At 67.6% G+C, this 230,686-nt stretch carries 192 protein-coding genes, 2 tRNA genes and 2 pseudogenes (2 of these 196 running past the window's edge); 81 read left to right on the top strand and 115 right to left on the bottom strand.

What is annotated here, in order from left to right; genetic code table 11:
• The 3 genes and pseudogenes from pks2 to G6N31_RS02880 form a co-directional block, all read left to right on the top strand.
• Window positions 1–822 carry the end of a sulfolipid-1 biosynthesis phthioceranic/hydroxyphthioceranic acid synthase gene (gene pks2, locus G6N31_RS02895; protein WP_234815398.1) on the top strand. It extends 5,397 nt beyond the left edge of the window, so only the last 822 of its 6,219 coding nucleotides appear in the window; its start codon lies off the left edge, out of view; the stop codon is at window positions 820–822.
• A 15-nt stretch (window positions 823–837) separates the two neighbouring features.
• Window positions 838–9,835 (top strand): annotated as a pseudogene (locus G6N31_RS27705) (amino acid adenylation domain-containing protein).
• Window positions 9,835–32,133, top strand: coding sequence for a non-ribosomal peptide synthase/polyketide synthase (locus G6N31_RS02880; protein WP_170310805.1), 22,299 nt, complete (start codon window positions 9,835–9,837; stop codon window positions 32,131–32,133). Before G6N31_RS27705 ends, G6N31_RS02880 begins: the two are co-directional and overlap by 1 nt.
• Here the strand turns inward: G6N31_RS02880 and G6N31_RS02875 are convergent.
• Window positions 32,130–33,848 carry an AMP-binding protein gene (locus tag G6N31_RS02875; RefSeq protein WP_098003392.1) on the bottom strand — a complete coding sequence of 573 codons (1,719 nt, stop codon included), beginning with the start codon at window positions 33,846–33,848 and terminating at the stop codon, window positions 32,130–32,132. The genes G6N31_RS02880 and G6N31_RS02875 overlap by 4 nt on opposite strands.
• Window positions 33,849–33,989: 141 nt before the next feature.
• Between G6N31_RS02875 and G6N31_RS02870 the strand changes: the two genes are divergently transcribed.
• Both G6N31_RS02870 and G6N31_RS02865 read left to right on the top strand, forming a co-directional pair.
• Window positions 33,990–34,754 (top strand): acyl-[acyl-carrier-protein] thioesterase, encoded by a 765-nt coding sequence (locus G6N31_RS02870; RefSeq protein WP_098003391.1) that lies wholly within the window; start codon window positions 33,990–33,992, stop codon window positions 34,752–34,754.
• A 13-nt stretch (window positions 34,755–34,767) separates the two neighbouring features.
• Entirely contained in the window at window positions 34,768–35,520 is a 753-nt protein-coding gene (locus G6N31_RS02865) for an enoyl-CoA hydratase (protein WP_098003390.1), read from the top strand.
• A 7-nt stretch (window positions 35,521–35,527) separates the two neighbouring features.
• Here the strand turns inward: G6N31_RS02865 and G6N31_RS02860 are convergent, their stop codons facing one another.
• The 8 genes from G6N31_RS02860 to G6N31_RS02825 all read right to left on the bottom strand — a co-directional run bounded on the left by G6N31_RS02860 (window position 35,528) and on the right by G6N31_RS02825 (window position 45,099).
• Window positions 35,528–36,682, bottom strand: coding sequence for a dihydrolipoamide acetyltransferase family protein (locus G6N31_RS02860; protein ID WP_098003389.1), 1,155 nt, complete (start codon window positions 36,680–36,682; stop codon window positions 35,528–35,530).
• Window positions 36,679–37,740 (bottom strand): alpha-ketoacid dehydrogenase subunit beta, encoded by a 1,062-nt coding sequence (locus G6N31_RS02855; protein WP_098003388.1) that lies wholly within the window; start codon window positions 37,738–37,740, stop codon window positions 36,679–36,681. The genes G6N31_RS02860 and G6N31_RS02855 overlap by 4 nt, the downstream gene beginning before the upstream one ends.
• A gap of 1 nt (window position 37,741) precedes the next feature.
• The gene (gene pdhA, locus G6N31_RS02850) at window positions 37,742–38,827 is read right to left on the bottom strand and encodes a pyruvate dehydrogenase (acetyl-transferring) E1 component subunit alpha (RefSeq protein WP_098003387.1); all 1,086 of its coding nucleotides are present in this window, start codon (window positions 38,825–38,827) and stop codon (window positions 37,742–37,744) included.
• A gap of 264 nt (window positions 38,828–39,091) precedes the next feature.
• Entirely contained in the window at window positions 39,092–39,895 is an 804-nt protein-coding gene (locus tag G6N31_RS02845; RefSeq protein ID WP_098003386.1) for an HpcH/HpaI aldolase/citrate lyase family protein, read from the bottom strand.
• A complete protein-coding gene (locus G6N31_RS02840; RefSeq protein WP_098003385.1) occupies window positions 39,892–40,392 on the bottom strand; it encodes a MaoC family dehydratase in 501 nt (166 codons plus the stop codon). Before G6N31_RS02840 ends, G6N31_RS02845 begins: the two co-directional genes overlap by 4 nt.
• Window positions 40,392–41,552, bottom strand: a complete 1,161-nt coding sequence (locus tag G6N31_RS02835; RefSeq protein ID WP_098003384.1) for an acyl-CoA dehydrogenase family protein — start codon at window positions 41,550–41,552, stop codon at window positions 40,392–40,394. The genes G6N31_RS02840 and G6N31_RS02835 overlap by 1 nt, the downstream gene beginning before the upstream one ends.
• Complete coding sequence (locus G6N31_RS02830) at window positions 41,549–43,543, bottom strand: ATP-binding protein (protein WP_098003406.1); 1,995 nt, start codon at window positions 43,541–43,543, stop codon at window positions 41,549–41,551. The genes G6N31_RS02835 and G6N31_RS02830 overlap by 4 nt, the downstream gene beginning before the upstream one ends.
• Window positions 43,544–43,548: 5 nt before the next feature.
• Entirely contained in the window at window positions 43,549–45,099 is a 1,551-nt protein-coding gene (locus G6N31_RS02825) for a carboxyl transferase domain-containing protein (RefSeq protein WP_098003405.1), read from the bottom strand.
• Between the two features lie 96 nt (window positions 45,100–45,195).
• On the opposite strand from G6N31_RS02825, the gene G6N31_RS02820 reads away from it, so the two are divergent.
• Window positions 45,196–45,822 carry an SACE_7040 family transcriptional regulator gene (locus tag G6N31_RS02820; RefSeq protein WP_098003383.1) on the top strand — a complete coding sequence of 209 codons (627 nt, stop codon included), beginning with the start codon at window positions 45,196–45,198 and terminating at the stop codon, window positions 45,820–45,822.
• On the opposite strand, the gene G6N31_RS26965 is transcribed toward G6N31_RS02820, so the two are convergent.
• From G6N31_RS26965 to G6N31_RS02810, 3 genes are all read right to left on the bottom strand, one after another.
• The gene (locus tag G6N31_RS26965; RefSeq protein WP_098003404.1) at window positions 45,819–45,974 is read right to left on the bottom strand and encodes a hypothetical protein; all 156 of its coding nucleotides are present in this window, start codon (window positions 45,972–45,974) and stop codon (window positions 45,819–45,821) included. The two genes, G6N31_RS02820 and G6N31_RS26965, sit on opposite strands and share 4 nt — an antisense overlap.
• 36 nt (window positions 45,975–46,010) lie before the next feature.
• Complete coding sequence (locus G6N31_RS02815; protein ID WP_098003382.1) at window positions 46,011–46,214, bottom strand: hypothetical protein; 204 nt, start codon at window positions 46,212–46,214, stop codon at window positions 46,011–46,013.
• A gap of 83 nt (window positions 46,215–46,297) precedes the next feature.
• Window positions 46,298–48,127 carry an alpha/beta hydrolase family protein gene (locus G6N31_RS02810; RefSeq protein WP_098003403.1) on the bottom strand — a complete coding sequence of 610 codons (1,830 nt, stop codon included), beginning with the start codon at window positions 48,125–48,127 and terminating at the stop codon, window positions 46,298–46,300.
• Window positions 48,128–48,263: 136 nt separating this feature from the next.
• Here G6N31_RS02810 and G6N31_RS02805 point away from each other — a divergent pair, with 136 nt between their 5' ends.
• Complete coding sequence (locus tag G6N31_RS02805) at window positions 48,264–49,040, top strand: MmpS family transport accessory protein (protein ID WP_098003381.1); 777 nt, start codon at window positions 48,264–48,266, stop codon at window positions 49,038–49,040.
• Here the strand turns inward: G6N31_RS02805 and G6N31_RS02800 are convergent.
• The gene (locus G6N31_RS02800) at window positions 49,037–50,356 is read right to left on the bottom strand and encodes an MFS transporter (RefSeq protein WP_098003380.1); all 1,320 of its coding nucleotides are present in this window, start codon (window positions 50,354–50,356) and stop codon (window positions 49,037–49,039) included. The two genes, G6N31_RS02805 and G6N31_RS02800, sit on opposite strands and share 4 nt — an antisense overlap.
• 25 nt (window positions 50,357–50,381) lie before the next feature.
• On the opposite strand from G6N31_RS02800, the gene cmrA reads away from it, so the two are divergent.
• On the top strand, window positions 50,382–51,188 hold the full coding sequence (cmrA, locus tag G6N31_RS02795) for a mycolate reductase (RefSeq protein ID WP_098003402.1): 807 nt from the start codon (window positions 50,382–50,384) through the stop codon (window positions 51,186–51,188).
• Between the two features lie 13 nt (window positions 51,189–51,201).
• Here cmrA and G6N31_RS02790 read toward each other — a convergent pair whose 3' ends face one another.
• A complete protein-coding gene (locus tag G6N31_RS02790; RefSeq protein WP_098003379.1) occupies window positions 51,202–52,764 on the bottom strand; it encodes a helicase HerA-like domain-containing protein in 1,563 nt (520 codons plus the stop codon).
• Window positions 52,765–52,846: 82 nt separating this feature from the next.
• On the opposite strand from G6N31_RS02790, the gene orn reads away from it, so the two are divergent.
• Both orn and G6N31_RS02780 read left to right on the top strand, forming a co-directional pair.
• A complete protein-coding gene (orn, locus tag G6N31_RS02785; RefSeq protein WP_163722006.1) occupies window positions 52,847–53,494 on the top strand; it encodes an oligoribonuclease in 648 nt (215 codons plus the stop codon).
• Between the two features lie 27 nt (window positions 53,495–53,521).
• Window positions 53,522–53,594, top strand: a tRNA-His gene (locus G6N31_RS02780).
• A gap of 58 nt (window positions 53,595–53,652) precedes the next feature.
• Here G6N31_RS02780 and G6N31_RS02775 read toward each other — a convergent pair.
• Window positions 53,653–54,870 carry a L,D-transpeptidase gene (locus G6N31_RS02775; RefSeq protein WP_098003377.1) on the bottom strand — a complete coding sequence of 406 codons (1,218 nt, stop codon included), beginning with the start codon at window positions 54,868–54,870 and terminating at the stop codon, window positions 53,653–53,655.
• Between the two features lie 158 nt (window positions 54,871–55,028).
• Here G6N31_RS02775 and G6N31_RS02770 point away from each other — a divergent pair.
• Window positions 55,029–55,104 (top strand) — tRNA-Lys (locus G6N31_RS02770).
• Between the two features lie 46 nt (window positions 55,105–55,150).
• Here G6N31_RS02770 and G6N31_RS02765 read toward each other — a convergent pair.
• Window positions 55,151–55,531, bottom strand: a complete 381-nt coding sequence (locus tag G6N31_RS02765; RefSeq protein WP_098003376.1) for a hypothetical protein — start codon at window positions 55,529–55,531, stop codon at window positions 55,151–55,153.
• A 507-nt stretch (window positions 55,532–56,038) separates the two neighbouring features.
• Window positions 56,039–56,266, bottom strand: a complete 228-nt coding sequence (locus tag G6N31_RS02760) for a DUF3618 domain-containing protein (RefSeq protein ID WP_098003401.1) — start codon at window positions 56,264–56,266, stop codon at window positions 56,039–56,041.
• Between the two features lie 98 nt (window positions 56,267–56,364).
• Here G6N31_RS02760 and bcp point away from each other — a divergent pair, with 98 nt between their 5' ends.
• On the top strand, window positions 56,365–56,838 hold the full coding sequence (gene bcp / locus G6N31_RS02755) for a thioredoxin-dependent thiol peroxidase (protein WP_098003375.1): 474 nt from the start codon (window positions 56,365–56,367) through the stop codon (window positions 56,836–56,838).
• Between the two features lie 4 nt (window positions 56,839–56,842).
• Here the strand turns inward: bcp and G6N31_RS02750 are convergent, their stop codons facing one another.
• The 5 genes from G6N31_RS02750 to G6N31_RS02730 all read right to left on the bottom strand — a co-directional run bounded on the left by G6N31_RS02750 (window position 56,843) and on the right by G6N31_RS02730 (window position 70,606).
• A complete protein-coding gene (locus tag G6N31_RS02750; RefSeq protein WP_098003374.1) occupies window positions 56,843–58,234 on the bottom strand; it encodes an MBL fold metallo-hydrolase RNA specificity domain-containing protein in 1,392 nt (463 codons plus the stop codon).
• A 34-nt stretch (window positions 58,235–58,268) separates the two neighbouring features.
• Complete coding sequence (locus G6N31_RS02745; protein WP_098003373.1) at window positions 58,269–59,618, bottom strand: dipeptidase; 1,350 nt, start codon at window positions 59,616–59,618, stop codon at window positions 58,269–58,271.
• A 45-nt stretch (window positions 59,619–59,663) separates the two neighbouring features.
• A complete protein-coding gene (acpS, locus tag G6N31_RS02740) occupies window positions 59,664–60,056 on the bottom strand; it encodes a holo-ACP synthase AcpS (protein WP_179964258.1) in 393 nt (130 codons plus the stop codon).
• 22 nt (window positions 60,057–60,078) lie between these two features.
• Window positions 60,079–69,351, bottom strand: coding sequence for a type I polyketide synthase (locus tag G6N31_RS02735; RefSeq protein ID WP_098003371.1), 9,273 nt, complete (start codon window positions 69,349–69,351; stop codon window positions 60,079–60,081).
• 514 nt (window positions 69,352–69,865) lie between these two features.
• Window positions 69,866–70,606 (bottom strand): MerR family transcriptional regulator, encoded by a 741-nt coding sequence (locus G6N31_RS02730; RefSeq protein WP_098003370.1) that lies wholly within the window; start codon window positions 70,604–70,606, stop codon window positions 69,866–69,868.
• A gap of 381 nt (window positions 70,607–70,987) precedes the next feature.
• On the opposite strand from G6N31_RS02730, the gene G6N31_RS02725 reads away from it, so the two are divergent.
• The gene (locus G6N31_RS02725) at window positions 70,988–72,244 is read left to right on the top strand and encodes an MFS transporter (RefSeq protein WP_098003369.1); all 1,257 of its coding nucleotides are present in this window, start codon (window positions 70,988–70,990) and stop codon (window positions 72,242–72,244) included.
• Window positions 72,245–72,285: 41 nt separating this feature from the next.
• Window positions 72,286–72,999, top strand: a complete 714-nt coding sequence (locus tag G6N31_RS02720) for an IspD/TarI family cytidylyltransferase (protein ID WP_098003368.1) — start codon at window positions 72,286–72,288, stop codon at window positions 72,997–72,999.
• Here G6N31_RS02720 and G6N31_RS02715 read toward each other — a convergent pair.
• From G6N31_RS02715 to G6N31_RS02690, 6 genes are all read right to left on the bottom strand, one after another.
• A complete protein-coding gene (locus G6N31_RS02715) occupies window positions 72,965–73,627 on the bottom strand; it encodes an IspD/TarI family cytidylyltransferase (protein WP_163722005.1) in 663 nt (220 codons plus the stop codon). The genes G6N31_RS02720 and G6N31_RS02715 overlap by 35 nt on opposite strands.
• 11 nt (window positions 73,628–73,638) lie before the next feature.
• On the bottom strand, window positions 73,639–74,241 hold the full coding sequence (locus tag G6N31_RS02710) for a hypothetical protein (protein WP_098003400.1): 603 nt from the start codon (window positions 74,239–74,241) through the stop codon (window positions 73,639–73,641).
• Window positions 74,242–74,276: 35 nt separating this feature from the next.
• Window positions 74,277–75,146: an Rv1363c family protein gene (locus G6N31_RS02705; protein WP_098003366.1), complete on the bottom strand. Its 870-nt coding sequence runs from the start codon at window positions 75,144–75,146 to the stop codon at window positions 74,277–74,279.
• A 141-nt stretch (window positions 75,147–75,287) separates the two neighbouring features.
• Window positions 75,288–76,730 (bottom strand): FadD3 family acyl-CoA ligase, encoded by a 1,443-nt coding sequence (locus G6N31_RS02700; protein WP_207763449.1) that lies wholly within the window; start codon window positions 76,728–76,730, stop codon window positions 75,288–75,290.
• A 32-nt stretch (window positions 76,731–76,762) separates the two neighbouring features.
• Window positions 76,763–77,953, bottom strand: a complete 1,191-nt coding sequence (locus tag G6N31_RS02695) for an amidohydrolase family protein (RefSeq protein WP_098003364.1) — start codon at window positions 77,951–77,953, stop codon at window positions 76,763–76,765.
• A 71-nt stretch (window positions 77,954–78,024) separates the two neighbouring features.
• The gene (locus tag G6N31_RS02690) at window positions 78,025–79,599 is read right to left on the bottom strand and encodes an AMP-binding protein (RefSeq protein ID WP_098003363.1); all 1,575 of its coding nucleotides are present in this window, start codon (window positions 79,597–79,599) and stop codon (window positions 78,025–78,027) included.
• A gap of 94 nt (window positions 79,600–79,693) precedes the next feature.
• On the opposite strand from G6N31_RS02690, the gene G6N31_RS02685 reads away from it, so the two are divergent.
• The 3 genes from G6N31_RS02685 (at window position 79,694) to G6N31_RS02675 (ending at window position 82,091) form a co-directional block, all read left to right on the top strand.
• On the top strand, window positions 79,694–80,407 hold the full coding sequence (locus G6N31_RS02685; RefSeq protein WP_098003362.1) for an enoyl-CoA hydratase/isomerase family protein: 714 nt from the start codon (window positions 79,694–79,696) through the stop codon (window positions 80,405–80,407).
• A gap of 64 nt (window positions 80,408–80,471) precedes the next feature.
• The gene (locus tag G6N31_RS02680) at window positions 80,472–80,924 is read left to right on the top strand and encodes a Zn-ribbon domain-containing OB-fold protein (RefSeq protein WP_098003361.1); all 453 of its coding nucleotides are present in this window, start codon (window positions 80,472–80,474) and stop codon (window positions 80,922–80,924) included.
• A gap of 12 nt (window positions 80,925–80,936) precedes the next feature.
• Complete coding sequence (locus tag G6N31_RS02675; protein ID WP_098003360.1) at window positions 80,937–82,091, top strand: thiolase family protein; 1,155 nt, start codon at window positions 80,937–80,939, stop codon at window positions 82,089–82,091.
• 29 nt (window positions 82,092–82,120) lie between these two features.
• Here the strand turns inward: G6N31_RS02675 and G6N31_RS02670 are convergent, their stop codons facing one another.
• Entirely contained in the window at window positions 82,121–82,759 is a 639-nt protein-coding gene (locus G6N31_RS02670) for a TetR/AcrR family transcriptional regulator (protein ID WP_098003359.1), read from the bottom strand.
• A gap of 212 nt (window positions 82,760–82,971) precedes the next feature.
• Here G6N31_RS02670 and G6N31_RS02665 point away from each other — a divergent pair, with 212 nt between their 5' ends.
• Together G6N31_RS02665 and G6N31_RS02660 are read left to right on the top strand one after the other, a co-directional pair.
• Window positions 82,972–84,261 carry a cytochrome P450 gene (locus tag G6N31_RS02665; protein WP_098003358.1) on the top strand — a complete coding sequence of 430 codons (1,290 nt, stop codon included), beginning with the start codon at window positions 82,972–82,974 and terminating at the stop codon, window positions 84,259–84,261.
• A 53-nt stretch (window positions 84,262–84,314) separates the two neighbouring features.
• A complete protein-coding gene (locus G6N31_RS02660; protein WP_098003357.1) occupies window positions 84,315–84,755 on the top strand; it encodes an Rv2576c family protein in 441 nt (146 codons plus the stop codon).
• Between the two features lie 19 nt (window positions 84,756–84,774).
• Here the strand turns inward: G6N31_RS02660 and G6N31_RS02655 are convergent, their stop codons facing one another.
• Window positions 84,775–85,149: a hypothetical protein gene (locus G6N31_RS02655; RefSeq protein WP_276058045.1), complete on the bottom strand. Its 375-nt coding sequence runs from the start codon at window positions 85,147–85,149 to the stop codon at window positions 84,775–84,777.
• 130 nt (window positions 85,150–85,279) lie between these two features.
• On the opposite strand from G6N31_RS02655, the gene G6N31_RS02650 reads away from it, so the two are divergent.
• Entirely contained in the window at window positions 85,280–85,798 is a 519-nt protein-coding gene (locus tag G6N31_RS02650; RefSeq protein ID WP_179964257.1) for an Rv2253/PknI dimerization domain-containing protein, read from the top strand.
• A 20-nt stretch (window positions 85,799–85,818) separates the two neighbouring features.
• Here the strand turns inward: G6N31_RS02650 and G6N31_RS02645 are convergent, their stop codons facing one another.
• Genes G6N31_RS02645 through G6N31_RS02590 form a run of 12 tightly spaced genes read right to left on the bottom strand, consistent with a single transcriptional unit; the run spans window position 85,819 to window position 100,341 of the window.
• The gene (locus G6N31_RS02645) at window positions 85,819–87,426 is read right to left on the bottom strand and encodes an MCE family protein (protein ID WP_098003354.1); all 1,608 of its coding nucleotides are present in this window, start codon (window positions 87,424–87,426) and stop codon (window positions 85,819–85,821) included.
• Window positions 87,426–88,778, bottom strand: coding sequence for an MCE family protein (locus tag G6N31_RS02640; protein ID WP_098003353.1), 1,353 nt, complete (start codon window positions 88,776–88,778; stop codon window positions 87,426–87,428). Before G6N31_RS02640 ends, G6N31_RS02645 begins: the two co-directional genes overlap by 1 nt.
• Window positions 88,775–90,277, bottom strand: a complete 1,503-nt coding sequence (locus G6N31_RS02635) for an MCE family protein (RefSeq protein ID WP_098003352.1) — start codon at window positions 90,275–90,277, stop codon at window positions 88,775–88,777. Before G6N31_RS02635 ends, G6N31_RS02640 begins: the two co-directional genes overlap by 4 nt.
• Window positions 90,261–91,364, bottom strand: coding sequence for an MCE family protein (locus tag G6N31_RS02630; protein WP_098003351.1), 1,104 nt, complete (start codon window positions 91,362–91,364; stop codon window positions 90,261–90,263). The genes G6N31_RS02635 and G6N31_RS02630 overlap by 17 nt, the downstream gene beginning before the upstream one ends.
• The gene (locus tag G6N31_RS02625; protein WP_098003350.1) at window positions 91,365–92,390 is read right to left on the bottom strand and encodes an MCE family protein; all 1,026 of its coding nucleotides are present in this window, start codon (window positions 92,388–92,390) and stop codon (window positions 91,365–91,367) included.
• The gene (locus tag G6N31_RS02620; RefSeq protein ID WP_098003349.1) at window positions 92,387–93,583 is read right to left on the bottom strand and encodes an MCE family protein; all 1,197 of its coding nucleotides are present in this window, start codon (window positions 93,581–93,583) and stop codon (window positions 92,387–92,389) included. The genes G6N31_RS02625 and G6N31_RS02620 overlap by 4 nt, the downstream gene beginning before the upstream one ends.
• A gap of 10 nt (window positions 93,584–93,593) precedes the next feature.
• A complete protein-coding gene (locus G6N31_RS02615) occupies window positions 93,594–94,451 on the bottom strand; it encodes an MlaE family ABC transporter permease (RefSeq protein ID WP_098003348.1) in 858 nt (285 codons plus the stop codon).
• An 11-nt stretch (window positions 94,452–94,462) separates the two neighbouring features.
• Window positions 94,463–95,272: an MlaE family ABC transporter permease gene (locus G6N31_RS02610; protein WP_098003347.1), complete on the bottom strand. Its 810-nt coding sequence runs from the start codon at window positions 95,270–95,272 to the stop codon at window positions 94,463–94,465.
• Complete coding sequence (locus tag G6N31_RS02605; RefSeq protein ID WP_098003346.1) at window positions 95,272–96,438, bottom strand: thiolase C-terminal domain-containing protein; 1,167 nt, start codon at window positions 96,436–96,438, stop codon at window positions 95,272–95,274. The genes G6N31_RS02610 and G6N31_RS02605 overlap by 1 nt, the downstream gene beginning before the upstream one ends.
• Entirely contained in the window at window positions 96,435–97,610 is a 1,176-nt protein-coding gene (locus G6N31_RS02600) for an OB-fold domain-containing protein (RefSeq protein WP_098003345.1), read from the bottom strand. Before G6N31_RS02600 ends, G6N31_RS02605 begins: the two co-directional genes overlap by 4 nt.
• A gap of 35 nt (window positions 97,611–97,645) precedes the next feature.
• Window positions 97,646–98,854 carry a CaiB/BaiF CoA transferase family protein gene (locus tag G6N31_RS02595; protein ID WP_098003344.1) on the bottom strand — a complete coding sequence of 403 codons (1,209 nt, stop codon included), beginning with the start codon at window positions 98,852–98,854 and terminating at the stop codon, window positions 97,646–97,648.
• Window positions 98,854–100,341 carry an aldehyde dehydrogenase family protein gene (locus G6N31_RS02590; RefSeq protein ID WP_098003343.1) on the bottom strand — a complete coding sequence of 496 codons (1,488 nt, stop codon included), beginning with the start codon at window positions 100,339–100,341 and terminating at the stop codon, window positions 98,854–98,856. The genes G6N31_RS02595 and G6N31_RS02590 overlap by 1 nt, the downstream gene beginning before the upstream one ends.
• A gap of 317 nt (window positions 100,342–100,658) precedes the next feature.
• Here G6N31_RS02590 and G6N31_RS02585 point away from each other — a divergent pair, with 317 nt between their 5' ends.
• The 5 genes from G6N31_RS02585 to G6N31_RS02565 all read left to right on the top strand — a co-directional run bounded on the left by G6N31_RS02585 (window position 100,659) and on the right by G6N31_RS02565 (window position 104,471).
• Window positions 100,659–101,360: an SDR family NAD(P)-dependent oxidoreductase gene (locus G6N31_RS02585; RefSeq protein WP_098003342.1), complete on the top strand. Its 702-nt coding sequence runs from the start codon at window positions 100,659–100,661 to the stop codon at window positions 101,358–101,360.
• Window positions 101,361–101,414: 54 nt separating this feature from the next.
• Window positions 101,415–102,275, top strand: coding sequence for a mycofactocin-coupled SDR family oxidoreductase (locus tag G6N31_RS02580; RefSeq protein WP_098003341.1), 861 nt, complete (start codon window positions 101,415–101,417; stop codon window positions 102,273–102,275).
• A gap of 48 nt (window positions 102,276–102,323) precedes the next feature.
• Complete coding sequence (locus G6N31_RS02575) at window positions 102,324–102,518, top strand: ferredoxin (protein ID WP_098003340.1); 195 nt, start codon at window positions 102,324–102,326, stop codon at window positions 102,516–102,518.
• 62 nt (window positions 102,519–102,580) lie between these two features.
• A complete protein-coding gene (locus tag G6N31_RS02570; RefSeq protein ID WP_098003339.1) occupies window positions 102,581–103,951 on the top strand; it encodes a cytochrome P450 in 1,371 nt (456 codons plus the stop codon).
• An 82-nt stretch (window positions 103,952–104,033) separates the two neighbouring features.
• Window positions 104,034–104,471 (top strand): hypothetical protein, encoded by a 438-nt coding sequence (locus tag G6N31_RS02565; protein WP_098003338.1) that lies wholly within the window; start codon window positions 104,034–104,036, stop codon window positions 104,469–104,471.
• A gap of 19 nt (window positions 104,472–104,490) precedes the next feature.
• On the opposite strand, the gene G6N31_RS02560 is transcribed toward G6N31_RS02565, so the two are convergent.
• Genes G6N31_RS02560 through G6N31_RS02535 form a run of 6 tightly spaced genes read right to left on the bottom strand, consistent with a single transcriptional unit; the run spans window position 104,491 to window position 110,975 of the window.
• Window positions 104,491–105,702 carry a DUF1214 domain-containing protein gene (locus tag G6N31_RS02560; protein WP_098003337.1) on the bottom strand — a complete coding sequence of 404 codons (1,212 nt, stop codon included), beginning with the start codon at window positions 105,700–105,702 and terminating at the stop codon, window positions 104,491–104,493.
• Window positions 105,689–106,495 (bottom strand): sugar phosphate isomerase/epimerase family protein, encoded by an 807-nt coding sequence (locus G6N31_RS02555; protein WP_098003336.1) that lies wholly within the window; start codon window positions 106,493–106,495, stop codon window positions 105,689–105,691. The genes G6N31_RS02560 and G6N31_RS02555 overlap by 14 nt, the downstream gene beginning before the upstream one ends.
• Complete coding sequence (locus tag G6N31_RS02550) at window positions 106,492–107,658, bottom strand: sulfotransferase family protein (RefSeq protein ID WP_098003335.1); 1,167 nt, start codon at window positions 107,656–107,658, stop codon at window positions 106,492–106,494. The genes G6N31_RS02555 and G6N31_RS02550 overlap by 4 nt, the downstream gene beginning before the upstream one ends.
• Window positions 107,655–108,782 carry an LLM class flavin-dependent oxidoreductase gene (locus tag G6N31_RS02545; RefSeq protein WP_098003334.1) on the bottom strand — a complete coding sequence of 376 codons (1,128 nt, stop codon included), beginning with the start codon at window positions 108,780–108,782 and terminating at the stop codon, window positions 107,655–107,657. The genes G6N31_RS02550 and G6N31_RS02545 overlap by 4 nt, the downstream gene beginning before the upstream one ends.
• 22 nt (window positions 108,783–108,804) lie before the next feature.
• A complete protein-coding gene (locus tag G6N31_RS02540) occupies window positions 108,805–109,980 on the bottom strand; it encodes an acyl-CoA dehydrogenase family protein (RefSeq protein ID WP_098003333.1) in 1,176 nt (391 codons plus the stop codon).
• Window positions 109,980–110,975: an acyl-CoA dehydrogenase family protein gene (locus tag G6N31_RS02535; RefSeq protein ID WP_098003332.1), complete on the bottom strand. Its 996-nt coding sequence runs from the start codon at window positions 110,973–110,975 to the stop codon at window positions 109,980–109,982. The genes G6N31_RS02540 and G6N31_RS02535 overlap by 1 nt, the downstream gene beginning before the upstream one ends.
• Before the next feature lie 247 nt (window positions 110,976–111,222).
• Between G6N31_RS02535 and G6N31_RS02530 the strand changes: the two genes are divergently transcribed.
• The 4 genes from G6N31_RS02530 to G6N31_RS02515 are packed head-to-tail and all read left to right on the top strand — an operon-like array spanning window position 111,223 to window position 114,827.
• Window positions 111,223–112,368, top strand: coding sequence for an amidohydrolase family protein (locus G6N31_RS02530; RefSeq protein WP_420090583.1), 1,146 nt, complete (start codon window positions 111,223–111,225; stop codon window positions 112,366–112,368).
• 19 nt (window positions 112,369–112,387) lie between these two features.
• A complete protein-coding gene (locus tag G6N31_RS02525) occupies window positions 112,388–113,530 on the top strand; it encodes an amidohydrolase family protein (protein ID WP_098003331.1) in 1,143 nt (380 codons plus the stop codon).
• A 3-nt stretch (window positions 113,531–113,533) separates the two neighbouring features.
• The gene (locus G6N31_RS02520) at window positions 113,534–113,923 is read left to right on the top strand and encodes a Rieske (2Fe-2S) protein (protein ID WP_098003330.1); all 390 of its coding nucleotides are present in this window, start codon (window positions 113,534–113,536) and stop codon (window positions 113,921–113,923) included.
• A gap of 31 nt (window positions 113,924–113,954) precedes the next feature.
• Window positions 113,955–114,827 carry an alpha/beta fold hydrolase gene (locus tag G6N31_RS02515; protein WP_179964256.1) on the top strand — a complete coding sequence of 291 codons (873 nt, stop codon included), beginning with the start codon at window positions 113,955–113,957 and terminating at the stop codon, window positions 114,825–114,827.
• A gap of 31 nt (window positions 114,828–114,858) precedes the next feature.
• On the opposite strand, the gene G6N31_RS02510 is transcribed toward G6N31_RS02515, so the two are convergent.
• Window positions 114,859–115,335 carry a hypothetical protein gene (locus G6N31_RS02510; protein WP_098003328.1) on the bottom strand — a complete coding sequence of 159 codons (477 nt, stop codon included), beginning with the start codon at window positions 115,333–115,335 and terminating at the stop codon, window positions 114,859–114,861.
• Between the two features lie 20 nt (window positions 115,336–115,355).
• Between G6N31_RS02510 and G6N31_RS02505 the strand changes: the two genes are divergently transcribed.
• From G6N31_RS02505 to G6N31_RS02460, 10 genes are all read left to right on the top strand, one after another.
• Complete coding sequence (locus G6N31_RS02505) at window positions 115,356–116,648, top strand: NADH-ubiquinone oxidoreductase-F iron-sulfur binding region domain-containing protein (RefSeq protein ID WP_098003327.1); 1,293 nt, start codon at window positions 115,356–115,358, stop codon at window positions 116,646–116,648.
• Window positions 116,649–116,656: 8 nt separating this feature from the next.
• Window positions 116,657–116,950 (top strand): ferredoxin, encoded by a 294-nt coding sequence (locus tag G6N31_RS02500; protein ID WP_165776240.1) that lies wholly within the window; start codon window positions 116,657–116,659, stop codon window positions 116,948–116,950.
• 60 nt (window positions 116,951–117,010) lie between these two features.
• The gene (locus tag G6N31_RS02495) at window positions 117,011–118,657 is read left to right on the top strand and encodes a thiolase C-terminal domain-containing protein (RefSeq protein WP_098003325.1); all 1,647 of its coding nucleotides are present in this window, start codon (window positions 117,011–117,013) and stop codon (window positions 118,655–118,657) included.
• Between the two features lie 44 nt (window positions 118,658–118,701).
• Complete coding sequence (locus G6N31_RS02490; protein ID WP_098003324.1) at window positions 118,702–119,532, top strand: alpha/beta hydrolase; 831 nt, start codon at window positions 118,702–118,704, stop codon at window positions 119,530–119,532.
• Entirely contained in the window at window positions 119,532–120,350 is an 819-nt protein-coding gene (locus tag G6N31_RS02485) for an NAD(P)-dependent oxidoreductase (RefSeq protein ID WP_098003323.1), read from the top strand. Before G6N31_RS02490 ends, G6N31_RS02485 begins: the two co-directional genes overlap by 1 nt.
• Window positions 120,347–121,165, top strand: a complete 819-nt coding sequence (locus tag G6N31_RS02480; protein WP_098003322.1) for an NAD(P)-dependent oxidoreductase — start codon at window positions 120,347–120,349, stop codon at window positions 121,163–121,165. The genes G6N31_RS02485 and G6N31_RS02480 overlap by 4 nt, the downstream gene beginning before the upstream one ends.
• Window positions 121,166–121,278: 113 nt before the next feature.
• A complete protein-coding gene (locus G6N31_RS02475) occupies window positions 121,279–122,481 on the top strand; it encodes a cytochrome P450 (RefSeq protein WP_098003321.1) in 1,203 nt (400 codons plus the stop codon).
• A 28-nt stretch (window positions 122,482–122,509) separates the two neighbouring features.
• Entirely contained in the window at window positions 122,510–122,710 is a 201-nt protein-coding gene (locus G6N31_RS02470; RefSeq protein ID WP_098003320.1) for a ferredoxin, read from the top strand.
• Window positions 122,707–123,912 carry a cytochrome P450 gene (locus tag G6N31_RS02465; RefSeq protein ID WP_098003319.1) on the top strand — a complete coding sequence of 402 codons (1,206 nt, stop codon included), beginning with the start codon at window positions 122,707–122,709 and terminating at the stop codon, window positions 123,910–123,912. Before G6N31_RS02470 ends, G6N31_RS02465 begins: the two co-directional genes overlap by 4 nt.
• Before the next feature lie 7 nt (window positions 123,913–123,919).
• Window positions 123,920–124,708, top strand: coding sequence for an alpha/beta fold hydrolase (locus tag G6N31_RS02460; protein WP_098003318.1), 789 nt, complete (start codon window positions 123,920–123,922; stop codon window positions 124,706–124,708).
• Window positions 124,709–124,728: 20 nt separating this feature from the next.
• On the opposite strand, the gene G6N31_RS02455 is transcribed toward G6N31_RS02460, so the two are convergent.
• From G6N31_RS02455 to G6N31_RS02395, 13 genes are all read right to left on the bottom strand, one after another.
• Window positions 124,729–125,013 (bottom strand): DUF1330 domain-containing protein, encoded by a 285-nt coding sequence (locus G6N31_RS02455; RefSeq protein ID WP_098003317.1) that lies wholly within the window; start codon window positions 125,011–125,013, stop codon window positions 124,729–124,731.
• A gap of 17 nt (window positions 125,014–125,030) precedes the next feature.
• A complete protein-coding gene (locus G6N31_RS02450) occupies window positions 125,031–125,222 on the bottom strand; it encodes a ferredoxin (protein WP_098003316.1) in 192 nt (63 codons plus the stop codon).
• Window positions 125,219–126,493, bottom strand: coding sequence for a cytochrome P450 (locus G6N31_RS02445; RefSeq protein ID WP_098003315.1), 1,275 nt, complete (start codon window positions 126,491–126,493; stop codon window positions 125,219–125,221). The genes G6N31_RS02450 and G6N31_RS02445 overlap by 4 nt, the downstream gene beginning before the upstream one ends.
• 99 nt (window positions 126,494–126,592) lie before the next feature.
• The gene (locus G6N31_RS02440; RefSeq protein WP_098003314.1) at window positions 126,593–127,114 is read right to left on the bottom strand and encodes a carboxymuconolactone decarboxylase family protein; all 522 of its coding nucleotides are present in this window, start codon (window positions 127,112–127,114) and stop codon (window positions 126,593–126,595) included.
• Between the two features lie 20 nt (window positions 127,115–127,134).
• Window positions 127,135–127,983: a TauD/TfdA dioxygenase family protein gene (locus G6N31_RS02435; protein WP_098003313.1), complete on the bottom strand. Its 849-nt coding sequence runs from the start codon at window positions 127,981–127,983 to the stop codon at window positions 127,135–127,137.
• Window positions 127,984–127,997: 14 nt separating this feature from the next.
• A complete protein-coding gene (locus G6N31_RS02430) occupies window positions 127,998–128,330 on the bottom strand; it encodes a hypothetical protein (protein ID WP_098003312.1) in 333 nt (110 codons plus the stop codon).
• Window positions 128,331–128,332: 2 nt separating this feature from the next.
• Window positions 128,333–129,604, bottom strand: a complete 1,272-nt coding sequence (locus G6N31_RS02425) for an aromatic ring-hydroxylating oxygenase subunit alpha (protein ID WP_098003311.1) — start codon at window positions 129,602–129,604, stop codon at window positions 128,333–128,335.
• A 36-nt stretch (window positions 129,605–129,640) separates the two neighbouring features.
• Window positions 129,641–130,405 (bottom strand): SDR family NAD(P)-dependent oxidoreductase, encoded by a 765-nt coding sequence (locus G6N31_RS02420; protein WP_098003310.1) that lies wholly within the window; start codon window positions 130,403–130,405, stop codon window positions 129,641–129,643.
• Window positions 130,406–130,412: 7 nt separating this feature from the next.
• Entirely contained in the window at window positions 130,413–131,441 is a 1,029-nt protein-coding gene (locus G6N31_RS02415) for a ferredoxin--NADP reductase (protein ID WP_098003309.1), read from the bottom strand.
• A gap of 87 nt (window positions 131,442–131,528) precedes the next feature.
• Window positions 131,529–131,981 carry a MarR family winged helix-turn-helix transcriptional regulator gene (locus tag G6N31_RS02410; RefSeq protein WP_098003308.1) on the bottom strand — a complete coding sequence of 151 codons (453 nt, stop codon included), beginning with the start codon at window positions 131,979–131,981 and terminating at the stop codon, window positions 131,529–131,531.
• 33 nt (window positions 131,982–132,014) lie between these two features.
• On the bottom strand, window positions 132,015–133,271 hold the full coding sequence (locus tag G6N31_RS02405) for a metal-dependent hydrolase family protein (RefSeq protein ID WP_098003307.1): 1,257 nt from the start codon (window positions 133,269–133,271) through the stop codon (window positions 132,015–132,017).
• Window positions 133,268–133,612, bottom strand: coding sequence for a hypothetical protein (locus G6N31_RS02400; protein WP_098003306.1), 345 nt, complete (start codon window positions 133,610–133,612; stop codon window positions 133,268–133,270). Before G6N31_RS02400 ends, G6N31_RS02405 begins: the two co-directional genes overlap by 4 nt.
• Before the next feature lie 2 nt (window positions 133,613–133,614).
• Entirely contained in the window at window positions 133,615–134,880 is a 1,266-nt protein-coding gene (locus G6N31_RS02395) for an aromatic ring-hydroxylating oxygenase subunit alpha (RefSeq protein ID WP_098003305.1), read from the bottom strand.
• Window positions 134,881–135,083: 203 nt separating this feature from the next.
• Here G6N31_RS02395 and G6N31_RS02390 point away from each other — a divergent pair, with 203 nt between their 5' ends.
• On the top strand, window positions 135,084–136,541 hold the full coding sequence (locus G6N31_RS02390; RefSeq protein WP_098003398.1) for an aldehyde dehydrogenase: 1,458 nt from the start codon (window positions 135,084–135,086) through the stop codon (window positions 136,539–136,541).
• A 13-nt stretch (window positions 136,542–136,554) separates the two neighbouring features.
• Window positions 136,555–137,325, top strand: coding sequence for an emopamil-binding protein (locus G6N31_RS02385; protein WP_420090577.1), 771 nt, complete (start codon window positions 136,555–136,557; stop codon window positions 137,323–137,325).
• Here the strand turns inward: G6N31_RS02385 and G6N31_RS02380 are convergent.
• Genes G6N31_RS02380 through G6N31_RS02365 form a run of 4 tightly spaced genes read right to left on the bottom strand, consistent with a single transcriptional unit; the run spans window position 137,320 to window position 140,477 of the window.
• Complete coding sequence (locus tag G6N31_RS02380) at window positions 137,320–137,853, bottom strand: carboxymuconolactone decarboxylase family protein (RefSeq protein ID WP_098003303.1); 534 nt, start codon at window positions 137,851–137,853, stop codon at window positions 137,320–137,322. The two genes, G6N31_RS02385 and G6N31_RS02380, sit on opposite strands and share 6 nt — an antisense overlap.
• Window positions 137,850–138,686, bottom strand: coding sequence for a mycofactocin-coupled SDR family oxidoreductase (locus tag G6N31_RS02375; protein ID WP_098003302.1), 837 nt, complete (start codon window positions 138,684–138,686; stop codon window positions 137,850–137,852). The genes G6N31_RS02380 and G6N31_RS02375 overlap by 4 nt, the downstream gene beginning before the upstream one ends.
• 32 nt (window positions 138,687–138,718) lie before the next feature.
• A complete protein-coding gene (locus G6N31_RS02370) occupies window positions 138,719–139,921 on the bottom strand; it encodes a cytochrome P450 (protein WP_098003301.1) in 1,203 nt (400 codons plus the stop codon).
• 31 nt (window positions 139,922–139,952) lie between these two features.
• Entirely contained in the window at window positions 139,953–140,477 is a 525-nt protein-coding gene (locus G6N31_RS02365; protein WP_098003300.1) for a nuclear transport factor 2-like protein, read from the bottom strand.
• A gap of 150 nt (window positions 140,478–140,627) precedes the next feature.
• Between G6N31_RS02365 and G6N31_RS02360 the strand changes: the two genes are divergently transcribed.
• A complete protein-coding gene (locus G6N31_RS02360; RefSeq protein ID WP_098003397.1) occupies window positions 140,628–141,245 on the top strand; it encodes a TetR/AcrR family transcriptional regulator in 618 nt (205 codons plus the stop codon).
• On the opposite strand, the gene G6N31_RS02355 is transcribed toward G6N31_RS02360, so the two are convergent.
• The gene (locus G6N31_RS02355; protein ID WP_098003299.1) at window positions 141,229–141,834 is read right to left on the bottom strand and encodes a TetR/AcrR family transcriptional regulator; all 606 of its coding nucleotides are present in this window, start codon (window positions 141,832–141,834) and stop codon (window positions 141,229–141,231) included. The two genes, G6N31_RS02360 and G6N31_RS02355, sit on opposite strands and share 17 nt — an antisense overlap.
• Window positions 141,835–141,959: 125 nt before the next feature.
• On the opposite strand from G6N31_RS02355, the gene G6N31_RS02350 reads away from it, so the two are divergent.
• The 10 genes from G6N31_RS02350 to G6N31_RS02305 all read left to right on the top strand — a co-directional run bounded on the left by G6N31_RS02350 (window position 141,960) and on the right by G6N31_RS02305 (window position 152,389).
• Window positions 141,960–143,138 (top strand): spirocyclase AveC family protein, encoded by a 1,179-nt coding sequence (locus G6N31_RS02350; RefSeq protein WP_098003298.1) that lies wholly within the window; start codon window positions 141,960–141,962, stop codon window positions 143,136–143,138.
• Window positions 143,125–143,946, top strand: coding sequence for a CbbQ/NirQ/NorQ/GpvN family protein (locus G6N31_RS02345; protein WP_098003297.1), 822 nt, complete (start codon window positions 143,125–143,127; stop codon window positions 143,944–143,946). Before G6N31_RS02350 ends, G6N31_RS02345 begins: the two co-directional genes overlap by 14 nt.
• Window positions 143,943–145,649 (top strand): nitric oxide reductase activation protein NorD, encoded by a 1,707-nt coding sequence (locus G6N31_RS02340; RefSeq protein WP_098003296.1) that lies wholly within the window; start codon window positions 143,943–143,945, stop codon window positions 145,647–145,649. The genes G6N31_RS02345 and G6N31_RS02340 overlap by 4 nt, the downstream gene beginning before the upstream one ends.
• A gap of 32 nt (window positions 145,650–145,681) precedes the next feature.
• Window positions 145,682–146,596, top strand: a complete 915-nt coding sequence (locus G6N31_RS02335) for an NAD-dependent epimerase/dehydratase family protein (RefSeq protein ID WP_098003295.1) — start codon at window positions 145,682–145,684, stop codon at window positions 146,594–146,596.
• A 9-nt stretch (window positions 146,597–146,605) separates the two neighbouring features.
• Window positions 146,606–147,349 (top strand): hypothetical protein, encoded by a 744-nt coding sequence (locus G6N31_RS02330; protein WP_098003294.1) that lies wholly within the window; start codon window positions 146,606–146,608, stop codon window positions 147,347–147,349.
• 12 nt (window positions 147,350–147,361) lie between these two features.
• A complete protein-coding gene (locus G6N31_RS02325) occupies window positions 147,362–148,321 on the top strand; it encodes a TIGR03564 family F420-dependent LLM class oxidoreductase (RefSeq protein ID WP_098003293.1) in 960 nt (319 codons plus the stop codon).
• 71 nt (window positions 148,322–148,392) lie between these two features.
• The gene (locus tag G6N31_RS02320; protein WP_179964255.1) at window positions 148,393–149,049 is read left to right on the top strand and encodes a TetR/AcrR family transcriptional regulator; all 657 of its coding nucleotides are present in this window, start codon (window positions 148,393–148,395) and stop codon (window positions 149,047–149,049) included.
• Window positions 149,050–149,088: 39 nt separating this feature from the next.
• Complete coding sequence (locus G6N31_RS02315) at window positions 149,089–150,399, top strand: acyl-CoA dehydrogenase family protein (protein ID WP_098003292.1); 1,311 nt, start codon at window positions 149,089–149,091, stop codon at window positions 150,397–150,399.
• 32 nt (window positions 150,400–150,431) lie between these two features.
• Complete coding sequence (locus tag G6N31_RS02310; protein ID WP_098003395.1) at window positions 150,432–151,421, top strand: phosphotransferase family protein; 990 nt, start codon at window positions 150,432–150,434, stop codon at window positions 151,419–151,421.
• Window positions 151,421–152,389, top strand: a complete 969-nt coding sequence (locus tag G6N31_RS02305; protein ID WP_098003291.1) for an NADPH:quinone oxidoreductase family protein — start codon at window positions 151,421–151,423, stop codon at window positions 152,387–152,389. The genes G6N31_RS02310 and G6N31_RS02305 overlap by 1 nt, the downstream gene beginning before the upstream one ends.
• A gap of 16 nt (window positions 152,390–152,405) precedes the next feature.
• On the opposite strand, the gene G6N31_RS02300 is transcribed toward G6N31_RS02305, so the two are convergent.
• From G6N31_RS02300 to G6N31_RS02265, 8 genes are all read right to left on the bottom strand, one after another.
• Complete coding sequence (locus G6N31_RS02300; RefSeq protein ID WP_098003290.1) at window positions 152,406–152,909, bottom strand: hypothetical protein; 504 nt, start codon at window positions 152,907–152,909, stop codon at window positions 152,406–152,408.
• A complete protein-coding gene (locus G6N31_RS02295) occupies window positions 152,906–153,529 on the bottom strand; it encodes a TetR/AcrR family transcriptional regulator (protein WP_098003289.1) in 624 nt (207 codons plus the stop codon). Before G6N31_RS02295 ends, G6N31_RS02300 begins: the two co-directional genes overlap by 4 nt.
• Before the next feature lie 156 nt (window positions 153,530–153,685).
• Complete coding sequence (locus G6N31_RS02290; RefSeq protein ID WP_098003288.1) at window positions 153,686–154,834, bottom strand: acyl-CoA dehydrogenase family protein; 1,149 nt, start codon at window positions 154,832–154,834, stop codon at window positions 153,686–153,688.
• Window positions 154,835–154,848: 14 nt separating this feature from the next.
• Window positions 154,849–155,994 (bottom strand): thiolase family protein, encoded by a 1,146-nt coding sequence (locus G6N31_RS02285; protein ID WP_098003394.1) that lies wholly within the window; start codon window positions 155,992–155,994, stop codon window positions 154,849–154,851.
• Window positions 155,995–155,999: 5 nt separating this feature from the next.
• Window positions 156,000–156,797 (bottom strand): enoyl-CoA hydratase/isomerase family protein, encoded by a 798-nt coding sequence (locus tag G6N31_RS02280; RefSeq protein ID WP_098003287.1) that lies wholly within the window; start codon window positions 156,795–156,797, stop codon window positions 156,000–156,002.
• Window positions 156,790–157,971: a CaiB/BaiF CoA transferase family protein gene (locus G6N31_RS02275; protein WP_435404847.1), complete on the bottom strand. Its 1,182-nt coding sequence runs from the start codon at window positions 157,969–157,971 to the stop codon at window positions 156,790–156,792. The genes G6N31_RS02280 and G6N31_RS02275 overlap by 8 nt, the downstream gene beginning before the upstream one ends.
• 113 nt (window positions 157,972–158,084) lie before the next feature.
• Window positions 158,085–159,251 carry an acyl-CoA dehydrogenase family protein gene (locus tag G6N31_RS02270; protein WP_098003285.1) on the bottom strand — a complete coding sequence of 389 codons (1,167 nt, stop codon included), beginning with the start codon at window positions 159,249–159,251 and terminating at the stop codon, window positions 158,085–158,087.
• A gap of 105 nt (window positions 159,252–159,356) precedes the next feature.
• Window positions 159,357–160,652: an amidohydrolase family protein gene (locus G6N31_RS02265; RefSeq protein ID WP_163722003.1), complete on the bottom strand. Its 1,296-nt coding sequence runs from the start codon at window positions 160,650–160,652 to the stop codon at window positions 159,357–159,359.
• Window positions 160,653–160,913: 261 nt separating this feature from the next.
• Here G6N31_RS02265 and G6N31_RS02260 point away from each other — a divergent pair, with 261 nt between their 5' ends.
• Genes G6N31_RS02260 through G6N31_RS02230 form a run of 7 tightly spaced genes read left to right on the top strand, consistent with a single transcriptional unit; the run spans window position 160,914 to window position 166,759 of the window.
• Complete coding sequence (locus tag G6N31_RS02260) at window positions 160,914–161,456, top strand: carboxymuconolactone decarboxylase family protein (protein ID WP_098004870.1); 543 nt, start codon at window positions 160,914–160,916, stop codon at window positions 161,454–161,456.
• Window positions 161,457–161,465: 9 nt separating this feature from the next.
• The gene (locus G6N31_RS02255; RefSeq protein ID WP_098004869.1) at window positions 161,466–162,797 is read left to right on the top strand and encodes an aromatic ring-hydroxylating oxygenase subunit alpha; all 1,332 of its coding nucleotides are present in this window, start codon (window positions 161,466–161,468) and stop codon (window positions 162,795–162,797) included.
• On the top strand, window positions 162,790–163,119 hold the full coding sequence (locus G6N31_RS02250; RefSeq protein WP_098004868.1) for a hypothetical protein: 330 nt from the start codon (window positions 162,790–162,792) through the stop codon (window positions 163,117–163,119). The genes G6N31_RS02255 and G6N31_RS02250 overlap by 8 nt, the downstream gene beginning before the upstream one ends.
• Before the next feature lie 2 nt (window positions 163,120–163,121).
• Window positions 163,122–164,408 (top strand): metal-dependent hydrolase family protein, encoded by a 1,287-nt coding sequence (locus G6N31_RS02245; protein ID WP_098004867.1) that lies wholly within the window; start codon window positions 163,122–163,124, stop codon window positions 164,406–164,408.
• Entirely contained in the window at window positions 164,392–164,823 is a 432-nt protein-coding gene (locus tag G6N31_RS02240; RefSeq protein ID WP_098004866.1) for a nuclear transport factor 2 family protein, read from the top strand. The genes G6N31_RS02245 and G6N31_RS02240 overlap by 17 nt, the downstream gene beginning before the upstream one ends.
• A complete protein-coding gene (locus tag G6N31_RS02235; protein ID WP_098004865.1) occupies window positions 164,820–165,953 on the top strand; it encodes an acyl-CoA dehydrogenase family protein in 1,134 nt (377 codons plus the stop codon). Before G6N31_RS02240 ends, G6N31_RS02235 begins: the two co-directional genes overlap by 4 nt.
• 14 nt (window positions 165,954–165,967) lie before the next feature.
• Window positions 165,968–166,759 (top strand): acyl-CoA dehydrogenase family protein, encoded by a 792-nt coding sequence (locus G6N31_RS02230; RefSeq protein ID WP_098004881.1) that lies wholly within the window; start codon window positions 165,968–165,970, stop codon window positions 166,757–166,759.
• A 42-nt stretch (window positions 166,760–166,801) separates the two neighbouring features.
• On the opposite strand, the gene G6N31_RS02225 is transcribed toward G6N31_RS02230, so the two are convergent.
• Window positions 166,802–167,584, bottom strand: coding sequence for an enoyl-CoA hydratase (locus tag G6N31_RS02225; protein WP_098004864.1), 783 nt, complete (start codon window positions 167,582–167,584; stop codon window positions 166,802–166,804).
• 200 nt (window positions 167,585–167,784) lie between these two features.
• On the opposite strand from G6N31_RS02225, the gene G6N31_RS02220 reads away from it, so the two are divergent.
• From G6N31_RS02220 to G6N31_RS02200, 5 genes are all read left to right on the top strand, one after another.
• Window positions 167,785–168,510, top strand: coding sequence for a TetR/AcrR family transcriptional regulator (locus tag G6N31_RS02220; RefSeq protein WP_098004863.1), 726 nt, complete (start codon window positions 167,785–167,787; stop codon window positions 168,508–168,510).
• A gap of 324 nt (window positions 168,511–168,834) precedes the next feature.
• Window positions 168,835–169,959: a cytochrome P450 gene (locus tag G6N31_RS02215; RefSeq protein WP_098004880.1), complete on the top strand. Its 1,125-nt coding sequence runs from the start codon at window positions 168,835–168,837 to the stop codon at window positions 169,957–169,959.
• Window positions 169,960–170,035: 76 nt separating this feature from the next.
• Window positions 170,036–170,872 (top strand): mycofactocin-coupled SDR family oxidoreductase, encoded by an 837-nt coding sequence (locus tag G6N31_RS02210; RefSeq protein WP_098004862.1) that lies wholly within the window; start codon window positions 170,036–170,038, stop codon window positions 170,870–170,872.
• Between the two features lie 4 nt (window positions 170,873–170,876).
• On the top strand, window positions 170,877–171,950 hold the full coding sequence (locus G6N31_RS02205) for a phosphotransferase (RefSeq protein ID WP_098004861.1): 1,074 nt from the start codon (window positions 170,877–170,879) through the stop codon (window positions 171,948–171,950).
• A 54-nt stretch (window positions 171,951–172,004) separates the two neighbouring features.
• Window positions 172,005–173,438, top strand: coding sequence for a WS/DGAT/MGAT family O-acyltransferase (locus G6N31_RS02200; protein ID WP_098004879.1), 1,434 nt, complete (start codon window positions 172,005–172,007; stop codon window positions 173,436–173,438).
• Here the strand turns inward: G6N31_RS02200 and fadD12 are convergent.
• Both fadD12 and G6N31_RS02190 read right to left on the bottom strand, forming a co-directional pair.
• Window positions 173,435–175,036, bottom strand: a complete 1,602-nt coding sequence (fadD12, locus tag G6N31_RS02195; protein WP_098004878.1) for an acyl-CoA ligase FadD12 — start codon at window positions 175,034–175,036, stop codon at window positions 173,435–173,437. The genes G6N31_RS02200 and fadD12 overlap by 4 nt on opposite strands.
• A gap of 2 nt (window positions 175,037–175,038) precedes the next feature.
• A complete protein-coding gene (locus tag G6N31_RS02190) occupies window positions 175,039–175,836 on the bottom strand; it encodes a lysophospholipid acyltransferase family protein (protein WP_098004860.1) in 798 nt (265 codons plus the stop codon).
• 60 nt (window positions 175,837–175,896) lie between these two features.
• On the opposite strand from G6N31_RS02190, the gene G6N31_RS02185 reads away from it, so the two are divergent.
• Window positions 175,897–176,958, top strand: a complete 1,062-nt coding sequence (locus tag G6N31_RS02185) for an NAD-dependent epimerase/dehydratase family protein (RefSeq protein WP_098004859.1) — start codon at window positions 175,897–175,899, stop codon at window positions 176,956–176,958.
• Here G6N31_RS02185 and G6N31_RS02180 read toward each other — a convergent pair.
• The 19 genes from G6N31_RS02180 to G6N31_RS02090 are packed head-to-tail and all read right to left on the bottom strand — an operon-like array spanning window position 176,955 to window position 197,556.
• Window positions 176,955–177,755, bottom strand: coding sequence for an SDR family NAD(P)-dependent oxidoreductase (locus tag G6N31_RS02180; protein WP_098004858.1), 801 nt, complete (start codon window positions 177,753–177,755; stop codon window positions 176,955–176,957). The two genes, G6N31_RS02185 and G6N31_RS02180, sit on opposite strands and share 4 nt — an antisense overlap.
• A gap of 9 nt (window positions 177,756–177,764) precedes the next feature.
• Window positions 177,765–180,218 carry a CaiB/BaiF CoA-transferase family protein gene (locus tag G6N31_RS02175; RefSeq protein WP_098004877.1) on the bottom strand — a complete coding sequence of 818 codons (2,454 nt, stop codon included), beginning with the start codon at window positions 180,216–180,218 and terminating at the stop codon, window positions 177,765–177,767.
• 22 nt (window positions 180,219–180,240) lie between these two features.
• Window positions 180,241–181,200, bottom strand: a complete 960-nt coding sequence (locus G6N31_RS02170) for an enoyl-CoA hydratase/isomerase family protein (RefSeq protein WP_098004857.1) — start codon at window positions 181,198–181,200, stop codon at window positions 180,241–180,243.
• Complete coding sequence (locus G6N31_RS02165) at window positions 181,193–182,326, bottom strand: M24 family metallopeptidase (protein ID WP_098004856.1); 1,134 nt, start codon at window positions 182,324–182,326, stop codon at window positions 181,193–181,195. The genes G6N31_RS02170 and G6N31_RS02165 overlap by 8 nt, the downstream gene beginning before the upstream one ends.
• Window positions 182,316–183,584, bottom strand: coding sequence for a M24 family metallopeptidase (locus tag G6N31_RS02160; protein ID WP_098004855.1), 1,269 nt, complete (start codon window positions 183,582–183,584; stop codon window positions 182,316–182,318). The genes G6N31_RS02165 and G6N31_RS02160 overlap by 11 nt, the downstream gene beginning before the upstream one ends.
• Window positions 183,581–184,750 carry an amidohydrolase family protein gene (locus G6N31_RS02155; RefSeq protein WP_098004854.1) on the bottom strand — a complete coding sequence of 390 codons (1,170 nt, stop codon included), beginning with the start codon at window positions 184,748–184,750 and terminating at the stop codon, window positions 183,581–183,583. Before G6N31_RS02155 ends, G6N31_RS02160 begins: the two co-directional genes overlap by 4 nt.
• Before the next feature lie 33 nt (window positions 184,751–184,783).
• Window positions 184,784–186,013 (bottom strand): cytochrome P450, encoded by a 1,230-nt coding sequence (locus G6N31_RS02150; protein ID WP_098004853.1) that lies wholly within the window; start codon window positions 186,011–186,013, stop codon window positions 184,784–184,786.
• Window positions 186,010–186,210, bottom strand: a complete 201-nt coding sequence (locus G6N31_RS02145; protein ID WP_098004852.1) for a ferredoxin — start codon at window positions 186,208–186,210, stop codon at window positions 186,010–186,012. Before G6N31_RS02145 ends, G6N31_RS02150 begins: the two co-directional genes overlap by 4 nt.
• Window position 186,211: 1 nt before the next feature.
• Entirely contained in the window at window positions 186,212–186,865 is a 654-nt protein-coding gene (locus G6N31_RS02140) for a TetR/AcrR family transcriptional regulator (RefSeq protein ID WP_234815417.1), read from the bottom strand.
• Between the two features lie 52 nt (window positions 186,866–186,917).
• Window positions 186,918–187,748 (bottom strand): SDR family NAD(P)-dependent oxidoreductase, encoded by an 831-nt coding sequence (locus G6N31_RS02135; RefSeq protein ID WP_165776263.1) that lies wholly within the window; start codon window positions 187,746–187,748, stop codon window positions 186,918–186,920.
• Window positions 187,745–188,566 (bottom strand): alpha/beta fold hydrolase, encoded by an 822-nt coding sequence (locus G6N31_RS02130; RefSeq protein ID WP_098004849.1) that lies wholly within the window; start codon window positions 188,564–188,566, stop codon window positions 187,745–187,747. Before G6N31_RS02130 ends, G6N31_RS02135 begins: the two co-directional genes overlap by 4 nt.
• Window positions 188,563–189,153 (bottom strand): NADPH-dependent FMN reductase, encoded by a 591-nt coding sequence (locus G6N31_RS02125; protein ID WP_098004876.1) that lies wholly within the window; start codon window positions 189,151–189,153, stop codon window positions 188,563–188,565. The genes G6N31_RS02130 and G6N31_RS02125 overlap by 4 nt, the downstream gene beginning before the upstream one ends.
• A gap of 8 nt (window positions 189,154–189,161) precedes the next feature.
• Window positions 189,162–190,160, bottom strand: coding sequence for a cyclase family protein (locus tag G6N31_RS02120; protein ID WP_163722000.1), 999 nt, complete (start codon window positions 190,158–190,160; stop codon window positions 189,162–189,164).
• A 1-nt stretch (window position 190,161) separates the two neighbouring features.
• Window positions 190,162–190,998 (bottom strand): coniferyl-alcohol dehydrogenase, encoded by an 837-nt coding sequence (locus tag G6N31_RS02115; protein ID WP_098004848.1) that lies wholly within the window; start codon window positions 190,996–190,998, stop codon window positions 190,162–190,164.
• Window position 190,999: 1 nt separating this feature from the next.
• Complete coding sequence (locus G6N31_RS02110; protein ID WP_098004847.1) at window positions 191,000–192,319, bottom strand: LLM class flavin-dependent oxidoreductase; 1,320 nt, start codon at window positions 192,317–192,319, stop codon at window positions 191,000–191,002.
• Window positions 192,320–192,325: 6 nt separating this feature from the next.
• The gene (locus G6N31_RS02105; protein WP_098004846.1) at window positions 192,326–194,122 is read right to left on the bottom strand and encodes an FAD-binding protein; all 1,797 of its coding nucleotides are present in this window, start codon (window positions 194,120–194,122) and stop codon (window positions 192,326–192,328) included.
• Window positions 194,119–195,036 (bottom strand): 3-carboxyethylcatechol 2,3-dioxygenase, encoded by a 918-nt coding sequence (locus G6N31_RS02100; protein WP_234815420.1) that lies wholly within the window; start codon window positions 195,034–195,036, stop codon window positions 194,119–194,121. The genes G6N31_RS02105 and G6N31_RS02100 overlap by 4 nt, the downstream gene beginning before the upstream one ends.
• Window positions 194,984–196,693 carry a bifunctional 3-(3-hydroxy-phenyl)propionate/3-hydroxycinnamic acid hydroxylase gene (locus G6N31_RS02095; protein ID WP_098004844.1) on the bottom strand — a complete coding sequence of 570 codons (1,710 nt, stop codon included), beginning with the start codon at window positions 196,691–196,693 and terminating at the stop codon, window positions 194,984–194,986. Before G6N31_RS02095 ends, G6N31_RS02100 begins: the two co-directional genes overlap by 53 nt.
• Entirely contained in the window at window positions 196,690–197,556 is an 867-nt protein-coding gene (locus G6N31_RS02090) for an alpha/beta fold hydrolase (RefSeq protein ID WP_098004843.1), read from the bottom strand. The genes G6N31_RS02095 and G6N31_RS02090 overlap by 4 nt, the downstream gene beginning before the upstream one ends.
• Window positions 197,557–197,696: 140 nt before the next feature.
• Here G6N31_RS02090 and G6N31_RS02085 point away from each other — a divergent pair, with 140 nt between their 5' ends.
• Both G6N31_RS02085 and G6N31_RS02080 read left to right on the top strand, forming a co-directional pair.
• A complete protein-coding gene (locus G6N31_RS02085) occupies window positions 197,697–198,404 on the top strand; it encodes an IclR family transcriptional regulator (protein WP_098004842.1) in 708 nt (235 codons plus the stop codon).
• Window positions 198,405–198,433: 29 nt separating this feature from the next.
• The gene (locus G6N31_RS02080) at window positions 198,434–200,050 is read left to right on the top strand and encodes an FAD-dependent oxidoreductase (RefSeq protein ID WP_098004841.1); all 1,617 of its coding nucleotides are present in this window, start codon (window positions 198,434–198,436) and stop codon (window positions 200,048–200,050) included.
• Window positions 200,051–200,056: 6 nt separating this feature from the next.
• Here the strand turns inward: G6N31_RS02080 and G6N31_RS02075 are convergent, their stop codons facing one another.
• Complete coding sequence (locus G6N31_RS02075; RefSeq protein WP_098004840.1) at window positions 200,057–200,926, bottom strand: ArgK/MeaB family GTPase; 870 nt, start codon at window positions 200,924–200,926, stop codon at window positions 200,057–200,059.
• Between the two features lie 108 nt (window positions 200,927–201,034).
• On the opposite strand from G6N31_RS02075, the gene G6N31_RS02070 reads away from it, so the two are divergent.
• On the top strand, window positions 201,035–201,799 hold the full coding sequence (locus G6N31_RS02070) for an SDR family NAD(P)-dependent oxidoreductase (protein WP_098004839.1): 765 nt from the start codon (window positions 201,035–201,037) through the stop codon (window positions 201,797–201,799).
• A 20-nt stretch (window positions 201,800–201,819) separates the two neighbouring features.
• The gene (locus tag G6N31_RS02065) at window positions 201,820–202,545 is read left to right on the top strand and encodes an SDR family NAD(P)-dependent oxidoreductase (RefSeq protein ID WP_420091041.1); all 726 of its coding nucleotides are present in this window, start codon (window positions 201,820–201,822) and stop codon (window positions 202,543–202,545) included.
• A gap of 62 nt (window positions 202,546–202,607) precedes the next feature.
• On the opposite strand, the gene G6N31_RS02060 is transcribed toward G6N31_RS02065, so the two are convergent.
• The 4 genes from G6N31_RS02060 to G6N31_RS02045 are packed head-to-tail and all read right to left on the bottom strand — an operon-like array spanning window position 202,608 to window position 206,709.
• Window positions 202,608–203,372, bottom strand: coding sequence for an enoyl-CoA hydratase/isomerase family protein (locus tag G6N31_RS02060; protein ID WP_098004837.1), 765 nt, complete (start codon window positions 203,370–203,372; stop codon window positions 202,608–202,610).
• A 41-nt stretch (window positions 203,373–203,413) separates the two neighbouring features.
• Window positions 203,414–204,496, bottom strand: a complete 1,083-nt coding sequence (locus G6N31_RS02055; RefSeq protein ID WP_098004836.1) for an acyl-CoA dehydrogenase family protein — start codon at window positions 204,494–204,496, stop codon at window positions 203,414–203,416.
• On the bottom strand, window positions 204,483–205,298 hold the full coding sequence (locus G6N31_RS02050; protein WP_098004835.1) for an acyl-CoA dehydrogenase family protein: 816 nt from the start codon (window positions 205,296–205,298) through the stop codon (window positions 204,483–204,485). The genes G6N31_RS02055 and G6N31_RS02050 overlap by 14 nt, the downstream gene beginning before the upstream one ends.
• Complete coding sequence (locus G6N31_RS02045; RefSeq protein WP_098004834.1) at window positions 205,276–206,709, bottom strand: class I adenylate-forming enzyme family protein; 1,434 nt, start codon at window positions 206,707–206,709, stop codon at window positions 205,276–205,278. Before G6N31_RS02045 ends, G6N31_RS02050 begins: the two co-directional genes overlap by 23 nt.
• Before the next feature lie 117 nt (window positions 206,710–206,826).
• Here G6N31_RS02045 and G6N31_RS02040 point away from each other — a divergent pair, with 117 nt between their 5' ends.
• Entirely contained in the window at window positions 206,827–207,159 is a 333-nt protein-coding gene (locus G6N31_RS02040; RefSeq protein WP_098004833.1) for a 2Fe-2S iron-sulfur cluster-binding protein, read from the top strand.
• On the opposite strand, the gene G6N31_RS02035 is transcribed toward G6N31_RS02040, so the two are convergent.
• The 4 genes from G6N31_RS02035 to G6N31_RS02020 all read right to left on the bottom strand — a co-directional run bounded on the left by G6N31_RS02035 (window position 207,147) and on the right by G6N31_RS02020 (window position 211,326).
• Entirely contained in the window at window positions 207,147–208,154 is a 1,008-nt protein-coding gene (locus G6N31_RS02035) for a CaiB/BaiF CoA transferase family protein (RefSeq protein WP_234815419.1), read from the bottom strand. The genes G6N31_RS02040 and G6N31_RS02035 overlap by 13 nt on opposite strands.
• A 112-nt stretch (window positions 208,155–208,266) precedes the next feature.
• The gene (locus tag G6N31_RS02030; protein ID WP_098004874.1) at window positions 208,267–209,223 is read right to left on the bottom strand and encodes an LLM class F420-dependent oxidoreductase; all 957 of its coding nucleotides are present in this window, start codon (window positions 209,221–209,223) and stop codon (window positions 208,267–208,269) included.
• Between the two features lie 88 nt (window positions 209,224–209,311).
• Window positions 209,312–209,734, bottom strand: coding sequence for a cobalamin B12-binding domain-containing protein (locus tag G6N31_RS02025; RefSeq protein ID WP_098004831.1), 423 nt, complete (start codon window positions 209,732–209,734; stop codon window positions 209,312–209,314).
• A 2-nt stretch (window positions 209,735–209,736) separates the two neighbouring features.
• Window positions 209,737–211,326 (bottom strand): methylmalonyl-CoA mutase family protein, encoded by a 1,590-nt coding sequence (locus tag G6N31_RS02020; RefSeq protein WP_098004830.1) that lies wholly within the window; start codon window positions 211,324–211,326, stop codon window positions 209,737–209,739.
• Window positions 211,327–211,497: 171 nt separating this feature from the next.
• Between G6N31_RS02020 and G6N31_RS02015 the strand changes: the two genes are divergently transcribed.
• The 6 genes from G6N31_RS02015 (at window position 211,498) to G6N31_RS01990 (ending at window position 218,412) form a co-directional block, all read left to right on the top strand.
• A complete protein-coding gene (locus G6N31_RS02015) occupies window positions 211,498–212,361 on the top strand; it encodes an SDR family oxidoreductase (protein WP_098004829.1) in 864 nt (287 codons plus the stop codon).
• Window positions 212,358–213,866, top strand: coding sequence for a class I adenylate-forming enzyme family protein (locus G6N31_RS02010; RefSeq protein WP_098004828.1), 1,509 nt, complete (start codon window positions 212,358–212,360; stop codon window positions 213,864–213,866). Before G6N31_RS02015 ends, G6N31_RS02010 begins: the two co-directional genes overlap by 4 nt.
• Before the next feature lie 25 nt (window positions 213,867–213,891).
• Window positions 213,892–214,203: a hypothetical protein gene (locus G6N31_RS02005; RefSeq protein ID WP_098004827.1), complete on the top strand. Its 312-nt coding sequence runs from the start codon at window positions 213,892–213,894 to the stop codon at window positions 214,201–214,203.
• A gap of 13 nt (window positions 214,204–214,216) precedes the next feature.
• Window positions 214,217–215,542: an MFS transporter gene (locus G6N31_RS02000; RefSeq protein ID WP_420091035.1), complete on the top strand. Its 1,326-nt coding sequence runs from the start codon at window positions 214,217–214,219 to the stop codon at window positions 215,540–215,542.
• A 13-nt stretch (window positions 215,543–215,555) separates the two neighbouring features.
• Window positions 215,556–217,028: an adenylate/guanylate cyclase domain-containing protein gene (locus G6N31_RS01995; protein WP_098004825.1), complete on the top strand. Its 1,473-nt coding sequence runs from the start codon at window positions 215,556–215,558 to the stop codon at window positions 217,026–217,028.
• A 67-nt stretch (window positions 217,029–217,095) separates the two neighbouring features.
• Window positions 217,096–218,412, top strand: coding sequence for an MFS transporter (locus tag G6N31_RS01990; RefSeq protein ID WP_098004824.1), 1,317 nt, complete (start codon window positions 217,096–217,098; stop codon window positions 218,410–218,412).
• Window positions 218,413–218,420: 8 nt separating this feature from the next.
• On the opposite strand, the gene G6N31_RS01985 is transcribed toward G6N31_RS01990, so the two are convergent.
• Genes G6N31_RS01985 through G6N31_RS01960 form a run of 6 tightly spaced genes read right to left on the bottom strand, consistent with a single transcriptional unit; the run spans window position 218,421 to window position 224,570 of the window.
• A complete protein-coding gene (locus tag G6N31_RS01985; RefSeq protein WP_098004823.1) occupies window positions 218,421–219,233 on the bottom strand; it encodes an SDR family NAD(P)-dependent oxidoreductase in 813 nt (270 codons plus the stop codon).
• Window positions 219,230–219,643, bottom strand: coding sequence for a nuclear transport factor 2 family protein (locus G6N31_RS01980; protein ID WP_098004822.1), 414 nt, complete (start codon window positions 219,641–219,643; stop codon window positions 219,230–219,232). The genes G6N31_RS01985 and G6N31_RS01980 overlap by 4 nt, the downstream gene beginning before the upstream one ends.
• Before the next feature lie 35 nt (window positions 219,644–219,678).
• Complete coding sequence (locus tag G6N31_RS01975; protein ID WP_098004873.1) at window positions 219,679–220,068, bottom strand: Zn-ribbon domain-containing OB-fold protein; 390 nt, start codon at window positions 220,066–220,068, stop codon at window positions 219,679–219,681.
• A 29-nt stretch (window positions 220,069–220,097) separates the two neighbouring features.
• On the bottom strand, window positions 220,098–221,306 hold the full coding sequence (locus tag G6N31_RS01970) for a thiolase family protein (RefSeq protein ID WP_098004821.1): 1,209 nt from the start codon (window positions 221,304–221,306) through the stop codon (window positions 220,098–220,100).
• A 28-nt stretch (window positions 221,307–221,334) separates the two neighbouring features.
• Window positions 221,335–223,557 carry an acyl-CoA dehydrogenase family protein gene (locus G6N31_RS01965; protein ID WP_098004820.1) on the bottom strand — a complete coding sequence of 741 codons (2,223 nt, stop codon included), beginning with the start codon at window positions 223,555–223,557 and terminating at the stop codon, window positions 221,335–221,337.
• Window positions 223,554–224,570 (bottom strand): NAD-dependent epimerase/dehydratase family protein, encoded by a 1,017-nt coding sequence (locus G6N31_RS01960; protein ID WP_179964253.1) that lies wholly within the window; start codon window positions 224,568–224,570, stop codon window positions 223,554–223,556. The genes G6N31_RS01965 and G6N31_RS01960 overlap by 4 nt, the downstream gene beginning before the upstream one ends.
• 104 nt (window positions 224,571–224,674) lie before the next feature.
• Here G6N31_RS01960 and G6N31_RS01955 point away from each other — a divergent pair, with 104 nt between their 5' ends.
• On the top strand, window positions 224,675–225,256 hold the full coding sequence (locus G6N31_RS01955) for a TetR/AcrR family transcriptional regulator (protein WP_098004818.1): 582 nt from the start codon (window positions 224,675–224,677) through the stop codon (window positions 225,254–225,256).
• Window positions 225,253–227,088 (top strand): sulfatase-like hydrolase/transferase, encoded by a 1,836-nt coding sequence (locus G6N31_RS01950; protein ID WP_098004817.1) that lies wholly within the window; start codon window positions 225,253–225,255, stop codon window positions 227,086–227,088. The genes G6N31_RS01955 and G6N31_RS01950 overlap by 4 nt, the downstream gene beginning before the upstream one ends.
• A 96-nt stretch (window positions 227,089–227,184) precedes the next feature.
• On the opposite strand, the gene G6N31_RS01945 is transcribed toward G6N31_RS01950, so the two are convergent.
• Window positions 227,185–228,447 carry an amidohydrolase family protein gene (locus G6N31_RS01945; RefSeq protein WP_098004872.1) on the bottom strand — a complete coding sequence of 421 codons (1,263 nt, stop codon included), beginning with the start codon at window positions 228,445–228,447 and terminating at the stop codon, window positions 227,185–227,187.
• A gap of 36 nt (window positions 228,448–228,483) precedes the next feature.
• Between G6N31_RS01945 and G6N31_RS01940 the strand changes: the two genes are divergently transcribed.
• Both G6N31_RS01940 and G6N31_RS01935 read left to right on the top strand, forming a co-directional pair.
• Window positions 228,484–229,335: an AraC family transcriptional regulator gene (locus G6N31_RS01940; protein WP_163721998.1), complete on the top strand. Its 852-nt coding sequence runs from the start codon at window positions 228,484–228,486 to the stop codon at window positions 229,333–229,335.
• Window positions 229,336–229,383: 48 nt separating this feature from the next.
• A complete protein-coding gene (locus tag G6N31_RS01935) occupies window positions 229,384–229,614 on the top strand; it encodes a hypothetical protein (protein WP_098004816.1) in 231 nt (76 codons plus the stop codon).
• 2 nt (window positions 229,615–229,616) lie between these two features.
• Here G6N31_RS01935 and G6N31_RS01930 read toward each other — a convergent pair whose 3' ends face one another.
• Window positions 229,617–229,769: a hypothetical protein gene (locus G6N31_RS01930; RefSeq protein ID WP_163721996.1), complete on the bottom strand. Its 153-nt coding sequence runs from the start codon at window positions 229,767–229,769 to the stop codon at window positions 229,617–229,619.
• A gap of 231 nt (window positions 229,770–230,000) precedes the next feature.
• Between G6N31_RS01930 and G6N31_RS27800 the strand changes: the two are divergent.
• A pseudogene (locus G6N31_RS27800) lies at window positions 230,001–230,419 on the top strand (hypothetical protein); the annotation flags it as partial.
• Between the two features lie 89 nt (window positions 230,420–230,508).
• On the opposite strand, the gene G6N31_RS01915 reads toward G6N31_RS27800, so the two are convergent.
• Window positions 230,509–230,686, bottom strand: the final stretch of a protein-coding gene (locus G6N31_RS01915) for a hypothetical protein (protein ID WP_098004815.1). 806 nt of this gene lie beyond the right edge of the window; only the last 178 of its 984 coding nucleotides appear in the window; its start codon lies beyond the right edge, outside the window — the gene reads right to left on this strand; its stop codon occupies window positions 230,509–230,511.

Here is a 230,686-nt window from a genome sequence, read left to right as displayed (position 1 = left end):
CGCCTGGTGGCCGCGGCGACCGCCACCGGACTTCCCGTGCGGGGGGTGCTGCACGCGGCCGCGGTCGTCGAGGATGCCACGTTGACCAGCATCACCGACGAGATCATCCGGCATGACTGGGCGCCGAAGGTGCACGGCGCCTGGAACCTGCACGCCGCTACCGTCGATCAGCCGCTGGACTGGTTCTGCTCGTTCTCCTCGGCGGCGGCGATGGTCGGTTCACCGGGCCAGGGGGCCTATGCGGCGGCCAACAGTTGGCTGGACGGCTTCACCCACTGGCAGCGATCCCAGGGACGTCCGGCCACGGCCATCGCCTGGGGCCCGTGGTCCCAGATCGGTCGCGCCGCCCAGTACGCCGAGCAGTCCGGGGCCGCCATCACTCCCGACGAGGGCGCCCACGCCCTCGATGCCCTGTTGCGTCACGACCGCGCCCACACCGGCTACGCCCCCGTGTCGGACGCCCCCTGGCTGTCGGTCTTCGCCGAACGCAGTCCTTTCGCCGAAGCGTTCCGCGTCCGAGGCGAAGCCACGACGGGTGCCGGCGAACTGCTCGCCGAGCTCGACCAACTGCCCTCCGACGAGTGGCCGACGCGCCTGCGTCGCCTGATCTCAGACCAGATCACCCTGATCCTGCGCCGCAGCGTCGATCCCGACCGACCGTTGTCCGGCTACGGCCTGGACTCGTTGGGGGCGCTCGAACTGCGTACCCGCGTCGAAACCGAGACCGGAATTCGCCTCTCCTCCACCGATATCACCACGATCACCATTCGCGGTCTGGCGGACCTGCTATGCGACAAGCTGGCATCCGCGCGGGCTGCCTGACCGCGAGGACACCAGATGGCCAACGACGACCGGACCTTTCCGCTCACCCCCGGACAACTCGACATCTGGCTCGCGCAGGCGACGGGCCGTTTCGGCACGAGGTGGCAACTGGGGTTGTTCGTCAAGATCGACGGACCGGTTCAACGGGGTCCCCTCGAATGGGCGATTCGCCGGGTCATCAAGGAAGCCGAGCCGCTCCGAGCCTCGTTCTTCGCGGACAACGGCCACCTCGCGCAGAAGGCCGTCGCTGACCCCCCGGTGAACCTCGCCTACCACGACCTCAGTTCCGCGCCGGACCCTGCAGGGGAAGCGTTCGCCATCGCGTCGTCGATCCAGAGCACGCCGATGCCGCTCACCGGTCCGCTGTTCGCCTTTGCGTTGTTCAAGACCGGACCCGCGGAGTTCTATTGGTTCTCCTGCTGCCACCACATCATCGCCGACGGATTCGGCCTCGCGTTGGCCGGCCATCGAATCGCTGCCGTGTATTCGGCCGTGGTCGCCGGATCTCCGATTCCCCCCGCCTTCTTCGGATCGCTGCAGGATCTCATCGACTCCGAGGCCGACTATGAGTCGTCACCGGACTACGTGGAGGACCGCGCCTACTGGACCGGTCACCTGCCATGCGATCACGGTGCCGAACACAGGCCGTCGTCCGCAGGCGACCCGCAGGATCCCCGTCCGTCCGCGCCTACTCGACTCGACCCCCGGGTACTCCGCGGAGTCCACCAGCTGGCGCAGGTCTGGGACATGCCGCGGTCCTCGATCATCACCGCCGCCTGCGCCCTGCTGATACGCGGTTGGTCGGGCGCGGGCTCTGAGGTAGTGCTTGACTTCCCCGTCAGTAGACGAGTGTCCCCGCAGTCGAAGACCCTGCCCGCCATGATGTCCGGGGTGGTGCCGCTGGTGCTCCCGGTATCACCGAGCACCTCGGTGACCGACTTCTGCGCGCTGGTCCACACCCGGATCCGAGAGGCATTGCACCATCAGCGCTTTCCCGTCAAGGAGCTGGAGCGCAAGGCCAACCCCCATAGCCCCGGCCTCCTCACCGACAGGGTCGACGTGAATTTCATCCCGTCGGTCTTCACGCTCGATTTCGGTGGCCTGTCGGGGTCCGCGTCCTACACCACCTCGGGCCAGGTAGCCGGGTTCGGAATGTTCTTTTCCGCAACCGGCGACGACCTGTTCCTCAGCACGGCCGGCACCGGACATGCCCTGGCGACCCTGGATGTCCCGGACCTGGCGCTGCGGCTACAGCGGTTGATGGTCGCGATGACGGCCGATCCCGGCAGGCGCCTTTCCGCGATCGACCCGCCCGGCGGGGTCCGGGACCCCGCTTTGGACCTCTGGAGTAACCGCGCGATCCTCACCGCACCCGCGTCGACGCACCTTTCGATCCCGGACGCGTTCACGGCTCAGGTCGAGCGGACGCCCACGGCCACCGCGGTGACCGGCGACGGCCGGTCGTGGACCTACCGTGAACTCGACGCGGCCTCGAATCGGTTCGCAAACATGCTGATCGGCTACGGCGCCGGTCCCGGTGCGTGTGTGGCGCTGCTGCTGGAACGCTCGCCCCAGGCCGTGCCGGCAATCCTCGGGATCCTCAAAACGGGGGCCGCCTACCTACCCATCGACCCGGCGCACCCGCAATCGCGGATCGAGTTCATGGTCGGCGACTCCACCCCGATCGCCGCCGTCACCACCGCGGCGCTGGCCCATCGGTTCTCCGGCTCGCGCCTGCCCGTCATCGATGTCGACGACCCGGCAATCGAGTGCCGGCCCAGCACCGCGGTGCCACCCCCCGCTCCCGATGACGTGGCCCACATCATCTACACCTCGGGGACCACAGGAGCACCGAAAGGTGTTGCTGTCACGCATCATAACGTCACCCGACTCTATGCCTCGATCGACGTCGGCATCGACCTGTCAGCGCCACAGGTATGGACGCAGATCTTCTCGTACGCCTTCGACTTCTCCGTGTGGGAGATCTGGGGTGCCCTGCTGCACGGCGGACGGCTGGTGGTGGTTCCCGAAGCAGTTGCGCGTTCGCCACAGGATCTGCATACGCTGCTGCTCGAGCAACGGGTCACGATGCTCGCCCAGACGCCGTCGTCGTTGGGAGCGCTGCGTCCGGAGGGGCTGCACTCGGTTTCGGTGTTGGTCGGCGGCGAGGCGTGTCCGACCGAGGTCGTCGACCGGTGGGCAGCCGGAAACGTCTTGATCAACGTCTACGGTCCCACGGAGACCACGATCTTCGCCACGGCGAGCAAACCGTTGACGCCGGGTTCGGGGAATCCGCCGATCGGTGCGCCGGTGCCGGGCGCGGCGCTGTTCGTCCTCGACGGGTGGCTGCGTCCGGTGCCGGTGGGCGTGGTCGGTGAGTTGTACGTCGCGGGCCGGGGTGTCGGGGTCGGGTATGTACGCCGCCCGGGTCTGACCGCCTCGCGGTTCCTACCGTGTCCGTTCGGGCCGCCCGGTCAGCGGATGTATCGGACCGGAGATCTGGTCCGCTGGCGCGCCGACGGGCAGTTGGAGTACCTGGGCCGCGGCGATCACCAGGTCAAGATCCGTGGTTTCCGAATCGAGCTCGGGGAGATCCAGTCCGTACTCGCCGAACAGGACGGCGTCGAGCAGGCGATCGTCATTGCTCGGGAGGACCGCGCCGGCGACAAGCGACTGGTCGGATACCTCACCGGGACTGTCGATCCCGCCCAGGTACGAGCCCGGCTGGCGGATCGGTTGCCGTCGTACATGGTGCCGGCCGCGATCGTCGTGCTCGAGAGCCTGCCGCTGACGGTCAACGGCAAGCTCGACAGCCGAGCGCTGCCCGCTCCGGAATATTCGGACGGCGGCTCCTACCGTGCCCCTGCCACTGCCGTAGAAGAGATCCTGACAGGCATTTTCGCCGAGGTGCTGGGAGTGGCGCGGGTCGGAGTCGACGACTCGTTCTTCGATCTGGGCGGCGACAGCATCTTGGCGATGCGGTTGATCACCGCGATCAACGACTCGCTGGATTCCGCGCTGGCGGTCCACGACCTGTTCGACGCATCGACGGTTGCCACGCTCGCCCCGCGCATCGGCGGCGGCGGCAACGGTCGCGCACCGTTGGCCCGAGTCGCACGCCCGCCCGTGGTGCCTTTGTCGTACGCGCAGTCCCGATTGTGGTTCGTCGATCAGTTGCAGGGCCCGTCACCGGTGTACAACATCCCCTTCGCGGTGCGGGTGCAGGGGCCTCTGGACGTGGCGGCACTGCGTGCAGCAATGGCTGACGTGGTGGTTCGTCACGAGTCGCTGCGCACACTACTGCCTGAGATCGACGGGATGGCACGACAGGTGGTGGTGCCCGCAGAGTGCGCACAACCCGACCTCGATGTCGTCGACGCTTCCGCATGGTCGGAAGAGCGCGTGACTGCGGCGATCGAAGCGGCGGCCCGCCACACCTTCCGTCTGGATCGTGAGTTACCGGTCCGCGCGTCGGTGCTCGGGCTCAGCGCTACCGAGCATGTGTTGGTGGGGGTAGTCCATCATGTCGCTGCGGATGGATGGTCGATTGCGCCGCTGCTCGCTGACATGAGTGTGGCTTATGCCGCGCGGTGCGCCGGTGCGCCGCCCGGGTGGGCGGAGCTGCCGGTGCAGTACGTCGATTACACGCTCTGGCAGCGAGAGAACTTCGGAGACCTCACTGACGAGTCCAGTCCGATTGCCGCCCAGTTGGCGCACTGGCGAGAGGCACTGGCCGGAATGTCCGCGCGGGTGGCGTTGCCCACCGATCGGCCCTATCCGGCTGTGGCTGACGGTCGTGGGGCCAGTGTGGAGGTGACGTGGCCGCCGGGGCTGCAGCAGCAGATCCGGCAGATGGCTCGCGGTCACGGCGCGACGGCGTTCATGGTGGTGCAGGCCGCGCTGGCGGTGCTGCTGTCGAAGTTGAGTGCCAGTTCGGATGTGGCGGTGGGCTTCCCGATCGCCGGGCGCAGCGATCCCGCCCTGGAGAAGCTGGTCGGCTTCTTCGTCAACACGTTGGTCCTGCGGGTCGATCTGGCCGGTGATCCGACGATGGCCGAGGTGCTCGAACAGGTCCGGCGACGCAGCCTGGCCGCCTACGAGAACCAGGACGTGCCCTTCGAACTCCTCGTCGAACACCTCAATCCGACCCGCTCGCTGAGTCATCATCCGCTGGTACAGGTGGCGATGTCCTGGCAGAACGTCCCGGGGCTTTCCGGTGACCCCATTGCGGGGCTGCGTCTGGGTGCACTCCCGGTGACCCCGCTGCCGGTGCAGACCCGCGCCGCGCGGATGGATCTCTCGTTCTCGATGTCGGAGCGGTGCACCGAATCCGGTGCACCGGCGGGGATTGTGGGCACGGTGGAATACCGCACCGACGTCTTCGAGGCGTCCTCGGTCCAGATCCTGGTGGACCGCTTCGAACGAGTGCTGACCGCGATGGTCACCGACGCCGACCAACGGTTGTCGTCGCTGGATGTTCTCGGCGCCGACGAACACCGGCGACTGGCAACACTGGGCAACCAGGAGATGCTGCGCAGCCACACACCCTCCACAGCTTCGGTTCCCGAGCTGTTCATCGCCCAGGCCGCCTGCACCCCCGAGGCGATCGCGGTCAGCTTCGGCGCCCAGGCACTGACCTACCGCGACCTCGACAACATCGCGAACCGACTGGCGCACAGGCTGATCGGGCACGGCGCGCGACCCGGTCGCTGTGTGGCGTTGCTGTTCGACCGGTGTGCTGAGGCGATCGTGGCGATGCTCGCGGTACTCAAGACCGGCGCCGCCTATCTGCCGATCGACCCAGCCCACCCCGATGAACGCGTCCGGTTCATGCTCGACGATCTCGCGCCCGTCGTCGCTGTCACCACGTCGAATCTGCGTTGCCGGCTGACCGCCCCGGGCCTGACGGTCGTCGACGTCGACGGGGTACTGCGCGAAGACCATCCTGCCTGTGCGGTCTCGGTGGCCGGCCCCGACGATATCGCCTACGTGATCTACACCTCGGGCACGACCGGCACGCCCAAGGCGGTGGCGGTCACCCATGCCAACCTGGCCCACATCGCGGACTCCACCCCACCCACACTCGGTGCCCACCAGGTATGGACCCAATGCCATTCCTACGCCTTCGATTTCTCGGTCTGGGAAATCTGGGCCGCCCTCCTGGGCGGCGCCCAACTGGTCATCATCAGCGAAGACACCACCGCCAACCCGCCGGCACTACACCAACTCCTCACCGACGAACACGTCACCGTCCTGACCCAAACCCCCCTCGGCCATCACCGCTTTGGACCCAAACCGACTCGACTCCGTCACCGTACTTCTCGGCGGGGAAGCCTGCCCCGCCGAAATCGTCGACCGCTGGGCCCCCGGCCGGAAACTGATCAACGCCTACGGCCCCACCGAGGCCACCGTCTACGCCACCATGACCCCGCCCCTGACCGCCGGATCCGGACCCGCGCCCATCGGCACACCCGTGCCCACCTCGGCCCTGTTCGTCCTCGACCAACACCTCCACCCCGTCCCCGCCGGAGTGCTCGGCGAACTCTACGTCGCCGGCCCCGGCGTAGCCACCGGCTACCTCCGACGACCCGACCTGACCGCCACCCGATTCCTGGCATCCCCCTACGGCCCACCAGGCACCCGCATGTACCGCACCGGCGACCTCGTAGCATGGCGCCCCGACGGCCAACTGCACTACCACGGCCGCGCCGACGACCAAGTCAAGATCCGCGGCCACCGCATCGAACTCGCCGAAATCCACACCGCACTGGCCACACTGCCCGGCATCACCCAAGCCGCGGTCATCGTCGATGAGAACGGTTCCGGACCCCGGCTGATCGCCTACCTCACCGGCCAGGCCGACCCTGCCACCATCCGACAAACCTTGGCCGGAAAGCTGCCCCCCTACATGATCCCCGCCGCGATCATCAAACTCGACCAGCTACCGCTGACCGTCAACGGCAAACTCGACATCCACGCGCTACCCACGGCCGACAATCGCCTCGATCAGCACTACCGCGCGCCCGGCGACGCGATCGAAGAGATCCTGGCCGGCATCTACGCCCAGGTCCTCGGCCGCGACCGCGTCAGCGTCGACGACTCCTTCTTCGACCTCGGCGGCGACAGCATCCTGTCCATGCAGGTCGTCGCCCAGGCCCGCGCCGCCGGACTGACCTGCCGACCACGCGACATCTTCGTCGAGCAGACCGTCGCCCGACTGGCCCGCACCGTCACCGTCGCCCAGCCACCCACCGGCCCCGCCGACGAAGGCCTCGGAGATTTCACCCCGACCCCGATCATGGCGTGGCTGAACGCGCTCGACGGGCCCACCAATCAGTTCAGTCAAACCGTGATCGTCCAAGCCCCGGCCGAGGCCACCGCGGAAGACGCCATCACCGTGCTGCAGGCACTACTCGACCACCACCCGATGTTGCGCCTGTCGCTGGCGCCCGACGCCACCCGCATCACCATCCCCGAGCCCGGCACCGTCCGCGCCCGCACCTGCCTGTACACCGTCGACGAGTTATCCGCAGCCGCAATCACATCCGCACGCGCCGAACTCGACCCCACCACCGGAACCGTCGTGCGAGCGGTGTGGGCCGCCGTGACCGGCGAAATGGCGATGATCGTCCATCATCTCGCCATCGACGCCGTGTCCTGGCACATCCTGCTCGAAGACCTCAACACCGCCTGGACCCAGCACCGCCGCCGATCACCGATCGCGCTGCCCCACCCCCCGACCTCCTTTGCCACGTGGGCGGCGCACCTCGCTCAGCACGCCATCTCACCGACAACCACCCAGCACGCCCAGGCCTGGCGCGACGTCCTGGTCACTCCCCCGGCGCTGGCCGCGCCCCACCCCCACACCGACACCTACGCCACCGCCGCCACCCTCACCGCGACCCTCGACACCGACACGACCCAGCACCTGCTCAACAACGTCCCAGCCGCGTTCCACACCGGCATCACCGACATCCTGCTCATCGCCTACGCCCTGGCCTGCACCGAACTGTTCAACACCACCACCGTCGGCATCGACGTCGAAACCCATGGCCGCCACGACGACCTCTTCCCCGACACCGACCTGACCCGGACCGTCGGCTGGTTCACCAGCAAACATCCCGTCACGATCACCCTCGACCGGCTGCCCTGGGACGACGTCATCACCGGCGCGACGCGACTGGGCGGAATCGTCAAACAGGCCAAGGAACAGCTCCGCGCTCTGCCCCCCGCCCTGACCTACGGCCTATTGCGCTACCTCAACCCCCAGACCACCATCAGCGAAGCCGAACCCACCCTGGCCTTCAACTACCTCGGCCACATCCCCGCCCCCATCACCGGCCTGCCCGACGACCTCTGGGGGCTCAGCCCGACACACACCACCCTCACCGAAGCCGCGGCCGCGTCCCCCACGCCGCTGGCCCACAGCCTCCTGCTCAACGCAGCCACCGTCACCACCACCACCGGGCCCCAACTTCACACCACCTGGACGTGGGCACCCAGCGCCCTGGACCGGTGCCGAATCCGCCGCCTCGCGCACCTCTTCACCCAAGCGCTGCAAGGCCTCACCGCGCACGTCCTCCACGGCGGCGGCGGCCTCACCCCCTCCGACATCACCCCCGCCCTCCTCACCCAACATCAGATCGACGCTCTGACCCACGACCACGACGCCTCCGACATCCTGCCCCTCACACCACTGCAACAAGGACTGCTCTTCCACACCCGGACTGCAACCACCACTGACGACGTGTACGTCATGCAGGTCGAGCTCACGGTGAAAGGTGCACTCGAACCGGACCGGCTGCGCGACGCCGTCGACGCGGTGGCCCGCCGCCACCCCAACCTCGCAGCACGGTTCCGCTCGGAGTTCGACCAGCCCGTGCAGCTCATCCCCGCCGATCCGACGGTGCCCTACCAATACGTCGACCTCGCCGACATCAGCACCAATTCGGTTGAGCCCACGAAGATCCGATTCTCCGCCCGCATCGCCGGCCCCGCCCGCCCGAACGCGCCCACCCAGACCATGACCGCCGAGCCATGCGCCGCGGAGGACCGGATCCGGCAGCTGTGCGCAGCCGAACGTGGTGCGGTGGGCGACCCTGCGCACGGGCCGTCGTTCCGGGTCGCGGCGATCCGCACCGCGCCGGACGAGCACCGGGTGGTGCTGACCAACCACCACATCGTGCTCGACGGCTGGTCGATGCCCATCCTGGCACGCGATCTCTTCGCCCACTACTACGGACACAACCTTCCCCCAGCCGCCTCCTACCGCCGCTTCATCGAATGGCTCGTCGACCGCGACGACGCGGCTGCCCTCGTCGCCTGGCGTGAGGTGCTCGCCGACCTCGACACCCCAACGCTCGTCGGCCCACCCGAGCGGGTCGGCCTCGGCCCCCGCGGCACCAGCTCCATCACCGTCGCCACCGAGACCACCGAGGCACTCGCCGAGTTGGCCCGCGCCTGCCACACCACCATCAGCACGGTTCTGCATGCCGCCTGGGCACAGACGCTGATGTGGCTGACCGGACAGCACGACGTGGTGTTCGGCACCGCAGTCTCGGGGCGGCCCACCGACATACCCGAGGCAGAGTCGATGGTGGGTCTGCTGATCAACACCGTTCCGGTGCGTGCCCGCGTGACGGCCGACACCACGATAGCGAGCCTTCTCGAGCAACTGCACGACGCCCACCAACGCACCCTCGACCATCAACACCTGGCTCTGGCCAAGATCCAGCATGTGAGCGGCCACCGGCAGCTGTTCGACACGATTTTCGTCTACGAGAACTACCCGCTCGACGCCGCAGCATTGTTCGCAGGACAGCTCGCGGTCACCGAGGTGAAGACTCGCGAGTTCAACCACTATCCGCTGGCGATGATCGCCCAGCCCGGCGACGAACTCGGCCTTCGCATCGAATTCGACACCGGTGTCTACGATTCCGAGCGGATCGAGGCGCTGGAAAAGCGGTTCAAGCGGATTCTCGTCGCCATGACCGCGGCGCCGGGACAGTCGTGATGGCCGACCCCACGCGCCGATTACTGTCGATCGACGTCCTCGACGACGACGACCGCGCCGACCTGGACGAGTGGGGCAACCGGGAGATCCTGACCCGGCCAGCGGTCGGAGTCTCCATACCGGAACTGTTCGCCGATCAGGTCACCTCCAGGCCCGACGCCTGCGCATTGACCTACGGGCAACTGACCTGGACCTACCGCGAGCTTGACGAGGCGTCCAATAGGCTGGCGCACCGCATCGCCGCCCACGGTGCGCGGCCAGGTGAGTGTGTGGCGCTGTTGGCCGACCGCACCGCGGGCGCCGTCGTCGCCATCCTGGCGGTGCTCAAGACCGGCGCGGCGTACCTGCCCATCGATCCCGCGCACCCACGGTCGCGGATCGAGTTCATGGTGGCCGACGCCGCGCCCGTTGCCGCGATCGCCTCCGCCGACCTCATCGCGCGTTTCGCCGGCTGCGATCTTCCGGTCGTCGACGCCGACGATCCGACGGTCGCCGCTTGGCCCTCCTCCGCGCTGCCCGGGCCCGCGCCCGACGACATCGCTCATATCATCTACACGTCCGGAACCACCGGTAGGCCCAAGGGCGTTGCCGTCACCCATCACAACGTCACGCGGCTCTTCGCCTCGATGGATGTCGGCGTGGACATGAACGCCGATCAGGTGTGGACGCAATGCCACTCCTACGCCTTCGACTACTCCGTGTGGGAGATCTGGGGTGCGCTGTTGCACGGCGGGCGCCTGGTCGTCGTCCCGGCCGCCGTGGCCGCCTCACCGGACCGGCTCCACGCGCTGGTGGTCAGCGAGCACGTCACCGTGCTGAGCCAGACCCCGACCGCGCTGACCGCGCTCTCGCCGGACGGGCTCGACGCGGTTTCGCTGATGGTCGCCGGGGAGGCCTGCCCGGCGGAGGTGGTGCGACGGTGGGCACCGGGGCGCGTGATGATCAACGGCTACGGGCCCACGGAAACCACCGTCTACGCCACGATCAGCGCACCACTGCACCCCGGCGTGGACGTCGCCATCGGCGCACCCGTTCCGGGCGCCGCGCTCTTCGTGCTGGACCGGTGGATGCGCCCGGTTCCTGCGGGGGTGGTCGGCGAGCTCTACGTGGCCGGTCGCGGTGTCGCTGTCGGATACGTGGGGCGACCCGACCTGACGGCGTCACGGTTCGTGGCGTGCCCCTTCGGCGGAACCGGCGGCCGGATGTACCGCACCGGCGACCTCGTGCGCTGGCACAGCGACGGGCAACTGCACTACCTCGGCCGCACCGACGAGCAGGTCAAGATCCGCGGGTACCGCATCGAACTCGGGGAGGTACGTGCGGCGCTCACCGACGTCGACGGTGTCGAGCATGCCGTCGTCGTCGCCCGCGAGGACAATCCCGGAGTCAAACGACTCGTCGGTTATGTCACCGAATCCAGCTGCGGAGCAGTAGATCCCATCTCCGTCCGGGAGGGTCTCGGGGACCGATTGCCTCCGTACATGGTGCCGGCCGCGATCGTCGTGCTCGAGAGCCTGCCGCTGACGGTCAACGGCAAGCTCGACACCAGGGCTCTTCCCGCACCCGAGTTCGTCGACGGCGAGGCATACCGGGCCCCCGCGACGGCCGCCGAAGAGACGCTGGCCGGCTTGTTCGCTCAGTTCCTCGACGTCGACAGGGTCGGGGTGGATGATTCGTTCTTCGATCTCGGCGGAGACAGCATCCTGGCCATGCGCCTCGTCGCGGCGGTGAACAGAGCATTCGACGCCGATCTGTCGGTGCGCGCACTTTTCGATTCGCCCACCGTTTCCCGGCTGGCACCCCTGCTCGTCGATGCGGCCGACAGCCGACAACCCCTGGTGCCGCTCGACCGCCCCGCCGTGATCCCGCTGTCGTTCGCGCAGAAGCGGATGTGGGTCATCGACCAGTTGCAGGGACCCTCTCCGGTCTACAACATGGCCGTGGCCTTTCAGCTGCGTGGACAGCTCGACCCGGACGCTTTCGGCGCCGCGCTCGATGACGTCGTGGCCCGCCACGAAACGCTGCGCACCCTGTTCCCGGTCACCGCCGGTGTGCCGCGTCAGGAAGTCATCGACGTTGCCGCGCGACCGCATCGGGGCTGGGAGGTCATCGACGCCGCCGGGTGGTCGGATGCCGACATCCGCCGCGCCGCCGACCAGGTGGCGTGTCACAATTTCGATCTCGCCACCGAGACGCCGCTGCGGGCCACGTTGCTCCGACTCACCGAGGAGCAACACGTTCTGGTCGGTGTGGTGCACCATATCGCCGCGGACGGTTCCTCGGTCGCTCCGCTGGTGCATGATCTCGGCGTCGCCTACTCCAGCCGGTGTGCCGGGCAGGCCCCCGGTTGGGCTGCGTTGCCCGTTCAGTATGTCGACTACACGTTGTGGCAACGGGAACGGCTCGGCGATCTCCAGGACAGCGACAGTGCGATCTCGGGGCAGCTGGCGTACTGGGTGGAGCAGCTGGCCGGGCTGCCCGAACAGCTGACGTTGCCGACCGATCGGCCCTATCCGGCTGTGGCTGACGGTCGTGGGGCCAGTGTGGAGGTGACGTGGCCGCCGGGGCTGCAGCAGCAGATCCGGCAGATGGCTCGCGGTCACGGCGCGACGGCGTTCATGGTGGTGCAGGCCGCGCTGGCGGTGCTGCTGTCGAAGTTGAGCGCCAGTTCGGATGTGGCGGTGGGCTTCCCGATCGCCGGGCGCAGCGATCCCGCCCTGGAGAAGCTGGTCGGCTTCTTCGTCAACACGTTGGTCCTGCGGGTGGATCTGGCCGGTGATCCGACGATGGCCGAGGTGCTCGAACAGGTCCGGCGACGCAGCCTGGCCGCCTACGAAAACCAGGACGTACCCTTCGAACTCCTCGTCGAACACCTCAATCCGACCCGCTCGCTGTCACGGCATCCCCTCGTCCAGATCCTGCTGTCCTGGCAGAGCAACGATCCCGCCTCGACCTTCACCCTGGGTGATCTGCATGTCACGCCACTACCGGTGCAGACCCATTCCGCGCGAACCGATCTGTCGTTCTCGATGTCGGAGCGGTGCACCGAATCCGGTGCACCGGCAGGGATTGTGGGCACGGTGGAATACCGCACCGACGTCTTCGAGGCGTCCTCGGTCCAGATCCTGGTGGACCGCTTCGAACGAGTGCTGACCGCGATGGTCACCGACGCCGGACAACGGTTGTCGTCGCTGGATGTTCTCGGCGCCGACGAACACCGGCGACTGGCAACACTGGGCAACCAGGAGATGCTGCGCAGCCACACACCCTCCACTGCCTCGGTTCCCGACCTGTTCACCGCCCAGGCCGCCCGCACCCCCGAGGCGATCGCGGTCAGCTTCGGCGCCCAGGCACTGACCTACCGCGACCTCGACAACATCGCGAACCGACTGGCGCACAGGCTGATCGGGCACGGCGCCGGACCGGGCACGAATGTGGCGCTGGTGAGCGGGCGCAGCGCATCGGCGGTGACCGCCATGCTCGCCATCCTCAAGTCCGGCGCAGCCTATCTGGCCGTCGACCCCGCCCTCCCCGATGAACGCATCCGATTCATGCTCGCCGACACGCCTCCGGTGGTGGTACTGACCGCTGCAGCACAACGGCACCGCCTCACCGGGATGAGCGCGACCGTCCTCGACATCGACGACCCCGCCCCCGACCAGCCCGCCACCGCACCGCCGCCACCACGGTCCGACGATATCGCCTACGTGATCTACACCTCGGGCACGACCGGCACGCCCAAGGCGGTGGCGGTCACCCATGCCAACCTGGCCCACATCGCGGACTCCACCCCACCCACACTCGGTGCCCACCAGGTATGGACCCAATGCCATTCCTACGCCTTCGATTTCTCGGTCTGGGAAATCTGGGCCGCCCTCCTGGGCGGCGCCCAACTGGTCATCATCAGCGAAGACACCACCGCCAACCCGCCGGCACTACACCAACTCCTCACCGACGAACACGTCACCGTCCTGACCCAAACCCCCTCGGCCATCACCGCTTTGGACCCAAACCGACTCGACTCCGTCACCGTACTTCTCGGCGGGGAAGCCTGCCCCGCCGAAATCGTCGACCGCTGGGCCCCCGGCCGGAAACTGATCAACGCCTACGGCCCCACCGAGGCCACCGTCTACGCCACCATGACCCCGCCCCTGACCGCCGGATCCGGACCCGCGCCCATCGGCACACCCGTGCCCACCTCGGCCCTGTTCGTCCTCGACCAACACCTCCACCCCGTGCCCCCCGGAGTGCTCGGCGAACTCTACGTCGCCGGCCCCGGCGTAGCCACCGGCTACCTCCGACGACCCGACCTGACCGCCACCCGATTCCTGGCATCCCCCTACGGCCCACCAGGCACCCGCATGTACCGCACCGGCGACCTCGTAGCATGGCGCCCCGACGGCCAACTGCACTACCACGGCCGCGCCGACGACCAAGTCAAGATCCGCGGCCACCGCATCGAACTCGCCGAAATCCACACCGCACTGGCCACACTGCCCGGTGTCGACCATGCTGCCGTCGTCGCCCGCGAGGACACCCCCGGCCACAAGCAACTCACCGCCTACCTCACCGGCACAGCGGCCCCCGGCGCCGCACGAGAAGCACTGGCCGACAGGCTGCCCGCCTACATGATCCCCGCCGCGATCATCAAACTCGACCAGCTACCGCTGACCGTCAACGGCAAACTCGACATCCACGCGCTACCCACGGCCGAACCCGGCGCCGTCACCCCGTACCGTGCCCCCACCAACCCCACGGAGGAAACCCTCGCCGGCATCTACGCGCACGTCCTCGGCCGCGACCGCGTCAGCGTCGACGACTCCTTCTTCGACCTCGGCGGCGACAGCATCCTGTCCATGCAGGTCGTCGCCCAGGCCCGCGCCGCCGGACTGACCTGCCGACCACGCGACATCTTCGTCGAGCAGACCGTCGCCCGACTGGCGCGCGTCGTCGAATTCTGCTGCCCGGCAATCGACTCTGCCGACGACGGTGTCGGTGAGGTGCTGCCGACCCCGATCATGGAGTGGTTGCGGCACGTCGACGGCCCGACCGACGAGTTCAATCAGACGGTGATCGTGCAGGCACCCGCCGGCACCACCCGCGCGGATGTCGTGGTTCTGCTGCAGGCACTGCTGGACGGGCACGCGATGCTGAGGCTGCGCGTCGATGACGACGGGACCCGGTCGCTGCGAGTACCCGAACGCGGTTCGGTGGCAGCCGATGACTGCCTCGATGTCGTCGGTGCGCTCTCCGAGCGGGCAGTGGCCGGGGCGAGGTCGAGGTTGAATCCGACGGCGGGCGTCGTTCTCGCGGCGGTGTGGGCACAGACCACCGGGCAGTTGGCATTGATCGTGCACCACATGGCCGTCGACGCGGTGTCCTGGCGGATTCTTCTGGAGGACCTGAATCTTGCGTGGGGTCAGCACCGCAGCGGACAGGAGACCCGGCTGAGCGGCGCGGCGACGTCGTTCAAGCGGTGGGCATCGCTGCTGACCGACCATGCGCGGTCAGCACCGGTCATCGACTGTGCCGAAGGCTGGCGAGACGTCGAGGCGGCCGGTTCCGCGGTCGCCCCGCCCGACCCTGGACGCGACACCTATCGCAGTGCGGGCCGGTACACCGCGACGCTGAACGCGGACACCACGGGACCATTGCTCGGCCGGGTGCCCGCCGCGTTTCACGCCGGAATCAACGACATCATGCTGATCGCCTTCGGCCTGGCCTGCGCCGAGTGTTTCGACCTGACGGCCGGGACATTGCTGCGCGTCGACGTCGAGGGTCACGGTCGCGACGAGGAATTGTTCCCCGGCGTGGACCTGTCCCGGACCGTGGGCTGGTTCACCGCCAAATATCCGGTCGCACTGGGCGTGGACCGACCGAGCTGGGCCCAGGTCACCGCCGGTGACGTCACACTGGGTCCGATCCTCAAGCACGCCAAGGAACGACTGCGCGCCCTGCCCGACGGTGTCAGCTACGGACTGCTGCGCTACCTGCACCCCACCGGCGCTGTGTCCGGACCGGACCCCGCGATCGGCTTCAACTATCTGGGCCGGCTCACCGGTACCGGCCTGTCGGACGAACTGTGGCGGCCCGTGGTGGACAGCGGCACCCTCACCGAAGCCGCGACCGCCGTGCCGATGCCACTGGGCCACACCATCGAACTCAGCGCGGCGACCGTCGACATCGGCGCCGGACCGGAGTTGCACACCACCTTGATCTGGGCGCCCTCGATTCTCGACGAGCATCGGGTTCGTCGACTCGGCCAACTGTTCTTCGAGGCTCTGGCCGGCATCAGCACCCACGTCGCGCGCGGCGGGGGTGGTCTGACACCGTCGGATATCGCCCCGGCGCTGCTGACGCAGAACCAGATCGACGAGATATCCGAGCGCCAACGCATCGCCGACATCCTGCCGTTGACACCGTTGCAGCACGGTCTGCTCTTCCACAGCGTCACGATGCACGGTGACGGCGAGGTGGCTGACCTGTACGCGATGCAGCTCGATGTCACCATCGAGGGACCGTTGGAGCCTGACAGGTTGCGCGACGCGGTGTGCACGGCGATCGCTCGGCATCCCAACCTCGCCGCCCGCTTCAGCACCAAACATGAACCACCCGTGCAGATCATCCCCGAAGATCCCGAGGTACCTTGGCATTTCGTGCAACTGGAGTCTGAGGAGCAGATCCAGGAACTGTGCGCACGTGAGCGCGAGGCGGTCTGCAACCTCTCCGTCGGACCGGCGTTCCGGGTGGCGCTGATCCGCCGCGCACCTCAGCATTTCCGGGTCGTGATCACCAATCACCACATCGTGCTCGACGGCTGGTCTCTGCCGATTCTCCTGCGGGAGTTCTTCGCCGGCTATCTCGCGCATCCGTTGCCTCCGGCGGGATCCTTCCGCCGGTTCGTGGAGTGGCTGGCCGGACGCGATCTCGACAGCGCACTGGACGCGTGGCGGGAAGCGCTCGACGGTGTGGACGCCCCGACGCTGGTCGCTCCCCCGAACCGGGTCCGTGTCGGGCCGCGCGCCTCGACATCGGCGCAGCTCGACAACCAGACCACTTACGCCGTCGGCGTGCTGGCGCGTTCACATCACACCACCGTGAACACGGTGCTGCAGGCGGCGTGGGCGCAGGCCCTGACATGGCTCACGGGCCGTGCAGACGTCGTCTTCGGCACGGCAGTCTCGGGACGACCCACCGAGATTCCCGGCGCCGAAGCCACCGTAGGTCTGATGATCAACACCGTTCCGGTGCGCGCGCAGCTCGGCGCGGCCACCACCACATCGGAGCTGCTCGACCAGTTGCGCGACCGCCACCACCGCACCCTGGACCACCAGCACGTCGCGCTCACCGAAATCCATCGTGTCAGTGGGCACGAGCAGCTGTTCGACACCTTGTTCGTTTTCGAGAACCACCCCGTCGATTCATCCGCGATGTCGCTGAGCGGAGACCTGGCGATCTCGGGGATCGCAGCGCGGGAGACCAACCACTATCCCCTCACCCTGCAGGCGATGCCGGGCGACGAGATCGGTCTGCGAGTCGAGTACGACGCCGACGTGTTCGACACCGCGGACATCGACGCCCTGATCGGTCGGTTGCAGCGGTTGCCGGCGCTGATGGCTGCTGATCCTGGCCGGCGCATCTGGTCGCTCGACACCGTCGGTGCCGCAGAAACCGCAAGACTCGACGTGTGGGGTAACCGCCCGATCCTCGGAGAGCCTGTATCACCGGTGTCGATTCCGGATGCATTCGCTGCCCAGGTTCAGCGCACACCCACCGCCGTGGCGCTGACCGACCGAAACCGGTCGTGGACCTACCGTGAAGTCGACGAGGCCTCGAATCGGTTGGCACACCTGTTGACCGGTCACGGTGCGCGGCCCGGGGCCTGCGTGGCGTTGCTGTTGCACCGGAGCGCCGAGGCGGTGATCGCGATTCTCGGAGTCCTGAAGAGCGGGGCCGCCTATGTGCCCATCGACCCGGCACACCCGCGCTCCCGGATCGATTTCATGGTCGAGGATTCCCACCCGGTCGCCGCGATCAGCACCTCAGTGACGGCTGACCTGTTCACCGGCACCGGGCTGACGGTCCTCGACGTCGACGACGCGGCGATCGCCGACCAGCCCGCGACCCCGCTGACGGGTCCGGCCCCCGACGATGTCGCCCACATCATCTACACCTCGGGCACCACCGGCGTCCCGAAAGGTGTTGCGGTCGATCACCACAACGTGACCCGGCTCTACGACGGGATCGACGTCGGTGTCGACCTGACGGCTCACCAGGTGTGGACACAGTTCTTCTCGTATGCTTTCGACTTCTCGGTCTGGGAGATCTGGGGCGCTCTGCTGCACGGCGGACGTCTGGTCGTGGTGCCCGAATCGGTGGCACAGTCACCCGACGATCTGCGCGCGTTGATGATCGCCGAACGCGTCACCGTGCTCGCCCAGACACCGTCAGCGCTGGGCGCGTTGCGCCCCGAAGGGTTGGACGGTGTCTCGGTACTGGTGGGCGGGGAAGCCTGCCCGGCCGAGGTGGTCGACAGATGGGCACCGAACCGGCTCCTGACCAATGTCTACGGCCCGACCGAGACGACGATGTTCGCCTCCGCCAGCATCCCGCTGACGCCCGCATCGGGCGTGCCGCCGATCGGCAGACCGGTGTCGACGACGGCGCTTTTCGTTCTCGACAGGTGGCTGCGCCGCGTACCGGCCGGGACGGTCGGTGAGTTGTACGTCGGCGGCCGCGGCGTGGGCATCGGTTATGTCCGCCGGCCCGCACTCACCTCCGCGCGGTTCGTGCCGTGCCCGTTCGGGTCACCCGGGGCCCGGATGTACCGGACCGGCGATCTGGTGCGTTGGCGCGGCGACGGGCAACTGGACTACCTCGGCCGCGCCGACGAACAGGTCAAGATCCGGGGCTACCGCATGGAACTCGGCGACATCCAGGCGGCACTGCTGTCGCTGGACGCCGTCCAACAGGCCGCCGTGGTCGTGCGGGAAGACCGCCCCGGCGACAAACGAATAATCGCCTACGTCACCGAAACCACCCGCGGTGCGGTGCATCCCCCGCAGGTGCGGACCGCGCTGAACGACCGACTCCCCCCGTACATGATCCCCGCCGCGGTCATGGTGCTCGACGCTCTTCCCCTGACCATCAACGGCAAGCTCGACTCGCAGGCGCTGCCCGCCCCCGACTACACCGAAACCACCGAGCGCAACGCCCCCGCCACGGCGGTCGAGGAGATCCTCGCCGCCATCTTCGCTCAGGTACTGGGTGTGGCACGGGTCGGAGCCACCGACTCCTTCTTCGACCTCGGCGGCGACAGCATCCTCGCGATGCGCCTCGCCGCCACGATCAGCGACGCCTTCGCCATCAACGTCTCCGTGCGCACACTTTTCGACTCTCCGACTGTCGCCGAACTGGCCTCGCGTATCACCGATGATTCCGACCAACGCGAACCGCTGCGCGTCGTCGAACGTCCCGCGGTGATCCCACTGTCGTTCGCGCAGAAGCGGTTGTGGTTCATCGATCAGCTGCAGGGCCCGTCGCCGGTCTACAACATGGCGGTGGCGCTGCGGTTGCGCGGCGAATTGGACGCGGGCGCCTTGGCAGCCGCACTGAGCGACGTGATCGCGCGGCACGAATCTCTGCGCACGCTGGTCGTCGCGCCCGACGGCGTCCCACAACAACTGGTCGTGCCGCCGGAGCACGCCGAGTTCGGGTGGGACATCGTCGACGCGACCGAATGGACACCCCGCGAGCTGGATGACGCAATCCAGGCAGCGGGCGGCCATACGTTCCAGCTCGACCACGACATTCCGTTGCGGGCCAAGTTGTTCCGCCTGTCCGAGACAGCGCATGTGCTCGTCGGGGTGGTGCACCACATCGCAGCGGACGGTTGGTCGATCGCGCCGCTGATGCGTGATCTCGGCGTCGCGTACGCGGCCCGATGTGCGGGCCGGGCACCCGACTGGGTCGAGCTGCCGGTGCAGTATGTCGATTACACGCTGTGGCAGCGTGCCCGGTTCGGCGATCTCGACGACGAGGCCAGCTCGATCGCGGCCCAGCTGGCGTACTGGCGAGATGCATTGGCCGGAATGCCGGAGAGGCTGCAATTGCCCACCGACAGGCCCTATCCGGCGGTCGCAGATGGCCGTGGCGCCCGCGAGACCTTCGAGTGGCCCGCGCAGCTGCAGCACCGGATCCGTGAGGTCGCCGCCGCACACAACGCCACTGCGTTCATGGTGGTGCAGGCCGCGCTGTCGGTGCTGCTGTCGCGGCTGAGCGCCAGCCCGGATGTGGCGGTGGGCTTCCCGATCGCCGGGCGCGGCGACCCCGCTCTCGACGAACTCGTCGGTTTCTTCGTCAACACGCTCGTGCTGCGGGTCGACCTCACCGGCGATCCGACTGTCGCGGAACTGCTCGATCAGGTGCGCCGGCGCAGCCTGGCCGCTTACGACCACCAGGACGTGCCCTTCGAAGTGCTGGTCGAACGCCTCAACCCGGCGCGGTCGCTGAGCCATCACCCACTCGTGCAGGTGATGTTGGCCTGGCAGAACCTCCCAGCACAGAACGGGGACACTCTGACGCTCGGCGATCTCGAGGTCACCCAGCTGCCTGTGGACACCCGCACCGCGCGGATGGACCTGTCCTTCTCCCTGGCCGAACAGTTCTCCGACTCCGGCGCACCCGCGGGGATCTGCGGTTCGGTGGAGTTCCGCACCGACGTGTTCGACCGCCCGACGGTGGCCTCGATGATCGACCGGCTGCAGCGCACACTCACAGCGATCGGTACCGACCAGCAGCAGCACCTGTCGACGATCGACATGCTCGACGCGGCGGACCACACCCAGTTGGCGCAGTTCGGGAACCGCGCGGCGCTCACCACGACCGCACCCGCCGCGGTCTCGGTACCCGACCTCTTCGCCGCACGCGCCGCACGAACCCCCGAGGCGCGGGCGCTCACCCACGGCCGACGGTCGTTGACCTACCGGGAACTCGACGACTCCTCGAACCGGCTGGCGCACGCGCTGATCTCCCAGGGTGCGGCACCCGGTCAGTGCGTGGCCCTGCTGTTCCATCGGTGTGCGGACGCGGTCACGGCCATGCTGGCCGTGCTCAAGACCGGAGCAGCCTACCTGCCCATCGACCCGGCCCACCCCGACGAGCGCATCCAGTTCATGATCGACGACAGCGCACCGGTCGTTGCCGTCACCACCACCGCGCTGGCCGACCGGCTGAGCAGCTACAAGCTGACGGTCATCGAGGTCGACGAGGGCTTCGACGACCAGTCCCCCGCCGCGGTGTCGATCGCCACCCCCGACGACATCGCCTACCTGATCTACACCTCCGGCACCACCGGAACCCCCAAGGCTGTGGCCATCAGCCAGCGCAACCTCGCCCACCTCGCCGACACCACACCGGCCGAACTCCCCGCCCCGCAGGTCTGGACCCAATGTCACTCCTACGGATTCGACTTCTCGGTATGGGAGATCTGGGCCGCCCTGCTCGGCGGCGGACGGCTGGTCATCGTCCCCGAAGACGTGGCCGGCTCTCCCCCCGAGTTCACTGATCTCCTGGTCTCCGAACAGGTCACCGTGCTGACCCAAACCCCGTCCGCGGCGACCGCGTTGTCCCCCGGCGACCTCGACGGAGTCGCAGTGCTGCTCGGTGGAGAAGCCTGTCCCGCCGAGGTAGTCGATCAATGGGCGCCCGGACGCACGCTGATCAATGCCTACGGCCCCACCGAGATCACCGTCTACGCGACCATGAGCGCGCCCCTGAGGCCGCACTCCGGCACGGCACCCATCGGCGCGCCGGTGTCCACCGCGGCGCTGTTCGTCCTCGACGATCACCTACGCCCGGTGGCGCCCGGGGTGATCGGCGAACTCTACGTCGCCGGGCGCGGGGTGGCCACGGGCTATCTCGGTCGTACCGCACTGACCGCGACGCGCTTCGTGGCCTGCGCCCAGGGCGCACCGGGCACGCGAATGTATCGCACCGGCGACCTCGTCAGCTGGCGACGCGACGGCCAACTGCACTACCACGGCCGGGCCGACAACCAAGTCAAGATCCGCGGCTACCGCGTCGAACTCGGCGAAATCCAGACCGCGCTGACCGCGCTCGACGGCATCGACCAAGCGGTGGTCCTCGCCCGCGAAGAGGGTTCCGGCAGCGCACAACTCGTCGCCTATGTGACCGAGAAGTGCTCCGGCACGGCTCAGCCCGCCACGGTGCGGCAGGCTCTCGCCCTCAGGTTGCCGTCCTACATGCTGCCGGCGGCAGTCGTCGTGCTCGACGCGCTTCCGCTGACCGTCAACGGAAAACTCGACACCAGGGCGCTTCCCGCTCCGGAGGCCGGGAACACCACGCGGTACCGCGCACCGGCAGACGCGGTCGAAGAAGTCCTGGCCGGCATCTACGCCCAGGTCCTCGGACTCGACCGCGTCGGGATCGACGACTCCTTCTTCGACCTGGGCGGCGACAGCATCCTGTCGATGCAGGTGGTCGCCCGAGCCCGGGCCGCGGGCCTGTCCTGCTGGCCACGCGACATCTTCGTCGAACAGACCGTGGCACAGCTGGCCCGCGTCGTGAACACCACCGTGCACACGAACGCACCGCCCGACGACGGCATCGGACCCGTGCCACCCACCCCGATCATGCACTGGCTGCGCACCGTGGGCGGCCCCACCCACCAGTTCAACCAGACCGTGGTGATCCAAGCGCCCACCGCGGCGAGCAACGACGACGTCGCGGTCGTGCTGCAAGCGCTGCTCGACCGCCACGCGATGCTGCGCGCACGCCTGGACGACAACGGGACCGACCCGTGGTCGCTGACCATTTGCGAACCGCAGCGCGTCGATGCCCATGCCTGTCTGCACGTCGTCGAAGACTTGTGCTCGGCGGCAATAGTTTCCGCTCGATCAGAGCTCAACCCCTCGAGCGGGACGATGATCCGCGCGGTGTTCGCGACCTCGACTCGCCACCTGGCGTTGATCGTCCATCATCTGGCCATCGACGCGGTGTCATGGCGGATTCTGCTCGAGGACCTCAACACCGCCTGGGCGCAACACCACACCGGCGCCCCGGTCGCCCTGCCGGTCACCGGAACCACGTTCGCCACCTGGGCGAAGCTACTGGTCGAGCACGCCCAGGGCCCCGGAACGATCGCGGATGCCCCGGTATGGCGCGAGATCCTGGCCACGCCAACGGCACTGCCGGCACCCGATCCCCGGCGCGACACGTACGCCGACGCCGGAAGCCTGGCCACCACACTCGACACGGATACCACAGCCACACTCCTGCACGGCGTCCCCGCGGCCTTCCACGCCGGCATCGGCGATATCCTTCTCATCGCGTTGGCGCTGGCCTGCAACAGGTTCCGCGGATCCGGTGAGGGCGCCGTCGGTATCGATGTCGAAGGCCACGGCCGCGCTGAAGAGCTCTTCCCCCAGGTCGACCTGTCGCGCACCGTCGGCTGGTTCACCACCAAGTACCCCATCGCCCTCACCGTCGATGACCTGCCCTGGGCACAGGTCGCCGCCGGTCATCCCGCACTCGGCCCGGTCATCAAACAGGCCAAGGAACAGCTGCGCGCCCTGCCCGACGGCCTGACCTACGGGCTGCTGCGCTACCTGCGCCCCGACGCCGGCCTGGACGGTGCCGAACCCACGATCGGCTTCAACTACCTCGGCCGCGTCGCCGCCCACACCGCCGAACTTCCGGACACCGTGTGGCAGCCCAGCACCGATGCCATGACCGCAGCCCGGGCCGCCACCGCCGTTCCCATGCCGCTGACCCACACCGTCGATGTCACCGCCGTGGCGGCGGAAACCGATGCTGGGCTTCAACTCAACACCACCTGGACCTGGGCCCGGTCGGTCCTCGACGAATCACAGGCCCGCCGACTGGCCGGACTCTGGCACGACGCACTGACCGGGATCTGCGCTCACGTGCGCGACGGCGGCGGCGGTCTCACACCGTCCGACATCCTGCCGGCCACCCTCACCCAGAACGATCTCGACGAGCTGCAACAACACCACCGCATCGCCGACGTCCTCCCTCTCACACCACTTCAGCAGGGGCTGCTCTTCCACGCCCACAGCGTCGGCGACCTCGGTGCCGTCGAAGATCTCTACGCGATGCAGCTCGAACTCACGGTGACCGGCCCGCTCGACCCGCATGCGCTGCACGATTCCGTCCGCGCGATGGCGGCTCGGCATCCGAATCTGGCTGCGCGCTTCTGCAACGAGTACGAACCACCCGTCCAAATCATTCCGGCAGTTCCCGAGATCCCCTGGCAGTACCTGTGTCTGGAGGACGAAGACCAGATCAGGGCGCTGTGCACCGCCGAGCGCGCAGCGGTGTGCGACCTGACGGCCGCCACGCCGTTCCGTGCGGCGGCGATCCGAACGGGCGCCGACCAACACCGGGTGATCCTGACCAACCACCACATCGTGCTCGATGGCTGGTCGCTGCCGATTCTGCTGCACGAGGTGTTCGCAGGCTATTTCGGGCACCGGTTACCGCCCTCCGGTTCGTTCCGCCGATTCGTCGAGTGGCTGGCCGATCGCGACACCGAATCCGCGCGCACCGCCTGGGGTGAGGTGCTCGACGGCTTCGACGCCCCGACGCTCGTCGCCCCCTCCGGCCGCCTCCAACTCGGGCCGCGGGGCAGCGTGACATGCCGGCTCCCCGAACAGACCACACGCGCGGTGAACGAACTCGCGCGGGCCTGTCACACCACCGTCAACATCGCCCTGCAGGCTGCGTGGGCGCAGACATTGGCTTGGCTGACCGGCCGGCCCGACGTGGTGTTCGGCACCGCTGTCTCGGGACGACCGAGCGACGTGCCGGGCGCGGAGTCGACGGTGGGCCTTCTGATCAACACGGTTCCGGTGCGCGCGCGTCTCACCGCGGCAGCCACCACCGCCGGCCTGCTCGCTCAACTCCGGGACGCCCACAACCGCACGCTCGACCACCAGCACCTCGCGCTCACCGAGATCCATCGCATCACGGGCCACGACCGCCTGTTCGACACCTTGTTCGTGTTCGAGAACTACCCGATCGACGACGCGGCGGCGGCCGACGCGGGCGAGTTGTCGATCACCGGGGTCTCCGCACGCGAAACCAACCACTACCCGCTCACACTGCAGGCCATGCCCGGCAACGAGATCGGCCTGCGCATCGAGTACGACACCGACGTGTTCGACGTACCCGGTGTCGAGGCGCTGGTGGCCCGGTTCGAGCGGGTAGTGGAGGCGATGGTGTCCGCGCCGCGACAACGCTTGTCGGCGATCGACGTCCTCGACGCCGCCGAGCACGACCGGTTGCACCGGTTGGGACACCAAGCGCTGCTGCGGACGCCCGCAGACCCGGCACATTCGGTGCCGCAGCTGTTCGGCGACCGGGCCGCGCGCCACGCTGACACCGTGGCTGTCAGGTCCGCGGACCGGTCGCTGACCTATCGCGAACTCGACGAGGCCTCCGATCGCCTGGCCCTCGCGCTGGCCGGACACGGCGCACGGCCGGGGACCTGCGTAGCACTGCTGCTCGCCCGCTCGGCACACGCCGTGGTCGCGATGCTGGCCACCCTCAAGACCGGGGCGGCCTATCTGGCCATCGACCCCGCACTACCCGACGAGCGCATCGCGTTCATGCTCACCGACGCCGACCCGGTGACCGCGCTGAGCACCGCCGAGCACCACGCCCGACTGGTGGGTTATGACTTCGACGTCGTCGACATCGGTGCACTCGACGACGAACCATCCACCACCGCGCAGCCGGTCCCGCACCCCGACGACATCGCCTACCTGATCTACACCTCCGGCACCACCGGTACCCCCAAAGCGGTTGCCGTCAGCCACGCCAACCTGGCTCACATAGCCGCGTCGACCCCCGATACGCTGCCGCCGCAACAGGTGTGGACCCAGTGCCACTCCTACGCCTTCGACTTCTCCGTGTGGGAGATCTGGGCGGCTCTGCTCGGCGGCGCCGAACTGGTCATCGTGCCCGAGAACGTCACCGGCTCGCCGGAGGACTTCCACCGACTGCTCGTCGACGAACACGTCAACGTGCTCACTCAAACTCCGTCGGCGATCGCCGCGCTGTCGCCGCAACGCCTACCCGGGGTGGCGGTGCTGCTCGGCGGGGAGGCGTGCCCGGCCGACGTCGTCGACCGCTGGGCACCCGGACGCGCCCTGATCAACGCCTACGGCCCCACTGAGATCACCGTCTACGCCACCATGAGCATGCCGCTGAGCGCGGGCTCGGGCCCCGCGCCCATCGGAGGTCCGGTACCGACCTCGGCGCTGTTCGTCCTGGACTCCTGGCTGCGTCCCGTTCCCGAAGGCGGGGTCGGCGAACTCTACGTCGCCGGTCGCGGAGTGAGCACCGGCTACCTCGGCCGGCCCGCCCTCACCGCCACCCGCTTCGTGCCCTGTCCCTTTGCTCCGGCAGGCGCACGCATGTACCGCACCGGGGACCTGGTCTCCTGGCGACCCGACGGCCAACTGTGCTTCCACGGCCGCTCCGACGACCAGGTCAAGATCCGCGGCTACCGCATCGAACTCGGCGAGATCCGCACCGCACTGGCCGCAATAGACGGCGTCGACCAGGCCGCCGTCATCGCCCAACGCGACCACCGCGGCACCCGCCTCGTCGGGTACCTCACCGGCAGCGCCGACCCCGCCGGCACCCTCGAGCACCTCGCCCGACGGCTGCCCACCTACATGGTTCCCTCGGCGATACTGAAACTCGACGCCCTGCCGTTGACGGTCGGCGGCAAGCTCGACATCCGCGCACTGCCCACCCCCGAGCACACCGGCCACCGCCCCTACCGCGCCCCCACCAACCCCACCGAAGAGATCCTCGCCGGCATCTACGGCCGAACCCTCGGCGTCGACCCCGTCAGCATCGACGATTCCTTCTTCGACCTGGGCGGTGACAGCATCTCGGCCATGCGGCTGATCGCGGCGATCAACGCCGCCCTGGACACCAACCTGTCGCTGCGGAACGTGTTCGACGCCCCCACCGTCGCCGCGCTGGCCCCGCGCATCCGTACCCAGGCGGGCCGGCGTGCCCCCCTGGTCCCTGTCGAGCGCCCGGAGGTCATCCCCCTGTCCTTCGCGCAGAGCCGGCTGTGGTTCCTCGACCGCTTCGCCGGCGGAATCGTCACCTACAACATGCCGACGGCGTTCCGGGTCGACGGACCGTTGGACGTCTCGGCGCTCGATGCTGCGTTCGACGACGTCATCGCCCGTCACGAGGCGCTGCGCACCGTGTTCCCGGACATCGACGGTGTGCCCCGACAACTGGTGCGGCCCGCACAGGCCGGCATGTGGCGCCGCGGCGGACCGGCCGTGGTGGCCCGGTCGCAGGACGAGGCAGCAGCCGAGTTGATGACGTTGGCGCAGTACCGATTCGATCTTGCGGCGGAGATCCCGTTCCGCGCGCAGATCTACTCGCTGGGTCCCGATCGATACGCCGTCGGGATCGTGATGCACCACATCGCGGCCGACGGGTGGTCGATCGCGCCGCTCATCCGGGATCTGGGCACCGCCTACGCCGCCCGGTGCGCCGGCCGGGCGCCGGGCTGGGCCGGTCTGCCGGTGCAGTACGTGGACTATTCGTTATGGCAGCGTGCCCAGTTCGGAGACCTCGAGGACGGCGACAGCCCCATCGCCGCGCAACTGGCCTACTGGCAGGACGCGCTGGCCGACATGCCCGAGCAACTGCAGCTGCCCACCGACCGGCCCTATCCGGCCGTCGCCGACTACCGCGGCGCGACGGTCGACATCGAGTGGCCGGCGAGTCTGCAGCAGCGGGTCGCAGAGGTGGCACGCCACCACAATGCCACCAACTTCATGGTGCTCCAGGCCGCCCTCTCGGTACTGCTGTCCAGGATCGGCTCCGTTTCCGATCTGGCGGTGGGGTTTCCGATCGCGGGCCGCAGCGACCCGGCCCTCGAGGAGCTCGTCGGCTTCTTCGTCAACACGCTCGTCCTGCGGGTCGATCTCGGCGGCGACCCGACGATCGGCGAACTGCTCGCGCGGGTCAGGGAACGCAGCCTGGCCGCCTACGAGAACCAAGACGTACCGTTCGAGGTGCTCGTCGAACGCCTCAACCCCACCCGATCGTTGGCCCGCCAACCGCTGATCCAGGTCATGCTCGCCTGGCAGAACTTCGCGGGACCGGGCGACGGTTCCGGCCCCGGACTCGCGCTGGGCGACCTGCAGGTCGCTCAGCTGGGTGCCGACACCCGCACCGCACGCATGGACCTCCTGTTCAACCTGGCCGATCGTGTCACCGGATCCGGGGCGCCCGACGGGATCTGCGGTGTCGTCGAATACCGCACCGACGTCTTCGACGCGGACACCATCCGCACCCTGATCCGACGATTCGAGCGGGTGCTGACCGCCGTCACCGCCGACACCAGCCGTCGGCTGTCCGCCATCGACCTCCTGGCAACAGAGGAACGCGCAGGCCTCGACCGATGGGGCAACCGGGCAGTCCTGGCACGGCCGGCGACGGCGGCGGGATCGATACCCGCCGCGTGGGCCGCCCAGGTGTCCCGCACCCCGCACGCCACGGCGGTGACGTTCGAGGACTCGTCGGTGAGCTACCGCGAACTGGACGAGGCCTCGAATCGGCTGGCACACCTGCTGTCCGAATGCGGCGCCGCACCGGGCCGAGCCGTCGCCCTGCTGTTCACCCGGTCAGCCGATGCCGTGGTCGCCATCCTGGCCGTCCTCAAGACCGGCGCGGCGTACCTGCCGATCGACCCGTCGGTGCCCACCGCCCGCATCGGGTTCATGATGGCCGACGCCGCGCCCGTCGTCGCGGTCAGCACCGCAGCGCTTCGGTCACGGCTTGACGGGTTCGATTTTCCGGTCATCGACATGGCCGACCCCCGCATCGCCGACCTCCCGTCTGCGCCTGTCCCGTACCCCGCCGCCGACGACATCGCCTACTTCATCTACACCTCGGGCACCACGGGCGTCCCCAAAGGTGTTGCGATCACTCACCGCAACGTCACACAGCTGCTCCAATCGCTGGACGTCGACTTCCTCCGCGGCGGTGTGTGGTCACAATGTCACTCCCTGGCGTTCGACGTCTCGGTATGCGAGATATGGGGTGCGCTGCTGACGGGCGGCCGCCTGGTGGTGGTCTCGGAGTCCGTGGCCCGCTCCCCGGAGGACTTCCACACTCTGCTGGCCCGCGAGCGCGTCACCGTTCTGAGCCGGACACCGTCGGCGTTCTATGCGTTGCAGACGGCCGACGCGCTGCAACCCGGACTCGCAGAACGGCTCACACTCGAAGCGGTGCTGTTCGCCGGCGAGCCCCTCGAGCCCCGGCGGCTGCGCACCTGGTTCCGGAATCACCCCGGAATGCCGCGAATGATGAATCTGTACGGCACCACAGAGACGACGGTGCACGCCTCGTTCGGGCAGATCCTCAGCCGCGACGTCGACGGCAACGCCAGCCCGGTCGGCGTCCCGCTGACAAATCTCGCGTTCTTCGTCCTGGACGCCACCCTGCATCCGGTGCCGGCGGGCGTGGTGGGTGACCTCTACATCGCCGGTCACGGTGTGGGTGTCGGATATTGGCGCCGCTCGGGACTGACGGCGAGCCGGTTCATCGCCTGCCCGTTCGGGCGTCCCGGCGAGCGGATGTACCGCACCGGCGACCTGGTCAGCTGGAGTCCGGATGGCACGCTGCACTACGTCGGGCGCGCCGACGAACAGGTGAAGGTCCGCGGCTACCGGATCGAGTTGGGCGAGGTCGAGAACGCCCTGCTGGCCTGCCCCGAGGTCACCCAGGCGGTCGTCACCGTGCAGAACGGAGAAACGGACGGCCACCTGGTCGCCTATGTCACGCTCGGCGACAGCACCACCCCCGACCACGGGCACGGGATCGTCGAGGAGTGGCAGCAGATGTACGACGATCTCTACGACGCCGCAGAGGTGCCGCCACTGGGGACGGACTTCCGCGGATGGAACAGCAGTTACACCGGTGATCCGATTCCGCTCACCGAGATGAGCGAATGGCGCTCGGCCACAACCGATCAGATCCTGGCTCTGGGGCCGCAGCGGGTGCTGGAGATCGGGGCAGGATCCGGCCTGGTGCTCTCACAGGTGGCAGCGCGCTGCGAAGAGTACGTCGCCACCGACGTGTCCGCGGCGGCGATGCACGGCGTCGCCCGCTCGCTGGAGCGCGAGCTGCCCCCATGGCGGCACCGGGTGCGCCTGCTGACCCAGCCCGCCCATGTCACCGATGGGCTGCCACCGGGCTACTACGACGTCGTCGTCCTCAACTCGATCGTCCAGTACTTCCCCGACCGTGGGTACCTGACCGACGTCCTGGACAGGGCAATGGATCTGGTGGCGCCGGGCGGCACCCTGTTCATCGGCGACGTCCGAAACCACCGCCTTCAGCGCGCGTTCCAGACCGCGGTCGCGCGGGCCCGCACACCGGAGGCCGATACCGCAGAGATTCGCGAGCGCGTTCACCGCGCGATGGTGAGTGAAGCCGAACTCCTCCTCACGCCCGAGTTCTTCACCATGTGGGCGGACGACCACCCGCTACCTCTCGCGGTCGACATCCGCGCCAAACGGGGCTGGGCCGACAACGAACTCACCCGCTACCGCTACGACGTCGTGCTGCACAAGCAGCCGACGGCGGTGCTGTCGGTGGCCGATGCCCCCACGTGGTCGTGGTCTGCCTGCCGAGGTGTGCGAGGACTCGAGACGAGGTTGGCCTCGGAGCGCCCGCCCGAAGTGCGAGTCTGCGCGATCCCGCGCACCGGCCTGGTGGACGACGTCGGCCTGGAACAGGCGCTGTTCTCCGGGATGCCGGTGCAGAACACCGGCGGTGGCGCTTGGCCGGACGACACCGCGACCCCTGAACAACTGCACCGCACCGGCGCGGCGGCGGGCTACCACGTCGCGGTCACGTGGGGTGCTGAGCCCGGAACGCTCGATGCGGTGTTCCTCGCGGAGCCCGCCCCGGCACTGACCGACGTCTACCGGCCGGCCGCAGGCGCGCGTCCGCGCTGTAGCCACGCCAACAGACCGCACACCAACACGACGATCAGCACGCTGCGCCAGCGCCTGGGCGAGCGGTTGCCCGACTACATGGTCCCCGCGCACATCGTCGCGCTCGACGAGTTCCCGTTGACCTCCTCGGGCAAGCTGGACCGAAAGGCGTTGCCGACTCCGGTTTTCGCCGCGACAGCCTTCGAGGCGCCCGCCAATCCGACCGAGGAGATCATCGCCGGCATCTACGCCCGGGTGCTGGGCGTGGACCGGGTCGGCGTCGACGACTCGTTCTTCGATTTGGGCGGTGACTCGCTGTCCGCCATGCGCGCGGTCGCAGCGATCAACACCGCACTGAACGCACGGCTGGCGGTGCGCACCGTGTTCTATGCGCCCTCGGTTCGAGGCCTGTGCCAGCAGCTGGACCGCGACGACCACAGCACCGAGGTGGTTCCCGTCGACGTCTACCGACAGGGGGCCGGCGTGCCGGTGTACTGCATTCATGACGGGCTCGGCCTCAGCTGGTCCTACCGCACGCTCGGCCAGTACCTGGACTGCCCGATCATCGGCATCAACCAGGTGCCGGAAAACGGCGAAGCCGAACCGTTCTCGATCCGGCGCATGGCGCTCAACTATGCGGACCGGCTGCAGGCGACCCACCCCGGCGGGCCCTACAAGCTGCTCGGCTGGTCGTTCGGCGGGGTGGTGGCCCACGAACTGGCCGCGGTGCTGCGAGGTCGCGGCTGCCACGTGCAACGCCTGGTGCTGCTGGATCCCGCGTTCAGCGTCGGCCTGATCGCCGCGGGAAGAGAGCTCACCGAAGACCAGGTCCTCGAACACATCCTGCGCTCCAATCGTGTCGAGGTTCCGCCGACGCGGGGTCCACTGAATTACGGCCGCGCCGAGCAGCTCCTCCGGCACCACAACGGCGTGGACTTCCCCCTCCCGCCGCGAGAACTGCTGGAGCTGATGGTGCGCAGCGTCAACGTCAACCAACGTCACCTCCGCTACCACGTCCCCGGCGAGTTCGACGGAGACATGGTTGTCTTCACGGCCACCCGGCCCAGGTCGGGAGCGCGACGCCCGATGATGATGCGGCTGCTGGGAACTCACGCACGGCTCGCCGCGCACACCAAAGCGCGCAGATGGCGCCGGCATGTCACCGGTGCGGTCACCGCGCATCCGGTCGACTGCACCCACCACGACATGCTCAGCACCGCGTCGCTGCGCCTGTACGCCGACGATCTGAAGCGGGCACTGGGCGTTTAGTCCACCCGCGCGAACCCGCCGGTCCGGTAGAGCTCGACACACGCCGCCCGACGCACCTTGCCGCTGGTGGTGATCGGTATCGACCCCGGTGCGACCAGCACGACATCCTCGATGCGCACCCCATGGGCATTCGAGACCGCCGAGACGACCCCCTCCCGGAGGTCACGAAGACGTTCGGCGATCTCCCCGTCGGACTGCCCGCGCCTCTTGGTTTCCACGATCACAGCCAGTGTCTCGGTGATGTCGTCGATCACGGCGATGGCGGCGGCCCGGCCGCGCGAGATCTCCTGGATCGTCGACTCGATATCGTCGGGATAGTGGTTGCGCCCGCGGACGATCAGGATGTCCTTGATCCGACCGACGATGAAAAGCTCACCCTCGGAGAGGAATCCGAGATCACCCGTGCGCAGCCAGCCCTGTCCGGGCGTCCCCGGCGTCGGATCGGCGATGGTCGCACCGAACGTCTGCTCGGTGTCGGCGGGTCGGCACCAGTAGCCGGGGCTGACGTTGTCGCCCCGCACCCAGATCTCACCCACCACGCCCCCGGGGCGCTCGGTTGCGGTGTCGGGGTCGACGATCCGCACCGTCGGCGACTGTGGCACACCGTAGCTCACCAGCGGGGTACCGTCGGCGCACCGCTCGGCATGCCCGGCCGCCAGCTTCCTCGGATCGAAGTGGACGAACTCGGGCGGCCCGCCCGGTGGGTGGGTCGCGACGAACAGCGTCGCCTCCGCCAGACCATACGAGGGACGCAGCACCGACGCGGGAAGGTTGGCGCGCGCGAACCTTCGCAAAAATCGCTCGAGAGTCGTCTCGTTGACCCGTTCCGCGCCGCTGAGGATGTACAGCACGTCGCTGAGATCGAGACCGGCCAGGTCGTCGTCGGTCGTCCGTGCGGCCGCGAGCTCGAACGCGAAGTTCGGCGCAGCGGAAAGTACCTGGGGATAGCGCGCCAGGAGTTGAATCCAGCGGGCCGGTCGCACCAGAAACGAGGTCGGGCTCAGGATCGCGGTGGGCCAACCGCCCAGGACGCCTGCACACACGCCCAACATCAATCCCATGTCGTGATAGAAGGGCAGCCAGGACACGGCCGAGCGGGGCATCCGGTAATCGGGCAGATATCCCGCGATGATCTGTTTCCAGTTGGCCGCCAGATTCTTGTGCGTGACCGCCACACCGGCAGGGGTGCGCGTCGATCCGGATGTGTACTGCAGGTAGGCGATCTCCGTGCCTCTGCGGCGCCGACGACGACCCGATCTGTGCGCGTCGACATCGAGCGAGTCCACTTCGATGACCGATGGGACGGCGCCGCCGCCATCCGGTACCAGGTAGGGCGTGACCGTGTCGGAGACCGCGGCCGTGGTCAGGATCACCGTGGGTGAGGCGTCCCGCAGCACGGCGCTGATCCGTTCGTCGTGCACACCCGCCAACGGAACCGACAGCGGCACCGCGATGACGCCCGCCTCCAGCGCCGCGAGGAAGGCGACGACGTACTCGAGGCTCTGCGGGGCGAGGATCACCACGCGGTCCCCCGCCGAGGCGCACGCCTCGATCTCGCAGGCCAGCTGTTGCGATCGCCGGTGCAGCTGTGCCCAGGTCGCGGTCTCGGCGACCCCGTCCCAGTCCCGCTCGTAATCGTAGAACGTGAAGGCGGGGTGGTTGGGCTGCAGGCTGGCCCGCTCCCGCAGCACGATGAGCAGGGACGACTCGGTCACCGTTGAGCACCTCCCCTGCGCCGGAGATGTCACCGAGCTTAAGCCGAAGCGCCGGTGCGAAGTCGGCATTCGGGAACCGGGCGGACGCACTTCACCCGGCGGTCCGCCGGTACCCGCCGAGGGATCGTAGGCTGATCGGCGATGCCCTCCCATGACGCCGACCACAGGCTCGGCCCCCGGCCCGACACCGGCTACGTCTACCGGACCGCGTGGCGGGTGGCCACCGGCGACATCGGCGGCGACCTGCACCTGCGGCTCGACAGCGTCGCACGCTACATCCAGGAGGTCGGTGCCGAGAACCTCGTCGATGCCGGCGAAGCCGAAGACCATCCGCACTGGCTGGTCCAGCGCACGGTCATCGACGTGATCGAGCCCATCGAGTTCCCGAACGAAGTCTCGTTCAGCAGGTGGTGCTCGGCGCTGTCGTCTCGGTGGTGCACGATGCGGGTCGACCTGGCGGGCAGCGACGGCGGCCGGATCGAAACCGAGGGCTTCTGGATCGCGATCAACGCCAAAACTCTCACGCCGCAACGTGTCTCGGACACACTCGTGGAACGGTTCGCAACCACGACCACCGAGCACCGGCTCAAGTGGCGCCCCTGGCTGACCGACCCGCACGACCTCGAGCACGTCGGCCCGTTCCCGCTGCGGCGCACCGATATCGACCTCTTCGAGCACGTCACCAACACCGCCTACTGGCACGCCCTTCACGAGGTGACCGCGCTGGTCCCCGACATCTGCACCCCGCCCTATCGTGCGGTGGTCGAGTACCGTCGCCCGATCAAGTACGGCGAGGACGTCACCCTCGGCTGGGTCCGCCGCGACACCGCTGCCACCCCGGAGGTTCACATCGCGCTGAGCGTCGGTGACGAGGTCCGGGCCGCCGCGCTGCTGCGCAAGCTGTAGCTACGCTGAGCCCATGTCCGATCTCGTCCTGACGCACATCGCCGACCGCGTCGCACTCATCACCGTCAACGACCCCGACCGGCGCAACGCCGTCACCGCCGAGAGCTCCACGGCTCTGCGCGCGGCCATCGAAGCCGTCGAGGCGGACCCGAACGTCCATGCCGTGATCGTCACGGGCGCCGGTAAGGCGTTCTGCGCAGGTGCTGACCTCAGCGCGCTCGGCGAGGCGACCGAGGACGGGTTGCGCGCCATCTACGACGGTTTCCTGGCCGTCGCGGAGTGCAACCTGCCGACCATCGCTGCGGTCAACGGTCCGGCGGTCGGCGCCGGCCTCAATCTCGCCCTGGCCGCCGACGTACGCATCGCCGGCCCGACGGCACTGTTCGACCCCCGGTTCCAAAAGCTGGGCATCCACCCCGGGGGCGGCGCCACATGGATGCTGCAGCGCGCCGTCGGACCGCAGGCCGCCCGCGCGGCCCTCTTGTTCGGGATGCGATTCGACGCCGAGGCCGCAGTCCGCCACGGGCTGGCTCTCGACGTCGCCGAGGACCCCGTCGCCGCGGCGCGCGAGCTGGCGGCCGGGCCGGCGGCCGCGCCGCGGGACATCGTCGTCGCGACCAAGGCGTCCATGCGGGCGACGTACCACCCGGGCCACTCGGACCTGCACCTGCACCACCTCGCCCTCGACGTCGAGATCGGCCCGCAGGCGCGTTCCATCGAGTCTCCGGAGTTCGCCGCGCGCCTGGCGGCCGCCAAACGCAGGTGAGGCCGGCCTACAGGTCCAGCAGCGCGGTGCCGGGTTCCTCGACCAGCGACCGCAGCGTGGCGAGGAACGCGCCCACCTGGGCGCCGTCGGTGACCCGGTGGTCGAACGCACAGGTGAGCCGCATCGTCGGCCGGGCCACCACCGCGCCGTCCACGACGACCGCGCGGGGCTTCAGCGCGCCGACGCCCAGGATCGCCGCCTCAGGATGGTTGATCACCGGCACGCCGTCGTCGAGGCCCAGCGCACCGAAGTTGGAGACGGTGAACGTCGACCCCTGCAACTCGGCGGGGGCGAGCGTACCGGCGCGGGCCCTGGCGGCGAGCCCGGCGACCTCGTCGGCGAGCTGACGCGTCGTCCGGTGCTGCGCATCGGTGACCACGGGGACGAGCAGACCACGAGGCGCGGCGACCGCGACGCCGAGGTGAACCGCGGAATGGGTGTGGACGCGCGGCCCGTCGGCGGTGTCCATCCAGGTGGCGTTGAGCAGCGGATGTCGCCCCAGCGCGACCACCACCAGGCGCAGCACCAGGACGAACGGCGTGACCGACTCGGCACCGGCCTGCCGGACGTGGTCCCGCAGCTGCACCAACGCCGTGCCGTCGACATCGACCGAGCCGTGCGCGTCTGGAATCTCGCGGCGTGACAACGCCATTCGGCGCGCCATCGCCAACCGGACGCCGGTGACCTCGATGGTGTCCTGATCCGGCGCCTCGACGGCGGCCAGCACGTCGTCGCGTGTCACGATGCCGTCCGGTCCCGAGCCGTCGACGTCGGCCAGGTCGACGTCGAGATCGGCGGCCAATTTGCGTGCCGCTGGTTTGGCGCGCACCCTGCGTCGGCTGCCGTCCATGGTGTGGTCGGCGCCGTATCCCACCAGGACCGGCCTACGCTCGGCCGGGTCCGCGCCCTCGACCGCGCGGCTGGTCTGGATGCGTACCAGCACAGCGCCCACAGGCAGGGTCTGGCCTTCGGCGCCACCGAGTTCGGCGATGCGGCCCGCGTACGGGCTCGGAATCTCCACCTGCGCCTTGTGCGTCTCGACCGTGCACAGCGTCTGATTGAGTTGCACCACGTCGCCCACCGCGACGAACCACTGTGTGATCGTCGCGTCCTCGAGGCCTTCACCGAGGTCGGGGACCAGAAACTCGCGCACGTCGCTCATGGACGGCTCATCGCCTTCTCGACGCAGTCGAGGAGCCGGTCCACTCCCGGCAACCACAACTTCTCCAGCCGCGCCGGCGGATACGGGGTGTCGAACCCGGTGGCACGCAGGACCGGGGCCTCCAGCTCGTAGAAGCACTCCTCCTGGATCCGCGCGGCCAGCTCGGCGCCGAAGCCCAACGTCCGCGGCCCTTCGTGCAGCACGACCGCGCGGCCGGTCCTGCGCACGGACGCCGCGACGGCGTCGAAGTCCAGCGGATTCAGCGAGCGCAGGTCGATCACTTCGAGACTGTCGGTGCACATCTCGGCGGCGTTGAGCGCCGTGGCCACCAGGGACCCGTAGGTCAGCACCGTGACGTCGTCGCCGTGGCGCCTGATCTCGGCCCGCCCCAGCGGTGGTGCGGGGCTGCCGGTGTCGACGACCTCTTTGGCCCAGTAGCGGCGCTTGGGTTCCAGGAAGATCACCGGGTCGCGCTCGGTGATCGCGTACCGCAACAGCCAGTACGCATCGGTCGGTGTGGACGGAACGACCACCTTCAGTCCGGCGGTGTGCAACCAGTACGTCTCGGTGGATTCCGAATGGTGTTCCACCGCACCGATGCCACCGAAGGACGGGATCCGCACCGTCACCGGCATGTCGACGTCACCGCGGGTCCGCATGCGGTACTTCGCGAGATGACTGACCATCTGGTCGAACGCCGGTGCGGCGAAGCCGTCGAACTGGATCTCGGGTACCGGAACCAGGCCCCGGAGCGCCATCCCGATCGCGATGCCGACGATCGCCGACTCGGCCAACGGGGTGTCGAAACACCGCTGCGCCCCGAAAGTCCGGGCCAGGCCCTCGGTGACCCGGAAGACGCCGCCGAGCGTCGCGACGTCCTCACCGAAGACCAGCACGCGCTCGTCGGCAAGCATCGCGTCGTGCAGGGCACGGTTGATCGCCTGGGCCATGGACAGGGGGGCGTCCGGAGCCGCCGACGCGGCCGCGGACACCCGGTCGCGGGCCGGCCCGGGCACGTCGTCGTCGAAACCGAACGGCCGCTCGATCAGCTGGGTCATCTCATGCCTCCTGCGCCAGCTCGGTCCGCAACTCGTCGCGTTGTCGGGCCAGTTCCGGGGTGATGCGGGCGTAGACGGTGTCGAACACCTCGGCGATGTCGACGTCGGGGTCGCCGATCACCGCCTCGCGTGCTTCCGACCGCAGCCGCTGCGCACGGTGGGCGACACGCTCCTCGAGTCGCGGTGTCCACACCCCGCGGCCGGCCAGATAGGTGCGGTAGCGGGTGATGGGATCCTTTGCGGCCCAACGCTGGACCTCCTCGGCGGATCGGTAGCGGGTGGGGTCGTCGGAGGTGGTGTGCGGGCCCATCCGGTAGGTGATCGCCTCGATGAAGGTCGGCCCGCCCCCGTCGCGCGCCCGGGCTGCCGCCCGTTCCATCACCGCGTAGCACGCCAGCACGTCGTTGCCGTCGACCCGCAGTCCGGGCATGCCGTAGCCGATGGCCCGGTGCGCCAGGCTGGGACCGGCGTGCTGCCGTTCGACCGGCACCGATATAGCCCACTGATTGTTCTGGACGAAGAACACGCACGGCGCCGTGAACACCGCGGCCAGATTGAGGGCCTCGTGCACGTCGCCCTCGGAGGTGGCGCCGTCACCCAGGAAAGCGACCGTCACCGACGCTTCGCCCAGCCGCTGGGCGGCCATGGCGGCCCCGACCGCATGTAGGCCGTGGGTGCCGATCGGGATCGACACCGGGGCCACGCATTTGTCGGTGAAACCCAACCCGCCGTGCCAACGGCCCCGCCACAGCGCCCCGAGCCGGCCCGGCGGGATCGACCGCACCAGGAAGGCGCCGAGTTCGCGATACTGGGGAAACAGCCAGTCGGTCTTGCGCAGGCAGGCTGCGGCGCCGACCTGGGCGGCCTCCTGACCGCGGCACGAGGCGAACAGCGCCAACTCGCCCTGCCGTTGCAGATTGACGAACTCGGTGTCGAGTTCGCGGGTCACGACCATCGACTCGTAGAGCCAGGCCAGGGTCTCGGGCGGGAGGTCTCTGCGGTAGCTGGTGTCTGTGGTGGGCACACCGTCGGGGGCCACCAGTTGAATCGGCTCGTCGAGTTCCGCATACGCCGACGATCCAGCCATACCGCCTCCTTGGGTCACTGGCGGCGGATCGCGCCGTCAGACGACTGAGGTGCTCAGCACGGCGGCGAGGTGAGCTGACTCCCTGGTGAGGGGCTGTCGGGCCGGGTGCCGGGGTGTGGCACCGACCCGACGATGCGCTGCGCCCGTCGTCGCGCTGGGGCAATTCCCATTATGCGCGCGAACCGCGGCGTCCAGCGGCCATCGCCGCCCTGGGGGCCTTCGTGTCGGCGGTGGTGCGGGGCCCGGCGAAACCGGCGGCCGAGGTCAGGGCGCGAGAGCCACGATGCGTTCGGCCCGCCGCAGCACCGGCATGTCGACCATCTGGCCGTCGAACTGGAACACGCCCCGCTGCGTGCGCGCCGCGTCGAGAACCCGCCGCGCCCAGTCGATCTGCTGCTCGGTCGGTGCGTACGCGGCCCGGATGACCGCGACCTGCGACGGGTGGATCGCGACCTTGGCGTCGAAGCCGACGGCGACGGCGTCGTCACTCTCGGCACGTAACCCGTCGAGATCCTTGATGTCCAGATACACCGAGTCCAGCGCGAGCCGTCCGTAGGCTTTGGCGGCCAGCAGGCTCTGGGAGCGGACGTGTCGGGCGACGTCGCGGTAGCTGCCGTCGGGCCACCGGTTGGCGGTGCCGCCGGTGGCGGCGAACAGGTCCTCGGCGCCCCACATCACGGCGAACGCGTTGTCCACCGCGGCGGACTCGGTGACGGTCAAGGCGCCCAGCGGCGTCTCCACCAGGACCACGACGTTCCGCGGCGCCAGCGACGCCACCTGGTCAGCGCCCTCGGTCTTGGCGAGCATCACCGTCGTGTAGGCGGTGCCGTCGAGGGCGGCCAGGTCGGGCCCATGGTCGGCTGTGCCGACCGGGTTGACCCGCACCACCGTGCGCTGCGGATCCAGCGGGGTCTCGACGAGGGCTTTGCGGGCGGCCTCACGGTCCTTGGCCGCGACACCGTCCTCGAGATCGAGGATCACCACGTCGGCGGCAGCCGCGGCCTTCTCGAAACGTTCCGGGCGGTCGGCGGGGCAGAACAGCCAGCCGGGGCCGCGTGCCGGCGTCACGAGGTCTGCTCCTGCGGGCGCTTGCGGACCATGGTCTTGCGCGACGCGGTGGCCACGACGTCGCCATGCTGGTTGCGTCCGGTGTGGGCGAACGTGACGATCCCCTCGCCGGGACGGCTCTTCGACTCGCGCTTGTCGGTCACCTCCGTCTCGGCGTACAGGGTGTCGCCGTGGAAGAGCGGTTTGGGGAAGGCGACCTCACCGAACCCGAGGTTTCCGACGATCGTGCCCTGGGTGAGCTGGGCGACCGACAGACCGACCAGCGTCGACAGCGTGAACATCGAGTTCACCAGCCGCTGGTGAAACGGCGGCAACGCATCCGAGAACGCCGCGTCCAGATGCAGCGCCTGGGTGTTCATCGTCAGCGTGGTGAACAGCACGTTGTCGGCCTCGGTGATGGTACGGCCCGGACGGTGCTGGTAGAGCACACCGGTCTCGAACTCCTCGAACCACAGGCCGCGCTGGACGACGATCTTTTCCGGCGTGTTCTCGCTCATCACAGACCGAGCTCCCGCCCGATCAGCATCAGCTGCACTTCGGTTGTGCCCTCCCCGATTTCGAGGATCTTGCTGTCGCGGTAGTGGCGCGCGACCGGGTACTCGTTCATGAAGCCGTAGCCGCCGAAGATCTGGGTGGCGTCGCGCGCGTTGTCCATCGCGGCCTCGCTGGCCACCAGCTTTGCCACCGCGGCGGCCTTCTTGAAGGGCTTGCCGGCCAACATCATCGCCGCTGCGTCGTAGTACGCCGCGCGCGCGGTGTGGGCGCGGGCCTCCATCCGGGCGATCTTGAACGCGATCGCCTGGTTGGTGCCGATCGTCCGGCCGAATGCCTCGCGCTCCTTGGCGTACTTGACGCTCTCGTCGACGCAGCCCTGCGCCGCCCCCACCGACAGTGCCGCGATCGCGATCCGGCCCTCGTCGAGGATGCGCAGGAAGTTCGCGTAGCCGCGGCCGCGCTCCCCGAGCAGGTTCTCCTCGGGCACCCGGACGTCGTCGAAGCTCAGCGGGTGGGTGTCGGAGGCGTTCCAGCCGACCTTGTTGTACGCCGGTTCGGCGGTGAACCCGTCGGTGGGCACCGGCACCAGAATCGACGAGATCTCCTTCTTGCCGTCGCGTTCCCCCGTCACGGCGGTGACCGTGACCAGTTTGGTGATGTCGGTGCCGGAGTTGGTGATGAACTGCTTGGAGCCGTTGATCACCCAGTGGCCGTCGTCGAGACGCGCGGTGGTCTTCGTCGCGCCGGCGTCGCTGCCGCCGCCCGGTTCGGTCAGCCCGAACGCACCGAGCGCCTTGCCGCCGGCCAGCAGCGGCAGCCACTCCTGCTTCTGTTCCTCGCTGCCGAACCGGTACACCGGCATGGCGCCCAGCGACACCCCCGCCTCCAGGGTGATCGCCACGCTCTGATCGACCTTGCCGAGTTCCTCCAGCGCGAGACACAGGGCGAAGTAGTCCCCGCCCATGCCGCCGTACTCCTCCGGGAACGGCAGACCGAACAGGCCCATGTCGGCCATCCCGGCCACCACCTCGTACGGGAACGAGTGCTCTTCGTCGTGTTTGGCCGAGACCGGGGCCACCACGCTCTGGGCGAAGTCGCGCACGGTCTTGGCCAGCTGCGCGTAGTGGTCCGGAAGGGTCCCGGTGGCCAGAAAATCTGTCATGACTGCGGCTCCTCGCTTGCCGTGATTCGGGCCAGTACCTGGCCCACCTTCACCTGCTCGCCGGCGGCGACGAGCAGGTCGACCACGCCGTCGACCGGCGCGGACAGGGCATGCTCCATTTTCATCGCTTCGACGGTGACCACGACAGTCCCCGCCGTGACCGCCGCCCCGTCCTCGACGCCGATCGCCACCACCGCGCCCGGCATCGGACTGGTCAGTTCGGCGTCCCCGGCGTGTGCGTCGTCGGGACGCACGGGCGCTTCGCGGACCTCCTCGACCATCGTGACCCGGCCCGCGGCGGCCAGCCACACCTGCTCGCCGTGGGTGGCAACCAGGTACTCGCTGCGCAGACCGTCGACGGTGATCGCCAGCCGGTCACCGTCGCACCGGGTCACCACAGCCCGGCGGGGACCGTCTTCGACGGCCGCGGTAGCCGCGGACGGCGTACCGGTCAGGCTGACGTGATCGGTTCGGTCGCCGGCACGCAAGCGCAGCGTGAGCGGGGCGGCGCCGGCGATACGCCAGCCCGACGGCACCTCCCACGGACTGTCCGGGGCCGCCGGCCAGCTGCACGACCAGCGATAGCAGGCGGCCGCGATCAAATCCTCGTCGCGCGCGGCGGCGGGGACGAAGTCGGGCATCCGCCGGTCGAGCAGTCCGGTGTCCAGGCGTCCGGCCGCAACGTCGGGGTCGGCGAGCAGGAAGCGCAGGAACTCGACGTTGGTGGTCAGGCCCAGCACCGCGGTGTCGGCCAGCGCGGCATCCAGCGCCCGCAATGCCGCGGCCCGATCCTCGGCGTGGGTGATCACCTTGGCCAGCATTGGGTCGTAGTCGCTGCCGACCACGGTGCCCACCCGCAGGCCCGAGTCCACGCGAACCCCCGCGCCGGCAGGTTCGCGCAGCCCGATCACGTCGCCGCCGGTGGGCAGGAACTGGCGACCGGGGTCCTCGGCGTACACCCGGGCCTCGATGGCGTGCCCGTCCAGGCGGATGTCGTCCTGGGCGATCGGCAGCCTCTGTCCCGCTGCGATGCGCACCTGGTGCTCGACGAGGTCGTGTCCGGTCACCATCTCGGTGACCGGATGCTCGACCTGCAGCCGGGTGTTCATCTCCATGAAGAAGAACTCGTCGGGGCGGTCGGCCGAGACGATGAACTCCACCGTTCCGGCGCCGGTGTAGTCGACGCTGCGCGCCGTGTCACAGGCGGCCGCGCCGATCCGGGCCCGGGTCTCGGCGTCCAGCAGCGGTGACGGCGCTTCCTCGATCACCTTCTGGTGGCGGCGCTGAAGGCTGCACTCCCGCTCGCCCAGGTGCACCACGTTGCCGTGGCGGTCGGCCAGCACCTGCACCTCGATGTGGCGCGGGTTGAGCACGAAACGTTCGAGGAACAGCGTGTCGTCACCGAACGCCGACGCGGCCTCCCGGCGGGCCGATATCAGAGCGGCGGGCAACTCGTCCGGCTCCTGCACGACCCGCATGCCCTTGCCGCCGCCCCCGGCCGACGGTTTGACCAGCACCGGGAAGCCCACTTCCGCGGCGCCCGCCACCAACTCGTCGTCGGTCAGTCCCGGACGCGAGATGCCCGGCACCACAGGCACACCGAACTGTGACACTGCTGCTTTGGCCGAGATCTTGTCACCCATCGTGCGGATCGCACCGACCGGCGGGCCGATGAAGACCACCCCGGCCTCATCCAGCGCTGCGGCGAAATCGGCGTTCTCCGAAAGGAACCCGTACCCAGGGTGCACCGCCTGCGCGCCGGTCCGCCGGATCGCGTCGAGCAGCGCCTCGATGCACAGGTAACTCTGGCGCACCGGCGCCGGGCCGAGGCGCACCGCGACATCGGCTTCGGCGACATGGCGGGCACCGGCGTCGGCGTCACTGAACACCGCGACCGACCGGATCCCGATCGCCCGCAACGTCCGGATCACGCGGACGGCGATCTCGCCGCGGTTGGCCACCAGCACGGTGTCGAAAAGTTTGTCGGTCATCGAGTTCACATCCTGAAGACGCCGTAGGACACCGGCTGCAGCGGCGCCTGGGCCGCCACGGAAAGAGCCAGCCCGACAACGGTTCTGGTGTCGGCGGGATCGATGACACCGTCATCCCACAGGCGGGCCGTCGAGTAGTACGGGTTGCCCTGTTCCTCGTATTGCGCACGGATCGGGGCTTTGAAGGCTTCTTCCTCCTCCGCGCTCATGTCACCGCGGACCGTCGCCAGCACCGACGCGGCCTGTTCCCCGCCCATCACCGAGATGCGCGCGTTGGGCCACATCCACAGGAACCGCGGCGAGTAGGCCCGCCCGCACATCGAGTAGTTGCCGGCACCGTACGAGCCGCCGATGACCACGGTGAGCTTGGGCACCCGGGCGCATGCCACCGCGGTGACCATCTTGGCCCCGTGTTTGGCGATGCCGCCGGCCTCGTAGTCGCGGCCGACCATGAAGCCGCTGATGTTCTGCAGGAAAAGTAACGGCACCATTCGCTTGTCACACAACTCGATGAAATGCGCTCCCTTGACCGCGGATTCACCGAACAGCACACCGTTGTTGGCCACGATGCCGACGGGATGGCCGTGGATGCGCGCGAAGCCGGTGACCAGCGTGGTGCCGTAGGCCGCTTTGAACTCCGAGAACTCGCCGCCGTCGACGATCCGGGTGATCACCTCGTGGACGTCGTAGGGCACTCGCGAGTCGACCGGCACCACGTCGTAGAGTTCGGTCTGCTCGGCGACGGGGTCGACGGTGGGCGCCACCTGCCACGGCGCATCGGCCGGCGGCGCCAGCGTGCCGACGATGCTGCGGACGATGCGCAATGCGTCCCGGTCGTCGTGGGCGAGATGGTCAGTGACCCCGGAGACCTTCGAGTGCAGGTCCCCGCCGCCGAGTTCCTCGGCGGTGACCACCTCGCCGGTAGCCGCTTTCACCAGCGGCGGACCGCCGAGAAAGATGGTGCCCTGGTCGCGCACGATGACGGCTTCGTCGCTCATGGCGGGCACGTAGGCGCCCCCCGCGGTACACGAGCCGAGCACCGCGGCGATCTGTGCGATGCCGTCGGCGCTCATGGTCGCCTGGTTGTAGAAGATCCGCCCGAAATGCTCGCGGTCGGGGAACACCTCGTCCTGGCGGGGCAGGAACGCCCCGCCGGAGTCGACCAGATACACGCACGGCAGCCGGTTCTGCGCGGCGATCTCCTGCGCACGCAAATGCTTCTTCACCGTGATCGGGTAATACGTTCCCCCTTTGACGGTGGCGTCGTTGGCCACGATCATCACCTCGCGGCCACTCACCCGCCCGATGCCGGCGATCATCCCGGCGCCCGGACACTCGTCGCCGTACATGCCGTCGGCCGCCAGCGCCGCCAGCTCCAGGAACGGGCTGCCCGGGTCCAACAGACCGTTCACCCGCTCTCGAGGCAGCAGCTTGCCTCGGCTGACGTGTCGCTCCCGGGCGCGCTCGGGCCCGCCGAGGGCCGCAGCGGCCAGCTTGGTTCGCAACTGTTCGACCAGCGCGACGTGATCGTCGCGGTGTGCGGCCCGCGCGGACATCCGGTCACCCATTCCGATTGAGTTAATGACGACTAACCGGCTGGTATGTTAAGCATCATTAACTGCGAATGTCCACCATCTCTCCCGGAGGCGCAGATGACCACCGCGGATGCCGCGTCAGCGCGCAGTCGGGCCAAATCGGACCGGCGGGGCCAGTTGATCGCCGCGGCCGAGCGCCTGATCGCCGAACACGGCTACCTGGCGGTCCGGCTGGAGGACATCGGCGCAGCAGCCGGAGTCAGCGGACCCGCCATCTACCGGCACTTCCCGAACAAGGAGGCCTTGCTGGTCGAGCTGCTGGTGGGCATCAGTACCCGACTGCTCGCTGGGGCCCGGGACGTCACCGCGCGGGCCGGCGACGCCGAATCCGCGCTGGCCTCGCTGATCGACTTCCATCTGGAGTTCGCCCTCGGCGAGTCGGACCTGATCCGGATCCAGGACCGCGATCTGAACAGTCTGCCGTCGAACGCCAAGCGGCAGGTGCGCCGCGCGCAGCGACAGTACGTGGAGATCTGGGTCGACGTACTGCGCCGCCGTGCCGGGTCACTGTCCGAGGCCGACGCCCGCCTGATGGCTCATGCAGCGTTCGGACTGCTCAACTCCACGGCGCACAGCGTCAAGCCCGGCAGCACGAAAGCGGCCGAGGCCAGCTTCAGAACCGTCCTCAGAGCGATGACGGTCGCCGCGCTGACCTCGGCCGAACTTCCGAGGAAGAGACGCTAATACCAGACTTTTCGGCCTCCGACGGGACGGCCGACCGAGCCGAGGATCCAGAACACCGCGCCGATCACGAGCAACACGACGCCGATGTAGGTGAGGATCGAGATTCCGAACAAGAGACCCAGGATCAACAGGATCGCACCCAAGACGATCATGGCCACTCCATTCCTTGATTGAATCCAGTCAGCGAACTACTGACTGGGCTGCGGGACGTTGCACTCCGCAACCTCCGGGTTGACGCCCGCGTAGTTCAGCGGTCCTGCAAGGACGGTCAGCGCAATACTGCCGGCGGTCGCGCAATTGGCTTCGCCACCGCTGAAGTAGTCACGCTGATAGGCCGCAAAGACGCCGATCAACAACCAGACGAGAACAATGACGCCGAGAATTCCTCGCATGCCGTGCCTCCTCCGTACGCACGCCGTGGTCGGCGCGTGACAAGGCTTTACCCGGCAGACAATTACGGTAAACCAAGATCAGATCAGTCCGCGAACGCTTCGGTCAGCCAGGCCGTCATCTCCTTCAGCAACACAGCTCTGTTCTCCCGCTTGTCGATCTCGTGACCGTCGTCGTCGAACAGCAGCAACGAGGTCTGCCGTCCGAGCTCGACCAGAGCGTCGTGCATCTGCAGGGATTCGGTGGGGGGCACGTTGGTGTCGTTGAGGCCGTGCACCAGCAGCAGCGGTGCGGTGATCTCGCCCGCGCGCGGCAACGGGGACAGCTTCTCGAGCAGATCGCGGTCGCTGACCGGGTGGCCGTATTTCGGGTACGCCGCCGCCGCGATCCACTGCTCGGTACTGCGGTACCAGGTGTTCAGATCGCTCATGCCGCAGATGCTGATGCCGGCGGCGAACGCGTCGGGGTGGAACGCCAGCGCGGCCTGCGTGAGGTAGCCCCCGTAGGACCATCCGCAGCAGGCCACCCGGCCATGGGGCGCATAGCCGTTGTCGACGAGAAACGCGACCGCGTCGGCCACGTCGTCGATCGCCGCGAACCGCTTCTCCCGGTCGTCGGCGTGCATGAACGACCGGCCGAAGCCGCCCGAGCCGCGCACGTTGGGCAGGAAGACCGCGATACCGGCATCGAGCAGAGCGGGAAAGAACTCGTTGTAGCCCGGGCGGCCCTGGCCTTCCGGACCGCCGTGCAGGAACAGCATCGCACCGATCGTCGCGACGCCCGGCGGGGGCCGGAACAACCAGCCGGTGAACGTCAGCCCGTCGCGCGCGGTGACCGTTTCCAGGGTGGGGTCCTCGGACACCGGGCCGCTGCTGGGTTCCCGATCCACCGGCTCCCACTCACCGGTGCGCGGATCGACCAACTCCACCGTGGGCGGCTTGGACGGCCCTTCCACCGTCAGCGCCAGCATGGAACCACCCGCGCTGATGCTCAACTCGCTGGCGACCATGCCACCGGGCAGCGGGATCGGTTCGTGGCTGGTGTTGTCGATGAGATCGAGGATCTGTAACTGGCTGGCGCCGTGGATGTTCCACAGGATCGCGGCAGTCGACATGTCGTCGGAGACGGTGAACTCGTCGAGTTCATAGCCGGGGCATTCAGCCGCGACGCGGTAGGCCACGCCGTCGGCGGTGACCGTCACCTCGAGCAGGCGCGCGTGCTCGGTGCCGTTCTCACTGCGGATCAGGGCCCGGACGTAACCTTCGGTGCTGTTGATGTCGTAGTCGCGAGCCGGGTGGTACAGCTCGGTGATCTCGCCCTCGGGACCCGAGCGCAGCCGGCGGGGACTGTGGTCGTCGAGGATGAGGCCGGTGTCGGTGGTCGAACCAGGGTCATAGGGCAGCAGCGCGGTCTCGGTGAGCCCGCGCAACAGGTTCAGCTCGCGGTAACCGCGGGGTCCGACACGCACCAACGCGGCGCCTCCCCACGCATCGACCAGCCGCCCGCCGGAGCGCCGGTCCAGCACGGTGGTAGTGCCGTCGACCGGGTCGATCAGCACCGAACTGCCGACACCGTCGGCGCCGGTGAGAATGGCCGCGACCAGGGTGCCATCCCAGTTGATCAGTTCGGCGGTGCCATCCTCGCCGGACGGCCAGTAGTCGATGCGTCGCGCATCGCGGTCGTCGGGATCGGTTGTCACCACCCAGATCTGGGTGCGGGTGCCACCGTCGGGTGCCACCTGACAGGCCAGCCAGTGCCCGTCGGCGGAGTGCATCACGCGGGTCACGGGCCCCTCGACGGGCAGCTCGACATCGCGCGACGAGCTGGCCCGCCATCCCCGCAGGAACCGCTGCACGGCACGCGGGAAGCCGCCGTCGTCGACGAGGTGGGCGAACGCGGTGGCGTCTGGCGACATCGACGCCCCGTAGACCCGGCGAACCTGCAGTGCCACGGTGCTCGATTGTGCCCGCTCTCCGATGACGGCGCCGAGGGGCCCGGCATGCGGGCCGCCTCCCCCGGTCAGCCGGGTACCCTTCAGCCATGAGGTGGATATGACCGATTCACCCTCGCGCGGGGACCAGTGGCGGCCTCCCGGTCGCCAGGAACCGGCGCAGGAGGCGTACGGGACCCCCCAGGGCTACCCGGACCCCGCGTACGCCAGTCAGACGCCGTACGGCCCGGCCTACCAGCCGCAGCCGACCGAGCAGCTGCCCTACGCGTCCTACGGCTACGACCCCTACGCGACGAATCAGTACCCGCCTCCGCCGGGGTACGGCACCGAACCTCCCGAGCCGGATGGGCCGAAGTCGCCACGCTGGTTGTGGATCGTCGCCGGTGTGGCCGTGGTGACGGTCGTCGGTCTGGTCATCGCACTGGTGATCGTCAACAGCTCCCGGCAGGACTCCGTGATGGCGCCGGCGCCGTCGCGTCCGGAACCGACGTTCACCACCCCCAGCCAGCCGGCGCCGACCACGACGATCTCGCCGCGCCGGCCCACCACGCCGGTGGCGCCCATCCCGACCGTCCCGACCACGCCGCCCACCACGCGCGCCCCCGCCGGACCCACCGACACCGTGGTCTACACCGTCACCGGCACCGGCCGGGCCATCAACATCAGCTACGTCGACTCCAACGGACTGCTGGGCACCGAGTTCAACGTGATGCTGCCGTGGAGCAAGGAGGTGGCGCTGCCGCAGCCGGGCGCGGACTCGGCCAGCGTCAGCATCATTAACGTCGGCCGCGAGGTGACCTGCTCGATCACCGTCGACGGCGTGCTCGTCCTCGAGCGCACCGGGGCGGGGCTGACGATCTGCAGCGGTAGCCGCTAACTGCGCCGGGTGTGCGGTGCACGCACGCCCAGCAGCGCGACCAGCCCGAGCACCAGGACCAGCACCAGTCCGCCGAGGCCGGCGCGCTCGCTGTCGAAGATGTCGATGAACAGCGAAAACAACCAGGGTGCAAGGAAGGTCGCGGCGCGGCCGGCGGTGGTGTAGAGGCCGAACGCCATCCCTTCCTTGCCGTGGGCGGCCATCCGGAGCATCAACGTGCGAGCCGAGGACAGCGTGGGGCCGATGAACAGGCACAGCAGCAGACCGCACACCCAGAAGGCCAGGGTTCCCGACAGCGTCCACAGCACCAGGCCGATGACGATCATCGACGTCAGCGACGCCACGATGACCCGTTTGGAACCGACGCGGTCGTCGGCCTGCCCGCCCACCACCGCGCCGAGGGCCGCCACGACGGACGCCGCGACCCCGAACAGCAGCACATCGGCCTGGGACACGCCGTAGACGGTGACGCCCAGCACCGCGCCGAAGGTGAAGATGCCGGCCAACCCGTCCCGGAAGATCGCGCTGGCGCCCAGGTAGTAGACGATGTGGCGGTCGCGGCGCCACTCCGTGCGCACATCGGCCCCCAGCCGCCGGTAGGCGTTGAGGACGCCGCGCGGCCGGTCGCTCTCGGCGGTCGCCGCCGCGGGCACCGTGAGCAGCAGCGGCAGCGCGAACAGCGCAAACCATGCCGCCACCAACAGCATGGCCGCGCGGATGTTCTGCCCGTCGGCGGCGGGCAGCTGCAGCAGGCCACGGGTCTCCCCCTCTCCGGAGACGAAGCCGAGATAGACCACCAACAGCGCCAGCACGCTCCCGAAATAGCCCAACCCCAAACCGAATCCGGAAATCCGCCCCGAGTTCTGCGGGTCGGAGAGCTGACGCAGCATCGCGTTGTAGGGCACGGTGGCCAGTTCGCTGCACGCGGCGGTGCAGGCCAGCAGCACCAGCCCGGGCCACAGGTAGCGGTGGTCGTCGCGGATCAGGCTCATCGACGCGGTGAAGACCACGACCAACCCGGTCAGCACCGCCAGCGCACGGCGCCGGCGCTCCGGGACGTCGACCCAGACGCCGGTCACCGGGGCCAGCAGCGCGACCACCAGCCCGGCCATCGCCAGTGCCCGGCCGAGCCAGCTCGCCGGGCTGGTGTCTCCCGGCAGGTCGTCGCCGACGGCCTGGGTCAGATACACCGAGAACACGAAGGTCACGACGATCGCGTTGATCGCAGTGGCACCGAAATCCCACAGCGCCCAGGCCAGGATGCGGGACCGCATCGCGCCCCCGGCGGACGGCTGGACCAGCCGCGGCTCGCTCATGGATGCCCACGATATAGTCCGGCCCATGCCAGTACCCGCTCCCAGCGAGGACGCTCGCGCGGTCGTCACCGGCGCGTCGCAGAACATCGGCGAAGCGCTCGCGGTCGAGCTCGCCGCCCGCGGTCACCACCTGATCATCACCGCACGCCGGCAAGAGGTGCTCGACGGCCTGGCCGCCCGGTTACGCGAGCAGTACGGCGTCACCGTCGAGGTGCGGGCGGTCGACCTGGCCGACCCGGCGGAGCGCCGGGGTCTGTGCGACGAGCTGGCCGGTCGCAACATCTCCATCCTGTGTGCCAACGCCGGCACCGCGACGTTCGGGCCGGTGGCATCGCTGGACCCCGACGAGGAGCGAAAGCAGGTGCAGCTCAACGTTCTCGGCGTGCATGATCTGGTGTTGGCGGTGCTGCCCGGCATGGTCGCGCGGCGCGCCGGCGGGATCCTGATCTCGGGCTCCGCGGCGGGCAACTCGCCGATCCCCAACAACGCGACCTACGCGGCGACCAAGGCGTTCGTGAACACCTTCAGCGAGTCGTTGCGCGGCGAACTGAAGTCAGCCGGGGTGCACGTCACGGTGCTGGCGCCGGGACCGGTGCGCACCGAACTGCCCGACCCTGCAGAGCAGTCGCTGGTCGAGCGGCTCATCCCGGACTTCCTGTGGATCGACACGCACTACACCGCGAAGGTGTCGCTCGACGGCCTCGACCGCAACAAGATGCGCGTGGTGCCGGGTTTGACGTCGAAGGCGATGAGCGCGGCCAGCGGGTACGCGCCGCGCGCGGTCGTCGCCCCGATCGTGGGGGCGGTGTACAAGAAGCTCGGCGGCGACTGACCGGTTTCGATGGTCAGCGGCGGCGGCGCCGGCCAGTGCCGAAGATGCTGCGGGTGATCTCACGACCGATGGCCGTGCCGGCCGACCGCATCGCGCTCTTGAACGCGGGGCTGTCGAGCACCGTGTCCAGCAACCCCGGCCCGTCGGGTGCGGGAGCAGGCATCGGCGGCACCTCGTACGGTGGCGGCACGGCCACCGGCGGCGACGGATCGCCGACCGGCGCGGGCGGGGCCAGTCGGGCCGCGAGCTGTTCGTAGGCCGACTCGCGATCGACGGTTGTGCCATAGTGCGCCTGCAGCGGGCTGGCCTGCGCGGCCGCCGCGATCGCGGCGTCGCCGATGGTGTCCATCGACGACCGCGGCGCCCGCATCCGGGTCCACGCCACCGGCGTCGGGATTCCCTTCTCCGACAACACGGTCACGATGGCCTCGCCGATCCCCAACGACGTCAGCGCCGACTCCAGGTCGTAGACGTCGGTTCGCGGGTAGGTCCGCACGGTCTTCGACAACGCCTTCTGGTCGTCGGGGGTGAAGGCGCGCAGCGCGTGCTGGACCCTGGCGCCGAGCTGACTGAGCACCGCCTGGGGGATGTCGGTGGGCAACTGGGTGCAGAACAGCACGCCGACACCTTTGGAGCGGATCAGCTTGACGGTCTGCTCGACCTGCCCGAGGAACGCCTTCGACGCGTCGTCGAAGAGCAGATGCGCCTCATCGAAGACGAACACCAGCTTCGGTTTGTCGAGATCGCCCACCTCGGGCAGCGTCGTGAACAGATCGGCGAGCACCCACATCAGAAACGTCGAGAACATCACCGGCCGCGTCGCCTGGCTCCCCAGTTCCAGCAGCGTGACGATGCCGCGGCCGTCGTCGTCGACCCGCATCAGGTCGTCGGGTTCGAGTTCGGGCTCACCGAAGAACGTGTCGGCTCCTTCAGCTTCGAGGTTGACCAGCGCGCGCAGGATCACCCCGGCCGTCGTCGTCGACACTGCGCCCAGCGCCGTCCGCTGGTTCTTGCCCTCGTCGCTGGTCAGGAACGCAATCACCGACCTCAGGTCCTTCAGATCCAGCAGAGGCAGTCCCTGTCGGTCTGCCCAGTGAAAGATCAACCCGAGGGTGGACTCCTGGGTTTTGTTCAGCCCCAGCACTTTCGACAACAGGATGGGACCGAAGCTGCTGATCGTGGCGCGCACGGGCACCGCCAGCCCATCGGTGCCCAGGGACAGGAACTCGACCGGGTACGCCGTCGGTGTCCAATCGTCGCCGGTGTCGGCGGCCCGCCCGGCGATCGCGTCGTCGGGCTGCGCGGCCCGCGACAACCCGGACAGGTCGCCTTTGACATCGGCCATCACCACCGGCACCCCCGCCGCCGACAGCTGTTCGGCGATCACCTGCAGCGACTTCGTCTTGCCGGTTCCGGTCGCACCGGCGACCAGGCCGTGCCGGTTGAGGGTGGACAGCGGGATGCGGACGCGCGCCGTGGGTTCGCAGACGCCGTCGACCACCACCGAGCCGAGCTCCAGCACCGCGCCGTCGGTGGTGTAACCAGCGGCGATCCCCGCAGCGGCATCCGAAATCATGGAACGCACCCTACTCAGACACTGGGGCGTTTCGGCAGGTGCGGACTGCCCGCCGGGAGGCGGGGGCTTAATGTTGAGCGCTGTGCGCGATGAACTTGTGTGGATCGATTGCGAGATGACCGGCTTGGACCTCAAGTCCGACCACCTCATCGAGATCGCGGTACTGGTGACCGACTCCGAGCTCAACATTCTCGGCGACGGCCTCGACGTGGTCATCCGCGCTCCCGAAGAGTCGCTGTCGTCGATGATCGACGTCGTCGCCCAGATGCACGCCAAGTCCGGCCTGATCGACGAGGTGCGCGCCTCGACCGTGGACATGGCGACCGCCGAGGAGATGGTGCTCGACTACGTCCGCGAACACGTCAAGCAGGCCAAGACGGCGCCGCTGGCGGGCAACTCGATCGCCACCGACCGCGGCTTCATCGCCCGTGACATGCCCAAGCTCGACGACTACCTGCACTACCGCATGATCGACGTCAGCTCCATCAAGGAGCTGTGCCGGCGCTGGTATCCCCGGATCTACTTCGGCCAGCCGGAGAAGGGTCTGTCCCATCGCGCACTGGCCGACATCCACGAGTCGATCCGTGAGTTGCGTTACTACCGCCAGACCGCGTTCGTCGAGCCGCCCGGGCCCTCCACCAGCGAGATCGCGGCGGTCTCGACGGCGCTCGGGGCCTCGGCGGCAGCGGATTCCGAGGCGGATTCGGAATCACAGCGCTCCAGCGGCTAGTATGGCGAGGCCGCACGCGCGGCGATGGTGGCTGTAGTTCAGTTGGTAGAGCACCAGGTTGTGATCCTGGCTGTCGCGGGTTCGAGTCCCGTCAGCCACCCCGGAAATGGGGAACGCCGTCTACTCAGGTAGACGGCGTTCTCCTTTTCCCGATCTGACTAGACGGCGGCGTTACCGGCCTTCCAGGTCTCCCACGGAATGTTCCAGTCGCCCAGGCCGTCGGTGCCCGGCAACGTCGAACCCACGGTGTTGACGACTTCGACGATGTCCCCGCGCTTGGAGTTGTCGTAGAACCACTTGCCGTTACTCGTGCTGACGTTGATGCAGCCGTGGCTGACGTTGCTGTACCCCTGGCTGCCCACCGACCACGGCGCTGCGTGGACGTAGATGCCGCTGTAGGAGATCTGGGTGGCCCAGTCCACCTCGGTGCGATAGCCGTTGGGCGAATTCACCGGGACACCGTAGGTCGACGAGTCCATCACCATGTGTGAGCGACGGTCGCCGACGAGGTACACCCCCTGGTTGGTCGGCGTGCTGTCCTTGCCCATCGACACCGGCATGGTCTTGACCACCTCACCGTTGCGACGCATGGTCAGCGTCTTGGTGCTGTCATCGATGGTGGTGATCACCTGATCGCCGATGGTGAAGCTGGTCGACACGTTGTCCTGCCCGAACAGACCGTCGCCGAGATCCACGCCGTAGGCGTTGACCTGGACGTCGACCTTGGTGCCGGGCTTCCAGTACTCGGCCGGACGCCAACGCACCTCGCGATTGTTGAGCCAGTAGAACGCACCCTCGACCGCGGGCTCGGTCTTGACCGAGATCGCGCGCTGCGCGGCCAGCCGGTTCGGGATGTTCTCGTCGAACCGGATGGCGACCGGCTGGCCGACACCGACGACCTCACCTTGGGTCGGCGAGACGTAGGGCATCGTCAGGTTCTCCGGCGAGTGCGTCTCGAACGTCATCTCGCGGGTGGTCACCCCGCCCAGGCCCAGCGATTCGGCGGTCAGCGTGTAGCTCTTGTTGTAGCCGAGCGGCTCCGCGGTCGACCACGTCAGGCCGTCCTTGGACAGTTTGCCCTCGACGGCCTTGCCGCTTTCGTTGACCATTGTCACAGCACCCAGCACGCCGAACTCGGCGCTCACGGTGACCGGCGCATCGACGCTGACCCCCACCGCGCCGTCCTCGACCGACGACTTCAGCCGCGGGATGAGCAGATCGCCGTACGGGGTGCCCTTGTCACTGATCACCTCCGGCTGGGCGGTATCTGCGTCCGACCCACAGGCCGAAAGGCCCAGGACCAGCGCCGGAATGACGGCTACGGTCGCCAACCACGCGCGCCGTCGACCCCGGCTCGCTGTTTTGACCTGCCACATACGTTCCCTCACCTCGCATACGAATCACGCGCCCAGCACATGCTGGGTCGATTCTACGGTGGAATTCCGACAAGGCGGACGACCGCGACGTCGCCGGCGCACCCGCGCGGACAACGCGATTTCATCTCCTGCCGCGGGGCTGTTATTGTCTCACACGCGCGCCGTTAGCTCAGTTGGTAGAGCAGCTGACTCTTAATCAGCGGGTCCGGGGTTCGAAACCCTGACGGCGCACCACACGAAAAAGCCCCGTTCCGCCGAACGGGGCTTTTCTCTTTCCGGATCAGATACGCGGCGTGCCCGGGCCCGGCTGCTGACCGAGCAACGGGTTCACCCCCGGACCGGGCTGCCCGGTGTGCTCGCGCTGATGCTGCTGGATGGCCTGCATCAACGGGTTCTCCCGCATCAACGCGCGGCGGTCTTCCTCGGAGAGCTCGTAGAACGTCCACATCCCCCACGCCGACGGCCGCACATACAGCGTGACCTTCTGCCGCTTACGGGTGTTCTGGGGCAGCATGGCCGGGATCGGGACGACCCGGTCCAGCGAGACGGCGCTGACGAGATCCTGGGCGAGCTGGTCGATATCGGTCGAATCCTGCAGTTCGTAGACCGATGCCTGGTGGCTTGCCTGCGTCGCCCCTTGCAGGGCCAGAAACCACGCCATCGCGCGTCTCCTTTGCTCGTCGGAAATCAGCCGTCAGCGTAGAGGACGAACCCGGTTGCGCGGCCAGCGACCATCACCGGGCCCGTTATTGACCTCTGCGTCGAAATTGCGTGGTATCGTCGCGCCGCCCGCCGAGCTGTGCTGGATGACACGAAGCCGCGCCAGAAGTGGCGCGACCCGCAACGGGCCAGTCGATAACCGCCCGACTCGTCGAACCTTGCATTACCGGGCCTGCGCTGGGCATTAGCATGATTGAATGCTAGAGTCGGTGTTAGCTGACAGGCTCCAGAACAGTCGTTCGACGAGCGTGGCACCCGAAACGAGGAAATTAGCTGATGGTAGGGCGCGACGAGCTGACCTCATCGACGGTCACCGGTGGCGATGCGGTCGACGACGCCGCAGGGCAACGACCGATCGCGGTTCACAGCTGCAGTCGCCTGGGCCGGGTCGCCAACCCGCCCGGGTTTTCCTTCTCGTCCTGGTGGCGGCCCGGCCGTCGCCGCTGAATCAGGGCTGGCGCGCCCGACGCACCACCACCACCAGCACCAGGACGCCGATTCCGGCCAGCGAGATCGCCACCGGGGGTTGTTTGACGAAGCGCAACACCCCCGCCTTGACGTCGGCGACCACCCGCTGCGGGTTCGCCCGGGCAGCGAGGCTGTCCACCGTGACCGCCAGTTGCTCCCGCGCCTGATCGATATCGGCCTTGATGGTGTCGGGATCACGATCCGCCACGTCTGCCTCCACGCCCCGTTCAACAGTGTTGCCGACTTACCCTAGATCAGCCGGAGCGCACCGCCGCGCCCGGCCGACAGATCGGAGGACACGCACCCATGCCGCAGACCCCTCGGCTCGAAGTGGGCGACAAGGCGCCCGAGTTCAGCCTGCCCGACGCCGCCGGAAACGTCGTGAAGCTCTCTGACTACAAGGGACGCAAGGTCGTCGTGTACTTCTACCCGGCCGCGTCCACTCCCGGTTGCACCAAGCAGGCCTGCGATTTCCGCGACAACCTCACCGAACTCAACGGGGCCGGCATCGATGTGGTCGGTATCTCCCCGGACAAGCCGGAGAAGCTGGCCAAGTTCCGCGACAAGGAGGAGCTGACGTTCCCGCTGCTGTCGGATCCCGAACGCACGGTGCTCGAGGCGTGGGGCGCCTACGGCGAGAAGACGATGTACGGCAAGACCGTGCAGGGTGTCATCCGCTCGACTTTCCTGGTCGACGAAGAGGGGCGAATCGCTGTGGCGCAGTACAATGTTCGCGCCACGGGGCACGTGGCCAAACTGCGGCGCGACCTCTCGATCTAGTTCGTCACAGGGTGAACAGCTGGTTCTGCCGCGGAACTGTTGCCGGCCAACCCAGCTCGTGATCGATTCGCCGACGCAGGGTGTCGGCAGCCTGGGGTTCGCCATGCACCACGAACACCCGTCGCGGTGCGGTGACGAAGCCGCGGGCCCAGCGGAGCAGCTCGTCGGCATCGGCGTGTGCGGAGAGCATCTGCAGGTTGGCGACATGCGCGTTGATCGGCACCCACTCGCCGTGGATCTTGACGTACCGTTCGCCGGCTGCGATGGAGCGACCGCGCGTGCCCGGCACCTGATACCCGGTCACCACGATGGTGTTGCGCGGGTCCGGCGCGAATGCCTTCAGGTGGTGCAGAATTCGGCCACCGGTGGCCATGCCGCTGGCCGAGATCACCACCTTGGGATCCCGGCTGGCCGAGATCCGCTTGGACTCCTCGGCATCGCGGGTGTAGGTCGCCATCGCGCACATGTCCTGGTAGACGTGCGGGGGCAACCGATGATCGCGCGGGTAGGCGCCCAGCGGGTCACTGGCGTTGATCGCCATCGGACTGTCGAGATAGATGGGGACGGCCGGCAGCTTTCCGGCCGAACGCAGTTGCCACAGGTAGTAGAGGAGGGTCTGGGCCCGGCCGACGGCGAATGCGGGTATCACCACGGTGCCCCCGCGATCCACCGTCGCGTTGATGGTCTCGGCCAGCGTCGCTGCGGGGTCGACCTGCTCGTGGCTCCGGTCTCCGTAGGTCGACTCCATCACGAGATAGTCCGCGCTGGGCACCGGTTCGGGATCGAGCATCACCGGATCGTCGTAGCGCCCCAGGTCCCCGGTGAAGACGATGCGGCGGCCCTGCCAGGCCAGGTCGACCGTCGCCGCTCCGAGAATGTGACCGGCCCGGCGAAACGTCACCGTCGCGCCGCCCGGCTCGTCGACCTCACGCCCGAACGGGTGGGTGACGAACAGTTCGAGGGCGCGCCGGGCGTCGTCGCTGTCGTAGAGCGGGAGGGCGGGGTGGTGTCTGGTGGCGCGGTGCCGGTTGAGGAAGTCCGCATCGCGCTCCTGGATGGCCGCGCTGTCCCGCAGGATGATGTCGGCGACCGCCGCGGTGGCCTTGGTCGACACGATCGGCCCGCGGAACCCGTCGCGCACCAGCCGGGGCAGGTACCCGGTGTGGTCGAGGTGGGCGTGGGTCACGACCACGGCGTCGATGCCGGCCGGGTCCACAGCCAGAGGCGCCCAGTTGAGCTCGCGGAGGTTCTTCACGCCCTGGAACAGGCCGCAGTCCACCAGAATTCGCCGATCGCCAGCTTGCAGCAGATGCTTGGAGCCCGTGACCGTGCCGGCGGCGCCCAGCGCGCAGAAGGTGAGTTCTGCCTCCCGCGCTCCGCGTTCACCAGAGGACATGTCGCCGAGTCTGTCAGAGAGAGCGCCTCCGCGGCTATAACGCCGTCGAGCCGTTCGCACCACCGAGCCGGGCCAGCAACAGCGCCTCGGCGGTCGCCGCGCGCTCCAACACGCCCAGGTGCAGGCTCTCGTTGATGCTGTGCGCCTGGGTGTCGGGATCCTCGACGCCGGTGACCAGGATCTTGGCCTCCGGGAACGCGCGGGCGAACTCGGCGATGAACGGGATGGACCCACCCACACCGGTGTCGACGGGTTCGTGCCCCCAAGCCTGCCGGAACGATTCCCGGGCTGCGTCGTAGACCGGACCGCTGGCGTCGATCGCGTACGGCTCGCCGAGGTCGCCGGGTGTGACGGTGAGCTGAGCGCCCCACGGGGTGTGCTGCTCCAGGTGGCGGGTGAGCGCGGCCAGGTGCTCACCCGCATCGCCGCCCGGTGCGACGCGCATGCTGATCTTGGCGCGGGCCCGCGGGATGAGCGTGTTCGACGACTGGGCGACCGAGGTGGTGTCGATGCCGATCACCGTGATCGACGGCTTGGCCCACAGCCGTTGCGCCACGGTGCCCGAACCGATCTCGTCGACCCCGTCGAGCAGGCCGGTGTCGGTGCGCACCCGTTCGGGCGGGTAGTCGACGTCGGCGGCGGTGGCCTGGTGCAGCCCGGCGACGGCGACGTTGCCGTCGTCGTCGTGCAGGCTGGCCAGTAGCCGCACCAACACCGTCAGCGCGTCCGGCACCACCCCGCCCCACATCCCGGAGTGCAGGCCGTGATCGAGGGTGGCGACCTCGACGACACAGTCGGCGAGCCCGCGCAGTGACACTGTCAGCGACGGAGTCTCGGTACTCCAGTTGTCGGAGTCGGCGATGACGATGACGTCGGCAGCCAGCAGATCACGGTGCGCGGCCAGCAGCCGCGCCAGCGACGGCGAACCCGACTCCTCCTCCCCTTCCACGAACACGGTCACGCCGACCGGCGGATTGCCGCCGTGCGCCCTGAACGCGGCGAGATGAGTGGCGATGCCGGCCTTGTCGTCGGCGGTACCGCGGCCGTAGAGTCTGCCGTCGCGTTCGGTGGGCTCGAACGGCGGCGAATGCCATTGCCGGGCATCGCCTTCGGGTTGGACGTCGTGGTGGGCATAGAGCAGCACGGTCGGCGCGCCCGGGGGCGCGGGGTGGCGGGCGATGACCGCGGGGGCGCCGCCCTCGGCGACGATTCGTACGTCGTCGAACCCGGCCTCGGACAACAGCTTCGACACGGCTTGGGCGCTGCGTCGGACTTCATCGCGGCGCGCGGGGTCGGCCCACACCGATTCGATGCGCACCAGGTCCTCGAGGTCGGCGCGCACCGCCGGCAACACGTCGCGGACCCTGGCGATCAGATCAGTCATGCCGACCAGGTTAGTGCGTCGCCGCCGCGCTACGAGCGGGCGAACTCAGCGCTCCTCGAGGACGGCGACGGCTGCGGCGGTGTCGGCCTCGTGGGTCAGCGACAGGTGGATCGTGACCTCCTTGAGGTGCTCGGCGATCGCGCCGGACAACCGCACTCGCGGGCGGCCCCACATGTCGGTGATCACCTCGATGTCGCGGTGGATGCCCTCGGGCAGCACCGGACGCTTCGAGAACCGCGAGCCCGACCACGCCTTGATCACAGCTTCCTTGGCCGCCCACCTCGCCGCGAGGTGGCGTGCCGCCGACGAACTCTTGTCGGCGGCGTCGCGCCGCTCGCCGGGGGTGAACGTCTCGGCGAACACCGTGCCGGGACGATCCACCTGCTCCGCGAAATCCGGGATGGAGACCAGATCGATGCCTATCCCGACGATTGCCACGGGCAGCACGCTATCTCACGGGTCACCGTTGATACACGCCGTCGTCGCCGAGTCGCGAACCCGGGTCCAGCAGCATGGCCGCCTCCTGGGCCTTTTCGGGCCGTTCCTGGTCGAAGCGCCGGTCTCCCGGTCGCTCGTAGAGCGACGGCCCACCGGCGATCGCCGACGCCAGGCGGCGCTGGCCGGCCAGCGTGCGTTCCTGCGCCTGCGCCTGGTAGACCTCCCGCTGCTCGGGGGTCAGCGTGGCCAGGAACGCCTGCGGATGCACCAGTGCGATCAACCCCGACACGTGGCCGAATCCGAGGCTGGTCAGCAGTCCCGCCTTGAGCGGGTACTTCTCCCCCAGCCGCAGGGTCTCGCGCGGCCACACGAAGTGCGTGGACGTCGCCAGCTCGTCGTCGACACAGTCCAGGCTGCGGTTCGGCGGGACCACTCCGTCCCGCAGCACCTGGCACAGCCCCATCATCTGGAACACCGCGGCGCCGCCCTTGGCGTGGCCGGTGAGGCTCTTCTGGCTGATGATGAACAGCGGCGCCCCGTCGGAACGGCCCAGCGAGTCGGCGAGCCGCTCGTGCAACTCGGTCTCGTTGGGGTCGTTGGCCAGCGTCGAGGTGTCGTGTTTGGAGATCACCGCGATGTCGTCGGCACCGACGCCCAGCTTGGCCAGCGAGCGCGCCAGCACCGACTCGCGCCCGCCGCGGCCCGCGCCGAGCGCACCGAGCCCGGGCGCCGGGATCGAGGTGTGCACACCGTCGGCGAACGACTGGGCGTATGCGACCACCGCGAGCACCGGCAGACCCATCTTCAGCGCCAGGTCGCCGCGGGCCAGCAGCACCGTGCCGCCACCCTCGGCCTCCAGGAAGCCCAGCCGACGGCGGTCGTTGGCGCGGGAGAACTTCGAGTCGCTGATGCCCTTGGCCCGCATCACCTCGGTGTCGGCGGTGGCCGCCATGTCACCGAAGCCGATCACGGCCTCCAGCGTCAGGTCGTCGTAGCCGCCCGCCACCACCAGTTCGGCCTTGCCGAGGCGGATCTTGTCCACACCCTCCTCGACCGACACCGCCGCGGTGGCACACGCACCGACCGGGTGGACCATTGCGCCGTAACCGCCGACGTAGGACTGCATGACATGGGCGGCAACGACATTCGGCAGCACCTCCTGCAGGATGTCGTTCGGCTTGCTGCGGCCCAGCAGGTTGCCGTGGTACATGGTCTGCATCGAGGTCATGCCGCCCATGCCGGTGCCCTGCGTCGAGGCCACCAGGCTCGGATGCACCCAGCGCATCAACTCGGCCGGGGTGAAGCCCGACGACAGGAACGCGTCGACCGTGGCGACGATGTTCCACAGCGCCACCCGGTCGATCGAGTTGGCCATGTCGGCGGTGATGCCCCACACCGTCGGATCGAACCCGGTCGGGATCTGCGCCCCCACGGTGCGGGAGAGCTTGGTCTTGCGCGGCACGCGAATCTCGGTGCCCGCCTTGCGGATCACCTCCCAGTCGCCGGAGTCCGGGACCGGGCGGGCCACCGTGTGCTCGGGGTCGAACTGCACGAACGCGCGTGCATCGGCCTCACTGGACACCACGAACCGGAAGTCCTTGTCCAGGAACACGCTGACCAGCAGCGGCGATGCGTGATCCGGATCGATCGCGCCGTCATCAACGAACTCACGGATCCCGCAACGCTCGACGACCGTGTCGTGATAACGCTCCACCAACTCGGACTCGTCGACCAGATCGCCGGATTCGGTGTCATACCAACCGGGTTGCGGATCGTCCTCCCACTTGATCAGACCGGTCGTCCAGGCCAGCTCGAGCACACCGGCGGCCGACAGTTCGTTGTCGACCTCCATCTCGAAGCGGGTCCGCGACGATCCGTAGGGACCCAGCTCGGCGCCACCGACGATGACGACCAGATCGGCGGGGTCGACGTCGAGGTCGGCCCACTCCGGTGCCGGTGCGGGCTGCGGCGGCCGCGGCGGCGACGGCAGCGCGGCGATGGTCGTCGCGGCGGGTTCGTCGGCAGCCTCCTCGTCGGACTCGGTGACCGCCTCGTCGCGGGCCCGGGTGGCCAGCGCCGCCAGATCGAGCTCCACCTCGGCCAGCCCGCCGGTCAGGTCGGTCTGCACTGGCTCGCGCGCGGCGGCGACCTTGGTCTCCACGTCGCACAGGTCGAGCAGCATCTTGGCCATCTGCTCGGTCGAGTAGGTGATCACCCCGGCCTCTTCGACCGCGTCGACGATGACGTCGTTGTGGCCCATCAACCCGGTCCCGCGGGTCCAGCCGATCAGCGCATGAGCCAGGCTCACCCGCTGCGCCCAGGACGTCTCGGCCTTCCACCGCGAGACGACCGCATCGAGCGCCGCCTTGGACTCGCCGTAGGCGCCGTCACCGCCGAACATGCCGCGGTTCGGAGAGCCGGGCAGTACCACGTGCAACCGAGCGGCGATGTCGCGGTCGGCCCCGATGTGCGACAGCCCGCCGATCAGCCGCTGCACGGCCCACAGCAGCACCTTCATCTCCATCTCGGAGCGCGACCCGGCCTCGGACAGGTCCCCGCCGACCCGCGGAGCGGCGAACGGGAACAGCAGCGTCGGCGACAACGCGTCCTTGATGTGGATCGACTTCGGCCCCAGGCTCTCGGTCTGCTCGGTGCCGACCCACTCGGCGAGCGCGTCGATGTCGTTGTAGGAAGCCATGTTCGCCGGCAGCACCCACAACTTGGCGCCGAAGCGGGCATGGTCGCGGTAGAGCCCGCGGTAGAACGCCAGCCGGCTGTCGTCCAGCCGCGACGTGGTCGCGATGACGGTCGCGCCGCCGTCGAGCAGCTGCGCCACCACCGACGCCGCGATGGAGCCCTTCGATGCGCCGGTGACCACAGCGACCTCGTCGCTGTAACGGCCCTTGCCCGGGTTCTCGGCTCCGGCCGCGGCGCGCGCGTACAGCGACGCGTGCACGGTGCGCCCGGCCGCCAGCGCCTTGCCCTGCCAGTAGGTGGCCTGCGTGCTGACGACGTGGCCGGCGCCTTCGAACCGCTCGGCCAGGTGCGCCCAGTCGGCGTCGACGTCGTCGTCGTCCATCAGCCAGATCCGGACCAGATCCTCCCGGGCGCTGGCCCACCGGTCGTCGAACAGCACCGCCTTGCGGCCGTCGAAGACCGGGGCCACCAGGCGCGGCCAGTCCGCCCCGAGCTCGCTGGTGACGAGATCGATCAGCTCCGCGTCGGTGGCCGCTTCCGGCGTCGCGGCGGTGTTTCCCAGACCCAGCTGGTCGAGGATGGTGCGGGCCGCCGAGGCCAGCACCCCTTCGGGGCCCGTGACCTGGGCGGCGAACTCGCCCAGCGCCGCCGAGTCGACGACGCCACCGCCGCCGCCACCGGCCGACGGCAGCGAGACCGGCACCCCGCGGCGTGCCGCGACCGCGGCCACCGCGGCGTCGATCACCTTGTCGACGCCGGCCGCATCGCCCAGCGCGCCCTCGTGCAGACCGCCCAGCGGCCCGCCGCGCACGCTGGAGCCCTCGCGGGTGCCCAGCGCCACCTCGACGGTGGCGTGCTTGGCCCAGCCGTCGCCGAGCTCCCAGGTCTTCTTGACCCGCTCGGCGATGTAGGCCGGCCGCTTGCCCGACGGCCCGAGGACCGTGCGCAACTGGTCGTTGATCGCATCGGAGAGCACCGGCCCGAACGGCTTGTAGGTGCGGGCCAGTTTGGTCACCTGGCCCTTGAGCCCGGCCAGGTCGGCCTCCGCGGCGCCGTCGATCGCACCGAGGTTGAGCTCCGAGCCGAGGTCGACCAGCATCTGGTTGCGACGCGAGGACGCGCCGTCGGTGATGGACTCGATGGAGTCCAGCGCCTCGATCTGGTCGATGCGGATCTTGGCCGACAGCGCGATCAGCGCCATGGTGGCGTCGGCGGCGTCGAACCCGATGTCCTCTGGCCGGGGCCCACCGGCGGGTGCCGCCGCAGGAGCCGCCGGCACCTCGGCCGGAACCGCTTCTGCCGGAACGGCTTCCGTGGCCGGCGCTGAATCCTGCGCCGGCTCGTCGAGCTCGGGCTCGGGATCGGTGTCGGTGGCGAACAGCACCGCAGCGTCGCGCTCGGCGTTGAGCACCTCGGTGGTGTTGTGCGAGTACTCGGGCAGCTTGAGCGTGTTCTGCGCCAGCCCGGCGACGGTCGGCGCGGACTTCACGCCGATCTCGACGAACCGTTCGACCCCGAGTCCGCCCGCGGCCTCCTCGATGAACAGCAGGTCCTGGGTCTCGATCCAGCGCACCGGGCTGGCGAACTGCCAGGCCAACAGCTCGATGATGACCTTGCGGCAGAGGTCGGCCGGGCGCTCGTTGCGCCACTCGTCGTAGTTCGCGAGCACCTCGTCGAGTTCCACGGCCGGCACCAGATCGCGAATCTCCTGGATGAAGTCACGATCGAGGGTGAAGGGCCGCGGAACCAGGTTGGGGATGTAGCGGCCGATGACCATCTCGGGGTCCGTCCCGTGCGGCATGACTCGGTCCAGGGCGCGGCGGAAGTCGTCCACGCCGACCCGCAACACGCTGGAGTGGAACGGCACATCGATGCCCGGCACCAGGATGAACGACCGCTTCCCGCCGGTCAGTTCGCGCCGGCGCTCGACCTCGGCCTCGAGTTCCTCGAGTCCGCGTACGGTGCCGGCAATCGCGTACTGCGCGCCCCGCAGGTTGTAGTTGACGATCTCCAGGAACTCACCGGTGCGTTCGGCGATCTCGGCGATGAAGTCGTTGACGTCGTCGTCGTCGAGGTCGATCTGCGACGGCCGGATCGCGGCCATGCGGTAGTTCGACCGCCCCATCGCATCGCGGGGGACGATGTCGTGCATCTTGCTGCCGCGGTGGAACACCGCCTCGAGCAGGCCCTCGAGTTCATAGACACCCGACACACACGCCAGCGCGGTGTACTCGCCGACGGAGTGCCCGCAGGCGATCGCACCCTCGACGAACGCACCGTTCTCCCGCATCTCGGCGACCTGTGCCGCCGCGGTGGTGGCCATCGCCACCTGGGTGAACTGCGTCAGGTAGAGCACACCCTCGGGATGGTGGTAGTGGACCCCCGAGGCGATCAGCGACGTCGGGTTGTCCCGCACCACGTGCAGGACCGAGAAGCCGAGTGTCTCGCGGGTGAACTTGTCCGCCTTGTCCCAAATCTGGCGCGCCGCCTTGGACCGGGCCCGAACCTCCATGCCCATGCCCTTGGACTGGATGCCCTGTCCGGGGAACGCGTAGACCGTCTTCGGCGCGGCCAGTTGCGCGGTCGCCGACATCACCAGTTCCGAGCCGACTCGCGCGGCGACCTCGACGATCTCGGCGCCCCGGTCGATGCCGACCCGGTCGACGCGGAACTCGATCTCGTCGCCGGGCAGCACCATGCCCAGGAAACGCGACGTCCAGCCCACCAGACGCGCCGGCGGGGTGGCACGACCGTCGGTGGCCGTGACCGCGTGCTGCGCGGCGGCGGACAGCCACATACCGTGCACGATGGGCGATTTCAGCCCGGCCAGCAGTGCGGCGGCACGGTCGGTGTGGATGGGGTTGTGGTCACCGGAGACGACCGCGAACGCGCTCATGTCGACCGGCGCGTCGACCACGACGTCGCGGCGCCGGCGGCGCGGGGTGTCGGTGGCGTTGTCGGTGATCGCCCCACCGGCGCGCGGCGGGTCACTCAACTCGACGGCACCGGTGCGGCCACGGATCGCGAACCGCTCGGCGAGGGTGGCCAGCGCGACCCCCTGCGCGTCGGCGATCGTCACGTCCACCGGGACCACGCGACCGACCTCGGTGTCGGTGGCCGCGAGAGCCGTTGCGGTGACGGTCAATTCCGCCTCGCCGGTGGGCATGGCATGCAGCAGGTGCGCGGCGTGGTCGAGGTGGACCAGGCTGAGCAGACCTTCCACCACAGGGAAGCCGTCGTCGGTGGCGGCGGAGCCGATGGCCGCGAATACCGCGGGCCAGCACAGCCCGACCAGCGCGTCGGGCACCAGCGTCAGGCCCGGCGCCAGCGGCGCACCGAAGGTCGCGGTGACGCCGGTGTGGTCGGCGACCCGTTCGGGATCCCAGCGCACCGTCACGGTGGCCGTGTTGTCCGCCACGGCGGGAAGCGCGTCCGGGCCGTCGACACCCGCGGCGATCGCGAGCACCGCACGCATCGCGCGCGAGGCGTCCTCGACCGTCACGATCGGCATACCGCCGTCGACGGTGCACGCGGGCAGCGTGAACCGGATGTCGATCCAGATGTCGGACAGCGGCACGCGCAGCGTCACCGAGGTCTTCCCGGACTCGTCGACGCTCTGCTCCAGCCGCGCGCCGGTGTTCGGGTGGGTCGCGCTCGGCTTTCCGGGCACGTCGTTGACCTGCCACTCGTTCGGCGCGCCGATGCGGTGCACGGGGTTGATCGAGGTGCGCCCGGCCCACAGCACGTCGGGCGAGTCCAGCACCACCGCCAGCGGTCCGCTGACGTCCGCGCGCGCCTGACGGCGCGACACCACTGCGACGGGTTCGGCGCCGGTGGCCAGCACGCGGTCCACGATCTCTTGTTCGAAGCGGTCGAGCAGGTCGCCGACCGGCTCGTCGACGCGGGTGATGCCCGCGACCGCCTGGGTGCCGGGGATGATGCACACTTCGTCGGCGCTGTAGCGGGCGTCGTGCGCCTGCCACAGCGAGTCGCTGCGCCACCAGCGGCGGACATCCTTGTCGATGACCGGTACGAAGTTGACCGGCTTACCCGGCTTCTTGCACAGCGTCACGAAGTACGGCACATCGGCCGGGTGCAACCGCACCGTCTCGGCGTCCGGGTAGCGGGCCAGCAGGGCCGCCACCGCGGTCTCGGGGTTGTCCAGCAGCGCGTCGCCGTCCGCACCCGCGCTGAACAGCGATTCGATCGGGCCGTAGTCCTTCGCGTGCAGGCGGGCCTCGGCGCGCTTGAGCATGTCCTCGAAGCGGTCCCGCCAGGTGTCCGCCAGCCAGGGGCTGCCGGGATGGGCCGTGTCGGCGGTGGTGTCGCCGTCGCCGACGGCCAGGTCGACGTAGCGCTGCAACCACTGCAGATAGGTCATGTCCGCGACGTCGCCGAAGTACGGCTTGGCCGTCTTGGCCATCGCGGCGATGATCTCGTCGCGCCGCTCGGCCACCGCGTCGGCGTCACCGGCCACCTCGTCGAGCAGGCGACCGCAGCGCGACGCGGCATTGTCGATCTCGTGGATGTCGGCGCCGAGCTGGCTGCGGCCGCTGGCCATACCGTTGACGGCTTTGCCGGCCCCGACCCAGTCCGGGGTGCCGCCGGTCTCGACGAGCATCTGCTTGACCGCCGGGGAGGTGGTGGCCTCCTTGGTGGCCATGGCGGCGGTGCCGACCAGGATGCCGTCGACCGGCATGGCCGGGAACCCGTAGGCCTTCGCCCACTCCCCGGACAGGTAGTCCGCGGCCCGCTCGGGCGTGCCGATCCCGCCGCCGACGCACACGGTGATGTTGGTGTGTTTGCGCAGCTCGCCGTAGGTGCTCAGCAGCAGGTCGTCGAGGTCCTCCCACGAATGGTGACCGCCGGCGCGGCCGCCCTCGACGTGAACGATGACGTCGCGGTCGGGGACCTCCTGCGCGATCTTGATGACGGACTTGATCTGGTCCACCGTGCCCGGCTTGAACACCACGTTGCTGATGCCGACGGTGTGCAGCTCCTCGATCAGGTCGACGGCCTCTTCGAGGTCCGGGATGCCCGCGGTGACGACTACGCCGTCGATCGGAGCGCCGGACTGGCGGGCCTTCTGCACCAGACGCTTGCCGCCGACCTGCAATTTCCATAGGTACGGGTCGAGGAACAGCGAGTTGAACTGGATCGCGCGTCCGGGCTCCAGCAGCTGGGTCAGCTCGTGGACGCGGGCATCGAAGATCTCCTCGGTGACCTGCCCACCGCCGGCCAGCTCGGCCCAGTGCCCGGCGTTGGCCGCGGCGGCGACGATCTTGGCGTCCACTGTCGTCGGCGTCATGCCGGCGAGCAGGATCGGCGACCGTCCGGTCAGCCGGGTGAATTTGGTGGCGACCTTGACCGAGCCGTCGGGCAGGGTGACCGGTGTCGGCGCGTAGCTCGACCATGCCGGCGCGACGCTGGGGGCGGCGCCGACCGTGAACAGGCTGCGCTGTCCGGCGCGGGTGGCCGCAGGCACGATGCCGATGCCCAGGCCGCGAATCACCGGGGCGGTCAGCCGCGTCACGGTGTCGCTCGGACCCAGGTCGATGATCCACCTGGCGCCGGCCGCGGCGAGGCCCTCGACCTCGGCGACCCAGTCGACCGGTCTGACGAAGATGTACTCGGCCAGGCGCCGGGTCAGTGCGGCGTCCAGGCCGGTGCGGGCCGCCCATTCGTCGACCAGGTCCACGCCGCCGGCCAGCCGCGGAGTGTGGAAGCCGACCTCGACCTGGACCTGGTTGAACACCGGGCGGAAGACCGCGCCGCCGCGGACCTTGTTCTTGCGTTCGGCCTCTTCTTTCTCGGTGATCTTCTCGCAGTACAGCTCGAAGCGGGCCAGCTGCTCGGGCGTACCGGTGATGACGACCGACCGGCGGCCGTTGCGGATGGACAACGCCGGCGGCAGCACCGTCCGGACGTCCTGGGCGAACTCGTCGAGGAGCTCAGCGACCCGGTCGGGGTCGACGTTGGTCACCGACACCATGGGCGACTTGTCGCCCCGGCCCACCATGCCGCGGCGGCGCGAGACCAGCGACCCGGCGGCGCCGATCAACTGACCGATGGCCAGCAGCTCGACATCGCGCGCTCCCCCGGCCTTCAGCGATTCGACCGCGGTGACGCCCTGGGAATGCCCGGCGATCGCCACCGGCGGGTGCCCGTCGAGATCGAGCCCCTGGCGCTTGAGCGCGCGAATGGCGGCCATCTGGGTCAGCAGGATGCCGGGCCCGGAGATCGCCGCGGTGGTCAGGTCCTTCTGCGACGGCAACGGCTCCTCGGCGGCCAGCGCGCGGATCCACTGCATCGGCTCGAAGCCGATCGGGCGCACCACCACCAGCTCCCGGGCGAGCGGCTCCAGCAGCAGTTCGGCCTCACCGACCAGGTTCGCGATCTCGGACTCGATTCCGGCCGAGTTGACCAGTTCCTCGAGGTTCTCGAGCCACGGTCCGCCCTGGCCGCCGAACGCCACCGCGTAGGGCTCGCCGGAGTGCAGCTGATCGACCAGCGCATGCGCACCCACCAGCGGTTCGAAGGCCTGACCGCGCTCGGATCCGGAGCCGGTGGTCGCACGCTGCTGGTCGTTGATCGTCACGTCGGGTGTTCTCCTCAGTCCTTCGTTCGCGCTGCGTTCACGTCGCACCGCTTTCGTCGGGGCAGTCATGGGGCACGTCCGCGGTCGGACGCGGGCATGGCGATTCGGCGTCGAATCCGGCTGGTCTGCTGCGCGGCGGGCCGCGGTGACTTTCAGCCGTAGTAAGAGTGTCATAAGAGACAGGGCCAGTTTTACGCGCGAAATGGTTACTGGCGAGTTCTACGCTTCGGTAACCGAACGTTGCGTAACACGGCAAACGGAACCGCTGCGTGGCGCCGCCGTCAAACCTGCTGCATGCAGGTGGTTACGGTTGAGTAAGGAAGAATCGCAGTTCAAAGCAGTTTTGTTATGAAATCGTTATCTGGAAATTTTGGTTCGCACTGTGTCGCAGAGCACCGAGGACCGGGATGACATGATCGTCGAAATTGTCCGGTCGTCGGTTCGCGGGGTGGACAGAAGTTTGCTACAAAACCTTACCGATCAGTAGGGAAAGCCATGCGATCGATGGTGCGCGTCAGGCGTGCTCGGGCTCCCAGGCCCCGGTGACCAGAATCCCGGCCACGTAGTCCGAGGACTCGGTCACCAGATAGCGCCGGCTGACCTCCTCGAAGCGGTTGGCCATGGTCGCGGCGCCGATCGCACGATAGTCCTGCAGCAGCCGGCGGATCTCGTCGGTGTCCGCCGGCTTGGGCAGGCACCTCTCCCCGACCCGGGCGGTGTAGAGCTCCGAGAGCGTGCCCACGAAGGCCTTGGCCAGCTCTTCGAGGTGGTCGTCGGCAACGGCCAGGAACTGGAGCAACGCCCGTACATAACGCATCGGCTCCGCGGACTTGGCAAGGACCTCGGCGACGGCGCTGTCGGTGATGACGACGTCGCGACCGTCGATCTTGGCCAACCCGTAGGACACCAGGGCCCGCGCCTCCTCGGAGTCGGCATCGAGATCGATGGATTCGGCGGCCGCCTCGTCTTGCTCGTCGCCGCGGGCGCCGAGTACCGCGCGCTGCAGGCCGAGGATGTCGGCGAGATCCGCGCCGTGCCGCATGCTCTCGAAGAACTCGGCGATGTGCACGGAGGTGAAGCCTTTGCGCAGCAGCTGGCTGATGGTGTTGAGCTGTGACAGGTGATAGTCGTCGTAAAGCGCCGAGCGGCCCACCCTGCGGGGCGGGTCGAGCAGACCACGTTCCCGGTAGGCGCGGATGTTGCGCGCACTGACCCCGGACACCGCGGCGAGATCTTCCAGGCGGTACTCAGCCATCGCTGCGCTCCCGACCCGGCGGATCGAAGCCGATTGCGTGCGCACACCCCCGACGATGCATGCACTCACTGTAACGCTCGCGCGGCCTGCGAGCGAAGGAAGACGGCCGTCAATTTACGATCGCACAAACCCCATCGCAGCGCGACAGCCTGCACAGATGAGAATTTTCGCCGACTGTTTCGGTCGACACTGCACGGTTTCAGCCAACATCAACGCCGGAATATGTTAGCTCGGGCGACCAACATCACCCTCGACCAGTTAGCACTCGACCGCTCTCTCGCGGGAAGATCGCAGGGTCGCCGGTAACTGCCGGATTTCCCGAGGAGTAGCTGCACGCAGCGCAGCGCATTCTCCGCCACAGCCTTCGCAGGGGGTGAGCGCGTGCGGTCCTGGATCATCTGGGCGACCGGTCTGCTCGCCTACATCATCGCCGTCCTGGACCGCACCACGCTGGGCGTCTCGGGGCTGGCAGCGGCCGACCGCTTCGGCGCGGGCCCCGGGCTGCTGTCGACGTTCGTGGTGCTGCAGGTGGTCGTCTATGCCGGCGCTCAGGTCCCGGCGGGTCTGCTGTTGGACCGATTCGGCTCCAAGGCCCTGATCATCGCCGGAGCGGCCTTGATGTCCTGTGGGCAACTGACGCTGGCGCTCACCGAATCGCTGCCCGTCGCCCTCGGTGCGCGCGCGGTCGTCGGGCTCGGCGATGCCGTCACGTTCATCTCCGTGCTGCGGTTGGTGCCGTACTGGTTTTCTCCACGCCGCGTCCCGTTGGTCACCCAGTTGACAGGGATCTGCGGACAGCTCGGCCAGGTGTTGTCGGCGGTGCCGTTCCTCGCGCTGCTGTCCGCGTCCGGATGGACGACCGCGTACGCGTCGGTGGCGGCGTTCGGGGCGCTGGCGATCGTGTTGATCCTGCTGATTGTCAGGAATGCGCCCGAAGGCACGGTGACGACGGGCGCGGCCATGACGGTGCGGCAGACGTTGACCAGCCTCAAGACCGTGTGGCTGCGTCCGGGGACGCGGCTGGGCTTCTTCACCCATATGGGCACCCAGTTCTCCGTCACGGTGTTCGCGCTGATGTGGGGCGTGCCGTATCTGACCGTGGCCCAAGGCCTGTCACCCACCGCGGCCGGCACCCTGCTGACCGTGTCGGTGGCCGCGGCCATCGGAGCGGGCGTGGTGATCGGCATCCTCACGGGGCGCCATCCCCACCGGCGCTCGCGTCTGGTGCTCGCCATCATCGCCAGCAACGCGCTGGCGTGGACGGTGGTGCTGGCACTGCCCGGGCCTGCGCCGCTCTGGTTGCTGGTAGCGCTGGTCGTGGTGATCTCGGTCGGGGGACCCGGCTCGATGGTCGGCTTCGACTTCGCCCGGACCTTCAATCCCAGCGCCACCCTCGGCACCGCGCAGGGCATGGTCAACATGGGCGGTTTTCTGGCGTCGCTGATGGTGATGCAGCTGATGGGGGTGGTACTCGAAGCCGCCGGAGGATTGTCGTTCGACTCCTTCCGGCTCGCGTGGACGGTGCAGTACGGCATCTGGGCACTGGCTGTCACCGGCATCCTGATCACCCGGCACAAGGCACGCAAGCTGCTGCGGACGCAGCCCGACGACATGCTGCTCGAGGGCATCCGGCCCTGAACCGGCGCGGGCCGCGGCGCCGTTGCCGCTACTGTTCGGGCATGGGCGATGCGGTCGCGGTGGTGCTCGCCGCGGGGCTGGGCACCCGGGTGGGCGCCGACGGGAACAAGGCCTACCTGCCCCTGGCGGGTCGCTCGATGCTGGTCTGGTCCCTGGACACCATCTCGCGAGCAGCCTCGGTGGACCGCATGGTGCTGGTGTTCCGCCGCGGTGAACGCGACCTCGCCGCGGCGACGCTGCACCAGGAGCTGCCCGGGGTGCGGATCGATCTTGTCGAGGGCGGCGACAGCCGGCACGAGTCGGAGCTCAACATGTTGTCGGCGCTGGACACCGATATCGACAGCGGCGCGGTGGATGTCGTGGCCATTCACGACGCAGCCCGCCCACTGGCCGACGAGGCCATGTTCGACACGGCGATCGCGCTGGCCCGCCGACACGGTGGAGCGCTGCCGGCGCTGTCGCTGACCGACGTCGCCGCCGTCGGCCCCGACGGTCTGGAGGCCGTCGCCGGCACGCTGGTCCGAGTTCAGACGCCGCAGGCATTCCGCGCCCGCGAGCTGTTACATGCCTACCGCTGCGCAGCCCGCGACGGATTCGAGGGCACCGACACCTCCTCGTGTGTCGAGCACTACACCGACGTCGACGTCCAGACGTTTCCCGGTCACGTCACCAATCTCAAGGTGACCTACCCCGGCGATATCGCAGTCGCCGACCGGCTGCTCACCGATCCGGTTGCGCCTCGAGCACCGCGGTGAGATAGCGCGCATCGCACGGAAGTTCGAGGCGTTGCGCACGGCCGTCCCCGTCGATCTCGGTGACCGGAACACCGGCCCGCAGCGCCGCCCCCACCTCGTCGAACGGCTCTTCTGCGCCGGCGAGGAGCGCCCGCAACGTCGCCGCGTCGAAGCCGCGCGGAAACTGGGTCGTCCGTAACCGAGAACGGTCCCACGTCGCCGTGACGATGCCCCGTCGGTCGATCCGTTTGACGCTGTCGGTCACCGCAGTGGTCGGCACGACGACCGGCGCACCGCCGGCCAGCTCGGCGCAGAGGCGCTGGACCGTGCCGGGCCGGCACGCCGCCCAGGCGAGGTCCAAGATGACTACCGGCCCGGTGCCGCAGGCCGCCACGCCGGCCGACAAGCACTGCACGCGCTCGCCCGGCCGGTCGGCGACCACGACGCGCAGACTCGAGAGATGTTGCGCATCAACCGCTTCGACGACGACGTCCGCCAGCGGCGGTGCTGCCGCCAGGACGACCTCGGCGCGGGGCTGCACCGTGGCGACCAGGTGTGCCAACGCCGAGCGTCCGGCCAGCGGCACCAGCAGCGCATCGTGCCGGTCGACATAGCCGACCGGCACCGGCACGATCGCCGTGGCGTTCACCGGAGAGTCGGTCAGACCGGGTCGAACGACTCGATGAGCCAGTTGCCGTCGACCTTGGTCATGCCGACTTTCACGCTGCTCGCCGCGAACGCGCCGTCCGGGTTCTCCTTGCTCGTGGTGGTCTGGTTGATGAACACCAGCACCTCGGCGGTGTCCGGCTCCATCTGCGCGACTCCGGAACGCACCACTGAAGCCGTGGTCTTGACCTGCTTCTCCTTGGCCGCGGGCGTGACGATCTGCTCGGTGAACTGCGTGTAGTAAGACAGGAAGTCACCGGTCAGCCGCGCTTTGGCAGCGGCGAAGTCGGCCTCCAGCGACTCCGGCGAGTACGACAGCAGGGCCACGGTGCCGCTGGTCGCGGCATCGAGCACCACCTGTCGCGCATCCGCGTCGGTCTGCTGGTCCGGCCGGTACTGGTTGGTGTAGAGCCATCCGGCCAGTCCTGCCGACGCCAGCAGCGCCACGGCCAGCACACCCGCGGTCACCAGCCCCTTGATCGAACGCCGGGGAGGCTCGCGATCCGGAGCCGGTTCGGCCGGAGTCTCGTCGATGGGGGTCTCGTCGACGAACTCGGCGTTCGACGCTTCCTCCGCTTCAGGATGGGACTCGGGAATCTCCGGCGCCGGCTCCCCTACGGCTTTCTTCTCGCTCACGGGACGAACTCGACTTTCGACATCTTGATCTGCCCGCCTTCGCGTTGCAGGCTCACGCTGAGCCGCCAGGTGCGAGGTTCACCGTCGGCACCGGCGGTGTTGGTCACCCGCGACGATGCTGCCACCAGCACCTCTGCGGTGTCGTCGGTCATCTCATCGACGGCCGTGGAGTTCACCGAGACCTCGGTGACCACCTTGGAATCCTGTGCGACCTTGACGAAGTCCTGGGCCTGGGTCTCGAAGTCGGTCTTGAACTGGCCCGTCGAGTTGTCGATGATGCGCTGCACATCTTCTTCGGCGTTGTTGAAGTCCAGCGACATCAGGGTGACCACGCTCTGGCGTCCGGCCGCCGCGTACTCGGCTCGCTGCTGACTCAATTGTTCGGCTTCCCGGTGCTTCCACACCATGAAGCCGCTGAGCCCGAGCAGGGCGAGCGTGCACACGATCACCAGCGACGCCGCGACCGTCCTCCAGCCCGGACGGGGCAGGCGGCGCTTGGACTTCGGCGCCGCGGCGGAGGCTTCTGGGCCCTCGGCTTCGCCGGCCTCGGCTTCGTCGGCGTCGACGTCGGAGCCCGTGGTGTCCACCTCGGTGACCGGAGTCCCGTCGACCTCGCCGGGCGACGACGACTCGTCGTCGGGCGCGGACGGCTCGTCCGAACCGGCGGCTTCGGCTTCCCGCCGCAACCGGATCGCCTTGGCGCGGGCCCGCGCTGCGGCAGCGCGCGCCTCGGCCTCAGCGGCCTCGGCCTCGGCTTCCTCAGCCAGCGCCCGGGCGCGCTGTGCGTCGTCGACCCGCTCCGCCGCGGGCGAACTCCCGGCGCGATCGGTGTCGATCACCGACTCACGTCGTCTGAAAGACGGCACACCGACCTCCTGTCTTCCTCAGTGCTTTCGCGCAGGGTCGTCCCCGAAACGAGAACGTCATTCTTCATTTCTGCGCATCGCTTCGACGATACTCTCCATTTTCCGGGCCTCGGCAAACGGCCTGGACAGCGGAAATGCCGTTTACGTGCTGGGCCGACGCTCAACGGAAACGGCCTGCAGCTTGTCCTTCATGACCTTGCCGGTGGCGTTCAATGGCAACTCGTCGAGGAACTCTACATACCGCGGCACCTTGAAGCCCGCCATTCGGTCCCGGCTCCAGGTGATCAGCTCGTCGGCGGTGCACTCGGCGGTCCCGGGCACGCGCACGACGAACGCCTTGCCGACCTGGCCCATCCGCTCGTCCGGTACGCCGATCACCGCGACCTGCGCAATGGCGGGATGTTCGAGGAGGAAACCCTCGATCTCCGCCGGGTAGGCGTTGAAGCCGCCGACGATGAACATGTCCTTCTTCCGTCCGACGATGCGCAGGCGGCCCGCCTCGTCGAGGGTGCCGAGGTCCCCGGTGTGCAGCCAGCCGTCGGAATCGATGGCCTCCGCGGTGGCGTCCGGGTCGTCGAGATACCCCTGCATCACGGTGTAGCCGCGGATCAGGACCTCGCCATCGTCGGCGATGCGCAACTCGACGCCGTCGCAGGCCACCCCGGCGGTGGTGGCGATGTCGGTGAAGGAGTCCCCCGGTCGCGACAAGGTCGCCGTACCTGCCTCGGTCAGGCCGTAGCCGGTGGCCAGCGTCTGGAACGGCAATTCCTCGTGCACCCGCCGGACGAGCTCGACGGGGATGTCGGCCGCGCCGGTCACCCCGGCACGCAGCGTCGCGAGTTTGGTCTTGTCGGCGACGCCGAGCAGCGAGTGGTAGAGCGTCGGCGGTCCGGGGAGCATGGTGACGCGCTCGGTGGCGATCAGGTCGACGACGCGGTCGACGTCGAAGATCGGGACGGGCAGCATCGTCGCGCCCCGTATGAACGACGCGATCAGGCCGGCCTTGTAGCCGAACGTGTGGAAGTACGGATTGACCATCAGGTAGCGATCGCCCTGACGCAGATCCGCGAGATCGCACCATTCTTCGTACAGCCGAAGGTTCTGGGCGTGGTGCATCATCACGCCCTTGGGGCGGCCGGTGGTACCCGAGGTGAAGATGATGTCCGAGATGTCCTCGGCGGCAACGTCTCTGCTGAACGGCTCACCGCTGGACAGAAAATCCGACTTCACGTCGACGACGGGCACACTGTTCGGGGCCTGATAATCGACATCGAGGAAACCCTGCTGCACCAGAACGGCTTTGGCCCCGCTGCGGCTGATGATGTCGGCGGCCTCCTCGGCTTTGAACCGGGTGTTGACCGGGACCAGCACACCGCCGGCGGTCAGCAGACCGAACGCCGCGATGATCCACTCGGCGCTGTTGGGCGCCCAGAGAGCGACCCGGTCGCCCTTGGCGACGCCGAACTCGGCAAACGCTCCGGCCGCACGGCGGATCCGGTCGACGACTTCGGTGAAGGACAAGCGCAGCGGACCGTCGACGACCGCTTCGGCGTCGCCGAACCGGTCCGCCGCGCTGGCGACCATCTCGGGGATGGTCGCCCACTTCGGAACGTACGTCACACCGTGACGAGCCGGCCCAGGTTGCCGCCCATGATCTTGGCCTGATCCTCCACCGAAAGGTGCTCCAGCGCAGTCACATAGTGCGTCGGCTCGGCCAGCCCTTCGGGGTGCGGCCAGTCGGAACCGTAGAGCACCTGGTCCACGCCGATCAGGTTGATCAGGTCGTCGATGCCCTCCTCGTAGAACGGGCTGACGAAGATGCGGTTCTTGATCTCCTCGATCGGGTTGCCCAGGAAGGCCTCCGGCGCCTTCTTGTAGACCTCGGCCATCGAATCCAGCAGCGGGAACATCCACTTCGAGCCGGCCTCGACGATGCCGACCTTGAGCTTGGGATGCCGGAACAGCGCACCGTGAATCACCCAGGAGGCCACCGCATCCTGGATTGGGCGCCACTCGTTGAGGATCGACATCGCGTTGGTCTGGAACGGCAGCATCTCCTGCGCCACGCCGTCCCACTCCGAGGTGTAGCGCGAGTACCCGCTGTCCGAGGAGTGCATCCCGACGAACACGTCGTACTCGACGCACTTCTCCCAGAACGGGTCGAACTCGGGCAGCGCGAACGACCGCGGGCCGCGGAAACCGGGCACCGGTGCCGGGCGTACGAGGATCGCGCGGGCGCCACGCTTGACGGCCCAGTCCAGCTCCTCGATCGCCTTCTCGACGATCGGCAGGGTGATCACCGGCGTGACGAAGATGCGGTTCTGGTAGTTGAAGCCCCACACCTCGTCCAGCCACTGGTTGAGCGAGTGGATGATGACGTGGATGGCGACCGGGTCGTCGCGCAGCCGCTCCTCGATCAGGCTGGCCAGTGTCGGGAACATCAGCGACCGGTCGACGCCGAGTTCGTTCATCAGCTCGAGGCGGGGAGCCGGCTCGAAGAACGCCGGGATGGACCGCATCGGCTCACCGAACAGTTCGCGCTTGCTCTTGCCGTCCGGGTTGCCGAACTTGAAGTACTCCTCCCAGGCGCCCGGCTTGGCGACGTGGGAGAACGTGGGGTTCGGGATGTAGTTGCTGATCTGGCCCTTGATCGCGATCTTGGTCCGGCCGTTGACCTCGACGTACTGGACGATGTCCTTGTACTCCTTGGGCAGGTACTTGGTCATCGCCTCGGGCGGCTCGTACAGATGGTTGTCCGCGTCGAACAGCGGGAAGGGTATGTCGACCCTGTGAGAAAGTTGCCCCATGGAACACTCCTTTTCGTCTCGGGAGAATCGTATTCTCAATTTTAGCCGGCTGCAATGAGCCGGCCGCTTAACTACGTGCGCAGACTCTGACGCACCAGGTACTTCTGCACTTTGCCGCTGGCGGTCCGCGGGAAGTCGTCGACCTGCCGCAACTCCTCGGGCCACTTCTGGGTCGCGACGCCGCACGCGGCGAAGTGTGCGCGGACGTCGTCGAGCGAGGGCATCGCGTGCCCGTCACGCACCCGCAGCACCGCCGCGGTGTGCTCCCCCAGGCGCGGGTCCGGCGCCGCGACCACCACGGCCTCGGCCACCGCGGGCATCCCCAGCAGCACCTCTTCGACCTCCAGCGCACTGATGTTCTCGCCGCCGCGGATGATCACGTCGGCCTTGCGGTCGGTGATGGTCAGGTAGCCGTCCTCGTCCAGCACGCCGACGTCACCCGTGGAGTACCAGCCGTCGTCGTCGAACGCGTTGCGCGTCAGCTCGGCGTCGGTGTATCCCAGGCAGAGGTCCGGACCCCGGCTGAAGATCTCCCCGTCCGGGCCGATCCGGATCTCCACGCCGGGTCTGGCGTTTCCGTCGGTGAACAGGCGCTTCTCGACCGGAGCGGTGGGCCGCGATCCGGTGATCGACGGGTGCTCTGTGCTGCCGTAGGAGCGGAACACGAACATGCCGAGGTCATGCAAGCGCTGGGTGACCGCCGAGGGCACCGTGGATCCGCCGAGGCCGACGGTGCTGAAGTGGCGTAGGTGCTCCGGACGGCAGTTCGGGTGGTCGAGCAGGCTGGTGACGAAGTACGGCGGGCCGCCGCCGATCGACAGCCCGTCGCTCTCGATCAGCTCGAGGACCCGGCCCGGATCCCACACATCACACAGATCGATGGGCGCCCCCTCCAACACCGGGATCAGGAACGCGCCGAGCATGCCGATGAAGTGCCCGACCGGGGTCGCGGTCAGCTGCCGCCCCCGGTCCGGCGGGTAGTTCTCCAGCAGCTGGCGTGTCTCGCAGCTCAGTGTCTGATGACTGTGCACCACCCCTTTGGGGTCACGCGTCGTGCCGGAGGTGAACGCGATCAGCGCCGGCGCCCCGGGATCGGCATCGACGGTCCCGGTCATCGGTGCGTCGGCGAGCAGGTCCTCGAATGCGAGTTCATGGCCGGCGAGGGAACCGCCGCGGCCGGCGATGTCATCGGCTCCGACCAGCCCGACGATCGGGATGTCGGTGCAGAGGTCGGGAAGGTAGCGCATCCGCCCGAACTCACGCGTGGTGACGAAGGCGCGCGGCGCGGCCGAGCCCAGGATGTGCGTCAGCTCTTTACGGCCGTAAAAGTGCACAACGGGCACGATCACGGCGCCGAGGAACGCCGAGGCCCAGAACGTGACGGCGGCCTCGCGCCAGTTCGGCAGTTGCAGCGCCACCACATCGCCGGCGCCCACCCCGCGGGCCTGCAGCCCCGCGGCGAGCCGGCGCGCGTCATGCTCGACATCGGCGAACGTGCCGCGGTAGGGGCGGACGTCGGAGTGGACGCAGAAGCCGGTATCCGGGTGGTCCTTCAGCCCTCTGGCGAGCAGGTCGCCGAGCGTCTCGCGGGTCCACCACCCTTCCTGCTCATACCGCTCGACCAGCTCCGCAGGAATTGTCCGCATATCGCGTGCGCCTGTCCTCCCATAGCAGGTGAATGCCCCCGTGATGCTATTCTCCGCAAACGAGAATGCCAATACCGCAGATGGAGAATCATTGATGGTCGACCTCGAGATCGAAGACGGTTTGGCGATCATCACCATCGACCGACCGCACGCGCGTAACGCGATCTCGCTGGAGACGATGGAGCACCTCGACCGGGCGCTCGACGGCGCCCAGGGTGCCGCCGCGCTGGCCCTGACCGGCACCGGGGACCGGGCCTTCGTCTCCGGCGGCGACCTCAAGGAGCTCAGTGCGCTGCGCACGGTCGAGCAGGCATCGGCGATGTCGTTCCGGATGCGGTCGATCTGCGACCGCGTAGCCCGCTTTCCCGGCCCGACCGTGGCCGCGTTGAACGGGCACGCTCTCGGCGGCGGCGCCGAGTTCGCGGTCGCGGCGGACATCCGACTGGCCGCCGACGACATCAAGATCGGCTTCAACCAGGTGGCGCTGGCGATCATGCCGGCGTGGGGCGGCGCGGAACGCCTGGCCGAGCTCGTCGGATACAGCAGAGCGCTCCTCCTGGCCGGGACGGGGCGGATCCTCTCGGCGACCGACGCCGAGCAGATCGGACTGGTCGACCAGGTCATCCCCCGCGCGTCGTTCGACGAACAGTGGCGGCTGATCGCCCGCACCCTGGCAACCGTTCCGGCGGGGCAGGTCAAGCGGGTGCTGAGAGGTGTCCCGACCACCGAGGCGGTCAAGGCATTCGCTGACCTGTGGGTCGCTGACGAGCACTGGACCGCGGCGGACAAGGTGATGAAGCGCGGCTGACTCCGGCCGTCGCGACACCCTTTGCGCCGCTGATTCTCTCTAGACGAGAACCGCATTTCCGGTTATCGTCACCTGCGTGTCGACCTCGCAGCGGGCGCTGGCGCCCGAGATCTCCACCTGGCCAGACGACAACCCGCAGCTGATCGGAAGCAGGTGCGCGAGTTGTGGCGCCACCACGTTTCCGGTACAGCAGCGTTGCCCGAAGTGCAGCGGCGGCGACATGTCAGAGGTGCGGTTGCCGCGGCGCGGCACGATCGTGGCCTGGACGACGCAGGGTTTCCCGCCGGGCCCGCCCTACCTGGGCCCGACCGGCAAGGACTTCGTTCCGTTCGGCGTCGGACTCGTGGAACTGCGCGACGGCGATGAGCCGGTGATCCGGGTGGAGGGTCGACTCACCGAGAACGATCCCGCCAAACTGCAGTTCGGCCAGGAGGTCGAGCTGACCATGGTGCCGTTCACCAAGGGCGACGACGGCGCCGAGATCGTCACCTTCGCCTTTGCCCCGGTCGGCAACTGAGGAGACTGACAGATGAGCAACTCCACCAACGATGTCGCGATCATCGGCGTCGGCCTGCACCCGTTCGGCCGCTTCGACAAGACCGCGATGGAGATGGGCGCCGACGCGATTCAGGCCGCCCTGACCGACGCGGGGCTGAACTGGAAGGACATCCAGTTCGGGTTCGGCGGAAGCTATGAGGTGTCCAACCCCGACGCGGTGACCCGGCTGGTCGGACTGACCGGCATCACCTTCACCAATGTCTTCAATGCGTGCGCGACCTCGGCGTCGGCGATTCAGCAGACCGCCGACACCATTCGGCTGGGCAAGTACGACATCGGCATCGCCATCGGGCTCGACAAGCACCCCCGCGGCGCGTTCACCGACGATCCGGCCAAACTCGCGCTGCCGCAGTGGTATGCCAACAACGGCCAGTTCGTCACCACCAAATTCTTCGGGATGAAAGCAAACCACTACATCCACAAGCACAACATCTCCGAGGAGACGCTGGCGCGGGTGGCCAACAAGAATTTCCGCAACGGCGTGCTGAACCCGAATGCGTTCCGGCGCAAGGAGATTTCGGTCGAGGAGATCATGGCCTCGCCGGTGTTGAACTATCCGTTGCGCCAGTACATGTTCTGCGCCCCCGACGAAGGTGCGGCCGCGGTGATCATGTGCCGCGCCGACATCGCGCACAAGTACACCGACAAGCCGGTCTACGTGCGCGCCAGCGAGATTCGGACCAGGACCTACGGCGCCTATGAGGTGCATGCGACCTCGGCTCCACTCGACGAGGATCCGTCACCGACGGTCTACGCGGCCAAGGCCGCCTATGAGGCCGCCGGTATCGGTCCCGAGGATGTCGACATCGCGCAGCTGCAGGACACCGACGCCGGCGCCGAGGTCATCCACATGGCGGAGACAGGTCTGTGCGCCGACGGCGAGCAGGAGAAGCTGCTGGCCGACGGCGCCACCGAGATCGGCGGCAGCATGCCGGTCAACACCGACGGCGGGTTGATAGCCAATGGGGAACCGATCGGCGCATCGGGTCTGCGGCAGATGCACGAATTGGTGCGGCAGTTGCGCGGAGAGGCCGGCGAACGGCAGGTACCGGGCTCGCCGCGGGTCGGGCTGGCCCAGGTGTACGGTGCGCCCGGCACCGCGTCAGCGACGATCCTGTCGCTATAACGCCTCTGCACCGCGCCACTGGGCCGACGCTACGGGCTGCCGTGCGACGCCGCGGCTTCCTCGGCGAAGGCGGCGACCTCCGGCAACGGGTCGCCCTCGAGGCGGCGCAGCCACTCCTCGCAGAACGCGAAGGTCTCCGCATGCCCGGTGTCGATTCCCAGCGCCTTCTCCATGACGATCGCCTGCGACACCGCGGTCGCAAAGATCGTCCACACCACGGGCGGCACCTCACCGGCTACGGCCCGGTGCCGGTCCAACGCCTCCGCGATCGCCTGGTTCTGCGCCTGCCGGAATCGCTCGGCGTAGTACACGATCTCGGCGCGCAACGCTTTGCGATGGTTGGCCAGACCCATGAATTCCATGGTCAGGCGGGTGGCTTCGGGCGCGGTGCTGAACCGCCACAGCGCCCACAATGGTTGCGGCGACTGCAGCGCCGTGGTCAGCACCGCCAACCCCTCTTCGGCCCGCCGCCGGAACACCGCCAGGAACAGATCTTCCATCGTGCGGAAGTAGTAGTGCACCAGCTGCGGTTTGAGATGGGCGCGGTCGGCGACCCGCCGAGACGTCACCGCCGCGTAGCCCTCCTCGAGGAGCAGTTGCTCGGCGGCGTCGAGCAGCACCACCCGATTCTTCGCGTCGGGAGCCCCGATTCGTCGCGACGATTTCATTCCCACCTCCCCTCCCGGAGTCATGCTCACCTCCCATCCTCCGCCGGTAGCGTCCCAGACCGTCAGCACCGGTGAGCGCCCGACATGCCTACTGATCTTGACCCTAGCTCTCCGACCATGCTAAGCAAGTGCTCAGCATTCGCGAAATATCACGCCGATTCCCCTGACACCCCCTTCATCGGCACGAGCCCGCAGCCCGGGAGGCAAGAACCATGAGCAACTTCGACACGGTCGACTACTTCACCGATCCCTCCCTGGTGCCGGATCCCCACCCGTACTTCGACCACCTGCGCGCCAAGTGCCCCGTGGTCCAAGAACCCCACTACGGGGTGCTGGCGGTGACCGGTTACGACGAGGCGGCCACGGTCCTCAAGGACACCGACACGTTCTCGTCGTGCATCGCGGTCGCCGGCCCGTTCCCGCCACTGCCCTTCACACCCGAAGGCGACGACATCACCGACCAGATCACCGCACACCGGCCCCAGATGCCGATGTTCGAGCACATGGTCACCATGGACCCGCCCGACCACACCAACGCCCGCTCACTGCTCAACCGCCTCCTGACGCCCAGCCGGCTCAAGGAGAACGAGGACTTCATGTGGCGGCTGGCCGACGAAGTGCTCGACGACATCCTCGGCGACGGACCGGTGGGCCGCACCGAGTTCCTCAGCGCGTACGCAAAGCCGTTCTCGCTGTTGGTGATCGCCGACCTGCTCGGTGTTCCGGAGGCCGACCACGAGGAGTTCCGCACCGTCCTGGGCGCACCGCGGCCCGGTGCCAACGTCGGCTCACTGGATCACACCGACCTCGTCTCGACCAACCCGCTGGAGTGGCTCGACGACAAGTTCAGCGCCTACATCGAGGACCGCCGCGAGAATCCGCGCGACGACGTGCTGACCGCACTGGCGACGTCGAAGTACCCCGACGGGTCGACCCCGCCGGTCATCGAGGTGGTGCGCTCGGCGACGTTCCTGTTCGCCGCCGGCCAGGAGACCACCACCAAGCTGCTGTCGGCGTCGCTGCGGGTGCTCGGCGACCATCCCGACATCCAAGAGACCTTGCGCCGCGACCGTAGCCGGATCCCGGTGTTCATCGAGGAGGCGCTGCGGATGGACGCGCCGGTCAAGAGCCAGTTCCGGCTGGCCAAGAAGCCGACGAGGGTCGGTGATGTCGACGTCCCGGCCGGCACCACGCTGATGGTGTGCCCGGGCGCGGTCAACCGCGATCCGAGTCGCTTCGACCACCCGCACGAATTCGATCTGAATCGCAAGAACGTGCGCGAGCACATCGCCTTCGGACGCGGAGTGCACTCGTGCCCGGGCGGGCCGCTGGCCCGCGTCGAGGGACGGGTGTCGATCGAGCGGATTCTGGACCGGATGGGCGACATCGCCATCGACGAGGAGTTGCACGGTCCGCCCGGGGATCGCCGCTACACCTACGAACCGACGTTCATCCTGCGCGGCCTGACCGAACTGAATATCACTTTCGCCCCAATTCGTTGAGTGCGTAAGCCGATTCGCTTCCCTCGTCCGATGTCGCGTTCTATCATTCGACGATGGTGTTGAGCAAAACGCTGACGGTGGCTGCTGCCGGTGTGGCCGGCATGTGCGCGGCGACCACGGTGTTCGCCGCCGGGGTCGCCGAGGCACAGCCTCCGCTGCGCCATATCAAGTACACCGTGGGCGCCAGCCAGGACATCGCCAACGCCGAGATCTACTACCGCGAGGTGGACCCGCCGAACTGGGCCGAGTACAGCCACAATCCGTACCGGTTCACCCCGAATGTCGAAGCGAACCTCGGCCCGGGGAAAGCGTGGGTGTTCGAGACCCAGCTGGCCGATCCCGACCAGTGGGCCATGGTCGTGGTCGGACTACCCGGGCACACCTCGCAACCGCTGAACGAGCCGGGCTTCGTGTGCGAGATGCGGGTCGATGATGTCGTGGTGTCCACCGATGCCGGCACCAAAGGGGCACTCTGTTCGATCCGTCCGTGGTGACCGCCCGTCCCGTCGAGATCTACAGCGGGGGCTCGTTGATGCTGGCCGACGCGTCGCCTCGGGCCCAGAACGAGCGATTGTCCTTCGCGATGCACGTGAGGAACAGGCCGTCGGGCGACTGCGCCACCTGGCCGTCGAGCGCAGGACACAGATCGCCCTCGTTCTTCACCCCGTGCATCTCCGGGGACCGGAACCACCGCGGCTCGTAACGCCGCGGGGAGCCGCAGAACACCAGCCGACCCCAATTCGTCACGCCGAACACGTAGTACGTCGTGTTCGCGCAGTAGGACCCCAGGACGACGTTCGGCTGAATCCCAGGCGTGCAGTTGGGATAATTGCATTCGGCTCCGGGCGGCGGGGGTGGCGGTTGCGCCGAGACCGGTGGCGCGGCCATCAGCCACGCCGGAGCCGTCAGGGCAGCAAGTCCCGCGAAAACTGAGCGCACCCCGCCATTTTCACATATCCCGATAACCAAATTCTCCCTTTTGGAGAGCATTGCTCAAGGCACCGTTAGGCTTTGAATCATGCGCACTGCAAATGGTCTCGGAATCCTGGCGGCAACAGCGGCAATGGCCTTGGCGAGCTTGGCCGGTGCCCCGGTTGCGCAGGCCGAGGACTGGGGGGTCGACATCAGCGGCACCTGGGACGTCTACTCCGACGGCGAGTGGGCCAGGACCAACGACGTTTTGATCGACGAGAAGTCCGTTCGTGAGACCTGGACTGTAGACGTGCAGTGTGTCAGCCCGATCGAGTGCAGCGGCACCGTGCAAAGCAGTCTCGGCTGGACGGGCACCGCGCGACTTGACGACTACTGGTTCATCGAGCACGAAGTACCGAATTGGATGCCCTGCCCGAACGGCACATTCGCGACCGGCTATCAGAAGTTCATCATGTGGGGCTTCGACATGGACCTCGAGCGTCGTATGACCCGCTTCTTCGACACCATGGCGGGACGTAACGTCACCAAGAGCGACAGCGGGGCATGTGGGGTCAACAAGCCGAAGGTGATCGAACTGCCGGTCAAGGCCCAGAAGATCTCCTAGCCGCGCGCCGGCGAGTCCGGTCACTTCGGCAGCAGATCCTTCCACGAGGCCGGGGCCGGGCCCGACGCTACGTTCGTGATCTGCTGCAGGGAACCGTCGGGCGCCAGGTACTTCCCGGTGTTCGGATCGTAGGACGCACTGGCCACCGACGGCCCTTCGGACGCACCGTCGAAGGCACTCGGCGCCACCGGCGTCGCCCCGGCAGCCGGCTCCACCGGCGCAGGCGCGGGAGGAGCCCCTGGCGCGGGCGGACTGACCGGGAACGGCGGCGTGCCCGGCGGCGACACCGGCGGGGTCCCCATCCGCTGCGCACCGGGTGGCAGCGGAGTGCCCTCCAGCGGTGCGTGGATGCGGTCCTCCCCCTCGACCCGGGCATCGATCGGAATGCCCTGCTTGACCAGGTTCGGATCGAACGGGTACGGGCCGAGCAGATGCTGACGGATGGCCTGCGGCACGAATCCCCTTGGGTCATTGCACAACTCGACGGTCGGCGCGCGCTTGCCGGGATGGGCCATGCAGGGGTAGTTGCGGGCACCGCGGACGTTGAGCGGCGAGTCCTGCGGCAGCTTGCAGTACAGGCCGTCCGGGGTGTCGATCACGGTCTCGTCTTCCGGGTTACGCCATTGCGACGGCGGCAGGAAGCCGACGGTGCACGGGTTCGGGTCGCTGATCGTCAGCGCGAAGTCGCCCATGGGCAGACCCGTGGGATTGTTCGCCGGCAGACCGAACGATTGCTGCGCGGCGATGATGCCCGGGAACAGCACCAGCAGTTGCTCGATGGACGGGTTGTAGGTGAGGAGGATCTGCCCCACCGTGGTCAGGTTGGCCAGCAGGATCGGCAGGGTGGGCTGGACCTGCTCGAGCAGCGCGCTGACCTCCTGCGCAAAGCCGGGGCCCTGCTGCAGAATAGCGCGCACCTGCGGATCGTTCTGCACGACCTGCGCCGTGACGCCGTTGAGGCTGCGGGCCCACGTGCGGATCGCCTCGGTCGTCTCGGCCTGCGAGTCCAGCAGCGGCCGGATGTCGTCGACGAGCGTGCGCGTCTGGTCGGACACGCCATTGACCTCATCGGTGACCTCGGCCGCGGAGTCGAGCAAAGAGCCGAACTCCGGACCGGCACCGTTGAACGCCTTGTAGGTCTCGTCGAGCAGGTCGGGAATGCGGTCCTTGGGAAGGCTGTCGACCATGGCGCTGAGCTGGTCGAGCATCGGACCGACCTCTTGCGGGATCGTGGTGTTCTCCATCGGGATTCGCGACCCGTTCTCCAGGTACGGCCCCGAATCGGTGTTCGGACGCAGATCCACGTACTGCTCGCCGACCGCCGACACACTGCGCACCTCGGCCTGCAGGTCCGCGGGCACCTTGGGCGACGTGTCCAGCGACAGCGTGGCTTCCGCGCCGTTCTCGGTCAGCGCAACCGAGGTCACCTTGCCGATCTGCACACCGCGGTAGGTCACGTTGCTGAACCGGTACAGGCCACCGGAGGCCGGGAGTTCCAGCTTGACCGTCAACCGGCCGATCCCGAGCAGCGTGGGAACCTGCATGTAGGCGAAGACCATCACCGCTACGCCGACGATCGACGCGATCGTGAAGATGATCAACTGATTCCGGACGAAACGGGTCAGCATCAGCCGCCACCTCCTGGCGCCGGCGCGGCGGGCACGGCCGGCTCGGTCGCTGTCTGGGCTCCATACGGTCCTGCGAAGATCTGCTGATCGGTGATCGGCGCCGACTGCGGCAGCCATGGTTGGGCGGGCGGCGGCGGGGTCACCGGAAGCATGGGCGCTGAGGTCGGCGGCAGGGGCGCGCTCACCGCAGCCTCCGGCGGAGGCGGCAGCGCTTCCGCCGGCGGCGGAGCCACGCCGAGTTTGAGTGGGTCATACGAGTAGTTCAGGTAGTAAGGATCACCCGGCGCCGGGATGAGTTTCGCTTCCTCGTCGCCCCAGCGGGTCCCCAACAGAAGGGTCTTCTTCAACCGCGGGTAGGTCAGATCGAACGTCGCATAGAGGTTGATGTAGTCCCCCCGGGTGATGCGGTCGGCAAACGTCGGGCCGTACGGGAAGGCCGTTGCCCACAGCACCGCGAGGTTGAGGTCCGGACCGATGTCGGCCAGCGCACCGAGGATCGGTCCCAGGTTCTCCAGGTTCTTGATTAGATCGTCGCCGGCGTCGTTGACCAGGCCCGCGGTGGTGTCGCTGAACTCGCCGAGTTTCTGCAACGCGGTGGTGAATTGCGGACGCTGTTCGATCAGCACGTCGATGGCCGGTGGAACCTCCTTGAGCGCCCGGTCGATGACGTCGCGCTGACCGGCGAAGGTGCCTGCGACGCGCCGCAGTTGCTGCATCGACGCGACGATGTTGCCACGCTGCTCTTCGAGCACGCCGACGAAATCGTCCAGCCGGGTGAGCAGCTCCCGGATCTCGTTCTCACGGCCGGATATTCCGGTGTTCATGCTGTGGATGATGTCGCCGATCTGACCCAGACCGCCGCCGTTGGCGACGGTCGATAACGACGCCAGGGTCTGCTCGGTGGTCGGGTACACCGATGATTCGTTGAGCGGCAACGTCGCTCCGGGCTGCAACCGTCCGCTGGGCTCCTCGCCCAGCGGCGGGTTCAGCGCCAGGTGCATCGAGCCCAGTAGGCTGGTCTGTCCGATGGTAGCCACCGCGTTGGCGGGCACCACCACGTCCGGCTTGACCGAGATCTCGATGTTGGCGTGCCAGTTGTCGACCGTCATCTTGCCCACGCTGCCGACGACGACGTCGTCGATCATCACCGGCGAATTCGACTCCAGGGTCGCCACGTTGGGCATCTGCACGGTATAGGTCTGGGCGTCCGGTCCTCGGCCCGGCGCGCCCGGCAGCGGCAGCGAGTTGACGCCTTGAAAGGCGCAGCCCGTCATCGACAGCGCGACGCTGACACCGACGATGCTCAGTCGTTTCAGCCCGGGATTGCTCCGTCGCTTCGCTCCGAAGATCATGAGGGCGGCGTCCCTTCTGCGGGCAGCAACGGCGCGTTCGGCGCCACCGGCGGTGGCGGATTGCCCGGTGCCGGTGTCGGCGGCAGCAGCAGGCCGTCGACGGTCTGCGGCTGCGGCGGCAGGTTCGACTGGATGTTGGGCGGGCCCGGGATGGGGGCGCCGGGGAACAAGGCGGGCGACGGAATCGCGGGGGCGTCGTCGTCGGGGGCGTACAGTCCCGGCGGCCCGGGCGGTAAATTCCATCCTGGCGGCGGCGGGATGTCGCCCGCACCCGTGTACGCCGATACCGTGGGGGGCGGTTCGGGCGGATCGGCGGGACCGCCGCCACCGGGCGCCAGCTTCGGGTCGGTGTAGATGAGCCGGTGCGGGCTCGTCGCCGGCCGCAGGTAGGCGTTGATCGGGAACGGTAGGCCGCCGAAATTCAGCAACCGCAGTGCCGGCCCCAGGTACTGGGCGCACAGTTTGGCCGTTTCGGGTGCGGTGGTGTTGGCCACGCCGCCGATCAGCCCGCAGACGAACCAGACCGGGTTCGAGAAGTTCGACAGCGCGAACGCGCCGGTCACCGATCCGCCGTTGGGGTAGAAGATGTTCTGGAAGTTGCCGATCGCGTTGGGCATGATGTGCAGGACGTTCTCGAAGGCCAGGCGGTTGTCCACCAGTATCTGGGTCAAATTGGCCAGCCGTTGCACTTGTTCGGCGGTCTGGTTGCGGCTGCCGGCCACGAAGCGCTGCACCTCGCCGATGGCCAGTGACAGCTCCGTCAGCGCGGAGTCGAGGTCCGACCGGCTGTCGTTGATCACGCTGGTCAGGCTCGCCAGGCGGTTCTGGAACAGCACGATCTGCTGCTTGCTGTCCCGCAGCGCGGTGACGAAGACCTGCAGGTTGGTGATGATGTCGCCGATGTTGCCGCTGCCCTCGGCGAAAACTCTTGCCACGCCTGACAACTGACGCAGGGTCTCGCGCAGCTTCTCACCGTTGCCGCCCATTGCGTCGGCGGCACTGTCGACGAACCGGGAGATCGATGTACCGTCGCGACCAGCTTGTGGGCCCAATTCCGTGGCCAGGCGGGTCAACTGATCTTTGACCTCGTCCCATTCCACCGGCACTGCGGTGCGTTCGGCCGGAATGACGCCGCCGTCGCCCATGGTCGGACCGTCGCCCTGGCGATAGGCCGGGGTGAGCTGCACGTAGCGAGCGGCCACCAGGTTCTGCGCGACGATGACGGCCCGGGCCTCGGCGGGCACCTGCACACCACGGTCGACCTTCAGGGTCATTTTGGTCTGGGTGCCTTCCGGCTCGATCCGGTCGATCGAACCGACTTTGACGCCGGACACCCGCACTTCGTCACCGGGGTAGATTGCGGTCGCGGTTGGGAAGTACGCCGTGATGGTGTACGGACCGAAGAACACCTGGCGCACCAGGAACGCCGCACCGGCGACCAGCAGGAGGGCCAGCAGGATCGCCGTGCCGGCCACCAGCGGCTTACGGGTTGCCATCATTGGGCAGATCTCCTGGCTGCGGGATTCCGTTGACGGGGAAGGGCAGTTCGGCGCGCGGGCCGGCGTTGTCCGGCGGCTGACCGGCATCGACTCCACGGCGGAAGCCGAACGCGTAATCGAGGAAGGGCTGCAACAGCTGAGCCGGCTGCACGTTGGGCACCAGCGCGTTGTAGTAGGCGCCGTTGGACACGATTTCGCCCTGGGTCAGGTAGTACTTGGCGCCGCCGGGCAGCATCTTGGCCAGATTGTCGCGGTTCTTCTCCAGCACGGCGACGACGGTGTTGAGATGCTCCAGCGCCGGGGCGAGGTCGGCTTCATTGTCGGCGACCACGCCGCGCAGTTCCTGGGACACCGCTGAGATGTTGGCCAGCAGGCTGGTGATTGCGTAGCGGCGGTCGTTGAGGACGCCCAACAGATCGTTGGCGTTGAGGATCAGCCTGTTGACCTGTGCGCTGCGCTCCGAGAAGATGCCCGTCACGTCGCCGGCGGTGCGCAGCAGTTCAGCCAGGCTCTCGTTGCGACTGTTCAACGATTGCGACAGCCGAGAGAGCCCGTCGAAGGTGGGGCCGAGTTGCGGGGCTACCTGATCGAGCGTCTCGGCCAGCGTGTCCAGCGACCGGTTCAACGAGTCGGTGTCGGTGGCCGCGGTGTTGGTGGTCAACTCACCGACCGCGTCGGTCAGGGAATACGGCGACGACGTCCGTGACGTCGGGATGACCTGCCGGGGATCGAGCGTTCCGCTGCCTTCGGACTCCAGCGCGAGCACGCGCTCACCGAGCAGCGTCCCGGTACGAATGTGGGCGGTGGTGTCGGAGCCCAAAGCGTACTTGCCGTCGATGGTGAAACCGACCAGTGCGTCGCCGTTGTCGAGCCCGATGGAGGAGACCGAACCGACCTTGATGCCGGACACCGTCACATCGTTGCCGACCGAAAGTCCGCCGGCTTCGGTGAACAGCGCCTGGTACCGGATGGCGCTGGCCCACTGCAGGAGCCGCTCGGGCTGCAGACCCACCGCGATGACCAGGATCATCAGCACGACCCCGATGAAGCCCGCTCGGGCGAGTTGAGAACCTCGATACTTGAGCATCTACTCGTCCACGCACCTTCCCGTTTCTTGCTTGATCCAGGGGAAGACCACGGTTCGTCCCTCGAGGTCGCTCGCGCGGAAGGTGATACCGCAGATGTAGTACGGGAACCAGGCGCCGTAGGAACCCACCCGTGCCAACTTGCGGTAGATCTCGGGCAGCCGCTGCAGCGTGGCGTCGAGACGATCCAGGTCGTTGTTGACCAGCGGTGCGAGCCGGCTCAGCTCGTCGACCGTGTTGGCCAGCGGGGCACGGCCCCGGCTCAGCAGATCGGCCATCGAAGCGGTTCCGTTGTCCAGCGCCTCGATGGCGGTCCCGATCGGGTCCCGGTCGGCTGACAGACCCGACACGAGTTGCTCGAACCGATCGATGGCGCCGGAGAACTCCTCGCCGTCTTCCGAAAGCGTGTCCAGCACGATGCGCAGCTCCTCGATCACGCCTTCGATGACCTCGTTGTTGTCGGCCAACGTGGTGGTGAACGACGAGCTCTTGGAGAACAGCGACTCCAGCGTGCCGCCCTGCCCCTGCAGTATCTGCACCAGCGACGAGGTCAGCGAGTTCACGTCCTCGGGGTTGAGCCCCTGGATCACCGGCTTGAGCCCGCCGAGGAGCAGGTCCAGATCCAGCGCCGGCGCCGTGCGGGTCTGCGGGATCTGACCGCCCGCCGGGACGATCTGCGTCGAATCGGGGGTGTCGACCAGTTCGAGATAGCGATCGCCCACCAGGTTCAGGTAGCGGATCACGGCCTTGGTACCGGTGGTCAGCACCGTGTCGCGGTCGGCGTCGAACTTCACCAGCACCGACCGATCCGGCTGCAGCGAAACGTCTTTGACCGTCCCGACGCGGATGCCGGCGATGCGCACGGTGTCGCCGGTCTGCAATCGGGACGCGTCGGAGAACACCGCCGAGTACTCGTTGGTGGCACCGGTCCTGGAGTCGCTGAACACGAAGAAGAGGAACGCGGTCAGCATCACCATGATCAGCCCGAAGATGCTGAATTTTATGAGGGTTCCGACCGAGCGCGTCATCCTGGCATTCCGATCTGCGCGGAGTTGCGGGGCGGTCCATCGAGTGGCCCGAACAGCCAGTTCTTCAGGCCCTCGGAGTTGAGCAGGATGCCGGCATTGCCGTACTGAGCGGGATTCGAGCCGATGTCAGCGATGATCTGCGGGGGCACGAACTCCGCGGGCAGTTCCGGCAACCCAAGTTCTTGGCAGTAGTCCCGACCGCCGCTGCTACCGGCCACCTTGGGTAGATCCCCGGGATAGCGGTACCGCTCCACGCCCAGTGTCAGTCCGGCGTTGACGAAGACGCCGGAGAATTGCGGCGCCGACTTGGCGAACGGCACCAGGCCCCCGATGCCACACCAGATCGATTTGCGGTACAGGCGCAGCAGATCTGTGGTGGGTACCAGCACGTCCAGCACGTCGGTCAGTGCCTGACGGTTGCCGCCGACCACCTCGTTGCCGATGTCGGCCAGTCCGATCGCGCTGACCAGGAACGCGTCCAGGTTGGCCTGCTCCTCGACGATCGAGTTGCTCAGCGTCGTGGCGCTCTGCACCGTCGACATCAGGTCAGGGCTCGCGTCGGCATAGGCCTCCAGAACCGGCACCGAGACCTCGATGTCGTGGGCCAGGTTCGGCAGGCTCGGCTCCAGTTTGGCCAGCAATGCGTTGAAATCGCTCAGCGTCTGGCCGAATTTCTCCCCGCGTCCGCTGAACGCCTGCGAGATCGCGCCCAGGGTTTGGTTCAGCTTGGTCGGTTCGACGGCGTCGAGCACGTCGACCAGGCGCTGGAAGACGGTGTTGATCTCGACCGTCACGTGCTGCCCCTGCAGTACCTGTCCTCTCTGCAGCGGTTGAGCGGCCGGGTCCGGCGGGGGTTCGAGCTGCACGAATTTGGCACCGAACACCGTCGTCGACGCGATGTCGACGTTGACGTTTCGCGGAATCAGGTGCATCTGGGACGGGTCCATGTCCAGGCGCAGTTCGGCCTTGCCGTCGGGCCGGTACGAGATCGAGTTGACGGTACCGACCTGCACCCCGCGCATTTTGACGTCCGCATCCGGGTTCATCACCAGGCCGGCGCGGTCGGAGATCACCGTCACCGGAACCGTTTCGGTGAACTTCCCGGCGAACAGTCCGATGGAGACCGCCAGGATCGCCACCAGGGTCACCACCAGTGCGAGCCCCGCCAAAGGGCGAACATAGCTGTTGTTCAACTCGACTCCCCTAGCCCGACAGGTTGAAGTTGCCGTTGGAGCCGTAGATCGACAGTGACACCAGCAGGGTCACGGAGACCACGACCACCAGAGAGGTCCGTACCGCGTTGCCGACCGCCGCCCCCACACCGGACGGCCCGCCGGAGGCGAAGTAGCCGAAGTAGGTGTGCACCAACAGGATCGCGATGGCCATCAGAATGGCCTGCAAGAACGACCACAGCAGGTCGATCGGGTTGAGGAACGTGTCGAAATAGTGGTTGTAGAGGCCGCCGGACTGACCGAACAACACCACCGTGGTGAACTGCGAGGCCAAGAACGACAGGATCACCGCGATCGAGTACAAGGGCGTGATCGCCACCATGCCGGCCACGATCCGCGTCGAGACCAGATACTCCACCGGCCGGATCCCCATCGACTCCAGCGCGTCGATCTCCTCGTTGATCCGCATCGCCCCCAGCTGCGCAGTGACTCCGGCCCCGAAGGTCGCCGCCAACCCGATCCCGGCCACCACCGGCGCGGCGATGCGCACGTTGATGAACGCCGCCAAAAAGCCGGTCAGCGCCTCGATCCCGATATCTCCCAGCGACGAATAACCCTGGATCGCCAACGTCCCACCGGCGGCCAGCGTCAGAAACCCGACGATCACCACGGTGCCGCCGATCATCGCCAACGTGCCCGCACCCATCGAGATCTCGGCGATCAGGCGGATGATCTCCTTGCGAAAGTGCACCGCCGCGTGCGGAGTCCCGGCCAGCGCCCGGCCGTAGAACAACGTGTGATCACCGATGCGCGACAACCAGTCCACCGGACGGTTGGCGTTCTTGATCAGCCGCGGGAACCGCGACCGCAACACCGTGGAGGTACCCATGCCCTACCCCTCTAGCCCGTCGTCATCCGGATGCCGATGGCGGTAACCACCACGTTGATCACGAACAGCGCCATGAACGCGTACACCACCGTCTCGTTGACCGCGTTACCGACCGCCTTTGCGCCACCGCCGGTGATCGTCAGACCGCGATAACACGCCACCAGGCCGGCGATCAGCCCGAACAGGGCGGCCTTCACACACGAGATGATCACCTCAGGCACCCCGGTCAACAGCGTGATACCCGCGGCGAATGCCCCCGGATTGACGTCCTGGACGAACACCGAGAAGAAGTAACCGCCCAGGATGCCGATGATCACCACCAGACTGTTCAACAGCAAGGCGACCAGGCCGGCTGCCAGCATCCGCGGCGTCACCAGACGCTGCACCGGGTTGATGCCCAGCACTTCCATCGCGTCGATCTCCTCACGGATCGTGCGCGATCCCAGATCCGCGCACATCGCCGTGGCCCCCGCACCCGCAACGATCAACACCGTCACCAACGGCCCCACCTGGGTCACCGCGCCGAAAGCCGCGCCCGCGCCCGACAAATCGGCCGCGCCCAATTCGCGCAGCAGAATGTTCAACGTGAACGACACCAGCACGGTGAACGGAATCGCCACCAACAGCGTCGGAGCCATCGCCACCCGCGCCACGAACCAGCACTGCTCCAAAAACTCCCGCCACTGAAACGGCCGCACGAAAATGAACCGCACCGCGTCCAGCGCCATCGAAAAGAAGCCACCGACAGCCTGCATCGCCCCCGAGAGTCCGTTCGGCAGCGCGATGCCCGTCGACCAACGCTCCGGCCCTTTAGCCGCCATCAGCGAGGCCCTCCTGGTCCTTCTAAGATCGTCACTGCCGACACCGCCGTCGGGCCGCCGATCGTGTGCGCCAATCCGATTCGCGCATTGTCGACCTGATTGGCGGCCTCGCCACGCAGTTGTTGAAACAACTCGACGCACTGTGCCACACCGGTGGCCCCCGGCGGGTGACCTTTGGACTTCAAACCGCCGCTGGGATTCACGGGTAGTGCGCCACCGACCGTGGTCACCTCCGCTTCGAGAAGCTTGTAGGCCCCCAACCGTTCGGCGAATCCGAGGTCCTCATAGCTCATCAGCTCGATGCCGGTCAGAAAGTCATACACCTCGGCGACATCGACATCGGCCGGTGACAGCTCCGCCATCGCGTAGGCCTGCTTGGCCGCGCGCGCCGTCGCCGGAAAGCTGACCATGTCCGGCTTGTGCTGGTGCATGACTGAGTCCAGACCGAGCCCGACACCGCGGATCCACACCGGGCGGTCGGTGAACCGGTCGACGACGTCCTCGGCCGCGATGACGACCGCTGCGGCACCGTCACTCTGCGGCGCGCAGTCGTACAAACGGAACGGGGTCACCACCGTCGGTGCGTTCAGTGCCTGCTCCATCGTGATCTCAAAGCGCAGCCGCGCCTTCGGGTTGTTGACGCCGTGGCGGTGGTTCTTCACCGCCACCATGGCTAAGTGTTCTTCAGTTGCCGGAGATTCGTGGAGATATCGGCGAACATGCAGAGCGAACCCAGCCGGGGCGACCAGGCCCAGCGGGTAGTCCCAAGCCATGTCGCGCACCATGGCCTCCCATTCCCACAGCATTCCGGCCGACGTGGTGTCCCGTAGCTTGTCCGCGCCGATCACCAGGACGACGTCGCACGCTCCCGAGCCGACCGCGAACAGTGCGTTGCGGATGGCGTCGTGTCCGGTGGCGCAGGAGTTCTCCACCCGGCTCACCGGCAACTCGACCAGGCCGAGCGTGTCGGCGAGAATCCCGGAGGGAAAGCCGTCGGCGGTGCCCATCGCGCCGATCCAGGCGGCCTGCAGATCCGTCTTCGCCAGGCCCTTGTCGACCGTTGCGGCACACGTCGAATACGCCATCGGGATCAGATCCTTGATGCCGAGTGCGAAATGCTCGCCGAACGGCGTCATTCCTGCGCCGACGATCGCGGCCCGCCTCATGCCGCGCTCGTTTCCGGCTCGAACGCGTAACCGTAGTCCGGAACGCCCGAGCGCACCGCGATCCGACGGAGCGCGAGCCGGCCACGGTCGCCGATGTCGACCGTTCCCGGCGGCACCCCGGTCACCTTGACCAGCGCGCGCACCTCGACATCGTCGAGCTCGACGATGACCAGCGAGTACGGCGTCCGCAGGCCGGGCACCGGCAGGTGCACCGTGGTCTCGGTGTACACCGTCCCGGTACGCGGCAGCGCCACCAGTTCGTAGTCGGTGGACAGCGCACCGTCCGTGTTCACCCGGAAGCGGGGCGGAAAGTCCAGCTCGTCGGAGCCGGCGAATCGCCCGGCTTCCCAGCGGACCTTGGCCTCGAACGCGCGCTCGTAGGCCGCCAGCGAGATCGGGATGTCTCCGTCGGCGACGAGTTTCCCCTGGGGCACCGGACGCGGCTCGGGCTCGCGACGCTGAATCTGTGCCACTCCGCCGGTCACGGTGAGCCCGGACAGGATCGCCTGTTCCACCGCGACCAGCGGACCCGACACCCCACGCTCGGCCAGACCGGCCAGGGCGAACAGGCTGGCACTCGCACCCGAGGTCGGCAACGCCGGCGGATCACCGAGGCACAACTCGGTGGCGCGCTGGTGCTCGACGCCGGCGATCGCGACCGGAGTGTCCAGCCAGGCCGCAGCCAGCGACGCGATCAGGCCCCGCTCGTGCAGCAGCCGGGGATCGCCGTAATCGTGGATGTCACCGGTGGCGTCGCGGGTGCGGACCGGCAGGCTGCGCGCGACCCGCGCCGCGGTGCGCACCTGCAGGCCGCGTTCGGCCGTCACGATCGCCGCTGCACCGGCCGGCTGCAGGTCGGCCCCGATGATCAACGTCCGCGGACGCGCCGAACTGACCGCGTCGACGGTGGCCGGAGCACCGCCGAGCCTTTCGTCGACCTCCAGTTCGGGATCCAGCCCGAGACCGGCGAGCAGTACTGCCGCATTGCTGCTCTCCAGCAGCGGCAGGTCGCGGCTGACCAGCACCACCCGCTCCACCGCGACGCCGCCGGTCAGGGCCGCCCGCCCGGCCTCCACGGCCATCGTGACGACGTCTTCGTCGTCACCGGCCACCCGGTGCAGAGGCGAACCCCAGCACGGCAGGTAGGTGCCGATGGACGTGACGAAGGGCATGCAGGTATCTCCCAGCGAGGTGTGATGGTTGTGCGTCAGGTGACGGCGCCGGCCGTCTTCAGCTCGATGATGCGGTCCCAGTCGAGGCCGAGCTCGACCAGGATGTCGTCGGTCTGTTCGGCGAAACCGGGGGCAGGCCCCGACGTGGGCGCGGAGACATCGAACTGGACCGGGTTGGCCACCAGTTCCAGTTCGCCCGCCTGCACCAGGTATTCGTTTGCGCGCACCTGCGCGTCCGCCGCAGCTTGCAGGGTGTCCTGCACAGGAGCCCACGGCCCCGCCAGGGTGGCGAACCGCTCGCTCCACTCGGCCAGCGGACGCTTGCCCATCGCCTCCGTGAGGATCTCGGCGGCTTCGGCGGTGTGCTCGGCGAACGATTCCGCCGAGGCGAACCGCGGGTCGTCGACCAGATCGTCGAGCTCCATGTGTCTGCACACGTCGGCCCAGAATTTGGTGGGCTGCATCATCACGAAGGAGATGTAGCGGTCGTCGGCGGTCGGATAGAGACCGACCAACGGATTGATCGGTGAGCCGTGCACGCCCGGCGGGAAGGCTTCCATCCGCTCGTTGAGGTGGTTGGTCAGTGCGACGGTGTGCCCCAACGCCCACAGTCCGCTGCCCAGCAGCGACACATCGACAATCGACGGCTCACCGGTGCGCTCCCGCTTCAGCAGCGCCGCGGTGATGCCGCCGGCGAGGTTGGTGCCCGAAATGGTGTCCCCATAGGCGGGCCCCGGGGGACCGACCATGCCGGGCGTGCCCGGCGGGGTGATGGTGGCGGCCGTACCGGCCCGGCACCAGAATGCGGTCATGTCGTAGCCGCCCTTGACCGACTCCTCGCCGCGTGGGCCGAGCGCGCTGCCGCGCGCGTAGATGATCGTCGGGTTGACCGCGCGGATGTCGTCGACGTCGATGCCGAACTTCCGGCGATGGCCGGGCAGGAAGCTGGTCAGGAACACGTCGGCGCGGCGGGCCAGTTCGAGCAGGACCTCCCTGCCCTCGGGCACCGACATGTCCAGCCCGATACTGCGCTTGAGTCGATTGGCATGTTCGATGTTCGGGTTCGGGTCGCCCTCGACCCGCAGCAACCCGGTCTGACGTAGGCCCCGCTGCGGGTCACCCGTCACGGCATGCTCGACCTTGACGACGTCGGCTCCCCATTCGGCCAACACGGCGCCGGCCGACGGGACGAAGCCGTACATGGCGACCTCGAGGACGCGGATCCCCTCCAATGGCTTGGACATCACTGCACCACCGTCGCGAACGTCTTGGACTCCAGGAACTCCTCCAGCCCGGCCCTGCCCATCTCGCGGCCGATCCCCGACTGTTTGAATCCGCCGAACGGGCTGTCCGGACTGAAGTAGTTGCCTCCGTTGATGGAGAACGTGCCGGTACGGATCCTGCGTGCCACGGCCAGGGCACGGTCCTGGCTGCCGAACACCGCACCCGAGAGCCCGTAGATCGAGTTGTTGGCGATGCGCACCGCATCGTCGTCGTCCTCGTAGTCGATGACCACGAGGACCGGCCCGAACACCTCTTCCTGCGCGATCTCGCTGTCGGGGTCGACGTCGGCCAACAGGGTGGGTGTGTAGAAGAACCCGGGATCGACCTTCTCTCCGCCGGTCACCAACGTGGCACCGGCGGCGACGGCGCGCTGAACCATCGCGTCGACCTTGTCCCGCTGTTTCTCACTGATCAACGGGCCCATATAAACGGACGGATCAGCTGGATTTCCCAGACGGACCATCGCGAAGTTGTTCTTGATCAGCTCGACGATCTCGTCTCGATGCTTCCGGGGTACGAGCAGGCGCGAGGTCAGCGCGCAACCCTGCCCGGCGTGGGTGACCATGCTGAACGCCGAGAACAGCGCCGCGGTGCCAAAGTCGGCATCGTCGAGCACGATCGCGGCCGACTTGCCACCGAGTTCGAGGAACACCTTCTTCAGGGTCTCGCTGGCCGCAGCCATGATGGCCCGTCCGGTCGGGGTGGAGCCGGTGAAGGTCACCATGTCGACATCGGGGCTGGTGGTCAGCGCGGCACCGACGGCCGGGTCGGCACCGGAGAGCACGTTGACCACACCGGCCGGGATGTCGGTGTGCTCGGCGATCAGTTCGCCGAGCGCGAGCGTGATCAGCGGGGTGTCCGGGGCGGACTTGAGTACCACGGTGCAGCCGGCGGCCAGCGCGGGAGCCAGCTTGGCCAGGGCCAGTTGGTTCGGGTAGTTGTACGCGATGATCGCCGCAACCACCCCGGCGGCCTCTTTCTCGACCCACCGGTGATGCTGCATTCCGCGGCTTTCCATGGTGCCGAGGTCCTCGGTCATCGGATAGGTCTGCAGCAGGTCGGCGTAGTACCGCACGATGTCGATCGGTTGGTCGAGCTGGGCTCCTTGGCACAGCGCCTCGGTCGCGCCGACCTCGGCGATGGTCAGCGCGGCCAGCTCGTCGCGGTGCTCGCGCAGTGCGGCGTGCAGCTGCTGCAGGCACCGGACCCGCAGATCGACGTTCGTGGACCAGTCGGTGGTGTCGAACGCCCGCCGGGCGGCGGCCACCGCGGCCGCGGCGTGTCCCTCGGTGGCGTCCGGGGCGTACCCGAGCAGCCGGCCGCTCGCGGGATTGAGCGACGGAAACGTCCGGTCTGTCTCGACCAGTTCACCGCCGATCAGCAGCCGGCGCGCGACGGCGCCTTCGCCTCGTCCTTCGGTGGCCGGGATCGTGGCTGCTTCCGACATCTTCCTCCTCGCAGAGTCACCTCGACATCTGCATTGATCTGGGTTTATGTGATGGAAACTGCATTCTCATCCCCGGCGAATCATACATTCGCCTGATGAGAACTCAAGGAAATGACGGGAACCGCTTCTGCCAGCAGAAAACGGTGCGACAATCGTCGGCCGGACGTCTCACGGATGACAACAGCACACCGCTCATGTCTTGCAAGCACGCGCTGTGCGAGAGTACGGTTCTCATAATCGGAAGGATGATTCTTGATGACCGTGGAGACCCCCGCGCTTCCCGCTGACCGCGCCGAGGACACCGCCGGAGACCGCGCGTGAGAACCGGTGTCGTGACGGGCGGCGCCTCCGGCATCGGCGCCGCGATCGCCGAGCGCCTGCGCGCCGACGGCCTGCAGGTGGCCACCATCGACCTGAATCCGGGTGACGAGAAGTTCGCCTATGCCGCCGACGTCACCGACCGCGCCGCGATCGACGCAGCGTTGAAGGACATCCGCGCCGAACTCGGTCCGGTCACCGTGCTGGTCAACGCGGCGGGCATGGACCGGTTCAAGAAATTCACCGATCTGACCTTCGAGGACTGGCAGAAGGTCATCGACGTCAACCTCAACGGGGTGTTCCACTGCGTGCAGGCCGTGTTGCCCGACATGATCGAGGCCGGCTGGGGACGCATCGTCAACATCTCCTCATCGAGCACCCACTCCGGCCAGCCGTTCATGGCGCCGTACGTCGCGGCGAAGTCCGGCGTGAACGGGCTGACGAAATCGCTGGCCTTGGAGTACGGCCCGTACGGCATCACCGTCAACGCGGTGCCGCCGGGCTTCATCGACACCCCGATGTTGCGCAAGGCCGAGAAGCGCGGGTTTCTGGGGGACACCGACAAGCAGATCGAAGCGACGCCGGTGCGCCGGATGGGGCGTCCCGAGGACATTGCCGCCGCGTGCGCCTTCTTCATCTCCGAGGAGGCCGGCTACGTCACCGGCCAGATCCTCGGCGTCAACGGCGGCCGTAACACCTGACTCAGACGCGCAGTAAGACAAACACCCCGCGGACATCGAAAGGAACACCACACTATGGGACGCGTTCAGGGGAAGGTCGCCTTCATCACCGGCGCCGCGCGTGGGCAGGGACGCAGCCACGCGGTTCGGCTCGCCGAGGAGGGTGCCGACATCATCGCGGTGGACTTCTGCGAAGACCTCAGCACCGTCGGCTATTCGATGGCCACCCCCGAGGATCTCGAGGAGACCGCGAAGCTGGTGGAGAAGACCGGTCGGGGCATCGTCACCGCGAAGGCCGATGTCCGCGACGCCGCCCAACTGCGCACCGCGCTGGAGGCGGGCCTCGCGGAGTTCGGCAAGCTCGACATCGTGGTGGCCCAGGCGGGTGTCGCTGCGATGAAGGGTCAGCCGCCGATGCAGGCGTGGACCGACGGCATCAACACCAACTTCGTCGGCACCATCAACGCCATCCAGGAAGCGTTGCCACACCTGCAGGAAGGTGCGTCGATCATCGCGACCGCGTCGGCCGCCGCCCTGATGGACGCCCACAACAAGCCCAACCCGGGGAATGACCCGGGCGGCATGGGTTACATGGTGTCGAAGCGCCTGATCTCCGAGTACGTGCACTACCTCGCCACCGAGCTGGCCGTACGCGGCGTCCGGGCCAATGTCATCCACCCCACCAACTGCAACACCGACATGTTGCAGAGCGAGCCGATGTACCGGTCGTTCCGGCCGGATCTCGAAAAGCCCACTCGCGCCGACGCCGAGCCGGTCTTCGGGGTGCAACAGGCCATGAAGATCAATTACATCGAACCCGAGGACATCAGCAACGCGGTGCTGTGGCTGGCCTCCGACGAGTCCCGCTACGTCACCGGGATGCAGCTGCGTGTCGACGCCGGCGGCTATCTCAAGTGGTACGACTACCACGTCTGACGTGCCGCGACGGAAGACAGACCGCAAGAGGGTGGAGAAGGAGAAGCCGTGAAGGTTCGGGTTGACTCGGAGCGCTGCCAGGGTCACACGCTGTGCTCGATGATCGCGCCGGATTCGTTCGAGCTCAGCGACATTGACGGCACCGCATCACCGGTCAACGAGATCGTTCCTCCCGATCAGGAGGACGCGGTCCGCGAGGCTGTGCAGTCGTGCCCGGAACAGGCCATCTCGATCGAGGAATAGCCCGCGCAGAGGGTCCGTTCGCGGATCTGCCACAACGGAAACGAAAGCACAGGAGACGAGCCTTGAGTGTCGACGACGTCGTGAGCGGCACCGCCGACGACAGCCGCAAGCGCAACACCTACTACTTCGACAGGCACACGCCGGAGTACCGCCTGCAGTTCGAGAAGATCACCGAGGAGATGCACACCAAGTGCCCCGTCGCGTGGTCGGAGACCTACGGCGGTCACTGGGTGGCAGCCGGCAGCAAGCAGGTGTTCGAGCTGGCGCGCTGCCCCGCGGTATCCAATCACCACGACATCTCAGGCGAGACGCCGTATCAGGGCATCACCATCCCGAAAGCCAGTCGCGCCACCGTGGTTCGGGGCGGCATCCTGGAGATGGACGAACCGGAACACAGCGCCTACCGCAGCGCGCTGAACCCATATCTGTCGCCCGCGGCGATCAAGCGCTGGGAACCGTTCATCGACGAGATCACCCGGGCCGCGCTCGACGAGCACATCGAGTCGGGGCGGATCGACTTCGTCGACCATCTGGCCAATGTCGTTCCCGCGGTGCTGACGCTGGCGATGATGGGCATCGACCTGAAGAAGTGGAACGTCTACAGCGAGCCGACGCACGCGTCGGTCTACACGCCCGAGCACGCGCCCGAGCGGGAGAAGATCAACGAGCAGCACCGCGAGATGGGCATCGATCTCATCAACAACATGATGGAGATCCGCGAGAACCCGCGGCCCGGCCTGGTGAACGCATTGTTGCAGCTGCGCATCGACGGCGAGCCGGCGCCCGACATGGAGATCCTGGGCAACCTGGGTCTGATCATCGGCGGCGGTTTCGACACCACGACGGCCCTTACGGCGCACGCGCTGGAGTGGCTCGGTGAGCACCCCGACGAACGGGAGCGGCTGAGCCGCGAACGCGACTCCCTGTTACACCCTGCCACCGAGGAGTTTCTGCGGTTCTTCACGCCCGCCCCCGGGGACGGCCGGACGTTCCACGAGGACGTCGAGGTCGAGGGCCAGCAGTTCAAGCAGTACGAACGGCTCTGGCTGTCCTGGGCGATGGCCAACCGCGACCCGTCGGTGTTCGACCAACCCAACAAGGTGATCCTGGACCGGAAGGGCAATCGGCACTTCAGTTTCGGTATCGGCGTCCATCGGTGTGTCGGCTCCAATGTGGCGCGCACGGTGTTCAAGTCGATGCTGACCGCGGTGCTCGACCGGATGCCCGACTATGTCTGCGATCCCGCGGGAACCGTGCACTACGACAGCATCGGCGTGATCCAGGGCATGCGTAATCTGCCTGCGACCTTCATCCCAGGTAGGACGCTGGGCCCGGGTCTGGACGAGACCCTGGACAAGTTGCAGCGCATCTGCAACGAGCAGGAACTGGCGCGTCCGATCACCGAGCGCAAGGAACGTGCGGTCATCGACTAACTGTCCCGATCCGGCCCGACATGCGCGCCGGAAGTGGTTCGATGGGTGCGGTCGGCGGCTGGCAGAAAGGGCGGCACAGGGCATGAAGCTCAGCAGGATCGGGGTCGTGATGGCCGTGCTGGTCGCGCTGGCGACCCTGCTGGCGCCGCCGTCGCCGGCGCAGATGAAGTTCGGCAACTACGACCTGCTGACCAACCGCTACGACCGGGCGTCGTGGTTCTGGTTCGTCGCGGTGTGTCTTCCGGAGGTGTCCACCGACTGTGTCGATGTCGGCGGTCGGCCGCGGTTGGCGTTCTACGCTCGCTACGACGCCAAGGCCTATCTGGTCGACGGCCGCTATTCGTTCACCGTCGATGTGCCCGACGGCCTGCGCTGCCCCGGTTACAACATGCCCACCCGCGACACCTATTCGTGGGATGCGGTGACGCTGGTCGGCACCATCGATTCGAAATTCGACGTGGGCTGCTTCAACGGCCCGCCCGGAAGCCAGTTCTGGACCTTCAAGCTGCAACGCCTCTAGTCCGGTTCACAGCAAGGATTCACAACAGGGCATAGCGCCGGCGAATCCCGTGGAATCGCGCCCACATCTGCACGCGACGTTCCTCGGGTGTCACCGTCACTGTCTCCGGCGGTAAAACTTCGCCTAGTTCATCGCGCCGAACCAGTCGGGCGGTCAGAGTCGCCGGCGCTCCGTCGAGCATGTGCCGGTAGGTGAGGTTGCCCCGTTCGAAACCCTGGGTGTCCAACCAGTTGTGGTAACCGGGGTCGTCGTGGGCGAGCACCAGACGCACCGTGCCGTCGGCGTCGACGGCCGTCCGACTCGGGGTGTAGCTCACCGGGCGGTAGAGAAAGTCCATGCTGGTGAAGAACACGCCCATGTTGGTCAGCATCCACAGACCGTCGTGGGCGGGGAACTCGACGACCAGAGCCTCGTACGGCCCGAGGCGCCAGTGCATGTTCGCCGCCGCCCGCCCGCGCTTGACGTCTTCGGCGTCGGCATGTGCGCTCGGAAAGCGATTGGGATGATCGGACTCGACTCCTCCGTGAGCGAACGGGAACTCGGGCCAGTCCCCCATCATCCCGGTCAGGAAGTCCCCAGCCCATGCGATCGCGTCGACCATCTGCGCGCTCGTGGGCAACGGTCGCGGTGTCGTCATGTCGAGCCGTTCGATCTGCATCCGGGCCGGAACGTCGTCCCACGAGTCGAAACCCTGCCGGACGAACAGCTTCCGCGACCCTGCCGTGGTCGGTAACCAGTTCGGACCACGTTCGGGCCCGCCCACATAGATCTCGAACGTGCCGTCGGCAGCGGTCTTCAACTGCTCGCCCGACAGGTTGGCCTCTGGGACGTCGCCGAACGGTTCGTGCAACACACCCGGCCCGTCGGGGCGAGGTCCCTGCACCGTGATGTTGAGAAACGGTGCGGTGCCCCGCTTACCGACAATCCGATAGTGCGACTGCCCGTCGATCCAGGCCTGCTGGTAGGTGAAGTCCGCACAGTCTCCGCCCAGCTTGCGGTTCGGTCCGCAGAAGGTATGCAGGCTCGGGTAGCGCGTGTCTCGGGACTCCAGGGCGAGATCGAAGGCCTGCCCAAGGTTCTGGGTGAGGAACCGCATGCCGTCGGCCCGGTGCGGGTCGCTACCCGGATTCTCGTTCTTGAACACCTGCTCTCCGGCGGCTTTGAGGCGGTCGCAGAACACCGTCCACGCCTCGCGCAACTGCGCGTCGGCGGAGCCGTCACCGAAGCCCATCACCGCTCCCGCTCACCCGCTCCAGTATCCCCGAGGCCACCTCGCAGGCGCGTCGGGCTGCGGTCAACCGGCCTTCGGCATCGATGCGCGGACCGATCAACTCGAGATCGAAACCGTGCCGATAGCCGAGCGACACCGCCTGCGCGATCAGGGCTTCGAGCGGGATCGCACCGTCACCGGGAACCGCGCGGGCGGGCAGGGCGCGATCGCCCAGCACATAATCGCTGAGCTGGATCATCTCGGTGCGCGGCATGGCACGCGCGAACAACGCGGCCAGGTCCGCTTCGGCCCAGCAATGGAAGAGGTCGATGCATACTCCGACCCCGGCCTGCTCCGCCAGCGCGACGGTATCGGCCAGCGTGTGCGCGATGTGGATGTCGGCGTAAAGGCTCGACGCGTTCTCGATGGCCAGTGCGACACCGGCCCGTTGGGCGTGCTCGACGCAGGGCGCCACGGCCTCGCAGAAGCGGGCCGCGGCCTGCTCCCAGGTCAGGTCACCGCGCCCACCCGTCAACATGTAGACCACGCGGGCGCCGGCGGCTGCGGCGCTGTCGATCACCCGCATCAAACCGTCGGTCGTGCCGAAGAGATGGTACACCGTCTCGACCGCATAACCCTGGGCGGCAACCGCTTTCGTCAGCACCGGATCGTTCAGCTCGGCGTCGATCAGGCTGAGCCTGGCCACACCGAGCGCTGCCCAGTACGCGCGCAGTTCGTCAGCAGGGGCGCCGAAGAAGGTGACGTCGTGCACGGAGAGTCTCGCGTCGACGCCATGTCCCGCCGCGCTGCTCACCGCTTCTCCACGGGCACGCCGAAGCGTTCCCGGAAGGGCCGGAACTCCTCGTGCAGTGCGTCGAGGTCCTCGCCGATGTCGGTGAGCACACGCGTCGAGTACTCGAACTTCCCGTGCCGGTCCCCCTTGTTGGTCGCCAGGTAGGTACGCATCTTCGCCTCGGCGTCACCCGTCAACTCGCGCCCGCAGAACTCGTAGTAGGCGCGGACGGTTTGCACGGGGTCGGCGACGAAATCGAGGTAGCGCACGTGCATGATGCGCGGATCGTCGACCATCGGGTGCGTCATGGTGTTGGCGATACTGGCCCGGGTCAGGTCCAGATGCAGCCTCGCCGCGGCCTTGAGGTCCACCTCGCCGACGATGCCGTCGGCGATGTCGGCCATCATCATCGTGCGCGACGCCGCCACCTGCACCGGGTCGCGGTGCAGCCACAGCAGGGTGGCGTCGGGATAGGCCGCGAAGAACTCGGGCAGCCGAAATCCGTGGAAGCCTTTGAGCACCCAGCGTTTACGCGGACGACGGTACTGGAGCGCCGCGAGCATGCCGCGGTGGATGCGGTATTGCGCGGCCGCGTCGGTCGGCAGGCCGCCGACGACCGTCGGCATCGGTACCCGCCACCACGCGGTCGGCGTCATCACCCGGAAGTCGAATGCCCAGGTGCGTTCGTCCTCGGGCAGGCCGTCGCCGAGCATGTCGTTGTAGGGGTGGCTGTGCAGCCATTTCGGCAGTGCCGCGTTGATCTCGCGCCAGTCGGCGTCCGCACGCGCCCTGCGGCGATCATCGGAGCCGGTGGCGCCCGGCGGCGGTGACGGGTACATCACCTCCCAGAATCGCAGTGCCCGGTTCTGCGGGTCCACCGACATCAGTGCGTGCATCAGCGTGGTGCCCGAACGCGGCTCGCCGGTGACGAACATCGGCGCCTCGATCACCTCGTCGGCGAGCGGGAATCGGTTGCGATCCTCGAAGAACTCCAACCGGGTGGTCAGCAGCCACTCGCAGACCTCGGCGGCGCGCCGCAGGCCCGGCTCGCCCATACCCAGGCCGTTCAGAAGATCGACGGCCAGCCCGAAGCGCTGCTCGAACGTGGGATCCCCCCACTCGGACAGCCCGGTCAGACCCCGGACGCGGGACAGCAGTTCGGCGGCGTCGAGTGCGGCGCTCATCGGCCGTCCCCGCACAGGGTGAGCAGTTCGTCCTCCGCGGCGCGCACGTACTCGGCGGATGCGGCGGCGTAGTCGAGTCCGGCCATCGCGCCGTAGTCGAGGATCTTGGGCACCCGCAGGCCGGCGTCGACGTAGTCCATGACCGTGCGCGCCACCTGCTGCGGCGTGCCGTGCGGCGCGACCGCGAGGATCATTTCGGGTTCCACCCGGCCGAGGAAGTCCAGGATGCGCTCCCTGGTCAGCGTCGCCGGGTCGATGTCGTGGAAGCCCCGCCAGTCGGGCCCCATCGGATGGACGAACCCGAACCTCTCCAGCACCGGTGCGGAGACCTGCAGCAGGAACGACTTCACCAGCGGCGCTTGCAGGATCTCGGCGAGCGCGTCCTCGTCGCGGCCCATGAAGCTCACCTGGATGTAGCACGGGGTGATCGCCATCGGGTCGCGGCCCGCAAGCTCCGCGGATTGCCGTACCACCGCGAGCTTTTCGGCATAGTCCTCCGGCGTCCACGCTCCGGTGGGCCACCATCCGTCGGCGTAGCGGCCGGCGATCTCGAGGGATCGGGGACCGCTGGCGCCGATCCAGATCGGCGGGGTCTTCCCGCCGTAGGGTTCGGTGTCGAGGCGCGCGTGTCGCAGGGTGAAGAATTTGCCGTCGAAGTCGACGGGTCCTTCGCTGTCCCACAGCAGGCGAATGACCTGCAGCGCTTCCTCGAAGCGGCTGACCGGGCGGCTGAAGTCGAACCCGTACGGCTCGATGTTCTCCTTCTCGCCGCTGCCCAGGCCGAGGATGAAGCGGCCGGCCGACAGGTGGTCGATGGTCAACGCGGACTGCGCCAGCAGCGCCGGGTGCCGGCGTACGGTGTCGACAACGCTGGTGACCAGCGGCACGTTCTGCGTGCGGACCGCCGCGGCCGCCGCGACGGCCATCGCGTCGAGGTGGCGGTGCGGTGACGGCGAGGCAACCGCAAGGTCGGTGAACTCCGGGGTCCAGATCGAGTCCGGCCAGAAGCTGACCATGTGGTCGGGCAGCCAGATCGAGTGATAACGGCCGCTGTCGAGCTGGTCGAGCCCGGACAGGTCCAGCGGCAGCGTGGTGCGTAGGAACGCTGCCGGTTGGACCTTCACCTGAGGCGCTCCCGATCCGTCGTCACCGCCGCGGCAACCCGAGCACTTGCTGGGCGATGATGTTGCGTTGAATCTCCGAGGTTCCGCCGGCGATGGTGCCACCGAAGCTGCGGCAGTACCGCTCAAACCAACTGGCGAAGTAGTGGTCCAGGTTCATGTGCTCGTACGGGCCGGAGGTTGCGGGGTGTACCAGTCCGTCAGGCCCGGCGGATTCCAGCGCCAGCCCCTCGATGCGCTGTTCGGCCTCGGCGCCGAGCAGTTTCGGGATCGACACCGACGCGACGTCGACCTCACCGCGCGCCGCCTTGGCGATCCCCACCGATCCCAGCAGGCGCAGCGCCTCATAATCCATGATGCTGGTGGCCAGCGCATCCCGCTCGAGCGGGTTCTTGGGTTGAAAGTCGGCGATGCAGTTGGCGATCCGGTCGGCGAAGCCGAGCCACATCATGGTTCGCTCGTGCCCCAGCGAGCCGTTGGCGACGCCCCAACCGCCGTTGAGCGGGCCGACGAGGTTCTCGACAGGGACGCGCACGTCGGTAAAGAACACCTCGTTGAAGTCCAGGTTCTCAATTCCGGTCATGTCGGCGAAGGGCCGGCATACCACCCCGTCGAGGTCGGTCGGGATCAGCAGCACACTGATGCCCTTGTGCTTGGGCGCATCCGGATCGGTACGAACGAAGGTCAGCAGGAAATCGGCGTCGTGAGCGCCCGAGGTCCACACCTTCTGCCCATTGACGACGAAGTGGTCCCCGTCTCGGACCGCTTTGGTGCGCAACGACGCAAGGTCGGAGCCGGCGCTGGGCTCGCTCATCCCGAGCGATGCGGTGCGCTCGCCGCGCAACACCGGGACCGCCCATCGATGCTTCTGCTCGTCGGTGCCGAACGTCAGCAGCGACGCAGCGATGATATTGACGCCCTGCGGGTTGAAGCTGTGATAGATGCGTCGCCGGCACAGTTCCTCGGCGTGCACGAAGGTCTGCAGGACCGAGGCGTTGCGTCCGCCGAACTCCGGCGGTTGGGCCGGCAGCAGCCATCCGTTGTCGAAGAGCAGCCGCTGCCAGTCGCGCGCCCACTGTGGCATGTGGGACACCGACCGTGGACGCTCCAGCGTCTCGGCCGCAGAAGGGGTGTGCTCGTCGAGAAAAGCAGAGAACTCGGCGCGGAATTCCTCGACGTCGGAATCGAAAGCGAGCTGCATCAGATATCCCTCCCGTATTCCTCCGCGATCATCGCCCGGTGCTCGGCAGCTCCGCCGAGCAGCAATTCACCCGCCTTGGCCCGCTTGAGCGCGAACTGCAGATCGTTCTCCCATGTGAAGCCCATGGCGCCGAACAGCTGGATGCCGTGCCGGAACACCAACGATTGACACTCCCCTGCCGAAGCTTTGGCCATGGCCGCCGCGAGCCGTCGGCGCGGGTCGTCCGCGGCGATGGTCAGCGCCGCGAAGTAGGACAGCGCTCGAGCCCGTTCGATCGCCACGAACATGTCGGTCGCCTTGTGCTGCACAGCCTGGAAGGTGCCGATCGCGACCCCGAATTGCTGGCGGCTCTTGGCGTGCTCGAGCACCAGGTCGAGGACGCGTTGGCAGGCGCCCACCATCGTGATCGCCATGCCCATCAGGGCCACGTGGTGCGCGCGCTCGGTGTCGGCCGGCAGCCGGTCGGCGTCGCTGACCTGCGCGCCCACAAAGGACACCTCCGCGACATGCAGCACCGGGTCGAATACCTCGACGCGCCGGGTCACTGCCTTGCTCGCATCGACGACGAAGACGCCGGCGGGCGTGACCACGGCGAGCCGGTCGGCGCGGTCCCCGTCCAGCACGAAACGGTCGGTTCCGGACAGCACCCATCCCTGTGCGTCGCGGTTCGCGGTGACACCGGAATAGACGGCCGTGCCCGCTCCGCTCGAGTCGTAACGATCCCCGACCAGCGGTGCGAACTGGCTTAGCGTGGCCAGAAACGGGGTCGGGTCGGTCGCCCGACCGAGTTCCTCGAGCACGATCGCCAGCTCGACGGCGTTCTCCGGATCGGTCAGCTCGGTCCACCCCGCATCGAGGTAGCTCTGCCACAGCGGCGTCGGGTCGACGCCGTTCTCCGCGATGTCGCGGATCAGCGAAGCCGGGCATTGTTTGGAGACCGCGTCACGTACGGTCTCCTGCCACAGCCGCTGATCAGCATCGAATTCGAGTAACACCCGTGCGCCTCCTCGGACCGGCAGTCCGCTGAGAATAGCATTCTCACTTCCGGTGTCCGCGTTCTCGCCATACGCGTATCCATTATCGCGCCGAAAGTGCTGAGCAAGCGATCAGCATCGACTTCTACCAGCGTGAATGATAAGCGCTGCGCTTGAGAACAGAATTCTTGCTTATGAAGAACAACGATCTACACTGGGGTCATCGACGGTCGCGCCCTCGACCGCGGAGAGCAAAGGATCAGGCTGCGTGAAGGAATTCGGTGACGGGTCCGGTGGCTTTGGTGACACGGCTACCGCCACCCCCGTCCGCATCCCCGTCATAGATGCCAGCGTGCACATCTTCTGCGAGTCCAACAAGGACCTGCGAAAGAAATTCTTGCGGGAACCGTTCCGCAGCCGCGGTTTTCCCGACTATGAGATGGACTGGTACGGCGCCCCCGGCGGCGAATACGCCGACCGCACCGGCGGCCCCGACGGCCAGTACCCGGGGTCGGACCCGGCGGTGGTCGCCAAACATTTGTTCGCCGACCGCGGAGTCGACATCGCGATCCTGCACCCGATGACGCGCGGCATCATGCCCGACCGCCACCTGGGCACCGCGATCGCAGCGGCGCACAACGAGATGATGGTGACCCGGTGGCTGGACCACCCTGAGTTCGGTGAGAAGTTCCGCGGCACCCTGCGGGTCAATCCCGACGACATCGCCGGCGCGCTGCGCGAAATCGAGCGGTACCGGGACCATCCGCGCATCGTGCAGCTCGGTATCCCGCTGCAATCTCGCGAGCTCTACGGCAAGCCCCAGTTCTGGCCATTGTGGGAGGCCGCCGTCGACGCCGGACTGCCGGTGGCGGTCCACTTCGAGGTCGGCTCCGGGGTGATGCTGCCCCCGACGCCCAACGGCCTCACCCGCACCTACGAACAGTTCGTCGGCTTCACCGCGCTGAACTTCCTCTATCACCTGATGAACATGATCGCCGAAGGAGTGTTCGAGAGGACGCCCGCGTTGAAGTTCGTGTGGGCCGACGGCGCGGCCGACATGCTGACGCCGTTCATGTGGCGGATGGACTGCTTCGGCCGGCCCCATCTCGAGCAGACCCCGTGGGCGCCGAAGATGCCCAGCGACTACCTGCCGGGCCACGTCTACTTCGTCCAGGGCGCGCTGGACGGACCGGGGAACGTCGACTTCGCCGGCGAATGGGCGGGATTCACCGGCAAGGACGACATGGTGATGTACGGCTCGAGCTACCCCCACTGGCAGCTCAACGAGCTGTCGGTGCCGAAAACCTATTCTGACGAACAACGCGACAAGTTGTGCTGGCGCAATGCCGCGCAGCTGTACGGCATCGAAGTTCCCGCAAGTCCGTCCGTGTCATCTGCGACTGCGGCACAGTAGAGGTAACCAGGAGGCGATCATGACCGTTACAGCCAATCCACGGGTACCAGCCGCCGAACGCACCGCCGTGCGGTGCGTGGACTCCGACGTCCACCCGACGCCCCGTCGCGGTGAGCTGACCCAGTACATCCCTGAACCCTGGCGCAGCAAGTACTTCCTCACGCGCCGGGTCGGCGAGCAGATCTACTACGACGCCCCCGACTACGCCCATTCCTACGCCATGCGGGTGGACACCTTCCCCCCGGACGGTGAGTTCGCCTGCAGCGATCCCGATCTGGCGTTCAAGCAGCTGATCATGGAGGCCGGCGCGGACATCGCGATCCTGGAGCCCGCCGCCTATCCGGCGCGGTTGCCCGAGGCTCAGCACGCGATGTCGGTCGCGCTCAACGAGTGGCAGGCCAACCACTGGCTCGACAGCCACAACAACTGGCACGAGCGCTGGCGCGGGTCCATCTGCCTGGCGATCGAAGAACCCCAGGACAGCGTCGCCGAGATCGAGCGTTGGGTCGGCCATCCCTACATGGCGCAGATCCTGATCAAGGCCGAACCCCGACCCTCCTGGGGCAACCCGAAGTACGACCCGATCTGGGCCGCCGCAGCCAAACACGACATCCCGGTGAGCTGCCACCTGTCGCGCAGCCACTATGACGAGCTGCCGATGCCGCCCGTCGGTCTACCCAGCTACAACCATGACTTCATGGTCACCTACTCGCTGCTGGCCGCCAACCAGGTGATGAGTCTGATCTTCGACGGCACGTTCGACCGCCACCCGAACCTGCGGATCGTGTTCGTCGAGCACGCGTTCACCTGGATCCTGCCGCTGATGTGGCGGATGGACGCGCTCTACGAGGCCCGCAAGTCCTGGCTGGAGATCAAGCGCAAGCCCAGCGAGTACGTCAAAGACCACATCAAGTTCACTACCCAGCCGCTGGATTACCCCGAGGACAAGACCGAATTGACCCGGGCCTTCGAGTGGATGGAGTGCGAGAAGATCCTGCTGTTCTCCAGCGACTACCCGCACTGGACGTTCGATGATCCGCGCTGGCTGGTCAAGCATCTGCCCGAGCACGCCCGCGAGGCGGTGATGTTCCGCAACGGCATCGAGACCTACAAGTTGCCGGACACCGTCCCGGCACTCGAAGGTCAGGTCCGGGTCTTCTAGGACATGGACAAGGACAAGACGCCCCGCCTCGCTCAGGGGCGGGAACACGTCGTCGCCACCGTCGACGAGATTCCGCCGGGCACACACAAACTCGTACCGATCGGCAGGCACGGTGTCGGCGTGTACAACGTCAACGGCACGTTCTACGCGATTGCCAACTACTGCCCGCACGAAGGTGGCCCGCTGTGTGCCGGCCGCGCCAGGGGCCGCAACATCGTCGACGAGAGCGTCCCCGGCAATGCGGTGATGGTGCGCGACATGGAGTACATCTACTGTCCGTGGCACCAGTGGGGATTCGAACTCGCCACCGGAACCACTGCGGTCAAGCCCGAGTGGAGTATCCGCACCTACCCGGTCCGGGTCGTCGGTAACGACGTCCTGGTCCAGGCCTAGCCCGCTCGCGGACCTGACAATCGGAGAGACGTTGACCAACAAGTCAATCGAGATCAACGGCGGCGACGTCGTCTATGAAATCCTGGGCAACAAAGGCGATTTGATCGTCCTGACGCCAGGGGGCCGGTTCAGCAAAGACATTCCCGGGCTCCGCCCGCTGGCCGAGGCACTGGTCGAGGGCGGCTACCGGGTGCTGTTGTGGGACCGGCCCAACTGCGGCGCTTCCGACGTGCAGTTCTACGGTGAGAGCGAATCGCACATGCGCGCCGAGACCCTGTACGGGCTACTCACCGCGCTCAGGACCGGCCCGTGCATCATCGCCGGTGGCTCCGGGGGTGCGCGCGATTCGATGCTGTTCACCATGCTGCACCCCGAGATGGTCACCAAGCTGGTGGTGTGGAACATCGTTGGCGGGGTGTACGGCAGCTTCGTGCTCGGCGGTCACTACGTCGTTCCCAGCATCCTCGCCGTGCGCGGGCTGGGCATCAAAGGTCTGCTCAGCGTGCCGGAGTGGCGGGAACGTATCGCGCAGAACCCCGGTAACGAACAACGTTTCCTGGACCTGGACGCCGACGAGTTCCTGAAGGTGATGCGGCGGTGGCTCAACGCCTTCGTGCCGAAACCGGGACAGACGATCCCGGGCGTCGCCGACGAGATGTTCGACGACATCCGGGTGCCCACATTGATCATCCGCGGTGGCGAGAACGACTGGGACCACCCCAAGCGCACGTCCTACGAAGTGCACTGCCTGATCAAGGGTTCCACGCTGATCGACCCGCCGTGGCCCGAGGACGCCTGGGAACGCGCCGGCGAGAAGATGGCCGAGAGCGGCGGGAAGGACTTCTGCCTGTTCGACACGTGGGTGCAGGCAGCGCCGGCGATCCTGGACTTCCTGGGGCGGTGAGGTGATGAGCGCGCCGGTGCACTCCCCCGTCTCAGTCGGTCACGACGATACGGACCTCGCAGTTGGTCGACGCCTCCAGCGCGGTGTGGATGCGGCTTTCCGGAACGCGCTCGAGGTCGGCCTTGGCCAGCGTCACCGTGATGATGTCCCAACCGTCGCCGCCGGCCGTCCGGTCGACCACCCCGGCGAGACCGAACCCGGCGAGCACGCCGTATGCGTCGTCGTCGGTGCCGTGACTGACGAAGGTCAGCACACCCAGCACCGGGTCAGTCGGAAAAGCCTTGGCGCACAACTCGACACCGGCGGCCTGCAGCATCTTCGGGTCGTCGCCCCGCATCAGGATCTCCACCTCGCGGCGCTTGGGCGGCAGCGCGGCGAGATCGTTGACGATCACCTCGGCACCCGCTTCGGCGGCCAGCCGGCTCAGTTCGGTCATACCGTTGGTGAGCTGTTCGACGGTCAGCTCGCCGGCCAGATCCACGCCGACACGCACCACCGCTGTTCGCATGCAGGGAAGGGTAGCCGGAGATGAGTACGGCGATGAACACCGAACTGACGGTCGCCGCCTGGCCGGGCATCACACCACGGCTGCTGCGGCCGGGGCTGGACACCGAGTCGGCGCAGCAGTACCGCGCCGCCGGGGGCTACCGACCGTTGACCGACGTCGACGCGCTGCACGACGCGATCTCACAGGCGGGCGTCCTGGGACGCGGCGGCGCGGCCTTCCCGCTGGCGGTGAAGCTGGCCACCGTGCGACAGGCGGCGCAGCGGGGTGTGGACACCGTATTGGTGGCCAACGGCGAAGAGGGCGAGCCGGCTTCGGTCAAGGACCGCTGGTTGCTGCGGCACCGGCCGCACCTGGTGCTCGACGGCGTCCGCCTGGCCGCCCAAATCATCGGTGCCCGTCATGCACACGTCTACGTCTCCGATGAGCGTGCCGCCGTTGCGGTGCGGACCGCGCTCGACGAACTGACCCCGGAAGCGCTCGACGGGATCACTGTGAGCATGCTCACTGTCGCGCCCGGTTACGTCGCGGGCGAGGAGACAGCCGCGGTGCGGGCGATCAACGGCGGGCCGGCGAAGCCGACCGACAAGCCGCCGCGACCCTTCGAGGAAGGCGTGGGCGGCCTGCCCACCGCGGTCAGCAATGTCGAGACACTGGCCAACCTGCCCTACGTCCACCGCCATGGCGCGCCCACCTACCGGGAACTCGGCACCGAGGGCTCGTCGGGCACCTTTCTCGCGACGGTGACCGGGGGTGGCCGTCCACCGGGCCTCTACGAGGTGCCGTTCGGAGTCGCTGCGGCGGAACTGGTTGCGCTGCACGGGGTCGACACCGCGCGCGTCCAGGGCGCGCTCATGGGCGGGTACTTCGCGGGCCTGCTGGACCGGCGCGTCCTCGACGGCGCACTGGACCACGGATCGCTGCGCGACCTCGGAAGCGGGCTGGGATGTGGCGCGGTGTCGCTGATCACCGACGAGTGCCCCGTCGCGGTGGCCGCCTCGGTGCTGGCCTACTACGACCGCGAGAACGCCGACCAGTGCGGCTCGTGCTTCAACGGCACCGCGGCGATGGCCGCGGCAGCGTCCGCCCTGCGCGACGGTATCGCCGAGGCCGACGACCTCGCTCGCCTGCAGCGCTGGTCGGTCGTCCTGCGTGGGCGCGGTGCGTGCGCCACCCTCGACGCCGCCTGCAACATCGCTGCAAGCCTGCTCGCGATGTTCCCCGACGAGGTGGCGCGCCACCTGGACGGACAGTGCACTCGGTGCAGCGCGGGCGCTTTCACCGCCACGCGCCCTTTCGAAGTGGAGGCATCGTGACCGACAAGATGCGGATCAAGCTGGACCGGACGCTGTGCGACGGCTTCGGGATCTGCGCCCGGCACGCGCCCGAGTATTTCTCGCTCGACGACTGGGGTTACGCCGTCCTGGTCGGCGACGGCAACATCCCGGACGCGGATCGCGACGCCGTGCAGCGCGCCCTGATGGACTGCCCGGTGCACGCCATCCTGCAGATCGGTGAGCGCCGGCCCGACGAGAAGCCGATCCAGCCGGTGCGGGAGCCCGACCTCGAGCACCTGAAGACCGAGGACAACGAAGCGGAATGGGGATTCACCCGATGAGCGCTTGCGCGAAGAGGATTGAGACCCGATGAGCGCTTGCGCGAAGAGGATTGAGACCCGATGAGTCGGCTTCCACTGCCGCAGTTGACGTTCGACAACGAGTTTTTCTGGACGTCGGGTGCGGACGGCGTGCTGCGCATTCAGGAGTGCGGTGACTGCAAGTCGCTGATCCATCCGCCGCAGCCGATATGCCGCTACTGCAGCAGCCGCAACCTGGGTCCGCGGGAGGTTTCCGGACGCGCCGTACTCTCGGCGTTCACGATCAACGAGCGCTTCTCCATCCCGGGCCTGTCAGCGCCGTACGTCGTCGCGCAGGTCGCGATCGAGGAGGATCCGCGGGTCCGCCTGACCACCAACATCATCGAGTGCGACCCCGCCGACCTGGAACTGGGCCGCGTCGTCGAGGTCGTCTTCGAACAGAACGAGGATGTGTGGTTGCCGCTGTTCCGGCCGACCGCTTCCCCGGAGACCGCGCCGTTACCCGAGGACGAGATCACCCCGCAGGACTTCGGCAGGTTCGTCCGGCCGATGCTGACGACCGAGAAGTTCGAGGACGCTGCCGCGATCACCGGCATCGGCGCCTCGAAGATGGGGCGACGCCTGATGGTGTCTCCGTTGTCGCTGACGGTGGATGCCTGCGAGGCCGCCGTCGCCGACGCCGGCCTGACGTTCGCCGACATCGACGGACTGTCCACCTATCCGGCCATGGACGCGATGGGCATGGGTGAAGGCGGCGTGACCGCGCTGGAGGGCGCCCTCGGCCTCCGGCCGACGTGGATCAACGGCGGAATGGACACCTTCGGGCCGGGCGGATCGCTGATCGCCGCGGTGATGGCGGTGGCGACGGGCATGGCCCGGCACGTGCTGTGTTTTCGCACGTTGTGGGAGGCGACGTTCAGCCAGCTCATGAAGGAGGGCAAGGTTTCGCCGCCCGGCGGCACCAGGGTGAACAGCTGGCAGGCGCCGTTCGGGGCAACCTCCGCGGCGCACACGCTGGCGCTCAATGCCCAACGCCACTTTCACCGTTACGGCACCACGAAAGAGACCCTCGGGTGGATCGCGCTGAACCAGCGCGCCAACGCCGCGCTCAACCCGACCGCGATCTACCGCGAGCCGATGACGATGGACGACTATCTCAACGCGAGACCGATCACCACACCCTTCGGCCTCTACGACTGCGACGTGCCCTGTGACGGCGCGGTCGCGGTCGTCGTCTCGGCCGTCGAGGCGGCGGCCGACGCGCCGAAGCCCCCGGTGTACTTCGAGGCCGTCGGTACCCAGATCATCGAACGGACCGACTGGGATCAGACCACCCTCACCCACGAGCCGCAGGTGCTCGGGCAGGCCGCGCACCTCTGGACGCGGACGTCGCTACGGCCCGCCGATGTCGACGTCGCCCAGCTCTACGACGGCTTCACGTTCAACTGCCTGTCCTGGCTGGAGGCCCTCGGGTTCTGCGGCATCGGCGAAGCCAAGGACTTTCTCGACGGCGGTGCCGCCATCGCCCGGGACGGGGTGATTCCGCTCAACACCCACGGGGGCCAGCTGTCCCACGGCCGCACGCACGGTATGGGTCTGGTCCACGAGGCGGTGTCGCAGCTGCGGGGCGAGGGCGGCGAGCGGCAGGTCGCCGACGCCCGGGTGGCCGTGGTGAGCAGCGGTGGGCTCACGCCGAGCGGGGTCATGCTGCTACGGACCACCACGTGACTGCGGCCCCACGGCCACGCGTCGTCCTGGTCGACGGGATCCCGATGTCGGGGCTCGTCGCGCAGGCGGAGGACCCCCGGGCGGTGATCGTCGCCGTCCACGGTGGGGCCACGTCGGCCGCGTACTTCGACTGCCCGGGCCGTCCCGAGCTGTCCCTGCTGCATCGCGCGGTGGCCGCCGGTTTCACCGCGATCGCGCTGGACCGGCCCGGCTACGGCACCTCGGCGGCTTATGCCGGTGAGTTCTCCGATCCGGCACGCCGGGTGGCCGTCACATCGGCCGCGGTGGACAAGATCGTGTCGGGCAGCGGCGGCGCCGGGGTGTTCGTGCTCGGGCATTCGGCGGGATGTGAGCTCGCGCTCCGGCTGGCGACCGCCAGGGATGACATCGTCGGCGTCGAGTTGGCAGGCACCGGACTGCGATACAGCGACGCGGCCAAGGACATCATCGCGTCGGCTACGGTGACCAACCGGCCCGCTGGGCTGCGTGATCTGCTGTGGGAACCCACCGAGCTCTACCCCGCCGAGGTGCTCACCGGTGCGCTGTCCGCGCCCGGGGTGGCCTACGAGGCAGAGGTGACCGCGAATTGGGCGCGCCGCGACTTTCCCGCGGTCGCCGCCGAGGTGCGGGTTCCGGTGCAGTTCAGCATCGCCGAGCACGAAAAGGTCTGGCAGACCGGCCCGTCGGCGGTCGCAGCCATCGCCGGGCTGTTCGACGCCGCCCCGCACGTGCAGGTCAACGAAGTGCCCGCCAGCGGACACAACCTGTCCGTCGGGCTCACCGCCGGCCAGTACCACGGACAAGTGTTGTCGTTCATCGAGGAGTGCATCGCGGGCACACAGGGCCGCGACCGAGTTCACGTGGAGGCGAGCTGATGCGGGTCGGATTCATCGGATTGGGCAGCCAGGGCGGCCCCATGGCGCGGCGGATCGCGCAGGGCGGATTCGAGACCACGCTGTGGGCGCGGCGCGCGGCCAGCCTGGAACCGTACGCCGACACCCCGGCCAAGTCGGCGTCGACGCCGGCCGACCTCGGCGCCGCCAGCGACCTGGTCTGTTTGTGCGTGGTCGGCGACGACGACGTCCGTGAGGTGCTCTACGGCGACACCGGGGTGCTGGCCGGGATGGCTGCGGGCGGCATCGTCGCGATCCACAGCACCGTGCACCCGAACACTTGCCGAGAGATCGCCGACAAGGCTGCCGCACAGGGTGTTTCGGTCATCGACGCGCCGGTCAGCGGCGGCGGGCCCGCGGTGGAACAGGGCACGCTGCTGGTGATGATCGGCGGCGACGAAGAGGTCGCCGACCGATGCCGGCCGGTGTTCGCGACGTACGCCGACCCGATCGTGCACCTGGGCCCGCTGGGCAGCGGCCAGAACACCAAGATCCTCAACAACCTGCTGTTCAGCGCCAACCTCGGCAGCGCCGTCAGCACCCTGGAGCTGGGCGAATCCCTCGGTATCCCGCGCGACAAGCTGGTCGAGGTGCTCAACCGCGGGTCAGCCACCAGCAAGGCCGTCGGCAGCATCTCGATGTTCGGCGGCACCCTGGACGGCCTGGCCCCGATCGCCGGTGCACTGCTGCAGAAGGATGTCCGGCATGCGGCCAGCCTGGCTGCCGCGGCATCGGCCCCCGAGGGCGCGGTCTTCACCGCGGCCGACGCCGCCCTGATCGCCATGGACCACCGGCGGTGACGCAGGTCGGATTCGTCGGTGCGGGCCGGATGGGCACGCCGATGATCGAGCGTCTGGTCAGCGCCGGCCACCACGTCCGCGCGCTGGCCCGCACCGACGAGAAGCGGGCAGCGGTGCAGGAATTGGGCGCCACGGCCGTGGTGCAGCCACAAGCGGTCGCCGTCGGCGCCGAAGTCGTGGTGGTGTGCGTGTTCACCGACGAGCAGGTCCGCCGGGTGTGTCTCGACGACGGGCTGCTCGACGCGATGGGCGCGGGCTCGGTGCTGGTCGTCCACACCACGGGCAGCCCGCGCACCGCCGAGCTGTTGGCCGCGCGGACCCCCGGCGTGGCGGTGGTCGATGCGCCGGTCAGCGGCGGCCCGCACGACATCGCCGCCGGCCGGATCACGCTCTTCGTCGGCGGCGATGAGGGTGCCGTCGAACGCGCCCGGCCCGTCCTGGCCGCCTACGGCGATCCGATCGTGCACACCGGTCGGCCCGGTTCGGGCCAATGGGTCAAACTCCTCAACAACACTCTGCTGGCGGCACAGCTGGGGCTGCTGCGCGAAGCCGCGGCGTTCGGCGCGCGGGTCGGCGTCGACGAACGGGGTCTGCTCAGTGCGATCCGGTGCGGCAGCGGCGCCAGCAAGGCCGCGGACATGATCGGTACCCGCGGGCAGGGGTCGGTGCAGGACTTCATCGACTCGATCAGCGAGTTCCTCGGCAAGGACGTCGCGGTGATCCGCGAGGTCGCCGCCGAGACCGGTAACGAACTGGGAATTCTCGAGATCCTGCTGGACAGCGTCGTACCCGCCGACACCCCGCGCGCCGGATGAGCCGCCACATCACCGACGCGAATGTCGCTGTGCTGGTCTACCGAAACTGATAGCGTTACAGTTAATTCACTTCTCGTAAAGCATCCGGCCCAGCCAGCCGCGACGGAGGAAAAATGTCAGCTCCTGAACTCCGCTTCGATCCCGTCTCCCCGGACTACTTCGCCAATCCGTACGAGATCTACCAGCGGATGCGTGACGAGGCCCCGATCTACTACGACGAGGAACTGGATTTCTACGCACTGACCCGCCACGCCGACGTGGCCGCGGCGCTGAAGGACCACGAGGCCTTCTCCTCCTCCCGGGGTTGCGACCTGGCCATGGTGCGCCGCCCCGAGGGCCCGCCGAAGTCGATCATCTTCATGGACCCGCCGGAGCACCGGCATATGCGCAGCCTGCTCAACAAGGCGTTCACGCCGCGGGCGATCCAGTCCCAGCGCGAAACCATCGTCGAGCTGGTCGAGCACTATCTGTCGCAGGTCGATCCCGATCATTTCGACGTCGTGCAGGACTTCTCGGGACCGTTCCCCGTCGAGGTGATCACCCGCATGGCGGGTGTGCCCGAGGAGTTTCGCCAGCAGTGCCGCCACTGGATCGACAAGGGTCTGGAGCGCGCGCCCGGGCAGATCGAGCTGTCCGAAGAGGCCATGCAGGCCAACATCGACTCGGGTGTGTACTACTACGGCCTGGTCCAGGAGCGGCGCGCGCAACCGCAGGACGACATGATCAGTCGGCTGATCGCCGCCGAGATCCCCGGTGACAACGGTGAGATGCGCCGGCTCGACGACGTCGAGATCGCCGGCTTCGCCGCGCTGCTCGGCGGAGCCGGCGCCGAAACCGTGACGAAGCTGGTGGGCAGCGCCGTGGTCGAGTTCGCACGCCATCCTGAGCAGTGGCAGATGCTGCTCGACGATCGCAGCCTGCTACCTGCCGCGGTGGAAGAGTTGCTGCGTTACGTCGGGCCGGTGCAGTACAACGTGCGGTGGACGCTCAAGGAGGCCCACGTGCCCAGCGGCACCATTCCGGCCGGCAAGCCCGTGTTCCTGCTACAGGCTGCCGCCAACCGTGATCCCCGTGCGTTCGACGACGGGGAGAAGTTCGACATCACCCGCGATCGCACCCAGGCCCAGAATCTCGGCCTCGGTTACGGCATCCACAGCTGCCTAGGTGCGGCGCTGGCCCGGCTGGAGACCTCGATCGCGCTCGAGCATCTCCTCGACTTCATGCCGCGCTACGAGGTCGATGCCGACGGTTTGGAGAAGGTGCACATGCAGAACGTCGCCGGCTACCACCACGTCCCTGTGCGGGTACTGCGGTGAGTCGCGGCACGAAGGGAGGGACGCATCGGTGACCCAAAAGATTGTCGTCGATTTCGGGTTGTGTGAGGCCAACGGAGTGTGCATGGGCATCATCCCCGAGGTCTTCGATCTTGACGAGGACGATTATCTGCACGTCCTGCAGGAGGACGTGACACCCGAGAACGAAGAGCAGGTCCGGGAAGCCGTGCGCCAGTGTCCCCGGCAGGCGATCGCGATCGAAGACGCATGACGTCAACCGAACTCGTCTTCGACCCGTTCTCGGAGGAATTCTTCAACGGTCCCTGGGAGATCTACCGACGGATGCGGGCCGAAGCCCCGGTGTACTACAACGCCGAGTACGACTTCTATGCGCTGTCCCGGCACGAGGATGTCGCGGCGGCCTACAAAGACTTCGAGACCTTCTCCTCGGCGTACGGTCTGGATCTCGCCACGGTCCGCTCCGACGAGCCGATGCCGGCGAAGATGATCATCATGATGGACCCGCCTGAGCATCGGCAGATGCGCAGCCTGGTCAACAAGGTCTTCACCCCGCGCGCCATCGAGGCGTTGCGACCGATGGCCACCGAGACCATCGACCGCTACCTCTCCGCGGTCGACCCCGGCGGCTTCGATGTCGTCGGGGACTTCTCGGCGCTGTTCCCGGTCCAGGTGATCACCCAGATGCTCGGCGTGCCGGAGGAGTACCGCAAACAGGTCGGCGAGTGGGTCGACACGTCGCTGGCCCGGGAACCGGGCCAGATCGAGATGTCCGAGGAGGGCATGCAGGCGGTCGGCGAACTGATGGGGTTGTACTACAACATCATTCAGCAACGCCGGGCCGAGCCTCGCGACGACATGTTCAGCAGGTTGATCGCCGCTGAGGTCACCCGCGAGGACGGTGATACCGAGTCGCTGGATGACTTCGAGATCGCAGGCTTCGCAACGCTTCTCGGCGGCGCCGGGGCCGAGACCGTCACCAAGCTGATCGGCAACGCGACGGTGACGTTCGCCCGCCACCCAGAGCAGTGGCAGAAGCTGCTCGACGACCGCAGCAAGATTCCGGCCGCGGTCGAGGAGTTGCTGCGCTACGAAGCGCCGAACCAGTACAACGTTCGCCGCTCGATGAGGGATGTGGAGATCCACGGAGTCACGATTCCGGAGGGCAAGCCGGTGTTCCTGCTCGCCGGCTCGGCGAACCGGGACCCCGATGCGTTCACTGACGCAGACACCTTCGATATCGACCGCGACCGCACCGAGGCGCAGAACCTCGGTTTCGGTTACGGCGTGCACAGCTGCCTGGGCGCGGCGCTGGCCCGGATGGAGAGTGCCATCGCCCTCGAACGGCTGCTCGATTTCATGCCGCGCTACGAAGTGCGGTGGGACGGCTGTCGAAGGGTCGCTGCGCAGAACGTCGCGGGATGGTCGCACGTGCCCGTGCGCGTGCTCGCGTAGTCCGTTCATGCGGTTCGTGTTCGTGCACGGCGGCTTTCACGCTGCCTGGTGCTGGGAACGCACGATCAACCAGTTGGCGGCGCTGGGACACGACGCGGTGGCGGTGGACCTGCCCGGCCACGGCGCGCGTCTCGACGAGGAATCGACGCTGGCCAATCGGCGGGAGGCGATCGTCGAAGCGCTGGCAGCCGCGGCACCGGAACGCAGTGTGCTGGTGGGCCATTCCGGGGGCGGCTTCGATGCCACGCTCGCCGCCGACGCACGGCCGGATCTGGTGCGCCACATCGTCTACCTCGCTGCTGCGCTACCCCGGGAAGGCCGCACCTATCCGGAGGCGATGGCGATGCGCGACTCCGAGTCCGGACCGGTCGAGCTGGGCGGCGATTTCGACGGCGACGTCGGGGAGATGCTGGGCTACCTGCACTTCGACGAGGACGGCGCGATGCGCTTCGCCGACTTCGACGGCGCGTGGAAATACTTCTACCACGACTGCGACGAAGCTACCGCACGCTGGGCGTTCGACCGGCTCGGCCCGGAGCGCTTCGGCGACACCACCGTCACACCGGTGTCGGTGCCCCGTTTCTGGGACGCGGACCTGCCACGCAGTTTCATTGTGTGCGAACAGGATCGGTCGATGCCGCGCTGGCTGGCCGACACGGTGACGCGCCGGCTCGGGGTCGAGCAACTGTCGATCGACGCGTCGCATTCACCGTTTCTGTCGCGGCCGCACGAGCTGGCCGAGCTGCTGGTGCATGCGATCACCACCAGTCCGGTCGCCGCCCTGTCTCCGTACTGATGTCGGGGACGCCGCGGGCGTCAGAGGCCGGCGACGACCGCCCCGTGGCAGTCGGCTGCAGCCTGGCGCAGCTTCGCCGCCGCCTGGTACTCGTCGGAGTAGTACCACTGCTTGGCGGCCTCCACGGAATCGAATTCCAGCAGCACCGTCTGGGTGCCGTGCCACTGGCCCTCGAGGTTCTCGGCCGGCGGACCGAACGCGAGGATCTTGGCGTTGCCCATCGTCTGGCTGGCCAGCTTGGCGTACTCGCCCATGCCGGCTGCGTCCTTGACGTCCTCGGTGATGATCACATAGCCCTTGGCCACTGTTATTTCTCCTACCGTCAATCGATTTCGCGGATTGCCCGTTCTGGGCAATTGTCGATGGCCTCACGTGCGGCATCCTCGGAGCCGGCCGGGACGGTCTCGGGGTCGGCGACTGCCCAGCCGTCGTCGGTCATCTGGAACACCTCCGGGCACAGTGTCAGACACATACCGTGGCCGGCGCACCGATCCTCGTCGACCATCACCTTCATCGGACGTCGAACTCCAGATGCAGTTCGGTCAGTCCGCGCAGGATGTAGGTCGGGATGTACTCGTATCGCCGGGCACCGGCCGGTCCGTGCTTGTCCTCGGAGATCCGGATGTCGGTGGTGCGGTCGAGCAGGCGCTCCAGCCCCACCCGGGTCTCGGCGCGCGCCAGCGGCGCACCGGGGCAGCTGTGGATGCCGCGGCCGAACGCGAGGTGCTGGCGGGCGTTCTTGCGTTCCGGATCGAAGGTGTCGGGGTTCTCGAAGCGCCGCGGATCACGGTTGGCCGCGCCGTTGATCACCATCACCGTGCAACCCGCGGGCAGCTGCTGATCACCGACGGTGGTGGGCACCCGCGACAACCGGAAGTCGCCCTTGACGGGGCTCTCGATGCGCAGGCACTCCTCGATGAAGTTCGGCAGCAGGCTGCGGTCCTCGCGCAGTTGCGCCTGGATGTCGGGATGGTCGCCGATGACCTTTAACGCCGTCGACAGCAGTCGCACCGTGGTCTCCTGGCCGGCGGAGAACACGTTGGTGGCCACCCGCACCACGTCACCGACCTCCGGCATGGTGCCGTCGGGGAACGTCGCGGTCGCCAGCCCGGTCAGCACGTCGTCGCGGGGTTGCGCACGGCGGTCCTCGACGTACTCGGCGAACACGTCGTAGAGGTACTCCAGCGGCGTCTTGGTCAGCTGCTTGTCGGCGTTGCCGAGACCGCTGCCGTGTGTGCCGCGCGCCAGTCGCTCCAGCAGTTCGGCCCGGTCCTCGTCCGGAACCCCGAGCAGATCGGCGATCACCCGCAACGTGAACGGACCGGCGAACCCCTTGATGAACTCGCCCTGGCCGGGTGCCAGGAAGTCGTCGAGGATGTCGTCGGCGAGCTGCCACATCGCGTCCTCGTTCTCCTTGAGGCGCTTGGGGGTGATCAGCCGCATCAGCAGGGCGCGGTGGTTGGTATGGGTCGGCGGATCGAGCGTCGGCAGCTGATCGCTGAACGGGATCTCGTCGCGGTGCTGCTTGATCACCTCGGTGACATCGTCACCTTCCAGCGGCACCGGGAAGCCCGGGAACGGGCCCGTCACCGAGATGCACGACGAGAACGTCTCGGCATCGTTGTAGACGTCGACGGCCTCCTGCCATCCGGTCACCATGGTGACGCCGTAGTGGTCCTCGCGCGCCACCGGGCATTTGTTGCGCAGCGCTTCGTAGAACGTGTAGGGGTCTTCGGTCAGGCGACTGTCCCGGAAGAAGTCGACCGTGGTGAGGTCTTCAGCCATGCTCGCTCCGTTTCACCGGTCTCACTGTATGAGAATGAGATTCTCATCTTTGCGTATCAGGTTTTCATACCGGCCGCGCGCCGTCAACGAGGGGTCCGGTCAGGGATGTTCGGGCGCGATGGCCAGCACGTTGACGGCGACCGCCAGCGACTGATAGCAGCCCACGGTGAAGAGCAGATCGAGGATCTGCCGTTCATCGAAAAACTCCCGCAGCCTCATCCAGGTGTCGTCCGCCAACGTGTGGCTCCGGTCGATTTCGTCGACGGTCGCTACGACCAGGCGGTCGACCGCGTCGCTGCTGTCGCCGGCTCGGATGCGGTCGAGGTCGGCGGCCGTCACGCCGGCGCGCTCGGCGATGGCGATGTGATGGTCCCACAGGTAGTCGCAGCCCCGCAGGTGGACGGCGCGCAGCAACGCGACCTCGCGAATCCGCGGCGACAGTGTCGAATTCAGCAGCAGGTGCGCGTTGAAGTGCAGGTATCCGCGAGTAAGGTCCGGGTGCCGCAGCAGGGTGGCCAACACATTGCCGGCGTCGCGCGAGTTGCGCCGGTCCTCGGACAGCAGCGGGCTCAGCGCGTCCCGCATCGCGTCGTCCCATTGCTCCTCCGGCAACGGAGTCATTCGAGACCCGGCCGGCGGGCTCACTGGATCGGCTCGTCGCCGAGCACGGTGGTTCGCAACATCTCGCGTGGCGAATCCTCCGCGTAGGGTGCGGCGCGGTGCAGCACCCCGCGGTTGTCCCAGATGACCGTGTCGCCGACCGACCAGGTGTGCCGGTAGACCTTGTCGGGCGTGGTGGCGCGATCCAGCAGATCTTGCAGCACGGCTCGCCCCTCGTCGAGGTCCAGCCCCACGATGTGGTCCGCAGACGCTCCGAGTACCAGCGACTTCCGCCCGCTGCGGTGCGTCCAGACCAGCGGATGTTCGTGGGTTGGCCGCGCCCGCCACCGGGCCAGCTGCTCTGGGGTCGGGTCGGGCGTGATGCGGCGCTGTGACGCCTCGAGCGAATGGACCACGCGCAGGGCCCCGAACCGGATCTTCTCGTCGTCGGTCAGATCGTCGTAGGCGGCGTAGGAACTCGCGAACTCGGTTTCCCCGCCGTGCTCGGCGACATGCTTGGCCGAGAGCACGGTGGCCTTCTGCGGGTACTCGTCGCCGGTGGGGGTGCAGCCGTCGATGTGCCAGTCGAAGGTCGCGCGAAGGTAGGCCGCCGACGAGTTCTTGGACTTGTCCAGCGTGACAGGGTATATCCCGGCAACCGGATGGTGACCGTCCGAGGAGTGGTCGATACCGCCGAGCCGGCGACAGAATTCCACCTGCGCAACGGGATCGAGGTGCAGCTCCGGCAGCACCAGGACGCCGTTGCGCTCGAGGGCCTCGAGTAGGGCGTCGCCCAGCGCCGTGTCGGAGCCCAGGTGCGCCGGGTCGAGCCCGACGACCTTGGCGCCGACGGACGCGGTCAGCTTGTTGATGGTCAGCGCTGTCGTCATGGCTGTTTCCTCACTCAGGGCACCGGCGCGCTGACGCGGTCGAGCACGGCGTCGGCGGAGTCGGCGGGCTTCTGGGTGCCGAAGACCTCGACGGCCATCGACACCATGATCATCGAGTAGACGAGGTGCAGGAGGTTCAGCACATCCTCCGGCAGGTCGTCCAGCGGGAACTTGTCGCAGTAATCGATGGCTTCCTCGAATCGCGGCGTGAACGCGTCGTAGAACTCGTGGATCTCCCCCATCGCAGTCTCCATCCGCATCTGCCACCGCTCGGGTTCGGTGGCCAGACACCATTTCTCGGCGAATCGTTCGTACTCGGCGAAGGCACTGGGCAGGTGGTCGGCCATGGTCACACCCCCACCGGACGGCGCTCGCTGCGGTACTCCTCGACCCACTTGACGGCCTCGTGGTGGAGGTGGCGCACCAGGATCTCCTGGTCGCTGAGCGGGTAATCGTCGACCACCGGTTCCCCCAACCCGTACTCCAGCGCGGCCTGTGTGCCGCCGAGCATCCCGGCGTCCTGCAGCGCGAACTCCTTGAGCACCACCGACGCCACCTCGTGTTCGACACGTTCGCGCACCGTGCGCGCCGGATGGAACGCGTTGTAGGCCTCGAACTTGTGGGTGTTGTGCGAAGTCGGCCAGTACCGGTACAGCAGATACCAGCCGTGGTAGATCAGGATCTCGAGGTTGGGGAAGATCTGGAAGTTGGTGATGCCCCACGGCTCGATACCGCCGGGGTTCAGACCGGCCGACTGGTGGGTCTCCGGAGTGCGCCACGGCCCCACCAGACCGCTGCGGGTGGCGCGCTCGACCGGGTACATGTACTCCGGTGCCAGCAACCAGCGCCGGGTGCCCGCGGTCGAAACCAGGCGGTGCGGTCCGTCGATCTGAAAGTGCCCGCACTCGAATGTCGCGTTGGGTTGCCGAACCTCGGTGGGCACCTGCTGGCTGTGCAGCGAGGGGACGTGGTAGTACTCCTGGAACGCGTCGGCGAAGATCTTCCAGTTGCTGTTGTTGTGCGCGGCGAACTCGTACCGCTCGGTCATCAAGTCGAACGGGTAGTCGTCGAGAGCGGTGATCATCGGGCCGAGGAACTCGCGCAGTGTCTGCCGGGGCTCACGGTCGAAGTTGATGAAAACGAAGCCGTTCCACACATCGCAGTGCACCGGCGCCAGACCGTAGCGCTCGTTGTCCAGGTCGAAGAACTCCCCCTGCTGCTGGACGAAGGTGAGCTCTCCATCGAGACCGTAACGCCAGCCGTGATACTTGCAGGTGAACTGCCGGCATACACCTTTGACCTCGGCCGCGGGAAATTCGTTCCACACCAGCTTGTTTCCGCGGTGGCGACAGATGTTGTGAAAGGCGCGGATCTGCTGATCGCGCCCGCGGACCACGATCACCGAGGTTCTGGCGACCTCGATCTCCTTGGTGAAGTAGCTGCCGACCCGCGGGACATCCTCGATCCGACCGACGTTGAGCCAGGCGCGTTTGAACACCGCCTCTCTCTCCAGTTCGTAGAACTCCGGTGAGATCGAATCCCGGAACGACACCGGGCCCGTCCCGAGTACGGGATAGTGCTCGGTCCAGCTGCCCTCAGCGGGCTTCGGCCACTTACCCATCTGAATCTCCCTGTCGTAGTGCGCTGTCGACGCCTGTCATGCCATCACCGACCCTCCGTTGACACCAAGTGTCTGACCGGTGATGAAACCTGCTTCCGCAGAGCACAGGAAGCCGACGGCCGCGGCGATGTCGGCTCCCGTGCCGAGGTGCCCGACGGGGATGCTGGCAGCCATCTGCTCGTTGGGGGGGAGGTAGCCGGCCGCCTGCGACTGGTGCTGCATCGGCGTCTCGATCCCCGACGGCGGGATGTTGTTGACCGTGATACCCGCCGGGCCGTATTCCCGTGCCAGTGAGCGCGTGAGCGAGATCAAGCCGCCCTTCGATGCGGCGTAATGTGCCATCCCGGGTGAGCCGCGTTGCGCGCTGGACGACGAGATCATCACGATGCGACCCCACCCCGCTTCCAGCATGTCGGGAATCGCGGCCTGCGCGCAGTGGAACGTCCCGTTGAGGTTGACGTCGATGAGGCGCTGCCAGCTCTGCGGCGAGATCTCCAGGAACGGCGCGAAGTCCACCAGGCCGGCGCTCGTGACCAGAATGTGCACCGGACCGAGTTCAGTACGAACTTTGGCGAATGCGTCATCGACGGCCGGCCGGTCCACGACGTCGACCGCGAGACCGAGCGCGGTGATACCGTCGGCGCGCAGCTCCTCGGCGACGCGTTGGGCGGCGTCACCGTTGAGATCGAGGACAGCGACCTTGTGTCCCCGCCTGCCGAGCTCGCGGCAACTGGCCTCGCCCATCCCGGAGGCACCTCCGGTCACCACTGCAACCCGCGACTGCGGGGAATCACTGGGCATGTCGCTCCTACTCGTAGATCATGTGCACTCGAGGGCTGGTCGGCAATGCCTGACAGGACACCACCCAACCCTCGGCGACCTCGTCATCATCGAGCGCGTCATTGTTGACCATGCGCGCGCTGCCTTCGACGATGCGCGCCATACACGTTCCGCACGAACCTGTTTCACAGGAATACGGCGCCCGCAGGCCCGCCGAGCGCGCGACCTGTAGCAGCGTATCGCCCTTGCGGTAGGCCGCCACGGTCTTCTTGCGGTCCAGTTCGATGACGACCTCTTCGGTGTCCTGGGTCTCGGCAGCATCGACTGGGATCTCGGCGACGGTGAACCGCTCCAGGTGCAGGCGGTCCTTCGTCACCCCGGCCGACAACAGGGCGTTCTCCACGGTGTCCATGAACGGGGTCGGCCCGCAGATGAAGAAGTGGCCGGCTGCGCTGTCTCCCGCGAAGGAGTCGATCGTCTCGGGGCTGACCACACCGGCGTCCTCGTCGAAATGGTGCCGTACGGTCAGCCGGTCGGGATAGGCGTCGGCCAGTTGCTCGAGCGCGTCGGAGAAGATCACCGAACTGCGGCCGCGGTTGGCGTAGAACAGTTTCACCGGCCGCTCGGAGTCTGCCAGCACCGTACGCACCAGGGACATGATCGGGGTGATCCCGCTGCCGCCGGCGAAGGCGATCAGTGGCGCGGTGGCCGAAACCCCCTCGTCGAGAACGAATTTCCCTTCGGGCGGGGCGGCCTGCAGCTCGCTGCCCGCGGTGGCGGTGTCGTTGAGCCAGTTCGAGACCACGCCGCCGGGATCGCGTTTGACGGTGATGCGGAGCTCGTCTTCGAGCGGCGCCGAGGACATCGAATAGCAGCGCCGCAGGTCGCGTCCCTCGACGCTGACTAACAGGGTCAGAAACTGTCCGGCTTTGTACCGGAAACGGTGCGAGCAGTCCTCGGGCACGTCGAGCACCAAGGAGACGGCATCGCAGGTCTCGCGGACCACCTGCTTGATGCGAAGCGGTGCGAATCCTTCGGTGGTGAGATTCTCGGCCATCGCTCGCCACAATATCAAGTACTTGTCATTAACCTCAAGTACTTGTCACTGCCGCGAATCGCCCCGTGCGCCCACGGTGGTTGACGATCAGGGGTCGACGTGGTCGGTGTAGAGCTGATGCCCCGTGCCCTGCTCGACGACGCGGGCGAGCAGCTCCCGCAGGGTCTGCTGCTCGGACTTCGACAGCACGCCGAAAACCTTGTCGTGCGCGGTGATCGCGTCGTTGACCACCGCCGCCGCGACCTGACGTCCCTGGTCGGTCAGGAAGGCCTGCAGGATGCGTCCATGGGCGGGATTCTGCTTGCGCTCCACCAGACCGCGCTTCTCCAACGCGGTCAGGGCGAGCTGCACCCCCTGCGGACTGATCAGCAGACGACGAGCCAGTTCCGCGCCCGAAAGCCCCGGCTCGTTGGACAGTTGCCGCAGGACACCGATCTGCGCGGTACTGACGCCATGGTCGCCGACGGCTTCGTTCACGCTGGTCAGCGAGAAGTAGAAGGCCTGCTTCAGCAACCACAGGATGTTGTTCGTGAGCTCCACACCAGCCCCGTCACGTGCCGCCATGTCTCGACGTTAGCCCTGCTCGCCGGTGTCGTGCTTGACCACCGCACCGTCTTTCATCACGAAGCGCACATCGAGGGTGGCGGTGATGTCCTGAGACGGGTCCCCGGCGACCGCCACGATGTCGGCGAGATACCCGTCGGCCAGCCGCCCGAGTTCGTCGTCGGCCTCGATGAGCTCAGCGCTGGTGACCGTCGCCGCACGGAGCGCCTGCATCGGGGTCATGCCGCGCTTGACCAGCGCACCCAACTCCTTGGCGTTCTGTCCGTGTGGCACCGCCGGGGCGTCGGTGCCACAGGCGATGCGGACTCCGGCCGCGATCGCCTTCGGCAGCATCGCCTGGGCCTGCGGGAACACCGTCTCGGCTTTCTTGCGCAGTTCCGGGGCGATGCGGTCGATGGCCATGGCCTCGGTCAGGTAGGTCGTCGACACCAGGAACGTTCCGTGGTCGACCATCATCTGGATGGTGTCGTCACTGGCGAGGAAGCCGTGCTCGATGCAGTCGATGCCGGCCCGGATGCACGCGCGAATCGCGCTGTCGCCCACCGCATGGGCGGCCACCCGCACTCCGGCACGGTGCGCCTCGTCGGCGATCGCGGCGAACTCCTCGTCCGAATACTGTTGCGCGCCGGGTGCGGTGCTGTGCGACATCACCCCGCCCGAGGCAGACACCTTGATCAGCTTCGCGCCGTGGCGGATCTGATAGCGCACGCAGGCCCGGACGTCGTCGACGCCGTTGGCGATTCCCTCGGCCACCGACAGCGGCATGATGCCCGGCGCGAGGCGCTGAAACACGGTCGGGTCGAGGTGACCGCCGTACGGTGTGACGGCGTGTCCGGCCGGATAGATCCGCGGCCCGACGTGCCAGCCCTGGTCGATGGCCCGCTGTAAGGCCACGTCGAGCAGGTACCCGCCCGTCTTGACCATCAGCCCGAGGTTGCGCACCGTGGTGAAGCCGGCTTCGAGGGTGGTGCGCGCATTCACCGCGGCCCGCAGCGTCCGGTACACCGGATCGTCCTGCACCCCGTGCATCGGGCTGGGCAACCCTTCCGGCCCGCCGGGCCCGCCGATGAGCAGGTTGAGCTCCATGTCCATCAGCCCCGGCAGCAAGGTCACGTCACCGAGATCGACGACCTCGCAGTCCTGCGGGGCCACATCGGGATTCACTGCCGAGATGCGATTGTCGACGACCACGACGGTGACCGGCCCCCGCACCTCGCCGGCGTCGACGTCGGCCCACCGCGCCGCCCGGATGACCGTGGTCGTCACGGCACGGGTTCGGCGTCGCAGTCCAGCGTCGTCGCACCGGAGTCGGGGACCTTGGGCTGCTTCCAGCACTCGACCGGGAACGACACCTGGATCATCGAGTAGAGCAGGCGCATCAGGTTCACGACGTCGTCGGGCAGGTCGTCGAGCGCGAACTTGTCGCAGTACGCGATCGCCTCTTCCGCCCGGGGCGTGATGGCGTCGTAGAAGGCCTGCATGTCGCGCATCGAGCTGCCCAGCCGCTTGGCGTAGCGCTCCGGCTCGGAGGCCAGGCACCAGTCGGCGAACTGTTCGAGGTCGGCGAACTCGGCGGGCAGCTTCGCGGTGCTGGTCGGCGCGTCCATGCTCACACCCCCGCCGTCTTGTTCCGGTAGTCCTCGACCCACGCGGCGGTCTCGGCGTGCAGGTGTCGGATCAGCACTTCCTGGTCGCAGAGCACGAAGTCATCGAGCACGCGGGATTCGATCATCGACTGAGTGGCCTCCAGGGTATTCGCGTCCTGCAGGCCGTACTCCTTGAACGACACCGCCGCCAGCTCCTGGGCGATGCGCTCCCGCGGCGTGCGGGGCTGCGGGAAGTACAGGGTGCCCTCGAAGATGTGGGTGTTGAAGGAGGTCGGCCAGTAGTGGTAGGTCAGGTACCAGCCCTGGCCCCAGAACAGCATCACGAAATTCGGGAACAACTGGAACGAATCCAGACCCCAGGGGTCGCATTTGGCCGGGTTGAGACCCTCGGGCATCTCCCCCAGATCCGGCTTGTCCCACGGGCCGAAAAGGCCACTCTGGCAGATGTCCTCGATCGGTTTGCGCATCTCGTCGGCCATCTCCCACGCACGCACGCCGGAAGTGCTGACCAACCGATGCGGGCCGTCGATACGGTAGTGCGGCGCCTCGAATCCGGCTTCGGCCGCGGCCTTCGAGTACGCGGTCGGCGACTGGTTCGCATGCAGTACGGGCGCGTGGTAGAACTCCTGGAACGCGTCCATGTAGAGCTTCCAGTTGGCCTTGACCTCGGAGCGGTAATGGAACCGTGACGTCATCTTGTCGAACGGGTAGCCCTCGAGGCCGAGGATCATCGGGCCGAGGAAGTCTCGCAGCGACTGTTCGGGTTGTTTGGCGAAGTTGACGAAGATGAAGCCCTCCCACACCTCGCAGTGCACCGGCACCAGTCCGTAGCGGCTCTTGTCCAGGTCGAAGAACTCGCCCTCCTGCTGCACGAAGGTCAGGTTGCCGTCGAGGTCGTAGCGCCAGGCGTGGTACTTGCAGGTGAATTGCCGGCACACCCCGCTGGTCTCCTCCAGGGGCATCTCGTTCCACACCAGCTTGTTGCCGCGGTGCCGGCAGATGTTGTGGTACGCCTTGACCTCACCGGAGGTGGTTCGCACGACGATGATCGAGGTGTTGACGACCTTCAGTTCCTTGGTGAAGTAGCTGCCCTTACGCGGGACCTGCTCGACCCGGCCCACATTCAGCCACGCCCGCTTGAAGACGGCCTGGCGTTCGACTTCATAGAACTCGGGGTCCACCGAGTCCTGGTATGACACCGGTCCTGTCCCCAATTGCGGATAGTGCTCTGTCCAGCTGCCTTCGGCCGGTTTGGGGAATCGGGGCATGTCGTCTCCTGTGGGCTGCCATCACTGCCGCGTCGTCCACGCGAACCGGTCCGACCAGTCTCGCAGGCAAACAATCAGGCGCAGCTGCCTTTTCGGATTTCGCGTCGAGACGACATCGCCGACGGTATATGCTCACCGCGTCAATCGCAAGTAGTTGATATTGCTCGGTGGCACGGTCGCCGGACGGAACGGAGGGCGACGAGGTGCGGCACGACGAGCTGTTCATCGGGGGGAAGTGGCAGGCGCCGAGCACCGACGGGCGCATCGACGTGATCTCCCCGCACACCGAGACGACGGTGGCCTCGGTCGCCGCGGCCGCCCCCGCCGACGTGGATCTCGCGGTGGCTTCGGCACGCTCGGCGTTCGATGCCGGGCCGTGGCCGCGTACTCCTCCCACCGAGCGCATCGACCTGGTGCGTCGCCTCGGCGAACGCTACGGCCTGCGCCGCCCCGAGATGGCCGACCTGATCACCGCGGAGATCGGTGCGCCCACGAGCTTCGCGCAGCGCGCCCAGGTGGCCCTGCCGTGGACGATGATCGACGCGTTCTGCGATCTCGCGCAGAACCATCCCTGGCGCGAGACCCGTGCGGGACGTTACGGCTCCGACATCCGCATCGATCACGATCCCGTCGGCGTGGTGGCCGCCATCGTGCCATGGAACATGCCGCAGTTCCTGATCACCACCAAGTTGATCCCGGCGCTACTGGCCGGGTGCGCGGTCGTGCTCAAGCCGGCCGCGGAGTCGCCGCTCGACGCGATGTTGCTCGCCGAGATCATCGACGAGGCCGGACTGCCACCGGGCGTGGTCAGCGTGCTGCCCGGGGACCGGGCCGTGGGCGAGTACCTGGTGCGCCATCCCGGCGTGGACAAGGTGTCGTTCACCGGGTCGACTGCAGCCGGCCGCGCGGTCGCGACCGCGTGCGCCGCGGATTTGAAGCGCGTCAGCCTGGAGCTGGGCGGCAAGTCGGCGGCCGTCGTGCTCGACGATGCTGATCCGGGCGCGGTCGCCGCCGGGGTGCGGTCGGCCAGCCTGTCCAACAGCGGTCAGATCTGTAATGCGTTGACCCGCATCTTGGTTCCCCAGACCCGGGCTGCGGAGTTCACCGACGCGCTGGCCGCCGAGATGAGCACGTTGATCGTCGGGGACCCTGCCGATCCGGCGACCCAGATGGGCCCGCTGGTCTCGCGACGCCAACAACAGCGGGTCACCGGGTATCTCGAGCAGGGCGTGCGCGATGGTGCACGCGTCGTGGTGGGCGGGACCGGCATGCCCGCCGGGCTCGACCGCGGCTGGTATGTCAAGCCGACCCTGTTCGACCAGGCCGACAACGCGATGGCCATCGCACGCGAAGAGATCTTCGGCCCGGTGCTCACCGTGATCCCCTACCGCGACACCGCTGATGCGGTCGGCATCGCCAACGACTCCGACTACGGACTGGCCGGTTCGGTGTTCACCGCCGACGACGAACGCGGCCTGCGGGTGGCCGCGGCGATCCGCACCGGCACGTTCGGCGTCAATCAGGGTTACCCGATGGACCCCTTCGCGCCGTTCGGAGGCGTCAAAGCCAGCGGATACGGGCGCGAACTCGGCGCCGAGGGCATCGACGGCTACACCCAGACCAAGTCGATCGCCGTGGCCACCCACGGGGACGGAGCGTGACGAGGTGACGACCGTGCACAGCACACCGAACCTGGCCCAGCCCTGGGCTCCGCATCGGCTCCGGATCTACACGGCCACCGCGGTGTTCACCACCGTGATGTTCGTCGGGATGACGATCGGCGTCGGTGTCGGCTTGATCCCCGCCTCCTTCACCGTCGATGTCGTGGCCAACATGCTCTTCGGCATTCCGGTGATCCTGCTTCCCCTGGTCTTGTTGTGGGATGCTCCCGGCGAACAGAGGAGCCGCCTCGACAAGGCCGCTGAACTGACGTTGTTCTATCTGCCCTATACCGCGTGCAGTCAGATCGGTTATGAGCTGATGTTCCTGATCGGCCACCCGTTGGGGTGGTGGACGCCCACGACCGACCCGGGCTGGAAGTGGCTGTGGTGGCAGTACGCGCTGGCCGACACCCGCTACGTCAGCGGCAATCCGTGGATCTTCGCCCTCGAGGTCGTCGGGGTCCTCACCGGCGCGACAGTTCTCGTCGTGTGGACCAGGCTGATCCGCACCGCTCTACCCATCGAGTCACGTATCCGGTGCCTGTGGGTCGCCTTCGCCGGATGCGCGGTCCTGATGAGCAGCACCGCCGTCTACTTCCTCGCCGAGGTGGGCGCCGGCTTCGAGAACATCGGCCAGGGCGCCTACAGTCTCGGGTTCAAGTTCATCGCCGAGAACGTGCCGTTCATCGTGCTTCCCCCGTTGGTGCTGTACGCGATTCACCTGCAGATCGACCATCTCACGCGGGTCGCCGGTCCGCGCGAGCACGTCGTCATGAACTCATGATCTCTGGTGCTCGTCCTCGATGCCGAACGTCTCGATCGCCATGGCCAGGGTGCCGTAGCCGCCGGCGGTGAACACCAGGTCCATCAGCTGCTGCTCGTCGAGGGCGCCCGTCAGCGCGTTCCACGTCGCGTCGCCGATGACGCTGTCCCGATGGAGCTCGTCGACCGCGGCGAGGACCGCCGCATCCAGGGGGTCGGCCGCTGCGCCGCGCCTGATGGCCGCAAGGTCCTCGTCGGTGAGACCGGCCCGTCGAGCCAGCGGCACGTGATGGTCCCAGAGGTACTCCGATCGGCGCACCGCTGCGGTCCGCAGGATGACGGTCTCGGTGATCCGCTTCGACAGCGTGGTGGTCATCAGCAGATGCATGTTGAACGTCAGGTAGGCCTTGGTCAGCTTCGGATGCCGGGCGAACGTGCCCAGCATGTTTCCCACGAGGTCGGGCTTGGCACGGTCGGCCGGCATCATCACCGACAGCGCCCGTACCACGGTGTCGTCCCACTCGTCGGCCGGTAGCGGCGCAATCCTCATTTCAGGCAGCTGCCGAGGTCGATCGGCATCGAAACACCGGTGACGTAACGGGATTCGTCGGACGCGAAGAACAGTACGGCGTTGGTGATGTCCTCGATCTCGACCCACGGGCGCGGCATACTGTGGAACATCTGGCACAACGGGGCGATGTCGTCCGGGCCGGGATTCTCCAGATCGGGACGGAACATCCGGAACGTCTCGTCGTTCATCACCATCGGCGAGTTGACGTGGGTGGGATGCACACTGTTGACCCTGATCATGTGCGGCGCCAATTCCACGGCACAGGACCGCATCAGCCCGACGACACCGTGCTTGGCCGAGACGTACTGGCTCATCTGCGGATAGGCCTTCAGGCCTGCTACCGAGCTGGTCAGCACGATGGAGCCGCCGCGGCCGCCCGCGACGATGTGCGGGATGCCGACCTTGACCGTCTTCCACACGCCGGTCAGGTTGATGTCCATCATGGTCTGCCAGACCGCTTCGTCGATCGCCTCGACGGTTTGACCACCGTTGCCGATGCCGGCGTTGGCCAGGATGATGTCGAGCCGGCCCAATTCTGCGACGCCGCGGTCGACCACGCGCTGCAGCGCATCCAGGTCGCGCACGTCGACCTCGTCGATGACGATACGCCGCCCAAGCGCTTCGACGCGCTCCTTGGTCTCCAGCAGGTCGCCGGGACTGGCAAGTTCGAGTTGTACGTGGTCGACGTTCTTGCAGACATCGATGGCGATGATGTCCGCGCCTTCCTCGGCCAGTTTGATGGCGTGGCTACGGCCCTGGCCGCGTGCCGCACCGGTGATGAAGGCGACCTTCCCCTCCACCCGTCCTGTCATAGTCGTTCCCTCGCTAGTTGTTTCGTGGGCATTCACACGTGTGCCGGCATGCTGTCCCAGCCGCGCACCGCCGACGAGGAGGAGAACACCGCGTCCTCGATGTCGACATTCCATTCGGGAAATCGATTCAGAATCTCGTCCAGGGCGATGCGCCCCTCGATGCGGGCCAGCGCGTTGCCAAGGCAGTAGTGGGCGCCCACCCCGAACGTCAGATGCTGACGCGGCGCTCGCGTGATGTCGAAGGTCTCGGCATCGGCACCGAATTGACGCTCATCACGGTTGGCGGCTCCGATCAGTGTCAGCAAGGCACTGCCCGCAGGCACGGTCGCGCCGTGGAACTCGACGTCGGCAGTGACATATCTGGCTGCCTGCAGCGCAGGAGGTTCATAGCGCAGGATCTCCTCGATCGCGCCGGGCAGCAGTGAGCGGTCCTCGGCGAGCCGGCGGCGCTGGTCAGGATGCTCGGAGAGCAGCTTGCCCGCCCACCCGATCAGCCGCATGGTGGTCTCCGCGCCGGCCACCGCGACGACGTTCATGAACATCAGCAGTTCGTCGCGGCGCAGTGTGCGCCTCCCGCCGGTCTCGTCGGTGAACTCCGCATTGAGCAGTTCGGTGGTCAGGTCGTCGGCGGGATGATCGGTGCGCCAGTCGATGAAGTCGGCGAATACCTGCCCGTCGGTGAGCACACCGTCCGGGTTGTCCGTCATTTGCGCTCCGCGCTCGGTGCGCACGTACTTGTCACCGTCCTCGGCCACCCGGCGCTGATAATCCTCCGGAATGCCGAACAGCATCCCGACCACCCGCAGCGGCATCACCGCACCGAGGTCTTTGACGAAGTCGAAGCGGGCGCCGCCGACCAGCGGGTCCAGACAGGCTTGGGTGAACTCGCGGATCTGGGGCTCCAACGCGTTGATCTTCCGTGGCGTGAACGCCCGCGCCAACAGATTGCGGTGAATGTCGTGGATCGGCGGGTCTTCGAAGATCAGCACGCCGGGCGGAATCTCGATGCCGGACTTGATGATCTCGAGCACGACTCCGCGCGCCGAGCTGAAGTTCTTGTAGTCCACCAGGGTGCGGTTGACGTCGTCGAACCGGCTCAGCGCGTAGAAGTCGTGGGTGTCGTTGTGGTACAGCGGCGCTTCCTCGCGGAAGCGTTTGAACATCGGATACGGATCGGCGTTGAGTTGCGCATGCCAGGGGTCGTAGTACAGCTGATCGGTGGCGCCGAGCGTCATCGTGAGCGTCCCTTCCGGCCGCGACTGCAGATCAGAACGTGAGGTTGTGCTTCTCGAAGTGCCGGGCCAGTGCCTGCATGTAGTCGTCGCCCTTGAACGGGCCCCGCGCTCCGATCGCGGCCTCCAGGAACGGGCCGTATTCGTCGTCGTTGACATAGGTCGACCAGTGCACGATCCGGCACTGATCGTCCGTCTCGACGAAGCTGATCGAGTAGAAGCCCATCGTCTCGCCGGTGTTGACGTTCGTGCCTTCCCAGCGATAGCGCTGAACGAAGCCGTTCTCCGCCGGCCACACCTTGAAGTCGACGGGCTTCCAGTCGGGAAAGGTGATGCCGTAGGCCTTGGCCTCGATGGTGGCGGCGGTGTCCCAGTGTGTGGCCACGTCTTTGAGGACGAGTTCCTGGTCGGCGACGAAGTACGGTGAGGTGTAGACCGCATCGTCGGCGAACTCCCACTCGTCGTAGCTTTCGCCCTCCTGCACCTTCTGGAGGACGTATTTGTCGCGGTAGCTTTCGGCCATCCGGCGGTGCTTCGCGATGCGATCGACGAGATCCATTTTTCCACAATCCCTTTCGTTGACCACGTCGGCTGACGCGCTCCGCTCGACGTCGGTTCAAATATACATTCATGTATCCGAGATACAAGACCAAATATTTTTTTGCGGGGGTGAGGCCCGGATCCGGACTGATGCTGGGAGGATGGCGTGGTGGCGGAACGGTGGACAAGGCAGCGGCGGGTCGAACACACCCGCAGCATGCTGCTCGACGCCGCCGAGGAAGTCGTCGCACGGCAGGGCTTCGGGGCAGCGGCGCTGGAAGTGATCGCGGACGCGGCGGGCTACACCCGGGGGGCCATTTACTCGCATTTCGGCACCAAAGAGGAGCTGTTCCTCGCGGTGATGGAACGCCAGTTGCAGAGATTCCTCGGCGGTTTCACCGACATCGTCGAGTCGTTCCAGTCGTTCGACCAGCTTGATGTCGAGAAGCTCGCCAGGCGCTGGCGCGAACAGATCATCGGCAACCCCGACCGCGCCGCCCTGGGCTATGAGTTCACGTTGTTCCTGGCACGCAACCCGGAGGCGCGCACGCGGGTGGCCGCGCAGCGGCAACAGACCGCGGAGTCGCTGGCCGCCTACATCACCGGGCACATCGACAAGATCGGCGGCCGGATGCGGATACCGGCCGCAGCGCTGGCGCGGCTGCTGATCGCGACCTACGAGGGCGTCACGCTGGGCAGCCACATCGACGGCGAAGACTTGATCGAGCCGTACCTGACCTTGGTGCTCGCCAACGTCGCCCCCCGGGAGCTCAATCCGGGAGTTTGATCACCGACGTGTACATCTCCACCATCGGCCGGTAGAGGTCGACGTCGTCGAGCTGGCTGCTGAGCACCACCGAGTCGCTGGTGGCGACCAGCGCGTGCGCGAACGTCCGCGCCGGGATCAACAGCGTGGCGCCGAGCGCGTCCATGCTGTCGACGATGAACGCCGCCAACTTGTCGACGACCTCCGACCTCTTGGCCGCGACCCGCTCCCGTGCCTCCGGATTCCGCTGCAGGTACAGCGCGAACTCCAGACCCAGCGCCGCATGCTCGGCTCCGCGGTCGATACTGAGCTGGCGCCACCGTTCGGCGATCTCGTCGAGTTCGTGGGCACCGACCCGATCAGCCGCGGACATCACCTCGGCGAAGTTGTCGAAGTAGCGGCGCCAGTACCGATCACTGACCGCGAGGAACAAGTCCTCTTTGGTGGTGAAGTGCTTGTAGATGGCCCCCTTTGTGTACCCCGCGGCATAGGCGATGTCATCGAGTGTCGCTGCGGTGAAGCCCTTTTCACTGAACACGTTCTCCGCGGCATCGAGCAGCAGCGACCGGGTGTGCTCGAGCCGCCGTTCCCGCGTCCAACGTTCCGCCATGGCAGAAGTTTGCCACAGAATCTGCGCGACCTATTGGATTCTCAGATACTGATGAGTATATTGACAGCGGCCCGACCGCCTCACGCGGTCGACAACTGCGCCGATCGTCAAGGGGAAAACCGATCATGAGTGATCTGTCCAAGAAACCCGCCGTCACCGAATCGCTCAGCGGGACCGCCGACCTCGGCAGCCAGGGGGCGCCCTCGTCGAGCGCCTACAAGGTCTGGGCGACCATCGGGGCCGTGTTCCTGGCGTTGACGGTCTATCTGATCACCCGGTGGGTCACCGGCCCCTATTTCGAGCAGGTCCAGGGAGGCCCGAGCGAGCCGCCGCTGTACATGAAGATCCCGCTGATCGCCAACGCCGTCATCCTGTGGGTGGGCTTGCCATTTGCATTGTGGTTCTTCATTATTCGGCCCTGGGTGCGGGAGCGACGGATCACGCTCGACGGCATGCTACTGGTGTCGATGGGCCTGATGATGTTCCAGGACCCGATGCTCAACTACCACAGCACCTGGTGTACCTACAACGCATGGCTGTTCAACCAGGGTTCCTGGGCACCGTACTTCCCGGGCTGGGCAGCTCACGAGGAACCAGGCCATACCGTGCCCGAACCACTGTTGACCAACGTCCCCGGATATGCATACGGCGTCCTGTTGCTCACCATCGTCGGATGCCTGATCATGCGCAAGATCAAGAACCGTTGGCCCGGCATCAGCAATCTTCGGCTGATCCTGGTCACCTACGCGATCGCCATCGTCTTCGACTTCGTCATGGAGGGTCTGATCCTGTTGCCGATCGGCTTCTACTCCTATCCCGGCGCCATCCAGGAGTTGTCGATCAACGCCGGCACCTACTACCAGTACCCGATCTACGAGGGCTTCATGTGGGGCGGCGTCCAGGCGGCGCTGTGCTGCCTGCGGTTCTTCACCGACGACCGCGGGCGCACCGTGGTCGAACGCGGAATGGACAACCTCAGAGGCGGATTCGTCAAACAACAGTTCGTCCGCTTCTTGGCGATCTTCGGCGGTGTCAGTGCCTGCTTCTTCATCTTCTACAACATTCCCGCGACCTGGCTCGGCACACAGGCCGACCCCTGGCCGGAAGACGTCCAGAAGCGTTCCTACTTCAACCCCGGCATCTGCGGCGAGGGCACCGACCGCCCGTGCCCTAATCCTGACCTACCCCGTCCCACCAAGCACTCGGGGTACATCAACCACGAGGGAGAACTGGTCCTGCCCGAAGGCGTGACCATCCCTCCCGTGGTGCCGATCCAGGGGGCGAGCAGCGATGACGGTCAGTGACTTTCGACCGGTGTCCGAATCGGACGAACCGCCGCCGTTCTACCGTGCCGTCGGCGGCGAGGTCGACGTGTTCCGGGCGGCGGCCCGGCGCGGATCACCGATCCTGCTCAAAGGCCCCACCGGGTGCGGGAAGACCCGTTTCGTCGAGGCGATGGCATACGAACTCGGCCGTGAGCTCATCACCGTGGCCGGCCACGAAGACATGACGTCGGCGGACCTGGTCGGACGCTTCCTGCTCAAGGGTGGCGAAACCGTCTGGGTCGACGGCCCGCTGACCAGGGCGGTCCGTGAGGGCGCCATCTGTTATCTCGACGAGATCGTCGAGGCGCGCCAGGACACGACTGTGGTGATCCATCCGCTCGCCGACCACCGGCGCGAGCTGCCCATCGACCGGCTCGGCACCACTCTGGCGGCGGCACCTGGCTTTCAGCTCGTGATCTCCTACAACCCCGGCTACCAGAGCATCCTGAAGAACCTGAAGGAGTCGACCCGGCAGCGGTTCGTGGCGATCAGCCTCGACTTCCCGGCCCCCGCGGTCGAAACCGAGGTGGTGGCGCGCGAAGCCGGTATCGACGCGGCCACCGCCGAGTCGCTGGTCGTTCTCGGCAACGCGATCCGGAACCTGGACGGATCGGCGCTCAACGAGGTGGCCTCGACCCGGATGTTGATCCTCGCCGGGGGCCTGGTCGCCGAGGGGCTCCCCCTGCGCGCCGCCGTCCAGGCAGCTGTCGTGGAGGTGCTGTCCGACGATCCCGAGGTGGTCCGGGGGCTGGGTGAACTCGTCGATGCCGTCCTGCCCCGGCAGTGACCATCGAAAAGCCCGAGCCGCAGCGCTTCCGGTTCCTGGCCCAGTTCCTCGCAGGTCGGCCCGTCGATGTCACGGTGGCCCCCGCGGGCGAGTCCGCCTACACCGACGGGCAGGTCATCTTCGTCTCGGCCGGTGCCGGCCTGCAGGTACAGCGTCGCGAAGTGCTGGTCCAGAGTGCACTTCTCGGCGCCGGAAGCCTCGACGGTCGGTACGTCAAGCGACTGCGGGCGCGCCCACCGCTCGCACGCCGCTATCTGGCGCTGGAAGGGCACCGTGTGCTGTCCGAAGTGGCGCAACGTGTTTCGTTGGCAGCAGTCGTCACGCCCGCCGCTCCGCCACGGTCGGCCAGTTCCGAGGAGTCACTCGAGCTCGCTGCGAAAAGGACGGAGATCGAGCCGCCGCCAACCTGGTACGGGACGATCAGACCGTCGAAACTCATTCGAGCTCAGCGTGACCCCGGATCACGCGCGACCGAAGCCGACGTCCGGATGAACGTCGAGCACACTGGCCCGTCGGAAGCAGACGAGGACGACGACGGTTCGGGCGAGAAGAGCTGGATCCTGAAGCTTTTCGAGGCGCCCGCCGGCATGCAGGGCCCAGGCGACTTCCTGCGCAAGATGTTCGGAACCTCGCGTTCATCCGACAGTGAGGGTGCCGGGGCCGAGATGGGAGTCGGCTCGATGCGGCGGACGTCGCGGGCCGGAGCGACCGCGCGGCCGGTACCGACCCCGATCCGTTTCACCGGCACCGACTCCCCGGGTGCCGGCATCGCCGTCGGTGGCGCACTACATCCTGAATGGGATGTGTTCGGTGACCGGTACCGGGAGGACTGGTGCCGGGTCGTCGATTTCCCGGTCACCGCAGCGGTGGACGTCGCCGTCGCAGGTGTGGTCCGGGACGCCGTGCTGCGGCGCCGCCTGGCTCGGGTCGGCCTCGGCCCGATGGTGCTGCGCGCCAGAGCCGACGGTGACGACGTGGACACCGAGGCCCTGACCGGAATGTTCGTCGATCTACGCTCGGGCTATTCACCGCCGGAGCACGTGTACACGGAGCGCCGTAAGCTCGCCCGCAATCTCGGTGTTCTCATCCTGGTGGACGCCTCGGGATCGGGAACCGACGCCGACGGTGACGGACTGGCCGTGCACGAGCACCAACGCCGTGCAGCAGCCACGCTCGCCGCCACGCTCGAAGAACTCGGCGACCGCGTCGCGGTGTACGGGTTCCGCTCACAGGGCCGGCGTGCGGTGCATCTGCCGGTGGTCAAGACGTTCGGGGAGCGGTTCGGCGCGGCCGGCCGGACGCGCCTTGCCCAGCTGCATCCGTCCGGCTACACCCGGCTGGGGGCCGGTATCCGCGGCGCCGGTGAGATCCTCAAAGCACGGGCAGGGACCCCCCACCGGCTGCTGCTCGTGCTGTCCGACGGCTTTCCCTACGACGACGGATACGAGGGCAGATACGCCGAAGCCGACGCCCGCAAGGCGCTCGAGGAGTTACGTGCCGACGGTGTGGGTTGTCTGTGCCTGTCGATCGGTGGCACGACCGAGCCGGCCGCCCTCCAGCGGGTCTTCGGCTCGGCGAGCCACGCCGCCGCGGCGACATTGGCCGAGCTCTCGCCGCGCATGGACGAGCTGTTCCGCACCGCTCTGCATGAGCTCGCTGCGCCTCGTCCGGCCCCGCGCCGCCCCGCGATCTCAAGTACCTGACATATCCCGGCAAGTACGCTAAGACTGAGGGGATGCTCAGCGGCGAGAAGATCCTCATCACCGGCGCCACCGGCAAGATAGCCTTTCCGATCGCGCGGCGGTTGGCCGGGGACAATGAGGTCTGGGGCGCGGCGCGACTGCGCGAATCCGCCGACCGGGACCGCCTCGATACAGCGGGCGTCAACCCGGTGGCCCTCGACCTGAGCACCGGTGACTTCTCCGGGCTGCCCGACGATTTCACGTATGTCTTCCACGCCGCGGTGGATCCCGGTACCGGCGACTGGACACGCTGCGTGGAGACCAACGCGCAACGTAGCGGTGACCTGCTGCACTACTGCCGCGCGGCAAAAGGTTTTGTGTTCTGCTCCACCGGCTCGATTTACGGATATCAGGGGAATCGGCCGCTGACCGAATCCGACCCACCCGGGGTGCCGCTGCGGGCGAACTACAGTTTCTCGAAGGTGGCCGCGGAAGCGGTGTGCCAGTGGGTGGCTCGGCAATACCGGATACCCCTGACGATCATCCGGATCTGCTCGACCTACGGTCCGGAGGGCGGCGCCCCTGCCGACCGGCTCGACGCGATCCTGGCCCGTCGGCCGATTCGTCTGCACCCGGACCGGCCGAACAACTACAACCCGGTCTATGAAGATGACTACGTGGCGCTGGGCATCAGGGCCATGCAGGTCGCCGACATACCGCCGGTGGTGGTGAACTGGGCGGGCAGTGAGACGGTCAGCGCCGAGGAGTACTGCACCTACCTTGGCGAACTCGTCGGCGTGCGGCCAATTTTCGAGTACACCGCACATGCGCACACCCCGCTGTGGCCCGACGTCACCCACATGCACGAGGTCCTGGGACACACCACCGTGGATTGGCGCGAGGGGATGCGGCGCATGGTTCGCGCGCGTCACCCTGAGTTGCAGCTGCACTCAACGGATCCGGTTTGAGGAGGCTTGATGCTGCTACCGGGCACCCCGTCGGACCAGGTCGGCGAAGTACTCGCCGAAGGCGACGGCGATATCACCACGATGTTCGTGTCGATGGCCCGACGCCACCCAGACGGCGCCGACGCGGACTACCTGCGTTGGCACACCCTCGACCACCGGCCGGAACAACACCGGCTGTCGGCGGTACGGGCGTCGCTGCGCCTGGTGTCGACCCCGCGGTGCCGCGCCGCGCGGACCGTGAGCCGCCCACCGTATGACGCGATCGACCACGTGATGACCTATTTCTTCACCGGCATCGAAGGAATGGGTCCGTTCCTGGCGCTGTCCAAGGCTCTCGGCGACGCGGGACGCAAACTTCCCCTGCTGCCGCCGGTGGAACGCGGTGTCTACGACGTGTCGGCGCGGGCTGCCGCGCCCCGCATCAAGGTCGGTGCCCATGTGCTGCCGTGGTGGCCGGCGCGTGGCGTCTACCTGCTCCTCGAGAACGGAACGGCCGCCGTCGAGGAGTTGCTCGACGTCGACGGTGTCGCCGGAGCCTGGACGGCGACGTCGTTACCGGTGTCCGAGCGCCTGGCCAGCGCCCCCGCCGGGCAGACGTTGACGTACTGCTTCCTCGACGACGATCCGGTCGGTGTCGGCGAGCGCATCGCACCGGCTCTGGATGCGCGTTGGGGCGCCGACGGTGTCGACCCGCTGCTCGCCGCACCGTTTCACCCGGTGATCCCGTACGAGTGGGAACGCCATGTTCCGTGATCGGAGGTATCGATGCGTGTCGGGTTGATGATCGGATCGGACAAGGAACGCTCTCGGGCGGACCGGCTGGACGGGCTGCTCGAGGATGGAAAGACCGCCGAGGCACAGGGATTCGCGTCGTTCTGGGTGCCGCAGGTGCCCGGCTACCTGGACGCGATGACGGCAGCCGCCCTGCTCGGGCACGTCACCGAACGCATCGAGATCGGCACGGCCGTGGTGCCGGTCCAGACCCGGCACCCGATGATCATGGCTCAGCAGGCACTGACCACCCAGGTCGCGTGCGGTGGCCGGTTCACGCTGGGCATCGGCCCGTCCCACCACTGGATCATCGCCGATCAGCTCGGTCTCGACTATGACCGGCCGGCCGGGTTGATGCGCGACTACCTCGACGTACTCGCTGCCGCGTTCGCCGGACCCGGTGCGGTGGATGTCGACAACGACACCTATCGCGTACACAGTCCGGTGGACGTCACCGACGCCTTCGATGTCCCGGTGCTGGTGGCCGCTCTCGGGCCGGCGATGCTGCGCCTCGCCGGCGCCCGTTCGGGCGGAACCATCTTGTGGATGGCCGACGAGCGGGCGATCGCTGAGTACGTGGGGCCCCGCCTGGCCGCGGCGGCGGCAGAAGCAGGCCGCGCCGATGTACGGATCGTCGCCGGTGTCCCGGTCGCCCTCTGCGCTGACAACGACGTTCACGATGCCCGGGCCTACGCCAGTGAGGTGCTGGGCCACGCCGACTTCTCCCCCAACTACGTCCGGCTGCTCGAGCACGGCAACGCCGAGGACGTCGGCGACACGATGGCCGCCGGCGACGAGGCGACCGTCGCGGCGAGGCTGCGCCGCTACCGCGACGCCGGTGTCACGGATCTCGCCGCCCGGGTGGTGCCGTTGGGCCGCGACGCGGCTGCGCGGCAAGCGTCGCGCCAGCGCACTCAGGTGTTCGTCGCGTCGCTCATCCCCGAGCTCAGCTGACGTCGTTCGATCGCTAGTTAGACAGAAGTCAACTATATACAGACCCTGGTTTTCGTTGTTAGAGTACACATGTGCCCAGAGCCAAGGCCGTCATCAACGCTGACGGTGGTCAACGTCGAGCTTCCTACCAGCGGGCCCGCTCGGTCGAGACCAAGCGCAGCCTCGTGCAGGCGGCGATGGCCCTGTGGCGCACCAACGGCTACGGGAAGACCACCGTCGCTGACATCTGCCGGGCGGCCGGCGTGTCGCGGGCACTGTTCTACTTCTATTTCCCGGCCAAGGAAGACATCCTTTTCGAGGTGGGTCTGTTGTCGACTCGCGCGGCACGACAGAAGGTGCAGTCGCTGTTGCGGACCGACTATGACGTGGAATCGGTCATCGGCGAGGCGTTGCGCAGTCTCGAACGCTCGATGGCCCGTAATCCACCGGACCTGATCGTCGAGACGATCTTGGAGGGCTACCGGCACGAGCACCGCATCATGGCCGGGCAGGCGCCTGACGATCCCGAGGCCGATATGTTCGGCGAGCTTTTCGAACGGGCCCGACGCGACGGGAAGATCGGCGCGCACGTCGACGTCGGCCGCCTGTCCCGGCTGGCCGGCATGCATGTCAGCGAGGGCGTGCGCCATTGGGCCGGAGGCAGCTTCGGCGGCCGTTCCTTCGCCGAAGTGGTCACCGCCGATATCTGCGCCCTCATCGCCGGTTTCAGCTGCAGGTCGGGCCGATGACGGCCGCAACCAGTGCCCCGAACCGAGAGGAGACCCCAGATGTGGGATTTCGAGACCGATCCGGAATACCAGAAGCTGCTCGACTGGGCTGACGAATTCGTCCGCGAAGAGGTCGAGCCGCTCGACCTGGCCTTCCCGGACCAGCAGTTCGTCCCGCTGGACGCCAACCGCCGCAAAGTGATCGACCCGCTCAAAGACGAGGTGCGCCGGCGCGGACTGTGGGCCACCCATCTGGGCCCCGAGCTCGGCGGGCAAGGGTACGGACAACTCAAGTTGGCTCTGCTCAACGAGATCCTCGGCCGCTCCCAGTGGGCCCCGATCGTGTTCGGATGCCAGGCCCCCGACACCGGCAACGCCGAGATCATCGCGCACTACGGCACAGAAGATCAGAAGCAGCGCTACCTGCGTCCGCTGCTGGACGGCGAGATGTTCTCGTGCTACTCGATGACCGAGCCACACGCCGGAGCCGATCCCACCCTGTTCACCACCACCGCGGTGCGCGACGGAGACAGCTGGGTGATCAACGGATGGAAGTTCTTCTCCTCCAACGCCAAGACCGCGTCCTTTCTGATCGTCATGGTGGTGACCAACCCGGACGTCAGCGCATACCAGGGTATGTCGATGTTCCTGGTACCGACCGACACTCCCGGGGTCACCATCGTGCGCAATGTCGGCCTGCACGGCGAACGCGACGACGAGGGCTCCCATGCGTTGATCCACTACGACAACGTGCGGGTTCCCGGCGACGCGTTGCTCGGCGGGGAGGGCCAGGCGTTCGCGATCGCCCAGACCCGGCTCGGCGGTGGTCGCATCCATCACGCGATGCGCACGATCGGGCTGTCCCAGAAGGCGCTCGACATGATGTGTGAACGCGCACTGAGCCGTCAGACCCAGGGCAGCCGCCTCTCCGACAAACAGTTCATCCAAGGTTATATCGCCGATTCCTACGCGCAGCTGCTGCAGTTCCGACTGATGGTGCTCTACACCGCTTGGGAAATCGACAAGTACAACGACTACAAGAAGGTGCGCAAGGACATCGCCGCGGTCAAGGTGGTGATGCCGACCGTGCTCCACGACATCGCCTGGCGGGCCATGCAGATTCACGGGGCCCTGGGTGTCTCCAACGAGATGCCGTTTCTCGGGATGGTGACCGGCGCCGCCGTGATGGGGCTGGCCGACGGCCCGACCGAGGTGCACAAGACCACCGTGGCCAAGCAGGTGCTGCGCGACCATCAGCCCAACCCCGACACCTGGCCCAGCGAGTGGATACCGGCCAAGCGGGACAAGGCCAGAGCCAAGTACGCCGACTACCTGGGGACGGTCATCGAGCATGAAGTGGGCAACCTGTGAGCGACCTCAACACCCAGCGGCTGGCGGCATGGATGGACTCCGCGGAGTTGCCCGGCACGGGTGAGCCACTGCAGACCCGGTTCCTGTCCGGCGGCACCCAGAACGTCATCTACGAGCTGCGCCGCGGCGAGCACCGGTACGTGCTGCGGATGCCACCACCCGACGCTCCCCCGGACCGCGACAAAGGGATTCTCCGTGAGTGGCGCATCATCTCCGCGCTCGACGGCACCGAGGTCCCGCACACCGAGGCGATCGGCGTGTGCGCCGACGAGTCGGTCCTCGGTCGGCCGTTCTACCTCATGGGTTTCGTCGACGGCTGGTCGCCGATGGACACGCACGCCCGGTGGCCGGAGCCATTCCACAGCGATCTGTCGGCGCGCCCGGCGCTGAGTTACCAACTCGCCGAGGGCATCGCGCTGCTGTCGAAGGTGGATTGGAAGGCCCGGGGGCTGCACGACCTCGGCCGCCCCGACGGCTTCCACGAACGCCAGGTCGACCGGTGGACGGCGTTCTTCGACCGCATCAAGGGCCGGGAGATCGACGGCCTCGACACCGCCACCGCCTGGCTGCGCGCCCACCGGCCGCTGGACTTCATCCCCGGCCTGATGCACGGCGACTACCAGTTCGCCAACGTGATGTACCACCACGGCGCCCCGGCCCGGCTGGCGGCGATCGTGGACTGGGAGATGGGCACCGTCGGCGACCCGAAACTGGACCTGGGCTGGATGGTGCAGAGTTGGCCGGAGGACACCGCCGCACCCACGCAGTCCGAGATGGGCTACGTGGACATGCGCGGAATGCCCTCGCGCGACGAGGTTGTCGCGCACTACGCGGCGGTGTCCGGCCGTCAGGTCGACGATCTGGACTACTACCTGGTGCTGGCCAAGTGGAAGTTGGCGATCGTGCTCGAACAGGGCTTTCAACGTGCCGGCGACAACGAGACGCTGCTCGCCTACGGCCCCGTCATCGTCGAGTTGATGCGCTCGGCCGCGGATCTCGCCGAGTCCAGCGACTACCGTTGATGCGCGCGGCGATCTGCCCAGCCTACGGAGCTCCTGATGTCGTCCGGGTCGGCGAGTACCCGGAGCCGGTGATCGCCGCCGGCCAGGTCCGGATCCGGGTGAGCGCCGCCGCGGTGAATTTCCCCGACGTCCTGCTGATCGCCGACAAGTACCAGATCAGCGTGCCACCACCGTTCATCCCCGGCAGCGAGTTCGCCGGCGAGATCGTCGAGGTGGCACCGGATGCGACCGGGGTGGCTGTCGGTGATCGGGTCACCGGGGCGGGGTTGCACGGCGCGTTCGCCGAGGAAATCGTCGTCCCCGTCGGCGGGCTGGCCCGCATTGCCGACGGGATCGACGATCTCACCGCGGCCGCGTTCGGAGTCGCCTACCGCACCGCCTATCACACGCTGCGGTCGGTGGCCCGGGTGCGGTCCGGCGACGACGTCGTGGTGCTCGGCGCCGGAGGCGGGGTGGGCTTGGCCACGGTCGCGTTGGCCGCGTTGCTCGGCGCGACCGTCACCGCGGTGGCGTCATCGTCGCAAAAGCTCGATGCAGCAGGACGTTACGGGGCCACACACCTCGTGAACCACCGCGACGGTGATCTGCGCAGTGCGCTCAAGACAGCGGTGCCCGGTGGCGCAGCCGCTGTCGTCGACCCGGTCGGGGGCGCGCTGTCCGAACCGGCGTTACGGTCCCTGCGGCGGGGTGGCCGGTTCGTCACCGTCGGGTTCGCGTCCGGTGCGATTCCGGCGATCCCGCTGAACCTGGTCCTGGTCAAGGGCGTCCACGTGCTCGGATTTCAGTTCGGCGACATCGCTTCCGAAGAGTTCTCGCGCAACGAGGGCGAATTACGCGAACTGCTGGCGCACGGACGCATCCGCCCGCACATCGGCGCGGTCTATCCGCTCGAGAAGACGGCCGCGGCGCTGACCCACGTCGCCGACGGTCGGGCGATCGGCAAGATCGTCATCGACCTCACCCGGTAGCCCTGCGCCGGGGTGATCAGCTGGCGGGCACCAGGTCTGCGGCCACCGAAGCGAGCATGCCGCAGCGGAACGACTCGGTGCGCCCGACCGCTTCGGTGCCGTGATCCTGCGCCGCATCCAGTGCCAGGGCCTTGAATGCGCGCGCGGCAGCACTGAGATGGTGCTGCGCCGAATCGACGCTCGAGTCGAGGTCATCGGGCACGCGTTCGCCCCAGAGCGTCACCTCGGTGGCGCCCTGGTCGAGCGCGTTGCGCACATGGGCCAGCACACGGGGATCCCGGTCGAACAGATCGGCGGCCACGGCCACGGTCTGCGGGTGGGGCCGCTCCTCCCATGCGGCGAGCGCGGACTCCAGGTCGAGCGTCTGCGCACCGAGGATCTGCAGCGGCCGGACGTCCTCGTCGCTGCCGAGCAGCACCGTGACATCCCATCCGGCCATCACCCGGTCATAGATCCAGCCGCCGGCGCACCGCACCGCGTCGAGCACGGTCGGAGCCACGACATCCAGCCGGTACCTCATGTCGGGTTCTGCGGCGCCAGCTCGCGCCCCAGTGACTCCGCGTACCCCTTGAACACCTCGGCCAACTGAATCGAGGGATCGAGCAACCATAGGGTCTCCATTCCATAGGTAAAGGCGAGGATTTCCACGGCCTTGCTGGCGCCGTCGATGTCTTGGCGGTACCTGCCACTGCGCTGCCCGCGCTCGATGATCGCGGTGATGATCTCCACCGCGGCGCGGTAGCGGTTGAGCAATCGGTCGTGCAGCGGCGCATCCGGGGCGATGTTCTCGACCAACAGCACGGTGAACGTCCCGATCAACTCGGGAGCCCGGGTGAACCTCTCGGGGACGCGACTGAGTTCGGTGACCAGATCACCGGACCGGTAGTCGGCGTGCACCTCGTCGTCGGCATCGCGAGCGTCGAGGACGGCGTTGAGGAGTTGCTCCTTGGATTCGAAGTGGTGCAGGAGGCCCGCCGGCGTCACCCCGGCCTCTTTGGCGATCTGGGCAAGCGAGGTGTTCCGCCACCCGTTTCGGGCCAGCAGCCGCTCCGCCACGCCGAGAATCCGCGCTCTGCGGTCCTCCCCCTTGGCCAGGAGCGACTCGTACGGCCGCACGGCCGTCGGCTCGGTCACTGACACGCGACTCCTCCGTCGATCCAACCTTCTGAACACACAGTAGGTAGGTTCGCCGCGTTGTGACAAGGGTCGCAACAGGTTTATTTCTTGACATGCGTCTCACCAGTGCTTTCGGTGCGACGCACACCGCTTCCGGGGGCCCGACTCCCCGGCGCGGGGTCACAGCCCGAGCGATTTGGCGATGATCACCTTCATCACCTCGCTGGTTCCGGCGTAGATCCGGGCCACCCGCGCATCGGTGTACAGCCGGGCGATCGGATACTCCATCATGTATCCGTAGCCACCGAAGAGTTGCAGGCAGCGGTCCACGACGCGCTGCTGCATCTCGGTGCAGAACAGCTTCACCCGGGCCGCGTCCGCGCCGGAAAGCTCGCCGTCGACGTGCAATGCCACCGCGCGGTCGAGCATCGCCTGGGCCGCCTCCACCTCCGTCGAGCAGGCGGCGAGTTCGAACTTGGTGTTCTGAAACGACGCCACCGGGGTGCCGAAGGCCTTCCGGCTCTGCGTGTAGTCGATCGCCGCGGCGATGGCCGAGCGTGCCTGCGCGACCGAACCCACCGCGACGGTGAGCCGTTCCTGCGGCAGGTTGTGGCCCAAATAGCCGAACGCCTCGTCCACCTGGCCCAGCACGTTGGCGGCCGGAACCCGGACGTCGACGAACGACAACTCGGCGGTGTCCTGGACCTTGCAGCCCATCTTCTCCAGTTCGCGGCCCCGGGTGAACCCCGCCATCCCGTCTTCGACCACCAACAGAGTCAGGCCTTTACGACGGTTGTCCGGATCGGTCGAGGTGCGCGCGACGACGATGACGAGGTCGGCCTGCATCCCTCCGGTGATGAAGGTCTTGGCGCCGTTGACGATGTAGTCGTCACCGTCCCGGACGGCGGTGGTGCGCATGCCCGCCAGGTCCGAACCGGTCCCCGGTTCGGTCATCGCGACGGCGGTCAGCAGCGTGCCGGCGGCGAGGCCGGGGAACCATCGGCCGCGCTGCTCCTCGTTCGCGTAGTGCAGGAAGTAGGGCAGGATCACCTCGAGCTGCGTACGCACCGTCGACAATGTCACCAGCGCGCGGGCGGCCTCCTCCTGCAGCACGACGTTGTACCGGTAATCGGGCTGCCCCGCACCGCCGTACTCCTCGGGGATGGCCATGCCGAGCATGCCGAGCTCGCCCATCCGCGCGAACACCTCGCGCGGCATCCGACCACCTTTCTCCCACTGGGGGTAGTGCGGCACGACCTCCTTCTCGACGAAGTCGCGGGCCAGCTCCCGGAACGCCTCGTGGTCCTCGGTGAACAAATCTCTGCGCACGTGGACACGCCCTCCTAAGCGACGAGTTCGACGATGGTGGCGTTGGCGGTGCCCCCGCCCTCGCACATGGTCTGCAGGCCGTATCGAATTGCATTGTCGCGCATGTGGTGGATCATCCGGGTCATGAGCACCGCACCCGAGGCGCCGAGCGGGTGGCCGAGCGCGATCGCCCCGCCCAGCGGGTTGAGTTTGGCCTCGTCGGCCCCGGTGTCGGCCAGCCAGGCCAGCGGAACCGGTGCGAAAGCCTCGTTGACCTCGAACACTCCGATCTCGTCGAGCGTCACGCCGGCCTTGTGCAGAACCTTCTCCGTCGCCGGGATCGGGCCGGTGAGCATCAGTTTGGGGTCGGCACCCGTGACGGCGCCGGCGCGGTAGCGCACCAGCGGGGTCATACCGAGGTTGACGGCGTTCTCGGCCGTGGTGACCAGTAGCGCCGCTGCACCGTCGGAGATCTGGGAGGAGTTGCCGGCGTGGATCACCCCGTCGTCGGTGAACGCCGGCTTCAGACCGGCGAGCTTCTCGGCGGTGGTGCCGCGGCGGATGCCCTCATCGTCGGTGACGATTCCGCCGTCGGTGAAGACCGGCACGATCTGTTCTTTGAAAGCACCGGCATCCTGCGCCGCGGCGGCACGTTCGTGGGACTGCGCAGAGTACTCGTCGAGCCGGGTGCGGGAGAACCCCCACTGTTGCGAGATCATCTCGGCCGAAATGCCTTGATTGAAGGAGAAATCGTCATATCGGGCAAGCACTTTCGGCCCGTAGGGCATGCCGGTCGCGCGCGCGGCACCCAGCGGGACCCGACTCATCACCTCGACGCCGCCGGCCACCACCAGGTCCTGCTGACCCGACATCACCGCCTGCACAGCGAAGTCGAGTGCTTGCTGGCTCGAGCCGCAGGCCCGATTGACGGTGGTGCCCGGGATGTGTTCGGGCCACCCGGCGGCCAGCACCGCATACCGCCCGATGTTGCTCGACTGATCCCCCACCTGAGACACACAGCCCCAGATCACGTCGTCGATGACATCGGTGTCCACGCCGGTGCGCTCGACGAGCTCGTTGAGCACCAGCGCCGACAGGTCGGCGGCGTGCTGTTCGGACAATCCTCCGTTGCGCTTGCCCACCGGCGTGCGCACGGCCCCGACGATGACGGTCTCCCGCATGATCCTCACTCCTGATTACTCTCGTAGAGGGCCCACGCCCCGGTGAATTCGGGCTCGCCCTTCGCGGCGAACGCGGCATACGCCTCGCCCGAGTCCGTGGTGGCGAAGTTACCGGGTTGCGCGCGGGCCTCGTTGGCCAGCGCCTCCCGTAGCGTCGCGTTGGCGCCGTCGTTGAGTAGTGCCTTGCTCTGCGCCAGCGCGAACGGCGGTCCGGCCGCCAGCCGCGCGGCGAGGTCATCGACGAACGCGTCGATCTCGTCGGCGGCCTTGACCCAGGTGACCAGTCCCAGCCCGAGGGCTTCCTCGGCGCCGATCATGTCGGCGAGCAACACCAGCCGCTTGGCCTGTTGTAAACCCACGATCTTGGGGAGCAGCCACGATCCCCCCAGGTCCACCGAAAGCCCGCGCTTGGCGAAGATCTGACAGAAGCGGGATTCCGGCGTGGCGACCACCAGGTCACAGCCCAGCGCGAGGTTCCAGCCGGCGCCGACCGCGATCCCGGCGACCTTGGCGACGGTCGGAACCGCGAGCTCGTGCAGCGCCAGCGCCACATCGGTGAGCCGGTCGAGCTTGTAACGCGGATGGATCTGCTCGCCGGTTCCGATGTCCGCGCCGGAGCAGAACGCACCGCCGGCGCCGGTGAGCACCAGCGCGCGGACACCACCGTCGCGCTTGGTATCCCGCAGGACATCGGCCAGCTCGACCCACAGGCGGGCGTCGAGCGCGTTGCGGCGTTCGGGCCGGTTCAACGTCAGCGTGCGGATCCCGTCGCGGTCCGCGCAGAGCAGCACCTGGTCAGCCACGGTAGGCCTGCCCGATCGCACCCTCGGCACGCAGCTGCGCCAACTCCGCTGCCGTGAAGCCGATTTCGGAGAGCACCGTATCGGTGTGCTCGCCGAGCCCCGGGATCGCGCCCATCGGCTGCTCGAAGCCGCTGATCACCGGCGGCGGGCGCAGCGCCCGGATGTCGCCGCTGGGCGTCGACACGGTGCGCCACCGGTCCCGGGCGGTCAACTGCGGGTGCACAACGACCTCGGACGGTTTGTTGTAGCGGGAATTGCCGATTCCGGCGTCGTCGGCCTTTCTCTGGATGTCGGCCAGGTCGTGGCGGGCGCACCAATCGCCGATCGCCTCTTCCAGGATCTCCCGGTGCGCACACCGGCCGGAGTTGGTGGCGAACCGGGCGTCATCGGCGAGGTCGGGGCGGTCGATGATCTCGCGGGCCACCCGTTGCCATTCGCGGTCGTTGGTCGTGCCGAGGACCACGGTCTGTCCGTCTCGGGTCGGGAACGCACTGTAGGGCGCGACCGCCGGGGAGCCGACTCCGAGCGGCTCCTGGTCGATTCCCGAATGCTGGGTGTAGGTCAACGCGTAGCCCATGACGTCGGTCATCACGTCGAACAGGCTCAGTTCGACAGCCGGTGCCGGGCCGGGCTGCGGATGGGTGGCCCGCCCGTAGAGCAGGGCCATGATCGAGATCGCCGCGTAGAGTCCGGTACTGAAGTCGGCCATCGCCGGTCCGGGCTTCGCGGGCATGCCCGGGTATCCGGTGATAGCGCAGGATCCCGATTCCGCTTGCACCAGAAGGTCGTAGGCGCGCTTGTGCGAGATCGGACCGCCCGGTCCATACCCGTCGATCTCCACGGGGATCACCTGGGGATGCCGCGCGGCGAGGTCAGCCGGCGCCAGCCCCAGGCGGGCGGTCGCGCCGGGCGCCAGGTTGGACACGAACGCATCGGCCCGGTCGAGCAACCGGTGCAACACGTCCATGCCGGCAGCCGACTTCGTGTTCAGCGTGACCGACTCCTTCCCGCGGTTGCACCACACGAAGTGGGCGGCCAGACCGCCGGGACCGTTGACGACATCGTCGTAGTCGCGGGCGAAGTCTCCCCCTTTGGGATTCTCCACCTTGATGATTCGGGCGCCGAAGTCGGCAAGAACCCGGGTGCACATGGGCGCGGCCACGGCCTGCTCCATCGCGACGACGGTGACGCCGGCCAGGGGTGCACTACCGATCTGCGAACTGCTCACGTGTTCACATAACCATGCCGCAGCCGACCGGCAGAATCTGGCCGATCGAATCGCCGCACCTAGTAACTCCTGGGTAGCCCGAGCACATGCTCACCCAGGAAATTCAAGATCATCTCCTGGCTCACCGGCGCGATCTTCATCAGCCGCGACTCGCGGAAGTAGCGCGAGACGTGGTACTCCTCGGAGTACCCCATTCCACCGTGCAACTGCAGCGCACGGTCGGCGGCGCCGAATCCGGCGTCCGCGCAGAGATACTTGGCGGTGTTCGCTTCGCGCCCACAGGGTTTGCCGTTGTCGTAGAGCCAGGTCGCCTTGCGCAGGACCAGCTCGGCAGCGTCCAGGCGGGCCAGCGAGTCGGCCAGTGGGAACTGCAGGCCCTGGTTCATCCCGATGGGCCGATTGAACACGTGGCGTTCGTTGCCGTACTTGACGGCCTTCTCCAGCGCGACCCGGCCGATTCCCAGCGCCTCGGCGGCGATCAACATTCGTTCCGGGTTCAGGCCGTCGAGGATGTACTTGAAGCCTTGGCCCTCCTCGCCGACCCGGTCCTCGATGGGCACCATGAGGTCGTCGATGAACAACTCGTTGGAGCTCACCGCGTTGCGGCCCATCTTGTTGATCGGCCGGATGTCGACCCGGTCGCGGTCGAGATCGGTCAGGAACAGGGTCATCCCGTCGGTCTTCTTGGTCACCTGGTCATACGGAGTGGTGCGGGTCAGCAGCAGGATCTTCTCGGATTCCAGGGCCTTGGAGATCCAGACTTTCCGACCGTTGACGCGGTAGTGGTCGCCTTCGCGCTTGGCCGACGTGGTGATGCGCGAGGTGTCCAGTCCCGCACCGGGTTCGGTGACGCCGAAGCACACATGCAGATCCCCGTCGACGATCCTGGGCAGGGTGCGGGCCTTGAGCTCGTCCGAGCCGTGTTTGACGACCGGTTGCATGCCGAAGATCGACAGGTGGATCGCGCTCGCGCCGTTCATCGCCGCGCCGGAACGGGACACCTCCTCGAGCAGCAGGGTGGCCTCGGTGATGCCCAGACCATGTCCGCCGTACTGCTCAGGAATCGTCATCCCGAGCCAGCCGCCCTTGGCGATGGCGTCATAGAACTCTTGCGGGAACTCGTGGGCCTGGTCCTTTTCCATCCAGTAGTGGTCGTCGAACCTGCTCGCCAGCTCCGCCACCGACTTCCGAATCAGCTCCTGATCCTCGGTCAGCTCGAAACTCATACCGCCCGGCATGCTGCCTCTTCTCCTCGATCAATCACGCGCCGACAGTGCATTCCGCTATCTCCGGTTCTGCGCACGCGGAATGCACTTCCGCGGAAGGTGTGCTCAGTCCTTGTTGCCGGTCAACTCCTTGGCCCGAGCCGCGAAGTCGGCGAAGGTCGCCCCGGTCTTCTCCTTGTGCGATAGGGCGCGGATGGAGACGTCGTGTCCTTCGGCGGCTTGGCGCAGGGCGCCGACGGTGGCCTGGTCTTTGGGGATGTGGGTGAACGGGTCCCAGTGATACCAGCGCATCGCGTTCTGGTAGGTCATCTTGTTGATCTCGTCGTCGGGGACATTGTTGGCGGTGAGGACCTCGTCGAGTTGTTCGGGCGCCCCGGGCCACATCGAATCGCTGTGCGGGTAGTCGGCCTCCCAGCAGATGTTGTCGACCCCGATCTGATGGCGCGTAGTCACCCCGACCGGATCGGCGATGAAACAGGTCAGGAAATGCTCCCGGAACACCTCTGAAGGCAGCTTGCCGCCGAAATCCTGACCCGTCCACGTCGAATGCATCTCATAGGTGCGATCCACCCGCTCCAGGAAATACGGAATCCAACCCGTCCCGCCCTCGCTCAGCGCGATCTTCAGATCCGGGTACTCCTTGATCGGGCGCGACCACAACAGATCCGCCGCGGCCTGCACGATGTTCATCGGCTGCAACGTGATCATCACATCCATCGGCGCATCCGGCGCGGTGATCGCCAACCGCCCCGACGACCCGATATGCACATTGAGCACCGTGTCGGTATCGACGAGCGCATCCCACATCGGCTTCCAATGCTCGAAATCATGGAAACTGGGATACCCCATCGCCGCCGGATTCTCGGTGAACGTCAACGAATGCACCCCACGGGCGGCATTACGCCGAATCTCGGCCGCACACGCCTGCGGATCCCAGATCACCGGCAACGTCATCGGAATGAACCGCCCCGGATAGGCCCCACACCACTGTTCGACATGCCAGTCGTTGTAGGCCTGCACCAACGCCAGGCTGAACTCCTGATCCTCGGTGGCGAACAACCGCCCCGCGAACCCCGGAAACGACGGAAAACACATCGACCCCAAAATCCCGCCGGCGTTCATGTCCTTGACCCGCTCATCGACCTGCCAACACCCCGGCCGAATCTCATCCAACCCCTGCGGCTCCAGCCCGTACTCCTCCTTGGGCCGCCCCGCCACCGCATTGAGCGCCACATTCGGAATCACCACATCGCGGAACTGCCACGTATCCGAACCATCCTCGTTGTGCACCAACCGCGGCGCCTCATCCAGATACTTCCTCGGCAAATGATTGGCGAACATATCCGGCGGCTCAACGATGTGATCATCCACGCTGATCAAAATCATCTCGTCTTTATGCATGGTGGCTCTCCTTCTGTCTCCGGGTGTCCGGAGACGCGCAGTCTCGGCCGTAGGTTCTCCTACTTAGGAAACTAGCTTCTCCGCTGGCGAGAATCAACGTCCGAAAGTGACATCTTGCCTGGCAGGCTGTGGCCGCGATGGGGGTCCAGGAAGACCGCTGACCGGGGATTGCGGCCTTGCGCGTTGACGCGCGGACGGAAAGATGGAAATCTATTGGCGAAATATGAGAACCTGATTCTCATGAGTGAGAGGAGGCCGACGGTGCGAGTGGCCCCACTGCCCGCCGACCAGTGGGACGAGGCTGTCGACAAAGCGCTCTCCGGCCTGATGCCGGTAGAGATGCGCAACCCCGACACGGCGGGCAACCTCGTCGCGACACTGGTCCGCCACCCGAAGCTGACCCGCGGTTTCCTGCGATTCAACTTCCACCTGCTCTACGGCTCCACCCTGCCCGAGCGGCTGCGCGAACTCGCCGTGCTGCGCGTGGCGCGCCTGACCAACTGCGAGTACGAATGGCGCCACCATGTCGCCATAGGCCGCGCGGCCGGCCTGACCGACGACGTCATCGCCGGCATCGAACGCGGCGAGGCCGACGACGAGCTCGACCGGGCCGTCCTGGCCGCGGTCGCTGAATTGCACCACGATTCGGTGGTCTCCGACTCCACCTGGACAGCGCTGTCCGCCCATCTCGACGAGCGTCAGCTGATGGACCTCGTCTTCACAATCGGCTGCTATGGCTCGTTGGCCATGGCGATCAACACCTTTGGCGTAGAACCCGACGCCAGTACTGACGCAGAGAGGTAGCGAATCCCAATGGCACATTTTCCGAAGCCCGCCGTCGGCAGCTGGACCGAGAACTGGCCGGAGCTGGGCACCGCCCCGGTCAACTACGAGGACTCGATCGACCCCGAGCATTGGAAGCTCGAGCAGCAGGCCATCTTCCGCAAAACCTGGCTGCAGATGGGTCGCATCGAACTGATCCCGAAGAAGGGCAGCTACATAACCCGCGAGCTTCCATCGGTCGGACCCGGCGTATCGATCGTCATCGTCAACGACGGCGACGAAGTCCGCGCGTTCTACAACATGTGCCGCCACCGCGGCAACAAGCTGGTGTGGAACGACTACCCCGGTGAGGAAACGTCGGGAACCTGCCGTCAGTTCGTCTGCAAGTACCACGCCTGGCGATACGACCTCAAGGGCAACCTGACGTTCGTCCAGCAGGAGCAGGAGTTCTTCGACCTCGACAAGGCCGACTACCCGCTCAAGCCGGTGCGCTGCGAGGTGTGGGAAGGCTTCATCTTCGTCAATTTCGATGACGATGCGGTCTCGCTCGAGGAGTACCTGGGCGAGTTCGGCCAGGGCCTCAAGGGCTATCCGTTCCACGAGATGACGGAGCATTACAGCTACCGCGCCGAGATCAAGTCGAATTGGAAGCTGTTCATCGACGCGTTCGTCGAGTTCTACCACGCGCCGATCCTGCACATGAAGCAGGCGGAGAAGGAGGAAGCCGAAAAGCTGGCCAAATTCGGTTTCGAGGCACTGCACTACGACATCAAGGGTGATCATTCGATGATCTCGTCCTGGGGCGGCATGAGCCCGCCGAAGGACCTGAACATGGTCAAGCCCATCGAGCGCATCCTGCACAGCGGGTTGTTCGGTCCGTGGGACCGTCCCGCGATCAAGGGCATCCTGCCCGACGAGCTGCCGCCGGCCATCAACCCGGGCCGCCACAAGACCTGGGGGCAGGACTCCTTCGAGTTCTTCCCGAACTTCACGCTGCTGTTCTGGGTACCGGGCTGGTATCTGACCTACAACTACTGGCCCACCGGAGTGGACACCCACATCTTCGAGGCAGACCTGTACTTCGTGCCGCCGAAGAACCTGCGCGAACGGCTCTCCCAGGAGCTGGCCGCGGTGACGTTCAAGGAGTACGCATTCCAGGATGCCAACACCCTGGAGGCGACCCAGACCCAGATCGGCACCCGTGCGGTTCTCGATTTCCCGCTGTGCGACCAAGAGATTCTGTTGCGCCACCTCCATCACACCGCGCACAAGTACGTAGACCGGTACAAGGAGTCCCTCGCCAAGGGCAACGGTACGAACGGCAAGCATGCCGCCAGTGAGAAGGAAGCTGCAAATGTCTAAGCTGCCAGAGGAATTCGCCGATCTCGAGCGGTTCAGCGATTGGTGCCTGCCCACGGAGGAAGAGCGCTACCAGAAGCGACTGAACTCCACGATGGAAGAGATGCAGGAACTCTACGATGCCGGTATGGCTCGACTCGAGGACATCATGGTCTACGTCGATGCCCGGTTTCCGCTCAAGGGGATGCCGGAGGATGCCAAGGCGCTGGTGCACCTCGGCCAGTCGATCGTGATGGTCAGCTTCCCGGTCGAGGTGTGGAAGCAGCCCCGGGTGCTCGACAGTGGTGCGGCCTACATCAGCCTGATCAAGGAGCCGGTGGTCTAACGGTGCCAGATGCTCTTCGCGCAAGCGGTCCCCCGCAATCGGGAGGTGCCCCCTCATCGGTACTGACCCTGAAAGCCGCGGGTCTGCTCGACGTCGATGCCGGGGAGATCATCCGCCCCGGCATCGTTCGCGTCGACGGCAGCCGGATCGTCTCGGTCGGGGCGCAGCCGCAGGACGGCGACGAGGTCATCGACCTCGGCGACGCAATCCTGTTGCCGGGCCTGATGGACATGGAGGTCAACCTCCTGATGGGCGGCCGCGGCGAGAACCCCGGTCTCTCCCAGGTGCAGGACGACCCGCCGACTCGGGTGCTGCGTGCGGTCGGCAACGCCCGCCGCACGCTGCGCGCGGGGTTCACCACGGTGCGCAACCTCGGATTGTTCGTCAAGACAGGCGGTTACCTACTCGACGTCGCACTCGGGAAGGCCATCGACGCCGGCTGGATCGAAGGGCCACGCGTGATTCCGGCCGGTCACGCCATCACCCCCACGGGCGGCCACCTGGACCCGACGATGTTCGCCGCGTTCATGCCCGGCGTGCTCGAGCTGACCATCGAAGAGGGCATCGCCAACGGGGTCGATGAGATTCGTAAGGCGGTGCGCTACCAGATCAAGCACGGTGCCGAGCTGATCAAGGTGTGCTGCTCCGGTGGTGTGATGTCGCTGACCGGGGAGGCCGGCGCACAGCACTATTCGGACGAGGAACTCCGCGTGATCGTCGACGAGGCGCATCGGCGCGGTCTGCGGGTGGCTGCGCACACCCATGGCGCCGAAGCCGTCAAACACGCTGTCGACTGCGGAATCGACTGCATCGAGCACGGATTCCTGATGGACGACGAGGCGATCCAGATGCTCGTCGACAACGACCGGTTCCTGGTGAGCACGCGTCGCCTGGCCGAGTACATGGACGTGTCGAAGGCGCCGCCGGAACTGCAGGCCAAGGCAGCCGAGATGTTCCCCAAGGCACGAACGTCCATCAAGGCCGCCTACGACGCCGGCGTCAAGATCGCGGTCGGGACTGACGCACCGGCGATCCCGCACGGTAAGAACGCCGACGAACTGGTCACCCTGGTGGATTGGGGGATGCCGCCCGCCGCGGTGCTGCGCGCAGCCACCGTCGTGGCCGCCGATCTGATCAACCGCCCGGGTTCTCTCGGCCGGCTCGCCGAGGGTTACCTCGCCGACATCATCGCGGTGCCGGGTGATCCACTGGCAGATATCGGCGTTACACGCAATGTCAACTTTGTAATGAAGGGCGGTAAGGTCTACCGACATGACCAACCGAACTGAGGATCTCGTCGAGATCCAGCAGCTCCTCGCGAAATACGCCGTCACCATCACCCAGGGTGACGTCGAAGGACTGGTCTCTGTGTTCACGCCGGACGGCACCTACAGCGCGTTCGGCTCGACCTATACGCTGGCCCGCTTCCCCGAGCTCGTCGCCGCCGCGCCGAAAGGTCTGTTCATGACGGGCACCTCACTGGTCAATCTCGACCCCGACGATCCCGACACGGCGACCGGGACCCAACCGTTGTGCTTCATCGAGCATTCCACGCACGACATGCGCATCGGCTATTACAACGACACCTACGTCCGCACCGACGACGGCTGGCGCCTGAAAACCCGCGCCATGACGTTCATCCGGCGCAGCGGTGACCACGACTCCGGACGCCCGCACGCCATCGGACGACCGGAGGCCGGATGACCTCGACGGACACCGCCGAGTTCCGCTCGGACCTGCGAGCCTGGCTGGACGACAACGACCTGACCCCGCCGCCGGACAGCCATTCGCTCGAGGGGCACATCCGGCAGTTCGCCCGTGTGCAGCGCGCCCTCTACGACGCCGGGTGGAACCGCTACGGCTGGCCCGAACACGCCGGTGGCCTGGGCGGTCCGGCGATCCTGCGCGCCGTCGTCGGTGAGGAAGTCGTGGGTCGGCGCCTGGCCGAGCCCGGACCGTACTCGATGCTCGAAGTGCTGACCCCGACGATGATCGACTACGCGCCCGCTGGGCTGGCCGCCGAGATGGTGCCGAAACTGCTCAGCGGCGAGGAGCTGTGGTGCCAAGGCTTTTCCGAGCCGGGCTCGGGCAGTGACCTGGCGTCGCTGACCACGCGCGCCACGCTCGACACCGATTCAGGGGGTCAGCGCTACGTCATCAACGGCCAGAAGGTCTGGACCAGTTTCGCGCAGTTCTCGCAACGGTGCATCCTGCTCACCCGCACCGGTGACGCCGAGACGCCCAACCATCAGGCCATCACCGCGTTCTTCATCGATCTCGACACCCCGGGCATCACCGTGCGTCCGCTGCGCACCATGCACGGGGTGGACGAATTCTGCGAGGTCTATTTCGACGACGTCGTCGTCGATGCCGACAGGATGCTCGGAAAGCCCGGCGACGGCTGGCAACTCGCGATGGACCTGCTGCCCTATGAACGCTCGAGTTGCTTCTGGCAGCGCATCGCGTACCTGTACTCGCGCTTCGACGAGCTGATCAGCATCGTCAAAGGGCTCGGCACGGCCTCGGACTCCGACCTGGGCGAGGTGTATCTGGCTCTGCACACCCTGCGCTGCCGATCCCGCGCCACCCAGCACAGGCTGGCCGACGGCCACCGGCTCGGCCCGGACACCTCGATCGACAAAGTGCTGCTGGCCAACGCCGAGCAGCAGTTCTACGACACCGTGCGCGATCTGCTGCCCAGCGTCATCGAACTCGAGGACTCCGACTGGCGCACCGAGTACCTCTACTCGCGCGCGGCCACCATCTACGGCGGCACGGCCGAAGTGCAGCGCAACATCATCGCTCGCCGCCTCCTCGATCTCGGCAAGGAGTGATCATGGACCAGGACATGGACGCCAAGTCACTCGAGATGCTCGAGGACACGCTGCGCAAGACCATGTTGTCGGCCTCCGGGCCCGAGCTCGACACGGCCTTGGCCGAACTCGGCTGGGCCGAAATGCTCTCGGACATACCAGATCTGGCGATCCCGCTGGTGTTCCGACTCCTCGGCGAAACCGGGGCACACGCTTCGGTGCTCAACGATGTGATGCTGGAGACCATCGGCGGACTACCCGGCGGAACCCCGCCGATGCCCTACACCGGCGGGGGCTGGGTGGTGTGGGAACGCATCCCCAGCGACGACTGCCCGACGCTGGGCGGGCTACCGCTGCGTGGCGTGCCCGACGGCGAGTTGATGCGCATGGGCGAGGCCCGGCGGGCGGTCGGGTGGTGGCTGGTCGGTTCGGCCCGCGCCATGCTGAACCTGGCCCGCCGGCATGCCCTGGACCGGGTGCAGTTCGGCCGGCCGATAGCGGGTTTCCAGGCCATCCGCCACCGCCTGGCCGAGACGCTGGTCGCGATCGAAGGCGCCGAGGCGACGCTGCAGCTGCCGGGTACCGAGAGTGCCGACCTCACGGCGATGCTGGCCAAGGCCGCCGCGGGCAAGGCAGCGTTGACCGCCGCCCGGCACTGTCAGCAGGTGCTCGGAGGAATCGGGTTCACCGCCGAGCATGACCTGCACGTGCACGTGCAACGTGCCCTGGTACTCGACGGGTTGCTCGGCAACGCGAAGGAATTGACCCGCAAGGCCGGCGCGGGACTGCGCGCCCGCGGCTCGGTGCCCCGACTCGCCCACCTGTGAGTGCGAGTGCGTCGCCGGCACGGCGACGCACTCGCCGTCGCGCTAGGTGATGTTGGCTTTCATCTGGTCGAGGTCGACCAGCACGGGCCAGCCACCCACGCTCAACGCGTTGCCGTGACCGGTCTGATGGACGTCGAAGACCGACTGGATCGCCGCGTAGAAGCCCTGCACATCGAGAGTCTGGTTCACCGCGCGCTTGGCCTGCCGCAGCGCGAACGGTGGCATCTTCGCGATGTGTTCTGCCATCGCCCGCGTCTCGGTGTCCAGCTTGTCGCGCGGCACGACCTTGTTGACCATGCCGGTGCTGTACACCTCCTCGGCGGTCATGGCTCGGCCGGTGAACAGGATCTCCTTGGCCTTACGGGGCCCGAGTTCCCAGGTGTGCCCGTGGTACTCGACACCGCCGATACCCATCAGGACCACCGGATCGGAGAACTGCGCGTCGTCGGCGGCGATGATCAGGTCACACGGCCAGCACAACAGCAGACCACCCGAGATGCACCGGCCCTGCACCGCGGCGATGGACGGCTTCGGCACGTTACGCCACCGCAGCGTGTACTCCAGATACCGCTTCGCCTCGTGCTCGATGATGAACTCGAGGGTGATCTTGTCCGGCACCGGCCCCCCGCCGCGCAGGTCGTGGCCGGCGGAGAAGTGTTTCCCGTTGGCCCGCAGCACGATCACGGCCACCTCGGGATCCGCGGCCGCCCGGCTCCATGCCGCGTCGAGCTCGTCGAGCAACTCGGGATTCTGCGCGTTGGCGGCCTCGGGCCGGTTCAGGGTGATCGTCGCGATTTTGTCGGCGACCTCGTAGTCGATGTACATACGGCACGTCCTCGGGTTGCGGGGCGGCCAGCGCGGGTACCAGCCCCCGGGTCGGCAAACGCCGCCGACGACGACTGGCCGACCTGCTGCCTGGGCCCTGCGCTCTGGGCCTTCTCTTATTTCGAGAATGAGAATACTATTCTCGTGGTGAGGAAGTTACAATCTCAGACACGGTGGCCGAGAGGGGGTCGAGGACCGCAATGGCAAGGCGTTCTCCGGTACAGTCAGTTCATGTTCTCCCCAATCGGTCTGCAGCCGACGGGCAGCCGCCGGTGACCACACCGAGCGAGGAGCCGGCCTGGAAGCAGCGCGCAGTCGAGCGGTCCATCAAGACCGCCAAGCTGCGCGCGGCGCAGCGCGTTCAGCGGTTCCTCGACGCCGCCCAGGCCATCATCATCGAAAAGGGCAGCACCGATTTCACCGTGCAAGAAGTGGTGGACCGTTCGCGCCAGTCCCTTCGGAGCTTCTACCTGCAGTTCGACGGTAAGCACGAATTGTTGCTCGCGTTGTTCGAAGACGCGCTCAGCCGTTCGGCGGACCAGATTCGGGCCGCCACCGCCGGGCAGCAGGAACCTCTCGAGCGCCTCAAGGTCGCCATCCAACTGCTGTTCGAGACATCACGTCCGGACCCGGCCGCCAAGCGGCCGCTATTCACCGATTTCGCGCCGCGACTGCTGGTGTCGCACCCCTCCGAAGTCAAAATCGCGCACGCGCCGTTGCTGGCGTTGCTCACCGAACTCATGGAAGAAGCCAGCGCCGCCGGCAAACTGCGAGAGGGCATCAACCCGAAACGCATGGCGGCGATGACCATGCAGACGGTGATGTTCGTCGCACAGTCCAGCGGCGATGCGGGCGACGGAACCGCCAACCCGATCTCTGCGGATGAGGTGTGGGACTTCTGCGCACACGGCTTCGCCGCTCGTTGACACCAAGAACCACGCTCTCCCAGTTTCAGAATTCCTTCGCGCGTTCGGGGTAACACCGTATCCATGTCCTGTTGATGGCGGTCGAAGCGGCGATTGCGAGAGCCATGTTCTTCATTTCAGAGAGTGCCAATGGTCGTGATTGAGTCCACCATTGACACTTCCCTGTCGGCAATGCCACAGTTGTGAGACAGATGGCAGCCCGTTGTCTTATGAACCCGGTCCGGCGAGAGGGACACCGTGACGATCAGCGCTGAGAACTCCGAGGCACAGAACACCGCTGTGGCGGATGCGTTGGACTACGACCCCTACAGCGTCGACCTCAACATGGCCCCCTATGAGGTGTTCGCTCGCCTGCGCGAGGAAGCGCCGCTGTACTACAACGCCACCCACGACTTCTACGCATTGAGCCGGTTCGACGACGTCAACAAGGCGCTGATCGACCATGAGACGTTCATCTCGGGCCGTGGCGCCCTGCTCGAGATCATCAAGTCAGGTATGGAAATCCCTCCTGGCACACTGATTTTCGAAGATCCTCCGATTCACAACATCCATCGGAACCTGTTGTCGCGGATGTTCACCCCGCGCAAGGTGCTTGCGCTCGAGCCGCAGATCCGAGAGTTCACCGCCCGCTGCCTCGATCCATTGGTGGGCACCGACAGATTCGACTTCGTCAACGACCTCGGTGAGCAGATGCCGATGCGCGTCATCGGGATGCTCCTCGGCATCCCTGAAGAACATCAGCGTCGGGTCACCGAACACGGCGAGGCCACGCTGCAGAACGAGAACGCGGACCTGATGGCTTCGGGCGAGGTGTTCGCCGAATTCATCGACTATCGCACCAAGCATCCCTCCGACGACATCATGACCGATCTGCTCAACGTCGAATTCGAAGACGAGACCGGCACCGTGCGCCGGCTTCGTCGCGATGAGTTGTTGATGTACCTGACGGTGGTCGCCACCGCGGGCTCGGAGACCACCACGCGGCTGATCGGCTGGGCGGGCAAGACCCTGGCCGACTATCCCGATCAGCGGCGCGAGCTGGTGGACAACTCCGCGTTGATCCCCAATGCGGTCGAGGAGATCCTGCGGTGGGAACCGCCCGCACTGCACATGGCCCGTTACGTCACCCGCGACACCGAGCACTACGGACAGACCGTCCCCGCCGGCAGCGCGATGCTGCTGATGATCGGCGCGGCCAACCGCGATCACCGACGCTTCCCACCCAACGGCGACGTCTTCGACATTCACCGAGAACTGCGGTCGCACATGACTTTCGGGGCCGGCACACACTTCTGCATGGGTAATGCGCTGGCCCGGTTGGAGGGCCGCATCGCGTTGGAGGAGATCCTCAAGCGCTTCCCGGAATGGGAGGTCGACTGGCCGAACGCACGCCCGTCGCAGACCACCGCGGTCCGTGGCTGGGAAGCCATGCCCACGTTCGTCGCCTGACACTCTTCTACCCCACCACGACACCCACCTCACTACCGACACCCACCCGACCACCGACAGAAGGATCCGAACAGACATGGCAGGACGCGTAGAAGGCAAGGTCGCTTTCATCACCGGGGCCGCGCGTGGCCAGGGCCGGGCGCACGCGGTACGGCTGGCCGAAGAGGGCGCCGACATCATCGCCGTCGACATCTGCAAGCAGATCGACAGCGTGCTGATCCCGCTGAGCAATCCCGAGGATCTGGCCGAGACCGCCGATCTGGTCAAGAACGCCGGCGGTCGCATCCACACCGCCGAGGTCGACGTCCGGGACTTCGATGCGCTCAAGGCGGCTGTCGACGCCGGTGTCGAAGAATTCGGCCGACTCGACATCATCGTCGCCAATGCGGGCATCGGCAACGGCGGCCAGTTGCTGCACGAAACCGGTGAACCCGACTGGGATGACATGATCGGGGTCAACCTGTCCGGCGTCTGGAAGACCGTCAAAGCCGGTGTGCCGCACATCCTGGCAGGCGGGCGCGGCGGTTCCATCATCCTGACCAGCTCGGTCGGCGGCTTGAAGGCTTACCCGCACACCGGGCACTACGTCGCGGCCAAGCACGGTGTGGTCGGGCTGATGCGCACCTTCGCCGTCGAGCTCGGCGCCCAGAACGTCCGCGTGAACTCGGTGCATCCGACCAACGTGAACACGCCGCTGTTCATGAACGAGCCGACGATGAAGCTGTTCCGCCCCGACCTGGAGAACCCGGGACCCGATGACATGAAGGTCGTCGGTCAGCTGATGCACACCCTCCCCATCGGCTGGGTGGAGCCCGAGGACATCGCCAACGCGGTGCTGTTCCTGGCCTCCGACGAGGCGCGGTTCATCACCGGCGTTCCGCTGCCGGTGGACGGCGGCAGTTGCCTGAAGTAGCGCGGTGACGGCCCCGGAACTGTCCATCCCGCAAGGATGGGACGAGATCACCCCGGCCTGGATGACGTCGGCGCTCGCTCCGCACTTTCCAGGCGCTGAGGTTGACGACGTCCGGGTCACCCTGCGCGACGACGGCACCAACCGCCGGGCCAGACTGGCCTTGAGCTACGCCTCGGGCAGCGGGCCGGCGACGGTGTTCGCGAAAGCGGTCGACCCTGCGCACGCCGACCTGGTGGAGTTGACCAGCGGCCTGTATCACGAGCCCAGGCTGTTCGCCTCCGGCGCGGTGCTGCCGCTGGAACACCCGCAGGTCTACGCCGCGATCATCGACGAAGACCGCCGCGACTTCCTGATGGTCATGGAAGACGTGGTCAGCCGCGGTGGCGACCCGCGGGACTCCACCCGTCCGCTGACCGTCGACCAGGCGGCCGCCGGGGTGCGCGGCCTGGCCCGGCTGCACAGCCGGTTCTGGGGCGAACGCTTGACCGGTGATCCCACGCTGGGGTGGGTCGAGCCGTTCGTCGCGTTCGCCGGTCTGGAGTACGCGCCGCTGCACATCGCCCACGAACGACTCGGCGCCACAGTCGCTCCCGAAGTGTTGGCGCTGAACGGCACCGAGTTGTTCGTCGACGTGTGGGCTCGCTACATCGGCACCCTGACCACATCGCCTGCGACGCTGCTGCACGGCGATCCCCACATCGGCAACACCTACGTCCTGCCCGGCGGCGAGGTCGGATTCCTGGACTGGCAGATGGTGCGCCGTGGTAACTGGTCGCTGGATCTCGGCTACTTCTTGCAGGGCGCATTGACGATCGAGGACCGCCGGCGGACCGAACGGGATCTGCTCGACGAATACCGGGCAGCGCTGCACCTGCCGGACGAAACGATGCCCAGCAGGGACGAGGTCTGGCTGCGCTACCGCGCCTCGGTCGCCCATGGTCTGGCCATCTGGATGGCCACGCTGTCCGGTGGGGACGCATGGCAGAACGCCGAGATCTGTCTCGCGCTGGCCCAGCGCTACGCCGCGGCGTTCGTGGACCTGCAGACCCCGCAGGCACTCGACGCGATCTGCCGCTGAGGGCATTCGGCGAAACCGCGTCGATCATGACCACCGAGTGGTTGCATGGTCTCCATGAAGCGGCTCAACGGCATGGACGCCATGCTGCTCTACAGCGAGACGCCCAACCTGCACACCCACACGTTGAAGGTCGCGATCATCAACGCCGCCGAGTTCGACGGCGAGTTCACCTTCGACCTGTTCCGGCGCACGATCGCGCGGCGATTGCATCTACTCGACCCGCTGCGCTATCGCCTGATCGACATCCCCTGGAGACTGCATCACCCGATGTGGTTGGAAGACTGCCCGGTGGACCTGGACTATCACCTGCGGCAGGTCCACGTGCCGAGCCCCGGCGGACGCCGCGAGCTCGACGAGGTGATCGGACGGATCGCCAGCACCCCACTGGACCGCAGCCGTCCGTTGTGGGAGTTCCATTTCGCCGAGGGCATGGCCGATGACCGTTTCGCGCTCATCGGCAAGGTGCACCACACCCTGGCAGACGGTGTCGCCTCGGCCAATCTGCTTGCGCGACTGATGGATCTGGCAGACGGGACCCACGACGAGCGGGACGAGTACGCGACCTGCGCGGCGCCCGGCCGGTCGGAGCTGTTGCGGGTGGCGATGCGTGACCACGCCGCGCACGTCGCCGCTCTGCCCGCACTGACCCGCGATGCGGTTCGGGGTGTCACCAAGCTGCGGCGCCGGTCCCGACAACGCACCGACCCGCCCGGGCTGGCCAAGATGTTCCACACCCCGCCGACGTTCCTCAACCACGTCGTGTCGCCGGGCCGCACCTTCGCCACGGCGTCGGTGCCGCTGACCGAGGTCAAGCAGACCGCCAAACACCTCGGGGTCACGTTCAACGACATCGTGCTGGCCACCGCGGCCGGCGGTCTGCGCGAACTGCTGTTGCGCTATGACGGCCGCGCCGATCGTCCGCTGATGGCGTCGGTTCCGGTGAGCACCGATCTGTCGCCAGACCGGGTCACCGGCAACGAGATCGGGGGGCTTTCGGTGTCCCTGCCGGTACAGATCGACGACCCCCTCGAGCGCGTCCGGTTGACCTCACTGGCCACGACCCGCGCCAAAGAGGACTACGAACTGCTGGGCCCGAAACTGCAGGGCCAGCTGATGGAATACCTACCACCGCCGCTGACCCCGACCCTGCTGCGCTGGCAGAGTCAGCGTTCCAAGCACAACCCGCTGATGAACGTCGCGGTGTCCAGCGTTCCCGGGCCCCGCCGGCGCGGTCACATCGGCGGCGCCCCGGTCAGCGAGATCTACTCCATCGGCGTGCTGTCGGCGGGAAGCGCGTTCAACATGACAGTGTGGAGTTACGTCGATCAGGTGGACATCTCGATCCTGTCCGACGACAAGACCTTCGACGACATCCACGAAGCAACCGACGCGATGATGCACGCCTTCGACGAGATACGTTCCGCAGCAGGCCTTCCCGCGTCGACGACGGTCGAATCGGCGATGGCCCCGGCCCCGGCCGCGCGCTAGTCGACCAGGTTCAGCAGCTCCTTGCGGACCACCTTGCCGGTGCTGCCGCGCGGCAGTTCGTCGAGGATGGCGATCTGGCGGGGCACCTTGTAGTTGGCCAGATTATCGCGGACATGCTGCTTGAGCTCGTCGGCACCGACACTCGCTCCGTCACGCGGCACCACGAACGCGACGAGGCGCTGACCGTATTGTTCGTCGTCGACGCCGAGCACCACCGATTCCTTGACGTCAGGATGCCGAGCCAGGGTGTTCTCGACCTCGATGGGATAGACGTTCTCCCCGCCGGAGACGATCATCTCGTCGTCGCGGCCAACCACGAAAAGCCGGCCGGCCTCGTCGAGGTAGCCCATGTCCCCCGACGCCATGAACCCGTCGTGGAACTCCTTGGTCTTGCCGGAGGTGTACCCGTCGAACAACGTCCCGCTGCGCACGAAGATCTGTCCCGTGCGCCCAGTGGGGACCTCGTTGAAATCCTGGTCGAGGATGCGGATCTCGGTTCCATCGGCGGGGCGCCCGGCCGTGTCGGGCGCGGCGCGCAGATCCTCTGGCGTGGCCGTGGCGATCATCCCCGCCTCGGTGGCGTTGTAGTTGTTGTAGATGACGTCACCGAACTGATTCATGAACGAGATCACGACATCGGGACGCATCCGGGAGCCGGACGCGGTGGCGAAGCGCAACGACTTTCCGCTGTAACGGCTTCGGACCTCGTCGGGCAGATCCATGATGCGGTCGAACATCACCGGAACGACGGCCAGTCCGGTGGCGCGGTAGCGGTCGACGAGTTCCAGGGTTGCCTCAGGATCGAATTTGCGTCGCGTCACGATGGGGCAGGCCAGCAGCGCGGCGAACAGCAACTGCGAAAAACCCCACGCATGAAACATCGGAGCCGCGATGACGATGGGCTCTTCGGCGCGCCACGGCACCCGGTCCAGGACGGCCTTGAGGTCACCGGCGCCGCCGCTACCGGCAGAACGCTTGGCGCCCTTGGGTGTGCCGGTGGTGCCCGAGGTCAGCAGGATGATGTCGCTCTTGCGGTCGCTGGGCTCAGGCCGCTGCCCGAGGTGAGCCTCGATGAGCGAGTCCATGGTCGGTGTGGCGCCGCCCGGGGTGTCCACCCACGCCAGCACGCGGGTCGCCCCCGGAACGTCGCGCAAAGCCCGGTCGACTGTCCCGGTGAACTCCTCGTCGTAGAGCACGACGTCGGCGCCCTCACGCTCGATGACCTCCGCCATCGCCGGACCCGCGAAGGAGGTGTTGAGCAGCAACACGTCCGCACCGATCCGGTTGGCTCCGACGAGCGCCTCGATGAAGCCCCGGTGGTTGCGGCACATCACAGCCACCGTCGTGGGTTTCCACTGCTGCAGCGCGACCCCGAGCGCATCGCACCGGTCGTCGAGTTGCGCCCAGGTCAGCGTGCCACGCTCGTCGATCAGGCCGGGCTTGTCCGGGCAGCGCTGCGCGGCGGTGGCGAAGCCCACCGTCGCGGTCAGGCCGGCCCGGCGCACCGCCAGCCCCATGCGTAGGTATCGGTCCGGCCGCATCGGCGCGATCAACTTGGCCCGCCACAGCGTGTTCAGCAGCCCCACCTGGTCAGCCATCATCACCCCACTATCGGGAATCGGCGCCGACGCGCCAATTCGTCGAGAGCAGTCTGCATGACCGAGCGCACGTGACGGTCCACTTCGTCGATGTCGGGGTGGTCGCCGAACTCACCGCGCACGTCGATCGGATCGAGCACCTGGGTGACGATCTTGGCCGGCAACGGCACATTGGGCGGGAAAAACACCGACACCCCGAACGGGAAGCCGACGCTCACCGGCAGGATCTCTGCACGAAAGAGCTTCGTCAGTCCGATCCGGCGCGCGAGCGAGTCGCCACGCGCCAGAAACATCTGCGTCTCCTGGGCGCCGATCGACACCATCGGCACGATCGGCACCCCCGAATCCAGCGCGGTGCGGACGTATCCGGTTCGGCCGGCGAAGTCGACGGTGTTCGCGGTCATGGTCGGGCGATAGGAGTCGTAGTCACCACCCGGGAACACCAGCACCACCGCACCGGCACGCAAGGCGCGACCCGCGTTCTCCCGACTGGCTTCGATAACTCCGGCGCGGTGCAAGAAGTCGCCGACGGGTCCCATGAAAATCGCCTGGTGGCCCAGCGTATACAGCGGTCGGTCGAAGCCGAAATGGCCGTAGAACTCCGGCGCGAAGATCAGCACATCCGGAGTGAGCATGCCGCCTGAATGGTTGGAGACCACCAGCGCACCTCCGGTGCCGGGCATGCGGTCGATACCCCGCACCTCGGCGCGGAAGTACCGCTTGATCACCGGCCCCACCCAGTTCGTGATCTGACGGGTGAAGCCGGGGTCCCACTTGGCCATCTCGGCGCGCTCGGACATCGTGGTTGAATATGCTACTCTCCAAATGAGAGAATGTCATATCCGCAGGTGGGAGGCATAATGGCGGGAACGGTGCTGGTCACCGGCGGCTTCGGCCTGGTCGGTTCTGCAACCGTACGTCGGTTGTCCGAACTCGGTCGCCACGTCGTCGTCGCCGACCTCGGCAGCCCGGCCAACCGTAAGGCCGCCGAACAGCTGCCCGCGGGTGTCAGCGTCACCTGGGTTGACCTGACCGACGAGAATCAAACCGCCCGCCTGGTGGCCGACACCGCACCCGAGGCGATCATCCACCTTGCGGCGATCATTCCGCCGGCGATCTACAAGAACCGGGCCCTCGCGCGGCGGGTGAACGTCGAGGCCACCGCGACGTTGGTCCGTATCGCCGAATCCCAGCCCACTCCCCCACGATTCGTGCACGCGTCCAGCAACGCGGTGTACGGCGCACGCAACCCGCACCGTTCGACGGGCCCGGTCACCGCCGAGACACCGATGCGGCACTCCGATCTCTACAGCGCGCACAAGGCCGAAGCCGAGTCGATCGTGCGGGCGTCCGCGCTGGAATGGGTGGTGCTGCGCCTGGGCGGCGTGCTCACCGTCGACCCGAAAGCCATGGCGCTCAATCTCGACGCGCTGTACTTCGAGAGCACCCTGCCCACCGACGGCCGGCTGCACACCGTGGATGTGCGTGACGTCGCGTGGGCCTTCGCCGCGGCGACCACCGCCGACGTCGCACGCGAGATTCTGCTCATCGCCGGCGACGATTCGCACCGGGTGCTCCAGGGTGACGTCGGACCGGCGCTGGCGGGCTCGCGGGGTCTCAAGGGCGGCCTGCCGAAGGGCCGCCAAGGCGACCCCGACAGCGACGACGACTGGTTCGTCACCGACTGGATGGACACCGCCCGGGCCCAGGAAGCGCTCGGTTTCCAGCATCACTCGTGGCCCGACATGCTCGCCGAGGCGCACCGCCGCGCCGGGCCGTCCAAGTACGTGCTGCCCCTGCTCGCCCCGCTGGTGAAGGCGATTCTGACGCGGCGCTCGGCGTACTGGAAACAGCCGGGCAGGTATGCCGACCCATGGGGAGCGATCCGTCGCGGCCTGGGCGATCCGGCTCCGGACTCCTAGGCCGGTCCGAGGGTCGGGGTTCCGCTGCGGGGATGGAAGTACCACCCGCCGGCTGCCTCCGTGCCGCCGTCGACGTGAAGCGTCTGGCCCGTGACGTACCGGGACATATCCGAGGCGAGAAACACCGCTGCCGAGGCGATTTCGTCGACATGACCGGCGCGGCCCAGCGGGATGGCGGCGCCGCTGTCGCCGTCGCCGCCGGCCATCGCCTGCAAGCCCTCGGTCATGGTCAGGTCCGGGGCCAGCGCATTGACCCGGATTCCGTGCGGCGCCAACTCGAATGATGCGGTCTTGGTGTAGTTGATCACCCCTGCTTTCGCGGCGGCGTAGGCCGCATACCCGGGCGCGGCGCGCACACCCTCGATGGAGGTGACGTTGATGACGCTGCCCGGCACCGCAGCGGCGACAAGACGCCGCGCCACCCGCTGGGTGCACAGCAGGACATGGCGAAGATTGCTGCGGTAGAGGGCATCCCATCCGTTCTCGGAGGTGTCGAGCAGCTCTGAGCGGAAAGTGCCGCCCGCATTGTTGACCAAGATCGAGACGGTGCCCAGTTCGGCTTCGGTGCGGTGCAGCGCCGCGTCCACGGCCTCTCCGTCGCGGACGTCGCACACGATGCCGAGGCCGCCGACGGCCTCGGCGGCTGCCGCGCAGGAGGCGGCGTCGCGTTCCCACACCGCGACCGACGCGCCGAAGGCGGCCAGGCCATCGGCGATCCCACGCCCGATGCCGGCGCCGGCTCCGGTGACGACGGCGACACGTCCGGTCAACAGGATGTCCGACGGTGTGATGGCCATAGGCGAAGGCTAGCGGGCCGGCGCGGTGCCGATGACCCCGTCGGCTTCCAGCCGCGCGATGTCGTCGGCAGTGAGCCCGAGTTCGGTCAGCACCTGCTCGTTGTGTTGGCCGAGCAGCGGCGCCGGCGCCGTGTGGATCCGGTCCGGCCCGCGGGAGGACCTGAACGGCAGCGTGCTGTGCGGGGTGACCGGGTTCACGGGATGCTCGACGGCCTCGAAGAACCCTCTGGCCTTCAGCTGGTCGATGTGCGTTTGGCGGTGGGGCTGCAGCACCTTGGCGACGGGAACTCCACTGCGCCAAAGAGCCTCGACGATCTGATCCGCGCTACGCTCGGCGCACCAGCGACCCAGCTGCTCGTCGACCAGGTCGTGTCGAGCGCGTCGGCCGTCGGCGCGGGAGAGCTCATCGGCCATCGCCCAGGGCGGGTTACCCAGCGCGTCGCGCAGCGCCGCCCACTGCGCGTCGGTCGTGACCGCGATCGCGACCCAGCTGTCCAGTCGGCCGAACTCGTCGATGTCAGCACTCAGGTACAGATTCTGCGGCGCCGCGGCCGGTCCGCGGTTACCGGTGCGTTCCAGCAGCGCGCCGTACGCCGAGTACTCGATAACCTGCTCGGCGGCGATACTCAGTGCCGCGTCGACCATCGCCGCCTCCACCATGGACCCCTCCCCGGTCCGTCGCCGGTGCTCGAGCGCGACCAGAATCGCATGACAGGCGTGGACGCCGGCGTTGGGATCACCGACCGAGTAGGGCTCGAACGGGTTGCGATCGGGATACCCGGTCAGCCAGCTGATTCCGGCCGCAGCCTCAATAACGTAGGCGAAGGCGGGGTTGTCGCGCCACGGTCCGTCCAGACCGAACCCGGGCATGCGCACCATGACGACATCGGGCTTGATCGCCGCGACGGCGTCGTAGGTCAGGCCCATGCTCTCCAGCACCCGCGGGGTGAAGTTCTCCACCACGACGTCGGCCGTCACGATCAGTTTCCTGAGAAGCTCTCTTCCGGTGTCACTCTGCAGGTTCAGCGTGATGTCCCGCTTGTTGGTGTTCAGGCCCGAGAAAATCGGTGACCGCTCCCACCACTGTGGTTCGGTGACCGGGATCCCGGCGATGAGCCGGGTACCGTCCGGGTGGCGGGTGGACTCGACATGGACGACGTCGGCGCCCAGCATGGCCAGCAGATGGGTGCAGCTCGGACCAGCCCAGAAGGTGGTCATGTCGATCACCCGCAGGCCCGCGAACGGCAACCCCTCCCGCCGCGGCGGTGCACTCGCCCCCCGCGGAATAGCATTCCCGGCTGCTGTCGAGCTCGAATCACGACCGGGAATGTCCCCCGCAAGCGGGTGGTGCCCCCAATTCCGCGAGCGGTAGTGCTCGGTGTGCTCGCCGAGGCGCGGCGCGGGCAGCAGCGGCGCCAGCATCGGCGGCGTGATGCGGTAGGGCGGGCCGGGCTGGGTGAAGCCGTCCCGCGGGTTGACGACGAACGAGCGGCGCGCCACGAAGTGGTCGAGCCCTTCGACGTTGGCGCCGTTGGCCACCGGGGCGTTGGGAATGCGGAACGCGGTGGCCAGATCCCGGATCTCGTCGACGGTCTGGTCGGCGACCCATGCGTAGAGCTCGTCGGCCTTCTCGTTGGCCTGCTGGGTGATCGACAGCGGCGACTCCTCGTCGATCCATTCGACGTGGCCGGTCATCGCGCACAGATCGAACCACTGCTGCGCGGTGCCGCAACCGATGTCGACGAGGCCGTCCTTGGCCCGGGCGATACCCGGCACGGTCAGTCGGCGCGCGTCGCGCCACGGCCGCCCGAGCATCTCGTAGTAGCTCACCGGGTAGTACGTCAGTCCCAGAATCGAGGTTTCCAGCATCGACAGGTCGATCAGCTCTGCGCCGCCGCGTAAGCGTGAGGCCAGCGTGGCCACACTGGCGTAGGCGCCGGCCAGATACTCTCCGACCTGACCGCCGACGTAGACCGGCGCCCGGTCCGGTGCTCCGCGGCCCAACCCGACGATCCCCCCGGACCAGGCCTGCAGGGTGAACTCGGTTGCGGCACGGTCGCTCCACGGCCCGTCGAGGCCGAACGCGGTGATCGCGGTGACCGTCAGGTGCGGGTGACGCGCCCGGATCGCCGCCGGCCCGAACCGCGGGTCCGCGACGACGCCGGACCCACGCGACCAAACCAGCGCGTCCGCGCCGGCGAGCAGCGCGTCGACGAAGCCGTCATCAGTACCCGGCTCGGCCACCACACTGTGCTTCGAGCACGCCAGGAACGAGAACAACGCCCCGTCGGTGCCGTCGATGATCTGCGCCCCCGACGCCGACCACTGCCGCAACGGATCGCCCTGCGGCGGCTCCACTTTGACGACGGTCGCACCCGCATCGGCCAACAGCTTGGTGCAGTAGTTGCCGGCGATCCCACTGGACAGGTCGACGACGACATAGCCGGCGAGCGGAGGCTCGATCCCGGAGTCAGACACTGCTGGTCTAGTCCTTCTTGGCCCGATTGCGCTTGCTCAGCCGGAACTCCGGAGGGAACTTGCTGTCGTTGTCGTTGACCGCGGCCGACAGGCCGCTGTCGATCGACTCGAACATGTCGAGGTCGTCGTCGCTGTCGTTGGCCACCCCGTTGCCCATCGACTCGAAGAACGCACTCAGCAGGCTGCCCATGTACTCGCCCTGCTGCTGCTTGAAGATCTCGAAGAACATCTTCTGCTGGAACACGGTGTCCACCGGACGGTTCCGCGCGCAGGCCAGCGCGTACTTCTGTGTCTCGGCTTCCAGCTGGTCGCGGGCGACCACCTTGTTCAGGAAATTGCAGTCGTACATCTCCGCGGCAGTGAACGGCCGGCCGGTGAACACCATCTCCTGGAACTTGCGCAGGCCCATCATCTGCACCCAGGTCCACATCCGGGGGCCCCAGCCGTGGTACCGGAACGACGGGTGGCCGAACAGCGCATCGTCGGACGAGATCACCAGGTCGGCGTCGGCGCACTGGTAGAAGTGCCAGCCGTAACAGTAACCCTTGGCCTCCACGATGCTGATCTTCTTGAAGTCCTGCAGCGCGCGGTTGCCGGCCTGGGAGTTGGCGTACCAGGCGCTGATGGTGGCGCCGTTGCGGAACGTGCCCTTCGGCGGGTACGTCACCTCACCCACACCGTCATCCTCGAGACGCAACTCCGCCAGCCGCGCCGCCGGATTGTCGTTGCCCTCCATGAATTCCGGGAGATCGGCGCCGCTGCCCAGGTTGTCTCCGACGCCGCGGATGATCACGACTTTCACGTCGTTGTCGGTGTTGGCCGCCCGCAGCACGTCGGCGTAGCGCAACCGGGCCAGCGACGTCGGTGCGTTCAAGAAGTCCGGCCGGTTGAAGGTGATGGTGGCGATCTTGGTCTTCGGGTCCTTCTCGTAGAGGATGATGTCCTCGGGCTCGGGCCGCTCAGCCATGAACGGCCTCGCCGTACACGGGGGCCGACGACATCACCTCGGGGCCGTCCGCGGTGATCAGGACCGCGTCGCGGGTGAACACCGCACCGACGCCGTGCTCCCACACGTAAGCGGTCAATGCCACAACCATGCCCTCCTCCAAGATGTCTGCCTCCGCGGTCGCCCGCAGGGCCGGGGTGACCACCGGCGGGTCGAAACCGAGTCCGAGACCGTGGGCCACCGGCATCGCCGGCAGGCGCTCGCCGGCCTGCTCATAGGCGTCGAGCAAACCGCTCGCGGCCAGGCCGGGCCGGCATGCGTCGAGAAGCCTGTCCCACAGCTCGTCTCGACGGCGGTACACCAGCCCCGCCTCGTCTGTCGGCTCACCGGCGGGGAGCGTGCGGGCCACCTCGGCGACGTACCCGTCGGCCAGCACCCCGGCCGACAACGCGACGAGGTCTCCCTCGCGGACGACGCCGTCTCCGTCGGCACGGCGCCACGGATGCTGCTTCGACGTCACCCAGGCGGCGTCCTGGGTCGCCGGGGTACTCACCCCGCCGGCTGCTTCTGCTTGCAACACCGCGCCGGCGAGCGTCCCCTCGGTGGCGCCCGGAGCGAGCGCAGCGACACCGGCGGCCAGTCCCTTCTCGGCGACGAGGAGCGCGCGCCGCAACGCCTGCACTTCCTCGGGGGTCTTGACGCGACGGGCCGCCTGCATGGCGGGTTCGGCGTCGACCAGCTCCGCGTTCGGGAAGGCCATCGGCAGCAGCTTGGCGAACATCGGTGTCAGCGCATCGGTTCCGACGCGTCGCATCGACTCGGAGCCGTTGATATTCTGCAGTATGCCGACCAGTGTCATCGGGTTCCATGCGAACCCGTAGAGATTCTCGTGCGGAATCTCCTCGGGGATGCCCTCGTCCCACGTGCTGTTGAGGTGAATCTCGCCGGTGGCACGCACGAACTCGCAGATCGGTCCGAACGGGCGGGTGCCCACCACCCACAGCTGAGGGGCTCCGGAGATATAGCGCACGTTGGCTTGCCGGCCCAGCACGAGCATGTCGAGGTCGTGGGCTTCCATCTGCGCCAGTGCGCGCTCCCGGCGGCTCACCCGCAGTGCGCGGCCGTCTGCCTCGATCTCAGTTCCCACGGGGCACCTCGTACGGATCGTAGGGATACTCGGTCAACGGCATCCAGCCGTCCTCGGTGACCACCACGATCTCCTCGCCGCGGTAGCCTCCGGTGCCGTCCTCCCAGACGGTCGGCTCGAACACCAACAGCATCCCGGCGGGGAAGACGAAGTTGTCATCCCACTCCTGGCCGAGATCGGTTCCGATCATCGGCATTTCGGCCGCGCTGGTGCCGATGCCGTGGCCCAGGTAGAAGTGCGGCAGCCACGGCTTCTGCCCACCGGCGGCTACGGTCGCCGCGCGCCCGAGGTCACCGCAGGTCGCGCCGGCCTTGGTCACCGCGAGCACCGCATCGACGATCTCGGCCCACCTCTGGAACTGCTTCTGCTGCGCCGGAGTCGGATCCTGACCGACGATCCAGGTGCGGCCGTGGTCGGAACAAAATCCGTGGTAGGCGATCGACACGTCAGTCCACAGCACATCGCCCTGGGCAAGTTCCCGCTCGGTGGTCAGCAACGGCAGCGCCAGGTCCCCGGTGGTGGTCCAGGTGCCCTCGGCCTTCGACGTCGGCATGGCCTGCCAGATCGAGTCGAACATGTTGGTGGTGGCGCCCAGTTCGAAGGCACGGCGCACAAACTGTGCGGACAGGTCGATCTGGCGCGCCCCCGGCGCGAGCGCCTGCTGGATCTCGGCGACGGCCTCTTCGGTGATCTGACAGGCCCGCCGGACGCACGCGATCTGGTCGATCGTCTTGACCAGTTTGGCTGCACCGACCACCGGACCGGCATCCACCGGCGCGCTGGGAAACAGCGCGCTGCCGGCCCGCCGCATCGCCCCGGTCAGTTCGTCGGTCGCAACGGTCGCGCCGGCCCGAATCAGACCAGCCAGGATCTGGGCGAAGTCGGCCACGCCTTCGTCGAACTCGAGGTAGACCGCCCCGTGCAGGTGATCGTCGGGGAGCCCGGACTCCATGGCCGCGCCTTCGCGGAAGGGCAGGAACAGGTGTGGGTGCTCGTCGTCGGCCAGCACGACCGCGACCGGACGCTCCACATGGGACAGGCCCGCGTCGGCCAGCGGCCAGCTGATGCCGGTGGCGTACATGACGTTGCCGTTGCCCAGCAGCACCAGGGCATCGACGCCCTGTTCGACCATCGCGGCGCGCAGACGAGCGCCGGCCTCCCGGCGCATCCGCGCGAAATCCGGCTCATCGGGGATGTCCAGCCACGTGTAGCCGGTCCGGGCGATCTGGGTGACGCCGGCTCGGGTCGAGGTCGTCATGAGATGCCGAGGAACTTCTGCACGTTGGCGCTGACGATTTTCACGGCGGCCTCGGGACCGACCGCCTCGACGACGGTGGCCAGAGACTTCTCGGAGTAACCGAACGTGCTCTCGTTGTGCGGATAGTCGCTCGACCACATCACGTTGTCGACGCCGATGCGGTCGATGAGCTGCAACCCGAGCGGGTCGACCATGAACGACGCGCTCATGTGGTTGTCCCAGTAGTGCCGGATATCGTGCTGCAGTTCGTGGTTGAACATGTGCCGATAGGACGCCAGCATGTGCTCGGCATCCTGCAGGGCCGTCGGCACCCACGCGATCCCGCCCTCGAACCATCCGACCTTGAGCCGGGGGTGGCGGTCCAGGATCCCCGAGAACAGATACTTCGCGAACTGCTCCCGGAACGAGTCGACGTTGACCATCATGCCGACCACGACGCTGTTGTTCTGGCACGGCGTCTTCGGCGGGGTTTCACCGATGTGGTGGCTGACGGGCAGGCCAGCGGCCTCGATTTCGTCCCACACCGCGTCCATGTCGGTGCTGCCGTAGTCGTAGATGTTGCCGTCGTCGTCCTTGCCCGGGTTCAGCGGCAGCAGGAACGTCTTGATCCCGTAGGACTTGAGCTCCTCGAGGGTGCTGCGGGTGCCCTTCGGGTCCCACCAGTTGATCAGCCCGACTCCGTAGAAGTGCCCACCCGACTCCTCCTGCAGACCGGCGATGTGCTCGTTGTAGATGCGGAACACTCTCTCCCGCAACGCCTTGTCCGGGTAGTGGAACAGGGCCAGCACCGCATTCGGGAACGCCAGTTCCTTGTCGATGCCGTCTTCTTTGAGTTCGGTGATGCGGGCCGCGATGTTGTTCGACGCTGCCCCGGCGAGATCGTCGTACTGCATCAGCACACGGCCGAAGTCACCGCCGGTCCAGGCTTTGCCCTTCATCCCGACCATGTAGGCGCCGTCCTCGTACCAGATGCGCGGCGCCGCACCCTTGAGTTCGTCGGGGAACCGGTTGTAGAAGATGTCGTCGGCCACCGAGATGTGGTTGTCGGCGGAGAAGATCTCGGTGCCGGCGGGCAGCCCGGTCACGCCTTGCGACGCATGTCCGTGCCGATGCTTTGGGGCGCCGAAACCTTCCGGAGGATAGAGCGAAACTGTCGGGCTGGCCATCGTGGGCTCCAATCGGGCTGTAAGAGAGGGCTGTTACCAGGAGACGGGTAGTTCGTAGACGCCGTAGGCGAGCCGGTCGTGCTTGAACGGCACGTCGTCGAACGGAATCGCCAGGCGCATGGTGGGGATGCGACGCAGCAGCGTGTGGAACACGATCTGCAGTTCGGCGCGGGCGAGCTGCTGCCCGACACACTGATGACGGCCGTACCCGAAGCCGAGCTGACCGCCGGCGTCGCGGCGCAGGTCGAGCTTCTCCGGCTCGGGGTACGCAGCGGCGTCCCAGTTGGCCGGCGCGAGGTCGATGATGATGCCCTCGCCGGCCCGGATGGTCTCACCGGCGATCTCGATGTCCTCGGTGGCGACCCGGCGCTGGCCGTTCTGGATGATCGACAGGTACCGCATCAGTTCTTCGACCGCATTGGCGATGAACTTGGGGTCGTCGGAATCGCGCAGCGCTGCAGCCTGTTCGGGGTTCTCCAACAGCGCCAGGATGCCGATGCCGATCATGTTGGCGGTCGTCTCGTGTCCGGCGATGAGCAGACCGGTGCCGAGCTGGGCGGCTTCTTTGACGCTGATCTCACCGGCGTTGACCCGCTCGGCGAGGTCGGACACCGCGTCCTCGGCAGGCGCTTCCATCTTCTTCTTCACCAGGTCGATCAGGTACTGGTGCAGGCTCATCGCGCCCTTCTGGCCATCCTCCGCGCTGGCGTACCGGGCCAATCCGACGTTGGCGTGATGCTGGAAGAACTCATGGTCTTCGTACGGCACGCCCAACATGTCGCTGATCACCCGGGTAGGCACCGGCAGTGCGAGCTTGGCGACCATGTCGGCCGGCTGCGGGCCGGCCAGAATCGCGTCGATGCATTCGTTGGTGACGTCCTGGATCACCGGCCGCAGCGCTTCCACGCGACGGAAGGTGAACGGCTTGCTCAGCATGCGCCGGAACCGGGTGTGCTCCTCGGCGTCGGAGGTGAACACCGAGCGCGGCCGCTTGTACACCGTGGAGAGCATGTGCTCGTTCCAGTGCGGAAAGCCTTCGCGCCGGTCGTCGACGCTGACCCGCGAATCAGCGAACAGCGTGCGGGCGGCCTCGTGGCCGGTGATCAGCCACGGCGTGGTGCCGTTCCAGATCCTTACGCGCGACAGCGGTTTGACCTCGTTCATGTCGAGCATTCGCTGCGGCGGCGCGAACGGGCATCGCGGCGAGCGCTCCATCGGGTACTCGGGCACCGACACCGCTTCCGGGGCGAGTGTCTCTGTCATTCGGTCTCCTCGATGTGGATGGCCAGGGCAGGGCAGGCGGCCGCGGCTGCGCGGACCTGTTCGGCGTATTCGGGACCGGGTGCGGGGGTCAGCAACTCGACGACTCCGTCGTCGTCGCGTTGGTCGAAGACCTCCCCGGCGTTGAGGACGCACTGTCCGGATGAGACGCACTTGTCCTGATCGACGGCGATCTCCATGTCAGGGCTTCTCCGTGACGGGGGCATGCCAGAGGCCGATGATCGCGTCGATCAGTCCGGTCGCGGCGTCCTGCCAGGACGCGCGCGGCACCGGCGAGCCTTGGGCCAGCAGCCGTTCCCGGTCGGCGCAGCTGTGCATCAACAGGTTGCGGCCCATGATGTTGCGCTCGACCCGGACGTCGATCGGCAAGTCAGGCAGGCAGCCGTTGATGCCGTCGAGCACCCGGACCAGCGACGGCGAGGACAGCGCGTCCTTGACGATCATGTTGTGGTAGGCCGGGTCGGTCATCACCTGCGCGGCGAACCGTGCGTACCACGTGGGATTACCCAGTGCGGCAAGGTGATCGGTCAGCGGGCAGACGAGCGCAGCCACCCAGTCCCGCATGTCGGTGGAATTCCCGATCGCGGCGACCCGTTGCTCGCGCAGCTGCTCGATCGGGCCGCGGTGCTTGTGCTCGATGGCCCGGACGAGATCGGTCTTGGTGCCGAAGTGGTAGCCGACGGCGGCGTTGTTGCCCTGCCCGGCGGCCTCGCTGACCTGTCGGTTCGACACCGCGAACACCCCATGCTCGGCATAGAGGCGTTCGGCGGCCTTGAGGATCGCTTCCTGGGTGCTGGAGGCACGGTCGGCGCGGACGCTCCTGGCAGTGGTCACCTTGACAGTGAACCGCGTCACACCGCATAAGTCAAGCGACTGATTTAACAGTTCACGACTCCCCGACGGAGGCGGTCTTGCGGACGATCACCTTCCCGGCGACGGTGCCACCGTCGACGGGGAGCACGGTTCCGGTGACGTATCGCGACCGATCGGTGGCGAAGTACAAAGCCGCCTCGGCCACGTCTTCGGCGGTGCCCTCCCGTTTGAGCGGACGATCGTCACGCATCTGTTGTCGAATCCTGGCCTCGAACTTCTCCAGTCGCGCCCGGTCCTCGTCGGTGGCCGACGACGCCAGAATCGGGGTCGGGATATTGCCGGGGGCAAGGCAATTCACGCGAATCTCGTAATGCGCGAGTTCGATCGCGGCACATTTGGTGAAGTGGATGATCGCGGCCTTGGACGCCCGATAGCTCGACACTCCCCCGCCGGCCTGGATACCGCCGATCGAGCCCAGGTTGATGATCGAACCGCCGCCGTGCTCGGCCATGTGGCGCCCGGCGTCGCGCGTGCCGGCCATCACGCCGAGCAGGTTGACACGCATGACCCGGTCGAACTCCTCGAGGTCTTCGTGGAACAGGCCCTTCTTCAACGGACTGGAGATGCCGGCGTTGTTGACCATGACGTGCAGTCCGCCGAACTCGGCGACAGCGGCGTCCACCAGCGCGGCCACCTGAGCCTGGTCACCGACGTCGGTGTGGCGGTACACGGTGCGCCCGCCGGCGGCATTGAGTTCCTCCGACAGCGCCGCGCCGAGGTCGTCGCGCACGTCGGCGATGAGCACCCCGGCCCCCTCGGCCGCGAACCGTGCCGCGATGCCGCGGCCGATCCCGGATGCACCACCGGTGACGATCACGACCTTCCCCGACAGTTCCGTCATCATTCGATCCCTTCGAAGAAGTCCAACAACACCGCGTTGAGCGCATCGGGCTGCTCGATCTGCGGACAGTGACCGGCCGCAGCGACGACGGCCGAACGGGCACCGCTGACCTGAGCGGCAATCTCGGCGGCCCACCCCGGTGGGAGCAGCTTGTCGGCGCCGCCCTCGACGACCAGGGTTGGCACGGTGATGCGGTCGTAGGCGCGGGCGCTGCTGGGGGTCGGCGGCGGCTCGAGGCCCGGACGCCGGAACCGCGCCGCCGCCAACGATTCCCACGCGCCCGGGGCGATGCTGGACTCGTAGCGCCGCAGTACGTAGCTCTCGTCGGCCGGGTAGGACGGGTCGGCGAACAGCGCCGCGACGATCTTGCGCATGCCCTCGACGGTGGCGTCGTAGTCGTAGAGCGCGTTGACGTGCTCGTTGCGCTGGATCTCGCCGCCACCGCAGATCGCCACCAGGCTGCGGGCCGGCAGCAGGGGATTCTCGGAGGTGGCGTCGACGAGCAGGTTGATCGCACCCATCGAGTTGCCGACGAAATGCGCACGGTCGATCCCCAGCACCTCGCAGAAGCGCGCGATATGGCGGATGCGCAGACCGCGGCCGTCGGTGAAATCGACGACCTTGGCCGACTCGCCGAATCCGAGCATGTCCGGCGCCAGGACGCGGTAGCGCTGCCCGAGCACGTCGATGGTGTGCTCCCAACCGATGTGCGCATTGGCCCCGAACTCACCGCCGTGCAGCAGGACCACCGGATCGCCGGTTCCGGCCTCCAGATAGCTGGTGTGTAAGCCGTCGACCCATACGCTGCGCCGAGCGCTCACGCGGAAGCTCGTGCGGTCTGCGCGAACGCCAGCAGCTGGCCGGCCAACAGCTCCAGTTGGTTGGCCACCGCTTTGCCCTGTTCGGTGTCGGCCAGCCCACCGGCGCTGTCCCAGATCGGGTCGGCCGAGTTGATCGCCACACCTAGTGGTGTCGGCCAGGCCCGCAGGGCGTGTCCGATGCTGCGCAATTGCGTCAGTGTGCCGACCGCGGCCTGCCAGCCGTAGGCACAGCTGATGCATCCCCACGGGGTGTTGTCCAGGTACACCCGCGGGTCCTCGCGCAGATCCTCGATGTAGTCCAGTGCGTTCTTGACCAGACCCGACACCGCGCCGTGATAACCGGGTGACCCGACGACCACCGCGTCGGCATCGCGCAAGGTCTTCACCAGCTCGAGAGCCCGTGGCGTGCGCTCGAGTTCGTGCGGGGCGTACATCGGCAGGTCGAGGTCCTCCGCGCTGAACAACCGGGTCCGGCCGCCGAGCCGCTCGACGGCATCCAGGCACAACCGCAGGGCCCGCTCGGTCGACGAGTTGGCGCGCAGCGTGCCGCCCAGGCCGACGATGAACGGCTGCTTGCTTTCGGTCACTGACACCCTCACTTGATCGCAATGGGACTGACGGGGGCCCCGACCGCACCGACGACCTTCAACGGTGGTGCGACGAGCTGGAATTCGTAGACGCCGTCGGCGGCACAGTCAGCGGCCAGCGGTCCCAGGTCCCAGTACTCGCCGAGCATCAGGCCCATGTCGCGCAGGCAGAGCATGTGCATGGGCAGGAAGGTGCCCTCGACACCGTTGCCGGGATCCGGGTCCTCGACCATCAGATTGTCGGCAGCCACGGCAGCTACCTCGCGGTCGTGCAGCCATGCGGCGCACGTCCAGTCCAGTCCGGCGCCCGGCTCGGCGCCCTCACCGGTGGACAGGAAACGGGTCCACCATCCGGTGTGCACGACCACGACGTCTCCCGACCGGATCTCGACGTTCTGCCGGGCTGCGATCTCGTCGAGTTCGTCGGGCGTGATCGTCGTTCCGGGCGGGCAGAACACGTCCGAACCGCGGTGAGCGACCACGTCCAGCAGCACCCCGCGTGACGTTATGCCCTTGGCGTCGACCTTCTCGATGCCGAGGTGGAAGGCGCCGAAGCTCGTCACCGAATCCGCCGGGAAGCCGTTGTACAGCTTGTCCTCGTAGTACACGTGCGACAGGGCGTCCCACTGCGTCGCGGCCTGCAACGGCATCACGATCATGTCGTCGTTGAAGCGGAACGGGTTGTCGGCGAAGAACGCGCTCACGTCGGCGGCCACCGCATTGCGCAGCCACTGCGGCCCGTACTCCACCAGCGTCGACGCGTCGCCGCCGTCGACGGTCATGGTGTGCACCGGATTTTGCCGGAACCTGAACGCGCCCTGGGGGCCGCCGGAGCCGAAGTCCCCGCCCAGGGAAATGACTTTGCCCTGTTTCACGGTCGCAGCCGCCTCGGCGACCTTGTGCGGGGTGATGAGGTTCAGGGTGCCGAGTTCGTCCTCGTCGCCCCACCGGCCCCAGTTGCGGACCCGGTCGGCCATCTGCCGAAAGTCGCTCATGCTGCCGGACACGTCAACTCCTCTGTGTCACTTCGGGTTCGCCGACGGCCGAGACGAACCGCTCCGCCGAGATGCCGCCGTCGGCCCAGACCACCTGCCCGGTGATGTATCCGGCCGCGCGGCTACCGAGGAACACCAGCACCGCGGCCTGCTCCTCGGCGGTCGATACCCGCCCCAGCGGCGCGGTGAACGAGTCGAGATACTGCTGGCCGTACCGCGACCGCAGCTGATCGAGAATGGGGGTCTCGGTGACACCCGGTGCGCTGCAGTTGACCCGGATCCCGCGCGGGCCCAGCTCGACGGCTTTGCGCATTCCGTAAAGGATGATCGCCTCCTTGGACTGCCTGTAGCCCCCGTCGGCCAACGCGTCGGGGTGGTCGGCACACCACTGCAGACCGTCCTGCACCGAAGGGGTGTCGAGCAGTCCCGCGGTGGTGCGCGCGTGGTCGCGGTAACCCGACGCGGCCAACGACGACACGTTGGTGATCGCCGACCCGTCGGGCATGCGTGCGGTCAGCGCCTCGGTGAACTGCCGCATGCCCAGGAAGTTGATCCGCATCACCAGCAGCGGATCCCCGATTCCCGACGACACGCCGGCGACGTTGAACAGTGCATCGACCTCCCCGCCGACCGCGGCGGCCGCGGCGTCCACCGACCCCGGGTCGGCCAAATCAACCGGGACGAAGTCGGTTGTCGCGGATCCGGATTCCTGGGCGCGGCGGTCCAGACCGGTCACCCGCGCGCCCAGCCGGGCCAGGTGTCGGGCTACCGCGGCGCCGATGCCCGACGCACACCCGGTGACGACCGCGTGTCTGCCGTCGTATCGGACCAGCTCATCGAGCGCGTCCACGTTAGCCCGAGGCCTCCTTGACTGCCTTGGCCTGCTTCTCCTGTTCGGCGGCCTTGACACGGCCTTCATTGATCTCGGCCATCGCCTCGGGGATCTCGCCGGCGGTGAACTTGCCGCCCCGGCCGGTCGGCAGCCCGCCGAACGCGTAAGTCTCGTCGAACAGCGGCGCATCCGACGGCCGGCGACGCGACTCAACTTTCTCGATCACCGGCTCGAGACGCTTGGCCTTGTCCTTGACCGCCTTCTCGTCGCGCTCGATGAACTCGGGCAGGATCTCCTTGCCCATGATCTCCAGCGATTCCATGGTGCCCTCGTGGCTGCGCGGATTGAGGAGCAGGATGATCTCGTCGACCCCGCTGGCCTCGTAGCCGCGCAGGAACTCGCGCACCGTGTCCGGGGAGCCGATCGCTCCGCGGCCCGGGCCATAGGCCAGCGTCGGGTCCTCCTTGACGGCGTTCTCGTACAACTCCCACACGCCCGTGCGACCGGGCGTGTGCATACCGTTGATGTAGTAGTGCATGATGCCGAACGAGAAGAACCCGCCGCCGATGCCGAGGCGCTGGAGGGCTTCTTCGTCGGTCTTGGCGACCATCATCGACAGGTCGCCGCCGATCGCCAGGATGTTCGGGTTGATGGCCGGGGTGACCGGTGCGCCCTGCTCCTCGAACTCCTTGTAGTACCCGTCCACACGATCCTTGAGCGCCTCCGGACCGGTGTAGGCGAAACTCAGCGCGCCGATGGCCTTCTGGGCCGCCATCTGCACCGACGACGGGCGGGTGCAGGCCACCCACACCGGCGGGTGCGGGTTCTGCAGCGGCTTCGGGATGACGTTGCGGGCCGCCATTTCGACATGCTCACCCTTGAATCCGCTGAACGGCGCCTCGGTCATACAGCGGATCGAGACCTCCAGCGCTTCTTCCCACATGGTGCGCTTGTCGGCCGGGTCGATGTTGAACCCGCCGAGTTCGGCGACCGAGGAGCCCTCACCCGTACCGAATTCGACCCGTCCGTTGGACAGGTGGTCGAGTGTCGCGACCCTTTCGGCGATGCGTGCCGGATGGTTGATCGGCGGCGGCAGGTGCATGACGCCGAAGCCGAGGCGAATGTTCTTGGTGCGCTGGCTGGCTGCAGCGAGGAACATCTCCGGTGCCGTGGAGTGGCAGTACTCCTCGAGGAAGTGGTGCTCGGTCAGCCACACCGTGGAGAAGCCGGCCTTGTCGGCCAGTTCGACTTCGTCGAGCCCGTGCTGGAACAGCTGGTGCTCGTCGTCCTCGGACCACGGCCGTGGCAGGGGGAACTCGTAGAACAGGGAAATCTTCACTTCTGTTTACCTCCTTGAAGTCTCAGGGCTGTCGATGGCGGATGGTGGACGGTGGCCTGCCGCCGAGGCCGCGATGTGCTTGGCGGCGACGTAGCCGAAGGTCATCGCGGGCCCGATCGTGGCGCCGGCGCCGGCATAGCTGCGGCCCATCACCGCTGCCGATGCGTTGCCGACCGCGTACAGCCCGGGGACCGGGCTGTCGTCGGACCGCAGCACCCGGGCATGTTCGTCGGTGCGCAACCCGCCTGACGTGCCGAGGTCGCCGAGGATGATCTGGAACGCGTAGTACGGTGGCCTGCGCAGCGGGTGCAGGTTCGGGTTCGGCAGCGTCGGATCGCCGTAGTAGTTGTCGTAGGCGCTGTGCCCGCGATTGAAGTCGTCGTCGTGACCGCGCCGCGCGAGTTCGTTGAAGCGCTCTGCTGTCGTGCGCAACTGGGCCGGCGGCACTCCGATCTTGCCGGCGAGCTCCTCCCAGGTGTGCCCCTCGTGCACCACGCCGGATTCCAGCCACGCCTGCGGCACCTTCCAGCCCGTCGGCACCGGGGCGAACGGAATCTTGGGCAGGGGCAGGTGTCCGGCGACGACATAACGGTGGAACGAGCGGATGTCGGTGATCAGCCAGCATGGGATGTGAGTCACTCCGGTCCGCTCACCGTCGATCATCGCGTGCGCGAAGTCCATGTACGGCGCGGCCTCGTTGATGAAGCGCTTGCCCTCGCCGTTGACCACGAACTGCGACGGCATCATGCGTTCGTTGAGCATGAATTGCAGCCGGCCGTCGGGCCAGCAGATCGCGGGGAACCACCAAGCTTCATCGAGGAGTTCGGTGGATCCGCCGACCTTCTCTCCGGCCCGGATACCGTCGCCGGTGGCGGCGGGATTGCCGAAGCTCCAGTCCCCCTCGCCCGCGAGGTCGCGGACCCGTTCGAGCTCGGGAAGATGTTCGCGCCGCCACTCCATGTCGTGATCGAAGCCCCCACTGGCCAAGATCACCCCGTGGCGAGCCTGGATGCGCTGGGCCTTCCCGTCACGTTCGACCACCGCGCCGATCACCCGGGCGTCGGGGCCGTCGGTGTCGGTGATCAGCTCGGTCATCGGCGCGTCGAGCCACAACGGAATGTCTTGCTCTTGCAGTGCCAGTCGAAGCCGGGCTGCCAGCGACTGGCCGATCGCGGCCATCCGGTCGCCGAAGACCCGGGCCCGGACCATCCGCCAGATGAGCTTCAGCAGGACAGCTTTGCCGCGCCAGTTCTGCCGGACCTGGTAGAACAGCCGCAGGTCCTTGGGGGCGAACCAGATACCCCTGGGCGCCATCGCCAGTGGAGCGAGCAGATTCTGTTCCTCGGCACCGAGGACACGCAGGTCGATCTCGGGCACGTTGATGGTGCTCCCCAGCGCCGAACCGCCGGGCAACTCGGGGTAGTAGTCCGCATACCCTGGCTTCCACACGAATTCCAGCCATGGGCTGAGCTTTTCGAGAAACTCCATCATCTTCGGAGCAGCCTCGACGTAGGTCCGCAGCCGGGCATCGCTGACCAGTCCGCCGGTGATCGCCTTGAGGTAGCCGAATACATCGTCGGGGTTGGGCTCGTAGCCTTCACGACGCTGGGACGGGGCACCGGGCACCCAGATCCCGCCACCGGAAAGTGCTGTGGAACCACCGAAGCGGTCCGCCTTCTCGACCACCAGGGCCTGCAGGCCTGAGGTCCGCGCAGCCAGCGCCGCGGTCATGCCGCCGCCGCCGGATCCGATCACCAGGACGTCGGTGACGTGGTCGAAGGGTTGTGTGCCTGGGGAATTCATGCGGACACCGCCGTTCGGATCGCGAAACCCGCGATCAGGTCGGGAGCAGCGCGGTAGAAACGGCTGCCGGTCTGGTAGGGCCCCTGGGCGCTCAGCGCGGAGAACGCCGCGACCCAGGTGCGGACCTCGTGGGCGGAGTTGCCCGCCTGCTCGGCGATCCAGGTGTTGTCCCAGGTGTCGACCGCGGTCAGCCGACCGGTGTCCACGAGATCCAGAAAAGCCCGGTCCCAGTCCGGGTTCAGCGGCGCCAACGTGCCTTTCCCGGCCGCGAACTGCCGGGCCGCCTCCATCACCGCCGTCTGGCGCGTCTGACGCTGCTCAGCGGTCATCGGCACACCGCGCACGATCCGGTCCAGTGCCGCGGGCGCAGCGGTGGCCAGCGTGGGCACCGGCGGATCGTGGGACAGCCCGCCGGAGCCGACCACCAGGACGCGCATGCCCAAGGTGGCCAGATAGGCACCGACGGCGGCGCCGAGAGCGCGGACCCGGCGCATCGGGCCCAGCGGAGTGGCGACCGAGTTGACGAACACCGGCAGCACAGGCTTGGCGGTGGCGTCTCCGAAGAGTTTCTGCAGCGGCTGAACGGTGCCGTGGTCGACGTCCATCTCCGCCGAGATCGCCACGTCGACATCGGCGTCGAGCACCGCGCGGGCGCACTCGGTGGCCAACTCGGCGGGAACGTTCAGCGGGCCTGAATGGGTGCCGTAGTCACCCACGCCGCGCGCCGCGGTGCCGATGCAGAACGGCGGCATGGCGCGGTAGAAGAAGCCGTTGTAGTGGTCCGGCGAGAAGATCACGACCAGCTCGGGATCGAAGGCCGTGACGACGTCCCGGGCAGCCCCGATCGCCGCTTCGACGTCGTCAAGGAGTTCGGCTGACGGACCCGGCAGATTGAGCAGTGGGCTGTGCGACATGGCGCACAGCGCGATCTGGCTTGCCATCCGAATGCGTTCCTCCTTCCTCGGTGAGATGGAGTACACCGAACAATGCCTGTGACACCTCGGGAGCGCGCTGGGCGATGCAGGCGCCGGCGATGCAACGGTCGGGGCGCAGGAACAGCACCGAATCGGTGTAGACGTCGAACCACTTCTTGAGCGCGCCGTCGCGGTCGCCGATCACGACGATGTCCGGGTCGTCGTGACCGGGCCAGTGCAGCTGGGTCATCGGCCGCGCTTCGATGAACCTGGCGCCCAAGGCCTTCCAGCGCCCGAAGGCGGCCTCACCGAGAACGGCCCGCAGGTTGTTGCTCCAGCACAGCACCGCGAACCCACTTCCGGCCACCTCGTCGAGCAGGACGTTGCGCTGCTCGCGGGTATCGACGCGCGGCTGAATGAACAGCGTGCCGGCCGGCGAGTTCGGGCTGGCCGACTCACCGTGGTGGACCGCGCCCTGCTGGTAGCGCGGCATCGGCTTGAACCGCATCTCCAGCACGTAGCGCTTCAACGTCGGAACCACCGACGCCGCATGGATCACCCGGTCGCGCAGCGCGGCCACGCGGCGGTTGGTCGGCGAGATGACCCGGCCCACCATCGTGGACAGGTCGATCATCGCGCGCGCGTGCTTGCGGCGCTCGACGTCGTAGCTGTCGAGCAGGGCGTCGTGCGCCTGCCCGGTCACCACCGCGGCGAGCTTCCATCCCAGGTTCGCCGCATCCCTGATACCGCTGTTGTACCCCTGCCCCTGCCACACCGGCATCAGATGGGCGGCGTCTCCGGCCAACAGCAGCCGGCCCTGCCGGAACGACCCGGCGATCCGCGAGTGGTGGGTGTAGACCCGGTGCCGGATCATGTCGACCCGTTCGGGATACGGAACCAGTCGAGCCAGCATCTGTCTGACGAATGCGGGGTCGTCGGCCTGCTCGTCGGTCTCGTGCGGGTGGATGAGGAATTCGAAGCGGCGGATGCCGTGCGCGATCGAGATGGACACATACGGCCGTCGCGGGTCGGCGCCCACTTCGCTGTTCGGGTGGCCCAGCGGGTCGTTGGCGACGTCGACGACGAGCCACCGCGTCGAGGAGGTCGTGCCGTCGAAGGAAACCCCCATCAATCGCCGGGTCGCGCTGCGTCCCCCGTCGCAGCCGACCACGTAGCGCGCGGTGACCGGCGACCGGCCGTCGGAGAACTCGACGGTGACGAGGTCGCCGTTGTCGGTGCAGTTCTGCATTTGGCGCCCGAAGCGCACCTCGACGTGACCGAATCGGTCGAGTCCGGCGAACAGTTCGGCGTCGACCATCGGCTGGACGAAGCCGTTGCGTTTCGGCCAGCCGAATCGTGCGTCGGGTGGCGCCATTTCGGCCAGCAGTTTGCGGTCGGCGTCGAAGAACCGCAGGATCTGATTGGGCACGGTGTGCGGCAGGATACGGTCGACCAGCCCGATCGACTGAAACGTCCGCAGCGCCTCGTCGTCCAGTCCCACCCCGCGCGGGTAGTCGATGAGAGTTTCGCGCTCGTCGACGACCAGAGTGCGGACTCCGTGCAGGCCGAGGATGTTGGCCAGCGTCAGACCGGACGGCCCGGCCCCCACGACGAGGACGTCGACGTCGACGTCACCGCGCTGCGTCGCCGCGCTCACGCGCGCCCCAGCAGGAAGTCCAGATGCAACCGGTCGAAGGTCTTGGCGTCTTCGTACTGCGGCCAGTGACCGCAGCCGGGCATCACCTCGAACCGGGCACCGGGGATCATCGACGCGATGCGGCGGCCCTCATCGACGTCGGCGGTCGGATCATCGCTGGTCCAGACCACCAGCGTAGGTGCGGTGATCGAGCCATAGCGCTTGGGGCCGAGCAGGTTTCGCGCCCGGATCTCAGGGTCCTGCAGAGCCATGATGTCGCGCATCGCCCCGACGAACCCGGGTTGCCGGTAGACCCGCTGCCGGCTGGCGACGATGTCGTCGTAATCCTTGGACTTGTCGGCCATCAGCCATTTGATGCGTGCCTGGACGGTCTCCCAGCTCGGGTCTTCGGCCGCAGCCATCGACAGGGTGACGATGCGTTGCATCACCTCGGGGTCGGCCTGGGATCCGCCGGCGGTGTTGAGCACCAGGCGGTCGACACGGCCGGGGTGGTCGATCGCCATCCGGGCAGCGACCCAGCCGCCCAGTGACTCCCCGCTGATATGTGCGCGGTCGGCGCCGATGGCGTCGAGGACCGCCACGAGATGGTCTACGTAGTGCGCGATCTCGAGCGGATGGCCGGGTTTGTCGGTGTAACCGTGACCGAGCATGTCGATCGACCACGTCGAGAAGTGCTGGGCGTGGGCCTCGAGGTTGCGGACGTAGGCCTCGGCGTGGCCGCCGGAGCCGTGCAGGAACACCAGCGCCGGTTGGGCTTCGTCCCCGGCGTGCAGGTACCGCGTGCGCACGCCGCCGGCGTCGAGGTAGCCCTGGGAGAAGGCGACCCCCTGCAGGTCGCTCCAGATGCTCTCGAACTCCGCCACTGCACTCCCCTTCCGAGAAACCTTGACGGCGAGAATTGAATTCTCGTATTTTGTAAGCGCATTGCTCATTTATCGCACATCCATGTGCACTATAGTCAGAGCATCACTCTCGTCGCAGGGTTCTGTCAAGGAAGGTCCGCATGACTCGACCGCCCGCCGATTCGGCGCCCGTCGGCAGCGGCGCGCCCGGATCGCAGACGCTCGCGCGCGGGCTCAGCGCCCTTCAGCTGGTCGCCAGCTCCCCCACCGGACTGACCGTCGCCCAGGTCGCCGACGACATCGGCGTCCACCGGACGATCGCCTACCGGCTGCTCAGCACGCTGGCTCAGTTCCGTTTCGTCGCCAAAGGCGAGGACGGGCGCTACCGCTCCGCGGCGGCCCTGGCCGTGCTGGGCGCATCGTTCGACAACAACGTCCGGCAACTGTGCGTGCCGACGCTGCGCAGCCTGGCCGACGAGCTGGGCGCGACGGTGTCGTTGCTGGTGGCCGAGGGCGACCAGCAGGTCGCCGTGGCGGTGATGGTGCCGTCCAACGTCTATTACCAACTCTCGTTCCACGAGGGCAGCCGCTACCCGCTCGATCGCGGCGCGGCCGGCATCGCACTGCTGGCAAGCATCCCGCCCCGCCCTGGAGAGCGCGACCTCGTCGGTCAGACCCGCCAGCAGGGCTGGGTGATCACCCATGGCGAAATCGAGCCGAACACATACGGTTTGGCCGTGCCGGTACGACGCCGGCCACCGTCGCCGCCGACGTGCATCAACCTGATCTCGCACCGCGAGGACGTCGTCGAACGTGGCCGCGATGCCGTCATCCGGGCCGCCGCCGAGTTGGCGGCGGTGCTGTCCTGACCACCGATCCTCGAAGGAAGGAGACACCGGTGACCGACTGGGACCACGAGGTCGACGTCGTCGTGCTCGGCAGCGGAGCAGCGGGGCTGACCGCCGCGCTCACCGCCGCCGTACACGGCGCCTCGGTCGAGGTGTACGAGAAGGCGCCCACGGTCGGCGGTACCAGCGCGGTGTCGGGCGGCATCGTGTGGATCCCAGCCCACAACCGCTGCGCCGACGGTGAACTGACCGTCGAGGATGCGCTGGCCTACCTGCAGGCGCAGTCGCTGGGCGTGATGGACGACGATCTGGTGGAGACGTTCGTGCGCAGCGGTGCGCCGATGCTGGACTTCGTCGAGGCGCACAGCGAGCTTCAGTTCGAGGTCGCCGACGGCTTCCCGGACTACAAGCCCGAGCTGCCCGGCGGCCGGCCCGGCGGCGGCCGGTCGCTGAACACCAAGCCCTTCGACCTGTCCCGGCTCGGTCCGTGGCGGGACCGCATCACCTCGTTTCCGGCGGATTTCAGCAACGTCGGCATCGACGCCGAGACCCGCGCCCGTATCCACGCCTCGGTCGACGACGACTCCGGTGACTACTGCGTAGCGGGCACCTCGCTGATCGCGGGTCTGCTCAAGGGTCTGCTGGACGCGGGCGTCACCCCGCACACCGAGGCCCGCGCGACCGAGTTGTTCGCCGATGCGCTCGGCGTCACCGGGGTACGAATCGAGCAGGGCGGCACCGAGATCCGGGTGCGGGCGCGCCGCGCGGTGATCCTGGGCACCGGCGGGTTCGAGTGGGATCCACGGCTGGTGGAGGCCTATCTGCGGGGCCCGATGCGCGGTGCGGTGTCGCCGCCGAACAACACCGGCGACGGGCTGCGCATGGCGATGGCCCACGGCGCGGACCTGGCGAACATGGGTGAGGCCTGGTGGGTGCCCATCGTGCAGATCCCCGGCGACACCTTCGGCGGACATCCCCGCAGCCGCAGCGTTCGACTCGAACGCACCCGGCCGCGCAGCATCATCGTCAACCGGGCGGGGAAGCGATTCGTCAACGAAGCCGGCGAATACAACTCGATGGCCGGGCCATTCCACTACCTGGATCCGAAACTGGGCTACGCCAATGATCCGGCGTGGATCGTCTTCGACTCGCTGCATCTGAAGCACTACGGCTTCCTCGGCGTAGACGCCGAGGGGCCGGTGCCCGAATGGTTCTGCCAGTCTCGCGATCTCGACGAACTCAGTGAGAAGACGGGCATCGATGCCGAGGGTCTGGCCCGCACCCTGGAGGCCTGGAACGCCAACGTGGCCGCCGAGCTCGACCCCGATTTCGGGCGCGGCTCCAGCGCATACGACGGCTACTGGGGAGACACCAACGCCTCCACCACAGCCGGTCAGACGCTCGGCCCGATCGACACGGCGCCGTACTACGCGGTACCGGTGTCCGTCGGCGCGATGGGCACCAAGGGTGGCCCCCGCACCGATCGCGACGGCCGGGTCCTGCACGTCACGGGCACCGCGATCACCGGTCTGTTCGCCGCCGGCAACGCGATGGCCGGCGCGACGGGCAAGGCCTACGGTGGAGCGGGCGGAACCCTGGGTCCCGCCATGGTGTTCGGCTACCGCTCCGGCTGCACCGCCGCCACCGGGCGGTCCGTCGAAAGTTGACGCCGGTCAGCGCTCCCCCGCAATGAGCCGGGCCGCCGCGGAGTAAGGATCCGCGACGCCCTCGGCGACCGACTCGGCGAGCCGATCGAGATCGGCATGCTGGCGCAGCAGCGTCTGGGCCAGCGACAGTATCTGCGCCCGCGCCCGCGCCACGCGGCGCTGCGGGTCGTCGGACCGGTGGCTGGCCTCGATGACGTCGAGCAGTTCGGCGATGCCCTCCCCCTGTGCGGCAATCAGTTTCACGATCGGCGCGGAGGTCTCGGCCCGCAGGTCGCGCACCGTCTGGTCGGCACCCTCGCGGTCGGCCTTGTTGACCGCGACGATGTCGGCGACCTCCAACAGGCCCGCCTTGGCCGCCTGCACCGCATCCCCGGCGCCCGGGTTGAGGACCACCACCGTCGGATCGGCCACCGCAGCGATCTCGATCTCGGACTGCCCGACGCCGACGGTCTCGAGAATAACCAGGTCGTAGCCCAGAGCCGACAGCAACGTGATCGACGCCGGGACGGCCGCTGCCAAGCCGCCGAGATGTCCGCGCGCGGCCACGGAGCGGATCAACACATCGGGGTCGTTGATGTGGGCGGCCATCCGGATCCGGTCACCAAGCAGCGCGCCGCCACTGTAGGGCGACGACGGGTCGACGGCCAGCACGGCGACCCGCTTGCCGCCGGCGCGATAGGCGCCCACCAGGGCGCCCACCGTGGTGGACTTGCCGGCGCCCGGCGGCCCGGTGATCCCGACCACGCGGGCCGGCGTCACCCGGCCCAACGCCGCGAGCACCTCATCCCGTCGCCCGCTCTCCACATAGCTGAGCAGCCGACCGGTGGCCCGGGGCGAGCCGCCGCGGGCTGCGGCGACGAGCTCATCGATGGTCACGCCTGGAACAGTACGCAGCCCGCTCACCTCGTCTTCACCCGTTCCCGCCGTTGCCTGAGAATGCTATTCTCCCTTACCGAGAGTCGGAGTTTCAAGAAGGGTCGTCGCATGCAGATCGCGGGCAGTTCGGCAGTGGTGGTGGGAGGCGCAGGCGGCCTGGGTGAGGCGACGGTCCGGCGCCTACACGATGCGGGCGCCAAGGTGGTGGTCGCCGACCTGGCCGATGAGAAGGGCAAGGAGCTCGAGGAGGAACTCGGGGTGCGTTACGTCCGCACCGACGCCACCTCCGAGGAGTCGGTCAACGAAGCCATCGCCGCAGCGCAATCCCTTGCCCCCCTGCGTATCTCGGTGGACACCCACGGCGGTCCGGCCAGCGGGGGCCGACTGGTCGGCAAGGACGGGTCACCGCTGGACCTGGAGGGCTTCCGGACCACCATCGAGTTCTACCTGACCGCGGTGTTCAACGTCATGCGGCTCTCCGCCGCGGCCATGGCCACCGTTGACCCGCTCGAGGAGGGCGCGCGCGGCGTCATCATCACCACCGCGTCCATCGCCGGTGTCGAGGGCCAGATCGGTCAACTGCCGTACTCGGCGGCCAAGGGCGGGGTGCTGGGCATGACGCTCGTCGCCGCCCGCGATCTGTCACCACTGGGCATCCGGGTGGTCACCATCGCCCCGGGCACCATCAACACGCCCGCCTACGGGAAGGCCGCTGACCAACTCGAGCAGTACTGGGGCCCGCAGGTGCCGTTCCCGAAGCGGATGGGGCGCTCGTCGGAGTACGCACGCCTGGCGCAGAGCATCGTCGAGAACGACTACCTCAACGGCGAGGTGATCCGGCTCGACGGGGCGCTGCGGTTCCCGCCGAAGTGACCCGTCCGCTGGAGGGGCGCGTGGCATTCGTCGCGGGCGCCAGCCGCGGCATCGGCGCGACGATCGCCGAGGCGCTGGCCGGGGCCGGTGCGGCGGTGGCAGTCGCTGCCCGCTCCGAGGTCGAGGGAAAACTACCCGGCACGATCGGCGCGGTGGCGCAACGGATCACCGACGCCGGCGGCCGCGCGCTGCCGGTGCGCTGTGACGTCACCAGCGAGGAATCCGTCGAGGACGCGGTCGCCCGCACCGTTGCGGAGTTCGGCGGCATCGACATCCTGGTGGCCAACGCCGGCGTGCTGTGGATGGGCCCCGTTGAAACCACCCCGCTGCGTCGGTGGCAGCTGTGCCTCGACGTCAACACCACCGGTGTCTTCCTGGTGACCCGAGCCGTCATCCCGCATGTACGCGCCCGCGGCGGCGGGTCACTGATCGCGGTGACGACCACCGGGGTCACGATGACCGACCTTGGCGCGAACGCCTACTGGGTGTCCAAGGCCGCGACCGAACGGCTCTACCTCGGGTTGGCCAACGACCTGAAAGCCGACAACATCGCCGTCAACTGCCTGAGCCCGTCGCGGGTGGTGCTCACCGAGGGTTGGCTGGTCGGCGGTGGCGGGGTCGAGATCCCGCCAGAAATGATCGAACCGCCCGAGGCGATGGGCGCCGCGGCCGTGCTGCTGGCGCAGCAGGACGCCGGCGGCATCACCGGAACCATCCAGCGCTCCGAAGCCCTTGCCGCGGAATAGCATTCCTGGCTGCGTTGACCCGGGCAGGCGCAACCAGGAATGCTATTCCGCGGGGCGGGTGACTACTTCTTGGCGATCAGGCCGTCGACGATGTTGTTGAAGTCCGCGGTACCGAAGGACACGTACTCGGCGAGGTTGGCGTAATCCAGCGACGCCATCACCGACTTCTCCAACTGGATGTTCATCAACCGCTTGGTCGCCTCGACCGCCTGCTGCGGCAGCTCGATCATCTTCTTCGCGCAGGCGATGGCCTCGCCGAGCGGATCGTCCACCACGTGGTTGGCCAGCCCGAGCTCGACGGCGCGCTGGGCTTTGATCCGCACGCCGGTCAACGCGAACTCCTTGGCCTGCAACAGGCTGATCTGTGAGCCCCACACCAAAGGCCCGCCGTCGGCGGCCACCAGTCCGATCGACACGTGCGGATCGGCGAAGAATGCGTTGTCGGCGATGTAGACCACATCGGACAGCGCGGCCAGGCTGCACCCCAGGCCGACGGCGGGGCCGTTGACCGCGGCGATCACCGGGATGCGGCAGCGCACCATGCCGATCACCAGGTCGCGGCCGTGCTTGATGGTCTTCTGGCGCAGGGCCTCGTCGTTGCGCAGCTCGTCGAGATAGTTGAAGTCACCGCCGGCGGAGAAGGCACGACCGGCGCCGGTGATGACCGCGGCGCGGGCGCCGGCGTCCTCGTTGAGTTCCTCCCAGATCTTGGCCAGCCCGACGTGCAGGTTGTCGTTGACCGCGTTGAGGTCGTCGGGCCGGTTCAGCGTGATGATGCGTAGCGCACCGTCGGCCTGTACGTCGATTTCTTCTGGCATGCCATACATCTGGGCTCCTTTGCTCTCCGCGCAAGCGCTCATCGCCGGCCTCACAATCCGAGGATTCGTTGCGCGATGATGTTCTTCTGGATCTGCGACGTGCCGCCCATGACGCTTTGCGCGCGGCTGTACATGTAGGCCCCGAACATATCCTCGTCACCGGTGCCGACGGTTTTCAGGGCCGCGTGACCGACCGACTGCTCGGTCCAGGTCATCAGGAGCTTGTCCAGCGAACCGTCGGGCCCGTGCGTGATGCCGTCGAGCTGCTCGGAAAGCCTGCGTCGCACGTGCAGACGCAGCATCTCGGTCTGCACCCAGGCCCAGGACAGCTCCTCCGGCGGCGTGCCCTCCACCCGGGACGCCAACTGCCGCACGGTCTTTCCGTATCGCGCCGAGAATCCGAGTGTCGACGGCTCACGTTCGTGGCTGACGACCGTCATCGCCAGTTTCCAGCCCTCCCCCGGGGCGCCGACCATGTTCTCGGCGGGCACGCGGGCGCCGTCGAAGCTGACCTGGCCGAATTCCCTGGTGACGCCGCTGATCATCTTCAGCGGGCGCTGCTCGATGCCCGGTTGATGCATGCTGACGATGAACGCCGAGATGCCCTTGTGTTTGGGCACATCCTTGTCGGTGCGCGCCAGCACCAGACACCAGTCGGCGACGTCGGAATAGCTGGTCCAGATCTTGTGTCCGGTGATGACGTATTCGTCACCCTCCTGCACAGCGGTCGTGGTCAGCGACGCCAGATCCGATCCCGCTCCGGGTTCCGAGAACCCCTGACACCAGCGCTCGGTGCCGTTGATCATGCCGGGCAGAAAACGCTGCCGAAGTTCCTCGCTGCCATGATGACTCAAACCGACGACGAGGTAGCCCAGGCTCGGCCGCGCGGGCGCGCCGGCTTTGGCGATCTCCTCGTCGACGATCACGTCGTATACCGGCGGCAAGTCCTGGCCGCCGTACGCCTTCGGCCAGGACGTGCCGAAGAAGCCCGCCTCGAACAACGCCTGGTGCCATTCACCGGCCTTGGCCCAGTAAGCGTCCCCGGAGGTGGGGAACTTGCCTTTCTGATCACTCAGCCAGCTGCGCAGCCGCTCCCGGAATGCCGCCTCGTCGGCCGAATCACGAAAGTCCAATGGTCAGCTCCTCCAGCTTCACGGGCCAGGCCTCGGTGGCGGCCAGTACACGTCTCAGATACACATGGGCGAGGCATTCCCAGGTGTTACCGATGCCGCCGTGCACCTGAATCGACGTCTCGCACACGGTCATCGCTGCACGGCAGGTGTAGATCTTGGCGACCCGGCCGGCCTCGACGGCTTCCCCGACCGGCAGTTCGTCGACCGCCCAGGCGGCGTGGCGGGCGACACTGACCGCGCCTTCGATCAGTGCGAGGCTCTCGGCGAGCAGATGGGCGACGGCCTGGTAGGAGCCGATCGTCGCGCCGTACTGGGCGCGCACCTTGGCGTATTCGGTGGCCAGCGCGTGGGTTCCCCGGGCGGCGCCGAGCATGTCGGCCGTGGTCGCGGTCAACGCCAGCGCATACCAACGGCCGGCGTCTTCCTCGGAGAGCTCGGAGAGCTCAGCCGGTGATTCCGTTACGCCGGCAAGACTGTTGGTCAGATCGACGGTCAGCGCCGATGACGACGGGCCGCTGACCGTCCGGCCGAGTCGTCGGGCCAGATCGTCGAGCAGCACGGGACCCAGGAACGGAACGTCGACCAGCCCGCGGCCGAATTCCTCGGCCACCAGAGCGACTTCGACCGCCGACGCGCCGTCGGAACGCAGGGTACGAAATCCGGTGGCGTCCAACGCTTTCTCGAGGCGGACGGTTCTGGCCGTGTCGTCGAGGTCGGCCACGGAGCCGGGCCCCAGGTCGGCAGCCAGTTCTGCGGCGGCGTCGCGCAGCTGTCGTTGCTCACTGGTCAGTCGGACGTCCACAATTTCCTCCGCTCTTCGCGCAAGCGCTCATCACCCGCTCCCGCAACACTCGACGCAGCACCTTGCCCGACGGTAGGCGCGGGATGTCGTCGACGAAAACCACGCGACGGGGTTTCTTATAGGAGGCCAACCGGTCGGCCACCAGCGCGGCCAGCTCCTCCGAGCCGACCGAATCGGCAGACTTGACCGCGGCGACGATGGCCTCACCGTCGGCCGACGGCACCCCGAACACGGCACAGTCCTCGACGCCGGGGTGACCGTGCAGCACCGCCTCGATCTCGGCGGGCGCGACCTGAAATCCCCGCACCTTGATCATCTCCTTGGCGCGGTCGGTGATGCGCAGCCAGCCGTCGGCGTCGAGGGTGCCGACGTCACCGGTGCGGTACCAGCGATCCGAAAACGCTTCCGAGGTCGCCGATTCCGGTAGGTAGCCCCCCATCACCGCTTCGGAGAACACCTGGATCTCACCCTCGGCGTTCGGTCCCAGCGGCTCGCCCGTCTCCAGCGACGCGATGCGCACGGCGACGCCGTCGACCGCGCGCCCGACCGTGTCGAGCCGCGCGCCGTCGAGGTCGTTGCACGCGATGACCGGTAGCTCGCTCGCGCCGTAGGCCGTCACCCATGTCACCCCGGTCCGCGCCGTCACCGCGTGGGCCACGCTCTCGGTGACCGGTGTGGCACACCACATGATGTAGCGCAGCGAACTCAGGTCGTGACGTTCCAGATCGGGATGGGCCGAGAGCGCCAGCGCGATCGGTGCCACCGCCATTTCGATGGTGATTCGGTCGGACTCGATGTGGCGCAGCATCGCGTCGATGTCGAAGCGCCGGTGCAGCCGGATCCAGGCACCGGTGTCGAGCGCCATCACGATGTTGAGCAGTCCCAGAATGTGCGAGGGCGGCGTCATGATCTGCAGCCGGTCCGTCGCGGTCAGCCCCAACGCGTCGCGCCACTGCCGCACCGCCGCAGCCAGCGACGCGTGGGTGTGCCGTACCGCTTTCGGCATGCCGGTGGTGCCCGAACTGAACACCAAGACCGCGTCGGCACCGGGGTCCACCGGTACGTGTGCTGTGTCGCCCGGGGCGACCGGCTCGTCGAGGTGGCGCATCGGCAGCACGTCGGCGAGGACGGGGTGATCCCCCACCGCGTGGGTCGGGGCGGTCAGCGCCACGGCATGATCGACCTCGGCGCGCTTCCACGCCGGACTCAGCAACACCGCGGCAGCGCCCAGCCGCCAGATCGCGCGCAGCGCGACGACGAACTCGGGACGATTCGACGACATGACCGCGACCCGCGACCCCACGCCCACTCCCCGCTGCTGCAGGTCCAGAGCCATGCCCGACGTCAGCGCATCGAGGTCGGCCAGGCTGTACTGCCGATCCTCGAAGGCGAGCGCAATGGGCTCACTCACGTCGCGCGCTTCCTTCCGGCAGGTGGTGGTGTTTTGAGCGAGGGCGAGAAGGGTATCGTTTGTCGGGGAGAATTCTATTCTCCTATTATCAGAATGACAATGTCGGAAGAGGGTCCTATGACCGACCCGCAGGCACCGGGATCGGGGGCTGCAGTGACAGAGCCGGGCGAGGCCCAAGGCACCATCACCATCAAGCTAGACGGCCAGACCGCGTCGGTTTCGACCCGGCCGGGCGAGACGCTGCTGGAGAGCGCCCGCCGCGCCGGGATGGGTCCGCCGTTCTCCTGCGAAGCGGGCAACTGCGGCACCTGCATGGCGCTGGTGACCGACGGCGCCGCGACCATGCGGGTCAACGACGCGCTGACCGAAGACGAGGTCGCCGACGGGTATGTGCTCACCTGCCAGGCCGTTCCGGACACCACGTCGGTGTCGGTCACTTACGACGACTGAGCCGACGCCCCGGCATGCTCATCGAGCGCCGGGGCCGGCCGATACACCGGTTCGTAGCCGTCGATCCGGATCGGGCTGCCGACCAACCTGAAGTCCCCCGCGGTGACCACCGCGTGCGGGGTGGCCTCCAACGCTTCGGGCAACGTGCGAACCGCGGCGGCCGGGATTCCCAGCGGCCGCAGCCGGGCTTCCCAGTGGGTCGCGGTGTCGGCCGACAAAGCCGCGCTGACCACGGCGAGAACCTCGTCGCGCCGGGCTGCCCGTTCGGCCATCGTGGGAAAGCCGTCGATCCCGGCTTCGGCAGCGAAGGCCGCCCAGAACGCATCGTGGGTGACGAACAGCGCAAGGTAACCGTCGGCGGTCGGAAACAGCTGCGCCGGTACGTAATACGAGTGTGCACCGTAGGGGTGCCGCTGTGGCCGCACTCCGTCGTTGAGGTACGCCGCGGCGCGGTAGTTCAGTTGCGAGAGCATCACGTCCTGCAGTGACACGTCGACCTGCCCACCCCGACCGGACACGATCTGGGCCAACAGGCCCAGTGCCGCGGTGAGGCCGGTGGAGTTGTCCGCCGACGAATACCCCGGCAGCGTGGGCGGTCCGTCGGGGTCGCCGGTCATCGCGGCCACCCCGGTGGCGGCCTGGATGACGTAGTCGAAGGCGGGGTCGTCGCCGCCGTTGAGGCCGAACCCGGTCATCGCCACACACACGATGCGCTCGTTGAACTGCTTGAGCGCGTCGTAGGTCAGGCCCAGTCGACGGATCGCCGAGGGCTTCATGTTGACCAGCAGCGCATGGGAATCCGCGACCATCTCGCCGAGCCGGGCCCGGCCTTCCGGAGATCGCAGATCCAGGAGCACGCTCTGCTTGTTGCGGTTGAGGCTGGCGAAGTAGCTGTCGCTGACCTGGCGGGAGATCTCGCCGCCGGGCGGTTCGATCTTGATCACCTCTGCGCCGAGGTCGGCCAGCATCATGGTCGCGTACGGACCGGCCAGCATCACTCCGACTTCGAGGATGCGGATGCCGGCCAGCGGGGCAGACGTCACCGCTGGGCCTGCTGGCTCTTCGCGCAAGCGCTCATCGCACCGCCTTGGCTCTTCGCGCAAGCGCTCATCGCACCGCCTTGGCGAGCTCCGCGATCACCTCGCGCGTGCGGTACTTCGACGCCACGAGTTCGTCTCGTGTCTCACCGATCGGCAACAGCCGGACCGACAGGTCGGTCACGCCCGCGTCGGCGAACTGCCGGAAGCGGCGCAGGATCGACTCTTCGTCACCGGCGGCGCACAGATCCCCCACGTTGCGGGCGTCACCGCGGTCGAGCAACTTCTGGTAGTTCGGCGACGTCTCCGCCTCGGCGAGGATGCGGTTGGCCCGCTCCTTGGCCGCGTCGATCTCGGAATTGGCGCACAGGCACACCGGAATTCCGGCGACGATGCGCGGGGCGGGACGGCCGGCATCGGCCGCGGCTTTGGTGATCTTCGGTGCGATGTGCTCGCCGATCGCCTTCTCGTCGGCCATCCACAGCACGGTGCCGTCGGCCCGTTCCCCCGCGATCTGCAGCATCACCGGCCCCAGCGCGGCGACGAGCACCGGCAGCGGCTGTTCGGCACCCAGGACCGTCGGGTTGTGCACGGTGAACGTGTCGTTCTCGACGTCGACGTCACCGGGCCCGGCCAGCGCGGTATTGAGCACCTCGAGGTAGTCGCGCGTGTAGGCGGCCGGCTTGTCGTAGGGCAGGCCGAGCATGTCGCGCACGATCCAGTGATGCGAGGGGCCCACTCCGAGCGCCAGCCGGCCGCCCGCCATCGCGTGCACCGAAAGCGCCTGGCGCGCCAGCGCGATCGGATGCTGTGCCTGCAACGGCACCACCGCGGTGCCCAACTCGATGCGCGAGGTGTGCGCGGCCATCAGGGCCACCATGGTCAGACAGTCGAAGTCGTTGGGCACCTGTGGCATCCACGCGGTGTCCATACCCGCCGATTCGGCCCACTCGATGTCGGCCACCAGTTTGCTGACCTTGCGCGCCATGTCGCCGCGCTCGGCCCCGATCATCACGCCTAGGCGCATGTCCACTCCTGTTCTTGTGCCGAGAGTGCGGTGGTGGCGGCTGGAGCCGCGATTTTCCGCCCTGGCCGCACGCTCGCCGACAACCGCGTCACTCGGCGTCCACCGTCGCCGTCAGGGCCCGCACGTCCCGCACCAGGTCCTCGAGCGAGGTGCCGGTCGGAAAGACCGCCGCCGCCCCAGCGTCGAGCAGCTTCTGCACATCGCCCTGCGGGATGGTGCCGCCCACCACGACGGCGATGTCCCCGGCGTCGGCCGCGCGCAACGCATCCACGGTTCGGGTGGTCAGCGCGACGTGGGCGCCGGACAGGATCGACAGGCCGACCAGCGCCACGTCCTCCTGCAGCGCGATCGACACGATGTCCTCGATGCGCTGCCGGATGCCGGTGTAGATGACCTCGAAGCCGGCGTCGCGCAGGGTCCGCGCGACGATCTTGGCACCGCGGTCGTGACCGTCGAGACCCGGCTTGGCGACGAGCACGCGGACGGGCCGAGTCTGGGTGGATTCAGCCATGTCTAGAACACCACCGGCTGCTGGAACTCGCCCCATACCGACTTCAATGTCGAAACCATCTCTCCCACCGTGCAATAGGCATTGGCGCAATCGATCAGGTTGTGCATCAAATTCGCGTCACCCTCGGCGGCTCGCGCCAGCGCCGCGAGGCTTTCCTTGACCGCGACGCCGTCGCGCTCGGTCTTGACCTTGGCCAGCCGTTTGAGTTGCTTGTCGCGGCCCTCGGCGTCGAGTTCGTAGGTGGCCAGATCCGGCGGCGGCTCGTCGACGACGAACTTGTTCACCCCGACCACGGGCCGATCGCCCGACTCGACCTCCTGGTGGATCTTGTAGGCCTCGTCGGCGATCAGCCCCTGCAGGTAGCCGTCCTCGATGCAGCGGACCATGCCACCGTGAGTTTCGAGATCGTGCATGATCTCGATGATCTTCTCCTCGGTCGCGTCGGTCAGCGCCTCCACGAAGTAGGAGCCGCCCAGCGGGTCCGCCACCTTCGTCACACCGGTTTCGTAGGCCAGGATCTGCTGCGTGCGCAGCGCCAACGTCGCCGACTCCTCCGACGGCAGCGCGAACGGCTCGTCCCAGGCGGCGGTGAACATCGACTGCACCCCACCCAGCACCGCGGCCATGGCCTCGTAAGCGACTCGCACCAGGTTGTTCTGCGCCTGCGGCGCGTACAGCGATGCCCCGCCGGCCACGCAGCCGAACCGGAACATCGACGCCTTGTCCGTGGTCGCGCCGTAGCGCTCGCGCACGATCGTCGCCCACCGGCGCCGGCCCGCCCGGTACTTCGCGATCTCCTCGAAGAAGTCGCCGTGGGTGTAGAAGAAGAACGAGATCTGCGGCGCGAACTTGTCGATGGTCATCCGGCCACGCTCGACGACGGTGTCGCAGTAGGTCACGCCGTCGGCGAGGGTGAAGGCCATCTCCTGCACCGCGTTGGCGCCGGCGTCGCGGAAGTGCGCCCCGGCCACCGAGATGGCGTTGAACCGCGGCACCTCGGCCGCGCAGAACTCGATGGTGTCGGCGATCAGCCGCAGTGACGGCTCCGGCGGCCAGATCCACGTGCCGCGCGACGCATACTCCTTGAGGATGTCGTTCTGGATGGTGCCGGTCAGCTTCTCCCGCGGCACCCCTTTCTTCTCGGCGGCCGCGACATAGAACGCCAACAGGATCGCCGCGGTCCCGTTGATCGTGAAGCTGGTGCTGATCTGATCAAGCGGAATGCCGTCGAAGAGGATCTCCGCGTCGGCGAGCGTGTCGACCGCCACGCCGACACGTCCGACCTCCTCCCCGTACTCGGGATCATCGGAGTCGTAGCCGCACTGCGTCGGCAGATCCAGGGCGACCGACAGCCCGGTGCCGCCTTGGTCGAGCAGGTACCGGTAGCGGCTGTTGGACTCCTCGGCGGTACCGAATCCCGAGTACTGCCGGAAGGTCCAGGTCTTGCCGCGGTATCCGGAGGCGAAGTTGCCGCGGGTGAACGGGTAGGTCCCCGGCGCGGGCGGGTCTGCGGACCGGTCGTCGGGTCCGTACACAGGCTCCAGCGGAATCCCGGAGGGAGTCTGGACTGGCTGGTCGGCTGGTGGGGTCATCGCTGGATAACGTACTTGCAAAAAATGAGAATGCCAATACCGTCTGAGGGAAAGATGCACGCCGCAGCGGGTGTGCGGACCCTGAATACCGTAGCGAGGCCCGGGCAGACAGCGATTATGGGATTCGCCTAAAATGAGAACGGCACTATCTGGCGCCGTCTGAGGAGGCTCATGTCCAGCTCGCCGAGCGAGACCACGTTCGCCAACCGCACCATGATCGTGTCCGGCGGCAGCCGCGGCATCGGATTGGCGATCGCGCTGGGCGCCGCGCGCCGCGGAGCCAACGTGGTGCTCCTGGCCAAGACCGCCGAACCCCACCCGAAACTGCCCGGCACCGTGCACACCGCGGTCGCGGAGGTGGAAGCCGCCGGCGGTAAGGGGGCCGCGGTGGTCGGCGACGTCCGCAAGGAAGAAGATGTCGCCCGCGCCGTGGATACCGCGGTCGAGCGCTTCGGCGGCGTCGACATCGTCGTCAACAACGCCAGCGCGATCGCGACCGAACCGACCGAAACGCTGCCGGTCAAGAAGTTCGACCTCATGATGGACATCAATGTCCGCGGCACCTTCCTGCTCACCAAGGCAGCCCTCCCGCATCTGCGCCGGTCGAGCAATCCGCACGTGCTCACGTTGGCGCCGCCGACGAACATGAACCCGCACTGGCTCGGCGCACACCCGTCCTACACGTTGTCGAAGTACGGCATGACGTTGCTGTCGCTGGGTTGGGCCGAGGAGTTCCGCGCCGAGCGGGACGGAGCCGGCATCGGCTTCAGCTGCCTGTGGCCCGAGACCTACATCGCCACCTCCGCGGTGACCAATCTCGCCGACGGTGCCGCGCTGGCCGAGGCCTCACGCAGCCCGGAGATCATGGGCGACGCCGCGACCGAGATCCTTTCCCGGCCGGCCGCCGAGGTGACCGGCAAGTGCTACATCGACTCGCAGGTGCTCGCCGAGTCGGGCGTCACCGACCTGTCCCGCTACGGTGGTGGGAACAACCCGATCCGTGACATCTTCGTCGACGAAACTGTGCGCGCATGAGCATCTCTCTGCTGCTGGAGATGGCCACCTCCGGCGATCCCGACCGCACCGCCGTCGTGGACGACGACCTGCGGCTGACCACCGATGAACTCAGCACGCTCGCCGACGGCGGCGCCGGCGTCATCGCCGCCTCGGGCGCTCAGCACGTCGCCTACGTCGGCACCGGCGGCGCCATGCTGCCCCTTTTGCTGTTCGCCGCGGCCCGCGCCGCCGTCCCGGTCACTCCGCTGAACTACCGCCTCTCGGCCGACGGCCTGCGCTCGCTGCTCGACCGGCTCCCCGACCCGCTCGTCGTGGTCGACGACGAGTACCGCGACGCGGTCGGCGACGGCTACCGGACGATGTCCTCGGCGGACTTTCTGGGCGCGGCGCGCATCGCCGAGCCGGCCGCGGAATTCGCCGACCCCGACGCCGTCGCGGTGGTGCTGTTCACCTCCGGTACCACCTCCAAACCCAAGGCGGTGGAACTGACCCACAACAATCTGACGAGCTACATCACCGGCACCGTGGAGTTCGCGTCGGCGCAGCCCGACGACGCCGCGCTGATCTGTGTGCCGCCGTACCACATCGCCGGTGTCGGGGCGGCGCTGTCCAACCCGTATGCCGGCCGGAAGATGGTGTACCTGAGACATTTCGACGCCCAGCGGTGGGTTGAGCTGGTCCGCACCGAGGGGGTCACCTCCGCGACGGTCGTGCCGACCATGCTCGACCGGATCGTCAGCGTGCTGGAAGCACAGGACGCCGCCCTGCCGACGCTGCGCACCCTGGCCTACGGCGGCTCGAAGGTCCCGCTGCCCCTGGTTCGCAAGGCGCTGTCCCTGCTGCCCGAGGTCGGGTTCGTCAACGCGTACGGACTGACCGAGACCAGCTCGACGATCGCCGTGCTCACCCCCGACGACCACCGCGCCGCGCTGGCCGCCAGTGACGAAGCGGCCACCCGTCGGCTGGGCTCGGTGGGTCAGCCCGTCCCCGGCATCGAGGTCGAGATCCGCGCCGAGGACGGCACCGTGCTGGGGCCCGGCGAGCCCGGAGAGCTGTTCGTCCGCGGCGATCAGGTGTCGGGCAAGTACACCGACATCGGGTCGGTGCTCGACGAGCAGGGCTGGTTCCCGACCAAGGACGTCGCCTACCTCGACGCCGAGGGATACCTATTCATCGGGGGGCGTTCGGACGACACCATCATCCGCGGTGGCGAAAACATCGCGCCGGCGGAGATCGAGGACGTTTTGGTCGAACACCCGCAGGTGCGCGATTGCGCGGTGGTCGGCGCCGACGACCCGCAATGGGGCCAGATCATCGTCGCGGTGGTGGTGCCCCAGCCTGGGACCGAACCCGATGTCGAAGACCTGCGCGCACATGTCCGTGCCCAGCTGCGGGGGTCCCGCACCCCCGACCGGGTGGTGTTCCGTGCGGAGCTGCCCACCAACGCGACCGGCAAGGTGCTGCGTCGCGAACTCGTAGCCGAAGTGAACCAGGACCGACCGTCGGCACTGCCGGCGACATAACGATCTCGACATAAGGAGCCCCTGCATGATCAAGAACGGCACCCGCCTGCAGTCGCAGGTCTGTGACACCCAGGTCATCGTCGTCCGCAGCGCAGACAGCCTCGACGATCTGCGGGCCGGAGGAGCGCCGATGATCCCGGTCGGCGCAGAAGGCCCAGGCGCCGATCCCACGCTTACCCTGGATGATTCGCTGGCCGAGGGCAACCTGATGGGAAAGCGGTACGTCGACGACAACGGCGCCGAGGTACTGGTCACCAAGGCCGGCAAGGGCACGCTGAGCATCGGGTCGACCCCGTTGGCACTCAAAGAGGCGAAGCCGCTGCCCGCAAGCGACTGACTTGGAGCCCGGCGTGCCGTCGCGCGCCTCGCCGCGCCGTGTCGCGATCGCCAGTTTCATCGGCACGACGGTCGAGTTCTACGACTTCCTGATCTACGGAACCGCCGCCGCGCTGGTGTTCCCGAAGCTGTTCTTCCCCAGCGCGTCTCCGGCTGCCGGCGTGCTGTTGTCGTTCGCCACCTTCGGCGTCGGCTTCTTCGCCCGGCCCTTGGGCGGCGTGGTGTTCGGCCACTTCGGCGACCGGTTCGGCCGCCGGCGGATGCTGGTGTACTCCCTGCTGGGGATGGGTGTGTCGACCGTTCTGATCGGGCTGCTGCCGACCTACGCGCAGATCGGCCTCGCGGCCCCGGTCCTGCTCGCGGTGTTGCGCCTGGCGCAGGGGTTCTGCGTCGGCGGTGAATGGGGCGGTGCGACGCTGATGGCCGTCGAACATGCCACCGCGCGTCGCCGCGGCTTCTACGGCGCGTTTCCCCAGATGGGTGCGCCCGCGGGCACGGCTGCGGCCACGCTGGCATTCTTTCTGGCCGCCCAGCTGCCCGACGACCGGTTCCTCGCGTGGGGCTGGCGGATCCCGTTCCTGGTCAGCGCGATCCTCATCGTGATCGGGCTGATCGTTCGGCTGACCGTCACCGAAAGCCCCGATTTCGCGGCACTGCAGCGACGGTCTGCGGTGGTCCGCACGCCGATCGTGGAGGCGGTTCGGCGGCACTGGCGCGAGATTCTGCTGGTGGCCGGTGCGTACCTGTCGCAGGGCATCTTCGCCTATATCTGCGTGGCCTACTTGGTTTCCTATGCGACCACGGCGGTCGGGCTGCCGCGCCAGTGGGCCCTGCTGGGTGTGTTCGTCGGCGCCGTCGTCGCCGTGCTGACCTACCCACTGTTCGGCTCGCTGTCGGACCGGTTCGGACGCAAACCGCTGTACCTGATCGGCGTGGTCGCGATGGCGCTCTCCGTGGTGCCCGGCTTCGCGCTGATCAACACCGGTCGGCCGGTGTTGTTCGTGCTGGCTCTGGTCCTGGTGTTCGGCCTGGCGATGGCACCGGCCGCCGGGGTGACGGGCGCGCTGTTCTCCATGACGTTCGACGCCGATGTCCGCTACTCGAGCGTGTCCATCGGCTACACGCTGTCCCAGGTCGTCGGTTCGGCGTTCGCCCCCACCATCGCCACGGCGCTGTACGCGGCCTTCGGGACGAGTACCGCGATCGCCGCGTATCTGATTGGTGCCTCGGTGATCTCAGCCCTCGCCGTATGCTTCCTGCCCGGGGGCTGGGGGCGCCCTGCCGAGAACCCCTCGGGCGCCAAAGGCATCGAAGAGCATTCCCGGCCGACGACCGGCTGATACCTTCGGCCCGGTGAGGCCGCCTCGCCTGTTGCTCCGTTATGCCGCGGGCCTGACCTCGGCATGGGTGTTCACCCTCGGTGAGGTGGTGGCGATCGTCGTGTCGCTGGCCGGGCGCAGCGTCATCACGATGTCGAACGGAATCGCGCTGGCGGTGATCGCGACAGCGGGCACCGCCATTGTCGCCGTCGGCGCGGTCGCGATTCTTGCGCCGTCGATGCGGTGGCTCAACGCCGGCCGGGAACCGACCCCCGACGAGGTGCGCTCTGCGTCCAAGACGATGCGCCGGCAGGCGGCCATCACCGTGGCCCCGTGGGTGCTGGCCGCAGCCATCGCGGTACCGCTGAACCGGAACGTGCCCGGCGACGGCTTCGTCGTGCTCACCTCGGCCATCATGTTCGGCGCCATCGCCACCGTCTGCACCGGTTTCCTGTTCACGCTGCGGGCCATCCGCCCGCTGCTGGCCGCGGTCCCCGGTAACGCGGTACGCCCGGTGGCACCCGGGGTGCGGGCCCGCTTGGTCATCATGTGGATCGTCTGTACCGGCCTGCCCGGCACCGCCATCGCGGTGCTGCTGGCGATGCGCGCCAACGACTGGCTGCTCGATCGGTCCGCCCCGATCGAACTTGCCGTCTTCGTGATGGCGCTGGTGGCCGTGGTGCTCGGCTTCCGCGCCATCATGCTGGTGTCGATGTCGATCTCCGATCCGGTCGGTGAAGTCGTCGGGGCGATGGCCGATGTCGAGAGGGGCAACTTCGATCGGACCATCGACGTCTACGAGTGGTCCGAAATCGGGCGACTGCAAAGCGGATTCAACCGTATGGTCGCCGGGCTGCGAGAACGCAACCGGCTGCGGGATCTGTTCGGTCGCCATGTCGGCGAGGAAGTGGCTCGACGGGCCATGGAGCAGAACGAGTCCCTGTCCGGTGACGAGCGCGACGTCGCCGTCCTGTTCATCGACCTGGTCGGCTCGACTCGATTGGCCGTCGACCGCGAGCCCCACGAGGTCGCCGAGATCCTGAACGCCTTCTTCCGCATTGTGGTGGCCGCCGTGGACGCACGCGGGGGCTTGATCAACAAGTTCCAGGGTGACGCGGCGCTGGCCGTCTTCGGCGCTCCACTGCGTGTCGCCCAACCGGCGGCGGCGGCTCTGGCGACCGCCCGCGCCTTGGCCGGCGATCTGCGCTCGCTGCCGGTCGATTTCGGGATCGGGGTCTCAGCGGGTCCGGTCTTCGCCGGCAACATCGGCGCCGCGAATCGGTACGAATACACGGTGGTCGGTGATGCCGTCAACGAGGCGGCCCGGCTGGCCGACCGCGCCAAGGAGTTCGACGAACGCATCCTGTGCTCCGGCGCGGCGTACACCAGGGCGTCGGACGGCGAGCGCAAGCACTGGGTCGCTCGCGGCGACACCACGCTGCGTGGTCGCACCGAGGCCACCCATATCTACTCCCCGGCCGTCGCCGCGGAGTTGACGGTGCCGTGACCTGGTCGCTTTACCTCTCCGGCACGACGGGATTGCTCGCGTATCCGTCTCAGCCCGGAGGACCTCGATGACCCTCGACCAGGCCGGTGCTCGCTCGAACCCACAACCCTCGCGCGTGCGCCCCGCGGTACGCGCCGCGGCGATCGGCAATGCCGTCGAGTGGTTCGATTTCGCCATCTACGGCTTCCTGGCGACCTACATCGCCGCAAAGTTCTTCCCGCCCGGCGATGACACGGCGGCACTGCTGAACACTTTCGCGATCTTCGCCGCAGCCTTCTTCATGCGCCCACTGGGTGGGTTCTTCTTCGGCCCCCTGGGGGACCGCATCGGGCGCCAGAAGGTGCTCGCGCGGGTGATCCTGTTGATGTCGGCCTCCACGCTGGCCATCGGGTTGGTGCCGACCTACGACACCATCGGTGTGCTGGCACCGATTCTGCTCCTCGTGTTGCGATGCCTGCAGGGTTTCTCGGCCGGCGGCGAGTACGGCAGCGGCGCAAGCTTTCTCGCCGAGTTCGCGCCCGACCGGCATCGGGGGTTCGTGGTGTCCTTCCTGGTGTGGTCGGTCGTGCTCGGTTTCCTGCTGGGATCGCTCACCGTCACCGGACTCGAGACCGTGCTCACCGAACCGGCGATGGAGTCCTACGGTTGGCGGATTCCGTTCCTGATCGCCGGGGCGATGGGTGTCGTCGGCCTCTACATCCGGCTGAAGCTCGGGGAGACACCAGAATTCGAGGCGCTACGCAACGACGGCGAGGTGTCGGCCTCGCCGTTGCGCGAGGCGCTCACGACGGCATGGCGACCGATCCTCCAGATTCTGGGACTGGTGGTCGTCCACAATGTGGGGTTCTACGTCGTCTTCACGTTCCTGCCCAGCTATTTCACCGAGACCCTCGGCTTCTCCACCACGGATGCGTTCGTGTCGATCACCGTCGCGAGCAGCGTCGCGCTGGTGTTGATTCCACCGCTGGGTGCGCTGTCGGACCGGGTCGGGCGCAAACCGCTGCTGATCTGCGGCGCCATTGCATTCGCTGTGTTCACCTATCCCCTGTTCCTGTTGCTCAATGCCGGTTCACTGCTCACCGCCGTTGCCGCTCACGCCGCGCTGGCCGCGATCGAAGCCGTGTTCGTCAGCGCCTCGTTGGCCGCCGGTGCGGAACTGTTCACCACGCGCGTGCGGTCCAGCGGCTATTCGGTCGGCTACAACGTGTCGGTGGCGGTGTTCGGTGGCACCGCGCCGTATGTGGCCACCTGGCTGGTGTCGCGCACCGGCAACGAGATCGCACCGGCGTACTACGTCGTCATCGCGGCGGTGGTCTCCCTGGTCACGGTGTTGACGATGCGCGAGACCGCCGCACGCCCGCTGCGCAGAGTCAACGGCGGCTGAGTGCCGACTTACTCGCCCATCGAGGCGGTGGAGGCCTGCATCATCAGCCGTACCGCGTCGTTGCGGGGCATACCGCCGAGCATCTGCGCCGCGGCGCGGATGTTCTCCCCGACGATCCACGTCGGCCCGTTGCGAAGGTTGGCGAACGCCTCGTCGATGACCTCCTGGACCGGCACGGCGTCGCGCGGACGCTCATCGGTCGAGGAGATCAGGCCGCGCTGATGCTCGAGGCGGCGCAATGACGGGGTGTCGGTCTTCCCCAGGATGAGGCCGAGGACGTCGACACCGCTGCCCTGCAACTCGGTCCACAACGCCTCCGCGAACACCATGTCGAATGCCTTGGTGGCGCCGTAGGCGACCATGTTCGGCGCGCCCGCCCACCCGGCACCCGAGCCGAGCAGCACGAGGGCGCCGCGCCCGCGCGCCACCATCGCCGGCGCGAAGTGATGACACAGCCGCATCGGCACCACACAGTTGCGGTGCACCATCGCCTCTGCCGAGCTGATCGGTTCGGACAGAAATGGTCTGAAGTTCGGATCGGCTCCGGCGCAGTAGACGACCATGCCGATCTCCAGGTCACCGGTCGCCTCGATCACCGTCTGGGCGGCCGTCTCGGTGGCCAGGTCGACCACCAGCACCCGGGTCTGGACCCCCGTGTCGGCACGAATTTCCGCGGCCACTTCGTCGAGCACGGCCGGCCGGCGAGCCAGCAGCGCGACGTTGAGGCCCCGTCGGGCGAGTTCGGCGGCGAATGCCGCTCCGACACCATCGGAGGCACCCGCGACCAACGCCCATGGTCCGTAAGCATCGGCGAACGTCATCCGGCGCTGACCGTCCGGATCAGCACCGTGGTGAATCGGCGCCGACGGATCCGCCAGCCGCTGTCGGTACGCACCAATTCGTCGTCGTAGAAGCCGGTGGCGTTCACCCCGGAGTTGTTGTCCGCGGACATGATCAGCCCGTCGATGTAGGCGCGCGATGTCGCGGTGTCGCCGTCGACGTCGACGGATTCGTTGGTGATGCGGTGCAGCGTGTACCCGGCCAACTCGTGCGCGGTGACCATGAAGTCGACGACGGCGTCAACGCCGTGCCACGTTCCGATCTCGCCGTAGTCGAGTTCACAGTCCTCGGTGAAGACCGTACGGAACAGCGGCCAGTCGCGCCGGTCGATGCCGGTGGCATAGCGGATCAAGAGGTCGCGGATGTCCTGCCGGTCGTCGCGGACGGTCATGCGGTGTCTCCGTTCGGATGGGGTGGCGCTCAGCGCTACGCCGGCGCGTAGCGCAACATCGTCACGTCGTGGTCGGGATAGTCGCAGAACACCGGCTTGACCCGCATGCCGATCCGGATTTCTGCCGGCTCGACGTTGACCAGTTCGGTCGAGAACCGCGGTCCCTCATCCCATTCGACGATCGCGAGCAACTGCGGTACCGCATCGGCGAAGTGTGGACCGACAGGGCGCCGGGCCACCGTGAACGAGTACAGCGTCCCCATTCCCGAGATCTCCCGCCATTCGAGGTCGTCGGCCAACGTCCTCGGCGCCCGCACCCGCGGGTAGAAGACATAGCTCTGCAACGACGGTGAGTACTGGATCCTCACCCGATGCTCGGACAGCGCATCCCAGAAGGGCGCAGTGGTCGGCGTTTTGACGGGCATCGGGCGTTCGAACGTCGGGGTGGTCACGGTCAGTCACCTTCCAGGACGAGGGCGGTTTGCTCGCTGAGGATGCCGCCGTTGCCGGACACGAACGCCCGGTGACAGTCGGCGACCTGTGCGGCGCCGGCTCGGCCCATGATCTGGCGGGTGGCATCGCAGACGTGGTGCATGCCCCCGGCATTGCCGGCCTGCCCGAATCCCAGTTGTCCGCCGGCGGTGTTGAGGGGGAAGTCACCGCGGAACGTCAAGTCGTGGGACGAGACGAACTCCATGCCCTTGCCTTTCTCGCAGAACCCGGCGTCCTCCAGACTGAGCAGCACCGTGATGGTGTAACAGTCGTAGATCGACACCATGTCCATCTGTTCCCGGCCCAGCCCTGACATCGCGAATGCGGTTTCCGCGGCGCGCACGATCGGGGTGGTGAGCAGATCCTCCGCGTAGGTGGGGGTCTTGAACGGCACCTGCTCGCCGAATCCCTTGACCCAGACCGGCCGGTTGGCCGCCCGCGCGGCGACTTCAGCGCTGGCCACCACGACGGCGGCACCACCCACGCACGGCATCACGATCTCGAGCATGTGCAAGGGGTCCGCGATGACCGGGCTGGCCAGCACCTCCTCGACGGTCAGGGGCGTGTGCTGCCAGATCGCGCCGTCGGTGTGGTTGGCGTTGAATCGCTGGTCGACCACGAGCTTGGCCATCGTGCGTTCGTCGTAGCCGTACGTGGCGGCATACCGTTGCGCGACCTGACCGTACGGACCGTTCTGACCGAGATTTCCGTAAGGGATCTCGAATTCCGCCTGGGGCGAGCCGTACTGGTTGCTGGACGCTCCGAAGAAGACCGCGTCGCTCAAGGGTTTGGGTTTCTTCTCCGAGGTCGGTGTGATGTAGCGGGCCGGGATGGCGCACAGCACCACGTCGCAGACACCCAGCTCGACGGCGGCCGCGGCCCGCCAGATCATCCCGGCGGCGCTGGCGCCACCCAGGTCGACCAGTTCGGCGAAGTTCGCCCTCACCCCGAGGTATTCGGCCACCGTGGACGGGACGAAGATCTCCGTCTCGCCCAGGTGCGTGGTGACGATTCCGTCGACGAGGTCGCCGGGCAGCCCGGCGTCGGCCAGCGCTGCGGCACCGAGTTCGGCCCACTGCTCGAGGGTGAACGGCGCCGGGGTCGCCTTGCTGAGGCGTTCCGGTGGCAATTCGACGTATCCGACGATGGCCGCTTCTCCGCGCAATCCCATGTGTGCTCGCTTTTCCGGGTCGGCCCGCTCATCCACGGGGAAGACCGAGGATCATCTGGGCGATGATGTTGAGCTGGATCTCTTTCGTGCCGCCACCGATCAGTTCGGCCGGCAGGTGGAAGTAAGGTTCGACGACCACGGGGTCGGAGTCCTCGAGCAGTCCCGCCGGGGCGGCGAGGTCCAACGCGGCCTTGAACGTGCGCCGCAGCATCACATTCATGGCGACCTTCGCGATGCTCGACGTCGGACCGGGCGCCTGCCCGTCGAGCAGCCGCATCACCTCCCGCACGGCGAGCACCTTGATCGCGTTCGCGTAGGCGTCGGCCTCGCCCAGCGCGGCCCGCACCCGCGCGTGGTCGGGGCGGTCCTGCCCGGCGAGGGTGCGCAGGATGTGGGCCCGGTCGAAGTTGACGTAGCCACTGATGGCCACCCGCTCCTGTGCCATCGTCGCGATCGCGAGGTTCCAGCCGTCAGTGGGACCGCCGAGCAACAGTTCGTCGGGCACGAAGACGTCGTCGAGGAACACCTCGTTGAAGTGCGCCTCACCGGTGGCCTGGCGGATCGGTTGCAGTTCAACGCCTTCGGCGCGCATGTCGACGATGAAGTAGCCGATGCCGCGGTGTTTGGCGGCGTCGGGGTCGGTGCGTGCGAGCAGCGCTCCGTAATCGGCGATATGCGCCGAGGAGGTCCAGATCTTGTGGCCGTTGACCCGCCACCCGCCGTCGACCTTTGTGGCCCGGGTGGTCAGCGAGGCCAGGTCGGACCCGGCCCCGGGCTCGCTGAACAGCTGGCACCAGGTCATGTCACCGCGCTGGGTGGGCGGAATGAACCGCTGCTGGAGGTGTTCGGGCGCGGAACTGATCAGCGTGGGCAGGATCCACTCGGCGATGTTCAGCGACGGGCGCACCAGCCCAGGCCGTCTGGCGAACTCCTCGTCGATGATCAACAACTGCACCTGGGTGGCGCCGACCCCCCATGGCCTCGGCCAGTGCGGGGCGATCAAACCCGCTTCGGCCAGCAGCGTGCGTTGCGGCCCGGTGGCCAGATTCTCGTAGTCGCCCTGGCGTCCGGGCCGGTCGTTGCGCAACGTGGCCGCCTCGTCCAGCACGCGGGCGACCCACGCGCGGAACTCCGCATCGACATCGCCCAGCTTCACCGACACGTCCCGACTCTCGGTGCGGGTGAGGGTGCCGAGACGCTGCGCGAAATGTCCGGCCGGCCCGATCGAGGCAGCCAGGCTGGTGGCCTTGCGCCAGTACAGATGCAGGTCGTGTTCCCAGGTGAACCCGATCGCACCGAACATCGTCAACGTGTCGAAGACCAGGTCCGGAGCGGTGGCCACGGCCATCAACGCCGCTGTGCCGGCCGCGATCTCGTTCTGCACCGGCGTCTCGGCCGCCGATCGCACCGCATCCCAGGCCGCCGCGGCCGCCAGCTCGCAGTTGACCAGCAGCATCGCCGCCTGATGTTGGAGAGCCTGGAAGCTTCCGATCGGCCGGCCGAACTGTTCGCGGGTGCGCAGGTGGTCGGTGACCGCGTCGACACACCAGCGCACCGTCCCGGCTGCCGCGCACGCGGTCAGCGCCACCGCGATCGAGCCGGCCCGCACCGGGTCGATCCCGGACAGGACCGCCTCCGGTCCGGCGACGTGACCGTCGAGGCACAGCACGCCGACGTCGACGGTCTTGTCGGTGCCGGTGCGCGGTTCCACGGCTGCGCCGGGCCCTGCCGGGTCCACCGCACACCACACGGTTTCGCCGTCGGCGTCGGCCGCGAGCACGATGATCTGCGCCGAGCACACGCCCAGCGTCGCGGGCGACGTGCCGCGCAGTTCCCACCCGTCGCCCGCCGGTGTCGCGCGGATGGTGTGCTGCGCAGGCAGGACCAGCGCCGCGGGCGCGCCGTCGGCGAGGCGGGTCAGCAGGGCGTCCGATGCCGCCCCGTCGCGGGCCAGCATGCCGACCGCACCGGCGAGCACCGTCGGCAGCACCGGGCCGGGCAGCAGCGCGGTGGCGGCGGCCTCGAGCACGCACCCGGTGTCGACCAGGGTGCCTCCCTGGCCGCCGACCCGCTCGGGCAAGTGCACCGCGTGAAATCCCTGCTGGGTGAAGGCATCCCACCAGTCTGGGCATTCTCCCTTGGCCAGCGCGTCGAATGCCGCACGGGTGGCGTCGACCGGAGCGTGCCGCGCCGCGAACTGCGCCACCGCCTCGGCGAGCTGGCCCTGTTCGGGCGTCAGACCGACGCTCATCGGGTCATCGCCTCCGACACCGGTCTGCGGTAGCGGTCGCGGAAGAAACGCGCTGCCGCACGGATCGCCTCCGGTGTCGGCTGCGGTTGCCAGCCGAGTTCCCGCACCGCTTTGGAGTGATCCATCGGCGACATGATGTCCATCAGCCGGATGTTCAGCGGCGTGAACTTGGTCTCGGTGCCGCGCATCCGGGCGGCCGCATCGCTGAGGTGGCTCAGCACCCACATCAGCCGGATCGGGACACGCCGCTTCGGCGGTGGCACACCGACTGCCGCGCAGCCGATCTCGTAGATCTCACGAGCGCTCATGAAGCGTTCGGAAACGATGTAGCGCTGACCTGGGCGGCCTCGTTCGCCGGCCAGTAGCAGCGCTTGCGCGGCGTCCTCGACGCCGACCACCTCGGAGGCATATCCGTCGATGGAGAACGGCAGCCTGCCGCGGACCGCGGCCGCCAGCAGTCCCCCGTGCGGTGTGGGGAGCCAGTCGCCCGGACCGTAGGTGTTGGCCACGCACATCGCGACCCCGGGCAGTCCGTGGTCAGCACAGTAGTCCAGCAGGCACCGCTCGGCCGCGACCCGGGACGCGATGTAGGCACCGCCGATGTCACCCCAGTTGTGGACGGTGGTCTCGTCGGCCAAGCCGTGGTCGACCCGACCGATCGTGCCGATGGTGCTGGTGTAGACGAAGCGTGCCAACGACGCCCGCGCCGCGATGTCGAGCACGCTGCGCAGACCCTCGACGTTGGTGCGCCACAACGGTGCCGGATCGCGCAGCCACGGACGGGCGTCGACGACGCAGTAGTAGACGACGTCGCAGCCGCGCATCGCGTCGGCGACCGCGTCGGCGTCGAAGATCTCGCCGCGGCGCACGTCGAGAGGTAGCCCGTCGATGGCACGCGTCGAACTCGTCGGGCGGATCAGCACCCGCACGTCGTCCTCACCACGGACGACCAGTTGCCTGGTGACGTGCGATCCGAGGAATCCGCTGGCACCGATCACCAGCTTCGTCGCCATCACTGCCCTTCCGCCGTTCGCGAGACGCACCGTCTCGCCGTGTGGGAGACTACGGGGCGATGTCCCAGCGTGTAAAGCGACGGACGAGCAAGGACCTGCACTCGATGACCACCGACGTGACCGCACCCAGGCGCCGCAGCGAGAAGTCTCGGCTGGCCATCGTCGCCGCCACGCGTGACATGTTGCTGGAACGCGGGTTCGACAAGTTGAGCATCGAGGCGGTGGCGGCCCGGGCGGGAGTGGGTAAGCAGACCATCTACCGGTGGTGGCCGAGCAGACACGCGCTGGTGGCTGATGTGATCCTGGACTACGCCGACCGCATCTTGCGGCCGATCGCGTCCACCGGCGACCTCACCGCCGACTGTTGCGCGTGGGCGGTGGACCTCGCCAAAACACTGACCACGGCTCGCGGTAACGCGATGCTGCGTTTCCTGACCACCGCCGGCATGGAGTATCCGGACACCGCCGCCCGACTGCGGGCCGGCTTCAGCGTGCCGCTGCACGACACGGTGCGCAACCGGCTGCTGACGGCGGGACTCGGTGAAGACGCGGCGCGCGACGCCGCCGACGCCATCGTCGGCGGTGTGGTCTACGCGATTCTGACCGAGGGACGAGCGTTCGCCCCGCACCGCGCCGAGACGATCACCCGCACCGTACTGTCCGGAGCCCGAGGAGCCAGCTCATGACATCCACCCGCCCCGACATCGTCATCGTGATGACCGACGAGGAACGCGCGACACCGCCCTACGAGAGCGCCGCGGTGCAGCGCTGGCGGAAGGAAGCGCTGCCGGGCCGCGGGTGGTTCGACGAGCACGGCGTCAGTTTTGCCCGCCACTACACCGGGTCGCTGGCGTGCGTACCGAGCCGGCCGACCATCTTCACCGGCCACTACCCGGACCTGCACGGGGTCACCCAGACCGACGGCCTCGGCAAGAATTACGACGACTCGCGGCTGCGCTGGCTGCGCCGCGGCGAGGTGCCGACTCTGGGCAACTGGTTCCGCGCCGCAGGCTATGACACCCACTACGACGGCAAGTGGCACATCTCGCATGCCGACCTCGTCGACCCGGCCACCGGGGAGACCCTGGCCACCAATGACGACGAGGGCCGAGTCGACTCCGCTGCTGTCCGGCGCTATCTGGAGGCTGATCCTCTTGCGCCGTACGGGTTCTCCGGCTGGGTGGGACCGGAGCCGCACGGCGCGAAGTTGTCCAACGCGGGCGTCCGTCGTGATCCGCTGATCGCCGATCGGGTGGTGGCATGGCTCGACGACCGGTACGCGCGCCGACGCGCCGGCGATCCGGCCGCACTGCGGCCCTTCCTGCTGGTGGCCAGCTTCGTCAACCCACACGACATCGTGCTGTTCCCCGGGTGGTCGCGGCGCAGCCCGCTGACGCCGTCCCCGTCGGATCCGCCGCACGTCCCGCCCGCGCCGACCGCCGAGGAAGATCTGTCCACCAAACCCGCGGCGCAGAAGTCATTTCGGGATGCGTATTACTCGGGATACGGTCCCGCGCGGGCCATCGAGCGCACGTACAGGCGTGGCGCCCAGCGTTATCGCGACCTGTACTACCGGCTGCACGCCGAGGTGGACTCCCCGATCGATCGGGTGCGTCGCGCCGTCACCGAGGGCGGCTCGGGCGCCGGGCCCGACGAGACCGTGCTGGTCCGTACGGCTGATCACGGCGACCTGCTCGGCGCGCACGGCGGTCTGCACCAGAAGTGGTTCAACCTGTACGACGAGGCGACACGGGTACCGTTCGTCATTGCGCGGATCGGTCGGAACCCGACCACCGCGCGCACGGTGACCGCACCGACCTCGCACGTCGACCTGGTGCCGACGCTGCTGGCCGCGGCCCACGTCGACGTCGGCCGCGTCGCGGAGGAACTGGCCCAGGACTTTTCCGAGGTGCACCCCCTCATCGGGTGCAACCTGATGCCGGTGGTCGACGGTGCCCCCGCCGACGACGATCGACCCGTCTACCTGATGACCCGCGACAACGTACTCGAGGGCGACACCGGAGCGTCGGGGGCGGCGCGTGCCCTCGGCCTGACCGCGAGAGTGCCTCGACCGCTGCGCATCCGGATCCCGGCCAACACCGGCGCCAACTTCGAAGGGCTTGTCCTACGGGTCGATGACGGGGTGGCCGAAGGTGGCCGAGGACACCTGTGGAAGCTGGTCCGCTCGTTCGACGACCCGTCGACATGGACCGAGCCCGGGGTGCGGCAGCTGGCCGCCGACGGCCGTCGCGGGCCGACGTATCGGAGTACCCCGCTCGACGACCAGTGGGAACTGTACGACCTGACCGTCGATCCGTCGGAAGCACACAATCGATGGACCGACCCCGACCTGCACGCCCTGCGTAGTTTCCTTCGCACCCAGCTGAAATCGGTTCGTACGCAGTCCGTTCCCGAGCGCAATCGGCCGTGGCCCTACGCCGCGCGCAGGTCGGCTCCCAGAGCCGCGCACCGGCCGGTGCGCGATGCGCTGACCGCGGTGCGACGTCGGCTGCGCTGACGCCGGCGAGCCGGCAAATCAGGCACCGCCGGCGAGCCGGCAAATCAGGCACCGCCGGCGAGCCGGCAAATCAGGCACCGCCGGCGAGCCGGCAGATCAGGCCCCCGCGAGCTGCTTTTCCTGGTACAACCGCGCCCACTCGGCGCGCGACCGGATCGACGTGTCGACATCGGTGGCCTTGGCCCGCAGCGCACCCACGGTGGCCTCGGTCTTTTCGGTGCGAGCGAACGGATCCCACGAGAAGAAGTTGCAGGCGTTCTGCCAGGTGATCTTGTTGATGTCGGTGGCGTCGGCGCCGGCCGCCGTCAACTCGGCGAGCACCTGCTCGGGCGCATCGGGCCAGAAGCAGTCCGAGTGCGGATAGTCGCATTCCCACGCGATGATGTCGATGCCGATCTCATGCCGGAGCTTCAGCGAGGTCTTGTCGGTGACATAGCAGGCCAGCGAGTGCTCGCGGAACACGTCGGAGGGCAATTTGTCGCCGAAGTCGCGGCGCAGCCATTTCTGATTGGTGTAGTGGCGGTCGCTGCGGTCGAGGTAGAACGGGATCCAGCCGATGCCGCCTTCGGAGAACGCGAACTTCAGATCCGGGTAGTTGCGCATCGCCGGGCCCCACAGCAGGTCCTGCGCGCACATCGCCGACACCTGGGTGGCCAGGATGATCAGGTTGTCGATCGGGGCGTCCTTGGCCATCGAGATCGCGCCGAACCCGGTGCCAATGTGCAGGCACATCACCACGTTCTCCTCCGAGAGCGTGCGGAACACCGGGCCCCAGTAGTCCTCGTCGAAGTAGCTGGGCAGACCTTCCAGGTGGGGCAGTTCCGGCATGGTGACCGCGCGGCAGCCCTTGGCGGCGACGCGACGGATCTCGTCACACATGGCTGCGGGATTCCAGGTCGGCAGGATCGCGATCGGAATGAACCGGTCCGGGTAGGAACCGGCCCACTCGTCGATGTGCCAGTCGTTGTAAGCCGACACCATCACCAGGGTGGTCTCCTCGCGGTGCATGTTGAGATGGCGCGCGGAGAAGCCGGTGAACGTCGGGAAACACATCGAGGCGAGAATGCCGTTGCGGTTCATGTCGCGCACCCGCTCGTGGACGTCGTAGACGCCGGGACGCATCTCGGCGAACCCGGCCGGATCGCGGCCCCACTCCTCGGCCGGCCAGGACACGACCGCGTTCAGACCGCTGACGCCCTGCGGGCGGCCCTGGTACATCCACTGGTCGACGCCCTTGTCGTCGGTGACGACGATCGGGGCCTCGTCCTTGTACTTGGCCGGCACATGGCGCAGGAACATGTCCGGCGGTTCCACCACGTGGTCGTCGATACTCACCAGAATCAGGTCGTCGGTGCTCAGATCGGCAGTCATATCCCAGTAGTACCGTCTCCAGACATGACCGCCTCTGCGTTCTCGGACAGAAACTTGTCCGAGTCGGCCAACCTGGTCTCTGCCCCGCGGCGACGGGTGATCGATCTGCGCCGCGGCGGCCGCGCCCTGGGCGGCAGCTACCTCTACGAGGGCGACGCGCTGATCACCGGGTGGCACTCCCACGACGTCCACCAGATCGAGTACGCGCTGCACGGTGTCGTCGAGGTCGAGACTGACTCGGCCCATTACCTGCTGCCTCCCCAGCAGGCCGCGTGGATTCCGGCCGGCCTGGAGCACCAGGCCGTGATGAATCCCGACGTCAAGACGGTCGCGGTGATGTTCGACCGGTCGCTGATCACCGACGCGGGCGACCGCGCCCGCATCCTGGCGGTGTCACCGCTGATCCGGGAGATGATGATCTATGCGCTGCGCTGGCCTATCGAGCGAGCGTGCGGCGACGACACCGCCGACGGGTTCTTCCGCACCCTGGCCGCGCTGGTCACCGAGGCGCTCGACCACGAGGCCCCGCTCAGCCTGCCCACCTCCGATCATCCGATCGTCGCCGCGGCCATGGCCTACACCAAAGAGCACCTCGACTCCGCCACTTGCGCGCAGGTGAGCAAGGCGGTCGCGGTGTCCGAGCGCACGTTGCGCCGGCTGTTCTCCGACACACTCGGGTTGCCGTGGCGGACCTACCTGCTGCATGCCCGCATGCTGCGCGCCATGGCGTTGCTGGCCGCACCGATGCAGACGGTGCAGGACACCGCCACCGCCGTCGGGTTCGACAGCGTCAGCTCCTTCACCCGGGCGTTCACCCAGTACTGCGGTGAGACACCGTCCGCCTATCGGCGCCGGGTCACCGAATCGGCAGAATGAGAGCTGCGGCACGTTTGCCGACGGTGCAGACGGGGCATTAACCGGTGCATGGCAGAAGGCACTCCCCACGCGGACGATCCGTTCAACGAGGCGGTCGCTACCACCGGTCTGTTCCTGTTGGTGTCTGCCGTCATCGCGCTGGCAGTGGCCGTGGCGAGCTGGGGCACATCGGAGACCTTGATCGCCGCCCTTGCGAGCAGCGCTGCGCTGCTCAGCTTCGCGGCCAGCATCTTCTGCTTCAAGACACAGGCCGGCGATAACGCGGTTGCCGAGGCGTAGCTTCAGGTCAGCGGCGCGACGACCCGGAGCCCGTACCGATCGTTGGTCAGGTACGCCGCCGACGGGATCGACCGCGCTGCCCTGTCCTCGGGCATGGTGATCAGCAGCGCGGAGAGACCGACGAGAAGCGACACCCCGCTGTGCACCACGTCCACGTCGGCAGGGATTTCGCCGCCATCGCCAGGCCCGCAGCAGTTCCTTGACGGCCACGAACGGGTGGCTAGACCACGCTTCCGAGGGCGGCCGCCTGGTGGTGAAGTTCAGCGCCAGGAAGTCCTTGAACAAACGCGCACCCAGTCGGCGGTCCACCTTTTCGAGCACCCTGAGCATCTCGTCCAGCGTGTCGCCGACGGTGTGGTCGGTGGCGACGAACCGCGTCAGTTCGGCTTCCCGGCTTCCTGCTGGTCGCGGTCTGCTTCTTGACCGCGACATTCCGGCCCGAGCGCGACCCCAAGCTCGTCAGCCTGCTCTATGACCTCGGAATGGTGTCCTACAACGGATCTCTGGGCTGCTTCTCGGCCGCCTACCTGGTCTTTGGGATCCGCGATTCCTCTACGAGAAGAACGAAATCTTCCCGAAAAGGTTCGCCTACGTGACCGTTTGGCAGATCGTCACCGAGGTGATGACCCGTTCGGCTTCGTGGCCCGGAGCGTGCTGGCGGGGCGGGCCGGTAACCACCGACAGGCCATCAAGCTGGTGTGCGCCAGCGGTTTTGGCGGTGCGCTGTTCATGGTGTTCAAAGGCTACGAGTGGTACGCGAAGATCACCGTCGGCCACACCAAAGCCGACCTGTTCTACGCCGTGATCACCGGCGTGCATCTGGTGTACGTGCTGGGCTGGCGGGGCTGGTCGCCGTGGTGTTCGTCATCTACCTGCTCTGAAGCGGCGTTCCGGTCACGCAGCAGCAATCTCGCCGGCACCCTGGCATGCCGCGATGAAGCTCTCCCACTGCTGGTCAGTGGGCCTGAGAAGGCCGGCGACCACATCAGAGTCGTCGAGTGCGAGGTGCGGAGCGATCCGACGGAGCACCGACGCGAAGTGCAGCGCCTCGCCTGCGGGACCCTCCGGGTCG

Origin of the sequence: Mycolicibacterium duvalii, from assembly GCF_010726645.1 — a bacterium.
GTDB lineage: Bacteria > Actinomycetota > Actinomycetes > Mycobacteriales > Mycobacteriaceae > Mycobacterium > Mycobacterium duvalii.
Note: the sequence above shows the minus strand (reverse complement) of the source record. Positions and strands in the feature narration are given on the sequence as shown.

Excerpts from the sequence above, each read along its gene's own strand:
- G6N31_RS02475 (WP_098003321.1), top strand. The coding sequence starts at position 121,279 with ATGTCAGCTCCTGAACTCCGCTTCGATCCCGTCTCCCCGGACTACTTC.
- G6N31_RS02185 (WP_098004859.1), top strand. The coding sequence starts at position 175,897 with ATGGCGGGAACGGTGCTGGTCACCGGCGGCTTCGGCCTGGTCGGTTCT.
- G6N31_RS01980 (WP_098004822.1), bottom strand. The coding sequence starts at position 219,643 with ATGACCGTCCGCGACGACCGGCAGGACATCCGCGACCTCTTGATCCGC.
- G6N31_RS02435 (WP_098003313.1), bottom strand. The coding sequence starts at position 127,983 with ATGACGACAGCGCTGACCATCAACAAGCTGACCGCGTCCGTCGGCGCC.
- G6N31_RS02300 (WP_098003290.1), bottom strand. The coding sequence starts at position 152,909 with ATGAGGTACCGGCTGGATGTCGTGGCTCCGACCGTGCTCGACGCGGTG.
- G6N31_RS02490 (WP_098003324.1), top strand. The coding sequence starts at position 118,702 with ATGTCGGGGCTCGTCGCGCAGGCGGAGGACCCCCGGGCGGTGATCGTC.
- G6N31_RS01990 (WP_098004824.1), top strand. The coding sequence starts at position 217,096 with ATGACCCTCGACCAGGCCGGTGCTCGCTCGAACCCACAACCCTCGCGC.
- G6N31_RS02445 (WP_098003315.1), bottom strand. The coding sequence starts at position 126,493 with ATGGCTGAAGACCTCACCACGGTCGACTTCTTCCGGGACAGTCGCCTG.
- G6N31_RS02690 (WP_098003363.1), bottom strand. The coding sequence starts at position 79,599 with ATGCGGACAATTCCTGCGGAGCTGGTCGAGCGGTATGAGCAGGAAGGG.
- G6N31_RS02720 (WP_098003368.1), top strand. The coding sequence starts at position 72,286 with ATGGGCGATGCGGTCGCGGTGGTGCTCGCCGCGGGGCTGGGCACCCGG.
- G6N31_RS02525 (WP_098003331.1), top strand. The coding sequence starts at position 112,388 with ATGACCGTTACAGCCAATCCACGGGTACCAGCCGCCGAACGCACCGCC.
- G6N31_RS01970 (WP_098004821.1), bottom strand. The coding sequence starts at position 221,306 with ATGGGATTGCGCGGAGAAGCGGCCATCGTCGGATACGTCGAATTGCCA.
- G6N31_RS02865 (WP_098003390.1), top strand. The coding sequence starts at position 34,768 with ATGTCCGATCTCGTCCTGACGCACATCGCCGACCGCGTCGCACTCATC.
- G6N31_RS02180 (WP_098004858.1), bottom strand. The coding sequence starts at position 177,755 with ATGGCCATCACACCGTCGGACATCCTGTTGACCGGACGTGTCGCCGTC.
- G6N31_RS02745 (WP_098003373.1), bottom strand. The coding sequence starts at position 59,618 with ATGACTGATCTGATCGCCAGGGTCCGCGACGTGTTGCCGGCGGTGCGC.
- G6N31_RS02015 (WP_098004829.1), top strand. The coding sequence starts at position 211,498 with ATGTCCAGCTCGCCGAGCGAGACCACGTTCGCCAACCGCACCATGATC.
- G6N31_RS01985 (WP_098004823.1), bottom strand. The coding sequence starts at position 219,233 with ATGACGTTCGCCGATGCTTACGGACCATGGGCGTTGGTCGCGGGTGCC.
- G6N31_RS02250 (WP_098004868.1), top strand. The coding sequence starts at position 162,790 with ATGTCTAAGCTGCCAGAGGAATTCGCCGATCTCGAGCGGTTCAGCGAT.
- G6N31_RS02350 (WP_098003298.1), top strand. The coding sequence starts at position 141,960 with ATGAGTGATCTGTCCAAGAAACCCGCCGTCACCGAATCGCTCAGCGGG.
- G6N31_RS02330 (WP_098003294.1), top strand. The coding sequence starts at position 146,606 with ATGCTGCTACCGGGCACCCCGTCGGACCAGGTCGGCGAAGTACTCGCC.
- G6N31_RS02355 (WP_098003299.1), bottom strand. The coding sequence starts at position 141,834 with ATGGCGGAACGTTGGACGCGGGAACGGCGGCTCGAGCACACCCGGTCG.
- G6N31_RS02750 (WP_098003374.1), bottom strand. The coding sequence starts at position 58,234 with ATGTCCTCTGGTGAACGCGGAGCGCGGGAGGCAGAACTCACCTTCTGC.
- G6N31_RS02325 (WP_098003293.1), top strand. The coding sequence starts at position 147,362 with ATGCGTGTCGGGTTGATGATCGGATCGGACAAGGAACGCTCTCGGGCG.
- G6N31_RS02660 (WP_098003357.1), top strand. The coding sequence starts at position 84,315 with ATGGTGTTGAGCAAAACGCTGACGGTGGCTGCTGCCGGTGTGGCCGGC.
- G6N31_RS02450 (WP_098003316.1), bottom strand. The coding sequence starts at position 125,222 with ATGAAGGTGATGGTCGACGAGGATCGGTGCGCCGGCCACGGTATGTGT.
- G6N31_RS26965 (WP_098003404.1), bottom strand. The coding sequence starts at position 45,974 with ATGATCGTCTTGGGTGCGATCCTGTTGATCCTGGGTCTCTTGTTCGGA.
- G6N31_RS02805 (WP_098003381.1), top strand. The coding sequence starts at position 48,264 with ATGACCGATTCACCCTCGCGCGGGGACCAGTGGCGGCCTCCCGGTCGC.
- G6N31_RS02415 (WP_098003309.1), bottom strand. The coding sequence starts at position 131,441 with ATGGCCGAGAATCTCACCACCGAAGGATTCGCACCGCTTCGCATCAAG.
- G6N31_RS02200 (WP_098004879.1), top strand. The coding sequence starts at position 172,005 with ATGAAGCGGCTCAACGGCATGGACGCCATGCTGCTCTACAGCGAGACG.
- G6N31_RS02460 (WP_098003318.1), top strand. The coding sequence starts at position 123,920 with ATGCGGTTCGTGTTCGTGCACGGCGGCTTTCACGCTGCCTGGTGCTGG.
- G6N31_RS02005 (WP_098004827.1), top strand. The coding sequence starts at position 213,892 with ATGATCAAGAACGGCACCCGCCTGCAGTCGCAGGTCTGTGACACCCAG.
- G6N31_RS02500 (WP_165776240.1), top strand. The coding sequence starts at position 116,657 with ATGCGGATCAAGCTGGACCGGACGCTGTGCGACGGCTTCGGGATCTGC.
- G6N31_RS02375 (WP_098003302.1), bottom strand. The coding sequence starts at position 138,686 with ATGACAGGACGGGTGGAGGGGAAGGTCGCCTTCATCACCGGTGCGGCA.
- G6N31_RS02880 (WP_170310805.1), top strand. The coding sequence starts at position 9,835 with ATGGCCGACCCCACGCGCCGATTACTGTCGATCGACGTCCTCGACGAC.
- G6N31_RS02645 (WP_098003354.1), bottom strand. The coding sequence starts at position 87,426 with ATGCTGACCCGTTTCGTCCGGAATCAGTTGATCATCTTCACGATCGCG.
- G6N31_RS02275 (WP_435404847.1), bottom strand. The coding sequence starts at position 157,971 with ATGGAGCAGGCCGTGGCCGCGCCCATGTGCACCCGGGTTCTTGCCGAC.
- G6N31_RS02035 (WP_234815419.1), bottom strand. The coding sequence starts at position 208,154 with ATGCTGGCCGGTCCGTACGCGACCATGATGCTGGCCGACCTCGGCGCA.
- G6N31_RS01955 (WP_098004818.1), top strand. The coding sequence starts at position 224,675 with ATGACCACCGACGTGACCGCACCCAGGCGCCGCAGCGAGAAGTCTCGG.
- G6N31_RS02255 (WP_098004869.1), top strand. The coding sequence starts at position 161,466 with ATGGCACATTTTCCGAAGCCCGCCGTCGGCAGCTGGACCGAGAACTGG.
- G6N31_RS02155 (WP_098004854.1), bottom strand. The coding sequence starts at position 184,750 with ATGGCCAGCCCGACAGTTTCGCTCTATCCTCCGGAAGGTTTCGGCGCC.
- G6N31_RS02060 (WP_098004837.1), bottom strand. The coding sequence starts at position 203,372 with ATGTATGGCATGCCAGAAGAAATCGACGTACAGGCCGACGGTGCGCTA.
- G6N31_RS02220 (WP_098004863.1), top strand. The coding sequence starts at position 167,785 with ATGGCAAGGCGTTCTCCGGTACAGTCAGTTCATGTTCTCCCCAATCGG.
- G6N31_RS02580 (WP_098003341.1), top strand. The coding sequence starts at position 101,415 with ATGGGACGCGTTCAGGGGAAGGTCGCCTTCATCACCGGCGCCGCGCGT.
- G6N31_RS02145 (WP_098004852.1), bottom strand. The coding sequence starts at position 186,210 with ATGGAGATCGCCGTCGATCAGGACAAGTGCGTCTCATCCGGACAGTGC.
- G6N31_RS02540 (WP_098003333.1), bottom strand. The coding sequence starts at position 109,980 with ATGCAGCTCGCTTTCGATTCCGACGTCGAGGAATTCCGCGCCGAGTTC.
- G6N31_RS02100 (WP_234815420.1), bottom strand. The coding sequence starts at position 195,036 with ATGTCGCACAGCCCACTGCTCAATCTGCCGGGTCCGTCAGCCGAACTC.
- G6N31_RS01965 (WP_098004820.1), bottom strand. The coding sequence starts at position 223,557 with ATGAGCGTCGGTCTGACGCCCGAACAGGGCCAGCTCGCCGAGGCGGTG.
- G6N31_RS02675 (WP_098003360.1), top strand. The coding sequence starts at position 80,937 with ATGAGCAACTCCACCAACGATGTCGCGATCATCGGCGTCGGCCTGCAC.
- G6N31_RS02230 (WP_098004881.1), top strand. The coding sequence starts at position 165,968 with ATGGACGCCAAGTCACTCGAGATGCTCGAGGACACGCTGCGCAAGACC.
- G6N31_RS02560 (WP_098003337.1), bottom strand. The coding sequence starts at position 105,702 with ATGGGCTTCGGTGACGGCTCCGCCGACGCGCAGTTGCGCGAGGCGTGG.
- G6N31_RS02810 (WP_098003403.1), bottom strand. The coding sequence starts at position 48,127 with ATGTCGCCAGACGCCACCGCGTTCGCCCACCTCGTCGACGACGGCGGC.
- G6N31_RS02520 (WP_098003330.1), top strand. The coding sequence starts at position 113,534 with ATGGACAAGGACAAGACGCCCCGCCTCGCTCAGGGGCGGGAACACGTC.
- G6N31_RS02655 (WP_276058045.1), bottom strand. The coding sequence starts at position 85,149 with ATGGCCGCGCCACCGGTCTCGGCGCAACCGCCACCCCCGCCGCCCGGA.
- G6N31_RS02695 (WP_098003364.1), bottom strand. The coding sequence starts at position 77,953 with ATGGGGCAACTTTCTCACAGGGTCGACATACCCTTCCCGCTGTTCGAC.
- G6N31_RS02610 (WP_098003347.1), bottom strand. The coding sequence starts at position 95,272 with ATGGCGGCTAAAGGGCCGGAGCGTTGGTCGACGGGCATCGCGCTGCCG.
- G6N31_RS02550 (WP_098003335.1), bottom strand. The coding sequence starts at position 107,658 with ATGAGCGCCGCACTCGACGCCGCCGAACTGCTGTCCCGCGTCCGGGGT.
- G6N31_RS02070 (WP_098004839.1), top strand. The coding sequence starts at position 201,035 with ATGCAGATCGCGGGCAGTTCGGCAGTGGTGGTGGGAGGCGCAGGCGGC.
- G6N31_RS02370 (WP_098003301.1), bottom strand. The coding sequence starts at position 139,921 with ATGACGCTCGGCGCCACCGATCAGCTGTACTACGACCCCTGGCATGCG.
- G6N31_RS02040 (WP_098004833.1), top strand. The coding sequence starts at position 206,827 with ATGACCGACCCGCAGGCACCGGGATCGGGGGCTGCAGTGACAGAGCCG.
- G6N31_RS02700 (WP_207763449.1), bottom strand. The coding sequence starts at position 76,730 with ATGGTCGCCAGCGCGGCGGACCGGTTCGGCGACGCCGAAGCGGTCGTC.
- G6N31_RS02605 (WP_098003346.1), bottom strand. The coding sequence starts at position 96,438 with ATGAGGCGGGCCGCGATCGTCGGCGCAGGAATGACGCCGTTCGGCGAG.
- G6N31_RS02630 (WP_098003351.1), bottom strand. The coding sequence starts at position 91,364 with ATGCTCAAGTATCGAGGTTCTCAACTCGCCCGAGCGGGCTTCATCGGG.
- G6N31_RS02840 (WP_098003385.1), bottom strand. The coding sequence starts at position 40,392 with ATGAGCGAGAACACGCCGGAAAAGATCGTCGTCCAGCGCGGCCTGTGG.
- G6N31_RS02615 (WP_098003348.1), bottom strand. The coding sequence starts at position 94,451 with ATGGGTACCTCCACGGTGTTGCGGTCGCGGTTCCCGCGGCTGATCAAG.
- G6N31_RS02395 (WP_098003305.1), bottom strand. The coding sequence starts at position 134,880 with ATGCCCCGATTCCCCAAACCGGCCGAAGGCAGCTGGACAGAGCACTAT.
- G6N31_RS02765 (WP_098003376.1), bottom strand. The coding sequence starts at position 55,531 with ATGGCGTGGTTTCTGGCCCTGCAAGGGGCGACGCAGGCAAGCCACCAG.
- G6N31_RS02030 (WP_098004874.1), bottom strand. The coding sequence starts at position 209,223 with ATGCGCCTAGGCGTGATGATCGGGGCCGAGCGCGGCGACATGGCGCGC.
- G6N31_RS02485 (WP_098003323.1), top strand. The coding sequence starts at position 119,532 with ATGCGGGTCGGATTCATCGGATTGGGCAGCCAGGGCGGCCCCATGGCG.
- G6N31_RS02835 (WP_098003384.1), bottom strand. The coding sequence starts at position 41,552 with ATGACAGATTTTCTGGCCACCGGGACCCTTCCGGACCACTACGCGCAG.
- G6N31_RS02625 (WP_098003350.1), bottom strand. The coding sequence starts at position 92,390 with ATGACGCGCTCGGTCGGAACCCTCATAAAATTCAGCATCTTCGGGCTG.
- G6N31_RS02150 (WP_098004853.1), bottom strand. The coding sequence starts at position 186,013 with ATGACAGAGACACTCGCCCCGGAAGCGGTGTCGGTGCCCGAGTACCCG.
- G6N31_RS02240 (WP_098004866.1), top strand. The coding sequence starts at position 164,392 with ATGACCAACCGAACTGAGGATCTCGTCGAGATCCAGCAGCTCCTCGCG.
- G6N31_RS02430 (WP_098003312.1), bottom strand. The coding sequence starts at position 128,330 with ATGGCCGACCACCTGCCCAGTGCCTTCGCCGAGTACGAACGATTCGCC.
- G6N31_RS02465 (WP_098003319.1), top strand. The coding sequence starts at position 122,707 with ATGACGTCAACCGAACTCGTCTTCGACCCGTTCTCGGAGGAATTCTTC.
- G6N31_RS02310 (WP_098003395.1), top strand. The coding sequence starts at position 150,432 with ATGGACTCCGCGGAGTTGCCCGGCACGGGTGAGCCACTGCAGACCCGG.
- G6N31_RS02830 (WP_098003406.1), bottom strand. The coding sequence starts at position 43,543 with ATGACCGACAAACTTTTCGACACCGTGCTGGTGGCCAACCGCGGCGAG.
- G6N31_RS02010 (WP_098004828.1), top strand. The coding sequence starts at position 212,358 with ATGAGCATCTCTCTGCTGCTGGAGATGGCCACCTCCGGCGATCCCGAC.
- G6N31_RS01950 (WP_098004817.1), top strand. The coding sequence starts at position 225,253 with ATGACATCCACCCGCCCCGACATCGTCATCGTGATGACCGACGAGGAA.
- G6N31_RS02400 (WP_098003306.1), bottom strand. The coding sequence starts at position 133,612 with ATGGACGCGCCGACCAGCACCGCGAAGCTGCCCGCCGAGTTCGCCGAC.
- G6N31_RS02105 (WP_098004846.1), bottom strand. The coding sequence starts at position 194,122 with ATGAATTCCCCAGGCACACAACCCTTCGACCACGTCACCGACGTCCTG.
- G6N31_RS02775 (WP_098003377.1), bottom strand. The coding sequence starts at position 54,870 with ATGTGGCAGGTCAAAACAGCGAGCCGGGGTCGACGGCGCGCGTGGTTG.
- cmrA (WP_098003402.1), top strand. The coding sequence starts at position 50,382 with ATGCCAGTACCCGCTCCCAGCGAGGACGCTCGCGCGGTCGTCACCGGC.
- G6N31_RS02215 (WP_098004880.1), top strand. The coding sequence starts at position 168,835 with ATGGCCCCCTATGAGGTGTTCGCTCGCCTGCGCGAGGAAGCGCCGCTG.
- G6N31_RS01975 (WP_098004873.1), bottom strand. The coding sequence starts at position 220,068 with ATGCCCGTCAAAACGCCGACCACTGCGCCCTTCTGGGATGCGCTGTCC.
- G6N31_RS02135 (WP_165776263.1), bottom strand. The coding sequence starts at position 187,748 with ATGATGACGGAACTGTCGGGGAAGGTCGTGATCGTCACCGGTGGTGCA.
- G6N31_RS02335 (WP_098003295.1), top strand. The coding sequence starts at position 145,682 with ATGCTCAGCGGCGAGAAGATCCTCATCACCGGCGCCACCGGCAAGATA.
- G6N31_RS02380 (WP_098003303.1), bottom strand. The coding sequence starts at position 137,853 with ATGAGGATTGCGCCGCTACCGGCCGACGAGTGGGACGACACCGTGGTA.
- G6N31_RS02270 (WP_098003285.1), bottom strand. The coding sequence starts at position 159,251 with ATGAGTTTCGAGCTGACCGAGGATCAGGAGCTGATTCGGAAGTCGGTG.
- G6N31_RS02685 (WP_098003362.1), top strand. The coding sequence starts at position 79,694 with ATGGTCGACCTCGAGATCGAAGACGGTTTGGCGATCATCACCATCGAC.
- G6N31_RS02860 (WP_098003389.1), bottom strand. The coding sequence starts at position 36,682 with ATGAGCGACGTGCGCGAGTTTCTGGTCCCCGACCTCGGTGAAGGCCTC.
- G6N31_RS02790 (WP_098003379.1), bottom strand. The coding sequence starts at position 52,764 with ATGATTTCGGATGCCGCTGCGGGGATCGCCGCTGGTTACACCACCGAC.
- G6N31_RS02025 (WP_098004831.1), bottom strand. The coding sequence starts at position 209,734 with ATGGCTGAATCCACCCAGACTCGGCCCGTCCGCGTGCTCGTCGCCAAG.
- G6N31_RS02855 (WP_098003388.1), bottom strand. The coding sequence starts at position 37,740 with ATGACCCAGCTGATCGAGCGGCCGTTCGGTTTCGACGACGACGTGCCC.
- G6N31_RS02815 (WP_098003382.1), bottom strand. The coding sequence starts at position 46,214 with ATGCGAGGAATTCTCGGCGTCATTGTTCTCGTCTGGTTGTTGATCGGC.
- G6N31_RS02020 (WP_098004830.1), bottom strand. The coding sequence starts at position 211,326 with ATGACCCCACCAGCCGACCAGCCAGTCCAGACTCCCTCCGGGATTCCG.
- G6N31_RS02225 (WP_098004864.1), bottom strand. The coding sequence starts at position 167,584 with ATGTACATCGACTACGAGGTCGCCGACAAAATCGCGACGATCACCCTG.
- bcp (WP_098003375.1), top strand. The coding sequence starts at position 56,365 with ATGCCGCAGACCCCTCGGCTCGAAGTGGGCGACAAGGCGCCCGAGTTC.
- G6N31_RS02820 (WP_098003383.1), top strand. The coding sequence starts at position 45,196 with ATGACCACCGCGGATGCCGCGTCAGCGCGCAGTCGGGCCAAATCGGAC.
- G6N31_RS02800 (WP_098003380.1), bottom strand. The coding sequence starts at position 50,356 with ATGAGCGAGCCGCGGCTGGTCCAGCCGTCCGCCGGGGGCGCGATGCGG.
- G6N31_RS02635 (WP_098003352.1), bottom strand. The coding sequence starts at position 90,277 with ATGATGGCAACCCGTAAGCCGCTGGTGGCCGGCACGGCGATCCTGCTG.
- G6N31_RS02235 (WP_098004865.1), top strand. The coding sequence starts at position 164,820 with ATGACCTCGACGGACACCGCCGAGTTCCGCTCGGACCTGCGAGCCTGG.
- G6N31_RS02210 (WP_098004862.1), top strand. The coding sequence starts at position 170,036 with ATGGCAGGACGCGTAGAAGGCAAGGTCGCTTTCATCACCGGGGCCGCG.
- G6N31_RS02595 (WP_098003344.1), bottom strand. The coding sequence starts at position 98,854 with ATGTCCAAGCCATTGGAGGGGATCCGCGTCCTCGAGGTCGCCATGTAC.
- G6N31_RS02730 (WP_098003370.1), bottom strand. The coding sequence starts at position 70,606 with ATGGCTGAGTACCGCCTGGAAGATCTCGCCGCGGTGTCCGGGGTCAGT.
- G6N31_RS02305 (WP_098003291.1), top strand. The coding sequence starts at position 151,421 with ATGCGCGCGGCGATCTGCCCAGCCTACGGAGCTCCTGATGTCGTCCGG.
- G6N31_RS02665 (WP_098003358.1), top strand. The coding sequence starts at position 82,972 with ATGAGCAACTTCGACACGGTCGACTACTTCACCGATCCCTCCCTGGTG.
- G6N31_RS02085 (WP_098004842.1), top strand. The coding sequence starts at position 197,697 with ATGACTCGACCGCCCGCCGATTCGGCGCCCGTCGGCAGCGGCGCGCCC.
- G6N31_RS02825 (WP_098003405.1), bottom strand. The coding sequence starts at position 45,099 with ATGTCCGCGCGGGCCGCACACCGCGACGATCACGTCGCGCTGGTCGAA.
- G6N31_RS02440 (WP_098003314.1), bottom strand. The coding sequence starts at position 127,114 with ATGACTCCGTTGCCGGAGGAGCAATGGGACGACGCGATGCGGGACGCG.
- G6N31_RS02420 (WP_098003310.1), bottom strand. The coding sequence starts at position 130,405 with ATGCCCAGTGATTCCCCGCAGTCGCGGGTTGCAGTGGTGACCGGAGGT.
- G6N31_RS02170 (WP_098004857.1), bottom strand. The coding sequence starts at position 181,200 with ATGGCTGAGCGGCCCGAGCCCGAGGACATCATCCTCTACGAGAAGGAC.
- fadD12 (WP_098004878.1), bottom strand. The coding sequence starts at position 175,036 with ATGGCTGACCAGGTGGGGCTGCTGAACACGCTGTGGCGGGCCAAGTTG.
- G6N31_RS02650 (WP_179964257.1), top strand. The coding sequence starts at position 85,280 with ATGCGCACTGCAAATGGTCTCGGAATCCTGGCGGCAACAGCGGCAATG.
- pdhA (WP_098003387.1), bottom strand. The coding sequence starts at position 38,827 with ATGGCTGGATCGTCGGCGTATGCGGAACTCGACGAGCCGATTCAACTG.
- G6N31_RS02285 (WP_098003394.1), bottom strand. The coding sequence starts at position 155,994 with ATGCGGGAGACCGTCATCGTCGGGGCCGTGCGCACGCCGGTGGGCAAG.
- G6N31_RS02505 (WP_098003327.1), top strand. The coding sequence starts at position 115,356 with ATGAGTACGGCGATGAACACCGAACTGACGGTCGCCGCCTGGCCGGGC.
- G6N31_RS02495 (WP_098003325.1), top strand. The coding sequence starts at position 117,011 with ATGAGTCGGCTTCCACTGCCGCAGTTGACGTTCGACAACGAGTTTTTC.
- G6N31_RS02510 (WP_098003328.1), bottom strand. The coding sequence starts at position 115,335 with ATGCGAACAGCGGTGGTGCGTGTCGGCGTGGATCTGGCCGGCGAGCTG.
- G6N31_RS02345 (WP_098003297.1), top strand. The coding sequence starts at position 143,125 with ATGACGGTCAGTGACTTTCGACCGGTGTCCGAATCGGACGAACCGCCG.
- G6N31_RS02640 (WP_098003353.1), bottom strand. The coding sequence starts at position 88,778 with ATGATCTTCGGAGCGAAGCGACGGAGCAATCCCGGGCTGAAACGACTG.
- G6N31_RS02870 (WP_098003391.1), top strand. The coding sequence starts at position 33,990 with ATGCCCTCCCATGACGCCGACCACAGGCTCGGCCCCCGGCCCGACACC.
- G6N31_RS02590 (WP_098003343.1), bottom strand. The coding sequence starts at position 100,341 with ATGTCGGAAGCAGCCACGATCCCGGCCACCGAAGGACGAGGCGAAGGC.
- G6N31_RS02565 (WP_098003338.1), top strand. The coding sequence starts at position 104,034 with ATGAAGCTCAGCAGGATCGGGGTCGTGATGGCCGTGCTGGTCGCGCTG.
- G6N31_RS02425 (WP_098003311.1), bottom strand. The coding sequence starts at position 129,604 with ATGGGTAAGTGGCCGAAGCCCGCTGAGGGCAGCTGGACCGAGCACTAT.
- G6N31_RS02670 (WP_098003359.1), bottom strand. The coding sequence starts at position 82,759 with ATGAAATCGTCGCGACGAATCGGGGCTCCCGACGCGAAGAATCGGGTG.
- G6N31_RS02315 (WP_098003292.1), top strand. The coding sequence starts at position 149,089 with ATGTGGGATTTCGAGACCGATCCGGAATACCAGAAGCTGCTCGACTGG.
- G6N31_RS02190 (WP_098004860.1), bottom strand. The coding sequence starts at position 175,836 with ATGTCCGAGCGCGCCGAGATGGCCAAGTGGGACCCCGGCTTCACCCGT.
- G6N31_RS02600 (WP_098003345.1), bottom strand. The coding sequence starts at position 97,610 with ATGCCCTTCGTCACGTCCATCGGCACCTACCTGCCGTGCTGGGGTTCG.
- G6N31_RS01940 (WP_163721998.1), top strand. The coding sequence starts at position 228,484 with ATGACCGCCTCTGCGTTCTCGGACAGAAACTTGTCCGAGTCGGCCAAC.
- G6N31_RS01960 (WP_179964253.1), bottom strand. The coding sequence starts at position 224,570 with ATGGCGACGAAGCTGGTGATCGGTGCCAGCGGATTCCTCGGATCGCAC.
- G6N31_RS02160 (WP_098004855.1), bottom strand. The coding sequence starts at position 183,584 with ATGACGACCTCGACCCGAGCCGGCGTCACCCAGATCGCCCGGACCGGC.
- G6N31_RS02265 (WP_163722003.1), bottom strand. The coding sequence starts at position 160,652 with ATGCATAAAGACGAGATGATTTTGATCAGCGTGGATGATCACATCGTT.
- G6N31_RS02365 (WP_098003300.1), bottom strand. The coding sequence starts at position 140,477 with ATGGATCTCGTCGATCGCATCGCGAAGCACCGCCGGATGGCCGAAAGC.
- G6N31_RS01935 (WP_098004816.1), top strand. The coding sequence starts at position 229,384 with ATGGCAGAAGGCACTCCCCACGCGGACGATCCGTTCAACGAGGCGGTC.